202 protein-coding genes, 1 tRNA gene, 1 pseudogene and 1 riboswitch (1 of these 205 cut by a window edge) are annotated in these 174,891 nt (G+C 68.2%); of the genes and pseudogenes, 140 read left to right on the forward strand and 64 right to left on the reverse strand.

Annotated elements, in window-relative coordinates:
- Nucleotides 1-210: the 5' portion of a sensor histidine kinase gene (locus FNM00_RS00195; protein WP_246065013.1), read on the reverse strand. 1,245 nt of this gene lie to the left of the window's left edge; the window shows 210 of its 1,455 coding nt (coding positions 1-210); its start codon is at nt 208-210; its stop codon lies off the left edge, out of view.
- 236 nt (nt 211-446) lie between these two features.
- Nucleotides 447-1,142, reverse strand: a complete 696-nt coding sequence (locus FNM00_RS00200; RefSeq protein ID WP_143911000.1) for a response regulator transcription factor — start codon at nt 1,140-1,142, stop codon at nt 447-449.
- Between the two features lie 436 nt (nt 1,143-1,578).
- On the opposite strand from FNM00_RS00200, the gene FNM00_RS00205 reads away from it, so the two are divergent.
- Genes FNM00_RS00205 through FNM00_RS00235 form a run of 7 tightly spaced genes read left to right on the forward strand, consistent with a single transcriptional unit; the run spans nt 1,579 to nt 8,356 of the window.
- Entirely contained in the window at nt 1,579-2,625 is a 1,047-nt protein-coding gene (locus FNM00_RS00205) for an ABC transporter substrate-binding protein (protein WP_185972892.1), read from the forward strand.
- Nucleotides 2,622-3,494: an ABC transporter permease gene (locus tag FNM00_RS00210; protein ID WP_143911002.1), complete on the forward strand. Its 873-nt coding sequence runs from the start codon at nt 2,622-2,624 to the stop codon at nt 3,492-3,494. The genes FNM00_RS00205 and FNM00_RS00210 overlap by 4 nt, the downstream gene beginning before the upstream one ends.
- Nucleotides 3,491-4,282 carry an ABC transporter permease gene (locus FNM00_RS00215; protein WP_143911003.1) on the forward strand — a complete coding sequence of 264 codons (792 nt, stop codon included), beginning with the start codon at nt 3,491-3,493 and terminating at the stop codon, nt 4,280-4,282. The genes FNM00_RS00210 and FNM00_RS00215 overlap by 4 nt, the downstream gene beginning before the upstream one ends.
- A gap of 15 nt (nt 4,283-4,297) precedes the next feature.
- The gene (locus FNM00_RS00220) at nt 4,298-5,335 is read left to right on the forward strand and encodes an ABC transporter ATP-binding protein (protein WP_143911004.1); all 1,038 of its coding nucleotides are present in this window, start codon (nt 4,298-4,300) and stop codon (nt 5,333-5,335) included.
- Nucleotides 5,336-5,347: 12 nt separating this feature from the next.
- Nucleotides 5,348-6,514: an amidohydrolase/deacetylase family metallohydrolase gene (locus tag FNM00_RS00225; protein ID WP_143911005.1), complete on the forward strand. Its 1,167-nt coding sequence runs from the start codon at nt 5,348-5,350 to the stop codon at nt 6,512-6,514.
- Nucleotides 6,514-7,488 (forward strand): hypothetical protein, encoded by a 975-nt coding sequence (locus FNM00_RS00230; RefSeq protein ID WP_143911006.1) that lies wholly within the window; start codon nt 6,514-6,516, stop codon nt 7,486-7,488. The genes FNM00_RS00225 and FNM00_RS00230 overlap by 1 nt, the downstream gene beginning before the upstream one ends.
- Nucleotides 7,475-8,356: a GntR family transcriptional regulator gene (locus FNM00_RS00235; RefSeq protein ID WP_143911007.1), complete on the forward strand. Its 882-nt coding sequence runs from the start codon at nt 7,475-7,477 to the stop codon at nt 8,354-8,356. Before FNM00_RS00230 ends, FNM00_RS00235 begins: the two co-directional genes overlap by 14 nt.
- Nucleotides 8,357-8,468: 112 nt before the next feature.
- Here the strand turns inward: FNM00_RS00235 and FNM00_RS00240 are convergent, their stop codons facing one another.
- The 12 genes from FNM00_RS00240 to FNM00_RS00295 all read right to left on the reverse strand — a co-directional run bounded on the left by FNM00_RS00240 (nt 8,469) and on the right by FNM00_RS00295 (nt 20,147).
- On the reverse strand, nt 8,469-9,059 hold the full coding sequence (locus FNM00_RS00240; RefSeq protein ID WP_143911008.1) for a DUF6036 family nucleotidyltransferase: 591 nt from the start codon (nt 9,057-9,059) through the stop codon (nt 8,469-8,471).
- Entirely contained in the window at nt 9,056-9,547 is a 492-nt protein-coding gene (locus tag FNM00_RS00245) for a hypothetical protein (protein WP_143911009.1), read from the reverse strand. The genes FNM00_RS00240 and FNM00_RS00245 overlap by 4 nt, the downstream gene beginning before the upstream one ends.
- Nucleotides 9,548-9,782: 235 nt before the next feature.
- Nucleotides 9,783-10,562, reverse strand: coding sequence for a DeoR/GlpR family DNA-binding transcription regulator (locus FNM00_RS00250; protein WP_143911010.1), 780 nt, complete (start codon nt 10,560-10,562; stop codon nt 9,783-9,785).
- A gap of 130 nt (nt 10,563-10,692) precedes the next feature.
- Nucleotides 10,693-12,180, reverse strand: coding sequence for an APC family permease (locus FNM00_RS00255; RefSeq protein ID WP_143911011.1), 1,488 nt, complete (start codon nt 12,178-12,180; stop codon nt 10,693-10,695).
- Nucleotides 12,181-12,194: 14 nt separating this feature from the next.
- Entirely contained in the window at nt 12,195-13,439 is a 1,245-nt protein-coding gene (locus FNM00_RS00260; RefSeq protein WP_143911012.1) for an NAD(P)/FAD-dependent oxidoreductase, read from the reverse strand.
- Complete coding sequence (locus FNM00_RS00265; RefSeq protein ID WP_221933526.1) at nt 13,436-14,845, reverse strand: NAD(P)/FAD-dependent oxidoreductase; 1,410 nt, start codon at nt 14,843-14,845, stop codon at nt 13,436-13,438. Before FNM00_RS00265 ends, FNM00_RS00260 begins: the two co-directional genes overlap by 4 nt.
- Nucleotides 14,842-16,254, reverse strand: coding sequence for an FGGY family carbohydrate kinase (locus FNM00_RS00270; RefSeq protein WP_143911013.1), 1,413 nt, complete (start codon nt 16,252-16,254; stop codon nt 14,842-14,844). The genes FNM00_RS00265 and FNM00_RS00270 overlap by 4 nt, the downstream gene beginning before the upstream one ends.
- A gap of 99 nt (nt 16,255-16,353) precedes the next feature.
- A complete protein-coding gene (locus FNM00_RS00275; protein WP_143911014.1) occupies nt 16,354-17,013 on the reverse strand; it encodes an HAD family hydrolase in 660 nt (219 codons plus the stop codon).
- A gap of 200 nt (nt 17,014-17,213) precedes the next feature.
- On the reverse strand, nt 17,214-18,089 hold the full coding sequence (locus tag FNM00_RS00280; RefSeq protein WP_143911015.1) for a fructosamine kinase family protein: 876 nt from the start codon (nt 18,087-18,089) through the stop codon (nt 17,214-17,216).
- 27 nt (nt 18,090-18,116) lie between these two features.
- Entirely contained in the window at nt 18,117-18,611 is a 495-nt protein-coding gene (locus tag FNM00_RS00285) for a low molecular weight protein-tyrosine-phosphatase (protein ID WP_143911016.1), read from the reverse strand.
- A gap of 4 nt (nt 18,612-18,615) precedes the next feature.
- Nucleotides 18,616-18,996 carry a phage holin family protein gene (locus FNM00_RS00290; protein ID WP_143911017.1) on the reverse strand — a complete coding sequence of 127 codons (381 nt, stop codon included), beginning with the start codon at nt 18,994-18,996 and terminating at the stop codon, nt 18,616-18,618.
- A 194-nt stretch (nt 18,997-19,190) separates the two neighbouring features.
- Nucleotides 19,191-20,147: an EamA family transporter gene (locus tag FNM00_RS00295; protein ID WP_185972893.1), complete on the reverse strand. Its 957-nt coding sequence runs from the start codon at nt 20,145-20,147 to the stop codon at nt 19,191-19,193.
- Nucleotides 20,148-20,181: 34 nt separating this feature from the next.
- Between FNM00_RS00295 and FNM00_RS00300 the strand changes: the two genes are divergently transcribed.
- From FNM00_RS00300 to FNM00_RS00315, 4 genes are all read left to right on the forward strand, one after another.
- Entirely contained in the window at nt 20,182-21,246 is a 1,065-nt protein-coding gene (locus FNM00_RS00300) for a histidinol-phosphate transaminase (protein ID WP_143911019.1), read from the forward strand.
- 243 nt (nt 21,247-21,489) lie between these two features.
- The gene (gene pdhA / locus FNM00_RS00305) at nt 21,490-22,620 is read left to right on the forward strand and encodes a pyruvate dehydrogenase (acetyl-transferring) E1 component subunit alpha (protein ID WP_143911020.1); all 1,131 of its coding nucleotides are present in this window, start codon (nt 21,490-21,492) and stop codon (nt 22,618-22,620) included.
- Nucleotides 22,617-23,594: an alpha-ketoacid dehydrogenase subunit beta gene (locus FNM00_RS00310; RefSeq protein WP_143911021.1), complete on the forward strand. Its 978-nt coding sequence runs from the start codon at nt 22,617-22,619 to the stop codon at nt 23,592-23,594. The genes pdhA and FNM00_RS00310 overlap by 4 nt, the downstream gene beginning before the upstream one ends.
- Entirely contained in the window at nt 23,594-24,847 is a 1,254-nt protein-coding gene (locus FNM00_RS00315) for a dihydrolipoamide acetyltransferase family protein (RefSeq protein ID WP_143911022.1), read from the forward strand. Before FNM00_RS00310 ends, FNM00_RS00315 begins: the two co-directional genes overlap by 1 nt.
- 297 nt (nt 24,848-25,144) lie before the next feature.
- Here FNM00_RS00315 and FNM00_RS00320 read toward each other — a convergent pair whose 3' ends face one another.
- Nucleotides 25,145-25,633 carry a GNAT family N-acetyltransferase gene (locus FNM00_RS00320; RefSeq protein ID WP_143911023.1) on the reverse strand — a complete coding sequence of 163 codons (489 nt, stop codon included), beginning with the start codon at nt 25,631-25,633 and terminating at the stop codon, nt 25,145-25,147.
- Nucleotides 25,634-25,754: 121 nt separating this feature from the next.
- Here FNM00_RS00320 and FNM00_RS00325 point away from each other — a divergent pair, with 121 nt between their 5' ends.
- Entirely contained in the window at nt 25,755-27,062 is a 1,308-nt protein-coding gene (locus FNM00_RS00325; RefSeq protein ID WP_246065014.1) for an MFS transporter, read from the forward strand.
- 208 nt (nt 27,063-27,270) lie between these two features.
- On the opposite strand, the gene FNM00_RS00330 is transcribed toward FNM00_RS00325, so the two are convergent.
- From FNM00_RS00330 to FNM00_RS00345, 4 genes are all read right to left on the reverse strand, one after another.
- Nucleotides 27,271-28,212, reverse strand: coding sequence for an oxidoreductase (locus tag FNM00_RS00330; protein ID WP_143911024.1), 942 nt, complete (start codon nt 28,210-28,212; stop codon nt 27,271-27,273).
- Between the two features lie 22 nt (nt 28,213-28,234).
- Complete coding sequence (locus FNM00_RS00335) at nt 28,235-29,017, reverse strand: maleylpyruvate isomerase family mycothiol-dependent enzyme (RefSeq protein ID WP_143911025.1); 783 nt, start codon at nt 29,015-29,017, stop codon at nt 28,235-28,237.
- A 150-nt stretch (nt 29,018-29,167) separates the two neighbouring features.
- Entirely contained in the window at nt 29,168-29,665 is a 498-nt protein-coding gene (locus tag FNM00_RS00340) for a hypothetical protein (RefSeq protein ID WP_143911026.1), read from the reverse strand.
- A 78-nt stretch (nt 29,666-29,743) separates the two neighbouring features.
- Complete coding sequence (locus FNM00_RS00345; RefSeq protein WP_143911027.1) at nt 29,744-31,603, reverse strand: acyl-CoA dehydrogenase; 1,860 nt, start codon at nt 31,601-31,603, stop codon at nt 29,744-29,746.
- A 393-nt stretch (nt 31,604-31,996) separates the two neighbouring features.
- Between FNM00_RS00345 and FNM00_RS00350 the strand changes: the two genes are divergently transcribed.
- Nucleotides 31,997-32,917 (forward strand): LysR family transcriptional regulator, encoded by a 921-nt coding sequence (locus FNM00_RS00350; protein WP_143911028.1) that lies wholly within the window; start codon nt 31,997-31,999, stop codon nt 32,915-32,917.
- A gap of 125 nt (nt 32,918-33,042) precedes the next feature.
- Here FNM00_RS00350 and FNM00_RS00355 read toward each other — a convergent pair whose 3' ends face one another.
- Nucleotides 33,043-33,792, reverse strand: coding sequence for an enoyl-CoA hydratase (locus tag FNM00_RS00355; protein ID WP_143911029.1), 750 nt, complete (start codon nt 33,790-33,792; stop codon nt 33,043-33,045).
- Between the two features lie 52 nt (nt 33,793-33,844).
- Between FNM00_RS00355 and FNM00_RS00360 the strand changes: the two genes are divergently transcribed.
- Nucleotides 33,845-33,918: transfer RNA gene (locus tag FNM00_RS00360), tRNA-Gly, on the forward strand.
- Between the two features lie 76 nt (nt 33,919-33,994).
- Nucleotides 33,995-35,233 (forward strand): tyrosine-type recombinase/integrase, encoded by a 1,239-nt coding sequence (locus FNM00_RS00365; RefSeq protein ID WP_143911030.1) that lies wholly within the window; start codon nt 33,995-33,997, stop codon nt 35,231-35,233.
- Here the strand turns inward: FNM00_RS00365 and FNM00_RS00370 are convergent.
- Nucleotides 35,230-35,607, reverse strand: coding sequence for an ImmA/IrrE family metallo-endopeptidase (locus tag FNM00_RS00370; RefSeq protein WP_143911031.1), 378 nt, complete (start codon nt 35,605-35,607; stop codon nt 35,230-35,232). The genes FNM00_RS00365 and FNM00_RS00370 overlap by 4 nt on opposite strands.
- Before the next feature lie 87 nt (nt 35,608-35,694).
- Nucleotides 35,695-36,093, reverse strand: coding sequence for a hypothetical protein (locus FNM00_RS00375; protein WP_143911032.1), 399 nt, complete (start codon nt 36,091-36,093; stop codon nt 35,695-35,697).
- 284 nt (nt 36,094-36,377) lie between these two features.
- On the opposite strand from FNM00_RS00375, the gene FNM00_RS00380 reads away from it, so the two are divergent.
- The 36 genes from FNM00_RS00380 to FNM00_RS00540 all read left to right on the forward strand — a co-directional run bounded on the left by FNM00_RS00380 (nt 36,378) and on the right by FNM00_RS00540 (nt 53,082).
- On the forward strand, nt 36,378-36,635 hold the full coding sequence (locus tag FNM00_RS00380; protein WP_221933527.1) for a helix-turn-helix domain-containing protein: 258 nt from the start codon (nt 36,378-36,380) through the stop codon (nt 36,633-36,635).
- The gene (locus FNM00_RS00385) at nt 36,632-37,375 is read left to right on the forward strand and encodes a phage antirepressor (RefSeq protein WP_143911034.1); all 744 of its coding nucleotides are present in this window, start codon (nt 36,632-36,634) and stop codon (nt 37,373-37,375) included. The genes FNM00_RS00380 and FNM00_RS00385 overlap by 4 nt, the downstream gene beginning before the upstream one ends.
- Nucleotides 37,372-37,548: a helix-turn-helix transcriptional regulator gene (locus FNM00_RS00390; RefSeq protein ID WP_143911035.1), complete on the forward strand. Its 177-nt coding sequence runs from the start codon at nt 37,372-37,374 to the stop codon at nt 37,546-37,548. The genes FNM00_RS00385 and FNM00_RS00390 overlap by 4 nt, the downstream gene beginning before the upstream one ends.
- 313 nt (nt 37,549-37,861) lie before the next feature.
- A complete protein-coding gene (locus FNM00_RS00395; protein ID WP_143911036.1) occupies nt 37,862-38,095 on the forward strand; it encodes a hypothetical protein in 234 nt (77 codons plus the stop codon).
- Complete coding sequence (locus tag FNM00_RS00400; protein ID WP_143911037.1) at nt 38,092-38,394, forward strand: hypothetical protein; 303 nt, start codon at nt 38,092-38,094, stop codon at nt 38,392-38,394. The genes FNM00_RS00395 and FNM00_RS00400 overlap by 4 nt, the downstream gene beginning before the upstream one ends.
- Complete coding sequence (locus tag FNM00_RS00405) at nt 38,391-38,609, forward strand: hypothetical protein (RefSeq protein WP_143911038.1); 219 nt, start codon at nt 38,391-38,393, stop codon at nt 38,607-38,609. The genes FNM00_RS00400 and FNM00_RS00405 overlap by 4 nt, the downstream gene beginning before the upstream one ends.
- On the forward strand, nt 38,606-38,860 hold the full coding sequence (locus tag FNM00_RS00410; protein ID WP_143911039.1) for a hypothetical protein: 255 nt from the start codon (nt 38,606-38,608) through the stop codon (nt 38,858-38,860). The genes FNM00_RS00405 and FNM00_RS00410 overlap by 4 nt, the downstream gene beginning before the upstream one ends.
- A 257-nt stretch (nt 38,861-39,117) precedes the next feature.
- Nucleotides 39,118-39,303 (forward strand): hypothetical protein, encoded by a 186-nt coding sequence (locus tag FNM00_RS00415; RefSeq protein ID WP_143911040.1) that lies wholly within the window; start codon nt 39,118-39,120, stop codon nt 39,301-39,303.
- Nucleotides 39,300-39,707: a hypothetical protein gene (locus FNM00_RS00420; RefSeq protein WP_143911041.1), complete on the forward strand. Its 408-nt coding sequence runs from the start codon at nt 39,300-39,302 to the stop codon at nt 39,705-39,707. The genes FNM00_RS00415 and FNM00_RS00420 overlap by 4 nt, the downstream gene beginning before the upstream one ends.
- Before the next feature lie 91 nt (nt 39,708-39,798).
- Nucleotides 39,799-40,053: a hypothetical protein gene (locus tag FNM00_RS00425; protein ID WP_143911042.1), complete on the forward strand. Its 255-nt coding sequence runs from the start codon at nt 39,799-39,801 to the stop codon at nt 40,051-40,053.
- 61 nt (nt 40,054-40,114) lie between these two features.
- Nucleotides 40,115-40,486, forward strand: a complete 372-nt coding sequence (locus FNM00_RS00430; RefSeq protein ID WP_143911043.1) for a DUF4326 domain-containing protein — start codon at nt 40,115-40,117, stop codon at nt 40,484-40,486.
- Nucleotides 40,487-40,556: 70 nt separating this feature from the next.
- Nucleotides 40,557-40,757, forward strand: coding sequence for a hypothetical protein (locus FNM00_RS00435; RefSeq protein ID WP_143911044.1), 201 nt, complete (start codon nt 40,557-40,559; stop codon nt 40,755-40,757).
- Entirely contained in the window at nt 40,754-41,134 is a 381-nt protein-coding gene (locus FNM00_RS00440) for a hypothetical protein (RefSeq protein WP_143911045.1), read from the forward strand. Before FNM00_RS00435 ends, FNM00_RS00440 begins: the two co-directional genes overlap by 4 nt.
- Nucleotides 41,135-41,219: 85 nt before the next feature.
- Nucleotides 41,220-41,717 carry a hypothetical protein gene (locus tag FNM00_RS00445; protein WP_143911046.1) on the forward strand — a complete coding sequence of 166 codons (498 nt, stop codon included), beginning with the start codon at nt 41,220-41,222 and terminating at the stop codon, nt 41,715-41,717.
- Entirely contained in the window at nt 41,714-42,232 is a 519-nt protein-coding gene (locus tag FNM00_RS00450; protein WP_143911047.1) for a 3'-5' exonuclease, read from the forward strand. The genes FNM00_RS00445 and FNM00_RS00450 overlap by 4 nt, the downstream gene beginning before the upstream one ends.
- A complete protein-coding gene (locus FNM00_RS18675) occupies nt 42,229-42,372 on the forward strand; it encodes a hypothetical protein (RefSeq protein WP_185972895.1) in 144 nt (47 codons plus the stop codon). Before FNM00_RS00450 ends, FNM00_RS18675 begins: the two co-directional genes overlap by 4 nt.
- A gap of 145 nt (nt 42,373-42,517) precedes the next feature.
- Complete coding sequence (locus tag FNM00_RS18680) at nt 42,518-42,850, forward strand: PDDEXK family nuclease (RefSeq protein WP_185972896.1); 333 nt, start codon at nt 42,518-42,520, stop codon at nt 42,848-42,850.
- Entirely contained in the window at nt 42,847-43,500 is a 654-nt protein-coding gene (locus FNM00_RS00455) for a DNA-methyltransferase (protein WP_185972897.1), read from the forward strand. Before FNM00_RS18680 ends, FNM00_RS00455 begins: the two co-directional genes overlap by 4 nt.
- Before the next feature lie 190 nt (nt 43,501-43,690).
- On the forward strand, nt 43,691-44,572 hold the full coding sequence (locus FNM00_RS00460; RefSeq protein ID WP_185972898.1) for a lambda-exonuclease family protein: 882 nt from the start codon (nt 43,691-43,693) through the stop codon (nt 44,570-44,572).
- Nucleotides 44,569-45,441 (forward strand): recombinase RecT, encoded by an 873-nt coding sequence (locus FNM00_RS00465; RefSeq protein ID WP_143911050.1) that lies wholly within the window; start codon nt 44,569-44,571, stop codon nt 45,439-45,441. The genes FNM00_RS00460 and FNM00_RS00465 overlap by 4 nt, the downstream gene beginning before the upstream one ends.
- A complete protein-coding gene (locus FNM00_RS19365) occupies nt 45,438-45,566 on the forward strand; it encodes a hypothetical protein (protein WP_281281059.1) in 129 nt (42 codons plus the stop codon). The genes FNM00_RS00465 and FNM00_RS19365 overlap by 4 nt, the downstream gene beginning before the upstream one ends.
- Before the next feature lie 422 nt (nt 45,567-45,988).
- Entirely contained in the window at nt 45,989-46,330 is a 342-nt protein-coding gene (locus FNM00_RS00470; protein WP_143911051.1) for a hypothetical protein, read from the forward strand.
- Nucleotides 46,331-46,918: 588 nt separating this feature from the next.
- On the forward strand, nt 46,919-47,149 hold the full coding sequence (locus FNM00_RS00475; RefSeq protein WP_143911052.1) for a hypothetical protein: 231 nt from the start codon (nt 46,919-46,921) through the stop codon (nt 47,147-47,149).
- A 68-nt stretch (nt 47,150-47,217) separates the two neighbouring features.
- A complete protein-coding gene (locus tag FNM00_RS00480) occupies nt 47,218-47,784 on the forward strand; it encodes a hypothetical protein (RefSeq protein ID WP_143911053.1) in 567 nt (188 codons plus the stop codon).
- Nucleotides 47,777-48,094 (forward strand): hypothetical protein, encoded by a 318-nt coding sequence (locus FNM00_RS00485; protein ID WP_143911054.1) that lies wholly within the window; start codon nt 47,777-47,779, stop codon nt 48,092-48,094. The genes FNM00_RS00480 and FNM00_RS00485 overlap by 8 nt, the downstream gene beginning before the upstream one ends.
- Nucleotides 48,091-48,609: an HNH endonuclease signature motif containing protein gene (locus FNM00_RS19485; protein WP_143911055.1), complete on the forward strand. Its 519-nt coding sequence runs from the start codon at nt 48,091-48,093 to the stop codon at nt 48,607-48,609. Before FNM00_RS00485 ends, FNM00_RS19485 begins: the two co-directional genes overlap by 4 nt.
- Entirely contained in the window at nt 48,606-48,803 is a 198-nt protein-coding gene (locus FNM00_RS18945; RefSeq protein WP_143911056.1) for a hypothetical protein, read from the forward strand. The genes FNM00_RS19485 and FNM00_RS18945 overlap by 4 nt, the downstream gene beginning before the upstream one ends.
- A gap of 220 nt (nt 48,804-49,023) precedes the next feature.
- Nucleotides 49,024-49,431 carry an HNH endonuclease gene (locus FNM00_RS19490; protein ID WP_425456790.1) on the forward strand — a complete coding sequence of 136 codons (408 nt, stop codon included), beginning with the start codon at nt 49,024-49,026 and terminating at the stop codon, nt 49,429-49,431.
- Nucleotides 49,428-49,610 (forward strand): hypothetical protein, encoded by a 183-nt coding sequence (locus FNM00_RS00505; protein WP_143911058.1) that lies wholly within the window; start codon nt 49,428-49,430, stop codon nt 49,608-49,610. Before FNM00_RS19490 ends, FNM00_RS00505 begins: the two co-directional genes overlap by 4 nt.
- Complete coding sequence (locus FNM00_RS00510) at nt 49,607-49,948, forward strand: hypothetical protein (protein ID WP_143911059.1); 342 nt, start codon at nt 49,607-49,609, stop codon at nt 49,946-49,948. Before FNM00_RS00505 ends, FNM00_RS00510 begins: the two co-directional genes overlap by 4 nt.
- Complete coding sequence (locus tag FNM00_RS00515; RefSeq protein ID WP_143911060.1) at nt 49,945-50,184, forward strand: hypothetical protein; 240 nt, start codon at nt 49,945-49,947, stop codon at nt 50,182-50,184. Before FNM00_RS00510 ends, FNM00_RS00515 begins: the two co-directional genes overlap by 4 nt.
- Complete coding sequence (locus tag FNM00_RS00520) at nt 50,177-50,479, forward strand: hypothetical protein (protein ID WP_143911061.1); 303 nt, start codon at nt 50,177-50,179, stop codon at nt 50,477-50,479. Before FNM00_RS00515 ends, FNM00_RS00520 begins: the two co-directional genes overlap by 8 nt.
- A gap of 24 nt (nt 50,480-50,503) precedes the next feature.
- Nucleotides 50,504-50,944 carry a hypothetical protein gene (locus FNM00_RS00525; protein ID WP_143911062.1) on the forward strand — a complete coding sequence of 147 codons (441 nt, stop codon included), beginning with the start codon at nt 50,504-50,506 and terminating at the stop codon, nt 50,942-50,944.
- A 252-nt stretch (nt 50,945-51,196) separates the two neighbouring features.
- A complete protein-coding gene (locus tag FNM00_RS00530; protein WP_143911063.1) occupies nt 51,197-51,457 on the forward strand; it encodes a hypothetical protein in 261 nt (86 codons plus the stop codon).
- A gap of 150 nt (nt 51,458-51,607) precedes the next feature.
- Entirely contained in the window at nt 51,608-52,420 is an 813-nt protein-coding gene (locus FNM00_RS00535) for a hypothetical protein (RefSeq protein ID WP_143911064.1), read from the forward strand.
- A gap of 32 nt (nt 52,421-52,452) precedes the next feature.
- Complete coding sequence (locus tag FNM00_RS00540; protein WP_185972900.1) at nt 52,453-53,082, forward strand: GIY-YIG nuclease family protein; 630 nt, start codon at nt 52,453-52,455, stop codon at nt 53,080-53,082.
- 325 nt (nt 53,083-53,407) lie between these two features.
- Here FNM00_RS00540 and FNM00_RS18685 read toward each other — a convergent pair whose 3' ends face one another.
- Nucleotides 53,408-53,581 carry a hypothetical protein gene (locus tag FNM00_RS18685; protein WP_185972901.1) on the reverse strand — a complete coding sequence of 58 codons (174 nt, stop codon included), beginning with the start codon at nt 53,579-53,581 and terminating at the stop codon, nt 53,408-53,410.
- Nucleotides 53,582-53,619: 38 nt separating this feature from the next.
- Between FNM00_RS18685 and FNM00_RS19495 the strand changes: the two genes are divergently transcribed.
- The 18 genes from FNM00_RS19495 (at nt 53,620) to FNM00_RS00625 (ending at nt 65,325) form a co-directional block, all read left to right on the forward strand.
- On the forward strand, nt 53,620-53,922 hold the full coding sequence (locus tag FNM00_RS19495; RefSeq protein WP_425456791.1) for an endonuclease domain-containing protein: 303 nt from the start codon (nt 53,620-53,622) through the stop codon (nt 53,920-53,922).
- Between the two features lie 224 nt (nt 53,923-54,146).
- Nucleotides 54,147-54,623 (forward strand): HNH endonuclease, encoded by a 477-nt coding sequence (locus tag FNM00_RS00550; RefSeq protein ID WP_185972902.1) that lies wholly within the window; start codon nt 54,147-54,149, stop codon nt 54,621-54,623.
- Between the two features lie 476 nt (nt 54,624-55,099).
- On the forward strand, nt 55,100-55,243 hold the full coding sequence (locus tag FNM00_RS18950; protein ID WP_221933528.1) for a hypothetical protein: 144 nt from the start codon (nt 55,100-55,102) through the stop codon (nt 55,241-55,243).
- Nucleotides 55,230-56,321 (forward strand): terminase, encoded by a 1,092-nt coding sequence (locus FNM00_RS00560; RefSeq protein ID WP_143911069.1) that lies wholly within the window; start codon nt 55,230-55,232, stop codon nt 56,319-56,321. The genes FNM00_RS18950 and FNM00_RS00560 overlap by 14 nt, the downstream gene beginning before the upstream one ends.
- Entirely contained in the window at nt 56,305-56,913 is a 609-nt protein-coding gene (locus tag FNM00_RS00565; protein ID WP_143911070.1) for a terminase, read from the forward strand. Before FNM00_RS00560 ends, FNM00_RS00565 begins: the two co-directional genes overlap by 17 nt.
- A gap of 17 nt (nt 56,914-56,930) precedes the next feature.
- Nucleotides 56,931-58,283: a phage portal protein gene (locus FNM00_RS00570; RefSeq protein ID WP_143911071.1), complete on the forward strand. Its 1,353-nt coding sequence runs from the start codon at nt 56,931-56,933 to the stop codon at nt 58,281-58,283.
- The gene (locus tag FNM00_RS00575; protein WP_143911072.1) at nt 58,267-59,583 is read left to right on the forward strand and encodes a VG15 protein; all 1,317 of its coding nucleotides are present in this window, start codon (nt 58,267-58,269) and stop codon (nt 59,581-59,583) included. Before FNM00_RS00570 ends, FNM00_RS00575 begins: the two co-directional genes overlap by 17 nt.
- 73 nt (nt 59,584-59,656) lie before the next feature.
- Nucleotides 59,657-60,322 carry a hypothetical protein gene (locus tag FNM00_RS00580; RefSeq protein ID WP_143911073.1) on the forward strand — a complete coding sequence of 222 codons (666 nt, stop codon included), beginning with the start codon at nt 59,657-59,659 and terminating at the stop codon, nt 60,320-60,322.
- A gap of 73 nt (nt 60,323-60,395) precedes the next feature.
- On the forward strand, nt 60,396-60,770 hold the full coding sequence (locus tag FNM00_RS00585; protein WP_143911074.1) for a hypothetical protein: 375 nt from the start codon (nt 60,396-60,398) through the stop codon (nt 60,768-60,770).
- Nucleotides 60,770-61,789 (forward strand): major capsid protein, encoded by a 1,020-nt coding sequence (locus FNM00_RS00590; protein WP_143911075.1) that lies wholly within the window; start codon nt 60,770-60,772, stop codon nt 61,787-61,789. The genes FNM00_RS00585 and FNM00_RS00590 overlap by 1 nt, the downstream gene beginning before the upstream one ends.
- Nucleotides 61,789-61,965 (forward strand): hypothetical protein, encoded by a 177-nt coding sequence (locus tag FNM00_RS18690; RefSeq protein ID WP_185972903.1) that lies wholly within the window; start codon nt 61,789-61,791, stop codon nt 61,963-61,965. Before FNM00_RS00590 ends, FNM00_RS18690 begins: the two co-directional genes overlap by 1 nt.
- Nucleotides 61,966-61,986: 21 nt before the next feature.
- Complete coding sequence (locus FNM00_RS00595) at nt 61,987-62,415, forward strand: Gp19/Gp15/Gp42 family protein (RefSeq protein WP_143911076.1); 429 nt, start codon at nt 61,987-61,989, stop codon at nt 62,413-62,415.
- On the forward strand, nt 62,394-62,882 hold the full coding sequence (locus FNM00_RS00600) for a DUF6093 family protein (protein WP_143911077.1): 489 nt from the start codon (nt 62,394-62,396) through the stop codon (nt 62,880-62,882). Before FNM00_RS00595 ends, FNM00_RS00600 begins: the two co-directional genes overlap by 22 nt.
- Before the next feature lie 9 nt (nt 62,883-62,891).
- Nucleotides 62,892-63,278 (forward strand): hypothetical protein, encoded by a 387-nt coding sequence (locus tag FNM00_RS00605; protein ID WP_143911078.1) that lies wholly within the window; start codon nt 62,892-62,894, stop codon nt 63,276-63,278.
- A gap of 128 nt (nt 63,279-63,406) precedes the next feature.
- Nucleotides 63,407-63,685 carry a hypothetical protein gene (locus FNM00_RS00610; RefSeq protein WP_185972904.1) on the forward strand — a complete coding sequence of 93 codons (279 nt, stop codon included), beginning with the start codon at nt 63,407-63,409 and terminating at the stop codon, nt 63,683-63,685.
- Nucleotides 63,686-63,751: 66 nt separating this feature from the next.
- Entirely contained in the window at nt 63,752-63,979 is a 228-nt protein-coding gene (locus tag FNM00_RS00615; RefSeq protein WP_143911080.1) for a hypothetical protein, read from the forward strand.
- 2 nt (nt 63,980-63,981) lie between these two features.
- Nucleotides 63,982-64,497, forward strand: a complete 516-nt coding sequence (locus FNM00_RS00620) for a phage tail tube protein (RefSeq protein WP_143911081.1) — start codon at nt 63,982-63,984, stop codon at nt 64,495-64,497.
- 96 nt (nt 64,498-64,593) lie between these two features.
- On the forward strand, nt 64,594-65,325 hold the full coding sequence (locus FNM00_RS00625) for a hypothetical protein (RefSeq protein ID WP_143911082.1): 732 nt from the start codon (nt 64,594-64,596) through the stop codon (nt 65,323-65,325).
- Nucleotides 65,326-65,626: 301 nt separating this feature from the next.
- Here the strand turns inward: FNM00_RS00625 and FNM00_RS00630 are convergent, their stop codons facing one another.
- A complete protein-coding gene (locus FNM00_RS00630; RefSeq protein WP_143911083.1) occupies nt 65,627-66,046 on the reverse strand; it encodes a hypothetical protein in 420 nt (139 codons plus the stop codon).
- A complete protein-coding gene (locus tag FNM00_RS00635) occupies nt 66,043-66,237 on the reverse strand; it encodes a hypothetical protein (RefSeq protein ID WP_143911084.1) in 195 nt (64 codons plus the stop codon). The genes FNM00_RS00630 and FNM00_RS00635 overlap by 4 nt, the downstream gene beginning before the upstream one ends.
- Before the next feature lie 236 nt (nt 66,238-66,473).
- Between FNM00_RS00635 and FNM00_RS00640 the strand changes: the two genes are divergently transcribed.
- The 13 genes from FNM00_RS00640 (at nt 66,474) to FNM00_RS00695 (ending at nt 81,605) form a co-directional block, all read left to right on the forward strand.
- The gene (locus tag FNM00_RS00640; RefSeq protein WP_281281069.1) at nt 66,474-69,845 is read left to right on the forward strand and encodes a tape measure protein; all 3,372 of its coding nucleotides are present in this window, start codon (nt 66,474-66,476) and stop codon (nt 69,843-69,845) included.
- Nucleotides 69,842-70,702 carry a phage distal tail protein gene (locus tag FNM00_RS00645; protein WP_143911086.1) on the forward strand — a complete coding sequence of 287 codons (861 nt, stop codon included), beginning with the start codon at nt 69,842-69,844 and terminating at the stop codon, nt 70,700-70,702. Before FNM00_RS00640 ends, FNM00_RS00645 begins: the two co-directional genes overlap by 4 nt.
- 16 nt (nt 70,703-70,718) lie before the next feature.
- Nucleotides 70,719-71,663, forward strand: coding sequence for a hypothetical protein (locus FNM00_RS00650; RefSeq protein ID WP_143911087.1), 945 nt, complete (start codon nt 70,719-70,721; stop codon nt 71,661-71,663).
- Complete coding sequence (locus FNM00_RS00655) at nt 71,660-72,877, forward strand: hypothetical protein (RefSeq protein WP_143911088.1); 1,218 nt, start codon at nt 71,660-71,662, stop codon at nt 72,875-72,877. Before FNM00_RS00650 ends, FNM00_RS00655 begins: the two co-directional genes overlap by 4 nt.
- A gap of 8 nt (nt 72,878-72,885) precedes the next feature.
- Nucleotides 72,886-73,839, forward strand: coding sequence for a tail fiber domain-containing protein (locus FNM00_RS00660; protein ID WP_143911089.1), 954 nt, complete (start codon nt 72,886-72,888; stop codon nt 73,837-73,839).
- A gap of 1 nt (nt 73,840) precedes the next feature.
- On the forward strand, nt 73,841-75,628 hold the full coding sequence (locus tag FNM00_RS00665) for a glycosyl hydrolase family 28-related protein (protein ID WP_143911090.1): 1,788 nt from the start codon (nt 73,841-73,843) through the stop codon (nt 75,626-75,628).
- Between the two features lie 7 nt (nt 75,629-75,635).
- Nucleotides 75,636-75,992: a hypothetical protein gene (locus tag FNM00_RS00670; RefSeq protein ID WP_143911091.1), complete on the forward strand. Its 357-nt coding sequence runs from the start codon at nt 75,636-75,638 to the stop codon at nt 75,990-75,992.
- Nucleotides 75,989-76,582: a hypothetical protein gene (locus FNM00_RS18695; RefSeq protein WP_185972905.1), complete on the forward strand. Its 594-nt coding sequence runs from the start codon at nt 75,989-75,991 to the stop codon at nt 76,580-76,582. Before FNM00_RS00670 ends, FNM00_RS18695 begins: the two co-directional genes overlap by 4 nt.
- A 64-nt stretch (nt 76,583-76,646) precedes the next feature.
- On the forward strand, nt 76,647-77,522 hold the full coding sequence (locus FNM00_RS00680) for a hypothetical protein (RefSeq protein WP_143911092.1): 876 nt from the start codon (nt 76,647-76,649) through the stop codon (nt 77,520-77,522).
- On the forward strand, nt 77,519-77,743 hold the full coding sequence (locus FNM00_RS00685; RefSeq protein ID WP_143911093.1) for a hypothetical protein: 225 nt from the start codon (nt 77,519-77,521) through the stop codon (nt 77,741-77,743). Before FNM00_RS00680 ends, FNM00_RS00685 begins: the two co-directional genes overlap by 4 nt.
- Nucleotides 77,744-77,748: 5 nt before the next feature.
- On the forward strand, nt 77,749-77,877 hold the full coding sequence (locus FNM00_RS19370; protein WP_281281064.1) for a hypothetical protein: 129 nt from the start codon (nt 77,749-77,751) through the stop codon (nt 77,875-77,877).
- Nucleotides 77,877-80,297, forward strand: coding sequence for a hypothetical protein (locus tag FNM00_RS00690; protein WP_143911094.1), 2,421 nt, complete (start codon nt 77,877-77,879; stop codon nt 80,295-80,297). Before FNM00_RS19370 ends, FNM00_RS00690 begins: the two co-directional genes overlap by 1 nt.
- A gap of 315 nt (nt 80,298-80,612) precedes the next feature.
- A complete protein-coding gene (locus FNM00_RS00695) occupies nt 80,613-81,605 on the forward strand; it encodes an O-antigen ligase family protein (RefSeq protein ID WP_185972906.1) in 993 nt (330 codons plus the stop codon).
- Here FNM00_RS00695 and FNM00_RS00700 read toward each other — a convergent pair.
- Entirely contained in the window at nt 81,561-81,794 is a 234-nt protein-coding gene (locus FNM00_RS00700) for a hypothetical protein (RefSeq protein WP_143911096.1), read from the reverse strand. The genes FNM00_RS00695 and FNM00_RS00700 overlap by 45 nt on opposite strands.
- A gap of 605 nt (nt 81,795-82,399) precedes the next feature.
- On the opposite strand from FNM00_RS00700, the gene FNM00_RS00705 reads away from it, so the two are divergent.
- Together FNM00_RS00705 and FNM00_RS00710 are read left to right on the forward strand one after the other, a co-directional pair.
- Nucleotides 82,400-82,579 (forward strand): hypothetical protein, encoded by a 180-nt coding sequence (locus tag FNM00_RS00705; protein ID WP_143911097.1) that lies wholly within the window; start codon nt 82,400-82,402, stop codon nt 82,577-82,579.
- Nucleotides 82,579-82,872, forward strand: coding sequence for a hypothetical protein (locus FNM00_RS00710; protein ID WP_143911098.1), 294 nt, complete (start codon nt 82,579-82,581; stop codon nt 82,870-82,872). Before FNM00_RS00705 ends, FNM00_RS00710 begins: the two co-directional genes overlap by 1 nt.
- Nucleotides 82,873-82,910: 38 nt before the next feature.
- On the opposite strand, the gene FNM00_RS00715 is transcribed toward FNM00_RS00710, so the two are convergent.
- Nucleotides 82,911-83,141 (reverse strand): DUF3263 domain-containing protein, encoded by a 231-nt coding sequence (locus FNM00_RS00715; RefSeq protein WP_143911099.1) that lies wholly within the window; start codon nt 83,139-83,141, stop codon nt 82,911-82,913.
- Nucleotides 83,142-83,593: 452 nt separating this feature from the next.
- Between FNM00_RS00715 and FNM00_RS00720 the strand changes: the two genes are divergently transcribed.
- Both FNM00_RS00720 and FNM00_RS00725 read left to right on the forward strand, forming a co-directional pair.
- A complete protein-coding gene (locus FNM00_RS00720; RefSeq protein ID WP_143911100.1) occupies nt 83,594-84,472 on the forward strand; it encodes an arginase family protein in 879 nt (292 codons plus the stop codon).
- Nucleotides 84,473-84,512: 40 nt separating this feature from the next.
- Nucleotides 84,513-85,751, forward strand: coding sequence for a hypothetical protein (locus tag FNM00_RS00725; protein ID WP_143911101.1), 1,239 nt, complete (start codon nt 84,513-84,515; stop codon nt 85,749-85,751).
- A 32-nt stretch (nt 85,752-85,783) separates the two neighbouring features.
- Here the strand turns inward: FNM00_RS00725 and FNM00_RS00730 are convergent, their stop codons facing one another.
- Nucleotides 85,784-86,740: a bile acid:sodium symporter gene (locus FNM00_RS00730; RefSeq protein ID WP_143911102.1), complete on the reverse strand. Its 957-nt coding sequence runs from the start codon at nt 86,738-86,740 to the stop codon at nt 85,784-85,786.
- 105 nt (nt 86,741-86,845) lie between these two features.
- On the opposite strand from FNM00_RS00730, the gene FNM00_RS00735 reads away from it, so the two are divergent.
- Complete coding sequence (locus tag FNM00_RS00735) at nt 86,846-87,496, forward strand: response regulator transcription factor (RefSeq protein WP_246065016.1); 651 nt, start codon at nt 86,846-86,848, stop codon at nt 87,494-87,496.
- Here the strand turns inward: FNM00_RS00735 and FNM00_RS00740 are convergent.
- From FNM00_RS00740 to FNM00_RS00755, 4 genes are read right to left on the reverse strand one after another with little or no spacing between them, the layout of a single operon-like run.
- A complete protein-coding gene (locus tag FNM00_RS00740; protein ID WP_143911103.1) occupies nt 87,389-88,186 on the reverse strand; it encodes a glycosyltransferase family 2 protein in 798 nt (265 codons plus the stop codon). The two genes, FNM00_RS00735 and FNM00_RS00740, sit on opposite strands and share 108 nt — an antisense overlap.
- A complete protein-coding gene (locus FNM00_RS00745; protein ID WP_143911104.1) occupies nt 88,179-89,516 on the reverse strand; it encodes a PIG-L family deacetylase in 1,338 nt (445 codons plus the stop codon). Before FNM00_RS00745 ends, FNM00_RS00740 begins: the two co-directional genes overlap by 8 nt.
- Nucleotides 89,513-90,556: an acyl-CoA dehydrogenase family protein gene (locus FNM00_RS00750; RefSeq protein WP_143911105.1), complete on the reverse strand. Its 1,044-nt coding sequence runs from the start codon at nt 90,554-90,556 to the stop codon at nt 89,513-89,515. The genes FNM00_RS00745 and FNM00_RS00750 overlap by 4 nt, the downstream gene beginning before the upstream one ends.
- Nucleotides 90,553-91,038, reverse strand: a complete 486-nt coding sequence (locus FNM00_RS00755) for a type 1 glutamine amidotransferase family protein (protein WP_143911106.1) — start codon at nt 91,036-91,038, stop codon at nt 90,553-90,555. Before FNM00_RS00755 ends, FNM00_RS00750 begins: the two co-directional genes overlap by 4 nt.
- Before the next feature lie 246 nt (nt 91,039-91,284).
- Between FNM00_RS00755 and FNM00_RS00760 the strand changes: the two genes are divergently transcribed.
- The 4 genes from FNM00_RS00760 (at nt 91,285) to FNM00_RS00775 (ending at nt 94,814) form a co-directional block, all read left to right on the forward strand.
- Nucleotides 91,285-92,133 carry an SDR family oxidoreductase gene (locus tag FNM00_RS00760; RefSeq protein WP_143911107.1) on the forward strand — a complete coding sequence of 283 codons (849 nt, stop codon included), beginning with the start codon at nt 91,285-91,287 and terminating at the stop codon, nt 92,131-92,133.
- Between the two features lie 96 nt (nt 92,134-92,229).
- Nucleotides 92,230-93,333: an S-(hydroxymethyl)mycothiol dehydrogenase gene (locus tag FNM00_RS00765; protein WP_143911108.1), complete on the forward strand. Its 1,104-nt coding sequence runs from the start codon at nt 92,230-92,232 to the stop codon at nt 93,331-93,333.
- Nucleotides 93,330-93,938, forward strand: coding sequence for an MBL fold metallo-hydrolase (locus tag FNM00_RS00770; RefSeq protein ID WP_143911109.1), 609 nt, complete (start codon nt 93,330-93,332; stop codon nt 93,936-93,938). The genes FNM00_RS00765 and FNM00_RS00770 overlap by 4 nt, the downstream gene beginning before the upstream one ends.
- Before the next feature lie 132 nt (nt 93,939-94,070).
- On the forward strand, nt 94,071-94,814 hold the full coding sequence (locus tag FNM00_RS00775; RefSeq protein ID WP_143911110.1) for a sulfite exporter TauE/SafE family protein: 744 nt from the start codon (nt 94,071-94,073) through the stop codon (nt 94,812-94,814).
- Between the two features lie 12 nt (nt 94,815-94,826).
- On the opposite strand, the gene FNM00_RS00780 is transcribed toward FNM00_RS00775, so the two are convergent.
- The gene (locus FNM00_RS00780) at nt 94,827-95,393 is read right to left on the reverse strand and encodes a hypothetical protein (protein ID WP_143911111.1); all 567 of its coding nucleotides are present in this window, start codon (nt 95,391-95,393) and stop codon (nt 94,827-94,829) included.
- Between the two features lie 429 nt (nt 95,394-95,822).
- On the reverse strand, nt 95,823-96,797 hold the full coding sequence (locus FNM00_RS00785) for an SDR family NAD(P)-dependent oxidoreductase (protein WP_143911112.1): 975 nt from the start codon (nt 96,795-96,797) through the stop codon (nt 95,823-95,825).
- 173 nt (nt 96,798-96,970) lie between these two features.
- Between FNM00_RS00785 and FNM00_RS00790 the strand changes: the two genes are divergently transcribed.
- The 4 genes from FNM00_RS00790 to FNM00_RS00805 are packed head-to-tail and all read left to right on the forward strand — an operon-like array spanning nt 96,971 to nt 100,523.
- The gene (locus FNM00_RS00790; protein WP_246065017.1) at nt 96,971-98,107 is read left to right on the forward strand and encodes an SGNH/GDSL hydrolase family protein; all 1,137 of its coding nucleotides are present in this window, start codon (nt 96,971-96,973) and stop codon (nt 98,105-98,107) included.
- Nucleotides 98,108-98,131: 24 nt separating this feature from the next.
- Nucleotides 98,132-98,710, forward strand: a complete 579-nt coding sequence (dcd, locus tag FNM00_RS00795; protein ID WP_143911114.1) for a dCTP deaminase — start codon at nt 98,132-98,134, stop codon at nt 98,708-98,710.
- A gap of 44 nt (nt 98,711-98,754) precedes the next feature.
- Nucleotides 98,755-99,657, forward strand: a complete 903-nt coding sequence (locus tag FNM00_RS00800; protein ID WP_143911115.1) for a pseudouridine-5'-phosphate glycosidase — start codon at nt 98,755-98,757, stop codon at nt 99,655-99,657.
- Nucleotides 99,654-100,523, forward strand: a complete 870-nt coding sequence (locus FNM00_RS00805) for a carbohydrate kinase family protein (protein ID WP_143911116.1) — start codon at nt 99,654-99,656, stop codon at nt 100,521-100,523. The genes FNM00_RS00800 and FNM00_RS00805 overlap by 4 nt, the downstream gene beginning before the upstream one ends.
- 112 nt (nt 100,524-100,635) lie before the next feature.
- Here FNM00_RS00805 and FNM00_RS00810 read toward each other — a convergent pair whose 3' ends face one another.
- Nucleotides 100,636-101,400, reverse strand: coding sequence for a methyltransferase domain-containing protein (locus FNM00_RS00810; RefSeq protein ID WP_185972907.1), 765 nt, complete (start codon nt 101,398-101,400; stop codon nt 100,636-100,638).
- A gap of 98 nt (nt 101,401-101,498) precedes the next feature.
- Here FNM00_RS00810 and FNM00_RS00815 point away from each other — a divergent pair, with 98 nt between their 5' ends.
- Nucleotides 101,499-101,816, forward strand: coding sequence for a DUF4342 domain-containing protein (locus FNM00_RS00815; RefSeq protein ID WP_143911118.1), 318 nt, complete (start codon nt 101,499-101,501; stop codon nt 101,814-101,816).
- A gap of 197 nt (nt 101,817-102,013) precedes the next feature.
- On the opposite strand, the gene FNM00_RS00820 is transcribed toward FNM00_RS00815, so the two are convergent.
- From FNM00_RS00820 to FNM00_RS00835, 4 genes are all read right to left on the reverse strand, one after another.
- Nucleotides 102,014-105,061, reverse strand: coding sequence for a (Fe-S)-binding protein (locus FNM00_RS00820; protein WP_143911119.1), 3,048 nt, complete (start codon nt 105,059-105,061; stop codon nt 102,014-102,016).
- A gap of 429 nt (nt 105,062-105,490) precedes the next feature.
- The gene (locus FNM00_RS00825; protein WP_221933530.1) at nt 105,491-106,681 is read right to left on the reverse strand and encodes an MFS transporter; all 1,191 of its coding nucleotides are present in this window, start codon (nt 106,679-106,681) and stop codon (nt 105,491-105,493) included.
- Nucleotides 106,682-106,857: 176 nt separating this feature from the next.
- A complete protein-coding gene (locus FNM00_RS00830) occupies nt 106,858-107,403 on the reverse strand; it encodes an NUDIX hydrolase family protein (RefSeq protein WP_143911120.1) in 546 nt (181 codons plus the stop codon).
- A 59-nt stretch (nt 107,404-107,462) separates the two neighbouring features.
- The gene (locus FNM00_RS00835) at nt 107,463-108,125 is read right to left on the reverse strand and encodes a GOLPH3/VPS74 family protein (protein ID WP_143911121.1); all 663 of its coding nucleotides are present in this window, start codon (nt 108,123-108,125) and stop codon (nt 107,463-107,465) included.
- 55 nt (nt 108,126-108,180) lie between these two features.
- Here FNM00_RS00835 and FNM00_RS00840 point away from each other — a divergent pair, with 55 nt between their 5' ends.
- On the forward strand, nt 108,181-108,558 hold the full coding sequence (locus FNM00_RS00840) for an ankyrin repeat domain-containing protein (protein WP_143911122.1): 378 nt from the start codon (nt 108,181-108,183) through the stop codon (nt 108,556-108,558).
- Between the two features lie 15 nt (nt 108,559-108,573).
- On the opposite strand, the gene FNM00_RS00845 is transcribed toward FNM00_RS00840, so the two are convergent.
- Complete coding sequence (locus tag FNM00_RS00845; RefSeq protein ID WP_143911123.1) at nt 108,574-109,197, reverse strand: hypothetical protein; 624 nt, start codon at nt 109,195-109,197, stop codon at nt 108,574-108,576.
- A gap of 171 nt (nt 109,198-109,368) precedes the next feature.
- A riboswitch (TPP riboswitch) is annotated at nt 109,369-109,478 on the forward strand.
- Between FNM00_RS00845 and FNM00_RS00850 the strand changes: the two genes are divergently transcribed.
- The 5 genes from FNM00_RS00850 (at nt 109,468) to FNM00_RS00870 (ending at nt 113,057) form a co-directional block, all read left to right on the forward strand.
- Nucleotides 109,468-110,079: an ECF transporter S component gene (locus FNM00_RS00850; protein ID WP_143911124.1), complete on the forward strand. Its 612-nt coding sequence runs from the start codon at nt 109,468-109,470 to the stop codon at nt 110,077-110,079. It overlaps the preceding riboswitch by 11 nt.
- Nucleotides 110,080-111,453 carry an ABC transporter ATP-binding protein gene (locus FNM00_RS00855; protein WP_143911125.1) on the forward strand — a complete coding sequence of 458 codons (1,374 nt, stop codon included), beginning with the start codon at nt 110,080-110,082 and terminating at the stop codon, nt 111,451-111,453.
- 166 nt (nt 111,454-111,619) lie between these two features.
- Nucleotides 111,620-112,321, forward strand: coding sequence for an energy-coupling factor transporter transmembrane component T family protein (locus FNM00_RS00860; RefSeq protein ID WP_143911126.1), 702 nt, complete (start codon nt 111,620-111,622; stop codon nt 112,319-112,321).
- An 84-nt stretch (nt 112,322-112,405) separates the two neighbouring features.
- Entirely contained in the window at nt 112,406-112,711 is a 306-nt protein-coding gene (locus FNM00_RS00865; RefSeq protein WP_143911127.1) for a nucleotidyltransferase family protein, read from the forward strand.
- Nucleotides 112,701-113,057 carry a HepT-like ribonuclease domain-containing protein gene (locus tag FNM00_RS00870; RefSeq protein WP_143911128.1) on the forward strand — a complete coding sequence of 119 codons (357 nt, stop codon included), beginning with the start codon at nt 112,701-112,703 and terminating at the stop codon, nt 113,055-113,057. The genes FNM00_RS00865 and FNM00_RS00870 overlap by 11 nt, the downstream gene beginning before the upstream one ends.
- A gap of 88 nt (nt 113,058-113,145) precedes the next feature.
- Here FNM00_RS00870 and typA read toward each other — a convergent pair whose 3' ends face one another.
- Complete coding sequence (gene typA, locus FNM00_RS00875; protein WP_143911129.1) at nt 113,146-115,011, reverse strand: translational GTPase TypA; 1,866 nt, start codon at nt 115,009-115,011, stop codon at nt 113,146-113,148.
- A gap of 78 nt (nt 115,012-115,089) precedes the next feature.
- On the opposite strand from typA, the gene FNM00_RS00880 reads away from it, so the two are divergent.
- The 4 genes from FNM00_RS00880 to FNM00_RS00895 all read left to right on the forward strand — a co-directional run bounded on the left by FNM00_RS00880 (nt 115,090) and on the right by FNM00_RS00895 (nt 118,812).
- Nucleotides 115,090-115,449 carry a YciI family protein gene (locus FNM00_RS00880; RefSeq protein ID WP_185972908.1) on the forward strand — a complete coding sequence of 120 codons (360 nt, stop codon included), beginning with the start codon at nt 115,090-115,092 and terminating at the stop codon, nt 115,447-115,449.
- Nucleotides 115,450-115,465: 16 nt separating this feature from the next.
- The gene (locus tag FNM00_RS00885; RefSeq protein ID WP_143911131.1) at nt 115,466-116,695 is read left to right on the forward strand and encodes an RNA polymerase sigma factor; all 1,230 of its coding nucleotides are present in this window, start codon (nt 115,466-115,468) and stop codon (nt 116,693-116,695) included.
- Between the two features lie 118 nt (nt 116,696-116,813).
- Nucleotides 116,814-117,272, forward strand: coding sequence for a MarR family winged helix-turn-helix transcriptional regulator (locus FNM00_RS00890; RefSeq protein WP_143911132.1), 459 nt, complete (start codon nt 116,814-116,816; stop codon nt 117,270-117,272).
- Nucleotides 117,265-118,812: a DHA2 family efflux MFS transporter permease subunit gene (locus FNM00_RS00895; RefSeq protein ID WP_143911133.1), complete on the forward strand. Its 1,548-nt coding sequence runs from the start codon at nt 117,265-117,267 to the stop codon at nt 118,810-118,812. Before FNM00_RS00890 ends, FNM00_RS00895 begins: the two co-directional genes overlap by 8 nt.
- Nucleotides 118,813-118,881: 69 nt before the next feature.
- Here the strand turns inward: FNM00_RS00895 and FNM00_RS00900 are convergent, their stop codons facing one another.
- From FNM00_RS00900 to FNM00_RS00910, 3 genes are all read right to left on the reverse strand, one after another.
- A complete protein-coding gene (locus FNM00_RS00900) occupies nt 118,882-120,600 on the reverse strand; it encodes a BCCT family transporter (RefSeq protein WP_246065018.1) in 1,719 nt (572 codons plus the stop codon).
- Between the two features lie 78 nt (nt 120,601-120,678).
- Nucleotides 120,679-121,443: an SDR family oxidoreductase gene (locus FNM00_RS00905; protein WP_143911135.1), complete on the reverse strand. Its 765-nt coding sequence runs from the start codon at nt 121,441-121,443 to the stop codon at nt 120,679-120,681.
- A gap of 16 nt (nt 121,444-121,459) precedes the next feature.
- The gene (locus FNM00_RS00910) at nt 121,460-122,338 is read right to left on the reverse strand and encodes a LysR family transcriptional regulator (RefSeq protein ID WP_143911136.1); all 879 of its coding nucleotides are present in this window, start codon (nt 122,336-122,338) and stop codon (nt 121,460-121,462) included.
- Between the two features lie 129 nt (nt 122,339-122,467).
- Here FNM00_RS00910 and FNM00_RS00915 point away from each other — a divergent pair, with 129 nt between their 5' ends.
- From FNM00_RS00915 to FNM00_RS18700, 4 genes are read left to right on the forward strand one after another with little or no spacing between them, the layout of a single operon-like run.
- Complete coding sequence (locus tag FNM00_RS00915) at nt 122,468-123,397, forward strand: YeiH family protein (protein ID WP_143911137.1); 930 nt, start codon at nt 122,468-122,470, stop codon at nt 123,395-123,397.
- A 50-nt stretch (nt 123,398-123,447) separates the two neighbouring features.
- Entirely contained in the window at nt 123,448-124,698 is a 1,251-nt protein-coding gene (gene mshA, locus FNM00_RS00920; protein WP_342778527.1) for a D-inositol-3-phosphate glycosyltransferase, read from the forward strand.
- Nucleotides 124,695-125,192 carry a type III secretion system chaperone family protein gene (locus FNM00_RS00925; protein WP_143911138.1) on the forward strand — a complete coding sequence of 166 codons (498 nt, stop codon included), beginning with the start codon at nt 124,695-124,697 and terminating at the stop codon, nt 125,190-125,192. The genes mshA and FNM00_RS00925 overlap by 4 nt, the downstream gene beginning before the upstream one ends.
- A gap of 31 nt (nt 125,193-125,223) precedes the next feature.
- Nucleotides 125,224-125,799 (forward strand): DsbA family oxidoreductase, encoded by a 576-nt coding sequence (locus FNM00_RS18700; RefSeq protein ID WP_185972909.1) that lies wholly within the window; start codon nt 125,224-125,226, stop codon nt 125,797-125,799.
- Between the two features lie 7 nt (nt 125,800-125,806).
- On the opposite strand, the gene FNM00_RS00935 is transcribed toward FNM00_RS18700, so the two are convergent.
- Nucleotides 125,807-126,157, reverse strand: a complete 351-nt coding sequence (locus FNM00_RS00935; RefSeq protein WP_143911140.1) for a hypothetical protein — start codon at nt 126,155-126,157, stop codon at nt 125,807-125,809.
- Between the two features lie 375 nt (nt 126,158-126,532).
- Here FNM00_RS00935 and FNM00_RS00940 point away from each other — a divergent pair, with 375 nt between their 5' ends.
- Entirely contained in the window at nt 126,533-127,276 is a 744-nt protein-coding gene (locus tag FNM00_RS00940) for a phosphoglyceromutase (protein WP_143911141.1), read from the forward strand.
- Nucleotides 127,277-127,331: 55 nt separating this feature from the next.
- Here FNM00_RS00940 and FNM00_RS00945 read toward each other — a convergent pair whose 3' ends face one another.
- Together FNM00_RS00945 and FNM00_RS00950 are read right to left on the reverse strand one after the other, a co-directional pair.
- Nucleotides 127,332-128,015 carry a response regulator transcription factor gene (locus FNM00_RS00945; protein ID WP_143911142.1) on the reverse strand — a complete coding sequence of 228 codons (684 nt, stop codon included), beginning with the start codon at nt 128,013-128,015 and terminating at the stop codon, nt 127,332-127,334.
- Nucleotides 128,012-129,145: a sensor histidine kinase gene (locus FNM00_RS00950; RefSeq protein ID WP_143911143.1), complete on the reverse strand. Its 1,134-nt coding sequence runs from the start codon at nt 129,143-129,145 to the stop codon at nt 128,012-128,014. Before FNM00_RS00950 ends, FNM00_RS00945 begins: the two co-directional genes overlap by 4 nt.
- 134 nt (nt 129,146-129,279) lie before the next feature.
- On the opposite strand from FNM00_RS00950, the gene phoU reads away from it, so the two are divergent.
- Complete coding sequence (phoU, locus tag FNM00_RS00955) at nt 129,280-129,930, forward strand: phosphate signaling complex protein PhoU (protein WP_143911144.1); 651 nt, start codon at nt 129,280-129,282, stop codon at nt 129,928-129,930.
- A 71-nt stretch (nt 129,931-130,001) separates the two neighbouring features.
- On the opposite strand, the gene FNM00_RS00960 is transcribed toward phoU, so the two are convergent.
- A complete protein-coding gene (locus FNM00_RS00960) occupies nt 130,002-130,577 on the reverse strand; it encodes a hypothetical protein (RefSeq protein WP_143911145.1) in 576 nt (191 codons plus the stop codon).
- Nucleotides 130,578-130,677: 100 nt separating this feature from the next.
- Between FNM00_RS00960 and FNM00_RS00965 the strand changes: the two genes are divergently transcribed.
- Nucleotides 130,678-131,163, forward strand: a complete 486-nt coding sequence (locus FNM00_RS00965) for a CarD family transcriptional regulator (protein ID WP_143911146.1) — start codon at nt 130,678-130,680, stop codon at nt 131,161-131,163.
- 90 nt (nt 131,164-131,253) lie between these two features.
- Here FNM00_RS00965 and ispF read toward each other — a convergent pair whose 3' ends face one another.
- A complete protein-coding gene (gene ispF, locus FNM00_RS00970) occupies nt 131,254-131,730 on the reverse strand; it encodes a 2-C-methyl-D-erythritol 2,4-cyclodiphosphate synthase (protein WP_143911147.1) in 477 nt (158 codons plus the stop codon).
- 163 nt (nt 131,731-131,893) lie between these two features.
- Here ispF and FNM00_RS18705 point away from each other — a divergent pair, with 163 nt between their 5' ends.
- From FNM00_RS18705 to rlmB, 3 genes are all read left to right on the forward strand, one after another.
- Entirely contained in the window at nt 131,894-132,349 is a 456-nt protein-coding gene (locus tag FNM00_RS18705) for a hypothetical protein (protein ID WP_185972910.1), read from the forward strand.
- 67 nt (nt 132,350-132,416) lie between these two features.
- The gene (gene cysS / locus FNM00_RS00980; RefSeq protein ID WP_143911148.1) at nt 132,417-133,829 is read left to right on the forward strand and encodes a cysteine--tRNA ligase; all 1,413 of its coding nucleotides are present in this window, start codon (nt 132,417-132,419) and stop codon (nt 133,827-133,829) included.
- Nucleotides 133,829-134,776, forward strand: coding sequence for a 23S rRNA (guanosine(2251)-2'-O)-methyltransferase RlmB (gene rlmB / locus FNM00_RS00985; protein WP_143911149.1), 948 nt, complete (start codon nt 133,829-133,831; stop codon nt 134,774-134,776). The genes cysS and rlmB overlap by 1 nt, the downstream gene beginning before the upstream one ends.
- Nucleotides 134,777-134,791: 15 nt before the next feature.
- Here rlmB and FNM00_RS00990 read toward each other — a convergent pair whose 3' ends face one another.
- The 3 genes from FNM00_RS00990 to FNM00_RS01000 form a co-directional block, all read right to left on the reverse strand.
- Nucleotides 134,792-135,649 carry a cupredoxin domain-containing protein gene (locus FNM00_RS00990; protein WP_143911150.1) on the reverse strand — a complete coding sequence of 286 codons (858 nt, stop codon included), beginning with the start codon at nt 135,647-135,649 and terminating at the stop codon, nt 134,792-134,794.
- 132 nt (nt 135,650-135,781) lie between these two features.
- Entirely contained in the window at nt 135,782-137,089 is a 1,308-nt protein-coding gene (locus FNM00_RS00995; RefSeq protein ID WP_221933531.1) for a sensor histidine kinase, read from the reverse strand.
- A 2-nt stretch (nt 137,090-137,091) separates the two neighbouring features.
- Nucleotides 137,092-137,769, reverse strand: coding sequence for a response regulator transcription factor (locus tag FNM00_RS01000; protein WP_143911152.1), 678 nt, complete (start codon nt 137,767-137,769; stop codon nt 137,092-137,094).
- Nucleotides 137,770-138,042: 273 nt separating this feature from the next.
- Between FNM00_RS01000 and FNM00_RS19605 the strand changes: the two are divergent.
- Nucleotides 138,043-138,168: pseudogene (locus tag FNM00_RS19605) on the forward strand (MarR family transcriptional regulator); the annotation flags it as partial.
- 180 nt (nt 138,169-138,348) lie between these two features.
- On the opposite strand, the gene pstB reads toward FNM00_RS19605, so the two are convergent.
- The 5 genes from pstB to FNM00_RS01030 form a co-directional block, all read right to left on the reverse strand.
- Entirely contained in the window at nt 138,349-139,128 is a 780-nt protein-coding gene (gene pstB, locus FNM00_RS01010) for a phosphate ABC transporter ATP-binding protein PstB (protein ID WP_143911153.1), read from the reverse strand.
- A gap of 5 nt (nt 139,129-139,133) precedes the next feature.
- Nucleotides 139,134-140,210, reverse strand: coding sequence for a phosphate ABC transporter permease PstA (gene pstA / locus FNM00_RS01015; protein WP_143911154.1), 1,077 nt, complete (start codon nt 140,208-140,210; stop codon nt 139,134-139,136).
- The gene (pstC, locus tag FNM00_RS01020) at nt 140,210-141,154 is read right to left on the reverse strand and encodes a phosphate ABC transporter permease subunit PstC (RefSeq protein ID WP_246065019.1); all 945 of its coding nucleotides are present in this window, start codon (nt 141,152-141,154) and stop codon (nt 140,210-140,212) included. The genes pstA and pstC overlap by 1 nt, the downstream gene beginning before the upstream one ends.
- Nucleotides 141,155-141,254: 100 nt before the next feature.
- Nucleotides 141,255-142,343: a phosphate ABC transporter substrate-binding protein PstS gene (pstS, locus tag FNM00_RS01025; RefSeq protein WP_143911156.1), complete on the reverse strand. Its 1,089-nt coding sequence runs from the start codon at nt 142,341-142,343 to the stop codon at nt 141,255-141,257.
- A gap of 297 nt (nt 142,344-142,640) precedes the next feature.
- Nucleotides 142,641-143,516: an NUDIX hydrolase gene (locus tag FNM00_RS01030; RefSeq protein WP_143911157.1), complete on the reverse strand. Its 876-nt coding sequence runs from the start codon at nt 143,514-143,516 to the stop codon at nt 142,641-142,643.
- Between the two features lie 52 nt (nt 143,517-143,568).
- Between FNM00_RS01030 and FNM00_RS01035 the strand changes: the two genes are divergently transcribed.
- The 3 genes from FNM00_RS01035 (at nt 143,569) to FNM00_RS01045 (ending at nt 146,022) form a co-directional block, all read left to right on the forward strand.
- Nucleotides 143,569-144,531: a hypothetical protein gene (locus FNM00_RS01035; RefSeq protein ID WP_185972911.1), complete on the forward strand. Its 963-nt coding sequence runs from the start codon at nt 143,569-143,571 to the stop codon at nt 144,529-144,531.
- 182 nt (nt 144,532-144,713) lie between these two features.
- Nucleotides 144,714-145,535, forward strand: a complete 822-nt coding sequence (locus FNM00_RS01040) for an exonuclease domain-containing protein (RefSeq protein WP_143911159.1) — start codon at nt 144,714-144,716, stop codon at nt 145,533-145,535.
- Between the two features lie 70 nt (nt 145,536-145,605).
- A complete protein-coding gene (locus FNM00_RS01045; RefSeq protein WP_143911160.1) occupies nt 145,606-146,022 on the forward strand; it encodes a pyridoxamine 5'-phosphate oxidase family protein in 417 nt (138 codons plus the stop codon).
- Here the strand turns inward: FNM00_RS01045 and FNM00_RS01050 are convergent.
- The gene (locus FNM00_RS01050; protein ID WP_143911161.1) at nt 145,961-147,181 is read right to left on the reverse strand and encodes a helix-turn-helix domain-containing protein; all 1,221 of its coding nucleotides are present in this window, start codon (nt 147,179-147,181) and stop codon (nt 145,961-145,963) included. The genes FNM00_RS01045 and FNM00_RS01050 overlap by 62 nt on opposite strands.
- Before the next feature lie 323 nt (nt 147,182-147,504).
- Here FNM00_RS01050 and FNM00_RS19500 point away from each other — a divergent pair, with 323 nt between their 5' ends.
- From FNM00_RS19500 to FNM00_RS01100, 10 genes are read left to right on the forward strand one after another with little or no spacing between them, the layout of a single operon-like run.
- A complete protein-coding gene (locus FNM00_RS19500) occupies nt 147,505-149,277 on the forward strand; it encodes an ABC transporter permease (RefSeq protein WP_425456784.1) in 1,773 nt (590 codons plus the stop codon).
- Nucleotide 149,278: 1 nt separating this feature from the next.
- Nucleotides 149,279-150,121 (forward strand): MlaE family ABC transporter permease, encoded by an 843-nt coding sequence (locus FNM00_RS01060; protein ID WP_143911162.1) that lies wholly within the window; start codon nt 149,279-149,281, stop codon nt 150,119-150,121.
- Nucleotides 150,118-151,434, forward strand: a complete 1,317-nt coding sequence (locus FNM00_RS01065) for an MCE family protein (protein WP_143911163.1) — start codon at nt 150,118-150,120, stop codon at nt 151,432-151,434. The genes FNM00_RS01060 and FNM00_RS01065 overlap by 4 nt, the downstream gene beginning before the upstream one ends.
- Nucleotides 151,431-152,447, forward strand: coding sequence for an MCE family protein (locus FNM00_RS01070; protein ID WP_143911164.1), 1,017 nt, complete (start codon nt 151,431-151,433; stop codon nt 152,445-152,447). The genes FNM00_RS01065 and FNM00_RS01070 overlap by 4 nt, the downstream gene beginning before the upstream one ends.
- Nucleotides 152,447-153,457 (forward strand): MCE family protein, encoded by a 1,011-nt coding sequence (locus FNM00_RS01075; RefSeq protein ID WP_143911165.1) that lies wholly within the window; start codon nt 152,447-152,449, stop codon nt 153,455-153,457. Before FNM00_RS01070 ends, FNM00_RS01075 begins: the two co-directional genes overlap by 1 nt.
- Nucleotides 153,457-154,491 (forward strand): MCE family protein, encoded by a 1,035-nt coding sequence (locus FNM00_RS01080; protein WP_143911166.1) that lies wholly within the window; start codon nt 153,457-153,459, stop codon nt 154,489-154,491. Before FNM00_RS01075 ends, FNM00_RS01080 begins: the two co-directional genes overlap by 1 nt.
- Nucleotides 154,488-155,792: an MCE family protein gene (locus FNM00_RS01085; protein WP_143911167.1), complete on the forward strand. Its 1,305-nt coding sequence runs from the start codon at nt 154,488-154,490 to the stop codon at nt 155,790-155,792. Before FNM00_RS01080 ends, FNM00_RS01085 begins: the two co-directional genes overlap by 4 nt.
- A complete protein-coding gene (locus FNM00_RS01090; RefSeq protein ID WP_143911168.1) occupies nt 155,792-156,958 on the forward strand; it encodes an MlaD family protein in 1,167 nt (388 codons plus the stop codon). The genes FNM00_RS01085 and FNM00_RS01090 overlap by 1 nt, the downstream gene beginning before the upstream one ends.
- The gene (locus FNM00_RS01095) at nt 156,955-157,557 is read left to right on the forward strand and encodes a hypothetical protein (protein WP_143911169.1); all 603 of its coding nucleotides are present in this window, start codon (nt 156,955-156,957) and stop codon (nt 157,555-157,557) included. The genes FNM00_RS01090 and FNM00_RS01095 overlap by 4 nt, the downstream gene beginning before the upstream one ends.
- Complete coding sequence (locus FNM00_RS01100; protein ID WP_143911170.1) at nt 157,554-158,048, forward strand: hypothetical protein; 495 nt, start codon at nt 157,554-157,556, stop codon at nt 158,046-158,048. The genes FNM00_RS01095 and FNM00_RS01100 overlap by 4 nt, the downstream gene beginning before the upstream one ends.
- A 145-nt stretch (nt 158,049-158,193) precedes the next feature.
- Here the strand turns inward: FNM00_RS01100 and FNM00_RS01105 are convergent, their stop codons facing one another.
- Nucleotides 158,194-159,081 (reverse strand): oxygenase MpaB family protein, encoded by an 888-nt coding sequence (locus tag FNM00_RS01105; protein ID WP_143911171.1) that lies wholly within the window; start codon nt 159,079-159,081, stop codon nt 158,194-158,196.
- Nucleotides 159,082-159,126: 45 nt separating this feature from the next.
- Between FNM00_RS01105 and FNM00_RS01110 the strand changes: the two genes are divergently transcribed.
- Entirely contained in the window at nt 159,127-159,708 is a 582-nt protein-coding gene (locus FNM00_RS01110) for a TetR/AcrR family transcriptional regulator (RefSeq protein ID WP_185972912.1), read from the forward strand.
- Here FNM00_RS01110 and FNM00_RS01115 read toward each other — a convergent pair whose 3' ends face one another.
- Complete coding sequence (locus tag FNM00_RS01115; RefSeq protein ID WP_143911173.1) at nt 159,709-161,049, reverse strand: MFS transporter; 1,341 nt, start codon at nt 161,047-161,049, stop codon at nt 159,709-159,711.
- A 143-nt stretch (nt 161,050-161,192) separates the two neighbouring features.
- Between FNM00_RS01115 and FNM00_RS01120 the strand changes: the two genes are divergently transcribed.
- The 6 genes from FNM00_RS01120 to FNM00_RS01145 all read left to right on the forward strand — a co-directional run bounded on the left by FNM00_RS01120 (nt 161,193) and on the right by FNM00_RS01145 (nt 166,578).
- Nucleotides 161,193-161,969, forward strand: a complete 777-nt coding sequence (locus tag FNM00_RS01120; RefSeq protein WP_221933533.1) for an ABC transporter ATP-binding protein — start codon at nt 161,193-161,195, stop codon at nt 161,967-161,969.
- A complete protein-coding gene (locus FNM00_RS01125; protein ID WP_143911174.1) occupies nt 161,969-162,748 on the forward strand; it encodes a TSUP family transporter in 780 nt (259 codons plus the stop codon). The genes FNM00_RS01120 and FNM00_RS01125 overlap by 1 nt, the downstream gene beginning before the upstream one ends.
- Nucleotides 162,749-162,793: 45 nt before the next feature.
- Nucleotides 162,794-163,720, forward strand: a complete 927-nt coding sequence (locus tag FNM00_RS01130) for a calcium/sodium antiporter (protein WP_221933534.1) — start codon at nt 162,794-162,796, stop codon at nt 163,718-163,720.
- Between the two features lie 26 nt (nt 163,721-163,746).
- Entirely contained in the window at nt 163,747-164,904 is a 1,158-nt protein-coding gene (locus FNM00_RS01135; protein ID WP_143911175.1) for an acyl-CoA dehydrogenase family protein, read from the forward strand.
- Nucleotides 164,894-165,757 (forward strand): formyltetrahydrofolate deformylase, encoded by an 864-nt coding sequence (purU, locus tag FNM00_RS01140; RefSeq protein WP_143911176.1) that lies wholly within the window; start codon nt 164,894-164,896, stop codon nt 165,755-165,757. Before FNM00_RS01135 ends, purU begins: the two co-directional genes overlap by 11 nt.
- A 260-nt stretch (nt 165,758-166,017) precedes the next feature.
- The gene (locus FNM00_RS01145) at nt 166,018-166,578 is read left to right on the forward strand and encodes a Uma2 family endonuclease (RefSeq protein ID WP_143911177.1); all 561 of its coding nucleotides are present in this window, start codon (nt 166,018-166,020) and stop codon (nt 166,576-166,578) included.
- A gap of 84 nt (nt 166,579-166,662) precedes the next feature.
- Here the strand turns inward: FNM00_RS01145 and FNM00_RS01150 are convergent, their stop codons facing one another.
- Nucleotides 166,663-167,862 (reverse strand): AI-2E family transporter, encoded by a 1,200-nt coding sequence (locus FNM00_RS01150; RefSeq protein ID WP_143911178.1) that lies wholly within the window; start codon nt 167,860-167,862, stop codon nt 166,663-166,665.
- Nucleotides 167,863-167,871: 9 nt separating this feature from the next.
- Entirely contained in the window at nt 167,872-168,555 is a 684-nt protein-coding gene (locus tag FNM00_RS01155) for a uracil-DNA glycosylase (protein WP_143911179.1), read from the reverse strand.
- A 119-nt stretch (nt 168,556-168,674) separates the two neighbouring features.
- On the opposite strand from FNM00_RS01155, the gene FNM00_RS01160 reads away from it, so the two are divergent.
- The gene (locus FNM00_RS01160) at nt 168,675-169,892 is read left to right on the forward strand and encodes an MFS transporter (RefSeq protein ID WP_143911180.1); all 1,218 of its coding nucleotides are present in this window, start codon (nt 168,675-168,677) and stop codon (nt 169,890-169,892) included.
- A gap of 7 nt (nt 169,893-169,899) precedes the next feature.
- Here the strand turns inward: FNM00_RS01160 and FNM00_RS01165 are convergent, their stop codons facing one another.
- Nucleotides 169,900-170,496 carry a GNAT family N-acetyltransferase gene (locus FNM00_RS01165; protein ID WP_143911181.1) on the reverse strand — a complete coding sequence of 199 codons (597 nt, stop codon included), beginning with the start codon at nt 170,494-170,496 and terminating at the stop codon, nt 169,900-169,902.
- Nucleotides 170,497-170,705: 209 nt separating this feature from the next.
- On the opposite strand from FNM00_RS01165, the gene FNM00_RS01170 reads away from it, so the two are divergent.
- Nucleotides 170,706-172,073, forward strand: coding sequence for a hemolysin family protein (locus FNM00_RS01170; RefSeq protein ID WP_143911182.1), 1,368 nt, complete (start codon nt 170,706-170,708; stop codon nt 172,071-172,073).
- Nucleotides 172,066-173,094, forward strand: a complete 1,029-nt coding sequence (locus FNM00_RS01175) for a hemolysin family protein (RefSeq protein WP_143911183.1) — start codon at nt 172,066-172,068, stop codon at nt 173,092-173,094. Before FNM00_RS01170 ends, FNM00_RS01175 begins: the two co-directional genes overlap by 8 nt.
- Nucleotides 173,095-173,301: 207 nt before the next feature.
- On the opposite strand, the gene FNM00_RS01180 is transcribed toward FNM00_RS01175, so the two are convergent.
- On the reverse strand, nt 173,302-174,732 hold the full coding sequence (locus tag FNM00_RS01180) for an alpha,alpha-trehalose-phosphate synthase (UDP-forming) (protein ID WP_143911184.1): 1,431 nt from the start codon (nt 174,730-174,732) through the stop codon (nt 173,302-173,304).
- Nucleotides 174,733-174,891 lie beyond the last annotated feature (159 nt).

A 174,891-nucleotide genomic window follows, 5' to 3' on the forward strand; every position in this document is an offset into this window, starting at 1 on the left:
CACCGAACCGATGAACTCCGATCGCACGGTGACGTAGAAGACGGCGCTGACGACTGACAGCACCAGGGCGACGGCGACCGTGGTCAGGATGGTGACGCGTGCCGCCAGCGAGATGCGCGAGGTGACGGGACTGAGAGCATCGTGCAGCCAGTCCAGGAACCGGTCGACGAGTCCCTTCGGCCGCTCAGCCAACTCGCTGCGCTCGCTCACGGCGCCACCGCCGAGAAGGAGCGAGGGTAGGTCGGTGTCGCCGTGAGGGTGCTGATGGTTCGTTCGCTGCGCTCACTCATGGCGCCACCGCCGAGAAGGAGCGAGGGTAGGTCGGTGTCGCCGTGAGGGTGCTGATGGTTCGTTCGCTGCGCTCACTCATGGCGCCACCGCCGAGAAGGAGCGGGGGTAGGTCGGTGTCGCCGTGAGGGTGCTGATGGTTCGTTCGGCTTGCTCGTTCACGGCGGCGTCTCCCGCAGGACGTAGCCGACCCCCCGGACCGTGTGCAGCAGCCGATCCTCGCCCTCGGCCTCGAGCTTGCGGCGGACGTAGCCGACGTAGACCTCCAGCGAGTTGGCGCTCGTGGGGAAGTCGAATCCCCAGACCTCCTCGAGGATGAAGGACCGCTCGAGCACGCGTTTGGGGCGCTGCAGGAACAGTTCGAGGAGGGCGAACTCGGTGCGGGTCAGGGAGATATTGCGCCCGTTGCGGACGACCTCACGGGTGTTGGGGTCCAGGCTGAGGTCGGCGAAGTGCAGGACCGGCTCGTCCTCGTCCTGGGCATCGGCGGGACGCGCGGAGCGGCGCAGCAGCGCGCGGAGCCGGGCGAGGAGCTCCTCCAGGGCGAAGGGCTTGGTGAGATAGTCGTCGGCACCCGCGTCGAGACCGTCGACGCGATCGGTGACGGCATCGCGGGCGGTGAGCACGAGGATCGGCACGTCGTTGCCGGCCGAGCGCAGCGCGCGGGTCGCCTCCAGGCCGTCGAGGCGCGGCATCATCACGTCCATGACGATGGCATCGGGCTGGACCTGAGGCACCCGGGCGAGTGCCTCAGCGCCGTCGGACGCGAGCTCCACCGTGTAGCCGTTGAACTCCAGGGATCGTCGCAGGGAGTCACGGACGGCGCGATCGTCGTCCACCACCAGGATGCGCATGATCCCAGTGTGCCGTGGATGCCTGAGATCCGTCTGAAGGAGAGCGGTCCGAGGTCGTCGGCTCCAGCCGCTCGGCAGGGGACGATCGATGGACGGCATGGCTCGACCTGAGGACAACGGACACGCTCGTCTCACGGCGAACTGCTCCCGGGGAGACGGCCGAGGAGGTGCATCGTCGGCCCCGCCGCGAACCTTCGCTGTCGTCGGCTGAACGGGTGACGCCTCTGTCGGGAGTCGTCCCGGTGCCATGATCACGTCCATCGCCACCCGTCGCCACGCCATTTCTCGATCCTGAATTTTCCCTGTTATAGCAGAGAGAGTGCCCCTTTCCGGGCTGCCGTGTCATCAGAAAGTTACGTGGGAGGCCTTGCGCGGTCCAGGGTCGAAGGCCTTATGGTTACTACCAATTTGGTCCCTACCATTTATGAGGAACGTCATGCGATCTCTACCTCGGAGGCTCACCGCCACCATCGCCGCTGCTCCGGTTGCAGTCGTTCTCGCCGCCTGTGGGGGCAGCGGCGACGATGACGCCACCACCCTGTCGCTCTCCCACTGGGGCGGCATCTGGGAGGAGGGCGTGACCGCCATCGAACCCGGCCTTACCGAGGCGACGGGCATCACCATCAAAGGTGCGGCCGACGGACAGAACGGCCTGACCAAGATCCAGCAGCTGCCGACCGCCTACGACGCGGCCCTGCTCACCGCCGACAAGGCGGCCGTCGGACTACAGGACGGAACCCTGCAGCCCATCGACACCAGCCGCATCGAGAACCTCGACACGATCCCCGACGCGGTGCTCGACGGCCTCATGGTCGACGGTGAGCTCGCAGCGGTGCCGATCAGCTACGGCGCGCAGGGCATCCTCTACCGCGAGGACCTGCTGGGCAAGAAGCTCACCTCGTGGGCCGATCTGTGGGATCCGGGTCTGGAGAACAACCTGGCGATCGGCGCTCTGCCCAGTGTCGCCGGCGTCTTCGTCCTCCAGGCCGGTGGCGAGGCATTCGGGGACGGGCCCGATGATCTCGAGGCGGGTTGGGAGGCCATGGAAGAGCTCCGTCCCAATGTCCAGTACCAGTACACGCTGTCATCGGATCCGTTGAGCAAGCTGGCCGACGGCAGCCTCCTGGCCACCGTCACGTTCGCCGACCTCGGCGTCGATCTCGCCGACTCGGGCGTCACCACGCTGATCCCCGAGGAGGGCACGAACTGGAGCGTCCAGCCGGTGGGGATCCCCGCCGAGGCCGAGAACGTCGACGCGGCGTACGACTTCATCAACTACATGCTGAGCGACGAGGCGCAGTCGACCTGGGTGGAGGCGACCCACGTCGCCCCGGCCAGCCAGGCCGCCGAGCTGCCCGCGGAGATCAGCGACCAGCTGCTGGAGACCGATGAGGTCGCCGCGCGACTGTGGCCCATCGACTGGCTCCAGATCGGCACCGAGATCCAGGACTGGACGGTCCGCTGGCAGGAGCTCTTCTCGTGACATCTGTCGCGCCACGCGCCGCGGGTCGGGTCCGTCAGGGCCCGACCCGCGTCGGGAGCACCACCTCCGTCAGCTGGGCTCTGCCGGCGGCCCTCCTGGCGCCGATGGTCCTCTTCGTCCTCGGCCTGTTCGTCCTTCCCTTCGTCATGGTGGTCACGACGGCGTTCACCGATGCCGCGACCGACAGCTGGTCGCTCACGAACTTCCAGGAGTTCTTCAGCCGCTCCGTCGGCTGGACCGCTCTCCGCAACACGTTGATCATCGGTGTCGGGACGACGGTCGTCGCGGCCGCCGTCGCCGTCCCCTATGCCTACGGGATGGTCCGTCACCCGCGGTGGCGGGCGATCTTCATCGCGGTGCTCTTCGCGCCGCTGCTCATCAACGGCGTGGTCCGCGTCTTCGGCTACCAGCTGCTGGCGCGATTCGTGGATCGAGTCTGGCCGTGGGGAGACCTGCCGCTGCTGTACTCGCTGACAGGTGTCGTGATCTCGCTGGTGGTCTTCATGCTCCCGCAGATGACGATCGCGGTCTTCGCGAGCCTGGATCGCATGGACCGCCGACTGGTCGACGCGGCACAGACCCTGGGCGCCGGCAACTGGCAGGTCTTCCGGACCGTCGTGTTACCCGCGGCGCGTCCGGGGATCGTGGCCGGATCGATCATCACCTTCGGCGCATCGGCCGGCTCCTATCTGGCCCCGGCGATGGTCGGCGGTGGCCGGGTCCCCGCCATGCCGACGCTGATCTACGGGTCGGTGAGCGGCGCCGGGAGCTGGAACTTCGGCGCTGCCGTGGCGGTGGTGCTGATGGCCATCGTCCTCCCGCTGATGATCCTGTCCCTCGTGCAATCGGCCCGGAGGTCTGCCCCATGAGTCGTCGAATACCCTCCGTCAACATCCTCGTCGCGATCGTGCTGCTGGCTCCGCTCGCGGCGGTCATCGCGACCTCCCTCAACTCCGGCAACTATGCCGTGTTCCCGCCCCGCGGCTTCTCGCTCGACTGGTTCTCCACGGCCTTGGGCAACACCAAGTTCCTCGATGCCCTTCGCCTGAGCTTCGTCGTCGCGGCGGCCAGCACGGTCGTCTCGATCGTCGTCGGCTTCCTCGCCGCCTACGCGATGACCCGCTACGAGTACCGCGGACAGCGGCTCTCGCAGATCACCGCGCTCGGTCCGCTGACCGTGCCGGAGATCGTCGTCGGCCTCAGCGTGTTCGTCTTCGTCGCGTTGCGGCTGCAGCAGGCCCCGAGCATCCCCGCCCTCGTCCTGGGGCACTGCGTCGTCGGCATCCCCATCGGCCTGCAGGTCATCGTCGCCACGATGGCATCGCAGGACGTCGCCCTGGAACAGGCGGCCGAGACCCTGGGCGCATCGAGTTGGCGGGTCTTCCGCACCATCACGCTGCCCTTGGCGACGCCGGGCCTCATCGGGGCATCGCTGCTGGTCTTCATCTTCTCGTTCGACAACATCAGCATCTCGCTGTTCCTCATGCCGCCGGGCGAGTCGACCCTTCCCGTCGTGATGTACCAGTACCTGGACTTCAGGCCCGATCCCTCGATCGCCGCGATGTCGACGCTCCTGGTCGCCCTCGGCCTGATCGTCTTCTTCGTCCTGCACCGCATCGGTGCGCTGAAACATCTGACCGGCAGCGGCCTGCGCTGACCTCTGGAGACACCTATGAGCACTTCATTCGTCCACCTGCGTGGACTGACCACCGAATACGGCAACGGGGCCGGGATCCGGGACATCGACCTGGAGATCCGCCGCGGCGAGATGCTGGTCCTTCTCGGCCCCAGCGGCTGCGGCAAGACCACCTTGCTGCGGACGATCGCCGGCCTCGCGGCTCCCGACTCCGGCGCCATCATGGTCGACGGCGACGACATCACGTCGCTCAAGGCGGCCCAGCGGGACATGGGCATGGTCTTCCAGACCTGGGCCCTCTTCCCGCACCTCACCGTCGCGCAGAACGTCGCCTACGGCCTGAAGACCCGCCGCCACGCCAAGAACGAGATCACCAAGGCCGTCGGCGAGGCGCTCGAGCTGGTCCAGCTCTCGCATCTCGCCGATCGCAAGCCCGGCCAGCTCAGCGGCGGCCAGCAGCAGCGCGTGGCGCTCGCTCGCGCGATCGTGATCAATCCGCGCGTGCTGCTGCTCGACGAGCCGTTGTCAGCGCTCGATCGACGCATCCGCATGGAGCTGCGGTCGGATCTGCGCCGTCTGCAACAGGAGCTCGGCGTCACGGGGGTCTACGTCACCCACGATCACGGCGAGGCGCTGGCGCTCGGCGACCGGGTCGCGGTGATGAACGAGGGACGCATCGTGGAGATCGCCGCACCGCGTGAGCTGTTCGTCCGTCCCCAGCACCGGTTCACGGCGCATTTCCTCGATGCCGGCACCATCGTGGACATCGACGGAAGCGGGCCGGACGGAGCACTGCGCACCCCGTTGGGCAGCATCGCGCCGGTCGCGCCGACGCCCGACATGGCCGCGATCTGCATCCCGGCCGATGCGATCGCCCTCGAGGTCGACGGACCCGGCATCGCCGGCACCGTCGTGGACCTCGACTACGAACAGTCGAGCCTCACTGTGTCCGTCCAACTGAGCGGCAGCGGCATCGTCGTCAAGAGCGCCCAGCCGCTCTCCCGCGATCTGCACTCCGGCCAGCCGATCCGCGTCGTCGCCGATCTCGAACGCGCCGTTCCCCTCGCCAGCTGAAAGAAGAGACCCATGAACGACCTCCTCCTGCGCAACGCCCTCGTCCACGATCCGTCCACGTCCACCTCGCGTGAGGCCCATGTCGCGATCGATGCCGGCACGATCGTCAGCCTCGACGCCTCCGACACGACGCCCGCCCGGCACGTGCTGGACGTCGAGGGTGCGCACGTCCTCCCCGGACTCATCGACCTGCACACGCACTACTACCGGTGGTCCACGCCACTGGGCTACGACCCGCGCCGCTACAGCTTCCGGGACGGTGTGACGACCATCGTCGACGCGGGAAGCGCGGGCGCACTGACCTTGCCGGGACTCGTGCAGACCGCGCGGGGCATCGGCCGGGGCAACCTCTTCGCCTTCGTGAACCTCTCCACGATCGGGATCATCCACAACGAGGTGGGTGAGCTCCACGATCTGCGCACTGCCGACATCGATCTGCTCGCGGAGGCCATCGAGGAGAACCGCGACTTCGTCGTCGGCATCAAGCTGCGCCTCTCCCGATGGGTCAACGGCGAGGACCCGGGCAACGCCCGTGAGGCACTGCGACGTGCTCTCGCGGCCGGTGAGCGGACCGGCGTCCCGCTCATGGTGCACGTCTTCGATCCGAGCCTCGCGCTCATCGAGATCCTCGACGCCCTGCGACCGGGCGACATCGTCACGCACGTCTTCTCCCGCTCGCGCGAATCCGTCGTCGCGAGCCAGGAGAACTGGGACGCGCTGCTCCGCGCCCGAGCCCGTGGGGTCGTGCTCGATGTGGGCTGCGGACGCGGCGGGCTCGACTTCAGCGTGGGCCGTGAGGCGATCGCCCGTGGCCTCTACCCCGACACGATCTCCAGCGATCTCACCGAGGTCACGGCGGATGGGCCCGTGTTCGGGCTCACTGCGACGATGTCGAAGATGCTGGCGATCGGCATGCCCTTCGAGGAGGTCCTGCGCGCGGTGACGATCAATCCGGCCACGGTCCTTCGCCGGCCCGAGCTCGCCGAGCTGCGCGAGGGCGCCGTGGCGAATCTGGCGGTCTTGGCGGTGGAGCGAGGCTCCTATGAGTTCGAACAGCTGCAGTTCCTCGAGCAGGTCGTCGAGACCGTGACCCACGATCAGTCGGTCCGCGCGCTCGCGACGGTCCTCGAGGGCCGGGTGGTCGTCGGCGACGCGCGACTGTCCACACAGGAGGCCTGATGCAGGCCTCCCCGCTCGCGGTGCTGACCGCCGCCGACGTCCGGACCTCCGGAGTGCTCAACCCCGACGTCGCGGTCGATGTGATGCGCCGGACCTTGGCCGCGAAGCGCGCCGGCGTCGCGGTCGACAGCCCCTTGTCGACGCTGACATTGGGGGAGCCGGGGCATCGGTTCGTCGCCCACCCGGCGTCCCTCGAGGACATCGCCGGGGTCAAGTGGATCGGCGCGAATCCGGAGAATCTCCGGCATGGCCAGCCGCGGGCATCGGCCTCGGTCCTGTTGAGCGACCGTCAGGACGGTCGCTCGCGCGCCGTCGTCGAGGCGACGTCCATCAGCGCGGCTCGCACCGCGGCGGTCGGCGCCCTGGCCGTCGAGGTGCTCGCATCGACGGCCGCTCCGTTCTCCGTCGGCGTCGTCGGGGCGGGTGTCTCGTCGCTGGCGTTCGTGGACACCGTGATCGCCCTGTATCCCGACCTGGTCCGGACGGTGACGGTCTTCGACCTCGCCGAGGAGGCCGGGGCGCGCCTGGTCGAGACGCTGCGGGAGCGTGGCGTCGCGGCGACCGTCGCGGGATCCGTGGAGGAGGCCGTCACCGCCCACGAGGTCGTGGTGCTGGGGACGAGCGACGCGGTCACCCCGTACGTCACGCCGGCGATGCTGGAAGGCGTCCGGCTCGTGGTCGCGATATCGCTCAACGACCTGACCGAGACGGCGGTCGCGACCAGCGGCCGATGGGTCACCACGGACCGGCAGCTTCTGGCCTATGATCTGTCATCGACAGCACGCGCGGTGAGATCGGGAGCGGTGTCGCCGGATCGGATCGAACTACTCGAGGATCTGATGGTCGACCCGGCTTCCGGCGATCGGCCGGAGGGAGAACGGATCGTCTTCGACTTGTGGGGGTTGGGGATGTTCGACATCGCGCTGGCCGCGGCAGCGTGGCGGCGACAGGAGCGTGACCATGGCCAACGATGACGGACCGGCCGCCGGCGAGCAGTCCCTTCAGGTCCCGACGGTGAGTACCGCGGATCTCTCCCATATCGCCGCCTCGCCGCGAACCGGCCGTGGTGCCGGCTCGGCGACGCAGGCGGCTCACATGGAGCTCACCGGCCTGCTCGCGGCTCTCATCAACTCCGGGGAGCTGGCCCCGGGGGTGCGGCTTCCGCCGGAGCGCGACATGTGCAAGCAGTTCGGGGTCAGCCGGACCACCGTCCGTCACGTCCTGGACCGACTCGAGCGACAGAACCTGATCACCCGGCACGTCGGCCGCGGGACCTTCGTGGCCGAGCCGAAGACGGTCCACACCATGTCGGTGCCCGAGAGCATGGTGACCGCCGCGGAGGAGGCGTCGACCTACCGGGAGGTGTACCGCGACCTGCACGTCCCCAACGACCGGATGCGCGAGCTGATGACCGTGGAGGAGGACGAGGAGGTCTCGCGGACCGCCAGGGTGCGTTTCGTCGGCGGACGGTCGGTGTCGGTCGAGGTGGTGCATCTGCCGACGGCCGTCGCGGGCGCGGTGGACGACACGCAGCTGGCCACCGGCCCCCTGGGTGTCGCTCTCGCCGGGGCGGGGGTCGAGGTGGCGAAGGCACGTCAGCGCTACGACCCGGTGCTGTCCGCGCCGTGGGAGTCCGATCTGCTCGACGTGCCGCCGGGGACTCCACTGATGCTCGTCACCCGGCGCAGCTGGGATCACGAGGACCGGGTCGTGGAGTACACGCTGGAGTACCACCGGGCCGATCGCAACAGCTTCCTCATCGAGGTGACCGCCTTGCAGGGTCCGGGACGGTCAGCGGGCGACGCGAATCTCGACGCCCGCGGCGTCGAGCGCGGCTCCTAGCTCGCCGCTCGGCTCGATGTCGGTGACGAGTCCGGCGAGCTGATCGAGGTCCGCGACGTGCACGGGCGCGACCACCCGGTGCTTCGAGGGGTCTCGGAGCGGGTGGAAGCCTTCAGCGGTGGTCGGTCCCGGGTGGCGCTTCGCGGGGGGCGGTCGTCGGAGCATCGTGGCGTGCGTGCGCGCGAGTGGCGACTTCCTCGGCGATGTAGCGGTGACGCGGCAAGAGCTGACCGGTCGGGTAGATGGCGGTGAGCAGGTCGATGCATTCCTGGGCGATGGTGTAGCCGAGCCGGTTGAATAGCAGCGCGGCGTCGTCGAGGTCGCGGTCGTCGCGGGAGGCGTGGAGCTTCATCGCCAGCAGATACTCCGGTGAGGGCACCTGCACCAGCAGCGATTCGGACTCGAACACGGTGTGCGGGTGCTCGTCGGTGCCGGGGAGGAATCCTTTGGCGGCGTCGTTGAGCCAGTCCGGTTCGAGCCCGTGGGGACCGCTCATCTCCTCTGCGATGCGCCTGACTTCGGGGGCAGGGACGAATAGGGCGTCCACGTCGCGGGTGAGCCGGTCGGCGTCGTAGGCAAGGGCCATCGCCGCCCCGCCGACGACGAACAATTGTGCAGGTACTCCGGCCTCCGCGAGCCGGTCGGACAACTCGCCGAAGAGGGCGCGGACCCCTTCCGCGTCGAGCGGTCCGGTCTGGGTCATGCCCTCGCCAGGGAACGGGAGGTGATGAGAATCCCGCGCCGCCTGAATGCCTCGGGGCTCTCCCGGTCGGCGTCGGCGTGGAAGATCGCCGGAACTGCCGGGTACCAGCCGTTGGTGCGCCGCGACGAGTCGAGGGCCCAGGACGGTGTGGGCCAGCCGTCGCGCTCAGCAAGGTGGGCCGCGAGCGCCGCGAATGCGGCATCAATCTCCGACGCACTGGTGCGGGGCGGCTCGTCGGTGAACACTCCGGCCGCGAGGTCGGGGCCGCCGCGTCGCAGAACGGAGGTGTAGTCGTCCAGCGTTTGGAGGATGCCGAACCGCCAGCATGTATCGAGTGGTTCACCGGCGGCGAGCATCGTGCGGCAGGCTTCGGCGTTCTGCGCGGCGGTGTGACGCACCCCCACGCTCGGGTTCGGCGCGGTCTCAGGTGTTGTGCGGGCAGCATCGAGCAGCGCGCCGACCGACAGCACTTCACCTTGGAACACCATGACAGCGCCTCCTTTCCGCGCCTATTCTCTCAGACCCGCTCACGGAAGTCTCGGGGCTACGGCCTTCGTGCTGGCCCGTCGCGGCGGCCTCGATCGGCCTCGTATTCGCTCTCGATGCTCTCGTCTACGACGCGGTGCTGTCCTCGACGTGGGAGTCCGATCTGCTCGACGTGCCAGCGGGGACTCCACTGAATGCTTCCTCATCGAGGTGACCGCCTTGCAGGGTCCGGGACGGTCAGCGGGCGACGCGAATCTCGACGCCCGCGGCGTCGAGCGCGGCTCCTAGCTCGCCGCTCGGCTCGATGTCGGTGACGAGTCCGGCGAGCTGATCGAGGTCCGCGACGTGCACGGGCGCGACCACCCGGTGCTTCGAGCCGTCGGCCAGCACCCACGAGCGCGCCGAGAGCGCCAGCATCCGCTGACGGAGCCGAGCCTCCTCGTAGTGGAAATCGGTGAGGCCGTCCACGGCGTCGACGCCGCCGGAGCCGAGGAAGGCGATATCGGGCCGGAAGTCGCCGAGGAACTGGTCGGCCCGGCCGCCGGAGACCGCCAGATCGCCCGCTCGCACCCGCCCGCCGAGCACGACGACCTCGCAGGAGAGGCGTTCGGAGGCGAGGGTGGCGGCGGGCAGCGAGCCGGTCAGCAGCAGTCCCTGGAAGGAGGGGGCCATCGCGGCGACGACCTGGAGCGCCGTGGTGCCGACGTCGATGACGATGGTGGCGTCGTCGGCGATCAGCTCGGCCGCGGCCCGGCCGATACGGGCCTTCTCGTCGCGGCCGCTCGCGCTGCGCTCACCGTAGCTGCCCTCGGCCCGGGGATGGTGTCCCGCCCCGACCGCGCCGCCGCGGACCCGGACCAGCATGCCCCGGGACTCGAGTGCGGCGAGGTCGCGCCGGACCGTCTCGATGGAGACGCCCAGGACGTCGACGAGGTCCACGGTGCGCACGAACTCCCGGGCCGCGAGCTGCTGCTCGATGATGCCCCACCGCTCGGCGGGGATGGCCAGTTGCGTCACCGTGGACCTCCTCGAATCGTGCTCCGCCCTCGACCCTCGATACGGGCTCCGCTAGCGCTCCGCCTTACTCGACCACCGTGTGCGAGGGAGCGCTAGCGAGTGAGCGTATCGAGACCACCTGCCCAGAACCCTAGTGCTCCGTGGGCTCGGCATCGAGCACTGCGTCGATCGACTCCATGTCGGGCATGGTGAGCCCCGCGACGCCCTTGCGGATGAGCAGATAGGCGAAGTACACGGCGCCGATGAGCACCATGACGCCGACGTAGGCCCAGGAGTTGGCGAACGAGGCGTCGCGGAAGATCAGCAGCTCCCACACGAGCCAGACGACCGCGACCACGAGGACCGGGGTCTCCCAGCGTCCGAGGCTGAAGCCCCGCGTCGGCGGCAGGTGCTTGCGCTTGACGATGTACAGCGCGACGGTGGACGCGTAGATGATCGCCGGCAGCAGCGTGGCCGCCGAGAACAGCGCGAACAGCGCGTCGGTGGAGAAGGCGAACACCGCGAGCACGGTCTGGCCGACCGCGAACATCATGAAGGTCGCGTTCATGGGGGTGCCGCGCGACCGCGAGATGCGGTGGAAGGCCTGCCAGCCGGGGAACCGCTCATCGCGCGACATCGCCCAGATGAGGCGCGAGCCGCTCAGCGTGATGACCAGGCCGCAGGAGAAGATCGAGATGACCACCAGGACCAGCAGCGCCTTGCCCAGGAAGGACCCGAGCACGCCCTGGATGATGTCGGCGATGGGCGTCGCCGACCCGGCGAGGGCCACCGGATCGCCGGCCAGGCCGGTCACCGCGATGAGGAACAGGAAGCCGATGATGCCCAGGGTGAGGACCGCCCGGTACATCGCCTTCGGCACGACGTGCGCGGGATCGCGGGTCTCCTCCGCGAGATTCGCGGCCGACTCGAAGCCGACGATCGTGAAGGCACCGAGCAGGAAGCCCATCGCCCACGGACCGGCCTCGGTGAGACCGCCCAGGGAGAAGTAGCCCTCAGCGGGCACGTCGCCGCGGCTGAACAGTGTGCTCCAGTCGAACTGGCCGGTGGTGAAGCCGACGGCGAAGAGCAGGACGACCAACCCGATCATGCCGATCAGCTGAATGGTGACCGCGCCGTTGTTGACCCGCTGCGTCGCCCGCGTGGACAGCGAGACGAGGGCGGCTTGCAGGGTGATGACGACGGCGGTGATGATCCAGGCATTCGCCTGCGTGCCCACGTAACCGAACAGCACCGGCAGGATCGTCGAGGCGATCGTGTAGTCGACGGCCACCACGACCACGCCGAGGAAGGTGAACGAGATCCAGCCCATGATCCAGCCCAGCACCGGGTTGGCCAGGCGCGAGACCCATTGGTAGGCGTATCCGGTGACCGGCACGCGTGCGGCCAAGGCCCCGAAGACCAGCGCCACGGCGAGCTGGCCGATGACCACGATCGGCCACGTCCAGATGCCGAGCGGCCCGGAGGTCGCGAGGACCGATCCGTAGGCCGTGAAGATGCCCGTCGCGATCGACACGAAGCCGAAGGCGACGGCGAACAGCGTGAAGGGACTCAGATCCTTGGCGAGCGTCTGCTCGTAGTGTCCGGCGGGCGCATCCGTCCCGAGGTGTTCATTGCTCATCGGTGTTCCTTGTCTCACGAGAGGTGGAGGCGGACGTCGCCGCCGTTCGGCACGATGCCGTTCAGGACGTCCCACGGGATCCTGAAGACCCGGCCCGGGGATGCCGGCCAGGGGAGACGGCGACGGGTGACGACGCTGTCCCCTTGGGTGACCGTCACGCGCGGCACGCGCACGAGATCGTTGACCCAGGTCTCGATTCGTCCGCGGGCGGGGATGCCCGCGGACAGGTCGATCAAGCCGGGGGAGACCCATCGGAAGGACGCGTCGCCGAGGAGCCGCACGCCACCGGCTCCGGCCGTCGTCCCGCCGAGATAGCGCAGCACGGCGTCCGCGACGTGCGTGCCGCCGAGGGCCGCGATGTCCGCGGTGTCGACCGGATGCACGACATTGCCGGCGGCGAAGACGCCCTCGCGGCGGGTGCGGCCCGCGGCGTCGACCAGCGGCCCTTTGGTGTCGGGTGCCAGCTCGATACCGGCCGAGCGCACGAGCTCGTGGTCCGGGATCCAGTCGCCGGTGAACACGACCGTGTCGCAGTCGAGCACGCGCCGGTCGCCGGTCGCGAGGTCCTCGACCTCGACCCCCTCGACGCGCCGCCGCCCTAGAACCTGTGTGACGCGGTGTCCCGTCACGAGATCGGGCCGGAACAGGAGCCGCCCGCCCAGGTTGAACACACCATAGGACTCGGGGCTGTCGTAGTGGGTGACCATCGCGGCGGGCACGCAGCCGGCCTCCTTGAGGGTCATCGCGGCCGACCACGAGACCAGCTCACCCCCGACGATCACCGCTCGCTTGCCGACGGCGCCGTGGTGCAGGTGGACGCGGTTCTGCAGCTCGCCGGTGGTGTAGACGCCGGCCGGACGTGAGCCGGGGATCATCCGCGCGGATCGGGGCCGCTCGCGCGCACCGGTCGCCACGACGATGGCCTCGGCGGACACGATCTCGCGGCCGCGGGGGCTCGTCAGGTACAGCGATCGCTCGTCGCGCCAGGAGGTCGCCATCGTGCCGGTGAGGATCTCCGCGCCCGCGTCGGCGGTCTCGGTGACCAGTCGGCGTGCGTAGACCGGGCCGCTGATGAACCGGCGACGATCGCGGATGCCGTAGCCGAGATGGTCCGAATGCCGGGGGATGCCGCCGGCCTCGCGTTCCCGTTCCACTACGAGGACGCGATCGACGCCCTGACGGCGCAGAGCCGTGGCGGCGCTCAGTCCCGAGGGGCCGCCGCCGATGACGACGACATCGGTTCGACGTTCGCTGCTCATCGGACCATCTCCTCGATCGTGGCGTCCACGGCGGCACCGCAGTAGAAGCCCTGGCACCGGCCGTTCGTGGCGCGGGTGCGGCGGCTGACGCCGGAACGGTCCACGGCCGGCACCGTCGCGCAGAGGGCGTCGCGGACCTCGCCGAAGCTCACCCGCTCGCAGAAGCACACGAGTTCGCCATAGGCCGGATCGCGGCGGATGACCTCGTCACGCTCGTAGGGACGGGGCCGCGCCTCGCCGATATTCGGCATCTGCGGAGGGTCGGCGAGCGAAGAGCGCCGGCGCAGCTCGACACCGGCATCGCTCAACAGTCCCTCGACGTATTCCGCGATCGCCATCGAGGCGGTCAGGCCGGTGGATCGGATGCCGCCGACGAGCAGATAGCGCTGCTCCGGATCGGGCTCGATCAGATAGTCGCCGTGGTCGATCGCGGCGCGCAGACCGGCATAGGCGGTCGTGACCTCTTCCTCGAAGAGCGTCGGCATGAGCCGCTCGCCCTTCTCGTGCAGGAAGGCGAAGCCGTTCTCGGAGGTACCGGTGGCGGTCTTGTCGTGCAGGTCCTCTGCCGTAGGGCCGAGCATGACGTTGCCGTAGACGGTTGGGCTCACCAGGACGCCCTTGCCGAGCTTGCTCGGGACGGGCAGGACGATCTTGTCGACCAGCGGACGCGCGAGCTTGTCGAAGACGAGCAGCTCGCCGCGTCGCGGCGTGACGGTGAAGCGGTCGAAGCCGAGGGCGCAGTCCAGCACGTCCGCGCCGAGACCGGCGGCGTTGATGAGCCAGCGGGCCGTGATGTCTCCGCGGCTGGTGTGCACCACGGTGGCGTCGTCGCCGACGGTGACACCGGTGACCTCCCGGCCGAGGAGGAGGGCGGCCCCGTTGTCGACGGCCTCGGTGGCGTAGGCGATCGACGGAGTCCACGGGCAGATGATCGTCTCGCCGGGCACCGTCAGTCCGCCGAGCGCCCCGGGGCCCAGATGGGGAAGCGTCGCGTAGACCGCATCGGCGTCGATGATCTCGCAGGCGTCGTAGCCGTTCTGCTCGGCCTTCTCGCGCAGTGAGGGCAGGTTCGCCAGCTCCTCGTCGGTCCAGGCGACGAGCAGGGCGCCGGTGCGCTCCATCGGGATGCCCGTCCGCTCGGCGTATTCGCCCAGCAGCGTGTAGCCCCGGCTGACCAGCCGGGACTCGAGGGTTCCGGGCTTGGCATCGAAGCCGGTGTGCAGGATCGCGGTGTTCGCCTTGCTCGTCCCCTCACCGACATCGTGGGCCGCATCGACGACCGCGATGTCCAGCTCGTAGCGGCTCAGCGCGCGGGCGATGGCCGTGCCGACCACGCCGGCGCCGACGATGGTGACGTCGTACACCCCGTCGATGCTGCGCATTGATCGCTCGCTGCGCTCGCTCATGAGACGTCCTTCCCGGTGAGGCCGGATTCCACCGCGGCGCGCCAGCGCGCCCGGAAGCCGGCGGCCTGCGCGGCCGTCCAGCGGGGCTCGTAGGTGCGGGCCGGCGACCATCCGACGAGCGCGTCGTCGAGGCTCAGGGAGTCGTCGAGGGCGAGGCGCGCGGTGGCGACGGCGCCGAGGGCGGTGGCGTGCTCGGAGCCGAAGACATCGACCGGCACCTGGGATAGATCGGCCTGCGCCTGCATGAGCGTCGCGCTGCGGGTGAGACCGCCGTCGACGCGGAGGCGTTCGGGGGCATCGCCCAGGTCGATCATCTCGGCGACGTGCGCCGCGATGCCCTCGAGCACCGCGCGCACGATCTCACCGCGTCCGGTCGACAGGCTCATGCCGTGCAGTGAGGCACCGACATCCGAGCGCCACCAGGGCGCCGCGAGACCGGCGAAGGCGGGGGAGCAGAGGACACCGCCGGAGTCCTCCGCGGCGATCGTGTCGAGCTCGGCGGCGGAGTCGATGAGGCCGAGGTCGCTCATCCACCGGACCGCGGAGGCCGCAGTGTAGACCTGTCCGTCGGCGCAGTAGGTGGTGTCGCCGCGCACGGTCCAGGCGACCGATGTGGCCAGGCCCCCGGGATGCGGCGAGGGATCGGAGCCGCGGTTGGCCAGCAGGAAGGCGCCCGTGCCATAGGTGCACTTGGCCGTTCCGGGCTGGATGCATCCCTCGGCGAGCAGCGCGGCCTGCTGGTCGACGATGAGCCCGCCCACGGGGATGTCACCGCCGAACGCGCTCGTGGTGCCGACGATCGCGTCGCTCGGCACGAGGGTGGGCAGCTCCTCGTCGCCCAGGCCGAACAGCTCCAGGAGCTCGGGATCCCAGTCGACGCGCGCGAGGTCGAGGATGAGGGACCTGCTCGCGGTGGAGGTGTCGGTCACGAACTCACCGGTCAGCCGGTGCACCAGCCACGTGTCGCTCGTGGTGACGACACCGTGGCGGGTCACCTCGCGCCGCAGCCAGGTCATCTTGGGAGCGGAGAAGTAGGGGTCGAGGAGCAGCCCCGTGCGCTCGTGGATCAGGTCGGCGTGATCGGTGAGGCCGGCGCAGACCGGCTCGGACTGCCGGTCCTGCCAGACGAGGGCCGGGGTCAGGGGCTCACCGGTCGACCGGTCCCAGGCCAGCACCGTCTCGCCCTGGTTCGCCAGTGAGACGGCCTCGATCGTCGCGCCGGCCTTGGCGACGGCGTCGCGTCCGCTCGTCAGCACGCTCTGCCACAGCGCCTCCGGGTCCTGTTCGACGACGCCTCCGGGGCGGTATTCCGGCCGCACCCGGCGCTCGGCGACCGCCAGCACCTCGTCCCCCTCGACGACGATCGCCTTGGTGCTGGACGTGCCCTGATCGATGGCGAGGATCGCCACGTTCACTCCTCCCCGGGAAACCGAAACATGCCCGTAATTTCCCGAAGTTAACCGTTACTGCCCGATAGTGTGGAGGAATGGTCACGCCCGTGTCAAGCGTCACCAGCGGGCGGCCCGAACCGGCGTCCCCGGCAGGGCCCGGCCGAGGCGGCCGAGGAGCGCGTCGTCGCCGTCGACGAGCACGACCGCGTCGGCGCCGCGCATCATCGGCAGATCGTGCGCGGAGTCGCTGTAGACGAGGTCCCACTCCCGCCAGCCCAGGGCGGCGAGACGGGCGACCTTGCGCTCGCCGAAGCAGTGGTCGTCCCATCGCAAACGACCTCGATGACCGGAGACGACCGAGGCGCACACGCGGACGGGCAGGTCCAGCGCCCGCGCCCACGCCTCGATCAGCGGCGTCATCCCGGCGGAGACGATCGTCACCTCATGGCCCTGAGCGATGAGGGAGCGTGCCTCCTCCACCGCCGCGGGGCGTGTCATCGAGGGATCGTTGGCGAGGGCGGAGCCGAACTCGGACAACTCGGCGATGAGCTCATCGGCCGGCTGCCCGGAGAAGGCGATGTCCATCAGGCGCCGGGTGACGCGAGTCCGCGCCGGCGGCCTTCGCGATGTCAGGGCGAATCCCGCGAGCCATGGGGCGGCACGTGCCAGCAGTAAAGGTCGGGCACGCAGCCGCGGCACCAGCCACGCGGCGGTCGAGTCCGTGGTGGTGAACACGCCGTCGAAGTCCATGACGATCCGTCGCGGGGAAGAGCTCACCGGCCCAGGATGTCAGCCCTGCCCGCATCTGCCCGAAACCGACATCGCCCGTCTACCTCAGGCCGGCGGCGGTACGTCATCAACCTCACGCCATCAGGCGCGGTAGGTCATCAACCTCATCACGCCCTCGAGGGGTTGACCAGTTACCGCCGTGCCGAGGGAGAGGTTGATGGACTACCGCGAGGTGGGCGGGTGGGTGCTCAGGTCGACGGGCCGTCGAGGAGGCTCTGGGCGGCGCCGGCGGCGCGGGCGCCGTAGGAGCCGCCGAAGAGCAGCGTGTGCACGAGCAGCGGATGCAGTTGGTGCAGCGCGACCCGGTCCCGCCATCCCTCGGCGAGCGGTGCTGCCTCGTCGTAGGCCTCGAGGATGCGCTGGAGGTGAGGTGCCCCGAACAGCGCCAGCATCGCGAGATCGGTCTCACGGTGTCCACCGTGGGCCGCCGGGTCGATCACCCAGACGGCACCCTCGGCACCCCACACCACATTGCCCGACCACAGGTCGCCGTGAAGGCGCGCCGGGGGCTCTGCCGGTCCGGAGAAGGAATGGATCTTGCGCATCGCGGCCTCGATCGTGGACGCCTCGTCCGAGGTCAGATGGCCACGGTCGACGGCGGCGCGCACATAGGGCATGACCCGGCGGGACGCGTAGAACTCCTCCCACGTCGGCAGCGGGCGGTTGGGCAGCGGCGCGACGCCGATATATCCGTCACGCTCCGCGCCGAAGGTGGGTGCACCAGCGGCGTGGGTCGTGGCGAGCGCCCTGCCGAACTGCTCTGCCAGCTCCTGCGAGGGCTTGCCCGGTTCGATCCAGGCGATCACGAGGCAGTCGTCGTCGACGCCGAGGACCTCGGGAGTGGGGACGCCGCCCGCCTCGCCGAGCCAGCGCAGCCCTTCGGCCTCGCGCCGGAACAGTCCCTCGGGGGCCTGCGGACGCGTCTTGATGATCGCGCCGCGGCCGTCGGTGAGGCGAAGCCGGGTGGCGGTGCAGATGTCGCCGCCGGCGACCGGGGTGGTGGAGACGACGGCGGTTCCCAGCAGTGCCTCTGCCCGCGCCGCCGTTCCTGCCATCCTCGCCATGCCCCCGACGTTACCGGAGGACCCGTATCAGCTCTGTCGCGAAGCGATCAGCGCCGGAATCTCGGCGACGAGGGCGTCGCTCGTGCGCTCGATCATGGCGAGGACCTCCACGAATCCCTCCTCGCCGCCGAACCAGGGATCGGGCACCTCGATGTCCTGCTCCGTCGCCTGCGGGTCGAAGCTGCGGAACATCCGCAGCCGTTCGCTGTCGGCGACGGTGGGGGCGAGCTCGGCCATGTCGGCGTAGTTGCTCTCGTCCATCGCGAGGAGGAGATCGTTCTCGGCGTACCAGTCGGTGGTGAACTTGCGGGCGACGTGCTGCGAGGCGTCGTACCCGGCCTGGGTGAGCCGGTCCGCCGCTCGCGGGTCCATGGGGTCGCCGGTGTGCCAGCCCCCGGTGCCGGACGAGACGATCTCGACATCGTCCACCCCGGCCTCCTCGAGCTTCTTCTCCAGGACGACGTGTGCCATCGGGGAGCGGCAGATATTGCCCAGGCAGACCACGGCGATGCGATAGGTCACCGGGTCACTCCCCGATGATGGCGTTGACGACGGTCTGTGCGATCGAGATGACGATCGAGGCGAGCACCGCCCACCAGAATCCGTCGACGAAGAACTCGATCGCGAACTGGCCGGTGATCCATTCGGTCAGCATCAGCAGCAGGGCATTGATGACCACGAGCAGCAGTCCGAGGGTCAGGATGATGAACGGCAGCGAGAGCAGTTTGACGATCGGGCCGAGCAGCATGTTCACGATGGTGAACACCATGCCGACGATTGCCAGGGCGAGGACGCGGTTGGCGGTGGTCTCGCCGGGGTCGCCGATGTTCATGTGATCGCCGAGCAGCAACGCGGCGAAGGCCAGCGCGAGACTGCTCGCGAACCAGGTGGAGATGAAGCGTGCCATGAGCACATTGTCCCAGGGCGAACCTCGGGCCGCTCGATCGCCTCATCGGCGCGCCGAGGTCGGTGGCGGTGCGGCAGCAACCTCACCTCGCGGGTGGCGGTAGCTGGTCAACGTTATGCGGGTGCGGTGGGGTTGATGACGTACCGCCAGCACGGGCGTGGGGTTGATGGCGTACCGCCGCCGGGCCGAGCTGGTCAGGTCGGGGGCGGGAGCTCCTGCGGGGAGGCGAGTCGTGCGGTCTGCGCGACCACGACTCCGGTGAGCACCACGAACACGCCGATCGACTGCGCCAGGCTGAGCACCTCGGCGTACCAGAGCCAGCCCGTCACGAGCGCGACCACGGGCTCGAGCATCGCGACCACCGAGGCACGGGTGCTCGGGATGTACTGCATCGCCGCGAGATAGAGGAAGAACGGCGTGACGGTGCCGAGCAGCACGATGTAGATCATCGCCACCCACACCGGTGCCGTGAGATGGTCGAGCCGGCCGAGCAGCGTCGACTCCTCCCCGAGCACGTCGATGGCATTCCACGCCGGTTCATACAGATTGGAGACCACCGCCGCGAGGCCGAAGGACCACACCACGACGTGCAGCGGACTCGATCCTCCCTCAGCCGCCGTCAGGGCCTCGCCGATGAGGAAGTAGCTCGCCAGGCACACGGCCGACAGGAGGCCGACGAGCAGGCCGACGGTCTCGATCGTCAGCCCGTCCCACACCTGGCCCACGAGCGCCAGCCCGACGAGCGAGACGGCGATGGCCGGATAGAGCCGCGGGTGCACGGGTTCGCGCCGCACGAAGCGCACCCACAGCACGACGAGCGCGGGGGCCAGGTACTCCAGCAGCAGCGCGATGCCGAGGGGGAGGCGGTTGATGGTGACGTTGTAGGCCGCCTGCACGCCCAGCACCCCGACGATCGCGAGGGCCGCCATCAGCACCGCCGCGCGGCCGCGCGGCACCCGGAACGCGGAGCGGTCGAAGACGAGGGCCAGGGCGATGAAGGTGAGTGCGGCGCAGGTGAGGCGGAAGGTCGTGTAGGTGTCGATCGGAAGTCCGGCCTGCACGGGGATGCGGGAGACGCCGGCGTTCACGCCGAAGGTGACGGCAGCGGTGACCACGAGGGCGTAGCCGATGACGGCGGGACGTGATGACACCGGCACATCCTCGCAGGGTCACTAGGGTGGCGCCATGTCCACCGTTCCGAGACCGCGCGCCGTCTTCGAGCGGCTTCCTGCCTACCGTGCGGGGCGGCCGGCGCCCGACGATGCGCACAAGCTGTCGAGCAACGAGAACCCGTTCCCGCCGCTGCCGAATGTCCTCTCCGCCGCCACCCGCGAGCTGGGCCGGATGAACCGCTACCCCGATGCCGGGATGGGCCGGCTCTACGCGGCGATCGCGGCCCATCTCGGGGTGGAGGAGGAGCGTCTCGCGGCCGGCACGGGCTCGGTCGGCGCCCTCTTCACGCTGCTCTCCGCCTACTGCGATCCCGGCGACGAGGTCGTCTACGCGTGGCGCAGTTTCGAGGCCTATCCGATCGGCATCGAGCTCGCGGGCGCCACGCCGGTTCCCGTCCCGCTTCGGCCCGATGCCACGCACGATCTGCCGGCGATGGCGGCCGCTGTCACCGGGCGCACCCGCGTGGTGCTGGTGTGCACACCCAACAACCCGACGGGTCCCGTCGTCGCGCGCCGGGAGCTGGACGCCTTCCTGGCGGGGGTGCCGCCACATGTGCTGGTGGTGATCGACGAGGCCTATGTCGAATTCGTGCGTGATCTCGATGCCGCCTCCGGCCTGGACTCCCTCGCACGTCACGGCAATGTCGTGGTCCTCCGCACCTTCTCCAAGGCCTACGGGCTCGCCGGGTTACGCGTCGGCTATCTCGTGGCGCATCCGGAGGTCGCCGCGGTCGTGCGCACGGCGACTCCGCCGTTCGCCGTCAGCGACCTCGCGATCGCCGCGGTCGCGGCGTCCCTGGACGAGCTCGACGAGCTCGACGAACGCGTCGAAGCGGTGGTCGCCGAACGCGATGCGATGGCAGCGACGCTGCGCGCCAGAGGCTGGGCGATTCCCGAGTCGCACACCAACTTCCTGTGGCTCCCGCTCGGGGACGATGCCGTGACCTTCGCCGAGCACGCCTGGCCCGTCTCCGTGCGCCCCTTCGCGGGGGAGGGGGTCCGCGTCACGCTCGGCGATCCGGCCGTCAACCGCGAGTTCCTCGACAGGATCGAGGGGTGGCACCGCGCGATCGAGTAGCCGCTGGGGTACTTCCAGCCAGGGGAGGGGCGGCGTATCGGGTCGTCCTGCTCAGGACATCGCCGCGATGAAGGCGACCTCCGCCGCTCGCCCACGGAGGCTGGCATCGCGGCGGTGAGGCGGCTACGCTGATCTCACGATGTGAGCACCATCACATCGTGGCGCACCCGATTCCGCCACCCCTGGAATCAGCGCCCCAGACACCGCCGGCGGCACCCCGCCCGGCGGCGATTGGAGGATCGCATGACCCTGCCGATGACCCCGCAACCCGGCGCGCTCGACGGCGAGCACGATCTCGTGCAGCTGCTCGCCCCCGATGGCACGCGCCGCCATGACCCGCGTTATCCGCTCGAGGTCGACCACGCCCAACTTGAAGGCTGGTATCGCGACCTCGTCCTCGCCCGCCGCATCGACACCGAGGCCTTCGCGCTCCAGCGACACGGCGAGCTCGGCCTCTGGCCGCCGGCGCTCGGCCAGGAGGCGGCGCAGATCGGCTCCGGTCGCGCACTGCGCGACCAGGACTTCGTCTTCCCCACTTACCGTCAGCACGGCGTGGCCTACTGTCGCGGGATCGATCCGGCCCTCCTCCTCGGCGTGTTCCGGGGCACCGAGCTCGGTGGCTGGGATCCGCAGGAGTACCGCTACGCGCTCCCGCAGATCATCATCGGCGCCCAGACCCTGCATGCCACCGGGTACGCGATGGGTCTGCTGCTCGACGGGGCGGTGGGTCATGGTGATGCTGAGCGGGACACCGCGGCCATCGCCTATCTCGGCGACGGTGCCACGAGCCAGGGCGATGTCGCCGAGGCCTTCGTGTGGGCGGCCTCCTATCAGGCTCCGGTGGTCTTCTTCTGCGAGAACAACCAGTACGCCATTTCCGTGCCCTTGGAACGTCAGACGCGCGTGCCGATCGCTCAGCGCGCCGCCGGATTCGGCTTCGAGGGCGTCCGGGTCGACGGCAACGACGTGCTCGCCTGCTACGCGGTGACCCGCGCGGCTCTCGACGCCGCACGCCAGGGATTCGGTCCGACCCTCATCGAGGCCGTCACGTACCGGGTCGGCGCGCACACCACCTCCGATGATCCGACGCGCTACCGCGAGGACGCCGAGACCGAGGCATGGCGCGCGAAGGACCCGATCGACCGCGTACGGATCCACCTTCAGCGTGCGGGCAGCGATGCGGCCTTCTTCGCCTCCGTCGAGGCCGAGGCCGACCAGCTCGGAGCGCACCTGCGGGAGGTCTGCGGCCGGCTGCCCGAGCCGGATCTCGTCGGCCTGTTCGACCACGTGTACACCGATGTGCCCGAGGAGCTCGCCCGCCAGCGCGACGATGCCATCGCCTGGCAGGCCACGGACGAGGGAGGCGACCGATGACCACCACGATGACACTGGGTGCGGCCATCAACGCAGGACTGCGGGCCGCGATGGAGCGCGACGACAAGGTCGTGCTGATGGGCGAGGACATCGGCCGGCTCGGCGGCGTCTTCCGGGTGACCGACGCCCTGCAGAAGGATTTCGGCGCCAACCGGGTCATGGACACCCCGCTCGGCGAGGCCGGGATCATGGGCACCGCCGTCGGTCTCACCACGCGCGGCTATCGGCCGGTCGTCGAGATCCAGTTCGACGGATTCGTCTACCCGGCCTACGACCAGCTGGTCGCTCAGGTCGCGCGGCTGCACTTCCGCAGCGCCGGCCGGATACGTGTCCCGATGGTGATCCGCATCCCCTTCGGCGGCGGCATCGGCGCGGTCGAACACCACTCGGACAGCCCCGAGGCGCAGTTCGCGCTGACCTCGGGGCTCAAGGTCGTCTCCTGCGCCACCCCGCACGACGCCTACTGGATGATCCAGCAGGCCATCGCCTCGGATGACCCGGTCGTGTTCATGGAGCCCAAGCGACGGTACTGGGAGTCCGGCGAGGTCGACACGGAGTCGGCGGGCGCGGAGCTCTGGTCGTCCCTCGTGCGGCGCTCCGGCACCGATGCGACCCTCATCGCCTACGGTCCCATGGTCAAGACCTGCCTGGACGCCGCGACCGCGGCCGCCGAGGAGGGTCTCGACCTGGAGGTCATCGACCTGCGGGCGCTCTCCCCGCTCGATCTCGGGCCGGTGTTCGCCTCGGTGCGCCGCACCGGACGCGCCGTCGTGGTGCACGAGGCGCAGCGCACCCTCGGCCTCGGCGCGGAGCTCTCCGTGCGGATCACCGAGGAGTGCTTCTACTCGCTCGAGGCGCCGGTGCAGCGAGTGACCGGTTACGACCTGCCGTATCCGCCGAGCCGGATCGAATCGGAGTTCCTGCCGAGTATCGATCGCGTGCTCGATGCCGTCGACACCGCGAGGGAGTTCTGATGCCGGAGTTCTGCCTGCCCGATGTGGGCGAGGGCCTGACCGAGGCCGATATCGTCACTTGGCGCGTCGCGGAGGGCGACGAGGTGCGGGTCAACGATGTCCTGGTCGACATCGAGACGGCCAAATCGATCGTCGAGCTGCCGAGTCCCTTGGCGGGGACCGTCGGTGCCCTGCTGGCCGCCGAGGGCGACACCGTGCGCGTCGGCGCGCCGATCGTCCGGATCGAGACGGCGGACACCGCGGAGGAGGCCGCGCCCCGCACGGCGGTGCTGGTCGGCTACGGACCGCGGGACGAGAAGGCGGGCGGGCGGCGACGTCGTCGCGCCGGCCGGGTCGCCGAGCCCGTGCCGTCTGCCGAGCCCGAGCACACCGCGTCGGTGGTCGCGCTCGCCAAGCCTCCGGTGCGCAAGTTCGCCAAAGACCACGGCGTGGATCTGCGCGCGATCAGTCCCGCGGACCCCTCCGGCATCGTCACCCGCACCGACGTGGAGAACGAGCTGCGACGCACGGCCGCCCCCGCTCCTGCCGAGAGGCCCGCGGTTGTCGGTGTCGCGGAGGAGCGCCGGGTGCCGATCGCGGGGGTGCGCAAGCACACGGCCGAGGCGATGGTGGAATCGGCCTTCACGGCCCCGCACGTCACCGAGTGGATCACCGTCGATGTCAGCGCCACGATGGAGCTGCTCGACCAGCTGCGCGCCGACCGGGCCTTCGCGGACGTCAAGGTCACCGCGACGGTTCTCGTGGCGAAGGCGGTCTGTCTCGCCCTGCGTCGCACCCCCGATCTCCACGCGAGATGGGACGGCGAGGCCGGGGAGATCGTCTTCCCCGCGCATGTCGGTCTCGGGGTGGCCGCTGCGACGGACCGGGGGCTTCTCGTGCCGGTGGTCCCGCAGGCCGACGTGCTGCCCCTTCCCGAGCTCGCCCGGGAGATCGCCACGCTCGTGCGGACCGCTCGTGAGGGGTCGCTGCAACCCGAGCACATGACGGGCGGCACCTTCACGATCACCAATGTCGGCGTCTTCGGTGTCGACGCTGGCACGCCGATCCTCAATCCCGGTCAGTCGGGCATCCTCGCGGTCGGTTCCGTCGAGAGACGGCCGTGGGTCGACGAGGAGGACCGCATCGTGCCGCGGTGGATCACCACGCTCGCCTGCAGCTTCGATCACCGGGTCGTCGACGGCGAGCAGGGCTCACGCTTCCTGGCCGATGTCGCGTCCCTGCTGCGCGACCCCAGCCGGGCGATGATGTTCTAGGCGATCACCTGGTGTCAGTGGTCTCGATACACTCACTCGCTAGCGCTCCCTCGCACTCGACCACTGAGGGCCAGGCCACCGGTGGTTGAGTAGGAAGCTCGCTCTGCGAGCGACCGTATCGAAACCCCCACCGATGTGGTCTCGCTCCAGCGCGGCTACGGCCCTCGTGCGCTGGTTCCATTGCATCGCCGCGATGGAGACGGCCTTTGGCTACTCGACAGCCGGGCCCAGTTCGGCCGGCCGGGTATGCGGAAGGGGCGGGAGAGAATCTCTCCCGCCCCTTCCGTGGGTGGATGTTCAGTCGCCGGGGCGCACCATCATGATGTTCACCGGGCCGCCTTCGGCCAGCACGCCGACTTCCTCGAAGCCGCGGCCGGAGTGGAAGGCCAGGGAGGCGTCATTGTGGTCGTAGACCTCCAGGCCGATCGGCTTGTCGCCCTCGATCGCGTCGTAGAGCTTGGAGGCGACGCCCTTGCGGCGGTGGTCCGCTGAGACGACGATCCGGTCGAGGTAGACGTACTCGGAGGTCTCGAAGTACTCGTCGAACCAGCGATACCGCGTGGAGTCGTAGGCGACCCCGGGGGGGAGTGTGATGACGAAGCCGGCGATATCGCCGTCGTCGGTCATGACGAGTGCGTCGTCGGCCATCTCCACGAGCGCTGCCGTGGCGGCGCGGTCGAGAGGACCGACGCCTTCGAGGGCGTCCTGATTGATCTCGACGATCGTGTCGAGGTCCTCGTCGGTGATGGGTCGGATGGTCGTGGTCTGCGTCAGAACTGGGCTCATCGTCTTCCGACGTTATGTCAGGTCCGGGGGTTCACGCCAGTCGAATGCCCGGTTAAGTGATAGAGATCACAGGATCGCGGCCGGCGGCACGCGGATCTGACCGGCTTCGTAGAATGCCTTGGTGAACCAGGCTTTTCGAGATCCTCGCTATCGCGCGGCTCTCGTGGTCTGGGCCGTCGCCGTCACGACCTATCTGCTGGCGGTCTTCCACCGTTCGTCGCTCGCGGTCGCGGGACTGGCCGCCTCGGAGCGGTTCGACATCTCGGCCGCGCAGCTGGCCACCTTCACCATGCTCCAGCTGCTCGTGTACGCGGCGATGCAGATCCCGGTCGGCCTCCTCGTCGACCGTTTCGGCCCGCGAGCGGTGATGCTCACCGGCACGATCGTGCTGGCCCTCGCGCAGGCGGGGTTCGCGGTGGCCGACACCTATCCGATGGCGATCGGGGCCCGTGTCTTCGTCGGTCTCGGCGATGCGATGACCTTCGTCTGCGTGCTGCGGCTGATCAATTCGTGGTTCTCGCCCCGACGGATCCCGATCATCACGCAGATCACCGGTCCCATCGGGCAGATCGGTGCCATCGCGGCGGCGGCGCCGATGACGTGGGCTCTGGGGACGATCGGCTGGACCTCGGCCTACCTGGTGGCGGCATCGACGAGCGTGGTCGCGGCGGTCGCGGTCCTCGTGCTCGTGCGCGATGAGCCGGCGCGCCGCAGCGTGCGCGGGGTCGAGCTGTCCTGGACCAATATCCGCACCAGCCTCGCGGCATCGTGGGCTCACCCAGGCACCCGGCTCGGCTTCTGGTGCCACTTCACCACGCAGTTCAGCTCGACGTGTCTGGGATTGTTGTGGGGCTTCCCGTTCTTCGTGCGCGGTGAGCACACCAGCGAGACCTTCGCCAATGTGCTGCTGACGATCATGGTGGTGGCGGTCGTCGTGGCGGGGCCGTTGCTGGGGTGGTTCGTGGGCGCCTATCAGTGGCATCGGTCCTCCCTCGTACTGGCGATCGTCTGGGCGATCGTGGCGGTGTGGACCTTCGTGCTCTTCTGGCCGGGCAGCGCGCCGAGCTGGCTGTTGATCGTGCTCGTGGTCGTCGTGGGCGTCGGCGGCCCGGCATCGATGATCGGGTTCGACCTGGGACGCACGTCCAATCCGATCGAACGGCTGGCGAGCGCGACCGGGATCATCAACCAGGGCGGTTTCACGGCGAGCCTGATCCTCGTCGTCGCGATCGGCGTCATCCTCGATCTCGCCTCCCCTGGCTCGGGCACCTACACGCCGGAGGCGTTCACGCTCGCGATGAGCTTCCAGTACGTGCTGTGGGGGATCGGCCTGATCCAGATCTGGCGCTACCGCCACAAGGCGCGCAATTTCCTGCGCGCCGACTACCCCGAGCAGTGGAAGCGCTGGTCCGGCCGCGACTGGGACTGAGGAACGCGTTCCCGTCCCCTCTCCAGCGGATGTGCACCACGCGTCGAGGTCGGTGGAGAAGAAGCGGCGACCGATCACCAGGCCGGACACGTGAGCGGGGACCGCTCGCGAGCGACGACGGAGGATGTGCTCCTGTGGTTGCCATGACGACCGCCGAGGCACATTCTTCGTCGTCGGTCCGGCAAGGATGTGTCCTCGTACCGGATGCTCAGGTCACGTCGAAGACGACGCCGGTCGCGCTCTGCGAGGCGGACCAGAGCGCACCGGCGAGACGCGGATCGCGAGCCAGCCGGGTGGAACCGACCGTGCGGGGGTGGCGGCCGCGCAGCTGCTGGAACCCGTCCGGGCCGATGTAGTCGCCGCCCGTCAGCATCGGATCCGTCGCCGCGCGCAGCAGCGGCAGGGCGCCGTGAGCCGCGGGCTGGCCGATGATGCCCGTGACCTGGTGGATCGCGATGCCCGGCAGCGACCTGCCCCGCAGGTTGAGACCGGACTTGGTCAGGTTCGTCGAGGCGTAGCCGGGGTGAGCCGCGACGCTCACCACCGGAAGACCCGCGGCCTCGGACCGGCGAGCGAGCTCCCACGCGAACAGCAGGTTCGCGAGCTTGGACTCGGCGTAGGCGTTCCACCGCCGGTAACGGCGTGGGGAGCCTTCGGGGGTCAGCGTCCGCAGGTCGATGCCCCGGGCGCTGGCGTGCGCGAGGGACGAGACGGTCACGACCCGGGCGCCATCGCGCAGTGACGGCCAGAGACCGGCGGTCCAGGCGAAGTGGCCGAGGTGATTCGTGCCCATCTGGAGCTCGAAGCCGTCCTGCGTGCGGGCGAAGGGCGGGATCATGACGCCGGCGTTGTTCACCAGGATGTCGATCCGCGGCTCGGCTGCGGCGAGATCCTGGGCGGCGGCGGTGGTCTGGGCGAGGTTCGCGAGATCGAGCTCGACGATCGAGATGTCGCTGCCCGGAGCCTCCTCCCGCAGCCGGCGCACGGCGTCCTCGGCCTTGCGGGTGTCACGGGCGGTCACGATGAGACGCGCGCCCCGCCGGGCGAGGCCGAGGGCCGTGTGTGCCCCCAGTCCTCCGGTGACACCGGTGATGACCGCCGTCTGTCCGGAGAGATCGCCGATATCGGTCGTGCTCCACCGCTCGCTCATGGTCACGAGACTACGCGGGGACTCAGGGAGTGACCGCGAGTCCGGTGAGGACACGGTGGGCCAGTTCGGTGTCTCCGTCGACCTCGACCGGCACCTGACCGGGTTTGCGCCGGCCTCCGCCGAGGACGATGAACGCCTCCGTCGACATCGTCAGCGTCGTCTCCGGGGTCGCATCGTCGTCGATGGCCGCGCGTCCGTCGTCGTTGACGACGACGGTGGCGGCGAAGGGCACGGGACCCGTCACGACGACGGCCACCGGATGACCGGACGGCGCCTTGGCTCGCTTGCCGATGACGAAGGGCAGCGCCGCCTGAAAGGACTGGACGGTCACCTGCGCGCCGGGGGAGTCGAGGTTGCCACTGCGGTTGAGGGCGCGGCGCAGATCCTGCTCGTGCATCCAGGCATCGATGACCCGGTTGCGCAGGAGCGTCTCCCAGGTCCAGGGCGCGCCCGCGGGCGTGCTGGGTGCGGGCGCGGCGGGGTCGTCGGGGAGCACCGCCAGCTGGGTGGCACGCCGTTCCACGAGCTCGCGGAGACGGACCAGGAGGTCGGGCAGGCCGACATCGTGCAGCGCATCGACCCCGGCCTGCGTGTAGTCCTGGGGCACCGTCGAGGGACCGGCCGTGTCGGCGGTCTCGGTGCCGTCGGCGAGGACGTCCTCGAGGTGGACGAGGTGGGCCAGGATGTCGCGCACGGACCATCCGGGCAGGTCGGTGACGCGGTCGGCATCCTCGGGGAGGAGTTCGAGATCGAGGATCGCGCCCATCGAGTGGCGCCACGCGTCGACATACGTCCGCAGGCTCATGGCTTCAACCTAGGGCATCGCCGTTCGCCGGCCCGTCACGAGCGCCGCCCGAGCTCGTTGAGTAGGGGGAACGTTTGGACGGTCGGACGGGGCTTTTCACCGTCCAAACGCCCCACTCGACGGGAAACCGGATCAGCGGAGACCGATGGGTCAGGGGGCGGCGCGGCGGCGCCAGGCGGTGACGGCGGCGAGGACGATACCCGCGGTGAGGGAAACCCAGGCGATCAACGAACCCATCAGGTCGCGTCCGTCGAGGTCGTTGACGAGTGCATAGCCGTAGCTCGCGCTGTCGGAGAGCTCGTCCCCGGGCGTGCACTCGACGGTCATGTCGGCGCGCCCGTCCTCCATCAGGGCGATGAGATGCCAGCGGGTTCCGTCCGTGGTGACCGTGACGTCGACGATCGAGTCGCTCGAGATCTCGGTGCGCTCCTCGCCGGGCCCGACTGCCTCACAGGCGATGTCGCGACCGGGCTGGGGGAGATCGGTGAGGACGGCGACATCGTGGCCCTGGGCATCGAAGGGCTGACCGGACGGGATGACCGTGCTGCCGCGCAGCTCGTCCCAGGTGCCGGCCGTGAAGGCCACCGCGACGATCCATCCGACGGCGGCCACGAGGGCAGCGACGACGTACCACCAGCGAGACCTCACTGCGCCACCTTGCCATAGAGACGGCCATGCGCCGGGGAGAACTCCCCGGCGCATGGCCGTCATCACATCCGCGTCAGGTCAGAAGACGGACTCGTCGAGGTCCATGAGGTCGAGGTCGACGGACTCGGCGAGCTGGCGCTCCGCGGTGAGCTTGGGCAGCACGGTCTTGGCGAACCAGGACGCGGCGGCGACCTTGCCCTCGTAGAACGAGCGGTCCGTGCCCGTCACGCCGGCATCGAGCTGGGACAAGGCCACCTCGGCACCGCGCAGCAGCAGCCAGGAGACGACCAGGTCGCCGAGCACGTAGACGAGGCGGGTGGTGTTCAAGGCGACCTTGTAGACATTGCGGGCATCGCCCGTCTCGTCGGCCGGGTTGGCGGCCATCAGGTCGTTGAACATCGCCCCGACGATCGCCTGGGTGTCCGCGAGCCCCTGGGCCAGCAGGCCACGCTCGACCTTGAGGCGGCCGTTGCCCGCCTCGCTGTCGATGAAGGACTGGATCTCGTTGTTCAGGAAAGTCAGCGCCTGGCCGTTGTCCTTGACGATCTTGCGGAAGAACAGGTCCTGACCCTGGATCGCGGTGGTGCCCTCGTAGAGCGTGTCGATCTTGGCGTCGCGGACGTACTGCTCGATCGGGTAGTCCTGCAGGAAGCCCGATCCGCCGAAGGTCTGCAGCGCCTCGGTGCCCAGCAGCACCCAGGAGCGCTCCGAGCCGTAGCCCTTGACGATCGGGAGCAGGAAGTCGTTGACCGACTCCGCCAGAGCGGCGTCCTCGCCGGCGGCCTTCTTGACGGCGATCTCGTCCTGCCAGGTGCCGGTGTAGATCATCAGCGATCGCAGGCCTTCGGCGAAGGACTTCTGCGTCATGAGCGACCGGCGCACGTCCGGATGGTGGGTGATGGTGACCCGCGGGGCCGTCTTGGCCGGGTCGAGCAGGTCGGCGCCCTGCACGCGCTCCTTGGCGTACTCGAGGGCGTTGAGATAGCCGGTCGAGAGCGTGGCGATCGCTTTGGACCCGACCATCATGCGGGCGTTCTCGATGACGCGGAACATCTGGTCGATGCCGTTGTGGACCTCGCCGAGCAGCCAGCCGGTGGCCGGCTCGCCGTCGCCGAAGGTGACCTCGCAGGTGGTGGAGACCTTGATGCCCATCTTCTTCTCTACATTGGTCACATAGGCGCCGTTGCGCTCGCCGGTGGGCTCACCGGTCTCGAGGTCGAAGTGCAGCTTGGGCACGAGGAACAGGCTCAGGCCCTTGGTGCCGGGGCCACCGACGCCCTCGACGCCCTGGGGGCGTGCGAGGACGAGGTGCATGATGTTCTCGCTCATGTCGTGCTCGGCGGACGTGATGAAGCGCTTGACGCCTTCGATCCGCCAGGTGCCGTCCTCATTGGGGAAGGCCTTGGTGCGGCCGGCGCCCACGTCCGAGCCGGCATCGGGCTCGGTCAGCACCATGGTGGTGCCCCAGCGGCGTTCGATGATGTGCTCGGCGATCTTCTGGTCGCGCTCGGTGCCGTTCTCCCACACGATGCGGGCGAAGGCCGGGCCCGCGCCGTACATCCAGATGGGCGGGTTGGAGCCGAGGATGAACTCGCCGAGGGACCAGATGAGCGAGGAGGGCGCGGGCTGGCCGCCGAGCTCCTCGGGCAGCTGGAGACGCCACCATTCCGAGTCCATCCAGGCCTGGTAGCTCTTGGCGAACTCGGGGCTCATGGTGACGGTCTTGGCGTCGGGGTCGTAGACCGGGGGGTTGCGATCGGCGTCGGCGAAGGAGGCGGCGAGGTCCTCGCGAGCGAGGCGCTCGACCTCCGCCAGGATGCTCTTGGCCGTGTCGGTGTCGACCTCCGCGAAGGGGCCGGTGCCCAGCACCGAGCCCCGGTCGAACAGCTCGAAGAGGTTGAACTCGACGTCACGCAGATTGCTCTTGTAGTGGCTCATGCCAGCGTCCTTTGCACGAGATGGGGGTGGTCCGGCGGACTCGGTACTACTGCCGGGTAACTTAAGTATCTCGCGAGTAACTTACCGGATCAAGTCCGGGGTGGCGGTTGGTTCGTGCAAAAAGAAGAAGGCCCCAGCTCCTCGGGGGAGAGCTGGGGCCTTCGCTGGTCGGCAGCGGGTGGTCACTGCCAACGCGCGGGCACGCGGCGGTAGCCGTCCGTGCGTACGAGCTGCACCGTGCGGGTGACCCCCACGGCGAGCGTGATGGCTGCCAGTGCGGTGATGGCGATCATGAGGGCTCCCTTCGTTCGAGTCGGTGTCGATCTCCATGATGGCCGCACCGATTGCCAAGAACAATCGAACTGAACTACATGCAACGTGTAGTTTTTCTATATGGATGTACGCCGCCTTGGGATTCTGCGGGAATTGGCCGAGCGGGGGTCGGTCGCTGCCGTCGCCGATGAGATGAAGGTCACTCCGTCGGCCATCTCCCAGCAGCTCAAACTGCTAGAACGCGAGGCCGGATTCCAGCTGGTGGAGCCGGCGGGGCGCGGTGTCGCGCTCACCTCGGCGGGACAGGCTCTGGCGCGGACCGCGACGGAGATCGCCGTGGCGATCGAACGGGCGGAGGCGAAGTGGCACGACTATATGTCGCGTCCGGCCGGTGACGTGCGGCTGACGACCTTCCCGACGGGTGGGGAGATGCTCCTGCCGGGCGCGTTGCGGCGGATGGCCGAGGAGCCGAGTGTGCGGCTGGTGTGTCACGACACCGATCTCTCGCGGTGGCACGATGTCGCCGATCTGGTGCCCGACTACGACATCGTCGTGGCGGACTCGCCGGACATGCGTGAGACCTGGCACGAGCGGGGTCTGCAGGTCGTGTCGCTGATGAGCGAGCCCCTGGACGTCGCCCTCCCGGAGGACCACCGGCTGGCGCGGAAGGCGACCCTGTCGCCGCGCGATGTCGCGGAGGAGACGTGGATCGGGGTGCCGAACGGTCATCCCTATGACGATGTGCTGATCCGGCTCGTGGCCGTCACCGGCGAGCCCTTGCGGATCACGCAGCGGATCGTCGACAACGGCATCGTCGAGGCATTGGTGGCCGCCGGCCACGGGATCGCGATCCTCCCTCGCTTCACGACACGAGAGCATGGCAACGGCCTGGTCACGAGGCCGTTGGTCGGTATCCGTGCCAAGCGGGAGATTGCGGCCGTGCTGCGACCGGACCGGCTCGAGAGGCCTTCGGTCAGATTCGTCGTGCAGATGCTGCGCGAGGAGGCCCGTGCCGTGGCCGATGCTCACGCCTCGGTCTGACCGCGCCGGGGCTGGGCACCCCGCCCGTCTCGACCTGGAGCGAGGGACGATGTGACTCGGCGGCGGTCATGGCAACCGCGGAGTCACATCTTCCGTAGCCGGCGAGGGGCTGGCGGAGAGGGTAGTCAGCGGCGGAACCTGGCGGAGAAGGCGGCGAACTCCTCGCTCGCGAGCGACTCGGCCTGAGCCCAGGACTCGAAGTCGAGGGATTCGTTGAGGTCGCCGGTCGCGGCGATCTGGACCGACCGCTTGATGTCGCCCATGAGGTCGGCATTGCGGGAGGTGTAGCGCTCGGCGAGTTCGCGGGCTCGCCCCTTGGGGTCCTCGACGAGTTCCTGGGCGATGCCGAGGCGCAGTGCCCTCTCGGCCTCGATGATGTCCCCGGCGTAGAGCGCGGCGGCGGTGTTGGCCGAGCCGATGCGCTGCGTCAGCATCCACGTGCAGCCTCCTCCGGGATGCAGGCCGATCTTCGAGAAGGTGGGACCGAAGCCGGCGAGCGGCCCCGCGATGATGACGTCACAGCACAGTGCAATGTTGAGTCCTGCGCCGACGGCGGCGCCCTGGACGGCGGCGATGGTCGGGATGGTCAGGCCGCGCAGCCCGAGGAACGAACCGTAGACGTGCATGAGGTGCTCGCGTAGCTGCTCGGTCGGCCGGCTGGTGTCGCCGAACAGGCTGTCGACGTTCGCGCCGGAGCAGAAGGCCTTGCCCTCGCCGGTGACGACAAGGGCTTGGGCGTCGGGGTCGGCGGCGACCGCGGCGATCGCGTCGCGCAGTTCGTCGAGCAACGGCATGTCGAGGGCGTTGAGCCGGTCGGGTGCGTTGAGGGTGATGGTGCGGATCGGGCCGTCGGCTTCCAGCAACACGAGAGGCATGGCGCCACCGTAGCGTGGACGGGTCTCGCGGGGCGCTATAGTCGGGGGCGTTGCCGGTGTAGCTCAATGGCAGAGCGCTTGCTTCCCAAGCAAGATACGCGGGTTCGATTCCCGTCACCGGCTCCAATGATTCCAGGCAGAATCACTCTCCCGTATAGAGATTTACCCAGGTTTACACGACTATACGGATTAGACTGATGGCATGCCGACGCCGAAGCGCTACCAGTCCAAGGACGGGACGATCACTTGGCGGGTCCGATTCCGTGATGGATCGAGCAGCGCCTCGGAGACCTTCATCACCCGCAAGCACGCCCAAGACTTCTGTGATCTCGTGGCTGCTGCCGGGGGAGCGCGAGCGCGCGCGATCATCCGAGAGGCCGAGCCGGACAAAGTGCTCAAGCACACGGTGGGTGAGATCGTCGATCGGTGGTTCGAGTGGAAAGATGCCCGCTATGCCGACGGCCGGCCGAAGCGCGTCCGCAGCCCGTACACCCTCACGCGCTACGAGCAGCTGATCCGCCTGCACATCAAGCCGCACCTCGGCGACAAGCTTGCGAGCGTCGTCTCTGAGTCGGACGTGCAGGAGTGGATCGACAAGCTGACCGACAAGCTCGCGCCCAAGACGGTGATCGAGTGCCACTCGCTGCTGCACCAGGTCTACAAGTGGGCGAACGCGCCCTCACGCGGCCTCGCCGTGGTCGACCCGTGCACCGCCACCGATCTGCCAAAAGCTCACAGGAAGCGCGTCAAGGGCATCACGCCGGCCGAGTGGAAGGTCTTACACGAGGCCGCCCGCGAGGTCGACCCCGATGCAGCTGACCTCCTGCTGTTCCTCGTCTCGACCGGCTGGCGCTGGTCCGAGGCGGTGGCGGTGCGAGTGATGGATGTAGATGACCTCGGTGACGATGGCGTCTTCGTGAGCATGGGACGCGTCCTGCGCCGCGACGGGAACTCGTTCTACTACGCCGAGGATGAGGGCAAGAGCACCGCGGCGACCCGGCGGGTGAAGCTCGGCTCGGAAGCCGCGGCGATGGTCCGCCGTCGCATCGAGGGCCGGCCAGCCACGTCTCTCCTCCTGACGAATCGACGGGGGAGCAAGTGGTCGTACTCGGCGTTCCACTCCGACGTGTGGACCGCCACCAAGCTCAAGAGCGACGGCCCGCGCACACGCAAGCGCATCCTCCAGGTGGCACTTGAGAAGGGGCTCGATCGCGCACCGACGTTCGAGCTGCACATGCTCCGGCACACGCACGCGGTGCTGATGCTACTGACGGGGGAGTCCCTGGCGTCGGTGCAGAAGCGTCTCGGGCATGAGTCGATCGAGACGACGATCGGCACCTACGGGACCATGGTCGGCGATGTCACCGATGCCGGACTCGACAAGCTCGATGCGATCCTCGGGGGCACGGCCGAGATCAGTGGGATGCGGGCGCTGGACTAGGGCATCCTCGCCTCGCGGCGGTCGACCTCCTCGTCGATGAAGCACCGCTCGGCGTAGCTCATCAGGCGGAGACGATCCCGCACGGTGTGCACGTCGATGTGGAACCACTCCGCGAGCTCGTACTCGTCCTGAGACCAGAGTAGCGCCTCGATCAGGCTCTCGGTCGGCATGAAGCCCTCAGCAACCTCACGCTCAACGACGCGCTCTTCCTTGGCCTCGAGCTCGTCGTCATCCTCGACGCCGCCTCGGCGTAGGTGGATCAGCTCGTGGAACAGCACCGCTCGCCGCTGACGCTGACGCATGCCCTTCTTGAGCTTGATGGTCCGGGAGATGTGGCAGGTGTCGCCCAGCTTCCCGTCCGGCAGGTCATCCACGAACTCGATAGTCAGCAAGTCGAGTTCCCCTGCGAGCATCCATGGCCTGATCATTGTCGAACCGACCATAGAGGCGGTCACTGACAGTTACGTCGGATCGTCGGGCTCCTGGGGTCGGCGACGGGCCGCCGAGCGCTTGGCCTTCTTGGCCTCACGCTCGGCCCGCAGCCGCTCTAACTCATCGGGGGCGGGGCCTTCTGGCCCCGGCGTATTGGGGGCGGAGTCTCGTTCATCTCCGACCACCTCCTCGGGTAGGTATCGAATGTCGCGCAGCACCGCATCGAGCATCTCCCGGTAGGGCACGCGCACTTCCCTGGCGAGGCTCTTGATCAGCCATGCCTCAGGAAGTTTGGTGAGTCCGCGCGCCTTCCACGAGTTGATCGTCTGCGGCTTCGTCCCGGCCCTCTTGGCGATCGTCGCCTCGGTCACACCGGTGTCATCGATGTGCGCCTGGACGAGCGCCCAGATGTTCGGGACGTTGTTCATGCCGACACTCTCCGCTTCGGCCGATCCGGTGCGCAAGCGTCCCGTCGACCATTAGGTCTACCGGGAAACCGGTCCGCGATCGACGATTTCGTCTACCACAAAGTCATGCCCCATCCTGCCGTATCTGCAATGGCCGCAAGAAGCAGTATCAACCGGCACTTGACAGGCGTCTACCTACACCTGATAGATTATCCGCAGTTGGTTGACACCAAGCCGTCTACCAGGAGAGGATGAGAGGCAAGAAAATGGCTGCACGGAAGCGCCGCTGGCCCCAAGGAGTATGGATGCAGTTGACGTCGCCTCAGACGCTGAAGGCGCTGATGGAGCAGCGCAGCTTCAGCTATGACCGTCTCGCCCGATACGCGGGATGCTCGAAGTCCTTCATCAGCCACCTCGTAAAGGCACGCAAGAAGAGCTGCACGCCACGCATCGCCGAGAACATCGCGGAGGCGCTTGAGGTCCCCCTGGAGATCCTCTTCGTGCCCTCGATATCCGCTGACAGCGGACGTATCATCAAGCCCAATTCACGGAGCGCCGCATGACCAATCTCAGCGTCTTCACCTACACCGGCCACGCGGTCCGCACACTCGCGATCGACGGCGAGCCGTGGTTCGTCGCCGCGGACGTCGCAGTAGTGCTCGGGTACTCGGCCACTGAGGCCATGACCCGCTCGATGGACGCCGATGAAAAGGGTCTGCAAGTTCTGCATACCCCTGGCGGCGACCAGCGCGTGACCGTCATCAGTGAGCCCGGCCTGTACGACGCCATCCTCCGCAGCCGTATCCCCGGAGCGCAGGGGTTCAAGCGCTGGGTCAAGCACGACGTGCTTCCGACTATCCGCAAGACGGGGCGCTACGGCTCCGATGTCGAGATGCTCGCTGCGCTCCCGTCCTCCCAGCTGCTCCAGCTCGCCGCCGAGGCCGCCAAGCGGGCCGAGGAGTCGGAGGCCGCACTGGCGATCGCGACACCCAAGGCCGAGGCCTACGACGCGTTCATCGACGCGGACGGCACGTACTCGATCGGTGCCGTCGCCAAGATGGTGGGCCTGAGCCAGAACAAGCTCTTCGACAAGCTGCGCGGTGCGGGCGTCCTGATCTCCAAGGGCGCGATGCGGAACACCCCGTACCAGCAGTACATGCACCACTTCGCAGTCAAGGCGTATGAGTTCGAGCGCTCGAACGGTGAGCGGGGGACCAGCTACACGACTCGCGTCTTGCCGTCCGGCGTCGAGTTCATCCGGCGCAAGGTCGGCGCGCTTCCGGCCGGGAGCGATGCGGCATGAGCGCCCTCCTGACTCCCGAGCAGGTCTCTGACCTCCTCGGCGTGAAGACGCAGACGCTCGCGCAGTGGCGCTGGAGGAAGACCGGCCCGAAGTTCCAGAAAGTCGGCCGACTCGTCCGGTACTCGCCGGAAGACGTTGACCAGTGGCTCCACGAAGGAGGAGTAGCATCATGAAACATCGTGCACATGGCGACGGGGCCAGCCGCCCAACGACTGACCCCGCCTTGGTTGCACTGCCTGGCGGCAGTGGTGCGTTACTTGGACTCCTTGACGGTCGTCCTCGGGTGGGACTTGGCGTAACGCTCGGTCACGTACAGCCCGGTCACAGCGGACCTGTACTTCGGCGCACCACTGCCCCTCTTCTTGCTCGCCACCTCGATCACCTCCTCACGGTCGGTGGCTGTTCTACGTCAATTGTCCGGGATATCCCTACATCTACGGACATGACACGCCGAGGGGCACAAGATGTCGTGGTTGGGGGCCTCCGATGACCGCCACCCTCCACACCATCGAAGATGTGGCCGAGCACTTCGGCATCACGCCCGAGCAGGTCAAGCGTCGCTGCGTCGGGGTCAACCCCTGGCCGCACATGCGACCAGCCCGGAACCGCGCGAGCACGTGGCGGTTCTCCGATGACGACCTCGTTGAGATCGAGCGCCGCATCGCCCTCCGCAATCGCACGGTCGACGCGTGGGGCCGTGTTGGACGGAAGTCCGCATGACCTCCCCACCCCACGCCCTCACCACCCTCGCCCCCCGGACCTCTCCACGAGAGGACGTCGACGCCGATTTCGATGACGCGTGCCGTCGTCGTGACTACCCGGCGCTCCAGGCTCACCTCGCGCCGATGTCCAAGCGCGACGCCTGCGACAGCCTGAGCGTCCTCTTCCCGCACCTGTCGCGGCACTGGATCGTCCGGCACTTCGCCGAGCTGATGGCGATGAGCGAGGACGAGTTCTGGCGGCTGGAGTATCGAGATCCGACTGGCGAGGAAGCGTGCAGGCGCGTGATGGCGGGATGAGCTGGTTCCGCAGGAAGCCGAAGCCCCCGCCCGAGCAGTGGTTCGTTGAGGTCGTCTTCCAAGAGCCGGTGGAAGCCGCCTACCGATTCCCCAAGCCGATGAGCAAGCGTGACGCCTTGCTCTCCGCCGCAGAAATGAACGAGTCGAACACTCGCCTGATTGAATCCCTGCGCGGAAATCGTCACTGGTTCCGAGCAGTCAAGGAGGGGTCATGAAAAGCAAGGTCCCTGACGGCACCCTTGTCGTCACCCTCTTTGGGACGGTCCACGTGAAAGGCTCCTGCCCGAACGGTCGGGCCGCAAAGTGGCAGTGGGAGGGTCGCAACAACCTGCCCGGGGATGAGCCGTGCTCCGACTGCCTCCCTGACGGCTTGCCTGACCGCGAACCCCATCAGGTCACGAACGAAGAGAGAGCTCGACTCGCATCCCTTGCCGGCGTCGAGTCCCTCGAGGATCTCAGGGACTGACCCCCACCACCACCTCCCCCACCCCAGCCCGCCCCGTCACCCCGACGCGGCGGGCTTCCTTCTACCCGACCCCAGGAGGTCGACATCATGACGAGCAAGGCGATTCACTACGGAACTGGCGGCAAGGCGCAGAAGATGCCCGGCTGGTTCTCGTGGCGTCACCAGACCAGGGACGCCCACGACGCAGCACGCGAGCGCTACTTCGCTACCCGTGCCACCGCCAGGGCACGGACCGCACGCCGAGAGCGACGGACCTCATGACCCGCCGCGACTTCCACATCCTGACCGCCGTGATGGTCGCGTTGGCCGTGATGATCCTGGCCGCGATCGCCGGACTGTCCAGTGTCACCTACGACCGCGGCGTCGACTCCGGCATGCGCGACCTGTGCGGCGAGATGGGCGGGACGTGGACGGCGAACGAGCACGGGGAGTACTGCCGATGATGACCCCCACCCTCCTGGACTTCCTGCGCACACTGCCGGGTCGCTGCCATGAGTGCGGTCATCACGCCGAGGTCCAGGGTCACGAGAGGTCGTGCTCGAAAGCCAGCGAGCCGTTCGACCGGGCAACCGAGGGAATGGCACGCACGGTCGCAGCTCACCCGGACGACGCGGCGATCGTGGACAAGGCGATCGAGAGCGCATGTCGGGCGGGCATCGAGTTCAGCGCGAACGACTTCCGGCACCTGACGGATCAGATCTCCGAGCCGAACGTCATCGGCGCCCGCGTTCGCGCATGGGCAGCCGCCAAGAAGATCGTCAACGTCGGCTACGAGCCGAGCAACCTCCCGGGCACGCATGCCCACCGAATCGGACGCTATATCGCGGCCGGAAAGAAGGCAGCATGAGGAACCGAGACTTCATCTACCTCGGCATCTATCTCGCCGTCATTGCCGGAGTTGTCGGCGGAATCAATGCGGTGCTCTTGGCGGTCTCGCCATGACCGCCCGTGACGAGCTGATCGAGGTCGACAGCACCACCACCCAGCTCATCGGCTTCCTCGTCGACCTGCTCACCAAGGAGCCACCACAGGACGCCGGTCATCACCCGTCGATGGAGCTGCACGAGCGCGTCGGTGCCGCATGGGCCGAGTGGGACAAGCAGGTCCACGGGCTGCGGACCCTCATCGGCGCCCGGCTGACGAATCGCGCGATCGAGCAGCTCACCCCCACGTCACGCGGCACCAGCTCGTGACCCCCGCGCCGCCGTACCGACCACACCGGGCGGCGGCCACCACGTAGAGAGGAGCGACGCCATGCCGCGACGTATTCAACGCAAGCGCGAGAAGGGCTGGCGCATGCCCGAGGGAGCCGTCTATGTCGGGCGACCGACGCGCTGGGGCAACCCGCTCACCGAGCTCATGATGCGGCGCTGGAAACCTGAAATTCAGGACCATCGAGCGTTCGCCGCCACCTACTTCCGAGAGACGGTCGGCAATGGCGTGATCGGGGGAGGGCTTGGTGAGCGGCACGTCTGGAAGTCCCGGCCGGGCGACTGGTGGATCGACTGGAGCTATCCGGACTGGTCGACCATTCGAGCCGAGCTGCGTGGTCGTGACCTCGCTTGCTGGTGCCCGCTCGACCAGCCGTGCCACGCCGACGTGCTGCTGGAGATCGCAAACGAGTGACCTCCCGCCCCCACCCCACCATCCACATCCAAGCCGCCCTCGTGGCGGCTTTTCTCATTCAGGAGCACCCATGGAAGCCACCACCGAGCACCTCGAAGATCTCAAGAAGCGTCGAGGTGGGCACGCCTTCAACGCCTGCAAGTCCCTACTGGAGGGCCGCGAGATCGACGCCCTCAGCCATGCCCGATACGCCGTGGAGACCGACGACCAGATCGAGGAACTCGTCAGCGCCATGCGCGCCGAGATGAGCTTCGGCGAGGACCGACCATGAGCGCCGATCGCCTGCGTGAGGCGGCAAGGGTGCTGCGGGAGGTCGTCTCGGCGTCCAGTGATGGACGCTGGGTCGTGAGCAAGGGCTCGCCCAGTGACTACGAAGCCAGCATTGCCCTGCCAGATCAGCCCGATGACGTATTCGGCGACGTCGCTGATGTCTGGATGGCCGAGGACGCCACCTACATCGCCACCATGTCACCGCCCGTCGCGCTCGCAGTGGCGGACTGGCTGGATGCCGAGGTCATCGAATGCGAGGCGCTCGTCCGCCATCGAATCACCGACGGCTCGGGCATCCCTCATCGTGACGCCGAGCGCGAAGTCTTCCGCAATCACCCGGCCCTCACCGTCGCCGACGCGATCTTGGGGGCGTCATGACCACCGACCCCGCCATCGACGCACTGATCGACCGACTCCACGCCGTGCTCGATGACCACCACCACACGATCAAGGAGCTGTACCGATGACGTACACGCCGAAGGCATGCCCCCACTGCGGCAGGACCTTTGAGCCCAAGAGCAAGTCCAACTGGCACAGGCAAAAGCACTGTTCACGCCGGTGCGCCGGCTTAGCCGCGAGCGCTCGGCGCGACTACAGCGGCAAGCGAAATCCGAAGTGGAACAACGGCATCAGCCGCCATCCACTGAGGGACATATACAACGAAGCCAAGCGGCGATGCGAGAACCCGTCACACCCGCGCTACGCCGACTACGGGGGGCGGGGGATCGCGATGTGCGACCGCTGGCGCGACGACTTCTGGGCGTTCGTGGCGGACATGGGCCCCCGGCCGGAAGGCACCGGACCCAGCGGCAGACACCTCTACAGCCTCGATCGAATCGACAATGACGGACCCTACTCGCCCGAGAACTGCCGTTGGGCTACCTACTCCGACCAGTCAAAGAACCGCCGGACATCCGGATGGGAATCACGCGACCGCAATCTGGATGGGAAATTCGCATGACCTTCATTTACGTAGACACGGAAACCACCTCCCTGGACCCCAGCAAGGGCGAGATCTGGGAGCTGGCGTATGCCATCGACGACGGCGAGATCTTCGCCGACTTCCTGCCGCACGATCTCATGCACGCCCAGCCTGCCGCACTGCGCATCGGCCGATACCTGGACCGTGTGCCAGATGTGATCCAGGGCCGCTCCTCGGCGTCTACGCCGTTCGAGACCGAAGCCATGAGGGCGATGAAGGGCGCCACGATCGTCGGCGCCAACCCGGCCTTCGACACGAGCTTCCTCCGCGCTCGCTGGGGACGCGCACCGTGGCATCACCGCCTGCTCGACATCGAGACTTACGCGATGCCCGCGTTCGGGTGGGACGAGCCGCGCGGGCTCAAGGACGTGGCCGAGGCGTGCAGGCAGCTCGGGGTCGAGATCCCCGAGCCCGACCACACCGCAGCAGGTGACGTCGCGACCGTTCGCATGTGCCACCAGGCCCTGAGCGACTGGTATCGGAGGCAGCTATGACCCCCGACCAGCTCACCGCCGCCATCACCACGCTGGTGATCATCCTCGCGGTCGGAGCCCTCGCGACCGTCGCCTGCTACGTCGAGCGGGTCGAGTGGGTGCAGCGGGCGATGGACTGGTGGATGGGGGGCGGGGAGTGAAGCACTGGTTCAGCTACACCCACACCACCGCCGGCACCATCGCTAACTGCCACTCGTGTCACCAGGGACTCTGTGACCCGACCAGCGAGGACGAGGCGCAGGAGTCGGTGCGGCACCACATGATCGAGGTCCGGCGGTGGGTGGCGTGAGTAATTCCTCCCTCGGCCGCGCATCCGAGTACAAGGTCGCGCGGTTCTTCGAGGCGCACGGCTGGGAGCTGATCGTCCGGGCGGCAGCGAGCAAGGGGCCGGCCGATCTGATCCTCGCGCACGAGGTCCACGGGTTGGCTCTCGTACAGGTCGGACGCACCAGCAAACGTCTCGACCCCGCCGACCGTGAGCGCCTATGTCACGCCGCCGAGCTGTGTCACGCGATCCCGTTACTCGCTCAGCACATCCCGCGACAACCGATCGTCATCCACCACATCAACCGAGGCCCCGCGAGTACGTGGGGCCGTTTTCATTTGGAGGGGCAGTGAAGCCGTACTACGAGGACGACTTCGTGCAGCTATTCCACGGGGATTGCCTCTCGATCGACGAGTGGCTGCAGGCCGATGTTCTTGTGACTGATCCGCCGTATGGGATCAGCTACAACTCGCACTCGCGCCGCTTGACCGTCGCTGCTCGAATCCGAGGGGACAACGACACCTCAATCCGCGACAAGGCGATGGCGCGCTGGGGTGAAGGGCGCCCGGCGGCGGTCTTTGGGACCTGGAAAAGAGAGCGGCCGAAAGGGGTCCGAGCCCTGCTCGTTTGGGACACCAAGGGGGCGCTCGGAATGGGCGACACGTCGATCCCCTGGAAGCCGTCACACCAAGAGATATACGTCATCGGAAAGGGCTGGCACGGCAGGCGCGGCACCGATGTGATCCGGTGCGCGCCAGTGCAGTCGCTCGGTTACAGCGGTCGCCTCCACCCTCACCAGAAACCGGTCGAGCTCATGGAGCACCTCATCGAACGAGCACCTGCAGGCACCATTGCCGACCCCTTCTGTGGATCAGGCTCCACCCTCGTCGCCGCAAAGGCCCAGGGCAGAAGGGCGGTGGGCATCGAGGAGGACGAGAGATACCTCGAGGTCGCCGCCCGCCGCCTATCCCAAGACGTCCTCGACTTCGGAGAACTCGCATGACAGACACCACCCCACACTCACCCGACCCGCACCAGGTCGAGATGAAGACCCACCGCCGACCAGCAGGACTCGACCCCCGCTTCCGTGCCGTCTGCACATGCGGGGACACCTCGACCATGACCGACATCGAGACGGCGCGCGAGTGGAGAACGGCACACTACGCGGCGACGAGACCGAAAGGGAAGACGGCATGACGGGACCGCTGCCGGGCTCGCCTGAGCACCGCCGACTCGTCACCGCATCCAAGGCCGCCGCGATTCTCGGACTGTCGCCATGGCAGTCGCCGTACTCGCTGTGGTGCGAGATGAAGGGCTGGACCGAGCCCGACGAATCCAACATGCAGCAGCGACGCGGCCATTACCTGGAGCCCGCGATCCTCGCTTGGTGGCGCGACCAGCACGAAGGCCAGATTGACACATGGATCGAGCAGCAGTGGTACCCACACGAGGATTGGGCCGGCTGCACGATCGACGCCGGATGTTCGCTCAATCTCCCCGATCGCGAATACCAGGTCCTGGTCGAGGCCAAGTCCGCATCCGGCATGGACGAGTGGGGGGCGCCGGGCACCGACGAGATTCCGGCGTACTACCTCGCGCAGGTCTACTTCCAACTGGCGATTACCGGCGACGAGCGCTGCTACGTGCCCGTCATCGGCCCGTACCTGGAGTTCTCCGAGTACGTGGTAGAGGCAGATCAGGAAGCGCAGCAGGCGACCCTCGCAGCTTGCCGGAGGTTCTACGACTCCCTCAGTCAGGACGAGCCGCCGACCCTGGATGCGCACCCAGCGACGTATGCCACCGTGCGCAAGCTCCATCCCGACATCGAGGACGCGACCATCGATCTCGACCGGGACATCGCGCATGAGTACGTCGCCGCGTCACTCGACCTCAAGGCCGCGACTGAACGCGAGCGGGCCGCCAAGACCGTCGTACTCGACGCGATGGGCACAGCCAAGTCCGCCACCAGCGCCGGGACCAAGATCGCCCGCCGACAGGCATCCAAGCACGGCATCAGCCTCGTGCGCACCGCCAAGACCACCGACAACCTCGCCCCCATGGAGGACGCATCATGACCGAGATAGAACTGCACGCCGGAGGCAACGAGCTGGCGCAGCAGATGGACTACGCACGGGCAGTCAGCTCTGGCGATCTGCTGCCGCAGGCGTACCGGGGCAAGCCCGCGAACGTGCTCTTGGCGATAGGACTCGGGCAGTCGATGGGACTGTCGCCGGCCGAGTCCCTCTATCGCATCGACGTGATCCAAGGTAAGCCGACCGCCTCAGCCGAGTTGATCGCCGCGAACGTTCGCAAGGCCGGACACAAGCTCCGCGTCCGGGTCGACGACCAGGCCGTGTCCGCCACCGCCACGATTATCCGCGCTGACGACGAAGGCTACGAGCACACCGTCACCCGCGACCAGGCATGGGCGAAGCAGATGGGCCTGCTGAACAAGGACAACTACAAGAAGCAGCCCACCACCATGCTCCAGTGGCGAGCGATCACCGCCGTGGCCCGGCAGGCATGCCCCGAGGCGCTCTACGGCGTCGCCTACACCCCTGACGAGATGTTCGACCTCCGCGACGAGCGACCAACCCCCGCGGCCACCACGGGCCGCGACCGGCTCATGCAAGCCGCCGCCGAAGCGGTCCCCGAGCCCGAGCCAACGCCGGCCCAGTCGGTCGCCATGATGACCAAGGCCCAGCAGGGCAAGGTCTTCGCGCTCCTCGGTGAACTGGGAGTGGAGTCCGACGAGCAGCGGCGCGCCGGGGCATCGCAGGTACTCGGCCGCGACGTCACCTCGTTCACCACCATCACCAAAGCCGAGGCCGCTCGGCTCATCGACAGCCTCGAGCAGGCCGTCGGTACACAGCAGCCCTCGGAAGACGACGAAGTCGTCCAGGGAGAGCTCGTGGACGAGGAGACCGGCGAGGTCCAGGGATGACCACCCGCGCCATCGAGGACTACTGCCACCGGTGCCCGTTCAACCCGCCCGACATCTGCGCGTCATGCCCCGCGCGGGATGGCGTGATGGACGGGCAGATGACGATCGACGAGGAGGAGACGTGAGGCGCACATGCCAGCGCTGCGGAAGCACCCACAAGGGCCGTCACGACGACTGCCAGGCGTGCCGGATGCAGGACGACATCAACGCGCGGCTCGACGACCCCGAGATCGCATTGAGGGGTGGTGACTGGGTGCTCGATCGCGGCATCAGGAGATGGCGACCACGTGCGGCGATACCTGCACCGAGATCATCGCCGCCAAGACGTCAACGACAAGATGCTCCACACTCCACGAGCGCCCCGAGCAAGGGCGCTCTTTGCGTCTGCGGATGTCTGATTCTCCCGGGCGAGGACTGTCCTTCATGCCGAGCTTGGGCGCGCGACGACGAGCGGCGATGGGCTCGACATCACGATCACGGACCACTGATCGTCGGTCAAGCGCACGAAGATCAGGAGCACGAACGACCACGATTGGAGGCTGCGTGAATGCCATACCTGAACATCGACGACGGGTTCGCCGACCACCCGAAGGTCGATGACCTCAGCGACGGTGCGTTCCGACTCCACGTCGCGGCGCTCTGTGCGTGCGCTAAGGGGCAGACCGACGGCTTCATCAGGAGCCACAAGGTGCCCCGCCTGACGCACAGCTACCGGCCGACGCTCGTGGTCGAACTCGTGGAGGCGGGGCTCTGGCACGAAGCCGACGACGGGTGGGATATCCACGACTTCCTCGACTGGAACAAGCCGAAGTCCTGGTGGGACGAGAAGCGGGCCAGGGACGCCGAGCGCAAGGCCAAATGGCGCGAAAAGAAGGTCACCGACAGGTGATGTCACGCCGTGACGGACGCCGTGACGAGACGCGTGACGGACGCCGTGAGTCACAGGTGGAGTCACGCCGTCAGTCACAACGTCCGTCACGCTGCTCCAGACCAGACCAGACCAGACCAGAAGTACTTCTTCTTACGTCTTCTTGTTGGTCAATCACCTTGTCCCTAATCGTCACTTAAGTGACGCGCGAGACCCGATCGGAGGAACAACAGATGATCTCGCGTGACGAAGCGGACCGGATCGCTGACGCGATCCAGGCCCTCCGCCCCAACTGGAACCGACCTCAGCTCATGGCCGTCATGGGCGACGACCGCATCAGGCTCAGGCGACAACCCAAGGACGTCGCCGCAGCACTCTCGTGGCTCGCTCTCGACGCCGACACCAGGCAGCCCACGAGGCTGTTCGAGGCCGGCCCGTGGTGGGCGACGACCGACCCGCCAGGATCACCACCGAAGTACCGAGCCACCGACCCGACCGACTGCGCCATCTGTGGTCGACCTCGCGGTGGATGCCTCGACCGAGACCACGAGTACGAACCACAGCGCGCCCGAGGACAGGGCGTGCCACGATCGAAGGAGGAGGCATGACATGGACCGCGAGGCGATGTTGAGGTTCATGGCGCTTGTGCACGACATGGCGGCTGCCAAGCACCGGCTCAGCGCATCACTATGCCGAGCGCAAATCTCGGTTGAGCGCTTCGTCGCCGTGATGCGGGAAGCCGATCGGCACTGTTTCGCCGAGATGGTCCGTGAGCACCCGGACCTTGGGTACCTCGATGCGCAGCTGGATGGTTTCTACGTCGAGCCGCCCACCGCGTAAACCCACCCCCACCCCACGCCCCGAGCCACACCGGCCGGGGCGTTTGTCATGCACGAAAGGAACGACCCATGAACACTCACCGACCCCCCTGCATCAACGGCGAGCATTGCGGCGAGGCTGCGCACTGTCCGCCGCAGACCAACCCCGCCGAGGAGATCTTCCTCAAGCAGGCCGGCATCAGTGACGTGGCCGAGTTCAAGGCCGCCGGTATCCAATGCGCGATGTCGGGCCTCACGGCCGCGGACCTGACCCGTATCGCTGCCGCCCATGCTCGTGGCGATCTGGTGATCCCGGACGACCCCGAGGCCGCCCCCGACCTGTCCCTGATCCCGTCGTCACGGGAGGAGGCGCGCCCGGTCGAGGTGAACGGGGTGGTGGTCACGTGCTACCAGAAGGGTGGATGGCTCTGGCTCTTACTCGGGGGTGGTATCCATGTCTATCGCCATGTCTGGGCCGACAGCGTCACCTCCGTCCGCCCCGTGACCATCCTGGCCGACGATCAGGTGGCGGTGTCGAGGGAGCTGATCGAGCGGGCGAAGGCGTGGACCGAGGGGACCTCGTGGTCCGACCGGGGACCGATCTACGAGATCCTCCGCTACCTCGCCGCGGTGGATCGGGGTGAGGATCATGGCTGAGGCCTGGGCCGACCGCCATGGTGACCTGTGGACCCTGGGTGATGACGGCTTGCTGCACACGCCGGAGACGGCACCGTTCACGCGGGAGCATGTCGAGAAGAAGTGGGGACCACTGCGGCCGACCACCTCCGACCCCACGGGGCCTGACGACCGGGGGTACCAGGTCGTCGTGTCGGCCTTCGGGCTCGATGGCGCTGCGGAGAACCGACTGTTCGATCGTGTCGCGAACGCAGCCCATGCATGGGACGAGCAGGTCACCGTGCATGCCCGCACCTCGCGCCCGGTCATGGTGAGCGAGGAACAGTCATGACTTGCTCCGCTGCGGGATGTGATCGCAAGGCGTACTGCCGAGGTCTCTGTGACCCGCACTATCGCCAAGCCCTCAGGAATAACGAGCTTGCGAGGGTAGTCCGTACCGTCGCGCCTTGTGCGGTTGACGGCTGCGACAAACCTTCGCGCCGACGCGGGTGGTGTGAGACTCACGCTCGACGCTGGTACGAGCACGGCCATGTCGAGGACACGCGTCGTCCACCCACATTCGGAGAGACGGCGCTGGAGGTCTTCGAGAAGCAGGTTGATCGGACCGAGACCTGCTGGCAATGGACCGGAAACGTAACCGGGCGCTATGGGCGACTGAGCTTCAAGGGTGCCGACACCCAGGCTCATCGCTGGTCCTACGAGCACTTTGTCGGCCCGATCCCCGATGGCTTGGAGATTGACCACACCTGCGAGAACACGCGTTGCGTCAACCCGGGCCACCTTGAGCCGGTCACGGGGCGCGAGAACGTGCGCCGCTACCACGAACGAAAGCGAGCAAGAGCATGAATATCAGCGAGGAAGCGATCGAGGCGGCAGCGCAGGCGATCTACGAGGCGCACGAATTCCCTCTGCACACCCAAAAGTCGTGGTCGGAGATGGCGCAGTCCTCGGACCGTGCCAATCGCTACCGAGTGGCACGTGACCGGGACTACGCACGCGCTGCCATCACCGCCGCCCTCCCATACCTCCAGAGAGCCTGAAATGACAGCGATTTCTGATAGAATCGAAACGGCTCCGAAGGGCGCGCCAACGCCACTCCGGAGCCTGACCCACACGGATCGACTACACCGATCGGAGGGCTCCATGCAGCCTACCCTGACGACCTCTGACGTTGAACGCTTCTGGCGGCAGGTTGACCGAACCGAGTCATGTTGGCACTGGACCGGCACGATCAACCCAGATGGATACGGCCGGATCGGCATGAAGATCGATGGTCGCTGGCGGACACTCGCTGCACATCGAGTCTCGTTGCTGATCGCTGGTGTCGAATTGATCCCCGGCAGGGTTGTCGATCACATCTGTCGAGTGCGCCGGTGCGTGAATCCGGAACACCTTCGTCAGTTGACTAATCGAGACAACATCTTGGCCGGAGTAGGCGCGACGGCCATCAATGCTCGGAAGACGCATTGCAAGCGCGGTCACGAGTACACGCCAGAGAACACCTATCAAGGAAATCGCGGCCGTGAGTGCCGCGAGTGCAGGGCGAACCGGATCAAGGCGCGCAGCCGACTGCGCCGACCATGTCCGGAGTGCGGGGTCGAAATCAGCGCGAACCACATGTCCAAGCACATAAAGCTGATTCACGGAAAGTCGAGGGTCGGGTCATGACTGAAAACCTCCCGCATCTATCCAGCGGCCAGAGCGAGGCGGACATCCGGGCCGAGGCGCTGCGAGAGGCGGCCAAGACCTTGAGCCACTGGTTCCAGGCCGACAGTGTTCCCGCGCCGATGGTCAAGCAGAAGCTCTATGACCTCGCCGCCATTGCCGAACGGGGTGACGTCCAGTGATCAGCATCGACATCGAGAAGCTGCGGCAGATCGCGGAGGAGCCCATCTACGGCGGCATCGGTCGAGAGCAGCTGACCGCGCTGCTCGGCGAGGTCGCCTACCTCCGCCGAGTTCTCGGCCTCCGCACCGAGGCGCTGAACCGGGTGGTCGCCCAGCTGGACGAGCTGCGCGGGGTGGTCGAGCGGCTCATGTTCCTGATCGAGCGCGAAGACCATGAGGCGTGGAAGGCGGAGATTCTAGAGCCTGGCCGTGACTCGCGGCTCACGAGTGACGCCAGAAAAGTTCTCGCCGCCCTCCTCCCCGACACCCCCACTACCGACGAACGGAGCACGACATGAGCGGCTACGTGGTCGCCTTCCACCCCGACTTCACGATGATCGTGGAGGCGATCGGTCCGTACCGATCACGCGAGCGGGCCGAGCAGTCGTGTGAACGACTGACCGCTGCCATCGACAGCTACGGACCAGCCGAGAACATGCCATCGCGGACCCCGCATGTCGTGATGCTGATGACCGAGCAAGAGGCGATCAGCGAGTACGGAATCGACGACGAGGAGGTGAAGTCCGATGGCTGAGGTGCGCAGCGTCAAGAGTCACGACATCAGTCGACTCGAAATCGCCATCCGTGAGATTCGCGCCTACGGGGTTGGCCAGACGGATCGGATCGAGCACGACCTCGACAGGCTCCGCGCTCACCGGCGGGCCACCGTGGCATTCGCGGAGCGGATGAAGCTCGGATCGGCCCTCGCCGACCACGCCGAGTCGGTTATCGGCTGGCTGATCGAGAACGGCTGGACGCCACCACCGGACACGTTCCTGATGGACGAACCCACCGAGGTTGAGGTTGATGAGGACGAGGCCGATGGCTGAGGACAACTTCATCAGGGAGACGCGATGACCGGGCAGGAGTACACGCCGACCGAGCGGACCTACGGGCACGGATCGATCACTCTCACGCATTACCCGAGCAGCGGACGAGTCGGCGTTGTCCAGCGCGGCACCAACGCCGTGATGGACGTATACGAACTGATGCAGTTTCTTCGGGAGTCTGGGGTCCTGGCCGCCCACGACGAGCAGATCAGGGCCGAGACCAAGCGGGCCGAGCGGAAGAGGTTTCGCGCTACCCGAGAGACCTTGGAGAGCCTGAATCGCAACCTTGAGCGGGAGGTGAAGAATCTGCGACCCGAGATCGCGGCACTGCGGAACATGGCCGAGGCGCGTGATCTTCACGTCACAGGCTGGCCCGCCGCCTACGACTGGATGCACGTCGAGTCCGGCAGGGTGCCACGGATGTCGTGCGTGTCCGTCGCCGAGCCGATCGAGGAGCAGGCATGACCACCATCGCGATCGTCATCCTCGCCGCCATCATCGCCGGCACACTCGGTGGACTCGTCGGCATCGGCATCCTGCGCGTCATCGCGTGGGTCATCTACGAGAGGAAGCCATGAGCGACGAACTGCTGAATCGACCGCCTGGTCAATGTCGCTGCAACGCCTGCACCAACCCTGAACCGCCCCGGAAACCGACCGGGGCGGTTCGGCGTTCCGGGGGCGATGGGCCTGGGGATCGACTGGGGAGGTGGGGGCGATGACGCCACTCGAAGAGCTACACGAGGCCATCGTGAAGTTCGCCCGCGAGACGAGCGACTGCGAAGAGGGCTGCTCGGTGATCGTGCCGACGGCGGTCGTCACCTGGGAAGAGCTTCACTTCGCTGACGGCGACCAGGCCAACCGATTCCGGTACTCACAGACCGGCGACTCGATCTCCATGTCAAGTGCGATCGGGCTTCTCGACCTCGGCAAGTCGAAGGTCACCGACGACATCTTGGGCGGCGATGACGATGAGTGACGTCGAGGTGATCGTCGCGTACTGGGGCGGCCGGCATCGCGTGGAGTGCCCGCGGCATCCGAACCGACTTGTGGGGTCGGCGAATACGCGGCAAGGGGCTGAGCAGATCAAGGAGCAGCACGAGATGGAGTGTCGACCAGAGGAGGACGCATGACGGAAGTAAACATCTGCCAGGCGGTGATGTGCGACCGACCAGTGCACGATGGCTGGTACGTCTGCAAGCCGTGCGGCGACAAGTTCGAGCGCGAGGTGCTCGCCGAGATCGAGTGGCTCATGGAGGACATCGAGAACGTCGTCACCGGACAGACTCGATACGTCACCCAGTCAGCGAGCAAGTCGGCCGAGACGCCCCTCGTCGTCAACCTGACGGCCAGTGACGCCCGTGATGCGCTGACCATTGCGCTCGACTCGGCGGCCAGGATGATCGCCGAGGAGAACTCCTGGGAGATCGACTGGTCCGATGCGAGAGGTGCCGCCAGGATGCTCATTCGTCGCATCTCGGCGATCAGACTCCACCCAGCCGGCGGCCAGATCCTCGACGAGATCGGCCGCTACTTCGCGGGAGCCGTGTGGGTCTGTGACCGACCGGCAGCCAAGCAGTACCTCGGCGACTGCAACGACCTGTGGCAGCAGGACGTCATGTGCCCTGGGAAGGTCTACGCGCGCCAGGGACGGCACGAGGCGCGCTGCGATACCTGCGGGTCCGAGTGGGAGGCCGAGAAGCTGCGAGAGCGGAAGCTGGCCGAGCTCGACGGCATGTGGTGCACGGCGTCGGAGATCGCACAGCTCGTGACTTACCTCGGCCTTCCGTTCGATCGCAAGAAGGTGCGCAAGCGCATCAACCAGTGGTCACATCGCGAGCAGATCGAGTCACGCGTGGACTGGCGCGAGGGCGAGACGAGGTACAAGTTCGGAGAGGTCCACGTTCGACTCCTCCAAGACGTGAACGACGCGGTGGCGTGATGGGGAACAAGCACACGCGTGCCAATAGGTCGATGAGCACGAAGGACCGCGTGAGAGTCCACAACAAGGGACTCGCTCACAACCAGGCTCGCAATGGCGATCTGTGGCTGACGAGGACGTGTCAGCTTCCCAACTGTGACGAGCGAGCGATCCGTGACCGAGACGGCGATTCCCTTGGTGTCTGCTTCGATCACGGGATCGCCATCTGGGACTACCTGGATGAGCACCGTGCGACCGACATCCTCGAAGAGATGCGCATGCTGCGGAGGCTCAGGGCGGCGCAGGACGCCGAAGATGAGCGGCGTCGAGTCGAGAGCATCAGGCAGGCTCCGGGCTGGATCTACTACGTGCTGGTCGGAGACCGCGTGAAGATCGGATACTCGGTAGATGTCAAGAGGAGGCTCAGGGCATACCCGCCCGACTCGCCACTCCTGGCCGTGCATCCGGGCACGAAGCAGCTTGAGTCCGAGATGCACGAGAAGTTCGCCGGGAGTCGTGCGGCAGGGCGCGAATGGTTCCTCGACACCCCGGAGATGCGTCAGCACATCGCGGAGGTGGTCAGTCAATTCGGAGAGCCTGACCGGGCCAGGCTCGAGCACCGAGGACGAGGGCCGAGTATGCAGCGCGCGAAGCCGACCAGCCGTGGCTATCGGTGGTCCTAGGTGACACGCGTTGACTGACGCTTGCAAGCGGTAGCGGCGTCTGTCACCATAGAAACGCAGCGGATGCTGCATCCCAAAAACCCGGCCAGCGAGCCGGGTTTCGTCATTTCACAACAACCTCCCCCGCTTGCCGCGTGCAGCGCACTGGGGATGGCGGGAGCACCGGAGACGTCCGGCACGCACCGTCACGCCGAGCCCCGGCGGCGGGTCATCTGGCCGGGGCGCTGCCGTGTCACCACGGCGAGTCCTCATCGTCTGCCCGTGGGTGGCGAGCGGATCTACCTCGGACGGCCTCAGGCCCACGCCGGGGGACACGGGCATGACTTCAGGAGTCGGGCTGCTGCCAGTGGAGTTCTGGCTCACCGGTGCACACGAGGTGACTGCCCATGGGCTGCCAGTTGCCGGCCCAGTCCTGCACCTGGAGCCGACGCCTGACCAGTGGGGCGTTGCAGGCGGTGCAGGTCAGCTCGGTGGGCGAGTCGGTGTGTCGCGTGTCCATCACCTCAGGCTAGGCCAAGGCGGTGACACCGGATGGCGATGCGGGTGTGTGCGGAGTCGGGGTGTCCTGCCCTGACTACCACCACCCGCTGCCCTGTCCATACCCGGAAGCGGGACAGGGCGAGGGGCACGAGTACCGAGCGGGGGTACGGCTCGGACCATCGGCGGCTGCGCACTGAACTGCTGCCCGCGGCGCTTGGCAAGCCGTGCCACTTCTGCGGAGAGCCGATGCTCGCTGGACAGTCGCTCGCTCTCGACCACACCGAGGACCGATCCGGTTACCGAGGCATCGTCCACCTGTCGTGCAACGCCGCCGATGGTGGGCGTCGAAGCCACAACTGAACATCGAAACGAAGGGACCCCGCGAGGCTGCAACCTCCGGGGTCCTGGTCATTCCCAAGGAGGGGAACGACATGGCCCAGCGTACATGCGCCCACTGCGACGGACCGCTACCCGACACGGCAGCCACCGGCCGCCCCCGCAAGTATTGCACCCGCCAGTGCCTCAGGGCAGCCACTCGGGACAGCCCGACCAAGACCTGCACGCACCCTGGATGCGAGCGCGCCATGCGGGCGAAGGGCCTGTGCTCGACGCACTACAACCAGCGCTACATCCCCGACAGGCACCCCCGAGTGGAGGTGCCGTGCACGGTGTGCGGGGCGACTGTGGTCAGGGCACGCGACTCCCGTCGACTGCCTACGTGCTCGGTCACCTGCCGGACCCTGTTGCAGCACGGCGTCCTGTCCGGGGTCGACCACTATGACTGGGCATGTGATGCCCAACGTCGAGCACTGCGCCTCGGTGCGACAACTGCGCACCGAGTGGAGCGCGATGACATCCTCAAGGGCGATGGCTGGCGCTGCTACCTATGCCACATCGACACGCGTATCGCGACCTCGCCCTTCGACCCGCGCAGTGCGACTGTTGATCACGTCGTGCCGATCAGCAAGGGCGGTCAGCATGTCCGCGAGAACCTGCGCTGCTGCTGCCTGGGGTGCAACTCATCGAAGCAGGCCCTCCTGATCGATGAGCTGACGGCCTGACCCCAGGGGGTGGCCCCTCCCCGGGCCGCGCCTCTCCGACCGCCGGGGAGGGCTCTAAAAGGTGCGGAGGGTCAAAACATCCGTCGGCCGGCGCGATGCCGGTCGACCTGCCCGATGCGGCGCGATGCCGCTGAGGAGTGATCAACATGGCTCGTGGGGGACATAACCGTTCTGGGCCGCAGCCCCAGGAAGGCTCGGCCCGCAGTGATTCGCGGGGATACTCGCTGACCGCACTGCCGGCCGAGGGGTATCAGGGTGCGATTCCGAGATACCCCCTGCCGGACGCAAACGAGCGCGAGATCGAGGTCTGGGAGCAGGCTTGGCGGACACCTCAGGCCTGCGCCTGGTCGATGCCGTCGGAACGGTGGCGGATCTCGACGGTCGCCATGTGGGTGCGGGTCAAGGTTGAGTGCGAGGACCCAAAGGTTCCGCCGACCCGACTCGGCCAGCTCCACCGCTTCGCTGACCAGATCGGCATGACCACCGCCGGCCTCGCTGAGATGGGCTGGAAGGTCGCCGTCGACGAGCTCAGCGAGCGCCGCAACAGCAAGCCGGCTGACGACACAGAGGCCGAGGAGCCGCCGCAGCGTCGGATGCGCGACACCGATGCACAGTCATGACATCGGCGCCCTTCCCTCGGATTTCAAGACTCTCGGCGACCTGTGGTCGGCGTGGATGGAGCGGCACTGCCGAGTCCCTGACCGGCACGAGCGCGGCAAGGCGTTCCGCGAGTACGACTGGCAGTTTTGGAACACCGCGCACCACGGCCAGGTCCGCCCTGAGGCGACCTTCGACCCTGCTGAGCCGCCGCTGAATCAGGCGTTCGTCTTCCGGCGGTCGCAGGTGATCGCGCCGCAGAAGATGGGCAAGGGCCCCTGGACCGCCGCCCGCATCTGCTGTGCCGCTGTCGGTCCGTCCGAGTTTGCTGGCTGGGCCGTCGACGGCGACGAGTACCACTGCGAGGACAACGGCTGTTCGTGCGGCTGGGTCTACCGATACCTGCCGGGCGAGCCGCTGGGGATGCGCCACCCGTCGCCGCTGATCCAGATCATGGCGACGTCGGACGATCAGGTGGCGAACATCTGGCGACCACTCGTCTCGATGATCAGCCTCGGCCCACTCAGGGAGCTGCTGCTCCCCCGCGGCGAGTTCATCCGCATCGTCGGAACCTCCGGCGACAAGGACATGGACCGCATCGACCGCGTGACGGCCTCGGCGAAGTCTCGACTCGGCGCCCCGATCAACGAGGCGTTCTTCGATGAGACCGGCCTCTACACGGCGAGCAACAAGCTCATCGAGGTCTGGCAGACGATGCGCCGCGGCGCCGCCGCGATGGGCGGTCGGTCGATGGAGACGACGAACGCGTTCGACCCCGCGGAAGCCTCGGCCGCGCAGATGACTCAGGAGTCACAGCGCCCGGACATCTTCCGGTTCTGGCGCGACCCCGATGCGGCACTGAAGCGCCCCGACGGTAAGCCCCTGAGCTTCAAGAACTCCCGCGAGCGCCGTCGCATCCTCGAGCACGTCTATGCCGGCGCGGACCACATCAACATCGACTCGATCGACGCCGAGGCGCTCGAGCTGATGGAGACCGACCCGGCCCAAGCTGAACGGTTCTTCGGCAACCGCCTGGTCCGCGGCTCGGGAACATGGCTTCCCCCGGGGCTATGGGAGGGCGCTTATGGAATGGCTGCCTGAGCCCGACGCTGGCACCCCGATCTGCCTCGGATTTGACGGCAGTGACGTTTCGGACTGGACCGTGCTCAGTGCGGAGACTTGCGACGGCTTCTCTTTCACGCCGCGATACGGGCCCGACCGGCGCCCGACGATCTGGATACCCGACGAGTGGGGCGGCACGGTACCTCGGAAACAGGTCTCGATCGCCGTCGATGAGATCCACGACCGGTTCGAGGTCGCGCGCGGCTACTACGACACTCCCCGATGGGAGACCGACGTCGACATCTGGGCGGGCAAGCACGGCGAAGAGTGTGTGATCGCCTGGCCGACCTACCGGGTGAAGCCGATGCATGAAGCGCTGGAGCGTTTCTACACCGACCTCTCCACGGGGCGCATTCGGCACGACGGGTGCCCACTGACGAACCTGGCGATGGCCAACGCTCGCAAGATCGCCAAGTCATCCGATCGGTACATCCTCGGAAAGCCGTCCCAGCACCAAAAGATCGACCCTGCAATGACCAGGGTCCTCGCCCACGAAGCCGCCGCCGACGCACGAGCCGCCGGCTGGGGCGACGAGGAAGACGACGGCCCCAGCATCTTCTTCCTGCCCTGACGATCAAAGGAGGCGGCGTGGCACTCACCGACTCCGAGGTCGAGACCCTCAACAGCCTCAAGCGAGGCCAGGTCAAGCGCTACCGCAAGGACCTTCTGCACGAGCGCTACCGCGAGGGTGAGGCGCGTATCGAGCACCTCGGCATGGCGATCCCGCCCGAGATGCGCCGGTTCATGGTCTACATCAACTGGATCGACACGCTCGTCACCAGCCACACCGATCGCCAGCAGGTTCGCTCGATCGTGCTGCCCGGCGAGGATGAGCCGGATGCGGCGCTGCGGTCGATGTGGGACGCCTCGAACATGGACACGCAGCTGTCGATGTTCTCCGACGACTCGTGGACCTATGGCCGGTCGTTCTTTTCGGTCGGCACCAACGAGAGCAATGCGGACTTCCCGATCATCCGCGCTGAGAACCCGATGGAGATGACCGCCAAGGTCAACATCCGCACGCAGCAGATGGACGCCGCAGCGCGCTTCTACAGGGACCCCGACACCGGCCAGAACAAGGCCGTGCTCTACCTCCCGGACGTGACGATCTGGGTCGATCGAGAGAACGGCAAGTGGGTCGAGAAGGACCGCGACAAGCACAGTCTCGGTGTCGTCCCGGTCATCATGCACCTGCACCGACGCCGCTCGGGTCGATGGGTCGGCAAGCCCGGGATCAGCATCCTCATGCCACTGGTCGACTCGGTCACTCGAACGATGACGAACATGCAGTTCGGCCAGGAGGCCGCCGGCATCCCGCGGATCTTCCTGACCGGCGTGGCGCAGGGCGACTTTGTCGACGACAAGGGCAATCCGATCCCTCGCTTCGAGGCCTACTGGAACGCGCTCTACCTCCTCAAGAAGGAGAACGCGAAGGCCGGCACCCTGACGCCGGCGGACCTCAAGAACTTCGAGACCGCCGTGATGACCAACGGCAAGCTGGCGTCGAGCCTGACCAAGCTGCCGCCGGACTACTTCGGCATCACCACGGCCAACCCGAGCACCGAGGGCGCCATCCGTGGCACCGAGTCGCGGCTCGTGCGCAGCGTGGAGGCGTTCAACGCCCAGGTCGGTGATCCCGTCGGCTGGACGATGGCGCTCGCCCTGCGTTTCGCGACCGGTGAGTGGGTTGAGGGGAACCGTGTCCGCGTGGATTGGTTTGACCCGGCGACCCCGACGGTGGCTCAGCGGATGGATGCCGTGGTCAAGGCGAAGTCGCAGGGCATCCTCTCCCGTGAGGGCGCCTGGGACGAGCTGGGCTGGTCGGAAGCGCGCAAGGACAAGGAGCGCCGGTACTTTGCCGCCGAGCGCGCCGAGAGCATCGATCCGGCGACGGAGCTGATCACTCGCGATCTGGCGATGAACTATGCCGACCCTGCCTGACGCCGCCGACCAGCACTACCGCCAGATCCAGAAGCTCGAGATCCTCGCTCTCGGCGCCACCCGCCGAGCGTGGGGTCGCATCGACGAGCGGTTCTTGTCGGAATCGTGGAATGAGCAGATCGTCCGCGTCCTCCCCGCCTTCGTGGCGATCCAGCAGCGGGCGGCATTCGAGGGCGGCACCTACGCGGCGATGTCACTGGCCGAGCAGGGACAGTACGTCGCCCCGGTCGAGTTCACGGCACCGCAAACGTTCGCCGGCTATGCCTCTGACGGTCGTCCGCTCGGCTCGCTGCTCTACTCGCCGATCATCCAGGCGAAGTCGTTGATCGGCGGCGGGCTCAGCGCCGACACTGCGCTTCGGACGGCCCGCAAGTCGCTCGACCGGATCACGATCACACAGGTGGCCGATGTCGCCCGGCAGGCCGCCGGAGCCGATCTCGCCAGCCGGCCGGGAACCGGATACGTCCGGATGGTCTCGGCGAAAGCGTGCGCCCGCTGCATCGTCCTCGCTGGCCGCTTCTACCGATGGAACGCCGGCTTCCTGCGCCATCCGCAATGCCTGTGCCAGCACGTCGCCACCCGCGTCGGCGACCAGGCCGAGGCTTACGCCAACGGCCTGATGGACGACCCGTACAAGGTGTTCGAGAGCATGTCCGGCGCCGAGCAGGCCGCGGCGTTCGGCCAGTACGGGGCACAGGCCATCCGAGACGGCGCCGACATCAGCCAGGTCGTCAACAGCCGCCGCGGGATGACCAAGAACGGCCTGTTCACCTCCGAGGGCACCCGCTACGGCAACGCCCGCCGCGGACTCCGCCCCGGCCAACGCCGCCTCACCCCCGAGGGAATCTACGACCAGGCCAGCCGCTTCGGCCACGGCCGCGACTGGACGATCGACCGGCTCCGCGAGCACGGCTACGTCCTGCCTCCCGGTCAGGTATCCGGCGGTGCGCTGCGAGGGCAGCGTGAGGGCTGGGGCCAGCTCGGCGGCGGCGGGCAGCGACGAGCCGCCCGTGAGGCCATCGAGGAAGCCCGCCGAACGGGCGTCCGCGACCCGCGCAATCGATACACGATGACCGCCGCAGAACGCCGCCTCTACGACGCGCAGATGCGCTATGAGACGGCCCTGAGCGGCTACAGCCCGTACACCAGCCCGGGATTTGGCAATGCGCCCGACCCCTACGGCCGAGGGCTGAACCGGGCCGGCGTATCTCGCCGCCCGGTGACGCAGATCGAGCTCGCCCGAGCCGAGCGCGAGTACCGCGCCTACCTGGCATCGGGTGGCCAGGTCTTCACCCGCTGAGACTTCCGACGACGCGATGTCGCCGGACCGGAAGCGCCCCGCGATGGGAGCTGCTCCAACCGAGAGGAACCCCATGACCGACACCAACATCCTCAGCCCCGACGCCCAGGCGTGGTTGAACGCGACGTTCGACCGCAACCGCCGCAAGTACGCCGGCCTCACGATGATGGCCGACGGCGAGGCTGGAGACGACGCCGACAAGGGCGACGGCACCGACAGCGGCGAGACCACCAAGGGCTCGAACGCCAAGGAGGAGGCCAAGCCCAAGACCGGCTCCGGCGAGAAGGGCGACGAGCAGCTCGGCGAGGGCGGCAAGAAGGCCCTGGAGGCCGAGCGCGAAGAGCGCAAGAAGCTCAAGGGCGAACTCGACCAGTTCAAGAACTCGCTGGCCGAAGCCCTCGGCATCAAGACCGAGAAGGGCGACGGCGACGGGAACGACCTCGTCACCACCCTCCAGCAGAAGGTCGAGGGGATGCAGCGCGAAGCCGCAGTCCTCAAGCTCGCAAATGAGCACAAGATCACCGACAAGGACGATCTGGAACTCCTCGGGTCCACGAGCGACGACGCCACCCGCGAGGCACTCGCCAAGCGACTCGCCCCCGGCGAGAACGGCAACGGCGCCCCCAAGCCCGACCGCACACAGGGCGGCGGAGGAAGCGCCGGCGAGAAGACCACGACCGGCTCGGTGAAGAGCGCTCGCGAGGACTACCTCGAGCGCCACAAGAAGAAGACCGCCTGACCAACTGGTCCCGCTGGGGCCGAGGTCTGACGGGAGCAATTCCCATCCCGAAGGGCACGACGAAAGGAACATCATGCCCCAGCTCAAGCGAGAGTCGGTTACGACCGGCGATCAGTCCTGGGTCGGGAGCGGACACGGCATCCACAACTGCCGCACGTCCGTCCTCGACGTCAGCGCCTTCACCAAGGCGGACCACTACCCCGACGGCTACTTCCCGTCCGGGCTCATCGTGAACGTCGCCGACGAATCCTCGGTCAAGCCCTTCACGGGCGCCACCGGCGAGGTCTTCGGCGTCCTGTTCACCGACCAGACCACCGACGGAGTCGAGGACCTCAACGTCCCGATCTTCCGCCACGGCTTCATCAAGGTCGACCGACTCCCGGTCACGACCAACATCCCCGACGACGCCCCGAATGGCTTCGTCTTCATCCAGGAGAGTGACGCCTGATGCCTCTATGGACAGAAGTCATCGACCCGTCCGAGCTGACGGGCTACGCGCGCGCCGAGCAGGCGATCTACGAGGCGCAGTCGGGCTCCCTGGCCCGCTACCTGCCCAACCGCGAGGTCGCTGACATCGCCGTCAGCTTCATCGCAGGTTCCAACGGCCTGGTCGAGGAGGCGCGCTACCGCGCCTACGACGCCGAGCCGGAGTACGGCCGCGGCGAGGTCGGCGAAGAGGTCATGCTCAAGCTGCCCGCCGTGTCGCGCCGGGAGTCCATCTCGGAGTACCAGCAGCTCCGCGCTCGCGGCGCTGTCGACGAGCAGTACCGCACGCCCATCGAGCGCGCCATGCGCCGCACGGTGCGCTCCATTGTCGATCGCGTCGAGCGGACCCGTGGCATCGTCATCAACACCGGCCGCGCCGCGGTCACCCAGAGCAACTTCAGCATGGACGACGACTTCGGTCGCGACCCGTCCATGTCGGTCGTCGCACCGACCCTCTGGACCGATCTCGACGCCGACCGGATCGAGTACCTCCAGACGCTCCAGGAGGCGTACATCGCCGCCAACGGGGTGCCCCCGGGCTCGATCCTGATGTCGAACACCGTGTTCGCCTCGCTGTCGCGCGGAGCCCAGTTCCGCACCCAGCTGAACAACGGTGCCTCGCGGCCGGCCGTCGCCGACGAGGTGCGTCAGTACCTCATCAGCGCCGACCTGCCCCCGGTGGACATCTACAAGCGGTCCACCAAGGCCGGACCAGTCCTGCCCGGCGACTCGCTGTTCCTGCTCCCCGCGCCCGTCGACACCGACGACGCCGAGGGCACCGAGCTCGGCGCCACCTTCTGGGGCCAGACGCTCACCGCGTCACTTCCGGACTACGAGATCGACGCCGAGGAGCAGCCCGGCATCGTCGTCGCCGCCCACCGCAACGATCGCGCCCCCGCGATCGCCGAGGTGGAGGGCGACTCGATCAGCCTGCCCGTGCTCGCCAACGCGAACCTCGCCATGAAGGCCAAGGTCCTCTGATGGCGAAGTTCACCGCGAGCGTCCTGCTGCGCGACCCGGCAACGGGCCAGGTCGTCACCTTCCACAAGGGCGACTCGGTCCCGGACTGGGCCAAGGTCGGCGACCACGTCGTCGAGCACCAGCAGGGTCAGGCCAAGGCGCCGGCCAAGAAGGCCGAGCCGAAGCCCGAGAAGTAACGAGAGAGGAGGCAGGGCGCCATGAGCTACACGATCCCCGAAGATGTCGCGGTCGAACTCGGCCGCCCTGCCTCCTCGATCACCGACGACGAACGCCAGCAGTGGCAGGCGTGGATCGAGCGCGTCGAGCGTAAGATCCGCGCCCGCTTCAAGCGCGAAGGCCACGACCTTGACGACGCCGTCGACACTGGCAGGCTCAGCCAGGAAGAGATCACCGACGTCGTCGTGAGCGCCGTGGCACGCCGCGTCCGCAATCCCAACGGCATCACCTCCACCACCGTCACCGTCGACGACGGCACGATCACCCGACGCCGCGAAGGCGTCGACGACTCCCTCGGCCTCGACCTCACCGACACCGAGTGGGAACAGCTCCTACCGGCAACCGAGGCCGACGCATTCAGCCTCCGCCCGACGTTTACGCGCGACCGATGTGGCGGGCGATTCTGGTGACCGACTTCGACTTCGGCACCGAACTCGCCGCCGGACTCGCAGAACTCCGCGGCCACGCGATCTCCCGCATGCGAGCCACCTGCGTCATCGAGCGCCCCGGTGAGGATGACACCGACGAGAACGGCGACACCGAAACGCCGTTCACCCAGATCTACCCCGACCCCGAGTGGCCCGACGATCACCCCCACGCCGATGGGAAGTGCTACACGCGCTACCCCGGTCTCGCGTGGGAGCAGACGCCCGAGGTGGCCGGCGCGACGATCGTCTCGTCGCGGCTGGTGGTCAGCATTCCGCACGGCGTCGTCGCCCGCCCCGGCGACGTTGTGACCATCCTCAGTGATCCCGACAACTCCCAGATGATCGGCACCCGCCTGCGGGTTGCCAGCATCGATGACCAGTCACAGGCGACCCGCCAGCGCCTGGTGGTCGATGACCTACAGGGGCCGCCGGGGATCACCTCGGCCTAGGAGGTTCACATGGCTGACGTCTTCTGGCAGGGCATGGACGAGTTCATCGCCGCACTCGAGGGTAAGGCCAACGCGTCTCAGGGCGAGGTGTCCAAGGTCATCGAACGGGGCGCCAACAACATCAAGCGGCAGCTGCGTGACGAGATGGGCCAGTCGCGACACTTCAAGCAGGTAGCCCAAGCGATCTCCTACGACATGCGCTCGGGTGGAGCGTTCGGCGGCGGCTTCGTTGAGGCGGAGATCGGACCCACCAAGGGCTCTCCGGGATCACTCGCGAACATCGCGTACTTCGGCACCAGTCGCGGTGGTGGCACGGTTGCCGACCCGCGCGGAGCACTCGAGGCAGAGATGCCGAATGTCGAGAAGTTCCTCGGTGACTTCGCGGTGGATATCTGATGCGAGCACACATGGAGGCCGTGAAGGCGTTGCTCGCGCCGCTCGGTCGAGACGTCTGGTTCATCGACGTGCCGGAAGGTCGACCGATCGCATACCCATACATCATCCTGTGGTCCTCTACCGGGCGGATGATCTCCGAGACACTGTGCGGCACACAATCCGACCTCGACGACCTCCTCGGCGTCACTTGCGTCGGGGTGAGCCCCGAGGCCGTCTGGTCGGTCTCCTCACTGGTGCGCGCAGCCCTGATCGACAAGCACCCCCAGGTCGACGGTCGCTACGTCGCCGAGCTCCGGCTCTATGACTCGCAGAATGTGCAAGCCGACGGCGACGTCACCCTGCCGAACAGCAACCGGCACCCGTACTTCGGAGTCGACCTCTACTCACTGAGGTCGACGCCCGCCTAACTCACCCGGCCACCAGTCCGACAGGAAGCCTCCTGCCGGGCTCCTCGTCATGCCCAGGAGGCCCCGATGTCGCAGTTCATCGACGTCTACGCGAAGTCGACCGGCGAGAAGCACCGAGTGCCCGCGCACTTCATGGATGTGCCGTCGATCGCGAAGCAGTTCACCAAGACTCCCCGCCAACGCAAGGCGGATGAGCGGGCCGCCGCCCGGCAGTCCGAACCCGTGGCAAGCAACCAAGAGGCCGCCCAGGTGGCCGAAGACCAGACCCCGGACGCCGGGGACAAGAAGGAGTAACCATGCCTCGTTCCCTTGCCGACGGGCGCACGAAGTTCACCCTGCTCACCACCAAGCCCGCGAACCCGGCCTCGCCCACCGCAACCGAGCTCAACGCCGGCATCGACGCGTCCTGCGCGGTCCTCGCCTCGGACTTTGCGTTCGGCGCCGCCGCGTCGGACAAGCTCAACGAGGGTGCACTCTGCGAGGACTCCAACGCCAACACGAGCACCCGCTCGAACTGGCAGGCGAACTTCACCCTGTTCCGCTACTACGACTCCTCCGGCGAGTCCGCGCCCGACGAGGGCGACGACGCGTTCCAGGCGGTGAAGGTCAAGGGCACGACCTTGTGGGCCTACGCGCGGCGCTCCCCGAAGCGCTCCACCGAGGACTGGGCTGACGGCGACGAGATCTTCCTCGGTGCCGAGATCTCCACCGACAACCTGCTGCCCCCGTCCGACATGGGCGGCTGGATCAAGTGGCGCCAGGAGGCCGACGTGCAGGCGGGCTACCCGTTCATCGAAGTCGCCGCGGCCTGATCCCAGACCCCCGGGAGGGTGCGTGCCGCCACGGGTCGCGCCCCTCCCGGGTCACCAATCCCCATCTACCCGTGGGCAACCCGTGGAAGGAATACCATGACCGAGCAGACACCCGAGACCCCCGACCTCGAGAACGAGGTCGTCCCGGCCGATTTCGACGACGCGTTCGGCGACTGGATCGGCGGTGCGGCGCTGACTAAGCGTTCCGTGACGATCTACGGACGTCCAGATCTGGCGGCGGAGTTCCAGTCGCTGGAGCGCGAGAAGGCCGTCCTCGAAGAGTCGTCGGAGCTGACCGACACCATGGCCGGCGACCCGCGGCTGCACGAGATCGAGCAGGCCATGGGCGAGCTTTACGACCAGTGGCAGGCGTCGAAGTCCGAGTGGATCGTGCAGGACATCTCCGCACAGATCGACCAGGTCAACGAGGCTGTCGGCGACGCACCCGTCGCCCCCGAAGCCCCCGAGGAGCCGAAGCTCCGCAAGGGCGCCAGCGACGTGCAGAAGCGGGCCCACACGGTCGCGATGCAGAAGTACGACCAGGCCAAGGCCGAGCACGAGGCCGCGGTGCGCGAGTACGAGAAGGCCGCGTCGAAGTGGTCCGAGGAGTACGCCCTACAGTTCCTCGCCCACGCCGTCGTGGAGGTGCGGTTCCCTGACGGCCGGGTCAGTGATGGCGTGAGTGTCGAGCAGCTGCGCGCGATGCGCGCCAAGCTCGGTGAACGCCAGCTCCGGAGGCTCCAGGACGAGGCACGCCAGGCGATGACCACCGAGCCGGTGATCAGCGCCCCTTTCTCGCCGAGCGACTCCCAGCCCATCCAGGAGTAGTCCAGGCGCTCCGAGCGGCACGCGAGTGGGGAACTACCCCGCTCGTGATGCTGCTCGGAGATCACGACCCGCGTTATCGGTCCTGGACGACCGATCGGAATCGTTTGCTGGCTCAGGCGCTCACGATCTACGAGTCAACCCTCTGCAAGGGATGCGGGCAGCCGCTCCATGAGTCGACCGACGAAGACGGCCCGCACTATTCAGCCGAGGACTATCTCTGTCGAGGGTGTGCGGTCCTCTCGAAGGCCGGCACCGACAAGGACGACCCTGGCACCCACTGGTACCTCGAGGTGGAACGGCGTTAGTCGGTCAGGACTGCCGTTCCAGAGAAGGACTCTGGCCCTGAAGCCCTCAGCGAGCATCGGAAAGATGATCGAAGACTCGCGCCGAAGGCGTTTTCAGCGTCGACCTCACCCGTGACGGTCCATGACGCACCGCCGTTGTTGACCGCGCTGACGTTCGAGAAATCGGCTGTACCTGGCGCTTTGAGTTGGTCCTTCACCAGGTTCTCGCATGCAAGCCTGGCGCCCCCTGGGCCACCAACCCTGCCGTCATCGGAAGCGCTCTCGTTCGGCTCATAGAACGCCCACCAGACGAGTGCGAGCGCGACAACCGCAATGGCGACGATCTTTAGAGCGAACCTGTTGAAATCGCGCTTCTTCTCTTCTGCTGTGGGTTCCGCCTGAGGCTTGCGCTCCCAGGGCCGATCAGGCGTGCTCACGAGTCGCTGACCTCGCGCTCCATGACTGCGTACCCGAGATTCAACTTGCTCGGCCCGGGCAGGACCCCAACGAACCGATAGCCGTGCTCAGCAACCTGATTGAGCTTCGCGCTGATCTTGTCGTCTAGCCGCTCGGACATTTTCGACATCGCCGGGATGTCCACCGCCACGTACTCATACCTCTTCTGCATGCCCGAACCCTATCTGACATCGGAGGTGTCTCGTGGCGAGTCAGCAGCGATCCATCACCGCAGTTCTCCGAGCCGAGATCGGCCAGTACAAGGCTGCGATGGGCGAGGCGGCATCCGCCACCGAGAAGGTCAAGGGGAGCGCCGAGGGCGCTGGCAAGGCGACGGACGAGGCAGGCAAGAAGGGCGCGCGTTCGGCCCAGCAGATGCGCGAGCAGTGGTCGCAGGTCGGCAAGCCGATGCTGGCGGTGGGTGGCGCGATCACGGCCATTGGTGCCGCGGCGCTCAAGACCGGCATCCAGTACAACACCCTCCAACAGCGGGTCCGCGCTGGCTTGACGACGATGCTCGGCTCCACGGCAGCGGTCAATGCTCAGATGGAGCAGTTCGACGCGTTCGCCCGAAACTCGCCCTTCTCGCGCCAGACCTTCTTGACCGCGCAGCAGCAGATGCTCGCCTTCGGCATCGAGACCCAGAAGGTCATCCCCTATCTCGAGGCGGTCCAGGACGCGGTGGCCGCTGCTGGCGGCGGCAACCAGGACATCGCCGAGCTGACTTACATCATGGCTCAGGTCGGCGCAGCCGGGAAGATTACGGCCACCGACCTGATGCAGTTCGGTCAGCGCGGCGTTGACGCGGCCACGCTGATCGGCTCCCAGATGGGCATGACCGGCCAGGAGATCCGCGACTCGATTACCGCCGGCACCCTAGACGCCAACGAGGCTCTGGACGCGCTGGCCGCCGGCATGACGGATCGTTTCGGCGGAGCTGCGGCGAACGTGAAGGACAGCTTCGACGGAGCTCTCGACCGGGTGAAAGCTGCCTGGCGTGACCTGTCGGCCGAGCTCGCCGAGCCGTTCGTGTCCGCTGAGGGCGGCGGTATCCTCGTCGACCTGGCGAACGGGGTCGCCGATCTCATGCGTGGCTTCCAGGGGCTCCCCGAGCCAGTGAAGGCCAGTGCGGCAGCGCTCACGGGAATCACTGGCACCGCGCTGCTCGCCGGCGGGGCGTTCCTCACGCTGGCGCCCAAGGTGATGGACACTCTCCGGTCGATCAACCGGATGGCCGAGGGTACGGACCTGCTTAGCAAGCGGATGCTGCTGGTCCGGGGCAGTGCGGCAGCCGCGGGCATGGGCCTGATGGCCCTCTCGGGGCCGGCCGGAGAGGTCAACGAGACCCTCGGCGGCCTGACCTCGGCGGCCGGGATGGCCGCGATGGGCTTCGCCGTTGGTGGGCCGTGGGGTGCTGCGATCGGTGGCGCGATTGGCCTGGTGTCGTCGTTCGCGGGGGCCAACGGCGCCGCCGTTGCTGAGGCCGAGGCACTCACGGCGACCCTGGACGAACAGACCGGCGCGCTGACGGATAACTCGCGGGAGATGGTCGCCAGCGCTCTGGCGGCCGCCGGGGTCTACGACATGGCCGGCGATGTGGGCATGTCGATCTCGGACATGACCGACGCGGCCACCGGCGGCGAGGCAGCTTTCAAGCGGTTCGCTGAAGCGCTGATGGCAGCCGAGGCCGCTGGCGATATCGACTTCTTCCAGATGACCGAGCTGCTCGATATCGTCGGCCGGCAGAACGATGCCGCCACGCAGGCCACCGAGCTCTGGAAGCAGACCGGCGAGGCCATGGATGGGGCCACCGAGTCGGCCGATCGTCTCGGCTCGGCGAGCGAGCGGGCAGCTGAGCGGTTTGGCATGTCTGGCGAGGAGTACGCAAAGCTCGCCGAGGAGGTCAACAGCACAGCGTCCTCGTTCTTCGGGCTCGGTGAGGCACTGAACGACAGTGAGGTGTCCCTCAGCAGCTGGATCAAGAGCATGGAGGACCAGACCAAGGCGCTGGTCGAATTTGAGTCCAATGCCATCGAGGCGGCTCGGCGCGGTCTCGATGAGGGCCTCATCAAGTCGCTGCGCGAGGCCGGCCCTGAGGGTGCTCTACGCCTCGGCCAGCTTGCCGATGCCAGCGAGGAGGAAATCGCGCGAGCGAACGCCGCTTTCATCGAGGGCACCGAGAAGGTCGGCGAATACGCCTCGTCGGTCCTGACCATCCCGGACCACATCTACACCGAGTTCGGGTTTCCGGGCGCCGACGAGGCGTTCGACCGTGCCGCGGAGTTGCTGCAGAAGTACGACCTCCTCGACGAGCGCGAGGTCCGCACGTTCATGGAGCAGGTCGGCTTCGAGACCGACGACATCGAGCGGATGCTCGACTATCTGTGGCAGCTCAACCAAACCGAGGCCGTTGCGACCGCGCGGATCGTCGGTGACAACGCTGGCGTGGACACCGTCAACGCTCTCCTCGATGGCCTGTCGTTCCTCGATGGGATGAACTCGACGCCAACCCTCGAGATCCGCGATGGCGCAACCCAGACCCTCGAGGAGGCGATCGAGTCCACGCTGCTGTTGGACGGCACCGAGGTCGAGCCCACCGCGACGTTCAACCCGCGCCCCGTGACTGATCCGGCGCAGGCGGCGATCGACCGGCTGGCGTACCTGGGCGGCCTGCAGGCTCGCCCCTCGGTCTCCCTCTCCGCCCCTGGAGTTCTCGCCACCCTGTCGCAGATCACGAACATGATGCGGGGCCTGGCGATGATGGGGCCGGTCAGCCTGGCGCTCGACGTCGCTGCCCGCGTGTCAGCCGCAAACGCCAACGCCATCGGTGGCTTTTACGACGGCGGCGTCCGTGCGTTCGCGGGTGGCGGTATCGACGAGCGCGGACGTCATGTGCCCCGTCAGCCGCAGATGCGGTCCGGTAGCCAGGGCGCGGTCGTGTGGGGCGAGGCCGAGACGGGTTGGGAGGCCTACGTGTCCGGGAAGCCGGGCATGCAGAGCCGGAACCGGGCGGTGCTCGGGGAGGCCGCGGCGCGCCTTGGTGGCGACGTCACCTGGTACGCGAATGGTGGTATCACCGATGCGGTGTCGCCGGCCGAGTTGACCCGCCTGCGTATCCGCGTCCGGGACCTGGAGCGCGACCTGCGTGCGACCGGTGATGACCGGCTGACGGGCCTGGACAGGACACTGGCGCAGCAGGAGCTGCGGGACGCGAAGGCGGAGCTGGCGGCGACTACCGCGGCGAACCGTGGCATCCGCGGCGGACATACGGCCGATTCGTGGAATATGGCGCGGGATCGTGCGCGGGATTTCGCGTCTGATTTCGACAGTTCGTGGTCGTCTCCGGCATCTCTGGAGCGTGCCCTCGCGCAGAAGCTCCAAGAGTCCGCGCAGTTCACGCAGGTGCTCGCCGAGCTGAAGCGGAAGGGCGCGTCGCCGTGGCTGTTGGAGCAGTTGATCGCGTTCGGCCCGTCGAAGTCGAGCATCCGCACCGCGAAACAGCTCACGCAAGACACCGCCCGGCTCAAGCGCCTCAACGCCATGTCCAATCAACTGGGTCAGGTCGCCGACGTGTACGGGCAGATGACGTCCGACCCCAGGTTCTTGCAGGCGTCGACGGGTGGTCGGTGGGAGCCGCTGTGGGCGAACCAGCGTGGCGTGCTGGAGCAGACAGTGAACCTCAACGTGACCCGGCAGGCCGACCCGGATCGTGAGGCGCGTGAGCTGACCCGACTGATGGAGTACCACACCCGCACGGCGGCAATGGGGGCTGGCATATGACCACGGTCGTCCTCGGCGATTCCGGCATCACTCTCGGCGCGACCGACGAGTACGGGGTTGAGTGGTCACTCCAAGAGGGCTCGGATCTGTGGCAGCCGAAGCCGTCGCCACGTGATGTGTCCGGTGATCGGACCGTCGGTGACGGAGCCTGGTCCGCGACCGAGCACTACGGCCCCCGCGTCCAGCAGTTCGAGGTGCATGTCCATGCGCCGTCGCACGAGGAGCTGCACCGTGCTCACGACCGGTGGCGCGCGGCGCTGAGCCTGCGTGGCTTCCGCGTGATCGGCTTCGAGCCGGGGTTCTCGGCTGGCCGGTGGTCGATGATGCGGCTCGACGGTCAGGTGCCGTGGAAGGAAGCGACGCCCGGCCCGGGGCGTGCGGTCGCGGCGACAAGTGTGTCGCTGCGCGCCGATGACCCGCTGATCTACTCCGATGCGATCCGTCAGGTCATCACGGGCGCGCCGTCGACGACGGGCGGGCTGGTGTGGCCGGCGTCGTGGCCGGCGACGTGGGACGCGGTCGTCACGACCGGTGTCCTGCGGCTGACCAACGAGGGGTCCGAGCCGACCCCGATTCTGTGGCGCCTGGACGGCCCCGCCTCCGACCCGGTGGTCACCGACACGCGCACGGGCGGCCGGTGGCGGCTTGCGCTGTCGCTGGAGGCCGGCGAGTGGATCACCGTCGACGCCGCTACCCGCCGGGTTCTCGCCTCAGGCAACGCGCAGGCGTCCCGGAGGCCGCAATGGTCCGGCACCTGGATGAGTCTGCCGCCCGGTGGCGGGGAGTACGCGTTCACGGCAGCGGGGACGGATGAGCGGACACGACTGATGGCGACGACGAGGGACGCGTGGATCTGATGCGAGGAGACGACTGATGACTGATGGTCCGGTGATGCGGCTCAACCAGATCGAGTACTCCGCGAGTGACGAGCGGCTGATGTTCTCCGCGCTGCTGGCGCCCGCGGGCTCCACTGGGTTCTCGGCCCGGTCGGGTAAGCGGCCCGGGGCGGGTCTGGGTGCGTCCGTGTCGGGCACGACGGTCACGGTGCAGCCGGGCGCGGGAGTCATCTACGATCCCGCGTACTCGGCGAGCGGACCGTACCTGTTCGCGTTGCCGGCGCTCAAGACGATCTCGCTCGGGGATCGGCCGGGTAGCGGTCAGCGGCGTATCGACCTGACTGTTGCGCGCGTCTATGACGAGCCGGGCACGAGCGGGCGCCGCGAGCTGGTGATCGAGCGCGTCGAGGGGCAGCCGTCGTCCACGCCGGTGCGTCCGGCGCTGCCGCCGCTGTCGCTGGAGATCGCGGCTGCTGAGGTCCCCGCTTCGGGGGCGGTGTCGCTGACCGTCTCGGGTGTCCGGACGGTTGCCGCTGGTGGGGTGCTGCCGGTCGCGACGACCGCGATGCGTGACGCTCTGCCGTCTCCGTACCCGGGGTTGACCGTGTATGTGGAGGCCGCCGATCAGCTGTGCTCGTGGTCTGGGAGTCGGTGGCGCACGTATGCGGCGGTCGAGTCCGGTGTCTTCACGGTCGCGGCGCAGTGGTGGAACGCGGTCGATCTCGGCTGGCAGACCGTCGGCGGACTGACGACCCTGTCGGGTCGTATCCAGGCGCTCACCGGATCGATCAGCGCGGACCAGACGGCGACCCTGAATGGCATCCCGACGCCGACACGCGCGTGGGAAGGCCTGCTGCGCAATGGCAACGCCGGCGCGCTGTCCGCGTCGATGTCCACCTCGCGGGTGATCACCATTAACGGCAAGATCACCTCCTACAACTCGGCGTGGATCAATCTCGACGGGCTCACGTACCCGTCATGAGCCTGACCTGGTATCTGGCCGACCTGCAGTCCGACCAGGTCATCGACGTGCTGCCCCTGTCGGTCGGGTCGATGGAGCGCACGATCTCGGCTGCGACGTCGACCACCGCGTCGCTCGACATCAAGGACCCGACACTGCCGCCGAACTGGTCGAGTCTGGTCGATGGCCGACGCCAGTATCTGGTGCCCGTCGACACCGCCCCCGACGGCGTCGAGACACCACTACTGGGGTACTTGGTCGAGCGGGTGATCCCTGGCGAGCCGGAGGTGCCGTTCGCGCTCAAGAGCCTCGAATCGGCTCTGGAGCTGCTCATCTGCCGCGACCACGACTTCACCCAGGTCGACGCCTCGCAGATCCTGGCGACCCTCTGCTCCGACGTGCTCGCCAGCCGCGAGATAGGCGGGTGGAGGTTTGAGCTCGATGTCACCGACTGTGGCCTGCTGCTCGATCAGGACTACTACTGGACCGAGGACCGCACCATCGCCTCCGCGGCCGACGACCTCACCAGCGCCGAGGGCGGCCCCGAGTACCTGGTCAGGGTGACGTGGGCCGACGACGATCACACCCGCTTTCGTAAGACGATCGAGATCGGTCCCCAGGTCGGCCACGACATGGCCACCACGGTCATCGAGAACGGCGACCTGTCCTCGCGCACCCGCCCCAGGGACTGGTCCGAGTTCGGCACCCACGTGATCGCTACCGGTGACGGATCTGGCGACAGCCGGCCCATGTCGCAGCCGGTCGTCGACGACGAAGCCATGGATGCCGGCGTCCCCCGCCGCGACGTGCGGCACGCGGCGTCCAGTGTCGATGACGAGGCCGTCCTCGATGTGATCGCTGCCGGCGAAGCCGCCCGTCGCCGCTACGGCACCCGGTCGTGGGAGCTGGAGATCGTCGCCGCGGCCGATCACGCCCCGCGGGTGGGCCGGGACTTCGACGCCGGAGACACCGTCTACATGGACCTGGGGCCGTGGTGGCGGTCGAACATCCGCCGCTTCCGGCAAGGCTTCGGGATCGGCCGTTTCGGTGCCGGTGCGTTCGGCGTCGGTGAGGGATCGGTGTCCGATGAGGATTTCCTGATCGACCCGGCCGAGTGGCGCAACCCGGACGGGACGCCCGCGCCGGCGCGTCTCGCCGGATGGAGGGCCACCGTGCAGGGCCGGACCATCACGCACGTCACCCCGGTTTTCTGGGACGAGGAAGGGGAACGCTGATGCGGCCGATGGATTCTGAGGACCCGTGGAAGCGCATCAAGCCCATCCTCGACAGGCTCCAGCGCGAGGTCGCCGAGCTGCGGTCCACCACCAGAGCACTCGGTGCGACCGCGATCAGCCGTGGTGACCTGACCGTCGACCAGGGCGGCAACATCATCATCGTCGACGGCGGCGGGCTCAGCATCGCCGATGGCGGCGGCATCCGCGTGACCGACAGCGGCGCCATCATCGTCTCCGGGCAAGGCAGCCTTGAAGCCCGCGATGGGTCCGCGATCCGCGCGCGCTACCCCAACGGTCAGGCCGCGATGGTCTTCGGGCGCCTGACACCTGAGGACCTCTACGACATGGGTCTGCTGCTGCGCTCCCCGGAGGGGGAGGCGAAAATGTGGTTCGCTCGAATGGCCGACGAAACCTTCGCGTTCACGTCGGTCGCCGAGCGGAATGTCATCGGCAATGACTCCTCGGCGCTGACCTCTCTGCGCGGCCAGGAAGTGCGGCTATCGACACCCCAGCTGTCCCTCTACGAGCTGCCCACCACCTCGTCGGCCGCGAACCTGCACCTGGGGACGGTCGGCGGCAAATGGACCGTCGCCTACATCTCCTCCTCGCGCCGGTACAAGCGCGACATCGCGGACCTGGCGATCGACCCCGACGCGGTGAAACGGTGGCGGCCGCGCACCTGGCGCGACAAGGCTGACGTCGACGCGGTCGGCGACAATGCGGCGCACCACATCGGCTACATCGCCGAGGAGATCGCCGACGCCGGCACCCCCGAGCTCGTCGTCCATGACGCCGAGGGGCAGATCGATGGCCTGGCCTATGACCGGATGACCGTCGGCCTGCACGCCCTCGCGATGCAGCAGGAGCAGCGAATCGTCGACCTCGAGGCCGAGAACGCGGTCCTGCGGGACCGACTGGCAGCGATCGAGGCACGACTCGGCATGGACAGCGAGGAGGACTGACGTGGCGATCGCCTGGCAGACCATCACCGACCAGTACGACATCCCAGTGAATTTCGGGGACGTCGACGCCTGGGGTGATGACGTGGCGTCCTCGATGCGTGCGCAGATGACCGAGGTCGGCGTCGAGGCCGACCAGCTGTACTACAGGACCCGCGGCGGGGACGTGCTCGGCCCGTTCCAGCTCCCCGCGGCACCCGGCGGCACCGATGCTGGGGTGGCCGCGTATGTCGCTGACGGGAGCTCGACGCCGGCCGCGCTGGCTGGCTGGGATGCGCGCCGGACCACGACCCGCAACGTGCTCGACTACGGCGCGCGCGGCGACGGGCTCGCCGATGACACGGCCGCGATCCAGGCGGCCCTCGACGCAGGCGGTGACGTGTACCTGCCGGCCGGGATATACCTGGTCAGCGACGAGCTGCGTGTCGGGTCCTACACGACGCTGCGGGGCTGCGGCATCGACGTGTCGGTGATCGTCGCGGCCGATTCGATGCCCCGACGGCTCAACGTGGTCACCAACGCCAAGAACACGAGGTCGGCTCGGCCCGACAGTGACGTGGATACGACGCTGCGGGTCGCGGACCTGACGATCCTCGGGAGCTATGACTCCCGTCCGACCGGTGGTGAATGGTCAGGGAATGCGTCCGGGGTCTACCTGGCCGGAGTCGCCGACACGGTCATCGAACGCGTGAAGGTCGTCCGCGCGCCGCTGCACGGGTTCGCCGTCGACGCGTCCTTCCTGCCCACGCCCGAGCAGGAGTCGCCGACTTTCTACGCGTCGTGCCCGTCGCGTGATGTGGTCATCCGTGACTGCATCGCCATCGACTCGGCCGTCGACGACGGTTTCACCACGCACTACTCCCACGACATCGTCATCGAGCGGTGCGTCGCCACCCTCGCTAACGTCAACACCGCCTCGGGTGGGGTGCAGAACGGGTTTGAGGTCGACGACGGCTCCTGGCGGGTCACCGTCCGTGACTGCGTCGCCCGGGGCTGGCAGAACGGCTTCCAGGTCAAGGGACACACGACGTGCCCGCCGGCCTACGACATCACTATCGATGCGTGCAAGGCCATCGGGTGTGCGTGCGGGTTCGCCTGCGCAGCGTCGCACTGGTCTGCCCGGAACGTCACGATCCGGTCCTGTGAGGTCATCGGCCCGGCCGATGTCGGCACCGATGGCAACCGGGGCTGCTCGATGAAACTGTACGGCTACGAGGACGTGTTCGTCCGCGACTTCACCATCCGCGACGCCCCCTATGGCGGCATCATCATGTACACCAACGGCGTCATCGTGCTCGACGGGATCACCGCCTACAGCACGTTCACGACCACGACACCGCCAGAAGGCAGCTCGGACGGGCTCATCCGCGTCACCGGGCAAGCCACCTCGAACGCGAACATCGTCATCCGCGACGTGCGCGCCTCCACCCCCATCGGCGCCGGACACCTGATCCGGGTCAACGCCGCCACCGACATGCTCGTCACCATCACCAACGTGGTCGGCGCTGGCCCCGCCGCCAATGCCGCGGTCTCCCTGCCGTTCTACAACGCCGGCCACCGCGTCGACCGCATCCAGGTCAGCGGATTCGGCGGGCTGGTCGAGTTCCGCGGCGGGTCTGGAGCGACAGCCGGCATCACCGGTGCCCCGCAGGTCCTCACCGGCACCGGCGACCCCAATGGCAGATTCTTCGCCCCGCCCGGGTCGATGTTCCTGCGCACCGACGGCGCAGCGGGCACGACCCTGTATGTCAAGACGACGCCCGCCAGCTCGGCGTCCTGGACAGCGAAGTGAGGCGCGCATGACCGAGCCGCCCTCTACCTCGGAGGTCTCCCGCCGCTTGGACCGCATCGAGCAGCTCCTCAAGGACTTGCCGAATCAGGCGATGGTCTCGGAGATGCTCCGGTCGCGGGACACGCTCCTGACGACCGTCACCGATGACCTACGCGACCTGACCAAAGCGCTGGCCGAGGAGCGTGTCGAACGAATGCAGGCCGACCGCGAGGAGCGCCAGTCCCGACACGAGGCCTTCGCCGCGCTGGAGCGCAAGGCGCAGGTGTCACGACAGATCGCCATCGGTGCCATCGGACTGGGTGTCACGATCCTGCTCGGAGTGCTGGGGCTCGTCGTCCCCGTGATCAGCGGTGGTGGCGCATGAGGCGCTGGCTCAAGCTGGCGGGGCTCGTGGCCGCCATAGCGATCGGTGCTGTCGTCATCATCCTGCTCGGGCAGCTGATCGCCGCGCAGGAGCAGTCGCGTGCTGATCGTGCCGAGCTGTATGCGGAGCTGGCCGAGCAGCGTGAGGCGTCCGAGGCACTGGCCGAGCAGGTCCGTGGACTCGGCGAGGAGCCAGTGGTCGACGCAGCACGTCCCCGCTCGCCGGAGCTGCGGTATGCGCCGGTCCCTGGTCGCCCGGGGGCCGACGGTGAGCCCGGAGCGCAGGGTGAGCCCGGCCGCCCGGGGCGCGATGGCGAGGACGGCGAATCCATCATCGGCCCGCCCGGTGAGTCGATCGTCGGCCCTCCTGGCATCACTGGTCCCGCTGGACCACCCGGAGCGTCGGGCCCGGCCGGCCCTCCCGGAGAGCGTGGCACCACTGGTGAGCGTGGCACCGATGGTCGCGGTATCGCGGCGATCGCCTGCACGTCGCTGACCCCGATCGAGCTGACGATCACGTACTCCGACGGCACCACGGCGACGGTCTCGTGCGGGCCGGTCGAGCCGGACCCCGAGCCGATCCCCGAGTAGCACCCACCCCCTTCTTTCCGCCCGGTATCACCACCGGGCTTCTCGTCATGCCCGAGGAGGCACCGTGTCCTACACGACTTTCCAGACCGTCTGGGGTCCGCGCAGATGCTGCACGTGCCTGGCCCAGTGGCTCCCCGCGTTCGCCAAGCGTCTCGGGGTCAGCGTCTCGGCCCTGCGAATCACCCAGCTCACTGGCGGCGCGGCGGCATCGGCCGGCACGCACTCGCAGGGCGGCGCGGCTGATCTGCTGTCCACCAATCGCGAATGGGTGCGGGTGGCCCGCGAGATGGGCGCTGCCGCGTGGGTCCGCACGACCGCGCAGGGATTCGACACCGCCCACATCCACCTGGTGCTCAACGGCTGCCCCCACAACGCGCCCGCCCGCTACCAGGTCACCGCGCTCGCGGCCGGATTCAACGGCCTCGGCAGCGGTGGGCGCGGTGGCCGTGACGACGGCCCGGGCCCGCAGCGCCTCCGTACCTGGCAGCAGGGCATCGCCTGGGCAGGGAGTCCCGCGACACCAGCTATCCCGCCATCCACCACCCGAGATCGAGGAGATGACCTCATGCCTGCTGTCCTCTACTGCGCCACCGGATACAAGCCCATCGTCGCCGTCGGCGGCGCGTTCTGGGCGCTGGAGAACGACAATCAGCGGTCCGCGACCGAGGGTCAGACGCCCACCGTGTGGCTGACCGCGAAGACGCTCGACGAGCTGATCAAGGACGCCCGCCGGTCCAAGACCAAGGATTCCGCGCCAGTCGTGCTGCGCTGCCCGGCCTACCCGCACGGCGTGTACGTCGCCCACGGCGGCGCGGTCGTCCTGGCGAACCGCGACGAGCTGTCCAACATCCGCACCGTGCTGGGCTGCGGGGAGTTCCACATGTCCGACGCCGGCGCCCAGCGCGTCATCACCGATATCCGGAAGGGAACGAACCGATGAACACCATCACCGAGAACGCCAAGGCCATTGTCGCCCTGGTCGGCTCGATCGCCACCGCACTGCTCACGGTCTACGGCCCCGATACCGAGGTCGGCCACGTGCTGACCGTCATCGCCGTCATCGCCACGGCGGTCGGCACCTGGGCCGTTCCCAACCAGGCCGTCAGCGCCTCGGCCGGATATTTCGAGTCCGAGCCCGGCGAACACCGACGCGAGGACTGACCGGCATGCGCGACATCATCTCGATCCGCTCGGTCGTCGCTGTCACCCTCCTCGGATGGGCGACGGCGGCGACCGTGGCGGGGTCGGTGTACGGGGTCGGCCGGCTGGTCGACATGGTGAGAGGACGTATCTGATGCCGTTTCCTTCATATGTGCCGACCGTGCAGGTGTCGGCTGGTGGTGCGCTGGTCCTGGAGTCGGCGGATCAGCTCGAGCTGGACGTGACTTTCCAGGCGTCGCGTGGTCTGACGTGGCAGGGTACGGGGATGCAGTTCCCGAATCTCGGTGCCTCGGCTGATCGGTCGACGGCTGGTGGCGAGGTGACGTGGACGCTGCCTGCGACGAACGTGGCGGGCTGGCTCGACCTCAAGAGCCGTTCCCCGATCGACGTCGATGGCGGCGAGCGGCACACCCACTCATACACGGCCACGATCCGTATCCTGCGTGGCGGCAAGCAGGCTGGCGCGCCGGTGAAGATCGGCCCCTTCGTCCTCCCCGAGGGGTCGGGTCCTGTCGACCTTGACACGCTGATCCCTGCCGAGGGTGTGCAGGGTCAGCTCATCTCGATCCCGGATCAGTGGTCGGCGCTGGTGGCCGAGGCGCAGGCTGCGGCCGATGGTGCGGCTGACAGCGCTGCGGCAGCAGAGGCGGCGATGGTGGATTCTGATGAGTTCATCGCCGGAAGGATCAATGATCCGGAGTCGGCGACGGGGGTGGCGCTTACTGCCCAGATAGGCGAGGTCGGATCGGAGGCGGCGGACGCCATCGGCGAGTACCAGTGGATCTATCCGCAGGCCATCTACGTGACCACCCCGTCGCCCCGCACACTGGTCGGGTTCATCGGAGCGGATCGAGGTGACGGCCGAAGCGACGTGGGCGTTGTGGTCTTCGACCACCTGCTTCGACGAGCACAGCGCGTGGTCATCGGGGACGCCCCCACCGACGACCACAACGTGCCTGCGATCCAGCAGTTGCCCTCCGGCAAGTTGGTGCTCGCCCTCGCCAGCCGAGGCGAGACCAACTCCAACCAGATGCACGTCTGGGCCACCGACGAGTCCGGTGACCTCGCCACCCTCGGCCCCCGAGTCACCCACAACATCGGGGGGTCCGCCTCATACGCCCAACTCCACCCCGACCCGACCGACCCGACGCGACTGTTCATCATGGGACGCCGCTGGCAGAACGCCAGCCCCTACGACTGGTACATCGCGCGGCTGACCATCACGGACACCGGGGTCTCCTGGGGGACCATCTACTCGCTGCTGAACTCGACCGTGGGCCGCCAGCCCTACATCACGTCAGTCCACAGCGAGACCGACGGCGTGCGCCTCGCCCTGACCGACAACCCCAGCAACGGCCTCAACAACGTCCACTATGGGTCCATCGACCTCGAAACCGGCGACGTCCACAGCCCCGGGAAGAGCATCAGCGCGAACGTTCGCACCGGAGCAGGACTTCCTCTGGCCTTCGAGGACTTCGATCTGGCTCACACGGCCGGAGAGGGCAAGGAGTTGCGGACCTTCGCCGTCCGCTCGGGTGGCCAGCCCGCCATCCTGTGCGCAGCCGGGAACACCGGCTCGACGTTCGCCAGCAGCGCCGTGTACCGGGAGGTCGTGCGCGCAGACTCGGACGACCCCGGCCTGCACATCACCGGCGGGACCGCGTCCGTGGCGACGCCCAACATCCCGGCGTTCGACGGGTCGCCGCTTGACCTGCGTATCTGGATCGACGTCAACACCCCTGCCGTGTCCAAGGGGTTCATCCGCAAGTACGTGACGGCGGGGAATCAGGCCGCTTGGCAGTTCCGCACCATCGCCTCCGGGGCACTGAGGTTCATCTGGTACCCCACGGGCGCAACGACCCCCAACGTCACGGTCGATTCATCAGTCGTCCCCAACCCCGACGCCATCGGGTACCGGGTCGAGTGCGATCCCTCGACGGGATCGGGACACTTGGTCCGCTTCTACGAGACGCTGGACGGCGAGACGTGGACGCAGGTAGGTGTCGACCGAACTGGTGCCGCGTCGTCCCTGTTCGCGGGAACCGCGCCCATCGAGATCGGCGGCGGAACCGACGCCGCCCAGGGGATCGTGAGCAAGGTCGAGATTCGCGTCGGGGGCACCCTCGTCGCCTCTCCCGACTTCCGAGACGCGACACAGTGGCTCGACGGTGCGACGTCCGGATCGACCGGCATCGACGCCCAGGGCAACGAGTGGACCATCGGCGGCGCGGCGTCCATCCATGGCACCGGGTGGCAAGTCGCCGACCTCGGCCCGAGCGGTGCGGCCCTGAACCCGTCGACGCCCACATACATCGGCGGTCTCGCCTATCCCGTGCCCTCCCGAGGGGCAGTCAAGTACCGCAGCCGCGAGGCCAGCGGAGTGTGGCAAGTTGAGAAGGTGGCTGCTGTCGCCGTGGCACTCCGGCCCCCAGGGTCGCGTCGGCTGGTCCGCCCCGTCCCCGTGGTCGGTGGCGGACCGTTCGACGTCATCGTGTCGGATGTCGACTCCTACGGTGGCTTCTCTACCTTCGACTCTCGTCTCGTTGGACTCTGATCCCCAGTATTGGTCGACGCCTCCAGGCCGGAGTCGTATCCTGCCAGCGTGACAATGCCAGATCAGCTGCGAGCCAGACGGCCCCCATTGGCCGTGATCGGCGTGGCCCTCTTGCTCCTCATCGAGATGCCCCAGCGAGTCCCCGCAGGACCACTCAGCCTCTCGGGAGTCATCACTCTCGCTTCGGCTGGGCTCATAATCGCGCTCGCTGGCATCCCGATCCTCGCTCGCCGCCACGCCAGGGACGGCCAAGCTCGGGCAAGACTGGGCACCAGGGTCGAGCCCCTTGTCACAAGCCCAGACAGCCCAGCGTGGGTGCCTTGGACGCTGGTCGGCTTTGCGCTCTACGCGGTCGCCCGGTCGGTGTCAGGGGCTACCGTCGATGGTTACCAGAACGTCGCCGTCCTAGTCACCTTTGTCGCAGGGATAGCCGTCACCGCTGCGCAGTCGTCTCGATCCAGCGCCGACTTCATGCTGAAGTGGGCGCGGCGGGCGGCAGTGATCGCCAGCCTCGCCTTTCTCATCACATTGCAGTTCGGTGAACCGATTTATGGCGAGCGATCCTTCGCCCTCGTGGCACTGCTGTACTTGGCCGTTCTCATCCCACACCGCCCAGAGGGGTTCTTCGCCAGGCTGGCTCCGTACCTCGTCTTCTTGGCGCTCGTGGCCAGCCTCTCGCGAACTGCTGCCGCGATCGGCCTCGCCCTCATGACGTTTATCGCACTGCGGGCCGCCCGCGGTCGCCTCGTTCGCGGGATCGCTTTCACGGCCCTTGGGGCCGCCGCCGGACTGGTGCTCATCACTCAGTACGCCCCCTTCCGGGACCGCTTCCTGGGCGGTGACAATGCCGTCCAGTACGGAGGGCTCACCCTGAATACCTCAGGCCGCACCATCCTGTGGGAGATCACCATTGACGACGCCCGCCGGAACTTGTGGTTCGGGCTAGGGCCGGGCAGCTCCCAAGACCTCATCACGCCGCTTTTCCGAGCCATCTCTCACCCGCACAACGACTACCTTCGGCTGCTGCATGACTTCGGACTGATCGGGCTCGCGCTCTTCGTCGCCGGCTACTTCACGCTCATGCTCCGGACTTTTCAGCTTGCCCGGGCGACAAACGAACCGATCCATTGGTCGGCGACGATGGGCCTGCTGGCAGTCGCCCTGGCCGCAGTCACCGATAACCCCCTGGTCTACCCTTTCGTCATGTACCCGCTCGCCGCGCTCGTGGGCCTGTCCCTGGCCCGGGCCTCCGGCACGGGGACTTCACTCGATGATGTCGCGAAACCAGCGGCGCGGGTCTCGCCTTAGCTTCGCCAGCTCCCTGAGGGTCGCCTCGATGAGCACGGGTGCGATCAGTGCCCCGGCAACGACCGCCCCGCCCCACATCCACGCGCCCCAGAGCTTCTCCGGCTCGACCCAATACTGCATCCCGAAGCCGATGAAGAACGCAGCCACTGCGAGCAAGCCGCGTTCTTTCCCGGTCAGTTTGAAGCTCACGTCTCGATGCTAGTGCGCCACCCCACCCAATCGACCACCTAATCGACCCCGTCCCCTGGGGGCCGATTCAGGTACCCCCAGGGGCGGCGAATCATCAGAAGACCCGGTCGTCGTCGGCCGGTTCTCTCCACGGTAGGTCGATCATGTGACCTGCGTCTCGCAGAACGGACGAACCACTCGACATGACCATGCGGATGGCTCTACCGTCCTAGCGCGGCCCCGCGCTCCCATCACCCCCGATGCTCGCGGGGCCGTGCCAGGCGGCCCATACACCCAGCGACCACGCCCCCGTCAGCCTCCACTCGGAGGTTGGCGGGGGCGCTTTCGTGCGTTATCGGCACATGAGGATGAATCAGTCGTGGCGGAACTTCCCGGGTGAAAAACATGTCTCCGGAGGCGCTAGCCGTGACCGGTGGAGACCCGTTACGTTCACCGGCATGGAGATCGAAGAACTCGAACTGATAGTGGCATCACTCGATCCCGGCATGGCACCGGCGGCATCCCTAGACAGCCCGGCCATGACCACCGCAGAGCAGAGGGCGCGGCACCGTGCGGCAGCTGAGGCGCTAGAGAGGACGCGAACAGATGTTCGATAGGGTGAATTTATGCCCGTCACCCTCGTCGCCATCACCCAGCAGACTCCCGAGCCCCACGCCCCCAGCCACGCGGGACTGGAGACGGGCGAGATCACGGCCGAGGGCGAGGACTACCAGGCAGCAGTGGACAGCCTCGACGCACAGGTTCCCGAGGGCTGGCGCATGATCTCGATACGGCGCGTGGACTGATGCCCGGCCCCTACCCCGAGCTCGGCCCACCCGACACCTCCCAGTACCAGAAGGTGCTCAACGAGTCCTGGCCGCTGGTCGACGCCGACGGCAAGAAGCACGCCATCGGCATCCCCACCCGTCGCGACACCATCCCCGTCCGGGTCCGCGTCATCTTCGAGCGCGACGGAGAGACCTGGCTCGACGGCGAGGCCGACCGCTGGCACGGGCAGCACGTCCACGTCGCCGTCAGCGACCCTCGGCTACAGATCTCCGGCGTGTGGGTGGACGCGAGCGACGTCAGGCGACGGTGAGCTTCAAGCGAAGGTCAAATCGGGTCAAAGCTTGAAGTTCACGCCGAGCGACGGCGCAGACGTCCATCCCGCAGCCGGCGCAGGCGACGGACCAGCATCGGGAACTCGCGCTCGGCCTCGGGGTCGTCGAGGGCGCGGTTGAGGAACTGGTGGTACCGCACCGGGGAGATCTCGAGCTGCTCACGGATCGCGGCCTCACGAGCACCCAGTGGAGTCGCGGGGTGGACACGGGACTCGTGGGTGAGGACGGCGCGGGTGAGGTCGTGCATGGGTCTAGTGTGGGGGAGGGTGTGACAGTTCGATGTGTACATGTACCCGATTCTTGGCTTCAGTGCATACCGTCAGAGGCCAGTAGCGGCGTACAGCGCCCTGCGATTCCAGGCTCGCCCCGTGATTTGAGGCGTGGATACACGCTTTCGATTCCCGTCACCGGCTCTCCCGGCGAAGCCGGCTCTTCCCGGTGGCGGAAATCGAGTCGGGCCCCTCGTCCGCGCGCAGCGCGCTGGATAGGGATCCCGTCACCGGCTCCACCCGCGCAGCGGGCTGCTCCCCCGGTGGCGGGAATCGAGTTGGGCCCCTCGTCCGCGCGAAGCGCGCTGGGCACGGATCCCGTCACCGGCTCTCCCCGGACCTCCTTCTCGCGTGAAACGTATCCCCTCTTTCCCCTGCCTCCCTCGAACCGTGATGGCACAGTGGTGCGCAACCGAGGAAAGGGGGCGTCATGGGGTGCGACGCGGTCACTGTGCTGGTGTCCTCCTTCGATGCGGGCCGCCGCGATTGGCGAATGGGCACCGGACCGCAGCAGATCCTCGCGACCGGTCTGCTGGAGGTGCTCGCCGCCGATGGTGTCGATACTCGGAGTATCCAGATCGAGGCCCGCGATGCCCTGCCCAGCGAGCTGAGTCGCGGTTTCGCCGTTCAGCGCGAGATCGCCGATGCGACCGCTGATGCGCTATCCGAGGGTCGTCTTCCGATCCTGTTGTCCGGAGACTGCAATTCCTCGCTCGGCATTGTTACGGGCGCGCAGCGGAACGGGGCATCGCCGGCCTTCGTCTGGTGCGATGCGCACGCCGACTTCCACACGCCGGAGACGGACCGCTTCGGCTCCCTGGACTGTCAGGGCCTCGCGATGCTCACCGGGCGTGCCTGGGAAGGGCTGGTCCGGGAGACCGGTCTTCGGCCGCTTCCGGACTCGCACGTGGCGCTGGTTGGAGCGCGTGCCGTCGACCCCGAGGAGGAGGCCGCATTAGCGGCCTCGGGAATGGCTCGTCTCGCGGTGGCCGAGGTCGCGAACGAGCGGAAGCGGGACAACATCCTCGGTGGACTCGTGGCATCGGGCGTCACCAGCGTCCACCTGCATGTCGACGCCGATGTGCTCGATTCCGGGATCGCCCCGGCGAATGACTACGCGGTGCCCGGTGGACTCCAGGTCGAGGAACTGCTCGGGCTGTTCGTCGAGACGATCTCGCGGCTGCCTCTCGGTTCGCTCAGCATCGCGTCCTATGACCCACGCCTCGATGCTGATCGCACCTTGACTCGTGCCCTCGTCGACGTGATTCGTCGCGTCGTGCGGCTAGGCGATGACGCTGGAGCGTCGTGATCTCTCCTACACTCGTGAGAGGCGTGCAACGGGGGTCCGGATGGTGAAGCGGCGATGGCTGTTGGGGATCGCGGTGGCTGTCATCGCGGTTCTCGTGGCGGGATTGACCTGGTGGTGGGTCGAGCGAACTGGTGACGATGACGAGCCCGAGTTCGTCGCGACGCTGACATCGGTGAGTCCGCACGAGGTCCCCGGTTATGCCCACCCCGAATGGTGGAGCGACGGGACGACCCCCGTGCGACTGTCCTGGGATGGCGAGACTCTGGCGGTGGACTCGCCGCGACCGAACATCGAACGTGTGCGTGGTACCCGTCTCGACACGGCTCTGGCCGCTCCCGCGACCGCCGATCCGGCCGCGGTCGCCTCGCTGCCGGGCGGCGAGGGGGCCCCGTGGATCGCCGTTGCCTTCGAGTCCAAGAGCGTCGATCAGGACGACAAGGAGACGACCGAGAGCCCGCTGACCTGGACGGGGTCCGATCTCACCTCCGGTGAGCGGCTCGATGGCGGGGCCGCGGCGACGCTGCCGGTGAGCCTGCGCAGCAATGAGATCAGCCCGGCCGAGGGACCGAGCGCGATCATGACCGCCGACGCCGCCGTGGCGCGCCTCGGCGATACCGACACGGCCCTCGTCACCACCTCCCAGCTGGGCACCATCACACTCCACCGCTGCGCGCTGTCGGCCTGCGAATGGGAGGAAGCGGCAGGGCCCGAGGGCGAGACCCCCTTCTCGATCGCCTCGACCGGCGAAGGGTTCGTCACCACCACCGGCGATCGCGACGACGGGCACACGATCTGGTACGCCGAGGATGACGGGTTGCAGTGGCAGGCGATCGGCGAGATCCCCGCAGGAGAGACTGTCAGCGAGCTCCGCGATGGTGAGGACGGCGTCGTCCTGCTCACCCAGAGCGGTGGCGAGGATGAGGCGATCTACGGCATCCGCACCATCGGCGCCGACGGTGTCAAGCAGGTCGTCGAGCCGACGCCCTTCTCGGGATCGGGACAGGTGATGGATGTCGCCCGGAACGGTGACGACTGGTTCCTCGCCGGATTCCGTGCGAGCGATGCGCGGGTGGACCTCGGTCCCCAGTCCACCGCCGCCGAGCTGTGGACACTGGGCGACGAGGAGTGGGAGCCGCTCGGTGATCCGTTGCTCGAGTACCAGCCGCTCCAGTGGATCCGGGTCCTGTTCACGAGCCTTGACGGCGAGCTCGCCGCCGCCAGCGATGCTCCAGGCCCCGATATCACCATGACCTGGACCTTCGGCCCCGCCGAGGACTGAACCGCGAGGAAACCGTCGGAGGCGGGTGAGGGTCAACTGCGCAGCACTTTGGCCGGGACGAACCAGATGTAGAAGATCATCGCGAACAGCTCGATGATCGACTGCATGACGACGACGATCGCCGCGGTCTCCCAGCCCACGGGCAAAGCCAGGGCGAACGGCAGCACGAGGAAGGAATTGCGGGTAGCGAGTGTGAACACGAGGGTTCGCCCCTCGTTCACCGGGAGCCGGGCGACGCGGGCGGTGACGACCGCGACCAGGAGCGCCACGATCAGATAGCCCACGGCGACGGCCAGCACGATCGGGAAGACCCCGACGGCTCCGAGCGCCGACTCGGCGTGTGCCATCGCCACCAGCGTGATCACCACCGTGAGCAGCGGCACGGGCCACCAGCCGCATCGATCCCGCACCCTACGACCCCGAGACGTCGACTCGAGCGGCCGGGCGATCGCGAGAGCCAGGAGGAGAGGAAGACCGATGACGAGCAGCGCCGGCCAGAGATCGCTCAGGGTGAACACGGCGGTGGTGTCGCCACCGGTGAAGGCGGCGAGGTAGAGCGGCAGCAACAGGAGCTGCGCGATCAGCAGTACCGGGGACGACGCGGTCGCGCGTGAGGCATCACCCCCGCCGAGCTGTGTGAAGCTGATGAACCAGTCGGTGCACGGCGCGAGCAGCACGAGGAGCAGGCCGAGTCGGAGCGCGGGGTCATCGGGTGTCAGCGAGACGAGACCCCCCACGATCGGCGGCATCACGACGAAGTTGGCGATCAGCGACGTCACCAGGAAGCGTCGGTCGCGGAAGGCCGACGCCAGCGCGGTCGCTGGGATCTGCGTGAAGGTGGCGAAGAGCAGGAGCGCGATCACCGGCCAGACGAGGGGTTCTGCGCGCTCGCCGGCCCCGGGCGCGACCGAGCCCACAGCGAGTCCGGCCCCCGCGCCGGCCAGGTAGCACCAGACCTGGTGGCGTTCCAGGCTCTCTCGCGCGATCACCCCTCGACCGTAGACGGGTCGGCCCCGGGGCGACTCGCCTCCCCGTGATCGCTGCGCCGAGCCCGGAGCAACAGGCGGAGACGGAGCGTTGGCTACAGTCGAAGCGTGAGTCCCGTGAAGGTCGCCGTGACCAATGACTACGCGCTCGTGGTGATCGGACTCACCGAGATGCTCCGCCCGTTCGCCGACCGCGTCATCGTGGTCGAGCAGGAGAGCGCGCTGCCCGTGACCAGCGATGTCGACGTCGTCCTGTACGACACCTTCAGCCAGGTCCAGGGCAATGAATTGGATATCGACGGGATTCTCGGGGAGTCCCGGGCCCGGGTCGTCGTCTTCAGCTGGTTCACCGATCCCGAGCTGGTGAAGTGGAGCCTGGCCGCAGGGGCCCACGGCTACGTCGCGAAGTCGGCATCGGCCGCGGAGCTGGTGGAAGCGATCGAGCGAGTCCACCGGGGTGAGCTGGTGACCCCCGGCTCGTCCATCCGCGACCCCGGTGACATCGAGCAGGGCCGCTGGCCGGGTGACGACCAGGGCATCACCGCGCGGGAGGCGGAGGTGCTCGCCCTCATCTGCCAGGGATTGACCAATGAGCAGATCGCCCAGCGGGCGTTCATCGGCATCAACACGGTCAAGACCTATATCCGCAGCCTATACGCGCGTATCGGGGTGACCACCCGTACGCAGGCGGTGCTCTGGGGCGTCGATCACGGGTTCCGGCCGCAACCCGTGCGGCGGGTCGATCCGACGGGGCTCTGACGCGACCCCGAGGTGTCGCAGGAAGCCGGCGAAGCCGCCGGGTGTGCGACCGTCAAGGCGTCCCGAGGTCAGCACATCGGGCACCGGCGCCACCCGCGCCCCGACCTCGCGCAGCCGTCCGACCAGGTCCACATCCTCGTGTTCCTCCAGGTCGGCGAAGCCGCCGACGCGCCAATAGGCGGCCAGTGAGACCCCGAGGTTGGCGCCATGGATGTGGTGTGACGTCCCGCCCTCGGCGTAGCGCCGGGCCCATCGCCGATACACCGCGATGCTCACATCGGCCGGATCGAGACGGGCCCGGCCGAGGACGAGGTCGGCCCCGGCGGCAGCCTGCCGAGACTGGGCGAGGAGCCAACCGATGGGGACTCGGCTGTCGGCATCGGTGCAGGCGATCCACACCCGTGTGACGGCTGTGGTCCGGACGATGTGGTCGACGCCGGCGGCGCGGGCCGCGCCCACGCTCCTCCTGCTGATGTGGACGGTCTCGGCGTGATGGGCTGCGGCAATCTCCTCGGATCGGTCGGTGCAGTCGTCCAGGACCACCACGAGGCGCGCGGTCACGCCGACACGCTTCGTCAGGTGTCTCGCGGCGGCCTGGACCGATCCCAGACAGCGCGCCAGCAGGCGCTCCTCGTTGTGGACCGGGACCACGACGACGATCTCCTGGGGCGGCCCGAAATCCTCATTCATCGGGTGCGATCCAGTCCCGTGCCATCACGAGGATCTCGACATCGTCGTCGAGGTAGCGGGCCTGCACCGAGGGCAGCTCGCCGCTCTTCTCCGCACTCGTATGGACCTGGGGACCGTCGAGGGGCCAGCCGCGCACCTCTCCTCGCCAATGGCACAGGACGACCGTCCCACCGGGTAGGAGGGAGCGGCCGATCGCCGTCCACAGCCGCTCGAGCGCGACAGGCGACAGGAAGTAGCCGACCTCGGAGACGACGATGAGATCGAACCGGCCCTCGGGCCACGCGTCGGGCACCCGCAGGTGCTCCACATCCACGGAGGAGGGGACCCGCTCCCGCGCCAGTGACACGGCGTGCTCGCTCGCGTCGACGGCGAGCACCCGATCGGCGCGCCGGCTGAGCAGCGCACTCAGCGAGCCCCTGGAGCACCCGACCTCCAATGCCCGCTCGTAGTGGTCACGCGGCAGGCAGGCGAGCAGGAGATCGCTCTTGCGTCGCTCGTACCAGCGTTCGTCCACTCCCCACGGATCGTCGTCCTCGGCATGTAGCCGGTCGAGCGCATCGTCGACAGGGGCGTCGATGATGAAGTGCTCGTCGGTGCCCCCGAAGTGCTCGAGGAAGTCAGCGCTCAGCAGGACCGCGTCCCCGGGCTCGGAGGACAGCGGGGCCACTTGTGACCGGTGGGCGGCGATGGCGGCGGCCTTCTGCTCGCGGATCGCCCCGTTGACACTCCACCGCCGCGTGGACGAGTAGGGCAGCTCGTCGATATCGGCCCAGTGCCAGAACCAGATGGGGTACTCGCCGAGCATCGCGCCGGTGCGAACGGCAGCGGCAGAGGCGGCGCGACCGGCCGCCTCGTGATCGGGGTGCCCGTCGTGACGCCAGGGCGCGAGCAGCAGGGTGTGTCGGCCGTCGCCGATGATGTCGACGATGGTCGTGACGAGAGCCTCATGCTGCCCCGTCAGGTCGCCATCGCCGAAGTCCCCCGGGTGCAACCGGATCGAGGGCGAGAGGATGCGCGCGGCCAATGCCGCTTCCTGCGCCCTCATGCCGGCACGTTGTTCCGGTGTCGTGGTGGACGACTGCGGGTGGCTGTTCTCGCCGCGCGTGAGGGTGACGATGTCGACTTCCCAGGCCCGCCGTGCGAGGTCGGCGGTGATCAGTCCCGCGCCCAGCGTCTCGTCGTCGGGATGGGCCGCCACGACGACCAGCCGGTCGAATCGCTCGAAGCCCGGCTCGGAGGACAGCGCTGGTATGGCCGTCTGGTTCAGCCGCCGGGTCCAGGACCTCGCCGGCGTGCCGGTCTGGTCGTGGGTGAACGGGGGCGAGCTCATCGGCCTCTCGCATCGCGGAGCAGGTGTCCCAGGGCGGCCGCGTCGCGTTCGGCGTGGTGCTGGCGGAGGTAGAGCTGAAGATCGCGGACCCGGTTCACGAGCCGCTCGTCGGTGGTGAGGGGCCCCGGACCCAGCGCATGCCCGGCCGTCGTCAGGACCGTCTCCGCAGCTGCCGCGGTGGCCTGCCGCACTCGGGCGGCGAGCAACCGGCTGGTCTCGGTATCGTCCGGGCGTGCGTCGATCGTCGCGGCGGCACTCGCCATCGCGCGCTGTGCGGGCCAGAGGGCAGCGTCGATGGCACCGACGAGCGACCAGCCCAGTGTGTCCGCGTCACGGTGCGCCATCACCGCGAGCACCTGATCGGCGACGGCGGTCGCGGCGCCGAGCCAGATCGCGGCGACTCCGATCCCGCCCCATGCGAACCCCGGCCGTCGTAGGTACCACTCCGGATCGCCCACGGGCTTCACCGTCACCCCGTCGCATCGGACGGTGCTCGTGACGATCGGTTCGAGTCCGAGCGGAGACCAGGCCGATGAGTCGATCTCGACACCGGTCGACGCGAGGTCGACGGCGAAGAGCGCACGGCGGGAGTCGTCGACCCAGGCCGTGACGAGGGCGTGGTCGACATCGCCCGCGAGCGAGCACCACGGCTTGCTGCCGGTGAGAGTCCACTGCTCGCCGGGCTCGGCGGCGAGACGCATGCCGGGGCCCTCGGCGGCCCACACCGCCCAGCTGCCGGGTTCGGCAGCGATGCCCGCCTCGGACAGGATCGCGAGCGCGTCGAGGTGAGGTTCGACGGCCCGAGCGAGGACGAGATCGGCGCGGCCCAGCTGGGCCAGGAACTCCCAGCGAAGGATGGCCTGGCCGGCACCGGGCAGGGCCACCCGATCGGTGAGAGTGGCGATCCAGGCGAGGGCCGAGCCTGGCTCACGATCAGTCGGTGGTCCGCCGCCTGTCTCGAGCCAGCCGGCGACATCCTCGCGTCGAGGGTCGGTCTCGTCGAGGACGACGGGCTCGATAGCTGTCGAAGGGGTGCTCATCGTGTACCGAGGTGACGGTCGCTCCACCGTGCGCGCTGGGGGAGCATGGCTGCCAGGCGGGGGACGATCTGCGCGGGCTCATCGAGAAGCCCGACACCCGCGGCGGCCTCGTCGATCTCGGCGAGGGCGAGAGAGTCCGCCACCTCACGCAGAGCGAGGATCGCGCAGGGACGCGAGAACGCGCCGAGCAGCAGAGCGATCAGTCGCGGGTCGGGATCGCCGTGCTCGTCGGAGGGTGCGCCGAGGAGCACCAGCGCATCGACCTCCTCGGCGGTGGTCTCGCCGAGGGGGGACTGCCCGATCCCGATGGCCTCGACTTCGCTCTCGGGGGCGATCACCCGCGGCTGGAACTCGGCGTGGGCGAGCTCGGCCACAACCGAGCCGAGTTGCCAGGAGTCCGTCTCCGGGTCGATCACGATGCCCACGACCGCAGTGGTACCCCGATCGAGGGAAGATGGAACGGAGGCCGTCGTCGATGACATGAGTTCCACGATGCTGCACGGCCGGTCTCGCCCGCTTCACCCCAATAGGTGAAATCCCGTGTGCAGTGGTGCGGCCCCGCCGCCATCCCGACAGCGCATGTCGGGGATGGAGTGCGGGACCGGCTTCTCATCGATCGTAGACCTGTTCGCGCCAGAGCGCACCTCCTCGTGACGACGGACCTCGACTCGCCCGCCGGACCCCGTCGCGGGCGTAGCCTGACAACGACCCACCATCGAGGAGCCTCCATGTCCGCAGCGCACATCGCCGTCACCGGCTCGACAGGGGCAGTGGGAGGCCTGGTCGCCCGCGCCCTGAGCGAGGCGGGCGAGCCGACTCGTCTGCTCGTCCGGGATCCAGCACGGGCGCCGCGCCTCGAACGCAGCGATGTCCGCGAGGCGTCCTATGGCGATCGAGACGCGGTGGGTCGCGCGCTCGACGGGGTCTCCACCGTCTTCATGGTGTCCGCGGCGGAGAGCGCCGAGCGTCTGGAGGAGCACCGCACCTTCATCGACGCCGCTGCCGCCGCCGGTGTCGAGCATGTCGTCTACACCTCCTTCCAGGGGGCGGCCCCCGATGCCACGTTCACGCTCGCCCGCGACCACTGGGCCACCGAGCGGCATCTCGAGGACTCCGGGATGGCGTGGACCTTCCTGCGCGACAGCTTCTATCTCGATCTGATCCCGCTATTCGCCGGAGACGACGGCGTGATCCGTGGACCGGCCGGCGAGGGCCGTGTGGCCGCGGTGGCCCGCCACGATGTCGCCGCCGTCGGGACGCGCGTGCTCCTCGACGGCACCTCCCACCGGGATATGAGCTACACGCTGACCGGACCCGAGGCGCTGACCCTCGCCGAGATCGCCGCGACCGTCACGCGGGTGACCGGCCGGGAGGTGAGCTTCCACGACGAGACGATCGAGGAGGCCTACGCCTCGCGCTCGGTCTGGCCGGCGCCGCAGTGGCAGTACGACGCCTGGGTCAGCACCTACACGGCGATCGCCCGCGGCGAGGTCGCCGAGGTGAGCGGAGATGTCGAACGTGTCACCGGTCGCGCACCGTTGAGCCTCGAACGGGTGCTGCGTTCGGCCGAGCGCTGAGGGCGTCTACGGGTCGCCCTCCCTGATCGCTCATCCGCGCGGCGGCGTGGGAGGATCGAAGAAGCCCCTATCGACCTGGACTTCGAGGAGAGAACCGTGAGCAACAGCCAGACCGTCAAGGGTGTCGTCGCCCTGAAGAAGTCCGAGCCCGTCAGCGTGGTCGACATCGTCATCCCGGCGCCCGGGCCCGGTGAGGCGGTCGTCCAGGTGCAGTCCTGCGGTGTCTGCCATACCGACCTGCACTACCGCGAGGGCGGCATCAACGACGAGTTCCCCTTCCTGCTGGGACATGAGGCCGCCGGTGTCGTGGAGTCGGTGGGCGAGGGCGTCACCGAGGTCGCGCCGGGTGACTTCGTCGTGCTGAACTGGCGCGCCGTCTGCGGCGACTGCCGCGCCTGCGACCGGGGCGAGCCCTGGTACTGCTTCGCGACCCACAACGCCACGCAGAAGATGACGCTGACCGACGGCACCGAGCTGAGCCCGGCACTCGGGATCGGCGCCTTCGCCGAGAAGACCCTCGTCGCGGCCGGCCAGTGCACCAAGGTCGATCCCGAGGCGCGCGCGGCGGCTGTCGGCCTGCTCGGCTGCGGCGTGATGGCCGGGGTCGGTGCGGCCATCAACACTGGCGCCGTTACGCGTGGCAAGAGCGTCGCCGTCATCGGCTGCGGTGGTGTGGGGGCGGCGTCGATCGTCGGCTCGGCCCTCGCCGGAGCGTCGCCGATCATCGCCGTGGACATCGACGACCGCAAGCTCGAGACCGCTCGCGAGCTCGGAGCGACTCACACGGTCAACAGCAGCCAGGTCGATCCGGTCGAGGCGATCCGCGAGATCGTCGGCCATGACGGCTCGGAAGGTGCCGACGTCGTGATCGAGGCCGTCGGCCGTCCTGAGACCTGGAAGCAGGCCTTCTACGCCCGCGACCTCGCCGGTGTGCTCGTCCTGGTCGGCGTTCCCACCCCGGACATGACGGTGCCCGACATCCCGCTGATCGACGTCTTCGGCAGGGGCGGCGCGCTCAAGTCCAGCTGGTATGGCGACTGCCTGCCCAAGCGGGACTTCCCGATGCTCGTCGACCTCTACCGGCAGGGCCGTTTCGACCTCGACGCCTTCGTGACCGAGGAGATCGGCATCGGCGATATCGAGGCCGCCTTCGAGAAGATGCACCACGGCGACGTCCTGCGTTCGGTCGTGGTCCTGTGACCGCGCGTGTCGAGAAGGTGGTGACCTCGGGGCAGTTCAGCCTCGACGGCGGCAGCTGGGATGTCGACAACAATGTGTGGATCGTCGGTGACGACTCCGAGGTCATCGTCATCGACGCCCCCCACGATGCCGCCGCGATCGCGGCGACCGTAGGGGAGCGGCAAGTCCTCGCCATCGTGCTCACGCATGGGCACAACGACCACATCAATGCGGCGGTCGAGCTGCGTGACCTGACCGGTGCTCCGATCTGGTTCCCCTCGGCGGACACGATGCTCTGGGAGGCCGAGAACACCGAGGCGTCACCGGATCACGACCTGACCGACGGCACCCGCTTCACGGTGGCCGGCAGTGAGCTCGTCGCCATCGCGACTCCCGGGCATTCGCCGGGCAGCACCTGCCTCTACTCGGCGGATCTCGGCGTGGTCTTCAGCGGGGACACCCTGTTCAACGGCGGTCCCGGCGCCACGGGTCGTTCCTACTCGGACTACGACACGATCGTGGCCTCGATCAAGGAGCGCCTGTTCGCGCTGCCCGAGGACACCATCGTCCACACCGGACACGGTGACGACACTCGGATCGGCGACGAGAAGTCCGCCCTGGAATGACCTCCCCCGGCGGGCGGTGAGTAGGCGTCCGTTCCCGACCAGCGAGCGGTGGGTGAGCGTCCGATGACCTCGGTGAAGGGACTCCTACCCACCGCTCGCTGCGGAGTGACAGGTGGCGCGTAGGGTCATCGGGTGTCGGTCGGCCTGATAGCGGTACTCGTGGCGGTATTCGCCGGGGCTATCGCCCAGCGAATCGCCGGTCTCGGCTTCGCCCTTCTCGTCGCGCCGTTCCTGGTGATGCTGTTGGGGGCGCACGAGGGTGTGATCGTGGTGCTCGTCTGCGGCCTCGTCTCGTCCACGATCATCATGGCCCGGGTCTGGGCCGAGGTCGAATGGTCCTCCCTGTGGTGGCTCGCCGTGCCGGCCGCCGTGGCCACGATCCCGGCCGCCTTCGTGGCGCGCTGGCTGCCGCCCGCGCCGCTGTCGATCGTCGTGAGCCTGCTGGTCCTGGTGGCGCTCCTCGTCTCGCTGCTGCTCCAGCGGACGACGCTGGCGATCCGCGGACGACTCCCGATGGGCCTGGCCGGCGTCATGTCGGGGGCGACGAACGCACTCGCCGGGGTGGGCGGTCCGGCCGTGAGCGCATATGCGGTGATGTCGCGGTGGCCACAGCGTGCGTTCGCCGCCACCCTCCAGCCGTACTTCGTGCTCACCAATATCGTCGCGCTGACCGTCAAGTTCGCCGTGGATCCGGCACAAAGTCCCTCCTTCGGGGTGACGATCTGGCTGGCGATCGTGGCTCTCATCGTCGCGGGTGTCGTGGTGGGCGATCGGTGCCAGCGCTACGTGCGCGACCACCACGCGCGCATGGCGCTGATCGTCATGTCATTCATCGGAGCTGTGGCCGCGCTCGCCAAGGGGCTCGTTGACCTGTAGGGCGGCCGCGACTCACGGCCCGGTCGCCGCATCGGCGAGGCAGTGATCGAGAGTGTCGGCGCTCAGGTCCGGGGTCTGATCGGCCCGTCTCAGGAAATGCTCCGACAACGCCTCCGGGCCGATCCCGAGGTAGCTCGCGTACCGGTGGATCAGCACCCGGCCCTGAAGGACGCTCATCGTGTCGAACTCCGCGATCCGCCGGCTCGCCTCGCGCCCCGGGGCGTCCTCACCGATGGAGGGGTCCGGCGACAGATCGAACATGGGCCCCTTCACGACGCGTTGCTCGCCAGTACGGCTGACCGTGCGCAAGCCCATGTAGGTCGGTCTCTGCCGCGCCTGCACCGTGACGACATCGTGGATGAAGGTGAGATGCTCTCCTTCGAGCAGACGGGCCCAGAGGGCGAAGATCCGCGGATGATCGACATGCTTGGCGTGGGCGATCGCGAGCTCGCGCGTCAACTCCGCCTCGGGGGTCTCGTAGCCGTGGAGCGCCCAGATCTCGTCGGACCAGCGCCAGATATTCGCCGCCGGGACCCACAGGACCTCATGGGCACGCACGGTGAGGTCGGGGACCGTCACGGATCACTCCTCGCGCAAGCTGATGTGCGCAGAGGAACTGGCTGACTCACCGCACGGACGCAGACAGTGAAGCACCCACAGGGAGCATGACGCCAGTCAGCACCGGTTCGGCAGGCGAGCGGTGGGAGGTGCCAGTAGCTTTTCGCCATGCCCTCGGCTGCTCCGCGACGATCGATGCTGCCGTGCGTGTGCGGAGCGATGGGCCGTATCCACGGTGCTCAGCCCGGGCGCGTGGTCACCACCTCGTGGGATGCCGACCGGTTCTTCGAATGCTCTTGTGGCGGACTGCGGCGCCTCGAGCCCGGCATCGGCCGGCGGCCTTCTGACCTCTCCATCCCGCTGGCGGTAGGTGGTCAACGTTGTCGGCGTCGGGCGGGGTTGATGCAGTACCGCCACCACGAGGGAAGCGTTGATGGCCTACCGCCAGGCTCAGCTGTCGAGCCCCGCGGCGGAGCGACAGTAGCGCCAGACCCGGTCCGTCAGGTCCCAGGAGGTGTGGTGCCAGGGCAGGAAATCGGTCGGGCGAGGACGGCGATCCTGCCAGAAGTCGCCGGTCGCCCAGGCCGCCTCGGGCGCGGCGACGAGCCAGACGGCCGTGTCGGCGCCCTGCTCGGCGGTTCGGAGAATCGGTTTGACGACCGCGGCGAACCCCGGCAGCGAGTCGGTGATGCCCGGAGTATCGGCCCAGCCCGGATGCATGGCATGGACGACGATGCCGTCGGCGCCCATCAGCTCGGCCTCGCGCTGCGCCGCGACGACCTGCAAGCGCTTGGTGCGGGCGTAGGCGCGGGTGCCGTTGTACTCCCCACGCCGGTACTCGGGATCGGCGACGAGCTCCTCGGTCAGCGGAGCGGAGTACATGCCTCCCGAGGACATCCAGACGATCCGGGCGTCGCCGTCCTCGTGGAGCCTGGGTTGCAGGAGGTCGTCCATCAACACCGGTCCGAGCACATGGGTGGCCAGCGCCAGTTCGTGACCCTGAGCGCTCTCGGAGCGCTCCGGGGGCATGACGCCGGCGCTGTGCACCACGGCGTGGATCGACTCCTCGACGGTCAAGCACCACGATCGGACGGCGTCGAGATCGCTCATGTCGCATTCGTCGATCACCAGATCGGCGTTCGGCAGGCTCCGGTGAATCGCCCGCGCGGCCTCCTCCAACCGTGATGCGGTCCGTCCGATGAGCCGCACGCGGGCTCCGAGCTGGGCCACACCGGCGGCGGTGGCGCGCCCGAGCCCGGAGCTCGCGCCGGTGACGATCACCGTGCGGCCCGCCAGCGACCCGGGAGCGGGGGAGGGCGGGAGCCATGGCTGTCGGGCGTACCAGCCGATCGAGGAGTATCCGAGCACCAGGGACTTGTCCAACAGGGTCTCGGCGGCACGCACCAACGGCGAGGGGACGGGCATGCGATCAGCCTAGGAATGTTCGCCGTCTCGCGCAGACCGTCGGCGGGGGGCGGTTGCTGGCCCACCCTCACCTGGGGGCGGGCGGTAGACGGTCAACCCCATCGGAGTCCGGTGAGGTTGACCGTCTACCGCCGGGTCGAGATGACGGCTGCCGCGCGTGGAAGACTGGCCCGGTGACCGACTGGATCGATGCCGTCCTCGACACGAGTCTCGTACGAGGAGCCGCGGAGCTGGAGCAGACCGACCGGGGCCTGCTGATCCACCGCCTTCCCGCGCATGCGCGGGCCCTCGCCGACCCTCAGCTCGCGATGGTCGAGGAACAGCCCGCCGGTGTCCGCGTGGCCTTCCGCACCCGGGCCGATCGGGTCGTCATGACCGCGCACCGCACCACGGTCGAGTTCGCCGGGGTCCCACCGCGCCCCGACTCCGCCTACGATGTCGTCGTCGACGGAGAGCTGATCGAGCGGATCGCCTCGACGGGCGGCGACCGCCGGGTCCTCGATCCCTCGATCGGGGGCGTCGAGACCCACGACGGGCCTGCCACGGTCCTCGACATCAAGCTGTCGTCCGGGGAGCACGACGTGGAGATCTGGCTGCCGCACTATGAGCGGCTCGAACTGATCGGGCTGCGCGCGGACGCCCCCGTGCAGCCGCTGCCGCCCCGGACCACGTGGCTGCACTACGGCAGCTCGGTGAGCCAGGGATCCAATGCGATCCATCCGACGGACAGCTGGCCGGTCGTGTCGGCGCGCGCAGCCGGCGTCGACCTTGTCAATCTCGGGTTCGGCGGCAGCGCGCTGCTGGACCCCTTCGTGGCACGGGTCATGCGTGACACCCCGGCCGACGTCGTCAGCGTCGAGCTCGGCATCAACATCGTCAACGCGGACCTCATGCGCCGGCGCGCGTTCGGCCCGGCCGTCGACGGGTTCCTCGACACGATTCGCGACGGGCACCCCGACGCCCCGCTGCTGGTGGTCTCCTCGGTCTACTGCCCGATCCACGAGAAGACTCCCGGGCCGGGGGCCTTCGATCCGGAGGAGTTCGCCGTGGGACGGCTGGCGTTCCAAGCCACGGGAGATCCCGAGGAGGTCGCCGCCGGCCGCTTGACGCTGGAGGTCGTCCGTGAGGACCTGCGGCGGATCGTCGATCGACGGCGGGCCGATGACCCGCATATCGCGTATCTCGACGGCCTGGAGCTGTTCGGCCCGGTGGACCATGAGCGCGAGCCGTTGCCGGACCGCCTGCATCCGACCGCGGCGGCACACCGGCTGATCGGTGCCCGATTCGCCGATCACGGCCTCAGCCGCTGATCCGCGATGCGTTAGGTTGAGCACGTGCTGCTCTCCGACCGCGACATCATGGCCCAGATCGATGGCGGACGTGTCGCCCTCGACCCGTTCGAGCCGACGATGATCCAGCCGTCGAGCATCGACGTGCGTCTGGACCGGCTGTTCCGGGTCTTCGACAACCACAAGTACCCGCACATCGATCCGGCCGCCGACCAGTCCGATCTCACTCGCCCCGTCGAGGTGGAGGGTGAGGATGCCTTCGTGCTGCACCCGGGCGAGTTCGTCCTCGGCTCGACCTATGAATACGTCACGCTGCCCGATGACATCGCGGCCCGGCTGGAGGGCAAGAGCTCGCTCGGGCGCCTCGGCCTGCTGACCCACAGCACCGCCGGCTTCATCGACCCGGGCTTCGGCGGCCACATCACGCTGGAGCTGGCGAATGTCGCCACACTCCCGATCAAGCTCTATCCGGGCATGAAGATCGGGCAGCTGTGCTTCTTCCAGCTCTCGTCCGCCGCCGAGCATCCCTACGGCTCGGAGAAGTACGGCTCGCGCTACCAGGGCCAGCGTGGCCCGACCCCGTCGCGCTCGCACGCGAACTTCTACCGCACCGAGATCGGCTGACCCGGGCGTCCGCGCTCTCCGGGGCTGGTCGATAGCCTCGTCGGGTGAAGGTCGATCTGTCTCCCGATGTCGCCGATGCCCTCGTCCACGGCCACCCGGTGGTGGCCCTGGAGTCCACCATCATCTCCCACGGCCTGCCGCGGCCGGACAATCTCGTGGCAGCGCGGGAGTTCGAGCAGATGCTGCGCGAGGTGGGTGTCACACCCGCCACGGTCGCGGTGCTCGACGGCCGGCTCAAGGCAGGCCTGACCGAGGACGAGCTCGAGCGCGTCGCGAATGAGGACATCGTCAAGCTCTCCGTGCGCGATCTCCCGATCGCCGTCGGCACGGGCGCGAGCGGCGCCACCACGGTCGCGGCGACCTCGTTCATCGCGGACCGCGCCGGCATCCGGGTCTTCGCCACGGGCGGTCTCGGCGGCGTTCATCGAGGCGCCAGCCAGAACTTCGACGAATCGGCTGATCTCACCGTACTGTCGCGGGTGCCGATCACGGTGGTGTCGGCGGGGGTCAAGTCGATCCTCGACATCGGCGCGACGCTCGAACGCCTGGAGACCCTGTCGATACCGGTGCTCGGCTATCGGACCAGCGAGTTCCCGAGCTTCTGGCTCGCGGGCTCGGGTCATGAGCTGGACTGGAGCGTCCCCGATGCCGACGCGGTGGCCGCGGTGATGACCGCGCGCGACGAGCTCGGTGAGGCTGCCGGGATCCTCGTCGCCAACCCGCTGCCGCTCGACCAGCAGCTCGACCCGAGGCTGCACGACGACGCGCTCGCGGAGGCGCTGAGCCGAGCCGCGGATGAGGGACTGAGCGGGAAGGACGTCACGCCCTTCCTGCTGCAGACGATCGTCGACATCACCGGCGGCGAGAGTCTGCGGGTCAATCTCGACATCGCCCGCAACAACATCCGGGTGGCGGCGGAGATCGCCACCGCCTGGGCGAGCCGATGATCCTCGTCGTCGGCGATGTCGTGGACGACATCGGGGTGCGTCCGCTCGAACCCGTGACCCCGCGCAGCGACACCAATGCCGAGATCCGGATGACGGCAGGCGGCTCGGCAGCCAACACCGCCGCGTGGCTCGGCCACCTCGGGACGCCCACGCGTTTCGTCGGCAAGGTCGGCGCGGACGGCCTCGAACGGCATGGTGACGCGCTGCGGAACGTGGGGGTGGACGCACGGCTCGTCGCCGACCCGCTTCTGCCGACGGCCACGATCGTGCTGACCCTCGACGCGGAGGGCGATCGCACGATGTACGTCGACCGCGCCGCCAACACGACCCTGTCGGTCGACGACATCGACGAGGCGGTGTGGGACGGCGTCGACTGGCTGCATCTGACCGGCTACACGTTCTTCGATCCGGAGACCCGGCCGGTTGCCACGGAGCTCGTCCGCATGGCCCGTGAGCGGGGCGTCGGGGTGAGCGTCGATCCGAGCTCGACGGGCTTCCTGCGGCAGTGCGGGGTGGAGGACTTCCTCGGCTGGACGGCGGGAGTCGACCTCGTACTGCCGAATATCGACGAGGCACGGTTGCTCGCCGGGGCGACCGGGCCCGTGGTCGACTTCGACGCGCTGGCGACCGCCTACCGGCATGTGGTGGTGACGCTGGGGGTGATGGGGGCGGCCTATGTCGACGCCCAGGACCGCACCCAGGTGACCGCCCCTCGCGTGCAGGTGCTGGACACGACGGGTGCGGGAGACGCCTTCACCGCGGGCTTCCTCGCCGAATGGGTGCGGACCCGCGATCCGCGGGCGTCGCTCACCGCCGGCACCGCGACCGCCGAGCGCTGCATCACGATGCGTGGCGCCCGCCCCTAGCGTCCCAACGGGTCGCCTCACGGAGGATGTGATTTCGCGGTCGTCATAGCAACCACGGAATTACATCTTCCGTCACCGCCCGGGGCCCGAACGCCGAGCCCCGAGGCGCGGGTCATCCGCCGCGCTCGACGACGACGAAGACCCGTCGGAAGGGCAGGACCGTCCCATACGGCCGCGGCGGGTACGCCTCGCGGAGCGCGGCGCGATATTCCCGCCCGAAACGCGCGCGCAGCTCCTGTGGCAGCGCTTGGAGCACCGGACGGGCGCCGGTGCTCCAAGCGCACTCGAAGACCGGGTCCGGGCCGGTGAGCACGTGTAGATAGGTCGTCTCCCAGGCATCGACCCGGTGACCCTGCCCGGTCAGGTCGTCGAGATACACGTCCGGGCCCGCGGCGTCCGGCCGTTCGATCCCGGTGGTGTGCGCGGCATAGGGTTCCCGGCCGGCTAGCTCGTGCAGGATCGCATGACTCGGGGCGTCGAAATTGCCCGGTACCTGGAAGGCGAACCGGCCACCGTCTCGCAGCCGCCCGATCAGCTCGGGCAGCAGCGAACGATGTCCGGGCACCCACTGGAGCGCCGCGTTGCTGACGATGACGTCGACGGGCCGCTCGGGACGCCAGGTGGCGATATCGGCCTGGAGGTAGGTCGTGGACGGGTCATCGTGACGGGCCCGCTCGATCATCTGCGGCGAGGAGTCGATGCCGGTCACCTCAGCCTCGGGCCAGCGTCCGCGCAGGATCGGGGTGAGGTTGCCGGCGCCGCAGCCCAGATCGACCACGGTGGAGGCTGGGCCGGGGACACGGGCGATGAGATCGGCGAACGGACGGCTCCGCTCGTCGGCGAAGCCCAGATACTGCGGCGGGTCCCAGTCGCTCACGGAGCCACCGTACGTCGGATCGACGCGTGCTGGTGGCCCTGTCATGCTGAAAGTACCCGACGATGAGGCCCCGCGACGGGCCGATGAGGAGCGTGACGATGAGCGAGTCCCATGACACCCGTACGCGGTACGAGGAGTTCAAGGTCTCCGGAGACGGCTTGGTCGCCAAGGTGCGCGAGCTGATCCGCGAGGGCAATGTCCGGCGTGTCTTCATCAAGAACGAGAAGGGCGATGTCCTGTTGGAGATCCCGCTGACCGCCGGCGTGGCGGTGACCGCGCTCGCGGCGATGGTCTCGCCGGTGCTGGTGGCGGTCGGCGCGATCGCCGCGCTGCTCACCCAGGCGACGGTGGGCGTCGAGCGCCGCGTGTCGGCCGATGACGAGCCCGGCGACGATCACGTGGTCGTCGAGGACTGACACCTCGCGGTGGCGGTAGGCCATCAACCTCATCCCGCGAGCAGCGGTAGCTGGTCAACGTTATCGAGCCGCGATGAGGTTGACGGTCTACCTCCAGCGCACGCGAAGGGTTGACGGTCTACCTCCACCCGAGGCTCGCGCTATGAGGACGGCCCCACACCAATCGGTGTGGGGCCGTCCTCATGTGGCAGAACCGGTCAGGACTTGTCGTCGTCCTCGTCGGCCGCCGCCTGGGTGGCGCTGTCGCTCAGCTCGCTCCCGGAGGGATTCTCCTCGCTCAGCTCGGCGACATCCTCGGCGACCGGATCGGGCTCGGCGCCCTCCTCGACCGGGGTGATCGCACCCCGCTCCTCCTCGCGGGCGGAGTCGTCGTCGGCCGTGGGGGAGTCGTCGAAGATCTCCTCGGCCGGCGACTCGTCAGGATCGTTCTCCTTGGTCGCCGGGATCTCGGGACGATCGTCCTTCGAGGGGACCGACTCCTCCTCGGGGTCGGTGGCGTCACCGGCCTCCGGCTCGGGATCGGGCGTGGGTTCTTCGTCGGCGGCGGTGGACTCGGCGGTCGTCAGAGTGTCGGACACGTTCTCAGTGTCCTCCGCCTCCGTCGACTCCGCAGGCTCCTCGGTCTCCGAGGCCTCCTGCTCGTCGGCGGGCGCGGGCGTCGCCTCCGCCTCGGTGGGCTCCGCGGCAGCAGTCTCGGAATCGTCGGCAGACTGCGCGGCCTCCGGCTCCTCCGACTCGGCCTCGGGCTCCTCCTCGGAGGGAGGCTCCACGGCGCCGTGGCCCTTGCCTTCGTCGTCGACGGCGATATTGCTCTCCGCCGCGACCGCGACGTCCTCCTCGCGTCCGGCCGAGACCGGCTCGTCGAGATCGGCATTCGCCTCCGGCTCCGCCTCACCGGTCTCGGTCGCCTCAGCGGCCGCACCGACATCGGCGGTATCGGTGAGGGTCTCCGGGTCGGCCTCGGCCGCGGCATCGGGCTCGGCCTCGGTGGCCTTGTCCTCGTCCCCGCCGCCGGTGGCAGCGGCAGCGGTGGCGGCCTCCGCCTCGCTCACGATGGCCTCGGACTCCTCAGCGCTCGGCTCGCGCTTGACCGAGGCGAGCAGCATCTGCGCGACGTCGAGCACCTCGACCTCGACGCGAGCCTCGCCATCGGCCTGCTTGGCGGTCAGGCCATCGGAGAGCATGACGCGGCAGAAGGGGCAGCCCACGGCGATCTGGTCGGCGCCGGTGGCGATGGCCTCCTCGGTGCGGTTGATGTTGATGCGCGAGCCGATGGTCTCCTCCATCCACATGCGCGCACCGCCGGCGCCGCAGCAGAAGGACTTCTCACTGTGTCGCGGCATCTCGGCGTAGGTCGAGCCGGGGATCGCGCCGAGCAGCTCGCGCGGCGGCTCGTACACCTGATTGTGACGGCCCAGGAAGCACGGATCGTGGTAGGTGATCGTCTTCTCGGCCTCACCGGCGCCCGGGGCGACCGGCTGGAGCTTGCCCTCGCGCACGAGGCGGTTGAGCAGCTGCGTGTGGTGCACGACCTCGAGCTCGACGCCGAACTCCTTGTACTCGTTCTTCAGCGTGTTGAAGCAGTGGGCGCAGGTGGAGACGACCTTCTTGACCTTGGTCTCCTTGAAGACCTCGACATTCTCCATCGCCAGCTGCATGAAGACGATCTCGTTGCCGGCGCGGCGAGCGGAGTCGCCCGTGCAGGTCTCGCCATCGCCGAGCACCGCGAAGTCGACACCAGCGATGTTCAACAGCTCGGCCACCGCCTGGGTGGTCTTCTTGGCGCGATCCTCGAAGGCGCCGGCGCATCCGACCCAGAACAGCCACTCGACCTCGTCGAGGCTCTCGATGTCCTCGCCGACCTGCTTGACCTCGAAGTCGAGGTCCTTGGCCCAGTCCATCCGGTTCTTGGGGTTCATGCCCCACGGATTGCCCTTGCGCTCCAGGCCCTTGAAGATGTTGTTCAGCTCCGTCGGGAAGTTCGACTCCACGAGCACCTGGTAGCGGCGCATGTTGTCGATGTGGTCGACGTGCTCGATGTCGACGGGGCACTGCTGGACGCAGGCGCCGCAGTTGGTGCAGGACCACAGGACATCAGGGTCGATGACGCCGAAGAGGTCCTCGTCGCCGATCAGCGGACGCTCCAGCTCGCGCTTCTCGTCCTCGGTGAGGGTGTCGGCGTCCTTCTCCAGCAGCGGCACCTTGGCGTAGGCGTGCTCGCGCAGGCCCATCATGAGCAGCTTGGGCGACAGCGGCTTCTCGGTGTTCCAGGCGGGGCACTGGCTCTGGCAGCGGCCGCACTCGGTACAGGTGGTGAAGTCGAGGATGCCCTTCCAGGAGAAGTCCTCGACCTTGCCGACGCCGAGCTTCTCGAAGTCCTCCTCCTCGAGATCCTCCATCTTCTCCATGTCGAGGCGCTCGCCGTTGAGGTAGAGCGGGACGAGCCCGCCGAGCGCGGTGCCGCCGTCGACCTCGCGCTTGAAGTAGATGTTGAACCAGGCGCTGAATCGGTGCCACGCGACACCCATCGAGATGTTGCGGGAGATGACCGCCAGCCACACCATCGCCATGAGCACCTTGGAGAGCGCGAGCAGCACGATCAGGGTCTCGGTGCCGCTGCCCGACAGGCCTCCGAAGAGGGTCTCACCGATCCAGCCGGTCAGCGGGAAGTGCGCGAAGTTGGCGTGGTCGGAGCCTTCGGTCTGCAGCAGCCGGTACTCGGCGGCGCGGATGAAGACACCCGCCAGGCCCTCGCCGAGGATGATGAGCTCGACGAAATAGGCCTGCCAGAAGGTGGAGCCGAAGAAGCGGCTCTTGCGGTCGAGCTTGCGGGGGTGGTTCTTCTGGCGGATGTAGATGAGCGCCGCGATACCGATGACGGTCAGCCAGGCGAGGAGGTCGGTCAGCCAGATGAAGGGGTACCAGGTGCCGATGATCGGCAGCAGGAAGTGGGGGTCCCAGACCTGGAAGTAGCCGCTGAGCACGGCGGTGCTGAGGTAGATGAACCCGGCGAACACGAACCAGTGCATGACGCCGACGAAGGTCCACTGCAGCATACGCGTGTGGAGCACCGTCTCCTTGAGCATGGTGCCGATGCGCTTGGCGGGCTGATCGCTGCGGCCGACGGCCGGCTGCCCGGCGCGGATGATCCGCAGCATCTTGCGGATGCCCACCACGGCCAGGTAGACGGCGACCGCGGTGACGGCGAGCGAGATGATGCCCGCTACGAGGGAGATCGTGCTCATGCCGCCACCGCCTCAAGGAAACCGCACGATAGGCGGTGCCGGCATGAGGTGGAGCCCATTGTTCGCTCGCTGCGCTCGCTCATGCCGCCACCGCCTCAAGGAAACCGCACGATAGGCGGTGCCGGCATGAGGTGGAGCCCATTGTTCGCTCGCTGCGCTCGCTCATGCCGCCACCGCCTCATCGATGAAGCGACAGGCCGGTGCCGGCGTGAGGAGATGCGGGTCGCTCACTCGCTGGCGCTCGTTCATGAAGATCCTCCGGTTCGGACCGTACAGATGGTGCCGACACTAGCGCCGCCTGAGCGACCTGCCTCACTAAGGCAAGCCAAACACCACGATGCGATGGTCGACGTGAGTCGATGTTACCCGAGGGTAATCAGGTGAGCCCAGAGCGGGCGACGATCGGCTGGAAGCTCCTGTCGTGCATGTTCATCTCGGCTGGCCGGCTGTCATGGGAGCGGCTTCCTCGCGCGGAACGAGAGCCACAGCCACCGCCGCGAACACTGCCACACCGCCGAAGGCCCACCCGTAGCCCGCATGCGTGACCACTACCCCGAGCAGCGGTGGCACGGCGGCCGCCGTGAGGTACTGACCGGTGTTCTGCAGGCCGAAGGCGCGCCCGGACCAGAACGCCCCAGCTCGTTCGGCGACGGCGGTGAAGGCCAGTCCGTTGTCGGAGACCGTGACCACCGTCGCGACCACCGCGACGACGATGCCGACGGGTGAGGACTGCGCCACGCCGAGCACGACCATGACCAGAGTGGCCGCGACCGCGATCCAGCGCAGCGGACGCAGTCGTGATCCGAGCCGGTCGGACCACCAGCCCGCGACGATCCGTCCCGCAGCCGAAAGGGCATGGGTCGCTCCGACGAGGATCGAGGCGGCCGCTACCGACCAGTCGTGGACGTCGACCAGCCACAGCAGGAGGAAGGTCCACACCGCGTACTGGGGGATCACCAGGAGTGCCGAGGCGAGGTGGATCCGCAGGAGCACGGCATCCTGCCGGTACGGGTTGGCGGCCCGTGCCTCGGCTCCGGGCGTCGGGCGTGGGGGTCGCGGCGGATCCACGATGAGCAGTGCGGCGAGCGTGGCGAGGAGCGACACCGCCGCCACCACGACGCAGGCGGCACGCAGGCCGGCCCCGGCGACGGTGTTGGGAATGATGAGCGCGGCAGAACCGACGCCGAGGGGGAGAGCGGTCTGCCGGATGCCCATCGCCAACCCTCGCCGCTGGGCCGGGAACCAGCCGACGACGAGCCGGCCGCTCGCGGCATTGGTGCTCGCGACCCCGACACCGCAGAGGAAGAACCAGAGGGAGAGGGCGCCCAGCGACGATGTCGTCGTCGTTCCGATGGCACCCAACGTCACGAGGCTCAGACCGGCCAGCATGGCGCGGCGTTCGCCATACCGGTCCACCACGAGCCCCCAGGCGACGAGCGTCAGCATCGTGCCCACGGCGGGGGCCGAGGCGAGCGCACCGGCGCTCACCAGGCTGACGCCCTGAGAGAGGTGGAGGTACGGAATGAGGAACGGCGGCGTGCTGATGACGAGCGTGCCTGCCCACTGTCCGGCCATCCCGACCATGAGCATCAGCCAGGGGTTGACGGGGCGACGGGTCACCCCCTCATCGTCGCAGGCGGCTCAGAGACGGCCGCTCGGACCTGCGGAGGACGCGATAAGCCATCAACCTTTCGGCCTCGGTACAGGTGCGTCATCGACGTTATCGGGCGCCGATGGGGTTGATGACCTACCGCCGCTGGGCGGGTGACGTCGTCGACGCGGGCGGTACGCCAGCGTTACACGGGCACGCCGAGGTGGGCGAGCGCCTGCTTCAACAGGTGCCCGCGGCCGCCCTCGAGCTGATCGAGCACGGCGGGGCTCGCGGCGTCCTCGGGGGTCAGCCAGGACAGCTCGAGCGCGTCCTGCCGCGGGGCGCATTCACCCGTGACGGGGACGACATAGGCCAGGGCGACCGCGTGCTGGCGGGGGTCGTACATCGGGGTCACGCCGGGAACGGGCAGGTACTCGGCGACCGTGAACGGCGTGACGGTGGCTGGGAGGCGCGGGAAGGCGGTGGGCCCGAGATCCTTCTCCAGATTGCGCATGAGAGCGCCGCGGACGGACTCACCGTGGAGCACGCGCCCCGAGACCAGGGTGTGGACGATATCGCCGGTCTGCGGCGAACCCCGCAACAGGAGTCCGATGTGCTCGACCTGCCCGAGCGCGTCCACGCGCACGGGCACGGCCTCGACGTACAGGATCGGGACGCGCGACCGCGTCTCGTCGAGCTGGAACTCCGACAGCCAGCCGGGATTCGGGTCAGGGGTACGCACCGAAGACATGTCCCCATTGTGGTGGACGGGTCCACCGATGGAACGGTGACGCGGCGGTGATTCGGACCTCAGGAGCTCGTGGTGGCGATGATCGTGGGGGTGAAGACGGCGACGGCGAGGGCCGTCTGCGTCTCCGTGATCGCGTCCTTGACGCCTGCGCTGGCCCAGTCCCCGGCGCTGACGGCTTCGGCGGCGGCCTTCGCGGGCTTGCGCTCCTCGCGGCTGGTCACCAGCTTGAGCTGGTCGCTCGCCTGGAGCAGGCCGATGAGCGGACCGGAGGTGGCGTCGACGGGCAGCCCCTGTAGGAGGGTGCCCCGCACGCGGGCGATGAGGTCCTCGCGGCGGACGATGTCGACCACGTCGTAGCGTCGCAGCTTGAAGCCGAGAATGCTCTCCTGCCGGTCACGGACCTGTCCGGCGCCGACGAGGCGGCGATAGGCGTTCTGGACGCCGTTCTTTCCGAGCCGGCTCACGGCGTCGCTCGCTTTGCGGGTCTTGCCGTCGCGCATGCGAGCGAGCGCATCCTCCACCTCCGGCTCGGGATAGGGGGAGCCGTCGAGCACACGGACGCGCACCTTCTTGGCCGTTCCCTCGACGGCCAGTCGCCGCGCCGCGACCAGTTCGAGGAGGTGGGCCCCGCCGATGATCGCGTCGTTGTCGACACTGCTCAGCGTCAGCTTGTGGGTCGTCGGATCGGTGGCCACCAGCACGAGATCGGTCGCGATGCTCATGGTCCGAGCCTAGAACGGAGCGCCGTGGCACGCTGAGGGTCGTTATCCTGGCGCGATGGCCACCGAACCCGATCCGAAGCTCGTCGAACTCGCGCACCAGCTGTTCGATGATGCGCGTGCCGGACACGACGAGCGGCTGGGCGCCTATGTCGATACGGGAGCCCCGGTCGATCTGACCGATGCGAGCGGCAACACGCTGTTGATGCTCGCGGCCTACCACGGCCATCCGGCTGCGGTGGCGGCGCTCGCCGAACGCGGGGCTGATGTGAACCGGCTCAACGATCGTGGACAGAGTCCGCTCGCCGGGGCGATCTTCAAGGGTGAGGACGAGGTCGTGCGGGTGCTGCGAGAGCACGGCGCCGACCTCGACGCCGGGACCCCCTCCGCGCGGGCTACGGCCGAGATGTTCGGCCGCCCCGATCTGCTGGAGTGACACAGCGCCCCTGAATCACGCGACAGGCTTCGACGCGAGGAGCTGAGGCACGCGGGATGTCTCGGCGATGTGATCTCCGAGCGGTCTGCCCACGCGCAGCGCGATGTCGAGTAGCCGAGCGTGGTCCTGAGCTAGGTCGCGTCCGTGGATCGGCTCGTGATGGGCGATTCGATTGCGCAGTCGCCGCATCTCATTCAGTTCCGCGTGCAGCCTCCGGCGACGGACCGGTCCGTCGAAGGCATGGCGGAGAGCGGGTTGCCACAGGCGACGGTTGTACTCATCGGCGAGAAGGGACCACCAGAAGCCGAAGGGCAACTCTGCCACGACCTTCCCGTGAGACGCGGTGGTCCCGCCCGCTCGGCTCCGGGCGATGGCGACCACCGCACGGGACCGTTTCGTGAGACGTGACCGATCGCTCGTCAGCCAGTCGTCCCCCACCCGCTCCTTTGCCGCCCCGTCGAGCGCATTGCGGAGTCCGACCTCGAGGTAGTGGAGCGATTCGAAGAAGGCTGAGCTGATGGAGGTGTTCCAGTCGTAGAGGGTCAGGGCCTTCGGCCAGTCGCCGGCTGAGACGGCGAGGTAAGGATGCATCCGAGCAGGTGAGAGCAGGGCGTGGATCGTCCATGGATCGCGGATCACGGTGATCTCCTCCGTTGGTCCTGTCTGCTCGGGAGCGTAGACTTCGACTCAGACAGAGAGCCCCGGGACGAACGGCGTAGCGGCGTCAGCCAGCGAACCCCCCCGGGGCCTCGTCGTTCTCACGGAGGGATGGTGCTCCCGCCTCGCTGAGCTTCCGGTGTACGGTGGGTGGCACAACGACAGGGGAGCGCCAAGCAGAGGGCGCTGAGAGTGCGGAGAAGCCGCAGACCCTTGAACCTGCTCCGGTTAGCACCGGCGAAGGGAGTCACGATGAGTTCTGCAACCCGTTCATCGATCGATCTGCGGTACCGCACCATCGATCTCGTCACCATCGCCACCTTGGGCGTCGCCTTCGGCGTCGTCTTCTGGGCCTGGGGCAAGCTCTACGAGCCGATCAGCAATGTCGCGCTGTTCGCCTTCCCGCCCTCCTCGGCATTCCTCGGCGGCGTGTGGCTGCTCGCGGGCGTGGTCGGCGGCCTGATCATCCGTAAGCCCGGGGCCGCCTTCGCCACCGAGTTCATCGCGGCCGCCGTGTCCGCGATCATCGTCGGCGGCACGCAGTGGGGGTTCAGCGTCTTCGCCTCCGGTCTCTTCCAGGGGCTCGGCGCCGAGCTGGTCTTCCTGCTGTTCTTCTACCGGCGGTTCGGCATCGGGGTCGCCGCCCTCGCCGGCGCGATGGCCGCGGCCTTCGAAGCGGTCTACGAGTGGTTCTCGTACTACGCCGACTGGGATTTCGGCTACAAGCTCGCGCACCTGGGCTTCTTCGTCGCCTCGGGCGTCCTGGTGGCCGGCGTGGGCGGCTGGGCGTTGACGCGAGCGTTCGCCAAGGCGGGTGTGCTCGACTCCTTCGCCGCGGGACGCGAGAACACCGTCGAGGTCTAGGTGAGCCGCGGAGCCGCGCGCTTCCGCGGATTCTCCTGGCGCCCGGTCGGGCGCAAGCGGGCGACGATCGCCGGAGTGGAGCTGAGCATCCGCGCGGGGGAGCGTGTGCTCGTGGTCGGGCCGAGCGGCAGCGGCAAGTCGACCCTGCTGCACGCGCTGGCCGGTGCCCTCGGCACGACGATCTCCGGAGAGGCGACGGGCGAGGTCGAGGTCGACGGACGGCTCGGGCTCGTCCTGCAGAATCCGGCGGATGCGATCGTGGCCGAGCGGATCGGCCGCGATGTCGCGTTCGGGCCGGAGAACCTGGGGCTGCCTCGCGACGAGATCTGGCGTCGGGTCGATGTCGCGCTCGAGGCGGTGGGGCTGGAATACGACCGGGACCGGTTCGCCTCGGCGTTGTCCGGGGGCGAGCAGCAGCGGCTCGTGCTCGCCGGGGTGCTCGCCACCGAGCCGGACCTCGTCCTGCTCGACGAACCGACGTCGATGCTCGACTCTGCAACGGCGAGTCAGGTACGCGATGCGGTCATCGGCGCCCTCGGCGACCGGACTCTGCTCGTGGTGGAGCATCGTTTCGAGCCGTGGCTGGATCACGTGGATCGCGTGGTCGCTCTCGCGCCTGGTGGGACGGTCGCGTTCGACGGCACGGTGGAGGGGTTCCTCGCATCGAGCGGTCAGCCGGGGCTCTGGATGCCGGGTGCACCGCCGCCCCAGCCCTTCGACGTCCCGCTCGACCTGGTGAAACCGGTCGCCGATCCCGATCCTGTGGTGGCCCGTGACCTGACGGTCGAGTTGGTGACCCGGACGATCCGCGGATCGCGACGTTCGACCGCGTTGAGCGGCTTCGACGCGCGAGTCGATCCCGGCCGGGTCCTCGCGGTGACCGGTCCGAGCGGATCTGGCAAGTCGACCGCGCTCGTGGCGATGACGGGTCTGGTGCGTCCGCGGTCGGGAACGATCGCACCGGACCTCGGCCGCCTCCGCTCGCCTGATCTGGCCCGGCGGATGGGCTGGGTGCCGCAGAATCCGGAACTCGGGTTCTTGACGACCTCGGTGCGTGAGGAGATCTCGAGGACGGCGACGGCCCTGGGAGCATCGGTCGACGTCGACGCGCTGCTCGAGCTGGTGGGATTGGCGCGTCTCGGGCCCTCGCATCCCTATCGATTGTCCGGTGGTGAGCAGCGACGCCTGGCGATGATCAGCGCGCTCGCACACCGGCCCGGGCTCGTGGCGCTCGACGAGCCGACGGTCGGGCAGGATCGCGACACCTGGGCGATGGTGACCGGCTGGTACACGGCCGCCGCCCGCGCCGGCGCCGCGGTCGCGCTCGCCACCCACGATCCAGATGCTCCCCGCGACATGGAGGTGGTCCTGTGATCGTCCTCGCCGATGCCCGCCCCGAGACGCGGGATGTGACTCCGTGGTCGTCCTGGCGACCGTCGAGTCACATCCTCCGTCGGCTCGCTGCGGACGATTGGATTCCGTGGTCGCTATCGCTGCCACGGAGTCACATCTTCGGTCCGCTGACGCGGGGGTGGGGGTCATGAGGGCGTGGGTGACGCGGGTGAACCCGCTGGTGCTGCTGGCGGTCGGCGCCTGCTCGCTGATCGGCTCGTTCGCGATCCGCTCGCTGCCGACCGCGCTGACCGCGGTCGGGGCCTACGCGGTGGCGGCGCTCCTGTTGTTGCCGACGTGGCGATATCCGCTGCTCTGTCTAGCGTTCTCGGGTTTCGCGGCGGCGACGATCGTCTACTCGACCTGGCGCCTCGGAGGCCAGGACACCGAGACCGCCGTGGTCGCGGGCCTGCGTATCCTCGTGCTCGCCTGGCCCGGCTCGGTGGTGGTCGGCTTCCTCGATCCGGGCCGTCTCGGTGACTACGCTGCTCAGACCCTGCGGCTGCCCGCCCGACCAGTGGCGGCGTTCTCAGCGGCGCTCCAGCGCTTCGCCGGATTCGCGCAGACCTGGACCGATCTCGAGCGCACCCGCCGCGCTCGCGGCGTCGCCCCAGGGCGGAATCCGGTCGCGATGACGAGATACAGCGGCTCGATGGGCTTCGCGCTGTTGGTGCAGGCGCTGCGGGGCGCATCGTCATCGTCGATCGCGATGGACGCCCGCGGCTTCGCCTCGGCGAGAACCCGCACCTGGGCCGAGCCCGCCACCTGGACCAGGCTCGACCTCGCCGGCCTCACCCTCGCAGCAGTCCTCGGCGCCCTCCCCATCGTGCTCTACGCGTTGGGTTCGTAGACACCCCGGCATCGGGTAGACGCCGAGAACGCACCCGCCGGATGAGACCTGTTCGGCGGACGACGATGGTGGGAGACTAGGAACATGAGTGCGGCCGCCCCTCTCGACCTCGCGGCGATCAGGCGCGCCTGTGAGCGCCACGGGGTGCGACGACTTCGACTGTTCGGGTCGGCACTCTCGGATCGTTTCGACCCAGCGCGCAGCGACATCGACTTCCTGGTGGATTTCTTCCCCGGCCGGGGCGATGCGTTCGGCGACTACTTCGGACTACGGGAGGAGTTGGTCGATATCACCGGCCGTGAGGTTGATCTGGTGGTTGCTCGCTCCGTACGGAATCCGTACTTCAAGGCCTCCGTCTTGGAGACCGCGAAGGACGTCTATGCGGCGTGAGTCGCCGGCCCACGTCTGGGATGCCGTCGAATCCGCCACTGCGGTCCGTACGTTCGTCGCGGGTAGGACGGAGTCTGAGTTCCTGAGCGATCTGTTGCTGCGTTCCGCCGTGGAACGGCAGCTCGAGATCCTCGGCGAGGCGTTGAATCGGCTCCGTCAGATCGATCCGGAGACGGCGACGCGGATACCCGACCTCAGACGGATCATCGGGATGCGCAACGTGATCGCCCACGAGTACGGGACCGTCGACTATGAGATCGTGTGGTCCGCGGTCACCACGCGTGTTCCCGAGCTGATCGGATTCCTGCAGTCTCTGTTGGAGGAAGCGCCAACCACACTGGAATGATCGCGGTGACTTTTGCCGGGTTGTGGCCCCGACACGCCGAGTCCCGGGGGTCATAACCCGGCAAAAGGTGGCCCCGGAGGGGCGGACCCTAGCCCCGCTTGCGGGAGGCGCGGGCGCGGTCGCCAGCGTTGAGGATGACCTTGCGGATCCGCACATTGGTGGGCGTGATCTCGACGCACTCGTCCTCGCGGCAGAACTCCAGGCTCTGCTCCAGCGACAGCTTCTTCGGCGGGATGAGCTTCTCGAAGTTGTCCGAGGTCGCCGAGCGGATATTGGTCTGCTTCTTCTCCTTGGTGATGTTGACGTCCATATCGTCATCACGGGAGTTCTCGCCCACGATCATGCCCTCGTAGACCTCGGTACCCGGCTCCACGAACAGCGTCCCGCGCTCCTGCAGCGAGGTCATCGCGTACGACGAGGCCGCGCCCGCGCGGTCGGCCACCAGCGAGCCGGACGGACGCGTGGAGATCTCGCCGAACCACGGCTCATAGCCCTCGAACACATGGTTCGCGATGCCGGTGCCGCGGGTATCGGTCAGGAACTCGGTACGGAAGCCGATGAGGCCGCGCGAGGGCACCAGGAACTCCATGCGCACCCAGCCGGTGCCGTGGTTGACCATCTGCTCCATCCGGCCCTTGCGCACCGCGAGCAGCTGCGTGACGGTGCCGAGATAGTCCTCGGGGATGTCGATGGTGAGCCGCTCGACCGGTTCGTGCAGCTTGCCGTCGACCTCGCGGGTGACCACCTGCGGCTTGCCGACGGTCAGCTCGAAGCCCTCGCGGCGCATCTGCTCGACGAGGATCGCGAGCGCCAGCTCACCACGACCCTGCACCTCCCACGCGTCCGGACGGTCGGTGGGCAGCACGCGGATCGAGACATTGCCGATGAGCTCGGCGTCGAGGCGGTCCTTGACGAGTCGCGCGGTGACCTTGGTGCCCTTCTCGCGTCCGGACAGCGGCGACGTGTTGGTGCCGATCGTCATCGAGATCGCCGGCTCGTCGACCGAGATGAGCGGCAGCGCCACCGGGTTCTCCGGATCGGCCAGCGTCTCACCGATCATGATCTCGGGGATGCCCGCGATCGCGACGATATCGCCGGGGCCGGCCTTCTCACCGGGCTTGCGCTCCAGCGCCTCGGTCACCAGCAGCTCGGTGATCTTGACCCGGCTGACGCTGCCGTCGCGCTTCATCCACGCGACCTGCTGGCCCTTGTTCAGCTCGCCGTTCTTGACGCGCACGAGCGCGAGGCGGCCGAGGAAGGGCGAGGAGTCGAGGTTGGTGACGTGGGCCTGGAGCGGCGCGCCCTCGTCGTACTCAGGTGCCGGGACGTAGTCCATGATCGTCTGGAACAGCGGGATCAGGTTGTCGTTCTCGGGCAGTCCGCCGTCGGCCGGCTGCTCGGTCGAGGCGCGACCGGCCTTCGCCGAGGCGTAGACGACCGGGAAGTCGAGGGCGTCGTCGGCCGCGTCCTCGGGCAGCAGGTCCATGAACAGCTCATAGGCCTCGTCGACGACCTCGCTGATGCGGGCATCGGGACGGTCGACCTTGTTGACCACGAGGATCACCGGCATCTTGGCCGTCAGCGCCTTGCGCAGCACAAAGCGCGTCTGCGGCAGCGGGCCCTCCGAGGCATCGACCAGCAGCACGACCGCGTCGACCATCGACAGACCGCGCTCCACCTCGCCGCCGAAGTCGGCGTGGCCGGGGGTGTCGATGATGTTGATCGTGACGCCGCCCTCGGCACCGGGTCCCTCGTAGCGGACGGCGGTGTTCTTCGCGAGAATCGTGATGCCCTTCTCGCGTTCGAGGTCGCCGGAGTCCATGACCCGTTCGGTCACTTCCTGGTGTTCGGCGTAGGCGCCCTGCTGCTGCAGCATCGCGTCGACGAGGGTGGTCTTGCCGTGGTCGACGTGGGCGACGATGGCGACATTGCGGAGGTCAGAGCGTGTGGGCACTCAGAAATCTTATGTCGGGCTGTCGAATTCTCCGACGTCGCACCGTCACAGTGGTGACCGATGAGGAAAGGAACGACCATGACCACGCACTACATGATCCTCTTGCCGGGCGGTGAGGACGCCTGGAAGCAGATGACCGCCGAGCAGCGCGAGGTGGCATATCAGCGGCACCGCGACTTCGCCGAGCAGCTCACGGCCCGAGGGCACGAGATCACCGGAGGGGCCGAGCTGGAGCACTCCGAGCATGCCCGAGTCGTCCGGGCCGAAGGTGACGGCCATGTCGTCACCCAGGGCCCGTATACCGAGACGACCGAGCAACTGAGCGGGTTCTACCTGGTGGCCACCGATGATCTCGACGACCTCCTCGACGTGTGCCGGTTGATGGCCTACGACGGCGGTGTCGCGGAGGTCAGACGCCTCCTCGACGAGGAGTCCTGAGCAGGCGGCCGAGCTGATGGACGAGCAGGCGGTCGAGCGCGCCTGGCGCGAGCACTGGTCCAGGCTGTTGGCGCTCCTCACCGCCCGGTTCGAGCGGGTCGATCTCGCCGAGGACGCCCTTGCCGAGGCCTTCGCCGCCGCGGCGCGTACGTGGCCGGCGGACGGGACGCCCTCGTCTCCGGCCGCGTGGCTGCATCGTGTGGCGCAGCGGGAGGCGATCGACCGGCTGCGGAGCGAGGTGGCCGGCCATCGGGCGCTGGCGCGCGCCGCCGACCTGCTGACCGAGCGGTGCTCCGATGAGCTTCCGGAGGCCGTCGATGATGAGATGCTGCGGCTGATCTTCCTCGCCTGTCACCCGCAGGTGCCGCACCATGCCCAGGCCGCTCTCGCCCTGCGATGGGTGCTCGGGCTGCGCACCGAGCGGATCGCCGGACTCTTCGCGATCTCCACCCCGACGATGGCGGCCCGCCTCACCCGGGCGCGACAGCGTGCGGTCGCTGCTCCGGATGGTCTCTCCCTGCCGTGGGGCGCCGCACTCGATGAGCGTCTCGCGGGTGTCCTGCGGACGATCCACCTGTTCTTCACCAGCGGTTACGCCCCCGATGAGGGCGAGGAGGTGGTGCGGCCGTCGATCTGTGCCGAGGCCGTGCGTCTCGTGGCGGTGCTCGACGACCTGCTGCCCGGGCGCACGGACATCCGAGCGTTGCGGTCGCTCCTGGAACTCCAGCATGCGCGCCGGGAGGCACGGGTCGATGCCGCCGGCGACCTCGTCCTCCTCGCCGACCAGGACCGTGAGCGGTGGAAGCATGCGGAGATCGATACCGCGATGACCCGGCTGCTGACCTTGGGACCCGACACAGGTCTCGCCGAGGAGCTGCGTCTCCAGGCCTTGATCGCGGGCGTCCACGCCGTCGCCCCCAGCGAGCAGCAGACCGATAGACGGTTGCTGCTGGTCTTCTACGACCGGTTGTGCGCGCTGAGCGGCGACGATCCGGTGGTTCGTCTCAATCGCGCGGTGGTCCACGCGCGCGTGCACGGGGCGCGTCGAGCGCTCGCCGAGCTGGGTGAGGTCGAGCCGCGCGACCACCGGATGCTCGGGGCTCTCGCGGAGCTCAGGGTCGATGCGGGCGAGACCGATCGTGCTCGCGAGCTGTTCGGACGGGCTGCCGCGACGTGCGGGTGCGCTCCGCTGCGTCGCCACTATCGCCGCAGAGCCACGGAGCAACCGCGCGTCGCGGACCGATGATGATGCGTGACGGTTGCCATGGCTGTCCCAACGCATCATCATCGGTTACCACCGGGATGCTCACGCAGTGGCAAAGATCACGCTACCGAGACAGTTGCATGAGCGTTACTATCTGGGAGTGACTGCACTGGATGCCCGCGCCGCGGCGTTCTCGGATCTCGAGGCCTTCCTGAGCCGGGTGTTCATCAATGCGGAGTCGGACGCCTATGAGGTCTTCCTCGCCATGGACCTGTCCTTCTCGCAGGCCCGGACCCTGTTCACCCTGGCCCAGACCGACGATCCCCTCCCGATCGGCGAGATCGCACAGCTGGTCTCCCTGTCGGTCGCCTCGGCGGGCCGCAATGTCGACCAGCTTGTCAAGCTCGGACTCGTCGAGCGCGACGAATCCGAGCACGATCGCCGCGTCAAGCTCGTCACGCTGACGACCAAGGGCCGGGATCTGGCGCGCGCGCATCTGGACGCCAAACGCGGCTCGGTGCGAGCGATGCTCGACCGGCTCGAGCCCGGTCAGTGCGAACGGCTGTCCGCCGCTCTCGCTCCTCTTCTCGAACTCACGAAAGACGATCTGCATGACTAACCCACAGTCAGCACCGGAGTATCCCGACAAGATCGACGCCGCCGTCCTCAAGGTGGCCGGCGTCGTGGTGCTCGGTGCCATCATGTCCATCCTGGACATCACCGTCGTCAACGTCGCGCTGCCGACCTTCCAGACCGACTTCGGCGATGTCGACCAGCCGCTGGCCTATTCCACCGTCGCGTGGACGGTGACGGCCTACACGCTGGCCCTCGCGACCGTCATCCCGCTCACCGGATGGGCGGCCGACCGGTTCGGCACCAAGCGCCTCTATATGACGGCCATCGCCCTCTTCACGATCGGATCGGTGCTCTGCGCGATGGCGTGGAGCATCGAGGCGCTCATCGCCTTCCGCGTCGTCCAGGGGCTCGGCGGCGGCATGCTCATGCCCCTCGGCATGACGATCATGACGCGCGCCGCCGGCCCGCAGCGGATGGGCCGCCTGATGGCCATCCTCGGCGTGCCGATGCTCCTCGGCCCGATCCTGGGCCCGATCCTCGGCGGCTGGCTCATCGACGCCGCGAGCTGGCACTGGGTCTTCCTCATCAACCTGCCCATCGGCCTGATCGCCATGGTCTACGCCTGGCGCGTGCTCGACGCCGACCGCCCTGAGCCGAGCGAGTCCTTCGATGTCGTCGGCATGCTCATGATGAGCCCCGGTCTCGCACTGTTCCTGTTCGGCATCTCCTCGATCCCCGAGGAGGGGACGATCGCCGCCCCCAAGGTGTGGATCACCATGCTCATCGGCGCGGCCCTGGTGATCGGCTTCGTGTTCTACTCCTTCAAACCCCAGCACCCGCTGTTGGACCTGCGACTGTTCGGCAATCGCAACTTGACGGTCAGCATCATCACGATGTTCCTCTTCGGCGCTGCGTTCTTCGGAGGCCTGCTGCTCGTTCCCACCTACTTCCAGCAGGTGCGCGGCGAGAGCGTGCTGATGGCCGGTCTGCTGGTGGCGCCGCAGGGTATCGGCGCGATGCTGACGATGCCCGTCGCCGGCGCGCTCGCCGACCGCTTCCCGGTCGGCCGCATCGTGCCGGTCGGCCTGCTGCTGATCCTGATCGGCATGTTCGGCTTGACGCAGATCGAGGCGGACACCTCGTATGCCTTCCTCATCGGGACGCTGTTCGTGATGGGCCTGGGTATGGGCGCCACGATGATGCCGATCATGACCAGCGCGCTGCGGACCCTCACGCACCACGAGGTGGCCCGCGGCTCCACGCTGCTCAACATCACCCAGCAGATCGCGAGTTCGGTCGGCGTGGCGGTCATGTCGGTGCTGCTGACCAATGGCCTCAAGAGCAGCGATCTGGCCGGCCCGGCGATCGCCTCGCAGGCCGATCCCTCGCTCGTCGACCGCATCGGTGGACCCGCGGCGGTCGCCAAGGGCCTATCCGATGCCGCCGAGGCCTTCGCCCACACCTACTGGGTGGCCCTCGCCATGGTGGCCGTGACGGTCGTCTCGGCGCTCTTCCTGCCCAGAAAGCGGGAGGCCAGCCGACTGCTCGATGACGAAGGGCAGCCGCCGGTCGTGATCCACTGACCTCGGCCCAGATGACGAACGCCCCGGCAGAGCATGAGCTCCGCCGGGGCGTTCGTCATCGACGCGAGATCAGCCCTTGGGCTGGCTCCCGTCGTCCTCATGCGACTCGAAGTCGTAGTCGTCGAGGGCGGTGGTGACGCGCTCGTCGACCTGATCGCCGAAGTGATCGTCGAAGTTCTCCGAGAGTTCGTCGACGACCTGCTCGGTGAGTGCGGGAGCCATCTGCTCGGAGAGCTCCAGCTGGAGCTCGCGCTGGCGCGCCCGGAGGCCGAGCCGGCGGATCTCGCGGTGCTCGGCCTTCAGCGCCCGGTAGGTCGCGACGCACATCGCGATCATGACGAGGCTGAAGGGCACAGCCGTGAGGATCGCGCCGGTCTGTAGAGCCGTCAGTCCGCCGGCGAGCAGCAGGCCGATGGCCACGCCGCCCTCGAGGAAGGACCACATCACGCGGCTCCACGTGGGCGGCTCGGGATGTCCGCCGTGGCTGAGCATGTCGACCACGAGCGAGCCGGAGTCCGAGGACGTCACGAAGAAGATGACGATCATGATGATCGCGACCCCGGACAGCACTGTGCCCAGCGGCAGGGCGTTCAACATGTCGAACAGCGAGTTCTCGGCGGTGACCGTGCCGTCGGCGTTGGTGAGCCCGCCCTCGGTGGCCTCCTTGTAGATGGCCGTGCCGCCCATCACGGTGAACCAGGCCATCGTCACCAACACCGGCACGAGCATGACGCCCGCGACGAACTCGCGGACGGTGCGCCCGCGGGAGATGCGCGCGATGAACAGGCCGACGAAGGGGGACCAGGAGATCCACCAGCCCCAGTAGAAGGTGGTCCAGGCCGACTGCCACTCGATGCCGGCGGCACCGGTCAGTGCGCCGGTGTCGAAGCTCAGCGGGATGAGGTTGAACAGGTAGTTGCCGATGTTCTGCACGAAGTCGCGCAGCAGGAAGAGGGTCGGACCCAGAATCAGGACGGTGAGCATGAAGGCGCCCGCCAGTCCCAGGTTGATATTCGACAGCCACTTGATGCCGCGGCCGACGCCGCTGACCACCGAGAGCGTGGCCATCGCGGTGATGCCGATGATGAGCGCGACGCGATGCCAGTCGAGGACCTCCTCGAAGAGGCCGAGGTGCACGAGACCGGCGGAGATCTGCTCCACGCCCAGGCCGAGCGAGGTGGCGACACCCGCGACGGTGCCGACGATCGCGAAGGCATCGATGGCATCGCCGATCCAGCCCTTGACCCGGTCGCCGAGCAGGGGCTCGAGGGCCCATCGCAGTGACACAGGGCGTCCCTTGCGGTGGATAGCGTAGGCCATGGCGAGGCCGACGACGACGTAGATGCCCCACGCGTGGAAGCCCCAGTGCAGGAAGACCTGCGACATCGCTCCGTCGACATTGCCGTCCGTGCCCGGCTTGGGGTCGGAGACGAAGGTCAGCGGCTCCGAGGCGCCCGAGAACACCAGGCCAATGCCCATGCCGGCGGCGAAGAGCATCGAGAACCAGGCGAAGATGCCGAACTCGGGCTCGTCGTCGTCCTTGCCGAGGGTGATGTCACCGAAGCGTCCGGCACCCATCCAGACGGCGAAGATGACGAAGCCGGCGACGATCAGCACGTAGTACCAGCTCAGTCCGCTGACGACATTCGACTGCAGCGTGCCCAGGACATCGCCGACGGTGTTCGGGAAGATAATGCTCAGCGCGACGACGAGGCCGAGGAACCCCAGCGCCGGGTAGAACACGCCGCGACGCAGGGTCGCGACATCGTCTTGTGTGGCTGTGGCCACGGTCACTCCTTGGAATTGAGGTAAAAACCGTGCCCCACTGTGGCATCGAGACGTGTGTGCCGCAAATCGGCCCGCCGCTCAGCGCGGCGTCAGCGGCCCCTTCGCGACCTTGTGCGCAGCAGCCTGAGCGACGGGTTTGACCACGATCAGATCGACGTTGACGTGGGCCGGTCGCGTGGCGATCCAGGCGATCGCGTCGGCGATGTCGGAGGCGAGCAGGGGCTGGTCGACTCCCGCGTAGACCTGATCGGCGCGGTCCTGGTCGCCGCGGAACCGCGTGAGGGAGAACTCCTCGGTGTGGACCATGCCCGGAGCCACCTCGCTGACCCGGATCGGTTCGCCGTTGAGCTCCAGACGCAGGGTCTCGGTCATGACGGTGAGCGCGTGCTTGGCGGCCGTGTAGCCGCCTCCACCCTCATAGGCGCGATGGCCCGCGGTCGAACTGATGTTGACGATGGTGCCGGTGCCGCTCGGGGCAGATCGGAGGGCGCCGATGAGAGCGCGCGTGACGTTGAGTGTGCCGATGACGTTGATGTCGTACATTCGCCGCCAGTCCGCGGGGTCGCCCTCGACCACCGCTTCCAGGCCGATCGCCCCGCCGGCGTTGTTGACGAGCACGTCCAGGTGGGGGCCGACGGCCTCGGCCAGTTCGGCCACCGCGCCAGTGTCGGTGACATCGCAGGTGAGCGCCGTCCCGCCGATCTCGGCGGCGAGCGTCTCGATGCGTTCGGTCCGGCGGGCGGCGCAGACGACGTGGAAGCCTTCGGCGGCGAGGGCGCGAGCAGTGGCGGCACCGATACCGCTGCTGGCGCCGGTGACGACGGCGACGCGTGGAGAGGTCATGGGGTCTATCGTCGCATCAGGTCTTCCCGGTGGCGATCAGCAACAGCACCTCGGCGGTCACGGACAGCCGGCGGTCCCATGACCACAGCACGGTCAGCGGGCGGCGCAGATCCAGGTCCGTCTCGACCTCGACGAGCTCTCCGCGGTCGAGGTGCCCCCGCACGGCGCGCGCTGAGACCACGGCAGGGCCGATGCCGGCCTGCGCCGCACCGATGAGACTGGCCGTGGAGCCTGCTTCGAGTGCGACGACCGGCATTCGGGCGAGCGCGGCGTCGAAGGTGCGGCGGGTGCCGCTGCCGGGTTCACGCAGCACCAGGGGCTCGGCGGCGAGCTCCGCGTCGGTGACGGGGGAGTCGCGCGTGGCCCACTGGTGACCGGGAGCGACCACGACCGCGAGAGTGTCGGTGCCCACGCGCCGGGTCGCGAGGTCCTCGGGCAGGTCGGTGGTCTCGATGAAGCCGACATCGGCGGTGCCGGAGCGGAGTCTTTCGATGACCTCAGCGCTGTTGACGACGGCCAGCTGGGGCGAGGCGTCGGGGCGTTGACCGCGCAGGGCACCCAGCCAGGCGGGCATGAGGAAGCCGGCGATCGTCAGGCTCGCCGCGATGCGCACGTCCCGGTCGTGGTCGCGCCGCAGAGCCTGCAGGCCTGCGTTCATCGCGGTCACCTGGTCCATGACGGACGCGGCCCAGCCGGCCACGGCTCTGCCGTCGGAGGTGAGATGCGAACCGCGGGCGGATCGCTCCACGAGCGTGAGCCCCCACCGCGCCTCCATCGAGCGCAGCCGCGCGCTTGCGGCCGGCTGCGTAATGGCGAGCCTCTCGGCCGCGCGACCGATGCTGCCCAGCTCGTCGACGGCGAGGAGTACCTCGACGGCCTCGAGATCGGGAGTCATAGACACAGTTTATGAGGTGAGGCCGATCTGAGGCCTACTGCCCGCGGCCCGGTGCGCCGAGGCTGGTTCCATGCCCGAAGGAAGTGAGCGAACGGTTCAGATGTCGTGCCGACGGCCGCAGGTGCCGGCATGACCGTCGCCGCCCGCTCAACCCTGCCGCTCGTCGCAGCCGGACTGGCCGCGCTCCTCCTCGACGGCGGTCCGGTGAGCCCCCTGATGCTCGCTCTGATCGCCGGGGTGCTCTGCGCCCAACTCCCGTGGTCCACCGCGGCGGTGGAGGTGCTCGGCAAGACCGCTCTACGTCTGGGCGTCGTCCTCCTCGGATTGCGACTCAGCGTGGCGGCCGTCGCCCAGATCGGCGTCGCGGGCGTCGCCATCGTCGTCGCAACGATCGTGGTCACCTATACGGCGACCCAGCTGGCCGGACGGTGGCTCGGCGTCGACGACGACTTGCGGACGTTGATCGCGGTGGGTTTCTCGATCTGCGGCGCGGCCGCGATCGCTGGCGTTCAGGACCTCGTACGTGCCCGCCGTGAGGCCGTGGCCCAGGCGGTGGCGATGGTGACGATCTTCGGCAGCGCGATGATCCTGCTCGTGCCGGCGATCTCGGGACTGCTGGGCTTGAGCGACCGGCAGGCGGCCGTGTGGGCCGGGGCGAGCATCCACGAGGTCGCGCAGGTGGTCGCCGCCGCCTCCGCGGCCGCGCCACTGGCCGTGGGCATCGCGGTGTCGGTCAAGCTGCTGCGGGTGTGCGCGCTCGCGCCGATGTCCCTCGTCGTCACGCAGGCCGCCGGTGGCGTGCGGGGGGTTCCGTGGTTCGTCATCGGTTTCGTTGTGGCTGTCCTGGTCCGGTCGACCGGCTGGATGCCGCAGGGACTGCTGGACGTCGCGGATCTCGCGACGACGGCGTTGCTGGCCGCAGGGATGTTCGCGCTCGGGCTCGGTGTACGGCTGAGCACGGTGACACGCGGCACCGGGCGGCTCGCTGTGCTCTCGGCCGTGAGCACGGGTGTCGCGGCGGGAGTCTCGTTGCTCCTCGTCACTTGGCTCGTGCGGTGAGGGGGCACCGCTCGGAGTGCCCTTCAGGGGCGATGCGCGAGAATGCCTAGGTGGACATCAGCCGAATCGCCATGCTGTCGGCGCACACGTCGCCGCTCGAGCAGCCCGGCACCGGCGACGCGGGAGGGATGAATGTCTACGTCCTGGAGCTCTCACGCCGGCTGGCGCAGCGCGGCGTCGCCGTGGACGTGTTCACCCGCGCCACGTCGCGACATCTCCCTCCGGTCCTCGACGCCGAGCCGGGCATCCGCGTGCATCACGTCGCGGCCGGGCCCTTCGACGGGCTGACCAAGAACGATCTTCCCGCTCAGCTGTGCTCCTTCGTCCGCGATGTGATGCGCGTCGATGTCGAGAACGGGCCGGGGTACTTCGATCTCATCCACTCCCACTACTGGCTGTCCGGACAGGTCGGCACAGTGCTGCGCGAGCGCTGGGGCGTCCCCCTGGTGCACTCGATGCACACGATGGCCAAGGTCAAGAACGCCGCACTCGCCGAGGGCGACTCTCCCGAGCCGATGGGCCGGGTGTGGGGTGAAGAGGAGATCGTCCGGCACGCGGACTGGCTCGTCGCCAATACCGATGAGGAACGACGCGAGCTGCTGGAGCTGTACGGAGCGGACCCGAGCCGCGTCGATGTCGTCCACCCCGGTGTCGACCTCGACGTCTTCAGCGCCCGCGACCGGGCAGCCGCCCGGAGCCGACTGGGGGTGGGTCGCGAGACCCCGCTCATCGTCTTCGCCGGCCGCATCCAGCCGCTCAAGGCCCCTGATCTGGTCCTCAAGGCGGCCGCGCTCCTACGGCAGCGTCACGACATCCCGGCCGAGGTGGCCGTCATCGGCGGGGCCTCGGGCAGCGGTCTGGAGCGTCCCACCGAACTGCAGGACTTGGCGCGGGAGCTCGGGATCGCCGAGGGAGTCCGCTTCGTGCCGACCGTGGACCAGGCGAGGCTCGCGGATTGGTACGCCGCGGCGTCCGTCGTATGCGTGCCGTCGTACAACGAGTCCTTCGGGCTGGTCGCGATCGAGGCGCAGGCATGCGGCACGCCGGTGGTCGCGGCCCGGGTCGGCGGCCTCACCACGGCCGTCGCCGACGGCGTGACCGGCACGCTCGTCGACGATCACGACCCGTCGCAGTACGCCGCGGCTCTCGCTCCCTATCTGACCGACACCGGCCTGCGGACCACGACCGGTGCCAAGGCCGTCGCCCATGCCGAGCTGTTCAGCTGGGAGGCCACCGCCGATCGCATGATCGCGTGTTACGAGGCGGCGGCGCGGTGGCGTCACGCGAAGGAGGCACGATGACCGCGTCCGTACACGAGACCATCGCCACGACGCTGGACGACGCCGGCCTGACCTGGGTGCGGCACGGCGAGGACGTCTTCGAGGTGGATCTTCCGGGGGAGCGCAAGCTCACCACGACCTGCCGGCTCGAGGTCGGCCGGCACGCGCTGAGTGTCCACGCCTTCGTGGCCCGGCACCCCGATGAGAACCACGAGGGGGTCTACCGATGGCTGCTCGAACGCAATCTCAAGCTCTTCGGGGTGGCCTTCGCCGTCGACGCGGCGGGCGACATCTATCTCGACGGCAGGATGCCGCTGCACGCCGTCACGGCCGAGGAGCTGGACCGGCTGCTCGGCTCGGTGCTCACCTACTCCGACGAGTCCTTCAACACCATCCTCGAGCTCGGCTTCGCCAGCTCCATCCGCAAGGAGTGGGCCTGGCGCGAGTCGCGGGGCGAGTCGACCCGCAATCTGGAGGCCTTCCGTCATCTGCGTCCTGCCGGCGGTGACGAGTGAACGCGCTGATCTCAGTCCAGGGGGTGGCACGGTGAAGGCGACGGTCTTCGTCGACGTGACCGATGCGTGGTCGTACATCGGTGCGGTGCGCTTCGAGCGGGCGGCGGCCATGTACACGATCCTGACCGGCGAGCCCATCGACATCGGCTATCGCGCGTGCTCCGTTCCCGGCGCGCCACCGGCCGTCGAGGTCGCGCCCGCGGCGCGGATCAGCGGCATCGAGTTCAATCTCGACGAGATCGTCCCGGCCGACTCGACGGACGCCTGGCGGCTGCTGACCTGGGCCGTCGAGTCCGGCGACGACGTCCAGCGCGAGCTATTGCATCAGCTGTGGCGCGCGCACTTCCTCGAGGGAGCCGACATCGCCGATCACTTCGTGCTCGCCAGCCGCGCCGCCCTCTACGGACTGGATCTCGAGGCCGCCGACGGCCTGCTGGCGAGCACCGAGTATGCCGAGGATGTCGCGAAACAGCGGGCCACCGCCGAGCATCTGGGTGTCGAGGTGACCCCGTTCATCGTCGTCGACGCCTCACGGACCATCAGCGGCGTGCACTCGCAGGACGACTACCTGCAGGCGCTGCACCGCATCGCTCGCGACGAGGACTGACGGGTCCTCAGCGACGCAGCGGTCGCAGCGAGGTGGGTGCGGGGAACGGCAGCGGGTAGTAGATCTGCGGCGCGCCGACGGCGCCGCCGTCGTCCTGTTTGACCGTGATGACGTCGGCGGTCACCTCGGCGACCCGCACGCGCAGCCACCTGTCGTCCTCGACCTCGAGCTCGTACAGCTCGGCCAGGTAGCCGATCCCGAGCTCATCGAGCGCGGCCTCCGCGGTCTCCCAGTCGACGATCCCGGTGCGCTCGCGACCGAGCAGGTCCACGGCTACGAACCCCTCGCCATCCATCCGGATCCATCCGAGACGCTCGCCGTCACGTCCGCGATGATGCTCGATCCACGAGGAGTCCATGGGCCCAGCCTAGGACCACGCAAGGATGTGCTTCGGCGGCCACCGGGGCGATCACGCGAGCACCTCCTCCGGCGGGCGGTGAGTGGTCAACCACCGCGTCGGTCGCCGGAGGAGCCGCCGCCCTCGTCAGGTGGTTGATGAGTCACCACGATGTGGGGAGACGCGATCGCGGTGCGTGATGAACCAGCAGAGGTGCCCACGTCGTTGACTGGCCACCGCGATGCGTCAGGCCCGAATGCTGGTGAGCTGTCAACCATCGAGACCCCAGGTAGGAGGTTGACAGCTCACCGCCCGGCTGAGGTGCCCGGCGGTCAGCGGGGCTGGTCCGTGGGAGACCTCAGGATGGGGAGCGGGGCCGACCACTAGGCTGGGGTCATGAGCACCCTCGTCCTGCTGCGTCACGGCCAGAGCGTCTGGAACGCCACGAATCAGTTCACCGGATGGGTCGACGTCGACCTCACCGAGCAGGGAGTCGCGGAAGCCGAGCGCGCTCCTGCGCTGCTCGCCGAGGCGGGCATCCTCCCCGATGTCCTGCACACCTCGCTGCTGCGGCGGGCGATCCGCACCGCCCAGATCACCCTCGACGGCATCGACCGGCACTGGATCCCGGTCAAGCGTTCCTGGCGCCTCAACGAGCGTCACTACGGAGCGCTGCAGGGCAAGGACAAGAAGGCCACGCTCGAGGAGTTCGGCGAGGAGCAGTTCATGCTGTGGCGCCGGTCCTACGCGACTCCTCCGCCGCCGCTCGACGACGACTCGGAGTACAGCCAGGTGGGCGATGCGCGCTACGCGGAGCTCCCGTCGGAGCTGTTGCCGCGTACCGAGGCGCTCGCGCAGGTCATCGACCGGATGCTGCCGTACTGGTACGACCAGATCGTCCCCGATCTGCGCGACGGCAAGGTCGTGCTGGTGACCGCGCACGGCAACTCGTTGCGCGGTCTGGTCAAGCACCTGGACGGCCTGAGCGAGGAGGCGGTCGTGGGACTCAACATCCCCACCGGCATCCCGCTCGTCTACGACCTCGACGACGACCTGCGTCCCACCCAGCCCGGTGGACGCTATCTGGACCCGGACGCCGCGGCCGATGCGATCGCCGCGGTCGCCAACCAGGGCCGCTGATCCGTCCCGTCTCCGCTCCGGTGGGCGGTGAGGACTCACCGCCCGGCGTCGGTGTTCAGCTGCCGTACTTGTAGCCGAGCCCGCGGACGGTCGTGAGGAGGACCGGCCGGGCAGGATCGTCCTCGATCTTGGCGCGCAGACGCTTGACGTGGACGTCGAGGGTCTTGGTATCACCGACATAGTCGGCTCCCCACACCCGGTCGATGAGCTGGCCGCGGGTCAGCACCCTGCCCGGGTTGCGCAGGAAGTACTCCAGCAGCTCGAACTCCTTCAGCGGGAAGCGCACCTCCTCGCCACCCACCGTGACGGTGTGCCGGTCGACGTCCATGCGCACGGCACCCACCTGGAGCGCCGACTCTTCGGCGGCCTCTGGCGCCGGGATACCGCGCCGCAGCACCGCCCTGATGCGCGCGAGGAGCTCGCGCGGCGAGTAGGGCTTGGTGACATAGTCGTCGGCCCCGAGCTCGAGGCCGACGACCTTGTCGACCTCGGTGTCCTTCGCGCTCACCATGATGATCGGGACGGCCGAGGTCTGCCGGATGTGCCGGCAGACCTCCGTGCCCGGCATGCCGGGCAGCATGAGGTCGAGCAGGACGATATCGGCGCCGCCGCGATCGAAGAGGTCGACGGCATCCGGGCCGGTCTCGGCCACCGCCACGTCGAAACCCTCCTTGCGCAGCACATAGGAGAGGGCCTCGCTGTAGGAGGCCTCATCCTCGACGATCAGGACCTTGGTCACATGTGCTCCTCTTCGAGTCCCGGTGCCGGCAGCACCAGGGTGAACGACGAGCCGACCCCCGGCTCGCTCCAGACTTCCACGGTGCCGCCGTTGCTGGCGGCGACATGCTTGACGATCGACAGCCCGAGTCCGGTGCCCCCGGTCGCGCGGGCCCGCGCCGGATCGACCCGGTAGAACCGCTCGAAGATCCGCTCGAGCTCCTCGTCGGGGATGCCGATGCCGGTATCCGACACGGTGATCCGCACGTCCTCCCCGGCGCGCTCTGCGCTGATCGCGACTCGTCCACCGCGATCGCTGTAGGTGACCGCATTCTCCACGAGATTGCTGACCGCCGAATGCAGCTGCGCGCGGTCCCCGTAGACCGCGAGCTCGGTAAGCGAGTTCACTGTGATCTCGATCTCGCGGCCATCGGCGGCCGTGGTCGAGTGCTCGACCGCCTCGGCGATGAGCTCGTCGACCTTGACGACCGCCGTGTCGTCACTCGCGGTGTCGTTCTGGAGCCGGGAGAGGTCGATGATCTGCTGGACCAGACGCGTGAGGCGGTCGCTCTCGGCCCGCATGCGCGCCGAGAACCGCACGACCGTCTCGGGATCGTCGGCCGCCTCGCCGACCGCCTCGGCGAGCAGGTTGATCGCCCCGATCGGCGTCTTGAGCTCATGACTCACATTGGCGACGAAGTCGCGGCGGATGGTCTCGACCTGCCGCTCACGGGTGCGGTCCTGGATGAGGACGAGACGTAGTGAACTCGTCAGCGGCGCGACGCGTGCATGGACATTGAGCGGTGCGCGGCGCCGCCGACGGATCATGAGATCGGCCTCCCGGACCTGCCCGTCGCGTTGCACGTCGCGAGCGAGCGCGGCCAGTTCGGGCGGGCGCAGCTCGTCGCCGGCGACCACGCCCAGCGCGATCGCCGGTGCCGACGCCTGGACGACGGTGTCCGAGCTGTCCAGGAGCACCGCCGAGGAGGACAGCACGGCGAGCACGTCCTCGACCCCCCGCGGGACGAGCGGCTCATCGGAAGGAGGCAGCGTCTGCTGCCGTGACTCGCTGAATCGCCAGACCCACGCCAGCGCGGCTCCGAGGACGACTCCGAGCATCCCGACGATGACGTAGCTGGCGCTGGCTTCCACACCGATGATCGTAGGCCTGCCGTTCACCTGGTGTCCCCACGCCGGCCGTGGAGGCGGCAGGGTTTCGGCTGTCGTTCATGCGGCGTTCACCACGCGTCGCCGAGTGTTCACCCGCGCGGCATACGGTCGGCTCCATGCGTGACCAGTACTACGAGCAGCTCGACCGGATCGTCGAGGACCTCGTCTCCCTCACCACCACCGTGCGTCGAGCCGTCGCCGAGTCGACGACGGCCCTCCTCGATGCCGATACGACCATCGCCGAGCGGGTCATCGACAGCGGCCGCGATGTCGACGAGCTCATCGACGAGGTCGAGGAACGCGCCTTCGTGGTGCTCGCCACGCAGCAGCCGGTGGCCTCGGACCTGCGGCAGGTCGTCGCTGCTCTGCGGATGCTGGCGGACCTGCAGCGGATGAACGCCCTGGCGGTGCACGTCAGCAAGGTCGCGCGACGGCGAATGCCGGAGTCGGCCGTTCCTCTCGCCGTGCAGCCCACGATCCGATCGATGGCCTCGGTGGCCGACTCGATGATCGACCAGGCCTCGCGGATCGTCGCGAACCGCGATGTCACCGCCGCGGCTCGGCTGGAGCTCGAGGACGACACGATGGACCGGTTGCGCACCGAGCTGTTCCGCATCGTGCTCGACGACTCCTGGGACCACGGCCTCGAGCCGGCGATCGATCTGGCGCTGCTGGGCCGCTACTACGAGCGGCTGGGGGACCACGCCGTCAACATGGCCCGGCGCGTGGTCTTCCTGGTCACCGGCGAGCTGCCGGTCTCCGGCTGAGCCCCTCCCGCTCCACCGACAAGAACGGGCCGCCCCGAGGGGCGGCCCATTCTGTCAGGTATCGGAGGAGCTCATTCCGTGGATTCGAGGTCCGCGGCCTCGAGCTCGGCGAGCTGTTCGGGGCTCGGGGTCTGCGATTCCGTCGCGACCGAGGAGTACATCTCGCTTCGAGCGACGACCGGGACATTGAGCGAGACCTGCTGCCCGGATGAGAGATTGAGGGTCACCAGGGCGTAGCGACCCTCGACGACCTCGTCGTCCTCGACGATGATCTCGCCGTCGGCGCCCACCGGGGCCAGGAGCTCGGCGGTGAGCTCGATGCCATTGGGCAGGTCGACGAGCGTGGGAGTGCCTGACGGGGAGGCAGTGACATCGGTGCCGCTGGAGGTGACCTCCACCGACTCGACGACCTGATCCTCCGCGCGGGCGAGCAGGGCGCCGGAGAAGGTGGCGGTGCCGTCGCCATTGTCGACGAACAACCCGTTGTAGATCTGCACCGGCGCGTCGGTGTCGCGCAGATTGGCGCCGATCGACTGCTGATACTGCTGGTTGGTCTGCGCGCTGAAGCTTGTTCCGCAGGCAGACAGCACGAGCGGGGAAGCGGCGACCAGGGCGATGGCGGCGATGCGGCGTCGTCGAAGGCTCACGGTGTGCATCGTATCGGAGGGCGTGGCCGGGGGCGAAAACGGCCGGGAAGTACGTCCGAAACCCGTGATATCCTGGATGTCGAGGAAAGGTGCAATGTCTATGGCTTTCACTGTCGGCGAAACCGTTGTGTATCCGAATCACGGCGCTGCAGTCATCGAAGACATCGAGACACGAACGATCAAGGGGGAGATCCGCGAGTACCTCGTTCTGAGAGTCCTGGCGCAGAACGACCTCGTCGTGCGCGTCCCGGCGTGCAATGTCGATCTGGTCGGCGTGCGCGACGTGGTCGATGAGGCTGGTCTGGAGCGGGTGTTCTCGGTGCTGCGAGCCGAGCACGTCGAGGAGCCCACCAACTGGTCCCGCCGCTACAAGGCGAATCTGGAGAAGCTGCACTCCGGTGATGTGCTCAAGGTGGCCGAGGTCGTCCGCGACCTGTGGCGCCGCGACCACGAGCGTGGACTGTCGGCCGGTGAGAAGCGGATGCTCTCCAAGGCCCGCCAGATCCTCGTCTCGGAACTCGCGCTCGCGGAGAACACCAATGAGGACAAGGCCGAGACGCGACTGGACGAGGTTCTCGCGTCCTGAAGTGTCCTGACTGTCGAACGGCGCCGGATCAAGGGATCGGGCGCCGTTCGTCTTTTCTCATCACCCAGGTGATGCGCGCATCGCGGCCGTTCAGCCGAGGAGGAGCGCGGTGGCGATCGCCGCGATCCCCTCGCCCCGCCCAGTGAGACCCAGGCCGTCGGTCGTCGTGCCGGAGACCGAGACCGGGGCTCCGATCGTCTCGCCGAGGAGGCGCTGGGCCTCGGCTCGTCGCGAGCCGATCTTCGGACGGTTCCCGATCACCTGCACCGCGACATTGCCGATCTCCAGCCCTTCGGCGCGCACCAGTCGTGCGGTCTCGCCGAGGAAGACCAGCCCCGAGGCGCCGGCGAACTCCGGTGACGCAGTGCCGAATCGCTCCCCAATGTCGCCCAGTCCGGCGGCCGACAGGAGGGCGTCGACCATCGCATGGGCGGCCGCGTCGCCATCGGAATGCCCGTCCAGCCCGTTCTCGGCATCGGGCCAGTGCAGCCCCGCCAGCCAGAGCTCGCGGCCGGGAACCAGTCGATGCACGTCGGTGCCGATACCGATGCGGGGGATCGCAGCCATGTCGTCAGCGTAGTGGGCATTCGATCCCGGCCTGCCGTCCACAAGCGAGGCCGGGTTCCGCGTCATCCACAGATCTCTCGGCGCACCTGTCCGGGGGCGGTGACGCTGCCTAACGTCAGTGGAAAGGAATGACCGGATCGGTCACACTAAAGGGGTGTTGGGCATGGATCTGCAGACCTGGGTGTCGCTCTTCGCCATCGTGGCGAGCTTCGGCAGCCTCTACGTGATGCTGCGCCGCGAACTGGGCAGCTTCCGTGCCGAGCTCAAACGCGATATCGCCGATCTCCGGTCGGAGGTGAAGGAGGATATCGCCGGCCTGCGGTCGGAGGTGAAGGAGGATATCGCCGGCCTGCGGTCGGAGGTGAAGGAGGATATCGCCGGCCTGCGGTCGGAGGTGAAGGAGGATATCGCCGATCTCCGGTCGGAGGTGAAGGAGGACATTGCCGGCCTGCGGTCGGAGGTGAAGGAGGACATCGCCGACGCGCGGTCGGAGTCCCGAGCCGCATCGGCGTCCCTCGCGGAGCGGATGAATCGTCTGGACGATCGCGTGTACCTCCTGGCGACCGGGCTGCGTCCCTACCTGGAGCAGGCTCCGCAGGTCGGCGGCAGCGGCGCCTGACGATGCCGTGCTGGACCCTCCCGGCGCGTCGGCGGTCCACAGCCCCCCTGCCGATAGGGTTGGACCCGTGACCGTCCATCTGTATGACTCCGCGACCCGGCAGATCACGCCGCTCGACCCGGTGGTGCCGGGCCGCGTCGGGATCTACCATTGCGGGCTCACGGTGCAGGGGCCGCCGCATATCGGTCACATCCGCAAGGAGGTCGTCTTCGATGTCCTGCGGCGCTGGCTCGAGCGAGCCGGCTACGACGTGCGCATCGTCGCCAATGTGACGGATATCGACGACAAGATCATCGCCAAGGGAGCCGAGAGCGGTGAGCCCTGGTTCGCCGTCGCCTATCGCAATGAGCGCGCGCTCCACGCCGCCTACGAGGTCCTGGGGTGCGAACCGCCGACCTACGAGCCGCGGGCGACCGGCCACGTCCCGGAGATGATCGAGATGATCGAGACGCTCATCGAACGTGGGCACGCCTACGCGGCCGAGGACGGCTCGGGGGACGTCTACTTCGACGTCCGTTCCTGGCCCGCCTACGGCGAGCTGTCGAATCAGTCGATCGACGACATGCAGGAGGCGCCTGACGCCCCCGCCGACGGCAAGCGCGATCCTCGCGACTTCGCGCTCTGGAAGGGCCACAAGGAGGGCGAGCCGGAGTCCGCCTCCTGGCCGACTCCCTGGGGCCGTGGCCGTCCCGGCTGGCACCTGGAGTGCTCGGCGATGGCCGCCAAGTACCTCGGCCCGGAGTTCGACATCCACGGCGGCGGCCTGGATCTGCGTTTCCCGCACCACGAGAACGAGCTGGCGCAGTCGCGGGCCGCCGGTCAGCCGTTCGCGCGGGTGTGGATGCACAACGCCATGCTCAACCTCGGCTCGTCCAAGATGAGCAAGTCGGTGGGCAACACGCTCACCGTCGCGGAGGTCGTGAAGCGCGTACCCGCGATCGCCCTGCGCTACTACCTCGTTGCCGCGCACTACCGCTCGATCATCGAGTACAGCGAGGAGTCGCTCGCCGAGGCCGCCACCACGATGGCCCGGATCGAGGGCTTCGTGACGCGTGCGGCCGAGTTGGTCGGCCGATGCGACGACGGGGAGATCCCGCCGGCATTCGCCGAGGCGATGGACGACGATCTCTCGGTGCCGGCAGCGCTCGCGATCCTGCAGGACACCGTCACCACGGGCCAGCGGCTGCTCGGTGGCGGGCCGAGCGAGGACCTGCGTGCGGCCCTCGGGGCGGTGCGTGCCATGCTCGATGTCCTCGGCCTGGATCCACTGGACCCGCACTGGGGCTCGGGCCGCGATCAGGGGGCGGCGGACGCGGCGCTCGGTGCACTGGTCCAGCAGCTTCTCGACCACCGCGCCGAGGCGCGGGCCACCAAGGATTTCGCGGCCGCCGACCGCATCCGTGACCAATTGACCGCCGCGGGCGTCGCCATCGAGGACACCCCTCAGGGCGCCCGCTGGAGTGTGAAGGAGGACCGCTGATGGCCGGCAACAGCCAGCGTCGCGGCGCCATCAAGAAGACCGGCAAGGGCAACCCCACGGCCGGTTCCGGAGGCAGACGCCGCCGCGGACTCGAGGGCAAGGGACCGACACCCCGCGCCGAGGACCGCCCGAACCACAAGAAGTACAAGATGGTGCAGGCCGCCGAGAAGCGCGAGCGGGCCAAGCCCAAGCGCAAGCCGAGCGATGGCGGTGCCGAGTGGGTGGCGGGACGCAACTCCGTGGTGGAGCTGCTGCGCGCCACGGTGCCGGTCAATGCCGTGTACGTCGCCGAAGGCACCGAGCGCGATGAGCGCCTGCGTGAGATCTTCCGCCTCGCTGCCGAGCAGAATGTCTCGATGCTGGAGATCGGCCGCCCCGAGCTCGACCGGCTCACCGGCGGCGCGGTCCATCAGGGCATCGCGGCGAAGCTCGACGCCTACGAATACGCCCATCCCAACGATCTGCTGGAGATCGCCGCCGAGCGGGGGGAGCCGGCGCTCATCGTGGTGCTCGATAGCATCACCGATCCGCGCAATCTCGGGGCGATCGTGCGGTCGGCGTCCGGTTTCGGTGTCCACGGGGTCGTCATCCCCGAGCGCCGCGCGGCGCAGATGACCGCAGCGGCCTGGAAGACCTCGGCGGGCGCGGCAGCGCGGGTCAAGGTGGCACGGGCCACCAACCTGACGCGACAGCTCAAGGCGTACCAAGAGGCCGGCCTCATGGTGGTGGGCCTGGCGGCCGACGGAGATGTCGACCTCCCTGAGCTGGACCTCGCCGACGGACCGCTCGTCGTGGTCGTCGGCAGCGAGGGCAAGGGACTCTCACGGCTCGTCGGTGAGACCTGCGACCAGCTGGTCAGCATCCCGATGTCGAGCGACCTGGAGTCGCTCAACGCGGGCGTGGCCACCGGTGTCGCGCTCTACGCGATCTCTCGATTCCGGGCCTGAGGGGCGCCGCCCGGTTCAGCTGAGGCCGGGCAGCTCGCGACGCAACATCATCTGCACGATCGTCGCGGGCATGGCGTCGGCGGTGTTGGTCACGGTCACGCGCACGGCATCGCCGACGGTCTCGACCTCGGGGTCCGCGATCAGCTCGTCATAGGGACGCCCGCTCGGCATGGTGCCGTCCACGGCCTCGGCGACGCGATCGCCGTCGTCCTCGTCGCCGATCAGGCAGATCGTGCTCCGCGCCTCGCCGTCGACGTCCCGCACCCCCACCGCGTGCGGGGTCTCGGCCGGAGGGGCGACCAGAGCCGCCAGGGGATCATCGAGACAGTCGACGAGCGCCCTCGTGGTCTCATCGTCACCGGCCGACTCGTAGATGCGTGAGAGATCGCTGCCGATACCGCCGACGATCACGCGGTCGTCCTCGACCCGCAGTTGAGTCACGGGAACGGTGAGCCCGTTGTCGCCCTCGCCCTCATGGCTGAGGACCTCGTCACCGGACCAGCCGGCATCTCGAGCCGCGGCCGTCACCGCAGCGGGATCCTGCCCGCCGAGGACGAGCAGGATCGCCGACGGGCCCTCGCCGCCGTACAGGACGCGATCGGCCGCGGACAGATCGATCTCCAGCTCCTCGGCGAGATAGCGCTCGTAGCTGCCCAGCGGGCCCGCGACGGAGCCGGCTGCCACTTTCCACGGGTCATCGGCATCCTTGCCGGCGCTATCACGTACCGCGGCCCGATCGGACAGGCCGATCATGCCGCCCGCGGGAAGGGCAGACAAGTCCCCGGAGCTCGTGGACGGCTCCGGGTCGCTCGTACAGCCGGCGAGCAGGAAGGCGGAGATCGTCACGCCGGCGAACAGCCCCGGAACACGCATGGCATGAGTGTAGTGACGTCGTGTGGTGGGCAGCGGTAGAACCTCAACCCCATGGTGTGGTGATGAGGTTGACGGTCTACCGCCACGCGTGAGGTGAGATTGACGGTCTACCGCCGCCGGCGGGACGTGCGGTCAGGGCGCCGGTGTCTCGGGCGGGTGCACCGGCAGCTGGACGGTGAAGCGGGCGCCTCCGAGAGGACTGTCGTCGATGCCGACCCGGCCGCCGTGCGCGCGCACGACCTCGGCGACGATCGCCAGCCCGAGGCCGCTCCCGCCCGCGTCGCGGGCGCGTCCTTCATCCAGGCGGACGAAGCGTCCGAACACGCGCTCGCGATCCGCGGCCGCGATGCCGTCGCCGTCATCGTCGACCGTGATCGTCGCCCGGCCGTCCCCCTCGCTCACCGAGAACGCGACCGCTGTCCGGGCATGGCGGGCGGCGTTGTCGGCCAGATTGCGTACCACTTGGCCGAGCAAGCGTCGGTCAGCGTCGATCCGTGCCGGTGCGATCGCCGAGCCATCGACCTCGAGTCCTGCGGCGCGCAGGCGAGTCGTCTCGGCGAGCACCAGGTCGTCCACGTCGACCGGCTGACGCCGCAGCGCCAGCCCGTGTTCGTCGGAGCGGGCCAGGACGAGCATGGCCGAGACGAGACCGTCCAGCCGGTCGGTCTCGGCCAGCACGGTCGCCGGAAGATCCAGGTCCGCGGACGGATGGCGCTGGAGCACCTCGGCACTCTGACGCATGGAGGCGATGGGGGAACGCAGCTCGTGCGAGGCATCCGAGACGAACTGCCGTTGCTGGCGGGCGGATGCCTCCAGGCGCTCCAGCATCGCGTTCATCGTGCGGGCGAGACGCGGAATCTCGTCGCGTCCGGGCGGCACCTCGACACGTCGGGCGAGATCGCTCGCGCCGATCCCGGAGACATCCGAGCGCATCGTCTCGACCGGCCGCAACGACCGTCCCACCGTCGTCCAGGTGACACCCGCGACCACCAGCACCAACAGGGGCACCGCCACGAAGAGCAGTCCACGGGTGGCCGCGACGGAGTCCTCGACCTCGTCGAGCGGCACCCCGAGGGCCAGCACTCCGTCCTCGGCCGATGCCGTGACGACCACGTAACGGTCGTCATCGACCTCGATGGTTCGCTCGTCGCGATCCGGATCAGTGATGGCGGGAAGGCCGGCGGCCTCGTCGTTGGCCGCGAGCACCGTCCCGTCCTCGTCGAGCAGCTGGACGAGGTCGTCGTCATCGGCCTCGGCGATCCGCCCGTCGTCCTCGTCGAGTCCGGAGGCCAGTGCCTCGGCGGATCGCTCGGCGGTGTCGGCGAGTGACGAGGTGAGCGTGCGGTCGAGGGTCCAGAGGAACAGCGCCGCTCCGATGACGAGCACGACCGCGACGATCAGGCTCGCCCCCAGCGTGATGCGGGCGCGAATGGACGACATGGTCATCCTCCGTCCGCCGCGAGACGATAGCCGGCGCCGCGGACCGTCTCGATGGCTGTGCGGTCGAAGGGACGATCGACCTTGTTGCGCAGGTGGCGGATGTAGACCTCGACGATATTGGGGTCGCCGTCGAAGTCGAAGTCCCAGACATTGCCGAGGACATCGGACTTGGACACGACCTCGCCCTTGTGACGCAACAGATACTCCAGGACGGCGAACTCGCGCGAGGTCAGCTCGATCGACGTATCACCGCGACCGACGGCCCGGGTCGACGGATCGAGGGTCAGATCGCCGGCGGTGAGCACCGCCGGGCGGGCGCTCTGTCCACGACGCACGAGCGCGCGGATACGGGCGAGGAGCACATCGAAGGAGAAGGGCTTGGTGAGGTAGTCGTCGGCGCCTCCGTCGAGCGCCTCGATCTGGTCCCAGTCGCCGTCCTTGGCGGTCAGCATGAGCACCGGCGTCCACACCTCGTGGTGGCGCAGGGACTCGCACACCTTGAAGCCGTTGAGCCCCGGCAGCATGATGTCGAGCACGATCGCGTCGTAGCTGTTCTCGCGGCCGAGCCACAGGCCGTCGGTGCCGGTGTGGGCGACATCGACGGCGAACCCCTCGGCCTCGAAACCGGCTTTCAGCCCCGCCGCGAGCCGGACCTCGTCCTCGACCACCAGGATGCGCACGTCCCGATCCTCCCAGAACCTCACTGAAGGAGCGCTGAAGAGCGTCAGCATTCTCGCCGGTGGACTTTCCTTGGACTGTCGGTGCCCGGATGTAACTTTGTCGTCCTATCCTTTAACGAGCTCGTAGAGCATGAAAGGAAAACCCATGGGGAGCTGGGAACGTCCGTACTAGGAGTCCACGGTCGACTCTGGCGTTCCCCGCGCCGCGACGCGCTCTGGCGCTTACCGTGGCTCCGGACCTTCGTGACCGCTGCTGAGATCGCAGTGGCGAGGGTGCTCATGCATCTACCTGAGGCGCCGGTTCTCACCGCGACGACCCTCGCGAGGATCCTCGATGTTTCCTATCCGGCCGCCAGCGCGGCTTTGGATGAGCTTCGCCAGGCCGGAGTGCTGGCGACGAAGTCCAATGAACGAGGAACGACGGCGTTCATCGCGCGTGAGGTGCTCGATCTGGTGACGTGGTCAGAGCGAGCCTGGCGAGCACACGATTCGATACGCGACGTGCGGAGCCGGTCCGCCCGGTCCCCGCCCGTCCCCAGCGTTGAAGAACTCGTTGAGGGAGCGCCTCAACGGGTTGGGTCAGCCGAAGCGGCCCTGGATGTAGGCCTCGGTGGCGGGGTCCGCGGGATTGGAGAACATCGTCGAGGTGTCGCCGTGCTCGACGAGCTTGCCGGGTTGTCCCACACCCGCGAGGTTGAAGAACGCCGTGGTGTCCGACACTCGAGCCGCCTGCTGCATGTTGTGCGTGACGATGACGATCGTGTAGTCGGTCTTGAGCTCGTGGATGAGGTCCTCGATGATGCTCGTCGAGATCGGGTCGAGGGCCGAGCAGGGCTCGTCCATGAGTAGCACCTCGGGCTGTGTGGCGATCGCGCGGGCGATGCACAGCCGCTGCTGCTGCCCGCCCGACAGCCCCGAGCCCGGACGGTCGAGGCGGTCCTTGACCTCGTTCCACAGTCCGGCGCTGCGCAGCGAGCGCTCGACGATCTCGTCGGCCTCCTTCTTCTTCATCCGCTTGCTGTTCAGTCGCTGACCCGCCAGCACGTTCTCCGCGATCGACATCGTCGGGAACGGATTGGGTCGCTGGAACACCATGCCGATGAGCCGGCGCACGTTGACCGGGTCCATATCGTCGGCGTACAGGTCCTGGCCGTCGATGAGGACCTTCCCCTCGACGCGGGCGCCGCGGATCACCTCGTGCATGCGGTTGAGCGAGCGCAGGAAGGTCGACTTGCCGCAGCCGGACGGGCCGATGAAGGCCGTCACGGATCGCGCGGCGATGGGGATGGTCACGCCCTCGACGGCGAGGAAGTCGCCGTAGTAGATGTCGAGGTCGCTGACGTCGATGCTCTTGGCCATTGGATTTACCGCTCTCCCTTGGGGCTGAAGAAGTACGAGACGAGCCGTGCGCCGAGGTTCAGCAGCATCACGATGATGAGCAGCACGAGGGCCGCTCCCCAGGCGCGATCGATGCTGGGACCCGGCGGCACGCCCGGGACGATGATCGAGAAGTAGGTGAACACCGGCAGCGTGGCCATGCGTCCGTCGAAGAGGTTGAGATTGACCGAGTCGGTGAGTCCGGCGATGACGAGCAGGGGAGCGGTCTCCCCGATGACGCGGGCGATCGCGAGGGTCACGCCGGTCACGATCCCGGCCAGCGCGGTCGGGAGGACGACCTTGACGATCGTGCGCCACTTCGGCACACCGAGGGCGTAGGACGCCTCGCGCAGCTCATTCGGCACGAGCTTGAGCATCTCCTCACAGGAGCGCACGACGACCGGGATCATCAGCACCGAGAGCGCCACAGCGCCGCCGATGCCCATCCGCACACCGGGTCCGAAGAAGATGACGAAGAGCGCGTAGGCGAAGAGACCCGCGACGATCGACGGGATGCCGGTCATGACATCGACCAGGAAGCGGATCCACGCCGCCAGCCGCGTGCCCTCGCCGTACTCGATCAGGTAGATCGCGGTGAACAGACCGATCGGGATCGAGATCGCCGCGGCCGCTGCGGTGATCAACAGCGTGCCCATCAGCGCGTGATAGATGCCGCCGCCCTCGCCGACGATATTGCGCATCGAGTAGGTGAAGAACTCGTTGCTCAGCACGGGCGCGCCCCGCGAGATGACGGTCGCCAGGATGCTGCCGAGCGGGAACAGGGTGATCGCGAAGGCGGTCGACACGAGGAGTGTCACGAGCCGGTCGGTGGCCTTGCGGCGTCCCTCGACAGCCAGCGACCAGATCGGGATGACCGCCGCGACGCACCAGCCCACGAGCACGAGCCAGGATCCGAGGGGGCCGAAGACGCCCACGAGAGCCAGCACCACAGCGGCGGCGACCAGCGCACGCGGCGCCCAGCGGGGGAGTTGCCGGCCGCGCAGGCTCGAGGCGATCGGCGACGCCCCGGACTCGGGACGGGGGGTCTGCAGCGTGGAGGTCATCAGTTGGCTCCCGAGAAGTCCTTGCGGCGGTCCACGATGGCCCGCGCCGCGAAATTGACCCCGAAGGTGATGACGAACAGCACGAGTCCGGAGGCGATGAGCGCGTTGACGGTCAGTCCGGTGGCCTCATTGAAGGTCAGCGCGATATTGGCCGCGATCGTCGAGGGGTTCGTCGAGCTGATCAGGTTGAAGGTGACGACACCGCTGGCCGATAGCACCATCGCGACGGCCATCGTCTCTCCGAGCGCGCGGCCGAGGCCGAGCATCGAGGCGGAGATGATTCCCGAACGGGCGTAGGGGAAGATCGCCAACCTGGCCATCTCCCAGCGGGTCGCGCCGAGGGCCAGCGCAGCCTCCTCGTGTAGTCGAGGGGTCTGCAGGAAGATCTCGCGGCAGATCGCGGTGATGACCGGCAGCACCATGACCGCGAGCACGATCGAGGCGGTCAGGATCGTGCGGCCCGTGGCCGACGCGGGACCGGCGAACAGCGGGATGAACCCGAGATTCTCCTCCAGCCAGCGGTAGAGCGGTACGAGCGCCGGCGCCAGGAAGCTGATGCCCCAGACGCCGTAGACGACGCTGGGGACCGCGGCGAGGAGGTCGATGACGTAGCCGAGCGGGGCCGCCAGCTTCCGTGGGGCGTAGTGGGAGATGAACAGCGCCACGCCGATCGCGAGCGGCACCGCCATCGTCAGGGCGAGGACCGCGGCCAGCAGCGTGCCGAAGACCAGCGGGACGACGTAGTCCACGAAGGTGGTGCCGTGCTTGACGTCATCGGGCGAGGCGAGGATGCCGGGGATGCCCTCGGCGGTCAGGAACACCGCGACCCCGGCCAGGGTCGCGAGGATCAGCAGCGCCGCGGCGAGGGAGGTGCCGCGGAAGATCCGGTCACCCGGGCGGGTGGGCGTCGTCCTCCGTCGTTCGGGGGACTGGGTCGAGGTCACGATGGTGAGCCTTTCGGGGCGGTGCGGTCGTGCTGGGCGGACAACCCATGACCCCGGCGAACGAGAGATGCCTCGTTCGCCGGGACCAAGGCCTGTCCGATCAGCTGCCGATCGTGTCGATCGCGGTCTGAACCTTCTCGCGGAAGTCGTCGGTGAGCGGCGCCGAGCCCGCCGAGTCGGCCGCGGCCTGCTGACCGTCCTCGCTGACGACATAGGTCAGCCAGGACTTGACGAGCTCGGCCTTCTCGGCGTCGTCATAGGTCTGGCAGGCCATCTGGTAGGAGACCAGGACGATCGGGTAGACCCCGGCCTCGGTGGTCGCACGGTCGAGTTCGAGGGCGATATCGGTGTCCTCGCGCCCCTCCACCTGCTCGGCCGTGTCGAGGACGCGGGCCGCCGCCTCCTCGGTCGGGCCGACGTACTCCTCACCGACCTTGACGGCGACCTGGCCGAGCTCGCCGGCCTGACTCGCATCGGCATAGCCGATGGTGCCCTCGCCGGACTCGACCGCGGCCACCACGCCCGAGGTGCCGTTGGCGGCCTCACCGCCCTGCGTCGGCCAGGTCTCGACGACTCCCGCCGTCCAGGTGCCCTCGGATGCGGCATCCAGGTACTCGGTGAAGTTCTCGGTCGTGCCCGAATCGTCGGAGCGGTGGACCGGAGTGATCGCGCTGTCGGGCAGATCGGCATCCGGGTTGTCCTCGGCGATCGCCGGGTCGTTCCAGGTGGTGATCTCCCCGGCGAAGATCGAGCCGATCGTCGAGGGAGAGAGCTGCAGGTCCTCCACGCCGGGCAGGTTGTAGATCACGGCGATCGGGCTCACATAGGTCGGCACGGAGACGATCTGACCGCACAGGTCGTTGGCTTTGGTCAGCTCGTCGTCGTCGAGGTAGGCGTCCGAACCGGCGAAGTCGGTGCCGCCGTCCAGGAACTGCTCACGACCGCCGCCGGAGCCGATCGGGTCGTAGTTGACCGTCACATCGGAGTTCTCGGTCTGGAAGCCCTGCTGCCAGGCGGAGACGGCCGCCTGCTGAGAGCTGGCGCCGGCGCCGTTGAGCGTGCCGGACAGATCGCTGCTGCTGCTCTCGCCGCCGTCACCGGTCTCGTTCCCGGCGCCACAGGCAGTGAGGCCGAAGGCGAGCACGGCGCCTGCGCCGAGTGCCGCGGCCTTACGCATGGACTTGCTCATCACGGGCATTTCCTTCTCTGGATCCTATCGGTCGGGTCGGTCTCGACCCGTCGGATACGACGCTAGGGAGGCTAGATGTATCGCAACCCCAACGCGGGTGAACGGAAGGTGAACGATCGGCGAAGCGTGCCGCGGAGACCCGGTGACGACGAGCTCGCCGGGCGGTGACCTAGGCACGTCTCAGGGGTGACGAGTGGTGAGATAGGCACCTCTCACCACCGGTGAGAGGTGCGTAAGCCACCGCCCGAGCGGGTGAGACGTGCATAACTCACCGCCCAGAGCGAGGTGGTCGGAGGGTCAGCAGCGCCAGCGTTCGACGGCGAGGACCGCTCCCTTGCGGTGGTGCAGGACCGCAGCCTCGCCGGTCGCGAGCCCAGGGTCCTCGAGGTCGAGGGCGGCGAACAGGTCCGGGAGGACCGGCCGGTGCGAGCACAGCAGCGCCCGCTTGTGTGCCAGCGCATCCCGCACGGCATCGCGGGCGGCCTTCGGGGACGTGCCTTCGAGTAGCCGGTCGTCCGCGATCACGGAGCGCCCGGTGGCCTCGGCGTAGGGGTCGAGGGTCTGGAGGCAGCGCAGGGCGGGGGAGCAGAACAGCCGTTTCGGTCCGAAGGCGTCGAGCACCGGGACCAGGCGCTGCGCGGCCGTCAGCCCGGGCGCCACCAGCGGACGGTCGCGGTCATCGGGCCCGTCGAAGTGCTTGCGCTGTTCGGCCTTGGCGTGCCGTAACAGCACGAGGCTGCTGGTGGCGTGCTGCCGGGGCCCGATGAGATCTTCGACGTGGTCGAGCAGCGCGATGTCGTGCTCGTAGCTCAGTCGTTTACGGGCCGCGCGCAGCGTGCACCAGCGGAAGGAATCGACCTCTTTGGTGGGCTGGAAGTCCGAGGTCCCGCGGGTCTTCGCCATCCAGTAGTCGACCTCTTTGACGCCCCCGGCGATCCGATAGGAGACCTTCGGCAGCGGCCGGCCGAGTCGGACCCGGAACCCGGTCTCCTCGAGGATCTCCCGGGCCGCCGTGACGGGTGGTAGTTCGCCGGCCTCGGCCTTGCCCTTGGGGAAGGTCCAGTCGTCGTAGCGAGGGCGATGGATGAGCAGGACCTCGACACCATCCGCGCGTGATGAGGGCTTGCGCCACACCACACCGCCGGCGGCGGGGACGACCTTGCGGGGCGACATGGTGAGTATTGTCCATGCTCAAGGTGACGAGGACATGTCGAGAGGGTGGGCGATGCGGCGTTCTGCGGTGATGTTCGTCGCGCTCGCCCTGATCACGGGTGGTTGTTCCGCTTCGCCCTCGGCGTCCTCGCCGCTGTCGGCTGCCCTCGCGGCGGCCCCGGCCGATGCGGTGGAGATCTCGTTCACGGACTGGTCCCACGTCGACGACGGTGATCTGGCGGCAGCCGTACGCGAGGGCCTCGCCGACGACACCCTCACGCGTTCGGCGGTCGCGCCCCAGGCCGCGCAGTGGGAGGAGGTCTTCGGCTTCTCGCCGCAGGACCTGGCATGGGAGGCGGGGTCGCTGACGGACTCCGGCAGCTCCCTGGCCGTCGGATGGTCGTCCTCGCTCGGGCCGGAGCGGATCACCGATGCTCTGGAGGCTGCCGGCTACGAGCGCGACGGCGAGCGCTGGAGGCTCGGCGAGGATGCGCCGCTCCCGGCTGCATTGGCGGCCTCGATGACGGTGGCGGAGGTCGACGAACGCAGTCGCACCCTGCGAGCCGCGAGCGATGACACGGCACTCGAAGGTGGTCTGTCGGCACGGCGTGCCGTGCGCGATGTCGTGGCCGCGGTGGGGGAGGTGCCCGCCGCGATGCTGCTGCAACGCGGCGACCGGGCCTGCGCCACGGCGGGAGTCTCGGGCCGGGGCGGTCAGGTGGCCGAACAGGGCGAGGCCGCGGCCGAGCGCGCCGGTGGCCTCGCCGAGCCGACATGGGCCGCGCGCGCGGTGGGCGAGGGCACGTTCACGGTGGCCCTCGGCTTCAGCGGTCCCGGCCTCGCGACCGGCCAGGCTCGGGTGCGCGAACGGCTGACGACGGGCCCGTTCATCGGACGACCCGGGGCCGTGACCGATGTGGTGACCGATGCGGACGTCACCGTGGAGGAGAACGTGACCCGGCTGTCCTTCACCCGCCGCGATGGCGGCCCTTCGCTCATGGACAGCACCGGTCCGATTCTCTTCGCCGGGTGCTGACCACGACGCGCACAGGGTGCGCTCAAGAGGTGATTCGGTGGTCGCTGGGGCAACCGCAGAAAACACATCGTGCGCCGGATCTAGGTGCCCACCGCGCCGAGAACCGCTGACCGCGGCGCCATCGCGACGGTGCCCGGGGGAGTGTCAGGGGTCCTGGCTACCGTGGGCGCCAGGAGGTCAGGGTGAGGCAGAACGCATATGCAGGGCAGTGCGCCGACTGCGGTGTCGAGGTCGGTCCGCAGGGCGGCTTCCGGATCGGTTTCGGCGAGGACGGGTTCACCGTCTGCGCGGAGCACCGCCCCACGCCGCCCCCGCGTGGCGAGCATGAGGGCTGGCACACCGGCCCGCTGGCCTCCCTGGACTTCGAGACCACCGGAGTCGATCCCTGGTCGGATCGGATCGTGAGCTACGCGGCCCTCGGTCCGGACGGCCGCGATCTCATCGGGCGGGTCAACCCGCAGGTGCCGATCCCCGACAAGGCCTCGGCGATCCACGGTCTCCGCGATGCCGATGTCGCCGCCGCGCCCTCGCCGGTGGTCGCTCTCCGCGAGTTGAGCGCGTGGGTCGACGATCTCGTCGCGCGGTGGGTGCCGCTCGTGGTGTTCAACGCGGCCTTCGATCTCACGGTGCTGCGTACCGAGCTGTGGCGCTATCGCCTGTCGCAGCCGCGGTGGGATGCCTTGCTGGTCATCGATCCCTTCGTCGTGGACTACGGCATCGAGCGCGGTCGGCTCGGGTCGCGCCGTCTGGTGGACGTCGCCGACTACTACGGGATCGCGATCGAGAACGCCCACGATGCCGCCTGCGACGCGCGGGTGGCGCGTGACGTGGCGATCGAGCTGGGTGCCCGCCATCGGCGCGTGATCCGCGAGGAGGCGAGACTCGCCATGGCCCAGCAGCGGTTCTGGGCCGCGCGGCGCACCATGGACTTCAACCGGTTCGCGATGCGCCGTGGCCGGCGACTCGAGCCGATCCCGGACTGGCCGTTCGCCCCGGCGCCCTGACCACCGCGTGCGGTGCCGGGCCAGACGGCGATACAAGAGCTAGCGTGGTCGACAGCACCGAGGAGGGACGATGAACGAAGGACATATCCGGCCACTGACTCCGGAGGAATGTCGCGAGTACCTCGCACTCACCCGGATCGGCAGGCTCGCCTTCGCCGGACCGGACCGCCTCGAGCTCCTGGTGCTCAACGCCGTCTCCGACGGCAGCACGGTGCTCCTGCGCACCGAGTCCGAGACCGTACTGGCGACGATGACGACCGCCGGCCCGGTCCCGGTCGCCTTCGAGACCGATCACCTCGACGAGCTGCTCCAGTCCGGCTGGAGCGTCACGGTCCACGGCACCGCCTCGATCGCCTCGGACGCTCAGCGGGACGCGCTGCGAGGCGTCCTGCCCCACGCGTGGGCCCCCGGCGACCGCGACCTGATCATCGCGATCGACGTTGAGACGCTCGGGGGCCGGAAGGTCCGGGCTCGGAGCGGGCCGTGAGCTCCGCGGCCTGAGCCTCGCTGGCATCGACCCGCCACTGCGGCAGCATCTGCCGGAGCGCCACGATCAGTTCGAGCCGGGACGTCGGGTCGTCGAGACAGTCCCCGAGCAGGTCGCGCAGGTTCTTGATGCGCGAGTGAGCGGTCTGCGGCGGGATGCCCAGTTCGCGGGCGAGTCTGTTGGTGGGCTGCGGTCGTTCGAGCATGTTCAGCAGGAACTCCCCGAGGGCCAGCCGGCGGACGGCCGGTATCGCCTCCCACGGTCCCAGGTGCTTGGCGGCCAGGAGAGAGCTCAGCATGGGATCACCCTCGAGCAGCAGGATGCCGAGCAGGTCTTCGACCGGGACCAGCATCCGAGGATCGCTCGTCCCGCCGTCGGTGAGCATGCGGGCGGCGCGCCAGACCAGCGAGGCCGAGGCGGCCGCGTCGGTCGGCGCCACCATAGGCCCGAGGACGGCTTGGCGGGTGAGCTGCTCGCCGAGTCGGCTGCTGGTCCAGGTCGTCGGGACGAGGGCGAGGTGGCGATCGCGGTCCGCGACGACCCCCGGCTGGCGGCACAGCTCGCCCGGCAGCGCGTGGGCGAACGACACCAGTACCCGGATCTGCTCCCCGGGCTCGAGGCGAGCGAGGGCGCGGCGTTGGTCGCGGTTGAACCGCGGCCCGTCGTCGCCGTGATCGGGGTCGAGGGGTGCCGGCATCACCGTGGCCGCGCCGACCCGGCGGTGCTCGTTCTCCAGGCCCTGGCGGGCGTGGTGATAGAGCAGGTTCAGATAGGTCATGAGCTCTTCGCGCAGCCGGATGAAGCGATCCCCGGTGATGGCATCGCCGATGCCGTAGCTGAGCCCTCGCTGCATCGCCGCACGTGCGGTCCGGAAGGCCAGGCGCAGGGCCGCGACGTCGTCGCCGCGCCGGGCCTGCCGTCTTCCGATCTCCTCGAAATACAGCCCGACGAGGTCGGCCGCTCGCAGCGCGTCGGCATCGCTGTCGGCGAAGGCACGCACGGCCTGGGCGATCGCATCGTCGAGCTGGCGATCGCCGACGGTGCCGGGGCTGGACACGGATCGGCGGATCTGCAGCCGCAGATGCGCCAACCGCTCCTCCGACAGCGCGTGACGCGCGGCGACTGCCTCGTCTTCGGAGACCACGAGTGACATTCCCATCAACTCCCCATCACTGCGTGTCGTCCGGTCAGGCCGGACGGCATGTCGTGAGGGGGCGACGCCTCGATGAAGCCACATCACCACCCGGCGACGCAATGCGCGGCGGCGTTCTCGTGGCCAGTTCGTCCACTTCTTGTGATGTACATGACAAAAGCAGGTTACGTTTCGATTACGAAGCGCCCTGATCTTCGAAGTCGGTGGCGTCGTGACCTGAGCCACACCTAGCGTCTCGGCCAGGCACCGATCCATCTGAGGGGGCGGTTCGGTGCCGCCTACCTATCCATACCGCGTCAACGCGGACAACCGCTGGGGAGATGCACCGCATGGGTGGAACCGTCGAGGTCGAAGGCCTCACCAAGAGCTTCGGCAGCCAGAACATCTGGCGCGACGTCACGCTGACGTTGCCCCCGGGGGAGATCACGGCGCTCCTGGGCCCCTCGGGAACCGGCAAGTCGGTGTTCCTGAAGTCGGTCATGGGCCTGCTCGAGCCCGAGGCCGGCTCCTGTCTGGTCAACGGCGTCGACATGGTGCGCGCCAATGAGGCCCAGCGGCTGGAATTGCGCAAGAGCTTCGGCGTGCTGTTCCAGGACGGTGCGCTCTTCGGCTCGATGAGCGTCTACGACAATGTGGCGTTCCCCCTGCGCGAGCACACCAAGTTCAACGAGGACAAGATCCGCTCGATCGTCATGGAGAAGCTCGACATGGTCGGGCTGGTCGGCCAGGAGCACAAGCTCCCCGGCATGATCTCCGGCGGTATGAAGAAGCGCGCCGGCCTGGCCCGCTCCCTGGTCACCGATCCGGAGATCATCCTCATCGACGAGCCGGACTCGGGCCTGGACCCGGTCCGCACCTCCAACCTCGCGCAGCTGCTCATCGACATCAATGCCGTCACCGACGCCACGATGCTCATCATCACCCACAACATCGAGCTCGCCCGCACCCTGCCGGACAACCTCGGCATGATCTACCTCCAAGAGCTGGTGATGTTCGGCCCGCGCGAGGAGTTCCTGCTCACCGACCACCCGGTCGTCTCGCAGTTCATGAGCGGCGATCCCGAGGGTCCGATCGGCATGAGCGAGGAGACCGACCACCGGCGCGGCGAGGCGCTCGACAGCGACCTTCCGCCGTACCCCGGCGGTGGGACGGCCGTCATGTCCAGGCATGCCGGCGCCCGCTCGATCGAAGTACTCCCGCGACAGCTCCTCCCCAAGTCCGGCGCCATCCGCCCGAGTGCCGAACGGCATCGTGAGCGCGTCGCCGCGGGCGCGGCGCCGTTGTACGTCGCCGACGACGAGGAGCGGGACCGAGTCCCGACCATCCCGCGCAAAGGAGTCGTCACCCGCGCGCTGAGCTCCACCGGCAACCTGTTCGCCCTCGGGCTGGACACCATCCGCTCGACCTTCAAGCGGCCGTTCGCCGCCCGCGACGTCCTCGAGCAGTTCTGGTTCGTCGTCAGCGTGTCCTGGATCCCCGCGATGCTCGTCGCCATCCCCTTCGGCGCGGTCATCGCCTTGCAGCTCGGCACCTTGACCGTCCAGGTCGGCGCTCAGTCGTTCACCGGCGCCGCGAGCGTGCTGGCGGTGGTCCAACAGGCGGCGCCGATCGTGACCACCCTGGTCATCGCGGGCGCCGGCGGCGCCGCGATCTGTGCCGATCTCGGCTCCCGCACCATCCGCGACGAGATCGACGCGATGAAGGTCATGGGAGTCTCGCCGATCCAGAAGCTCGTCGTCCCTCGCGTCCTGGCCTGCATCATGGCCGCGGTGCTCCTCAACGGCCTCGTCTCGGTGGTCGGCGTGCTGGGCGGCTACTTCTTCAATGTCGTCGTCCAGGGCGGAACCCCGGGCGCCTATCTGGCGAGCTTCACCGCGCTGGCGCAGATCTCCGATCTGTGGGTCGGCGAGCTCAAGGCCGTCATCTTCGGCTTCATCGCGGGCGTGGTCGCGGCCTACCGCGGCATCAACACGGCACCCGGTCCGAAGGGCGTCGGCGATTCCGTCAACCAGTCGGTCGTCGTGACCTTCATGCTGCTCTTCTTCGTCAACACGATCATCACGATGCTCTACCTGCAACTGTTCCCCGGCAAGGGAGCCTGACATGACCTACATTCCGCCCGTCCGCCGCGCCCGCTGGTGGGACAAACCGGTCGACGCGCTGGGCTCGCTCGGCCAGGACCTGCGGTTCTACGGTCGCGTCCTGGCGTGGATCCCCGCCACGATCCGGCGCTATCCGAAGGACATCCTGCGACTGCTCTCCGAGGTGAGCTTCGGCTCCGGCGCCCTCGCGGTGATCGGCGGCACCATCGGCGTCATGGTCGGCATGACCTTGTTCGTCGGCACCGTGGTCGGCATGCAGGGCTACGCGGCCCTGGACCAGATCGGCACCTCGGCGCTCAACGGCTTCATCTCGGCCTACTTCAACACCCGCGAGATCGCGCCGCTGGTCGCCTCGCTGGCATTGTCGGCCACGGTCGGCGCGGGCTTCACCGCCCAGCTCGGGGCGATGCGCATCAACGAGGAGGTCGACGCGCTGGATGTCATGGCGGTGCCGAGCCTTCCCTATCTGGTCACCACGCGTGTCATCGCCGGCTTCATCGCGATCATCCCGCTGTACGTGCTGGGCCTGCTCACGTCCTATGCCGGCTCCCGGCTGGTGACGGTCTATCTGCACGGCCAGTCCGCCGGCACCTACGACCACTACTTCAACCTGTTCCTGCCGCCCGTCGACATCCTGCTGTCGTTCGTGAAGGTGCTGATCTTCGCGGTGCTCATCATCCTCATCCACTGCCGGATGGGCTTCACCGCATCCGGCGGACCCGCCGGTGTGGGCCTGGCCGTCGGCCGGTCGGTGCGCACCACGATCGTCACCGTCGCGGTGCTCGACCTCGTCTTGTCGATGGCGCTCTGGGGCACGACCACGACCGTGAGGGTGGCCGGATGAAAAAGACCTCTCGCCTGCTCGATGCCGTCCTCGGTCTCGGCTACCTGGCGCTCGGCGCGGCCCTCGTGGTCGCCTCGATGCTGGCCTACAACAAGGCCTTCACCCCCACGACCGACGTCCTGTTGCGTACCGGGGCGATCGGCAACGCCCTGCAGACGGGCTCGGACGTCAAGCTCAACGGCGTCCCGGTCGGTGAGGTATCTCGGGTCCACACCGACCCCGGTGGCGCGGAGCTGACCCTCGCGTTGGAGCCCGGCACCGCCGAATCGCTGCCCGCCGGCACCACGGCCAGACTGCTGCCGAAGACGCTCTTCGGCGAGCGATACGTCTCCCTGGTGGTTCCGGCGACCTCCACGCAGAACGGGCTCGCGGCCGGCGACGTGCTGCACCAGGACGACTCGGACGAGGCTGTCGAACTCGAGGAGCTCTTCGACGAGCTTCTGCCGGTGCTGCAGGCGATCCAGCCCGAGAAGCTCCAAGCGACGCTGGGCGAGCTCTCGACGATGCTGCGCGGCCGTGGCGAGGAGCTCGGCGCCTCGATGAGTGACTGGTCGAACTACCTGGAGAAGCTCAACCCGCATGTGCCGATGATGGCCGAGGATCTCGCCAAGCTGGCCGAGGTGGCCGATGTCTACGAGGAGGCTCTGCCGGACCTGCTCTCGGCCTTCGACTCGATGACCACCACCTCGGCGACCCTGGTCGACCAGCGGGCCACGCTGTCGGAGGTCTGGGCGAATGTCATCACCGCCTCGAACACGACCGAGGAATGGATGCGCGCCAACCAGCAGACGATCGTGGTGCTGTCGGCCGAGAGCCGGCGGGCTCTCGAGGCGGCGGCTCCCTACGCACGTCAGTTCCCGTGCCTCTTCGACGCCGCCCGCAACTTCATCGAGCCGATCGATCGCACCCTGGGCAAGGGCACGAACGAGCCGGGCATCCACGTGGTGCTCAACGTCGTTCCCGCACAGGGCAAGTACGTTCCGGGTGCCGATGCTCCGCAGTACGCCACCGGCGGGCAGCCCCGATGCCCGTACCAGACCGGCCAGACCGGGTCGAGCGGTGCGAGCGCGTTGTCGGCACCGGCGCAGGCCGACGAGCCCGAGGCGATCGAGCAGATCGCCGCACCGCGCTCGGACTTCGCCCGCCAGCAGGCTGCGCTCACGGGCCTCGGCGACGCGAACTCGCCGGCGGAGAACCAGCTGTTCGCCGAGCTCCTGGCGCCCGCCGAGGGCGTGGCGCCGTCCGACTACCCGCAGTGGAGCAGCCTGGTCGTCGGCCCGGCGTTGCGCGGCGCGGAGGTGACCCTGCGATGACCAAGATCCTCATCAAGAGCATCGTCTTCACGCTCGTCACGGTGCTGGCGACGATGTTGCTGGCGGGAACGATCCGCAACAGCGTCGGCGGTTCGGCGACGGAGTACAAGGCCCTCTTCACCGATGTCACGAGTCTCAACAACGGTGACGACATCCGCATGGCGGGAGTCAAGGTCGGCACGGTCCGCAAGATCGAGGTCTCCCAGAACCGTCTCGCCGAGGTCACGTTCACCGTGCAGAACAAGGCGCCTATGAGGGCCGGCACCACCGCCGAGCTGCGTTTCCGCAATCTCGTCGGCCAGCGTTACATCGCCCTCGAGCCGCCGTCGGCGAGCGCCGAGGTGCTGCCGGCGGGATACACCCTCCCGGCCTCCTCGACCAGTCCCGCACTGGACTTGACGATGCTCTTCAACGGCTTCCAGCCGCTGATGAAGTTCCTCTCGCCCGAGGACGTCAACAAGCTCTCCGAGGAGATCATCGCGGTCTTCCAGGGTGAGGGCAGCACGGTGGAGGGCCTGCTCTCGAGCACCTCGAGCCTCACCCAGACGATCGCCGAGAAGGACGAGGTCATCGGCCAGCTCATCGACAGCCTCACCGTCGTGCTGACCACGATCAACGATCGCTCCGATCAGCTCGACCGGACGATCATCACCCTGCAGCAGCTGGTCTCGGGACTCGCCGAGGACCGCGAGGTCATCGGCAGCACTCTCGACGGCCTGGGCGATCTCACCACGAGCGTGTCCGGACTGCTCGAGGAGGGCCGGGCTCCACTCAAGGGCTCGATCGAGGCTCTCGACCGGCTCAGCGGCAATCTGTCCAATGCCAGCGCGGTGCTCGACTCCTTCTTCGAGGTGCTGCCCGTCAAGCTCGACCGGATCGGCCGACTCGGCAGCTATGGCTCCTGGCTGAACTTCTATGCCTGCTCGATCCAGGGCAAGATCCCCGATCCCGAGGGCTACATGGGCGATCTGGGTATCTCACCGGGTCCGAACGTGACGAGGTGTGTGAACTGATGGCGCGCTATCCCAAGGCGTTCGCGGAGCGCAACAAGGTCGTCATCGCGGTCGTCGGGCTGGTCTCGCTCAGCCTGGTGTTCCTCGCGACCTTCAACGCCAACTCGCTGCCGGTGATCGGCGGAGGCAAGGTCTACACGGCGCAGTTCGCCGAGGCCGGTGGTCTCAAGAGCGGCAACGAGGTGCGCGTGGCGGGGGTCAAGGTCGGCGAGGTCAGCGGCATCTCGCTGGACGGCACCACGGTCGAGGTGCGCTTCCGCGCCAAGGGCGTCGATCTGGGCGACCAGACGCGTGCGTCGATCAAGGTCAAGACGATGCTCGGTCAGAAGTTCCTCGCCCTCGACCCGCTCGGCACCGGTGAGCTGGACGACCCGATCCCGGTCTCACGCACCACGACGCCCTATGACGTCAACGCGGCGTTCTCGGATCTGTCGGAGACGATCGGCGAGATCGACACCGAGCAGATGGAGGCCAGCTTCACGGCCCTCGCCGATACCTTCCGGGACACTCCCGAGTCGGTGCAGGGCGTGGTCCGCGGCCTGACCGACCTGTCGCGCACCATCTCCAGCCGTGACGAGGAGCTCGCTCAGCTGTTCTCCGCCACGGCCGATGTCTCCGGCACGCTCAAGGACCGCAACGCCGAGTTCGCTCGTCTCATCAATGACGGCAGCTCGCTGCTGGAGGAGCTGGAGAGCCGGCGCGAGACGATCCGCGCGATGCTCCAGGGCACGGCCCGGCTCGGCACCGAGCTCGAGGGCCTCGTCCGCGACAACGAGGAGCAGCTGCGGCCGGCCCTCGCCAAGCTCGACGAGGTCGCCGCGATCCTGCAGCGCAATCAGGACAACCTGGAGTCGGCGATCAAGCAGATGGGCCCCTACTACCGCGGTCTGGCCGCGGCGACCGGCAACGGTCGCTGGGTCGACTCCTATATCTGCGGTCTGTTCGACGGGCAGGGCGCTCCGGTGCTCGACAACTCGGTCGACCGCAACTGCACCCCGGGAGGCCAGTGATGAGTTCGGTCCTGAAGCAGACGGTCGCGTTGGTGGTCGTCCTCGCACTGGTGGTCGGTGCCTGGCTGGGATTCCGGTGGCTCTCGGAGCGCCAGGCGACCCAGTTCGATGCGCTCTTCGAGTCCTCGATCGGCCTCTATCCGGGGTCGGACGTGCAGATGCTCGGTGTGGCGGTCGGCAAGGTCACCGATGTCGAGCCCGATGGCGACCAGGTGCGCGTGTCGATGCGGCTGGACGGCGACTACGCGGCATCGGCGGACACCGAGGCCGTGATCATCGCCCCGACCCTCGTCAGCGATCGCTTCGTCCAGCTCACCCAGCCGCACGAGAGCGGTCCGGAGCTGGAGTCCGGCACCACCATCACCGAGACGGCCGTGCCGGTCGAGATCGACCAGATGTACGAGAGCCTCGAGGACATCGGTACCCAGCTCGGCCCCGACGGCGCGAACAAGAACGGCGCGCTCGCGGACCTGCTGACGGTCTTCGCGGAGAATCTCGACGGCCAGGGAGCGGACCTCAATCAGATGATCGAGGAGTTCGGCAAGATGACCGGCACCCTCTCGGCGACCGATGAGGATCTCTTCGCGACGATCGCGAACTTCAAGGAGTTCAACGACATGCTCGTGGAGAACGATCGCACGCTCGCGACGGCCAACACACAGCTCGCGACCGTCGCGGACTTCCTCGCCGAGGACCGTCAGGACATGCAGTCGGCGATCGCCAATCTCGGTCAGGCGCTGGGTATCCTCGACGACTTCATCCGCGACAACCGCGACAACCTGCAGACGAGCGTCGAGAACCTCATCGGTCCCACGCAGGTGCTCGTCAACCAGAAGCAGGCCTTGGAGGAGTCGGTCCGCACGATCCCGCTGGTGCTGCAGAACTTCCTCAACGCCTATGAGCCCGGCTCGAACACCCTGCACGGCCGCGGCAACCTCAACGAGCTCACTGTGTGGTCGAACAGCGGCCTGGCGGCCCAGACCTCCGAGCAGGCGCCGCTCACGCTCTTCAGCGAACTGGAGGACGGCCAGTGAACACCAAACCCAAGCGGTTCCGGCTCGCGGCCGTCGCGGCCGTCGCGGCCATCACCCTGAGCGGCTGCGGCATGCTGAGCGGCGGAGTCTACGACGCCCCGCTCCCCGGTGGCGCCGACGTCGGATCCGATCCGCTGCGCATCAGCGCCGACTTCGAGGATGTCCTCGATCTCGTGCCGCAGTCCAGCGTCAAGCTCGACAATGTCGACATCGGCCGCGTCCAGCGCGTCGAGCTGAACGAGGACGGCGAGAGCGCGCGCGTCGACCTGGTCATCAACCGCGAGGCCGATCTGCCGGCCGGCACGGTCGCCCGCATCCAGCAGACCTCGCTGCTCGGCGAGAAGTACGTCGCGCTGGTGCGCCCGTCCGAGGATGCCGAGGTGGCCGCCGGGTCCACGATCGCCGATGGCGATCACATCGGCCTGGCCGAGACCTCGCAGGCCGCTCAGGTGGAGCAGGTGCTCGGTGCCCTCTCGCTCGTGCTCAACGGCGGCGGAATCGAGCAGTACCAGGAGATCTCCCGCGAGCTGCAGCAGGTCTCCGCCGACCGTCCTGAGGAGATCAAGGGGTTCCTGCGGCAGATGGAGGCCTTCGTCTCGGTGCTGGACGATCGCAAGGAGTCGATCACCGGCGCGCTCGACAGCCTCAACTCGCTGTCGCAGACGCTCGAGGGCGACACCGATCGCATCGTCAAGGCCCTCGACGGGCTCAGCCCGGGCATGGAGGTGCTGGTCGATCAGCGCACCCAGCTCGTGGCGATGCTGGAGGCGTTGGATCGCCTCTCCGATGTCACCGTCGAGACGCTCAACGCGGCCCAGGACGATATCGTCGCCGATTTCACGGCACTCGAGCCGATCCTCGATCAGCTCGCCAATGCCGGATCCGCTCTGCCGGAGTCGTTGCAGATCCTGCTGACCTATCCCTTCCCGGACTCGGTGCTAGGGGCGATCAAGGGCGACTACATGAACGTCTTCATCACGACCAACTTCCGCACATTGCCGGCGAACTGCGCGGTGGGCAGCTGCGACTGGCCGCAGGTCAACAGCGCGTCCTCGCCGACCACGGGTCGGAGCCTGCAGCGTCAGGCGTCTCCCGATGAGGCGCCGCCCAGTGAGGAGCCCGGGGTCCCGGGGGATGTGCCGCCGACCCTGCTGCCGCCGACGGACTCGGCGGTGCCGGGACTGCCGTCGCCGACCATCGGGGTGCCGCCGTCGCAGCTGCCGGGCACCGATCCCAGCCCGAGTGCGCCACCGAGCCCCGAGGCTCCGCCCGAGTCCATGCCGCCGCGAGGTGATGAGTGATGCTGACCGGTTCGATCAAATCCAAGCTGATCGTCTTCGTGGCGGTCGCCCTGGTCGCCACGAGCTACCTCGGCGCGACCTATGTGGGCATCAACCCGTTCAGCTCGTCGTACCGGGTGACGGTCGAGCTGCCTCAGGGCGGCGGTGCCTTCACCAATGGCGAGGTGACCTATCTCGGTGTGCCGGTCGGGCGCATCAAGGAGCTCACGGCCACCGACGAAGGAGCCGAGGCCGTGTTGCAGATCAACGGCGATGCTCCACCGATCCCGTCCGACGTCACCGCCACGGTGACCAACCGGTCGGCGATCGGCGAGCAGTACATCGATCTGCGCGGCGCCGGCCGGTCGAGCGAGGACCTGCAGGCCGGGGATGTCATCAAGGCCTCGTCGAAGGCCGTCCCTCCGCCGATCGAGAACCTGCTGCGCACGGGCCGCGACTTCGCGGCCTCGGTGCCCGAGGAGGATCTCAAGACTGTCATCGACGAGGCCTACGAGCTCTCGCGCGGGGCGGGTGAGCATCTGGGGCAGCTGATCGACACCTCGCGTGAGTTCGTGGAGGTCGCCGACCAGAACTTCCTGGTGACGCAGGGTCTCATCGAGAACTCTGATCGGGTGCTGTCCACCCAGATCGAGTCGGCCGAGAGCATCAAGAGCTTCAGCGCCGATCTCGACCTCTTCTCCGCGGCCTTGCGCGACTCCGACACCGATCTGCGGACGCTCATCGAGAACTCGCCGGTCGCCGCGCAGGAGATGCACCGGCTGTTCGAACAGGTCGGCACACCGCTGGGCACGCTCATGGCGAACCTGGTCACGCCGGCGCAGATCTTCGGCATCAACTCCGCGGGGGTCGAGGATGCGCTGATCCGGGCCCCGGAGGCGCTGAGCGTCGGTTGGGCGATCAACGGCTCGCAGGGATTGAACCTGGGACTCGCGCAGACCTATTTCGATCCACTGCCCTGTGTCGCGGGCTACAGTGGCACCGACCAGCGAAGCGGACTCGACACGTCGCCGGGGCGCCCGTTCAACACCGCGGCCGGCTGCACCGCCGATCCGAATAGCGGCACGAATGTCCGTGGGCCGGGGAGCATCGCGGGCGGTCTGCCGGCGGCCGCGGCGAATGTCTCATCGGCACAGGGGTTGGGAGACCTCTTGGGAGGAGTGGGATGACCATGGCGGAGGCCGAAGCTCAGACCGAGGAGGCTCGGAGCGAGGAGGCTCAGGCCGAGGGCACGGCGCCGCCGGAGGACCGTCCGCCGCGTCGCATCGCCGGAGGCTGGGCAGCCTGGCTGGGCATCGGCGTGGCCGTGGTGCTCGCTCTGTCCGGAGTGCTCGCGGCGTGGGCCGCCCTCAACGACGACACGATCGAGCGCGCGGAGACTCGTGACGCGGTGCTCGTGCGGGCTACGCAGCACATCGAAACGCTCAACACGCTCGACTACCGCGATCTCGATGCCGGCCTGGAGGCATGGACCGACGCCTCGACCGGTACGCTGCGCGATCAGCTCGCCGGAGTCCCCGATGAGGAGAAGCAGATGCTCGCCGAACAGCAGATGATCTCCAGTGGGGAGGTCGTCGAGGCAGCCGTCACCGATCTGAACGATGACACCGCCACCGTCATCGCGGCCGTCGAGGTCACGGTCACCGATGGCAGCGATCCCGATGCGGAGCCGACGGTCAAGCGCAATCGGTTCAGCGCCGAGCTGCTCCACGAGGACGGCGACTGGAAGCTGGAGTCCCTGTCGCAGGTCTCGGTGAGTCTGTCATGAAGGCCACAACGCGATGGATCGTGATCGGTGTGCTCGTGGCCGTCGGGCTCGCCGGTTGGGGCACGTCCTGGTACGTCTACCAGGGCGCCGCCTCTCAGAACGCGGCACTCATCGAGACCGGGCCGACGGCAGAAGTGCAGTCGCAGGTCACACAGGCGCTCACGCAGGTGCTGACCTATGACTACAACGACCCCGAGGCGACCGAGGACGCCGCGCAGCGGCTGCTCGCCGGCGACGCCTATGAGGAGTACGAGACGCTGTACGCCGCGCTGTCCGAGCAGGCACCCGACCAGCAGCTCACGCTCACCGCGCAGGTGCAGGCGGTCGGCGTGACTGAACTGAAGGACGACCGGGCCGAGGTGCTGGTCTTCCTCGATCAGTCGAGCCGTCGTGAGGGCGACGAGGAGGCCTCCGTCTCCGCGGCGCAGATCGCGGTCGGCGCCCAGCTCGACGGCGATGTCTGGACCATCACCGACCTGCGCGTCCTCTGATCCCCTCGCCTCACCTGGTGGCGGTAGCTGGTCAACGTTACGCAGGCGGTGGCGGTAGCTGGTCAACGTTATCGAGGCCGGATGGGGTTGATGGCGTACCGCTGCCGGTGGGGTGAGGTTGACGTTACCCCACCGAGGTGGGGTGTCAGGATCGAGCGGCCCCATGGTCGCCGTGAGGCGCGGGGCATCCGCCGGGGAAGGTGCCGAGCGAGCTGATGTCGTAGCCGTCGGGATAGCTGCGGATCCAGCGGATGTCCTCGAGCTGCTTCGGTCGTCGCCGCGCGGGCGCCGCGCGAAGCAGCATCCCCCGCAGGCGCAGGGAGAGCGGTCCGAGGCGTTCGACGAGGCGCGGCGGGGTCGCATAGCGCAGAGAGCTCCGTAGCGGCTCATCCATGAGCGAACGGGCGAAGGCGTGCATGAGGCGGTCGGGGACCCACGGGTAGAAGGTCGTCATCAGGTCGAGGGTCGCGTCAGCGACCCGGCGGGACCCGGCGGCGTAGGCGAAGTGCTCCTTCTCGTAGTCGTCCATCAGCCGGGCGAAGGCGTCATAGTCCTCGGGGATGTGGCGGATGCCCATGTGCCGGCCGAGCTCGGTGTAGTAGCGCACCGAGGCCCGCACCTCCCGGTCGGTGAGGGGACGTTTGCCGAAGCGCTCGATCCAGCGCGCCGGCACGACGACGAAGGTGCTGAGTACATAGCGCATCTCGTGGTCGGGGATGTCGTAGGCGCGGTGCATCTGATTGATCCGGCGGATCGCCGCGCGGGCATCGGGGTGCTCGAAGCCCTGCTCGCCAGGGGCGGCGAGCAGCAGCGTCGTGTCGTCATAGCGCTTCTGTGTGTCAGTGGTGAACGCGCCCGTCTCGTCGAGCAGCCGACCGATGCCGGGCACCGCGTACGTACGGAACAGCGCGAAGCTCAACGCCATCAGCATGTCCCACGGGAACTCGTGCTGGGCGAGTACCCCGTAGATCTGCCGGTAGTCGGTGTCCGGGTCGAGCTCGTCATTGTGCCGGCGCCAGTGATCGCGCTTCATGACCCAAAACTAGAGCGAGCGCTCTAGATGTGCAAGGGTGCTCTCGTGAGAGCCGTCGCGCAGCACCGAGCCGAGCAGTCCACCCAGGTCATGATCCGCGCCACCGCCGAGCTCATCGAGGGCGGCGGGCTGCGGGCGGTCACCGTCGCGGCGGTGGCTCGTCGCGCCGGGACCTCGAACGGCTCGTTGTACCACCGCTTCGGCGACCGGGAGGGTCTGCTGGTGGCGCTTCAGCGGGACACGCTCGACCGCCTGGAGGCCGAGGCGCTGGCCGTCATGGAGCTGGCGCGCGAGCAGGAGCCCGAGGCGGCCATGCGCAGTGCGGTCCGAGGGGCCCTGCGGTTGTTCGGCCAGTACCGCAGCGCGTTGCGGGCCTTCTTCGTCGAAGGGCAGGAGGTCGCGGCGTTCGAAGCACGCAATGCCGAATGCCTGCGCCGGCTGTCCGAGTCGGCGGAAGCCCTCCTGGTGGACCGGCTCGGCGTGGCCGCGACCGAGGCCGCGGCCATCTACCGGGTGCTGTTCTCGGTCGGCGCGACCCGGGCGCTGTTCACCGAGGAGCAGATGCGCAGCGAGCGTGTCGGCGACGATGAGCTCGAGAACGTGCTTGTGCGCCTGCTGCGGCGCTGATCAGTGCTCGATGTCGACCTCGCGGGTCTCCTTGCCGAGGAGCAGGGCCACGAAGGTCAGCACGGCCATCGAGGAGAGGTACACGCCGACCCAGAAGGGGCTGCCGTCGCCGAGCGTCCACAGCCACACGGCGATGAACGGTGCGACCGCCGCGCCCAGGATCGAGCTGACGTTGTAGCTGATACCCGACCCCGTGTACCGCACATTGGTGGGGAACAGCTCCGGCAGCAGCGCACCCATGGGGCCGAAGGTGAGTCCCATCAGGGTGAAGCCGAGGATCAGCCACAGCATCACGAGTCCGCCGTCCAGCAACGGCACCCACAGCAGGCCGAAGATCATGATCGCCGCAGTGATGACCAGCAGGCTGCGACGCCGTCCGAAGCGGTCGGCCATCGGGCCGGAGATCATCGTGAAGGCGCCGAAGAAGACGACGCCTCCGATCATCATCAGCACGAAGGTGTTGTAGGAGTAGCCCAAACCCGAGAGCTCGGCGTCCTGAGGTGCGCGCCCGTAGCTGAGCGAGAAGGTCGTCATCAGATAGAACAGCACATAGGTGGCGAGCATGAAGAACGTGCCGAGCACGAGCTCGCGCCCGTTGGAGCGCACGACCGACGCCAACGGCAGCCGCTGGACCTTGCCGGTCTCGACCGTCTTGGAGAAGGCCGAGCTCTCTACGAGCTTCAGCCGGATGTACAGGCCGATGATCACCATGACGGCGCTGAACAGGAAGGGGATGCGCCAGCCCCACTCCAGGAAGGTGTCCGAGGGCCTGGATGGATCGTCCGAGGGCATGATGACCGCTATCAGCAGGAACAGGCCGTTGGCGAGGATGAAGCCGAGCGGGGCTCCCAGCTGCGGGAAGGTGCCGTACCAGGCTCGCTTGCCCTGTGGCGCGTTCTCGGTCGCCACCAGCGCGGCGCCGCTCCATTCGCCGCCGATCGCGAATCCCTGTGCGAGGCGCATGACGACCAGCAGGAACGGCGCCAGCCAGCCCACCATGGCGTAGGTGGGCAGCAGCCCGATGAGGAAGGTCGCGATGCCCATCGTGAGGAGCGCCGCGACGAGGGTGACCTTGCGCCCGGACCGGTCGCCGAGATGGCCGAAGAAGATCGCGCCGGCGGGACGGGCGACCATCGCCGCACCGAAGACCGCGAAGGACGACAACAACGCGACGGTGTCATTGCCCTCGGGGAAGAACAGGTGCGGGAACACCAACACCGCGGCCGTCGCGTAGACGTAGAAGTCGTAGAACTCGATCGTCGTGCCTACGAGGCTGGCCATGAGGACGCGGGAACGAGGATTGGCGGGCGCGGCGGACGGTGCCGCGGGGGTCGACGACATGGTGGTGCTCCAGGGAAAACGGCGATGAACGCAGCGATGCTACGCCCGGATCCATGCTCGCGCTGCCGCGGGGTGCGATGTGTGATCCGGCTCGCGCCGATCCGCGACGCACCCTGCCGGGGGGCGGGCGTACAGTGGCGCGCGTGACGGCTGTGCGACTCGAGGGAGTGAGATTCGTCCGCGCGGGAAGGGAGATCCTGCACGGTATCGATCTGACGGTCGAGCGGGGCGAGCAATGGGCCTTGCTGGGTCCGAACGGTGCCGGCAAGTCCACCTTGCTATCGATCTGCTCGGCGACCACCTTCCCCAGCCGCGGCACCGCGAGGATCCTCGACGCTCAGATGGGACGCGTCGACCTGCGCGAGCTGCGCCGCTCGATCGCCGTGGTCGACGCACGCCACCCGCTCGGCTCCAATCTCTCGGTCCGCGACATCGTGCTGACCGGGGCGACCTCGACGATCGAGCGGATCCCGCGCTGGGAGCCGAGCCAGGCCGAGGTCGAGCGTGCCGAGGACCTGATGAAGCAGTTGGCCGTCGGCGACGACCCGACGCAGCGCTGGCTCACGATGTCGCAGGGGGAGCGGGGCCGGACGCTGATCGCGCGTGCCCTGATGACCGAGCCCGATCTCATGATCCTCGACGAGCCGTCCACGGGCCTGGACCTCGCGGCGCGGGAACGGATGATCGCCACGATCGACCGCCTCCCGGACACCGGGGTCACCACCATCATGGTCACGCACCACTTCGAGGAGCTGCCCGCACGCGTCAGTCACGCCGCGCTCATGAGCGCTGGTCGCCTCATCGCCGCCGGACCCGTCGACGAGGTGCTGACCGATGCTCTGGTGAGCGAGGCCTACGAGCACCCGATCACGGTGGAGCGAGTCGGCGGTCGGTGGACTGCCCGAGCGCGTCTGCCGTGATGGACGACCCCAGTCTCTACCTGCTGGCCTTCGTCGCCGCGGCGGCGTTCCTGGCGGGCTGGACCGATGCCGTCGTGGGCGGCGGGGGACTGGTGCAGCTGCCCGCGTTGATGATCGCCTTCCCTCACGCCGCGCCGGTGCAGCTGCTCGCCACCAACAAGCTCGGCTCGATCGCCGGCACGACGACGTCCAGCATCACCTACCTGCGCCGGGTGCGTCCCGATCCACGGACCGCGCTGCCGCTCGCGCTCGCCGCCTTCGCCGGATCGCTCGGTGGGGCGTTCGTGGCCTCGTTCCTGCCTCGTGAGGCCTTCAACCCGATCATCCTCGTCGTGCTCGTGGTGGTGGGCGCCTACACACTGGCCACCCCGAAACTCGGGCTCGTCACCCGCATCCGCTTCTCCGGCGGGCGGCACTACGGCGCCGCGATGACCACCGGGATGCTGATCGGCTTCTACGACGGAGCACTCGGCCCCGGCACCGGATCCTTCCTGGTCTTCGCGCTCGTGGGATGGCTGGGGTACGGGTTCCTGGAGGCCAGCGCGAAGGCGAAGATCGCGAACTGGGCGACGAACTTCGCCTCGCTGCTCGTGTTCGTGCCGCAGGGCGCGGTGATGTGGAAGGTCGGCGTCATCCTGGCGGTCTTCAACATCGCCGGCGGCTACCTCGGGGCCCGGACGGCGGTGGCGAAGGGTGCCGCGTTCATCAGAGGTGTGTTCGTGGTGGTCGTGGGAGCCTTCATCCTCAAGATCGGCTGGGACGTCGTGCAGCTGCTCTGATCCGTCTGCCATGCGTCCGTGCAGTGGGTGGCCGAGGATATGGAGATGGCTCCGCTGCTCGTCGTCCTCGGTCTCGTGCTGCTGGCGGTGGGCGCGGAGGCGGTCGTTCGAGCCGGGGCACGCGTCGCACGTCGGTTCGCCGTCCCGCCGCTCGTCGTCGGCATCACGATCGTCTCGGTGGGCACGAGCCTGCCCGAGCTGGCGATCGGCGTCGATGGTGCGCTGCGTGGTGCCGGCCCGCTCGTGGTCGGCAACGTCGTCGGCACCAATATCGTCAACCTGCTGCTGATCCTGGGCCTCGGCGCCGTGCTCGCGCCCGTGCTGCTCGATCGGACGACGCTGCGACGTGATCTGCCGGCGATCGTCATGGTCGCCGTGATCACGGCACTGCTGCTCTTGGACGGCGAGCTGTCGCGGGTCGATGCGATCGTGCTGGTGTTCCTCGCCATGGGCTACACCGGACTGGTGCTGCGCCAGCGTTCCGGGACGGTCGAGAGCGAGGTCGACGATCCGCGCGGGTCAGCGGTTCGTGACGCGATCGTTCTGGTGGCCGGCCTCGCGGCCGTCGTCGGCGGTGCCGAGCTTCTGGTGAGCGGAGCCGTCGAGCTGGCGCAGCTGTGGGGTGTCGACGACGACGTCATCGGTCTCACGGTCGTGGCCATCGGCACGTCGGCACCTGAGCTGGTGACGTTGATCGTGGCGACGATCCGCGGCGAGCGCGGGTTGGCGCTGGGCAATCTGATCGGCTCCAGCGTCTACAATCTCGCCCTCGTGCTCGGAGTCTCGGCACTCGTCCGTCCACTGGCGGTCAGCGATCCGATCGTGCGATTCGATCTCCCGGTGATGGTGGCGGTGGTGCTGCTGCTCGTCCCGGTGTTCTGGTCCGGGCGTCGCATCTCGCGGATCGAGGGCACTGGACTCGTCGTCGCCTACCTGGTCTATCTCGGGGCCGTGCTCGTCGTGCGGATCTGACCGCGGCCGGGCGCTACGCTGCGGCTATGGACTTCGCCTTGGACGAGATCGACCAGGAGATCGCCGGCCTGGCGCGCACCTTCGTGGATCGTGAGATCGTGCCGCACATCCGCGACTGGGACCGTGCCGAGTCGGTCGACATCTCGATCGTGGGACGGCTGGAAGAGCTGGGCTTTCTCGGCCTCGGCATCGCCGAGGAGTACGGCGGCACTCCGAGCAGCTTCCAGGCCTACGCCGCGGTGATGGAGGAGCTGGGCCGTGGCGACAACTCCATCCGGGGCATCGTCTCGGTCAGCCTGGGCCTGGTCGCCAAGTCGATCGCCTCGCACGGCACCGAGGAGCAGAGGTCGCACTGGTTGCCCCGGCTGACCTCCGGCGAGGCGTTGGGATGTTTCGGTCTCACGGAGCCGGACTCCGGCTCCGACCCCGGCTCGCTGCGCACCCGAGCGCGGCGCGACGGCGACGACTGGGTGCTGGACGGTGAGAAGATGTTCATCACCAACGGCACGTGGGCGGCGGTCGCGCTGCTGTTCGCGCGGACGAGTGACGAGGGCGGCCGTGGAGTCACCGCTTTCCTCGTGCCGACCGATGTGCCCGGCTTCACGGCCCGGTCGATCGAGGGCAAGCTCGGGCTGCGCGGGCAGGCCACGGCGGCGCTGAGCCTCGAGGGCGTGCGCGTCCCGGACTCCGCACGGCTGGGCGATCTCGGGCGGGGGCTCCCCATCGCGCTGGAGGCGCTCACCAAGGGGCGGATCTCCGTGGCGGCCAGCAGCGTGGGTGTCGCACAGGCCGCACTGGATGTCGCGCTGGGCTATGCCACCGAGCGCAGGCAGTTCGGTGGGCCGATCGCCGCCAAGCAGCTCGTACAGGAGCTGCTCGCGGACTCTGCCGTCGAGATCGACGCGGCCCGGTTGCTCACCCGCCGGGCGGCGTGGGGTGTCGATCAGGGCACGGCCCTGCGCGCGCTCAGCCTCCATGTCTCGATGGCCAAGCTTGCGGCGAGCGAGGCGGCCGTCGCGGTGACCAATCGCTGCCTCCAGGTCTTGGGCGGATACGGTTTCATCGACGAGTTCCCCCTCGGCAAGTACCTGCGGGATGCCCGCGTCCTCACCTTGTACGAGGGCACGAGCCAGATCCAGAAGCTGATCATCGGACGGGAGTTGACCGGTCTCAATGCCATGTGACACCACCAATGACTTCATCGTGACGTTGTCGTGCCCCGATCAGATCGGCATCGTGGCCACGATCTCCGGTGCGCTCGCGCAGCACGACTGCACGATCGTGGAGTCCCAGCAGTACGCCGACCCCGACACCCGGCAGTTCTTCATGCGGGTGCGCTTCTCCTCCGCCGAGCCGCTCGCGGTCGAGGAGATGCGCGAGCGGCTGGCCGGGGCCGTGGGGTCTTTCGAGATGACCTGGCAGCTGCACGACGCCACCCGGCCGATGCGGGTCGTGGTCATGGTCAGCAAGCAGGGCCATGTGCTCAACCATCTGCTGTTCCGATATCGCACCGGGCAGTTGCCGGTCGAGATCGTCGCGGTCGTCTCCAACCACACGACCTGGGAGAAGGAGGTGCGCTGGCACGGTATCGACTTCCACTACCTGCCGGTCACCGCCGACACCAAGGACGATGCGGAGCGTCGTGTGCTCGCGCTGATGGACGAGACGGGCGCCGAGGCGCTCGTGCTGGCGCGCTACATGCAGATCCTCTCCGATGACATGTGCCGCGCCGTCCACGGGCGGGCGATCAACATCCATCACTCGCTGCTGCCGAGCTTCAAGGGCGCGCGCCCCTATGAGCAGGCCCATCGCCGTGGGGTCAAGGTCATCGGCGCCACCGCGCACTATGTCACGGCCGAACTCGACGAGGGACCGATCATCGAGCAGGACTTCCGCCGTGTCGATCACCGATCGAGTGCGACCGAGCTCGCCGGTCTCGGTCAGGACCTCGAGGCCCGCGCCCTCGCCGGCGCCTTGCGGGCGCATGCGGAGCACCGCGTCGTCCTGAACGGCGTCAAGACCGTCGTCTTCGACTGAGGCGAGCCCCCGCGGCGGCTGCTCGGCCGCCGATCTGGTGGGTCCCTTTCGTGGTCCCCGAGCGGTGGTGGCGGTAGATCATCAACCTCTCCTTCGCGGTAGCGGTAGCTGGTCAACGTATTCGGACGTCGATGGGGTTGATGGCGTACCGCTGCCTGGCGGGGGTGGTCGTGGCGCGGCCTGTGGATGAGCGTTCGACGATGTCGGTGTGGTGGTGTGGTCTGTGGTCATGTCCGAGGAGGAGACTTACGATGACTGTTATGGCTGCTGTGAGTTCGACTCCGCGGGGTCTGCCACGGGGTCGTTCGCTGACGCGCGAGGATCTCGCGGAGATCCCCGATGACGGGCACCGCTATGAGTTGGTCGACGGGGTGCTGGTCGTGAGCCCCGCACCGCGGATCGCTCACCAGAACGCGGTGATGCAGCTGATCGTCCGGCTTGCCGCTGTCTGTCCCCCGTGGGCCAAGGTGCTGCCGGCGCCGGTCGATGTGGTGTTGGCCGAGGACACGGTGATTCAGCCGGACCTCCTGATCGCGGCGAGCGCCGATTTCACTGAAGAGGATCTGCCCGGGCCTCCGTTGCTGGCGGTGGAGGTGTTGTCGCCGTCGACGCGGGGGATCGATCTGCTGTTGAAGAAGGACCGATGGGAGCGGGCGGGCTGTGCGTACTACTGGGTGGTCGATCCGGCCGAGCCGTCGATCACCGCCTGGACGCTGACCGACGGCTCCTACCGGCAGACGACCCGCGCGGTCGGCGATGAGACCTTCGAGGTCACCGAACCCGTATCGCTGGCCGTGGCTCCCGAGGAGCTGCTCGGCTGACTGTGAGGACCGGAGCCCACCTTTTGCCGGGTTCTGGCCCTTTTCACGGTGCTCCAGGGGCCACAGCCCGGCAAAAGTCGGACGTCAGCGTTGGGTGATGTCCGGGTGCTCGTCGCCCGCGGCGCCGAGCTGCTGATCGATGTCCGCGGTCGTCGGACCCTCGGAATCCGGTTCCGCCCCGCGTCGATCCTCCGAGGGCGCATCGGGCGATACCTCCAAGTCGACCTGCTCGTTCAGGTAGCGCAGGATCTCCGCGACCGCCGCGGCCACCGGGACCGCCAGGAAGGCGCCGGTGATGCCGAAGAGAGAACCGCCCGCCGTCACCGCCAGCAGCACGACGCCGGCGTGGAGCTTCATGCTCTTGCCCTGCAGCCACGGCGAGAGGATATTGCTCTCCAACTGCTGGACGGCCACGATGATGAGCAGCACGATGATCGCGTCCTGCAGGCTGTTGGTCACCAGGGTCACCAACACGGCCAAGGCTCCGGTGGCGAAGGCACCGACGATCGGGATGAAGCCGCCGAAGAAGGTCAGGATCGCCAGTGGAATCGCCAGCGGCACGCCGACGATCAGCAGGCCGAGGCCGATGAAGAAGGCGTCGACCGCCGAGACGATGCCCTGCGTGCGGATGAAGCCGCCGAGGGTCCCCCACGAGCGGCCCATCAGCTCGCTGAGGTGACCGCCCACGCGACGTCCGCCGATGCGGCGAACGAAGGGCAGGAAGCGGTGGCCGTCCTTCAGGATGAAGAAGACCAGCACCAGCGTCACGACCAGGTTGATGATGACATTGGTGACCGTGCCGAGCGTGCTGAAGACGCCGGAGCTGATATCGCCCGCGGAGTCTCGTAGCCACTGCTGCACGGTGTCGATCGCCTGGGTGATCTGTCCCTCGGTGACCTGGAAGGGCCCTTCGGTGAGCCACTGCTGCACCTTGTTCAGACCGCTCGCGGCGCTATTGGCGATACTGGGCGCCTCGTCGATCATCTGCGGGATGACCATCGCGAACACGACGAACACGCCGCCGAGGAATCCGAGCAGCGTCAACAGAGCGGAGAGGGCGTCCGGGAACCCGATGCCTTTCAGCTTGCGAGCCGGCGGCTCGAGCACGGTGGCGACGAGGATCGCCAGGCAGATCGGGAACCACACCATCCACGTGCGCCCGATGACCCATCCCAGGACGTAGAGCGCGGCCGCGATCACGACGATGCGCAGTCCCCATCGCTGCAGTTGGGCGAAGCCTTCGTCGAGGACGCGACCGCGGTCGCGGAGATTGGTGGTGCTCACCTGGAAAGGTTAACGGTTCAGGTCCCAATTCACCGGCTCAGCGCCCTGTTGTCGCAGCAGCTCGTTGGCGCGGCTGAACGGCCGCGAGCCGAAGAAGCCGCGCGAGGCCGACAGGGGGCTCGGATGTGCCGAGGCGATCTGCGGGGTCGAGCCGAGAAGGGAGCTCAGATTCTGGGCGTCGCGGCCCCACAGGATGGCCACGAGCGGACGGTCGCGGGCGACGAGCGCGCGGATGGCCTGCTCGGTGACCGCCTCCCAGCCTTTGCCGCGATGGCTGGCCGGCGTGCCAGGGCGCACGGTGAGGGCACGGTTGAGCAGCAGCACACCTTGCCCGGCCCAAGGGGTCAGGTCGCCGCTCGCGGCGGGCTCGATGCCCAGATCCTCACGCAGTTCGCGGTAGATGTTGATGAGGCTCTTGGGGATGGGACGCACATCGGGCTCGACGGAGAAGGAGAGTCCCATCGGATGCCCCGGTGTGGGGTAGGGATCCTGTCCGGTGATCAGGACCTTGACATCGGCCATCGGCTCGCGGAACGCGCGCAGGATGTCCTGGCCGGCCGGGAGGTAGCTGCGACCGGCTGCCATCTCCTGGCGCAGGAAGTCGCCCATCCGCGTGATCTGGTCGGCGACCGGCGCGAGGGCATCGGCCCAGTCCGGGGCGATGAGGTCGGTGAGAGGGCGGCGTTCGGTCATCGGCCCCATGCTGCCGTAGAGCAGACTGTCCGGTCGCCCAGGGTCGCCTTCGGCGTGTCCGGCGTGTCCGAGGTGGCGGCCGGGAAGCGCTGGAGACAGGCGGCTAGACTCGCTCTGCTTTGTCTGCCGTCGCGTCGTACCGCGCCTTGTTGCGCACAGTCGGGCCCGCCTACGTCCTCGTAGCCTTCCTCGGGCGGATTCCGCTTGCCATGAGCCAGCTGGGTGCCCTCGTCATGGTCAGCGAGGTCAGCGGTCGTTATGCGCTGGGCGGTGCCGCGGCCGGATCACTCGCCATCGCCAATGCCGTCGGCGCTCCGATCGCCGGGATGCTGGCCGACCGGATCGGACAGCGGCCCGTGGTGCTCGTGCAGTCCCTCGTCGGCGCGGCGGGGCTCGCCGCGCTCGTGGCCGTGACGACGCCCACCGCTCCCGCCTGGCTCATCGTGACCGTCGCGGCCGCGACCGGGCTCATGCTGCCCCAGGTCGGACCGCTGGCACGCGTGCGGTGGCGCCCGATCACCGCCCAGGACCGGCCCGGGCCGAGTGACCAGCGCCGCCTCATTGATGCCGCCTTCTCCTATGAGGGTGCCGCGGACGAGGCCTCCTTCGTCCTCGGCCCGGCCCTCATCGGTGTGCTCGGCGTCCTCCTCGATCCGGCCGGCGCGGTGCTCGCCGCCGCGGTGATCCTCGCTGTGTTCGGCACCTGGTTCGGGATCCACCCGACGGCACAGCTGGTCGCGAAGGCGGCGTCCGTCGTCGAGGACGGACGTCTGTGGTCGGTGGCCTTCGGGGTGCTCATCGTGGCGCAGTTCTTCGTCGGCACGCTGTTCGGCAGCATCCAGACCGGCAGCACGGTGCTGGCGACGGCAGCGGGTCAGGCCGGTCTCGCGGGCCTGATCCACGCCTGCCTCGGAATCGGCAGCGTGATCGCCGGTCTGTCGATCACCGCGCTGCCCGAGCGCTTCCTGTACTCGACTCGGATGCTCGCTGCCGCCACGGCGTTGTTCCTCTTCGCGATCCCGCTGTGGTGGGTGGACTCGCTCGGTGCGCTCGTGGCGGTGATCAGCGTGCTCGGCTTCGCGGTCGCCCCGTACATGATCAGCAACTTCGCGCTGGCCGGGATCATCGTCCCGATCACCAAGGTCGGCACCGCGATGACCTTTCTCGCGGCGGCCACCGGCCTCGGCTATGCGACCGGCGCGGGGATCGCGGGCCGCCTCGCCGATGCGGGTGGCCATCAGCCGGCATTCGGCGTGACCATCGCGGCCGCCTGGGGCGCGCTGCTGCTGGCGATCATCGCCAACAGCACCCTGCGCCGCGCCCGCGTCGTCAGCTGAGCCCCGGTCAGTCCGGAAGGTGGCCGACAGCGGCCGCGAGACGGGCTCTGGCGGTGGGCCATTCGTCGTCGAGCATCGCGTAGGTGACCGTGTCGCGCCAGCTGCCGTCCGGGCGTCGCCGGTGCTTGCGCAGGAGTCCCTCGCGGGCGGCGCCGAGGCGGGTGATCGCCGCCTGCGAGCGCTCGTTGCGCACGTCGGTCTGCCAGACCACACGGACGCAGCCGAGATCGTCGAAGGCGCGGGTCAGTAGCAGGAGCTTCGCTTCAGTGTTGTGGCCCTGCCGCCAGTAGGGCCGCCCGAGCCAGGTGTGCCCGATCGCGAGCGTACGCAGGGAGGCGTCGATCTCGTAGAAGGTCGTCATGCCGATGGCGCGTCCGCTGGCGGCGTCGACCTGAGCCCACGGTGCCATGGCCGGCTGCTCGCGGTACCAGATCAGCCGGTCGGCGAGCTCCTCCTTCGATCGCGGAGGAGGCCAGCTCAGATGCCGGAAGACTTCGTCCTCGACGACCTCGAACAGGTCGGTGGTGTGCTCCTCGGCGAGGGGGTGCAGCTCGACCAGACGCCCGCGCAGGGGCGGGTTCAGCAGATAGTCCTCGGCGTCCATCGGGACACCGTACCCGGGCGCACGGCGCCGCGGGCTGGGCGAGATTGGATTCTTGGGTCACACTAGAGGGGCCGCGCCACAGGGGGCGCGGCTTTTCGCGATGGCTCATCGCGGAAGTTCGTTCTTCTCAGTGAGGATGAGATGCCGAGCGCTGCTCAACGTTCAGACGACCCTCCGTGTAGTACCAAGGCGCCAGGGGGTGGGCGCCGATGAGTGTGGTCTATCTCCTGCTGGGCCTGGTGGTCGTCTTCCTGATCACCGTCGCCACCGCCTATTTCGTGGCCCAGGAGTTCGCTTATATGGCCGTCGACCGGTCGCGCCTCAAGGCGCGCGCCGCCGCGGGAGACGCAGTCTCCGCGCGGACGCTGCAGGTCACGGGCCGTACCTCGTTCATGTTGTCCGGCGCGCAGCTGGGCATCACCGTCACCGGCCTGCTGGTCGGTTACGTCGCCGAACCGCTGATCGGCGAGGCCTTCGGCGACATGCTCGGCGGGGCCGGGGTGTCCACCGCTGCCGGCGTGATGATCGGCACGATCATCGCGCTGCTGCTGTCGACGATCATCCAGATGCTATTCGGTGAGCTCTTCCCGAAGAACCTGGCGATCTCGCGTCCCGAGCCCGTCGCCCGGGCCCTGTCGCGTTCGACGCTGATCTACCTCAAGCTCTTCGGCTGGCTGATCACGGTGTTCGACCACGCGTCGAATCTGCTGTTGCGAGCGCTGAAGATCGAGCCGGTGCACGATGTCGAGAGCTCGGCCACGGTCAGGGATCTGGAGCACATCGTCGCCGAGTCGCGCGAGAGCGGCGATCTGTCACCCGAGCTGTCGATGATGGTCGACCGGATCCTCGACTTCCCGCGTCAGGACGTCGAGCACGCGATGGTGCCGCGCTCGCGAGTCGACGTCATCGAGTCCGACGAGACCATCGGCACCTTGCGGGAGCAGATGGCGTCCGGGCACTCGCGCTATCCGGTCATGGAGGACGACCGGGTCGTGGGCGTGGTCCACCTCGTCGACGTGCTCGGCGGCTGCGATGAGAGCGCCACCGTCGCCACCATCATGCGCGACGCTCTCGTCATCCCCGAGCTCATGCCGCTGCCGAATGCGCTCGCCGCCTTCGGCGAGACCAACGACCAGCTGGCCTGTGTCGTCGACGAGCACGGCAGCTTCACCGGCGTGCTCACCCCGGAGGACCTCGCGGAGGAGTTCGTGGGCGAGATCGCCGATGAGTGGGACGACCTCTTCCCGGTGGCTGAGCAGGAGGGCGCGGGCGTGTGGCGCGTCTCGGCGGACTCGCACATCGACGAGGTCGAGCGACTGCTGGAACGGGACCTGCCCGAGGGCGACTACGAGACGCTGTCCGGCCTCGTCATCGCCTCCCTCGGCCGGCTGCCGGACGAGGGCGATGTCGTGCGGGTCGAACTGCCGCCGGACGCCGGTGCGGTGGCGCTGGGCGAGGAGCCCGAACCGGAGTTCCTCGATGTCACCGTGCTCGAACTGCGCGATCATGTTCCCGCGTCGGTGCGTCTGACCTTGCCGAAGCTCGCGTCGAGTGGTCAGGAGGCCGACGATGAGTGACCAGCCCTGGATCGTGCTCATCGCGACGATCGCGATCATCGCGTTGAGCGCGTTCTTCGTCGCGATCGAGTTCGCGCTCATCGCCGCCAAGCCGCACCGTATCGAGGACGCGGCGGCCACGAGCCGTTCGGCACGTGCCGCTCTGCGGTCTTCGCACGAGCTGACCCTGCTATTGGCCGGTTCCCAGCTGGGCATCACGGTCTGCACGCTGGCGCTGGGTGCGATCACCAAACCGGCGGTCCACTACGCGATGACCCCGCTGTTCAGCGGATGGGGTCTGCCGTACTGGCTCGCGGACGCCGTGGCATTCGTGCTCGCCCTGATCATCGTCACCTTCCTGCACCTGGTCGTGGGGGAGATGGCACCGAAGTCCTGGGCGATCGCCCATCCGGAGCGTTCGGCGATCATGCTGGCCATCCCGATGCGGGCGTTCATGTGGGTCGCGCGCCCGCTGTTGCGAGGGCTGAACCTCGCCGCCAACAGGCTGGTGAGGCTGGTCGGTGTCGAGCCGGTGGATCAGACCTCGTCGAGCCAGAACGCGGACGACCTGCGGCAGCTCGTCGAGCACTCGGCGAATGTCGGCGCGCTGGAGGCGCGGTACTCGGCGCAGATCACGCAGACCTTGTCGTTGCAGGATCTGGTGATGGCCGACATCGTGGAGGCCGGCGGCGAGCTCACCACGGTGCCCGACGGCGCGACCGTGGCCGATGTGCAGCGCGCAGCGCGCGAGTCCGGGCATCTGCGCATCCTCGTGGGCCCGCCGACCGATCCCCGGCGGGTGGTGCACGTCCGCGAGACGCTGACACATGACGACGATGTGCTCGTGGAGCAGCTCGCCCGGGAAGTGTTCGCGCTCGAGGCCGCGACGCCGCTGCATGAGGCGCTGTCGACGATGCGTGAGTCGCGCAATCACCTCGCGCTCGTCTATGACGGCGGGCGGGTCCAGGGTGTCGTGACGCTCTCGGACGTCCTGCGGCGGCTGTATCCGGCCGGCCAGGCGGTCGAGGCCGGCGCGTCCTGACCCTCCTGCGGGAGCGGTAGGTCATCAACCTCTCGTGCCGTGTGCAGGTAGCTGGTCAACCTCATCGATGGTCGATGAGGTTGACCAGCTACCACCGGGAGGGCGGACAGCGAGCGATCCGGTAGAACACCGGGGCCGCGTCGCCGACCAGATCGTGATCCAGGCCGAGCAGCGCGTCGCCGACGGGTCGAAGGATCCCCTGCGCGGTCAGGAGATCGGGCGAGTGGTCTTGCCGTGCGGGTCGCGCTGCGCGTTGAGCTCGGTGAGGAAGTCATTGGCCCACCGGTCGATGTCGTTCTCCATCACCTGCTTGCGCAGCGCCTTCATCCGGCGCGAGGTCTCACGACCGCTGGCATTGATCGCCTCGAGCATCTTCTGCTTCAGCCCGTTGATGTCGTGCGGGTTGACCAGATAGGCCTGCTTGAGCTCGGCGGCGGCGCCGGCGAACTCGCTGAGGACCAGGGCGCCGCGGTTGTCCCAGCGGGTCGCGATGTACTCCTTGGCGACGAGGTTCATGCCGTCGCGTAACGGGGTCACCACCATGACGTCCGCGGCCCGGTACATCGCCGCCATCTCCTCGCGGGGATAGGAGGCGTGCAGGTACTGGATGGGTTGTTGGCCGATCCGCCCGATATCGCCGTTGATCCGGCCGACGAGCTGGTTGATGTTGTCGCGGAGCAGCTTGTAGGAGTTCACGCGCTCGCGCGAGGGAGTGGCGATCTGGATGAACTTGACGTCGTCGAGCTGTACGAGACCGTCCGCGACGAGCTCGCCGAAGGCGCGGAGTCGCTGCGGCAGCCCCTTGGTGTAGTCGAGCCGGTCGATGCCGAGGAGGACGGTCTCGGGGTTACCGAGGCTCTCACGGATCTCGGCGGCTCGAGCCTGCACCTCGGGGGTGCGCGACAGCGTCTCGAAGCCCTCGGCGTCGATCGAGATCGGGTAGGCCTTGGCCAGGACGGTGCGCCCATCGGGCAGGTAGACCGTGTCGCGGTGGGTCTTGTGACCCACACGCTGCCGCACCAGGCGGATGAAGTTCTGCGCTGCTCCCGGTGCCTGGAAGCCGACGAGGTCGGCGCCCAGGAGGCCCTCGAGGATCTCGCGGCGCCACGGCAGCTGCTGGTACAGCTCGGTGGGCGGGAAGGGGATGTGCAGGAAGAAGCCGATGCGCAGGTCCGGGCGCAGGGCGCGGAGCATCTGCGGCACGAGCTGGAGCTGGTAGTCCTGCACCCACACCGTGGCGCCCTCGGCGGCGATCTGCGCGGCCTTCTTGGCGAAGCGGCGGTTCACGCGCACATAGGCGTCCCACCACTCGCGGTGGTACTCCGGGGCGGCGATGACATCGTGATACAGCGGCCAGAGCGTCGCATTGGAGAAGCCCTCGTAATACTCCTGGACGTCGTCCTCGGTGAGCGGGATCGGCACGAGGTGCATGCCGGCGTGGTCGAAGGGCCGGAGCTTCTCATCGGCGGCGCCATGCCAGCCGATCCATGCTCCGTCGTGTCGTCGCATGACCGGCTCGAGGGCCGTGACCAGTCCGCCGGGCGAGGTGCGCCACAGGACCTCGCCATCGGGGGACGTGACCCGGTCCACCGGGAGACGGTTCGCGATGACGACGAAATCGGGCTGCTCCCTCGGCATACCCTCAGCCTAGATGATCGACGGGTCTAGGGCTCGGGTTCTGGCGTGGTGGTCCGGCGGCTCCTACGGAGGATGTGGCGGTGACCTATGCACCCCTCGCGCGGTGGCGGGGAGGAAAACCCCACAAGTCTGCCGAAAATTGGCGGAGACGCAACACCA

The sequence above is a fragment of the Aeromicrobium piscarium genome (genome assembly GCF_007421815.1).
Lineage (GTDB): Bacteria > Actinomycetota > Actinomycetes > Propionibacteriales > Nocardioidaceae > Aeromicrobium > Aeromicrobium piscarium.

Bases quoted from the DNA above. Each gene is read 5' to 3' on its own strand.
- FNM00_RS00595 (WP_143911076.1), top strand. From the start codon at position 61,987: ATGAGCTACACGATCCCCGAAGATGTCGCGGTCGAACTCGGCCGCCCT.
- FNM00_RS00870 (WP_143911128.1), top strand. From the start codon at position 112,701: ATGCGGCGTGAGTCGCCGGCCCACGTCTGGGATGCCGTCGAATCCGCC.
- FNM00_RS00990 (WP_143911150.1), bottom strand. From the start codon at position 135,649: ATGCGTGTTCCGGGGCTGTTCGCCGGCGTGACGATCTCCGCCTTCCTG.
- FNM00_RS00725 (WP_143911101.1), top strand. From the start codon at position 84,513: ATGGTGAAGCGGCGATGGCTGTTGGGGATCGCGGTGGCTGTCATCGCG.
- FNM00_RS18705 (WP_185972910.1), top strand. From the start codon at position 131,894: ATGGATCTGCAGACCTGGGTGTCGCTCTTCGCCATCGTGGCGAGCTTC.
- FNM00_RS01035 (WP_185972911.1), top strand. From the start codon at position 143,569: ATGCGGCGTTCTGCGGTGATGTTCGTCGCGCTCGCCCTGATCACGGGT.
- FNM00_RS00485 (WP_143911054.1), top strand. From the start codon at position 47,777: ATGGCTGAGGCCTGGGCCGACCGCCATGGTGACCTGTGGACCCTGGGT.
- FNM00_RS01135 (WP_143911175.1), top strand. From the start codon at position 163,747: ATGGACTTCGCCTTGGACGAGATCGACCAGGAGATCGCCGGCCTGGCG.
- FNM00_RS00805 (WP_143911116.1), top strand. From the start codon at position 99,654: ATGATCCTCGTCGTCGGCGATGTCGTGGACGACATCGGGGTGCGTCCG.
- FNM00_RS00750 (WP_143911105.1), bottom strand. From the start codon at position 90,556: ATGAGCACCCCTTCGACAGCTATCGAGCCCGTCGTCCTCGACGAGACC.
- FNM00_RS00575 (WP_143911072.1), top strand. From the start codon at position 58,267: ATGCCGACCCTGCCTGACGCCGCCGACCAGCACTACCGCCAGATCCAG.
- FNM00_RS00560 (WP_143911069.1), top strand. From the start codon at position 55,230: ATGCACAGTCATGACATCGGCGCCCTTCCCTCGGATTTCAAGACTCTC.
- FNM00_RS01125 (WP_143911174.1), top strand. From the start codon at position 161,969: ATGGACGACCCCAGTCTCTACCTGCTGGCCTTCGTCGCCGCGGCGGCG.
- pstA (WP_143911154.1), bottom strand. From the start codon at position 140,210: ATGACCTCCACGCTGCAGACCCCCCGTCCCGAGTCCGGGGCGTCGCCG.
- FNM00_RS01130 (WP_221933534.1), top strand. From the start codon at position 162,794: ATGGCTCCGCTGCTCGTCGTCCTCGGTCTCGTGCTGCTGGCGGTGGGC.
- FNM00_RS01070 (WP_143911164.1), top strand. From the start codon at position 151,431: ATGACCAAGATCCTCATCAAGAGCATCGTCTTCACGCTCGTCACGGTG.
- FNM00_RS18950 (WP_221933528.1), top strand. From the start codon at position 55,100: ATGACCACCGCCGGCCTCGCTGAGATGGGCTGGAAGGTCGCCGTCGAC.
- FNM00_RS00320 (WP_143911023.1), bottom strand. From the start codon at position 25,633: ATGAGCCCAGTTCTGACGCAGACCACGACCATCCGACCCATCACCGAC.
- FNM00_RS00400 (WP_143911037.1), top strand. From the start codon at position 38,092: ATGACCTCCCCACCCCACGCCCTCACCACCCTCGCCCCCCGGACCTCT.
- FNM00_RS00600 (WP_143911077.1), top strand. From the start codon at position 62,394: ATGTGGCGGGCGATTCTGGTGACCGACTTCGACTTCGGCACCGAACTC.
- FNM00_RS00330 (WP_143911024.1), bottom strand. From the start codon at position 28,212: ATGAGCGAGCGGTGGAGCACGACCGATATCGGCGATCTCTCCGGACAG.
- FNM00_RS01045 (WP_143911160.1), top strand. From the start codon at position 145,606: ATGAACGAAGGACATATCCGGCCACTGACTCCGGAGGAATGTCGCGAG.
- FNM00_RS01165 (WP_143911181.1), bottom strand. From the start codon at position 170,496: ATGGACGCCGAGGACTATCTGCTGAACCCGCCCCTGCGCGGGCGTCTG.
- FNM00_RS00450 (WP_143911047.1), top strand. From the start codon at position 41,714: ATGACCTTCATTTACGTAGACACGGAAACCACCTCCCTGGACCCCAGC.
- pstB (WP_143911153.1), bottom strand. From the start codon at position 139,128: ATGGCCAAGAGCATCGACGTCAGCGACCTCGACATCTACTACGGCGAC.
- FNM00_RS00420 (WP_143911041.1), top strand. From the start codon at position 39,300: ATGATGACCCCCACCCTCCTGGACTTCCTGCGCACACTGCCGGGTCGC.
- FNM00_RS01095 (WP_143911169.1), top strand. From the start codon at position 156,955: ATGACCATGGCGGAGGCCGAAGCTCAGACCGAGGAGGCTCGGAGCGAG.
- FNM00_RS00405 (WP_143911038.1), top strand. From the start codon at position 38,391: ATGAGCTGGTTCCGCAGGAAGCCGAAGCCCCCGCCCGAGCAGTGGTTC.
- FNM00_RS19370 (WP_281281064.1), top strand. From the start codon at position 77,749: ATGCGCGACATCATCTCGATCCGCTCGGTCGTCGCTGTCACCCTCCTC.
- FNM00_RS01050 (WP_143911161.1), bottom strand. From the start codon at position 147,181: ATGGGAATGTCACTCGTGGTCTCCGAAGACGAGGCAGTCGCCGCGCGT.
- FNM00_RS00895 (WP_143911133.1), top strand. From the start codon at position 117,265: ATGACTAACCCACAGTCAGCACCGGAGTATCCCGACAAGATCGACGCC.
- FNM00_RS00395 (WP_143911036.1), top strand. From the start codon at position 37,862: ATGACCGCCACCCTCCACACCATCGAAGATGTGGCCGAGCACTTCGGC.
- FNM00_RS00345 (WP_143911027.1), bottom strand. From the start codon at position 31,603: ATGAGCCACTACAAGAGCAATCTGCGTGACGTCGAGTTCAACCTCTTC.
- FNM00_RS00755 (WP_143911106.1), bottom strand. From the start codon at position 91,038: ATGTCATCGACGACGGCCTCCGTTCCATCTTCCCTCGATCGGGGTACC.
- FNM00_RS00720 (WP_143911100.1), top strand. From the start codon at position 83,594: ATGGGGTGCGACGCGGTCACTGTGCTGGTGTCCTCCTTCGATGCGGGC.
- FNM00_RS00705 (WP_143911097.1), top strand. From the start codon at position 82,400: ATGCCCGTCACCCTCGTCGCCATCACCCAGCAGACTCCCGAGCCCCAC.
- FNM00_RS00355 (WP_143911029.1), bottom strand. From the start codon at position 33,792: ATGCCTCTCGTGTTGCTGGAAGCCGACGGCCCGATCCGCACCATCACC.
- FNM00_RS00235 (WP_143911007.1), top strand. From the start codon at position 7,475: ATGGCCAACGATGACGGACCGGCCGCCGGCGAGCAGTCCCTTCAGGTC.
- FNM00_RS01075 (WP_143911165.1), top strand. From the start codon at position 152,447: ATGGCGCGCTATCCCAAGGCGTTCGCGGAGCGCAACAAGGTCGTCATC.
- FNM00_RS00230 (WP_143911006.1), top strand. From the start codon at position 6,514: ATGCAGGCCTCCCCGCTCGCGGTGCTGACCGCCGCCGACGTCCGGACC.
- FNM00_RS00205 (WP_185972892.1), top strand. From the start codon at position 1,579: ATGCGATCTCTACCTCGGAGGCTCACCGCCACCATCGCCGCTGCTCCG.
- FNM00_RS00290 (WP_143911017.1), bottom strand. From the start codon at position 18,996: ATGGCACGCTTCATCTCCACCTGGTTCGCGAGCAGTCTCGCGCTGGCC.
- FNM00_RS00660 (WP_143911089.1), top strand. From the start codon at position 72,886: ATGGATTCTGAGGACCCGTGGAAGCGCATCAAGCCCATCCTCGACAGG.
- FNM00_RS00520 (WP_143911061.1), top strand. From the start codon at position 50,177: ATGGCTGAGGTGCGCAGCGTCAAGAGTCACGACATCAGTCGACTCGAA.
- FNM00_RS00815 (WP_143911118.1), top strand. From the start codon at position 101,499: ATGAGCGAGTCCCATGACACCCGTACGCGGTACGAGGAGTTCAAGGTC.
- FNM00_RS00385 (WP_143911034.1), top strand. From the start codon at position 36,632: ATGACCAATCTCAGCGTCTTCACCTACACCGGCCACGCGGTCCGCACA.
- FNM00_RS00935 (WP_143911140.1), bottom strand. From the start codon at position 126,157: ATGGACTCCTCGTGGATCGAGCATCATCGCGGACGTGACGGCGAGCGT.
- FNM00_RS00840 (WP_143911122.1), top strand. From the start codon at position 108,181: ATGGCCACCGAACCCGATCCGAAGCTCGTCGAACTCGCGCACCAGCTG.
- FNM00_RS00760 (WP_143911107.1), top strand. From the start codon at position 91,285: ATGTCCGCAGCGCACATCGCCGTCACCGGCTCGACAGGGGCAGTGGGA.
- FNM00_RS00925 (WP_143911138.1), top strand. From the start codon at position 124,695: ATGACCGCGTCCGTACACGAGACCATCGCCACGACGCTGGACGACGCC.
- FNM00_RS00480 (WP_143911053.1), top strand. From the start codon at position 47,218: ATGAACACTCACCGACCCCCCTGCATCAACGGCGAGCATTGCGGCGAG.
- FNM00_RS00910 (WP_143911136.1), bottom strand. From the start codon at position 122,338: ATGACTCCCGATCTCGAGGCCGTCGAGGTACTCCTCGCCGTCGACGAG.
- FNM00_RS00860 (WP_143911126.1), top strand. From the start codon at position 111,620: ATGAGGGCGTGGGTGACGCGGGTGAACCCGCTGGTGCTGCTGGCGGTC.
- FNM00_RS00690 (WP_143911094.1), top strand. From the start codon at position 77,877: ATGCCGTTTCCTTCATATGTGCCGACCGTGCAGGTGTCGGCTGGTGGT.
- FNM00_RS00260 (WP_143911012.1), bottom strand. From the start codon at position 13,439: ATGAGCAGCGAACGTCGAACCGATGTCGTCGTCATCGGCGGCGGCCCC.
- FNM00_RS00440 (WP_143911045.1), top strand. From the start codon at position 40,754: ATGAGCGCCGATCGCCTGCGTGAGGCGGCAAGGGTGCTGCGGGAGGTC.
- FNM00_RS00430 (WP_143911043.1), top strand. From the start codon at position 40,115: ATGCCGCGACGTATTCAACGCAAGCGCGAGAAGGGCTGGCGCATGCCC.
- FNM00_RS00670 (WP_143911091.1), top strand. From the start codon at position 75,636: ATGACCGAGCCGCCCTCTACCTCGGAGGTCTCCCGCCGCTTGGACCGC.
- FNM00_RS00585 (WP_143911074.1), top strand. From the start codon at position 60,396: ATGCCCCAGCTCAAGCGAGAGTCGGTTACGACCGGCGATCAGTCCTGG.
- FNM00_RS00515 (WP_143911060.1), top strand. From the start codon at position 49,945: ATGAGCGGCTACGTGGTCGCCTTCCACCCCGACTTCACGATGATCGTG.
- FNM00_RS00310 (WP_143911021.1), top strand. From the start codon at position 22,617: ATGACCACCACGATGACACTGGGTGCGGCCATCAACGCAGGACTGCGG.
- FNM00_RS00215 (WP_143911003.1), top strand. From the start codon at position 3,491: ATGAGTCGTCGAATACCCTCCGTCAACATCCTCGTCGCGATCGTGCTG.
- FNM00_RS01065 (WP_143911163.1), top strand. From the start codon at position 150,118: ATGAAAAAGACCTCTCGCCTGCTCGATGCCGTCCTCGGTCTCGGCTAC.
- FNM00_RS00300 (WP_143911019.1), top strand. From the start codon at position 20,182: ATGTCCACCGTTCCGAGACCGCGCGCCGTCTTCGAGCGGCTTCCTGCC.
- FNM00_RS01145 (WP_143911177.1), top strand. From the start codon at position 166,018: ATGGCTGCTGTGAGTTCGACTCCGCGGGGTCTGCCACGGGGTCGTTCG.
- FNM00_RS00655 (WP_143911088.1), top strand. From the start codon at position 71,660: ATGAGCCTGACCTGGTATCTGGCCGACCTGCAGTCCGACCAGGTCATC.
- FNM00_RS00745 (WP_143911104.1), bottom strand. From the start codon at position 89,516: ATGAGCTCGCCCCCGTTCACCCACGACCAGACCGGCACGCCGGCGAGG.
- FNM00_RS01115 (WP_143911173.1), bottom strand. From the start codon at position 161,049: ATGTCGTCGACCCCCGCGGCACCGTCCGCCGCGCCCGCCAATCCTCGT.
- FNM00_RS00605 (WP_143911078.1), top strand. From the start codon at position 62,892: ATGGCTGACGTCTTCTGGCAGGGCATGGACGAGTTCATCGCCGCACTC.
- FNM00_RS00785 (WP_143911112.1), bottom strand. From the start codon at position 96,797: ATGCCCGTCCCCTCGCCGTTGGTGCGTGCCGCCGAGACCCTGTTGGAC.
- FNM00_RS00715 (WP_143911099.1), bottom strand. From the start codon at position 83,141: ATGCACGACCTCACCCGCGCCGTCCTCACCCACGAGTCCCGTGTCCAC.
- FNM00_RS00380 (WP_221933527.1), top strand. From the start codon at position 36,378: ATGCAGTTGACGTCGCCTCAGACGCTGAAGGCGCTGATGGAGCAGCGC.
- FNM00_RS00245 (WP_143911009.1), bottom strand. From the start codon at position 9,547: ATGGTGTTCCAAGGTGAAGTGCTGTCGGTCGGCGCGCTGCTCGATGCT.
- FNM00_RS00220 (WP_143911004.1), top strand. From the start codon at position 4,298: ATGAGCACTTCATTCGTCCACCTGCGTGGACTGACCACCGAATACGGC.
- FNM00_RS00835 (WP_143911121.1), bottom strand. From the start codon at position 108,125: ATGAGCATCGCGACCGATCTCGTGCTGGTGGCCACCGATCCGACGACC.
- purU (WP_143911176.1), top strand. From the start codon at position 164,894: ATGCCATGTGACACCACCAATGACTTCATCGTGACGTTGTCGTGCCCC.
- FNM00_RS00615 (WP_143911080.1), top strand. From the start codon at position 63,752: ATGTCGCAGTTCATCGACGTCTACGCGAAGTCGACCGGCGAGAAGCAC.
- FNM00_RS00505 (WP_143911058.1), top strand. From the start codon at position 49,428: ATGACTGAAAACCTCCCGCATCTATCCAGCGGCCAGAGCGAGGCGGAC.
- FNM00_RS00995 (WP_221933531.1), bottom strand. From the start codon at position 137,089: ATGTCGTCCATTCGCGCCCGCATCACGCTGGGGGCGAGCCTGATCGTC.
- FNM00_RS00410 (WP_143911039.1), top strand. From the start codon at position 38,606: ATGAAAAGCAAGGTCCCTGACGGCACCCTTGTCGTCACCCTCTTTGGG.
- FNM00_RS01060 (WP_143911162.1), top strand. From the start codon at position 149,279: ATGACCTACATTCCGCCCGTCCGCCGCGCCCGCTGGTGGGACAAACCG.
- FNM00_RS00820 (WP_143911119.1), bottom strand. From the start codon at position 105,061: ATGAGCACGATCTCCCTCGTAGCGGGCATCATCTCGCTCGCCGTCACC.
- FNM00_RS00580 (WP_143911073.1), top strand. From the start codon at position 59,657: ATGACCGACACCAACATCCTCAGCCCCGACGCCCAGGCGTGGTTGAAC.
- FNM00_RS01155 (WP_143911179.1), bottom strand. From the start codon at position 168,555: ATGACCGAACGCCGCCCTCTCACCGACCTCATCGCCCCGGACTGGGCC.
- FNM00_RS00315 (WP_143911022.1), top strand. From the start codon at position 23,594: ATGCCGGAGTTCTGCCTGCCCGATGTGGGCGAGGGCCTGACCGAGGCC.
- FNM00_RS18945 (WP_143911056.1), top strand. From the start codon at position 48,606: ATGAATATCAGCGAGGAAGCGATCGAGGCGGCAGCGCAGGCGATCTAC.
- FNM00_RS00905 (WP_143911135.1), bottom strand. From the start codon at position 121,443: ATGACCTCTCCACGCGTCGCCGTCGTCACCGGCGCCAGCAGCGGTATC.
- FNM00_RS19490 (WP_425456790.1), top strand. From the start codon at position 49,024: ATGAAGATCGATGGTCGCTGGCGGACACTCGCTGCACATCGAGTCTCG.
- FNM00_RS00880 (WP_185972908.1), top strand. From the start codon at position 115,090: ATGACCACGCACTACATGATCCTCTTGCCGGGCGGTGAGGACGCCTGG.
- FNM00_RS01100 (WP_143911170.1), top strand. From the start codon at position 157,554: ATGAAGGCCACAACGCGATGGATCGTGATCGGTGTGCTCGTGGCCGTC.
- FNM00_RS00350 (WP_143911028.1), top strand. From the start codon at position 31,997: ATGGATGTACGCCGCCTTGGGATTCTGCGGGAATTGGCCGAGCGGGGG.
- pdhA (WP_143911020.1), top strand. From the start codon at position 21,490: ATGACCCTGCCGATGACCCCGCAACCCGGCGCGCTCGACGGCGAGCAC.
- FNM00_RS00445 (WP_143911046.1), top strand. From the start codon at position 41,220: ATGACGTACACGCCGAAGGCATGCCCCCACTGCGGCAGGACCTTTGAG.
- ispF (WP_143911147.1), bottom strand. From the start codon at position 131,730: ATGGCTGCGATCCCCCGCATCGGTATCGGCACCGACGTGCATCGACTG.
- FNM00_RS00365 (WP_143911030.1), top strand. From the start codon at position 33,995: ATGCCGACGCCGAAGCGCTACCAGTCCAAGGACGGGACGATCACTTGG.
- FNM00_RS00265 (WP_221933526.1), bottom strand. From the start codon at position 14,845: ATGAGCGAGCGCAGCGAGCGATCAATGCGCAGCATCGACGGGGTGTAC.
- FNM00_RS00830 (WP_143911120.1), bottom strand. From the start codon at position 107,403: ATGTCTTCGGTGCGTACCCCTGACCCGAATCCCGGCTGGCTGTCGGAG.
- FNM00_RS00590 (WP_143911075.1), top strand. From the start codon at position 60,770: ATGCCTCTATGGACAGAAGTCATCGACCCGTCCGAGCTGACGGGCTAC.
- FNM00_RS00610 (WP_185972904.1), top strand. From the start codon at position 63,407: ATGATCTCCGAGACACTGTGCGGCACACAATCCGACCTCGACGACCTC.
- FNM00_RS00425 (WP_143911042.1), top strand. From the start codon at position 39,799: ATGACCGCCCGTGACGAGCTGATCGAGGTCGACAGCACCACCACCCAG.
- FNM00_RS19500 (WP_425456784.1), top strand. From the start codon at position 147,505: ATGGGTGGAACCGTCGAGGTCGAAGGCCTCACCAAGAGCTTCGGCAGC.
- FNM00_RS00625 (WP_143911082.1), top strand. From the start codon at position 64,594: ATGACCGAGCAGACACCCGAGACCCCCGACCTCGAGAACGAGGTCGTC.
- FNM00_RS00240 (WP_143911008.1), bottom strand. From the start codon at position 9,059: ATGACCCAGACCGGACCGCTCGACGCGGAAGGGGTCCGCGCCCTCTTC.
- FNM00_RS18675 (WP_185972895.1), top strand. From the start codon at position 42,229: ATGACCCCCGACCAGCTCACCGCCGCCATCACCACGCTGGTGATCATC.
- FNM00_RS01105 (WP_143911171.1), bottom strand. From the start codon at position 159,081: ATGAAGCGCGATCACTGGCGCCGGCACAATGACGAGCTCGACCCGGAC.
- FNM00_RS00850 (WP_143911124.1), top strand. From the start codon at position 109,468: ATGAGTTCTGCAACCCGTTCATCGATCGATCTGCGGTACCGCACCATC.
- FNM00_RS00375 (WP_143911032.1), bottom strand. From the start codon at position 36,093: ATGAACAACGTCCCGAACATCTGGGCGCTCGTCCAGGCGCACATCGAT.
- FNM00_RS00710 (WP_143911098.1), top strand. From the start codon at position 82,579: ATGCCCGGCCCCTACCCCGAGCTCGGCCCACCCGACACCTCCCAGTAC.
- FNM00_RS00435 (WP_143911044.1), top strand. From the start codon at position 40,557: ATGGAAGCCACCACCGAGCACCTCGAAGATCTCAAGAAGCGTCGAGGT.
- FNM00_RS18690 (WP_185972903.1), top strand. From the start codon at position 61,789: ATGGCGAAGTTCACCGCGAGCGTCCTGCTGCGCGACCCGGCAACGGGC.
- FNM00_RS00650 (WP_143911087.1), top strand. From the start codon at position 70,719: ATGACTGATGGTCCGGTGATGCGGCTCAACCAGATCGAGTACTCCGCG.
- FNM00_RS00470 (WP_143911051.1), top strand. From the start codon at position 45,989: ATGCCATACCTGAACATCGACGACGGGTTCGCCGACCACCCGAAGGTC.
- rlmB (WP_143911149.1), top strand. From the start codon at position 133,829: ATGGCCGGCAACAGCCAGCGTCGCGGCGCCATCAAGAAGACCGGCAAG.
- FNM00_RS00460 (WP_185972898.1), top strand. From the start codon at position 43,691: ATGACGGGACCGCTGCCGGGCTCGCCTGAGCACCGCCGACTCGTCACC.
- FNM00_RS00390 (WP_143911035.1), top strand. From the start codon at position 37,372: ATGAGCGCCCTCCTGACTCCCGAGCAGGTCTCTGACCTCCTCGGCGTG.
- FNM00_RS00740 (WP_143911103.1), bottom strand. From the start codon at position 88,186: ATGAATGAGGATTTCGGGCCGCCCCAGGAGATCGTCGTCGTGGTCCCG.
- FNM00_RS00530 (WP_143911063.1), top strand. From the start codon at position 51,197: ATGACGCCACTCGAAGAGCTACACGAGGCCATCGTGAAGTTCGCCCGC.
- FNM00_RS00535 (WP_143911064.1), top strand. From the start codon at position 51,608: ATGACGGAAGTAAACATCTGCCAGGCGGTGATGTGCGACCGACCAGTG.
- FNM00_RS00865 (WP_143911127.1), top strand. From the start codon at position 112,406: ATGAGTGCGGCCGCCCCTCTCGACCTCGCGGCGATCAGGCGCGCCTGT.
- FNM00_RS00885 (WP_143911131.1), top strand. From the start codon at position 115,466: ATGGACGAGCAGGCGGTCGAGCGCGCCTGGCGCGAGCACTGGTCCAGG.
- phoU (WP_143911144.1), top strand. From the start codon at position 129,280: ATGCGTGACCAGTACTACGAGCAGCTCGACCGGATCGTCGAGGACCTC.
- FNM00_RS19365 (WP_281281059.1), top strand. From the start codon at position 45,438: ATGACCACCCGCGCCATCGAGGACTACTGCCACCGGTGCCCGTTCAAC.
- FNM00_RS18685 (WP_185972901.1), bottom strand. From the start codon at position 53,581: ATGGACACGCGACACACCGACTCGCCCACCGAGCTGACCTGCACCGCC.
- pstS (WP_143911156.1), bottom strand. From the start codon at position 142,343: ATGAGCAAGTCCATGCGTAAGGCCGCGGCACTCGGCGCAGGCGCCGTG.
- FNM00_RS19485 (WP_143911055.1), top strand. From the start codon at position 48,091: ATGACTTGCTCCGCTGCGGGATGTGATCGCAAGGCGTACTGCCGAGGT.
- FNM00_RS01080 (WP_143911166.1), top strand. From the start codon at position 153,457: ATGAGTTCGGTCCTGAAGCAGACGGTCGCGTTGGTGGTCGTCCTCGCA.
- FNM00_RS01170 (WP_143911182.1), top strand. From the start codon at position 170,706: ATGAGTGTGGTCTATCTCCTGCTGGGCCTGGTGGTCGTCTTCCTGATC.
- FNM00_RS00620 (WP_143911081.1), top strand. From the start codon at position 63,982: ATGCCTCGTTCCCTTGCCGACGGGCGCACGAAGTTCACCCTGCTCACC.
- FNM00_RS00550 (WP_185972902.1), top strand. From the start codon at position 54,147: ATGCGGGCGAAGGGCCTGTGCTCGACGCACTACAACCAGCGCTACATC.
- FNM00_RS01090 (WP_143911168.1), top strand. From the start codon at position 155,792: ATGCTGACCGGTTCGATCAAATCCAAGCTGATCGTCTTCGTGGCGGTC.
- FNM00_RS00635 (WP_143911084.1), bottom strand. From the start codon at position 66,237: ATGCAGAAGAGGTATGAGTACGTGGCGGTGGACATCCCGGCGATGTCG.
- FNM00_RS00255 (WP_143911011.1), bottom strand. From the start codon at position 12,180: ATGAGCAATGAACACCTCGGGACGGATGCGCCCGCCGGACACTACGAG.
- FNM00_RS00685 (WP_143911093.1), top strand. From the start codon at position 77,519: ATGAACACCATCACCGAGAACGCCAAGGCCATTGTCGCCCTGGTCGGC.
- FNM00_RS19495 (WP_425456791.1), top strand. From the start codon at position 53,620: ATGCGGGTGTGTGCGGAGTCGGGGTGTCCTGCCCTGACTACCACCACC.
- FNM00_RS00540 (WP_185972900.1), top strand. From the start codon at position 52,453: ATGAGCACGAAGGACCGCGTGAGAGTCCACAACAAGGGACTCGCTCAC.
- FNM00_RS00225 (WP_143911005.1), top strand. From the start codon at position 5,348: ATGAACGACCTCCTCCTGCGCAACGCCCTCGTCCACGATCCGTCCACG.
- FNM00_RS00415 (WP_143911040.1), top strand. From the start codon at position 39,118: ATGACCCGCCGCGACTTCCACATCCTGACCGCCGTGATGGTCGCGTTG.
- FNM00_RS00915 (WP_143911137.1), top strand. From the start codon at position 122,468: ATGACCGTCGCCGCCCGCTCAACCCTGCCGCTCGTCGCAGCCGGACTG.
- FNM00_RS00645 (WP_143911086.1), top strand. From the start codon at position 69,842: ATGACCACGGTCGTCCTCGGCGATTCCGGCATCACTCTCGGCGCGACC.
- FNM00_RS01180 (WP_143911184.1), bottom strand. From the start codon at position 174,732: ATGCCGAGGGAGCAGCCCGATTTCGTCGTCATCGCGAACCGTCTCCCG.
- FNM00_RS00335 (WP_143911025.1), bottom strand. From the start codon at position 29,017: ATGAGCCTGCGGACGTATGTCGACGCGTGGCGCCACTCGATGGGCGCG.
- FNM00_RS00465 (WP_143911050.1), top strand. From the start codon at position 44,569: ATGACCGAGATAGAACTGCACGCCGGAGGCAACGAGCTGGCGCAGCAG.
- FNM00_RS00565 (WP_143911070.1), top strand. From the start codon at position 56,305: ATGGAATGGCTGCCTGAGCCCGACGCTGGCACCCCGATCTGCCTCGGA.
- FNM00_RS00640 (WP_281281069.1), top strand. From the start codon at position 66,474: ATGCTGGCGGTGGGTGGCGCGATCACGGCCATTGGTGCCGCGGCGCTC.
- FNM00_RS18695 (WP_185972905.1), top strand. From the start codon at position 75,989: ATGAGGCGCTGGCTCAAGCTGGCGGGGCTCGTGGCCGCCATAGCGATC.
- FNM00_RS00200 (WP_143911000.1), bottom strand. From the start codon at position 1,142: ATGCGCATCCTGGTGGTGGACGACGATCGCGCCGTCCGTGACTCCCTG.
- FNM00_RS00475 (WP_143911052.1), top strand. From the start codon at position 46,919: ATGGACCGCGAGGCGATGTTGAGGTTCATGGCGCTTGTGCACGACATG.
- FNM00_RS01175 (WP_143911183.1), top strand. From the start codon at position 172,066: ATGAGTGACCAGCCCTGGATCGTGCTCATCGCGACGATCGCGATCATC.
- FNM00_RS00965 (WP_143911146.1), top strand. From the start codon at position 130,678: ATGGCTTTCACTGTCGGCGAAACCGTTGTGTATCCGAATCACGGCGCT.
- FNM00_RS00280 (WP_143911015.1), bottom strand. From the start codon at position 18,089: ATGGCGAGGATGGCAGGAACGGCGGCGCGGGCAGAGGCACTGCTGGGA.
- FNM00_RS00940 (WP_143911141.1), top strand. From the start codon at position 126,533: ATGAGCACCCTCGTCCTGCTGCGTCACGGCCAGAGCGTCTGGAACGCC.
- FNM00_RS01030 (WP_143911157.1), bottom strand. From the start codon at position 143,516: ATGTCGCCCCGCAAGGTCGTCCCCGCCGCCGGCGGTGTGGTGTGGCGC.
- FNM00_RS00525 (WP_143911062.1), top strand. From the start codon at position 50,504: ATGACCGGGCAGGAGTACACGCCGACCGAGCGGACCTACGGGCACGGA.